This is a genomic window from Sinorhizobium sp. P24N7 (assembly GCF_042436655.1).
In the GTDB taxonomy this organism is placed as follows: domain Bacteria; phylum Pseudomonadota; class Alphaproteobacteria; order Rhizobiales; family Rhizobiaceae; genus Sinorhizobium; species Sinorhizobium meliloti_A.
On the sequence record NZ_JBHMIW010000015.1, the window covers coordinates 1 to 187,767 of the forward strand.

General features: G+C 59.8%; 161 protein-coding genes, 1 tRNA gene and 33 pseudogenes. 99 read left to right on the plus strand and 96 right to left on the minus strand.

The window, feature by feature from the left end; genetic code table 11:
• Positions 1 to 182: 182 nt before the first annotated feature.
• From ACFHWW_RS24130 to ACFHWW_RS24155, 6 genes and pseudogenes are all read left to right on the plus strand, one after another.
• Positions 183 to 317, plus strand: a complete 135-nt coding sequence (locus ACFHWW_RS24130; RefSeq protein WP_379941240.1) for a hypothetical protein — start codon at positions 183 to 185, stop codon at positions 315 to 317.
• Between the two features lie 68 nt (positions 318 to 385).
• Positions 386 to 691 (plus strand): IS66 family insertion sequence element accessory protein TnpB, encoded by a 306-nt coding sequence (tnpB, locus tag ACFHWW_RS24135; protein ID WP_379941508.1) that lies wholly within the window; start codon positions 386 to 388, stop codon positions 689 to 691.
• A 40-nt stretch (positions 692 to 731) separates the two neighbouring features.
• Positions 732 to 2,325: pseudogene (tnpC, locus tag ACFHWW_RS24140) on the plus strand (IS66 family transposase).
• Positions 2,326 to 2,568: 243 nt separating this feature from the next.
• Positions 2,569 to 2,844 carry a DUF2934 domain-containing protein gene (locus ACFHWW_RS24145; RefSeq protein ID WP_379941242.1) on the plus strand — a complete coding sequence of 92 codons (276 nt, stop codon included), beginning with the start codon at positions 2,569 to 2,571 and terminating at the stop codon, positions 2,842 to 2,844.
• A gap of 400 nt (positions 2,845 to 3,244) precedes the next feature.
• Complete coding sequence (locus ACFHWW_RS24150) at positions 3,245 to 4,243, plus strand: HWE histidine kinase domain-containing protein (RefSeq protein WP_379941244.1); 999 nt, start codon at positions 3,245 to 3,247, stop codon at positions 4,241 to 4,243.
• Positions 4,244 to 4,259: 16 nt separating this feature from the next.
• Complete coding sequence (locus tag ACFHWW_RS24155; RefSeq protein WP_379941246.1) at positions 4,260 to 4,616, plus strand: response regulator; 357 nt, start codon at positions 4,260 to 4,262, stop codon at positions 4,614 to 4,616.
• 200 nt (positions 4,617 to 4,816) lie between these two features.
• Here the strand turns inward: ACFHWW_RS24155 and ACFHWW_RS24160 are convergent.
• The 3 genes from ACFHWW_RS24160 to ACFHWW_RS24170 all read right to left on the minus strand — a co-directional run bounded on the left by ACFHWW_RS24160 (position 4,817) and on the right by ACFHWW_RS24170 (position 5,626).
• Positions 4,817 to 4,889: transfer RNA gene (locus ACFHWW_RS24160), tRNA-Ile, on the minus strand.
• A gap of 124 nt (positions 4,890 to 5,013) precedes the next feature.
• Positions 5,014 to 5,397, minus strand: coding sequence for a helix-turn-helix domain-containing protein (locus tag ACFHWW_RS24165; protein WP_379941248.1), 384 nt, complete (start codon positions 5,395 to 5,397; stop codon positions 5,014 to 5,016).
• A gap of 19 nt (positions 5,398 to 5,416) precedes the next feature.
• Positions 5,417 to 5,626 carry a hypothetical protein gene (locus ACFHWW_RS24170; protein WP_379941510.1) on the minus strand — a complete coding sequence of 70 codons (210 nt, stop codon included), beginning with the start codon at positions 5,624 to 5,626 and terminating at the stop codon, positions 5,417 to 5,419.
• Here ACFHWW_RS24170 and ACFHWW_RS24175 point away from each other — a divergent pair.
• The 3 genes from ACFHWW_RS24175 to ACFHWW_RS24185 all read left to right on the plus strand — a co-directional run bounded on the left by ACFHWW_RS24175 (position 5,561) and on the right by ACFHWW_RS24185 (position 7,873).
• Positions 5,561 to 5,740 (plus strand): hypothetical protein, encoded by a 180-nt coding sequence (locus tag ACFHWW_RS24175; protein WP_379941531.1) that lies wholly within the window; start codon positions 5,561 to 5,563, stop codon positions 5,738 to 5,740. The genes ACFHWW_RS24170 and ACFHWW_RS24175 overlap by 66 nt on opposite strands.
• A 483-nt stretch (positions 5,741 to 6,223) precedes the next feature.
• Complete coding sequence (locus tag ACFHWW_RS24180; protein ID WP_379941512.1) at positions 6,224 to 7,342, plus strand: Fic family protein; 1,119 nt, start codon at positions 6,224 to 6,226, stop codon at positions 7,340 to 7,342.
• Between the two features lie 330 nt (positions 7,343 to 7,672).
• The gene (locus ACFHWW_RS24185) at positions 7,673 to 7,873 is read left to right on the plus strand and encodes a Rap1a/Tai family immunity protein (protein WP_379941514.1); all 201 of its coding nucleotides are present in this window, start codon (positions 7,673 to 7,675) and stop codon (positions 7,871 to 7,873) included.
• Positions 7,874 to 7,953: 80 nt separating this feature from the next.
• Here ACFHWW_RS24185 and ACFHWW_RS24190 read toward each other — a convergent pair whose 3' ends face one another.
• Both ACFHWW_RS24190 and ACFHWW_RS24195 read right to left on the minus strand, forming a co-directional pair.
• A complete protein-coding gene (locus ACFHWW_RS24190) occupies positions 7,954 to 8,217 on the minus strand; it encodes a hypothetical protein (protein ID WP_379941250.1) in 264 nt (87 codons plus the stop codon).
• Complete coding sequence (locus ACFHWW_RS24195) at positions 8,210 to 9,745, minus strand: S8 family serine peptidase (protein ID WP_379941252.1); 1,536 nt, start codon at positions 9,743 to 9,745, stop codon at positions 8,210 to 8,212. Before ACFHWW_RS24195 ends, ACFHWW_RS24190 begins: the two co-directional genes overlap by 8 nt.
• Positions 9,746 to 10,308: 563 nt before the next feature.
• On the opposite strand from ACFHWW_RS24195, the gene ACFHWW_RS24200 reads away from it, so the two are divergent.
• A complete protein-coding gene (locus ACFHWW_RS24200; RefSeq protein ID WP_379941254.1) occupies positions 10,309 to 10,893 on the plus strand; it encodes an NYN domain-containing protein in 585 nt (194 codons plus the stop codon).
• A 398-nt stretch (positions 10,894 to 11,291) separates the two neighbouring features.
• Here the strand turns inward: ACFHWW_RS24200 and ACFHWW_RS24205 are convergent, their stop codons facing one another.
• From ACFHWW_RS24205 to tnpA (ACFHWW_RS24240), 8 genes and pseudogenes are all read right to left on the minus strand, one after another.
• Entirely contained in the window at positions 11,292 to 12,479 is a 1,188-nt protein-coding gene (locus tag ACFHWW_RS24205) for a GGDEF domain-containing protein (RefSeq protein WP_379941256.1), read from the minus strand.
• Between the two features lie 1,070 nt (positions 12,480 to 13,549).
• Positions 13,550 to 14,592 (minus strand): annotated as a pseudogene (locus ACFHWW_RS24210) (IS110 family transposase).
• Positions 14,593 to 14,771: 179 nt separating this feature from the next.
• The gene (locus ACFHWW_RS24215) at positions 14,772 to 14,990 is read right to left on the minus strand and encodes a multiprotein-bridging factor 1 family protein (RefSeq protein ID WP_379941258.1); all 219 of its coding nucleotides are present in this window, start codon (positions 14,988 to 14,990) and stop codon (positions 14,772 to 14,774) included.
• Positions 14,975 to 15,118 (minus strand): annotated as a pseudogene (locus tag ACFHWW_RS24220) (carbon monoxide dehydrogenase); the annotation flags it as partial. The pseudogene ACFHWW_RS24220 and the gene ACFHWW_RS24215, both read right to left, overlap by 16 nt.
• A gap of 15 nt (positions 15,119 to 15,133) precedes the next feature.
• Positions 15,134 to 15,430, minus strand: coding sequence for a hypothetical protein (locus ACFHWW_RS24225; protein WP_088200579.1), 297 nt, complete (start codon positions 15,428 to 15,430; stop codon positions 15,134 to 15,136).
• On the minus strand, positions 15,430 to 17,052 hold the full coding sequence (tnpC, locus tag ACFHWW_RS24230; RefSeq protein ID WP_379941260.1) for an IS66 family transposase: 1,623 nt from the start codon (positions 17,050 to 17,052) through the stop codon (positions 15,430 to 15,432). The genes ACFHWW_RS24225 and tnpC (ACFHWW_RS24230) overlap by 1 nt, the downstream gene beginning before the upstream one ends.
• A 63-nt stretch (positions 17,053 to 17,115) precedes the next feature.
• Positions 17,116 to 17,463 (minus strand): IS66 family insertion sequence element accessory protein TnpB, encoded by a 348-nt coding sequence (gene tnpB / locus ACFHWW_RS24235; RefSeq protein WP_102903080.1) that lies wholly within the window; start codon positions 17,461 to 17,463, stop codon positions 17,116 to 17,118.
• Positions 17,460 to 17,834 carry an IS66-like element accessory protein TnpA gene (gene tnpA / locus ACFHWW_RS24240; protein WP_379941262.1) on the minus strand — a complete coding sequence of 125 codons (375 nt, stop codon included), beginning with the start codon at positions 17,832 to 17,834 and terminating at the stop codon, positions 17,460 to 17,462. The genes tnpB (ACFHWW_RS24235) and tnpA (ACFHWW_RS24240) overlap by 4 nt, the downstream gene beginning before the upstream one ends.
• A 192-nt stretch (positions 17,835 to 18,026) precedes the next feature.
• On the opposite strand from tnpA (ACFHWW_RS24240), the gene tnpA (ACFHWW_RS24245) reads away from it, so the two are divergent.
• The 4 genes and pseudogenes from tnpA (ACFHWW_RS24245) to ACFHWW_RS24260 all read left to right on the plus strand — a co-directional run bounded on the left by tnpA (ACFHWW_RS24245) (position 18,027) and on the right by ACFHWW_RS24260 (position 21,017).
• Positions 18,027 to 18,497 (plus strand): IS66-like element accessory protein TnpA, encoded by a 471-nt coding sequence (tnpA, locus tag ACFHWW_RS24245; protein ID WP_379941264.1) that lies wholly within the window; start codon positions 18,027 to 18,029, stop codon positions 18,495 to 18,497.
• Positions 18,494 to 18,850 (plus strand): IS66 family insertion sequence element accessory protein TnpB, encoded by a 357-nt coding sequence (tnpB, locus tag ACFHWW_RS24250; protein ID WP_102040132.1) that lies wholly within the window; start codon positions 18,494 to 18,496, stop codon positions 18,848 to 18,850. Before tnpA (ACFHWW_RS24245) ends, tnpB (ACFHWW_RS24250) begins: the two co-directional genes overlap by 4 nt.
• A gap of 48 nt (positions 18,851 to 18,898) precedes the next feature.
• Positions 18,899 to 20,457, plus strand: a pseudogene (gene tnpC, locus ACFHWW_RS24255) (IS66 family transposase).
• Positions 20,454 to 21,017, plus strand: coding sequence for a UPF0149 family protein (locus ACFHWW_RS24260; RefSeq protein ID WP_088198983.1), 564 nt, complete (start codon positions 20,454 to 20,456; stop codon positions 21,015 to 21,017). The pseudogene tnpC (ACFHWW_RS24255) and the gene ACFHWW_RS24260 overlap by 4 nt, the downstream one beginning before the upstream one ends.
• 58 nt (positions 21,018 to 21,075) lie before the next feature.
• Here ACFHWW_RS24260 and ACFHWW_RS24265 read toward each other — a convergent pair.
• The 8 genes and pseudogenes from ACFHWW_RS24265 to ACFHWW_RS24300 all read right to left on the minus strand — a co-directional run.
• Positions 21,076 to 21,312 (minus strand): annotated as a pseudogene (locus tag ACFHWW_RS24265) (MHYT domain-containing protein); the annotation flags it as partial.
• Between the two features lie 164 nt (positions 21,313 to 21,476).
• Positions 21,477 to 21,757: pseudogene (locus ACFHWW_RS24270) on the minus strand (helix-turn-helix domain-containing protein); the annotation flags it as partial.
• 209 nt (positions 21,758 to 21,966) lie between these two features.
• Positions 21,967 to 22,290 (minus strand): helix-turn-helix domain-containing protein, encoded by a 324-nt coding sequence (locus tag ACFHWW_RS24275; protein ID WP_379941267.1) that lies wholly within the window; start codon positions 22,288 to 22,290, stop codon positions 21,967 to 21,969.
• On the minus strand, positions 22,280 to 22,639 hold the full coding sequence (locus ACFHWW_RS24280) for a type II toxin-antitoxin system RelE/ParE family toxin (protein WP_379941269.1): 360 nt from the start codon (positions 22,637 to 22,639) through the stop codon (positions 22,280 to 22,282). The genes ACFHWW_RS24275 and ACFHWW_RS24280 overlap by 11 nt, the downstream gene beginning before the upstream one ends.
• A 57-nt stretch (positions 22,640 to 22,696) precedes the next feature.
• Positions 22,697 to 23,073: pseudogene (locus ACFHWW_RS24285) on the minus strand (hypothetical protein); the annotation flags it as partial.
• 772 nt (positions 23,074 to 23,845) lie between these two features.
• Positions 23,846 to 24,066 (minus strand): annotated as a pseudogene (locus ACFHWW_RS24290) (hypothetical protein).
• Positions 24,067 to 24,285: 219 nt separating this feature from the next.
• Positions 24,286 to 24,663: a hypothetical protein gene (locus ACFHWW_RS24295; protein WP_379941271.1), complete on the minus strand. Its 378-nt coding sequence runs from the start codon at positions 24,661 to 24,663 to the stop codon at positions 24,286 to 24,288.
• Between the two features lie 214 nt (positions 24,664 to 24,877).
• Positions 24,878 to 25,336 (minus strand): helix-turn-helix domain-containing protein, encoded by a 459-nt coding sequence (locus tag ACFHWW_RS24300; protein ID WP_379941273.1) that lies wholly within the window; start codon positions 25,334 to 25,336, stop codon positions 24,878 to 24,880.
• 325 nt (positions 25,337 to 25,661) lie between these two features.
• Between ACFHWW_RS24300 and ACFHWW_RS24305 the strand changes: the two are divergent.
• The 5 genes and pseudogenes from ACFHWW_RS24305 to ACFHWW_RS24325 form a co-directional block, all read left to right on the plus strand.
• A pseudogene (locus ACFHWW_RS24305) lies at positions 25,662 to 25,989 on the plus strand (histidinol dehydrogenase); the annotation flags it as partial.
• Positions 25,990 to 26,157: 168 nt separating this feature from the next.
• Positions 26,158 to 26,398: pseudogene (locus tag ACFHWW_RS24310) on the plus strand (ATP-dependent DNA ligase); the annotation flags it as partial.
• A 32-nt stretch (positions 26,399 to 26,430) separates the two neighbouring features.
• Positions 26,431 to 27,345, plus strand: a complete 915-nt coding sequence (locus ACFHWW_RS24315) for a hypothetical protein (protein ID WP_379941275.1) — start codon at positions 26,431 to 26,433, stop codon at positions 27,343 to 27,345.
• A complete protein-coding gene (locus ACFHWW_RS24320) occupies positions 27,311 to 27,829 on the plus strand; it encodes a DUF4334 domain-containing protein (protein ID WP_379941277.1) in 519 nt (172 codons plus the stop codon). Before ACFHWW_RS24315 ends, ACFHWW_RS24320 begins: the two co-directional genes overlap by 35 nt.
• Positions 27,830 to 28,047: 218 nt before the next feature.
• Positions 28,048 to 28,260: a hypothetical protein gene (locus ACFHWW_RS24325; RefSeq protein ID WP_379941279.1), complete on the plus strand. Its 213-nt coding sequence runs from the start codon at positions 28,048 to 28,050 to the stop codon at positions 28,258 to 28,260.
• Here ACFHWW_RS24325 and ACFHWW_RS24330 read toward each other — a convergent pair.
• The 7 genes and pseudogenes from ACFHWW_RS24330 to ACFHWW_RS24360 all read right to left on the minus strand — a co-directional run.
• A pseudogene (locus ACFHWW_RS24330) lies at positions 28,247 to 28,618 on the minus strand (nucleotidyl transferase AbiEii/AbiGii toxin family protein); the annotation flags it as partial. The gene ACFHWW_RS24325 and the pseudogene ACFHWW_RS24330 overlap by 14 nt on opposite strands.
• Positions 28,611 to 29,204, minus strand: a pseudogene (locus ACFHWW_RS24335) (DUF6088 family protein). The pseudogenes ACFHWW_RS24335 and ACFHWW_RS24330, both read right to left, overlap by 8 nt.
• A gap of 117 nt (positions 29,205 to 29,321) precedes the next feature.
• Positions 29,322 to 29,507: pseudogene (locus ACFHWW_RS24340) on the minus strand (SOS response-associated peptidase); the annotation flags it as partial.
• Positions 29,508 to 29,613: 106 nt separating this feature from the next.
• Positions 29,614 to 29,859, minus strand: coding sequence for a MoaD/ThiS family protein (locus ACFHWW_RS24345; protein WP_379941281.1), 246 nt, complete (start codon positions 29,857 to 29,859; stop codon positions 29,614 to 29,616).
• A 9-nt stretch (positions 29,860 to 29,868) separates the two neighbouring features.
• Positions 29,869 to 32,121, minus strand: a complete 2,253-nt coding sequence (locus ACFHWW_RS24350) for a xanthine dehydrogenase family protein molybdopterin-binding subunit (protein ID WP_379941283.1) — start codon at positions 32,119 to 32,121, stop codon at positions 29,869 to 29,871.
• Positions 32,122 to 32,123: 2 nt separating this feature from the next.
• Positions 32,124 to 32,600, minus strand: a complete 477-nt coding sequence (locus ACFHWW_RS24355) for a (2Fe-2S)-binding protein (protein WP_275598465.1) — start codon at positions 32,598 to 32,600, stop codon at positions 32,124 to 32,126.
• Positions 32,600 to 33,460 carry an FAD binding domain-containing protein gene (locus ACFHWW_RS24360; protein WP_379941285.1) on the minus strand — a complete coding sequence of 287 codons (861 nt, stop codon included), beginning with the start codon at positions 33,458 to 33,460 and terminating at the stop codon, positions 32,600 to 32,602. The genes ACFHWW_RS24355 and ACFHWW_RS24360 overlap by 1 nt, the downstream gene beginning before the upstream one ends.
• A 559-nt stretch (positions 33,461 to 34,019) precedes the next feature.
• On the opposite strand from ACFHWW_RS24360, the pseudogene ACFHWW_RS24365 reads away from it, so the two are divergent.
• The 4 genes and pseudogenes from ACFHWW_RS24365 to ACFHWW_RS24380 all read left to right on the plus strand — a co-directional run.
• Positions 34,020 to 34,417, plus strand: a pseudogene (locus ACFHWW_RS24365) (ISL3 family transposase); the annotation flags it as partial.
• Between the two features lie 876 nt (positions 34,418 to 35,293).
• Positions 35,294 to 36,370, plus strand: coding sequence for a diguanylate cyclase domain-containing protein (locus tag ACFHWW_RS24370; protein ID WP_379941287.1), 1,077 nt, complete (start codon positions 35,294 to 35,296; stop codon positions 36,368 to 36,370).
• Between the two features lie 31 nt (positions 36,371 to 36,401).
• Positions 36,402 to 36,710, plus strand: a complete 309-nt coding sequence (locus ACFHWW_RS24375; protein ID WP_379941289.1) for a PilZ domain-containing protein — start codon at positions 36,402 to 36,404, stop codon at positions 36,708 to 36,710.
• Positions 36,711 to 37,103: 393 nt separating this feature from the next.
• A pseudogene (locus ACFHWW_RS24380) lies at positions 37,104 to 37,552 on the plus strand (transposase); the annotation flags it as partial.
• 268 nt (positions 37,553 to 37,820) lie between these two features.
• Here the strand turns inward: ACFHWW_RS24380 and ACFHWW_RS24385 are convergent.
• From ACFHWW_RS24385 to ACFHWW_RS24405, 5 genes and pseudogenes are all read right to left on the minus strand, one after another.
• Positions 37,821 to 38,225 carry a hypothetical protein gene (locus ACFHWW_RS24385; protein WP_379941291.1) on the minus strand — a complete coding sequence of 135 codons (405 nt, stop codon included), beginning with the start codon at positions 38,223 to 38,225 and terminating at the stop codon, positions 37,821 to 37,823.
• A complete protein-coding gene (locus ACFHWW_RS24390) occupies positions 38,222 to 39,109 on the minus strand; it encodes a hypothetical protein (RefSeq protein ID WP_379941293.1) in 888 nt (295 codons plus the stop codon). The genes ACFHWW_RS24385 and ACFHWW_RS24390 overlap by 4 nt, the downstream gene beginning before the upstream one ends.
• Positions 39,110 to 39,243: 134 nt before the next feature.
• Positions 39,244 to 39,533: pseudogene (locus ACFHWW_RS24395) on the minus strand (hypothetical protein).
• Between the two features lie 298 nt (positions 39,534 to 39,831).
• Complete coding sequence (locus ACFHWW_RS24400) at positions 39,832 to 41,688, minus strand: adenylate/guanylate cyclase domain-containing protein (RefSeq protein WP_379941295.1); 1,857 nt, start codon at positions 41,686 to 41,688, stop codon at positions 39,832 to 39,834.
• Positions 41,689 to 42,483: 795 nt separating this feature from the next.
• A complete protein-coding gene (locus ACFHWW_RS24405) occupies positions 42,484 to 42,723 on the minus strand; it encodes a transcriptional regulator (protein ID WP_379941297.1) in 240 nt (79 codons plus the stop codon).
• A 210-nt stretch (positions 42,724 to 42,933) separates the two neighbouring features.
• Between ACFHWW_RS24405 and ACFHWW_RS24410 the strand changes: the two genes are divergently transcribed.
• Entirely contained in the window at positions 42,934 to 43,830 is an 897-nt protein-coding gene (locus tag ACFHWW_RS24410; RefSeq protein WP_379941299.1) for a LysR family transcriptional regulator, read from the plus strand.
• Between the two features lie 19 nt (positions 43,831 to 43,849).
• Here the strand turns inward: ACFHWW_RS24410 and ACFHWW_RS24415 are convergent.
• Positions 43,850 to 44,890: pseudogene (locus ACFHWW_RS24415) on the minus strand (ISL3 family transposase); the annotation flags it as partial.
• Here ACFHWW_RS24415 and ACFHWW_RS24420 point away from each other — a divergent pair.
• From ACFHWW_RS24420 to ACFHWW_RS24440, 5 genes and pseudogenes are all read left to right on the plus strand, one after another.
• Positions 44,864 to 45,828: pseudogene (locus ACFHWW_RS24420) on the plus strand (sensor histidine kinase). The pseudogenes ACFHWW_RS24415 and ACFHWW_RS24420 sit on opposite strands and share 27 nt — an antisense overlap.
• Positions 45,829 to 45,844: 16 nt before the next feature.
• A complete protein-coding gene (locus ACFHWW_RS24425; RefSeq protein ID WP_379941301.1) occupies positions 45,845 to 46,201 on the plus strand; it encodes a response regulator in 357 nt (118 codons plus the stop codon).
• Between the two features lie 333 nt (positions 46,202 to 46,534).
• Entirely contained in the window at positions 46,535 to 46,783 is a 249-nt protein-coding gene (locus tag ACFHWW_RS24430) for a DUF2934 domain-containing protein (RefSeq protein ID WP_379941303.1), read from the plus strand.
• Between the two features lie 543 nt (positions 46,784 to 47,326).
• The gene (locus ACFHWW_RS24435) at positions 47,327 to 47,500 is read left to right on the plus strand and encodes a hypothetical protein (RefSeq protein ID WP_379941305.1); all 174 of its coding nucleotides are present in this window, start codon (positions 47,327 to 47,329) and stop codon (positions 47,498 to 47,500) included.
• Complete coding sequence (locus ACFHWW_RS24440; RefSeq protein ID WP_379941307.1) at positions 47,442 to 47,765, plus strand: transposase; 324 nt, start codon at positions 47,442 to 47,444, stop codon at positions 47,763 to 47,765. The genes ACFHWW_RS24435 and ACFHWW_RS24440 overlap by 59 nt, the downstream gene beginning before the upstream one ends.
• Positions 47,766 to 47,903: 138 nt before the next feature.
• Here the strand turns inward: ACFHWW_RS24440 and ligD (ACFHWW_RS24445) are convergent, their stop codons facing one another.
• Positions 47,904 to 49,655, minus strand: coding sequence for a DNA ligase D (ligD, locus tag ACFHWW_RS24445; protein WP_379941516.1), 1,752 nt, complete (start codon positions 49,653 to 49,655; stop codon positions 47,904 to 47,906).
• A gap of 251 nt (positions 49,656 to 49,906) precedes the next feature.
• On the opposite strand from ligD (ACFHWW_RS24445), the gene ACFHWW_RS24450 reads away from it, so the two are divergent.
• Both ACFHWW_RS24450 and ACFHWW_RS24455 read left to right on the plus strand, forming a co-directional pair.
• On the plus strand, positions 49,907 to 50,185 hold the full coding sequence (locus ACFHWW_RS24450; RefSeq protein WP_379941309.1) for a hypothetical protein: 279 nt from the start codon (positions 49,907 to 49,909) through the stop codon (positions 50,183 to 50,185).
• A gap of 518 nt (positions 50,186 to 50,703) precedes the next feature.
• Entirely contained in the window at positions 50,704 to 51,129 is a 426-nt protein-coding gene (locus ACFHWW_RS24455; protein WP_379941311.1) for a VOC family protein, read from the plus strand.
• Between the two features lie 64 nt (positions 51,130 to 51,193).
• Here ACFHWW_RS24455 and ACFHWW_RS24460 read toward each other — a convergent pair.
• Positions 51,194 to 51,277, minus strand: a pseudogene (locus ACFHWW_RS24460) (SOS response-associated peptidase); the annotation flags it as partial.
• Between the two features lie 849 nt (positions 51,278 to 52,126).
• On the opposite strand from ACFHWW_RS24460, the gene ACFHWW_RS24465 reads away from it, so the two are divergent.
• The 3 genes from ACFHWW_RS24465 (at position 52,127) to ACFHWW_RS24475 (ending at position 54,376) form a co-directional block, all read left to right on the plus strand.
• Positions 52,127 to 52,732 carry a hypothetical protein gene (locus ACFHWW_RS24465; RefSeq protein ID WP_379941313.1) on the plus strand — a complete coding sequence of 202 codons (606 nt, stop codon included), beginning with the start codon at positions 52,127 to 52,129 and terminating at the stop codon, positions 52,730 to 52,732.
• Positions 52,733 to 52,996: 264 nt separating this feature from the next.
• Complete coding sequence (locus ACFHWW_RS24470) at positions 52,997 to 53,449, plus strand: transposase (RefSeq protein ID WP_379941315.1); 453 nt, start codon at positions 52,997 to 52,999, stop codon at positions 53,447 to 53,449.
• Between the two features lie 255 nt (positions 53,450 to 53,704).
• Positions 53,705 to 54,376, plus strand: coding sequence for a hypothetical protein (locus ACFHWW_RS24475; protein WP_379941317.1), 672 nt, complete (start codon positions 53,705 to 53,707; stop codon positions 54,374 to 54,376).
• A gap of 104 nt (positions 54,377 to 54,480) precedes the next feature.
• Here ACFHWW_RS24475 and ACFHWW_RS24480 read toward each other — a convergent pair whose 3' ends face one another.
• From ACFHWW_RS24480 to ACFHWW_RS24490, 3 genes and pseudogenes are all read right to left on the minus strand, one after another.
• Entirely contained in the window at positions 54,481 to 54,720 is a 240-nt protein-coding gene (locus tag ACFHWW_RS24480) for a helix-turn-helix domain-containing protein (protein ID WP_379941319.1), read from the minus strand.
• Positions 54,721 to 56,128: 1,408 nt separating this feature from the next.
• A pseudogene (locus tag ACFHWW_RS24485) lies at positions 56,129 to 56,363 on the minus strand (hypothetical protein).
• A gap of 391 nt (positions 56,364 to 56,754) precedes the next feature.
• Positions 56,755 to 56,939 (minus strand): annotated as a pseudogene (locus ACFHWW_RS24490) (hypothetical protein).
• Positions 56,940 to 57,179: 240 nt separating this feature from the next.
• Between ACFHWW_RS24490 and ACFHWW_RS24495 the strand changes: the two are divergent.
• The 3 genes and pseudogenes from ACFHWW_RS24495 to ACFHWW_RS24505 all read left to right on the plus strand — a co-directional run bounded on the left by ACFHWW_RS24495 (position 57,180) and on the right by ACFHWW_RS24505 (position 58,970).
• A complete protein-coding gene (locus ACFHWW_RS24495; RefSeq protein WP_379941321.1) occupies positions 57,180 to 57,494 on the plus strand; it encodes an EthD family reductase in 315 nt (104 codons plus the stop codon).
• Positions 57,495 to 57,583: 89 nt separating this feature from the next.
• Positions 57,584 to 58,553 (plus strand): annotated as a pseudogene (gene ligD, locus ACFHWW_RS24500) (non-homologous end-joining DNA ligase).
• 108 nt (positions 58,554 to 58,661) lie between these two features.
• Complete coding sequence (locus tag ACFHWW_RS24505) at positions 58,662 to 58,970, plus strand: hypothetical protein (RefSeq protein ID WP_379941323.1); 309 nt, start codon at positions 58,662 to 58,664, stop codon at positions 58,968 to 58,970.
• Between the two features lie 10 nt (positions 58,971 to 58,980).
• Here ACFHWW_RS24505 and ACFHWW_RS24510 read toward each other — a convergent pair whose 3' ends face one another.
• Together ACFHWW_RS24510 and ACFHWW_RS24515 are read right to left on the minus strand one after the other, a co-directional pair.
• Positions 58,981 to 59,253, minus strand: a complete 273-nt coding sequence (locus ACFHWW_RS24510) for a hypothetical protein (protein WP_379941325.1) — start codon at positions 59,251 to 59,253, stop codon at positions 58,981 to 58,983.
• 319 nt (positions 59,254 to 59,572) lie between these two features.
• Positions 59,573 to 59,878 carry a hypothetical protein gene (locus ACFHWW_RS24515; RefSeq protein ID WP_379941327.1) on the minus strand — a complete coding sequence of 102 codons (306 nt, stop codon included), beginning with the start codon at positions 59,876 to 59,878 and terminating at the stop codon, positions 59,573 to 59,575.
• A gap of 963 nt (positions 59,879 to 60,841) precedes the next feature.
• Between ACFHWW_RS24515 and ACFHWW_RS24520 the strand changes: the two are divergent.
• Positions 60,842 to 61,064, plus strand: a pseudogene (locus tag ACFHWW_RS24520) (LysR substrate-binding domain-containing protein); the annotation flags it as partial.
• Positions 61,065 to 61,184: 120 nt separating this feature from the next.
• Positions 61,185 to 63,368, plus strand: a complete 2,184-nt coding sequence (gene katG, locus ACFHWW_RS24525; RefSeq protein WP_379941329.1) for a catalase/peroxidase HPI — start codon at positions 61,185 to 61,187, stop codon at positions 63,366 to 63,368.
• 59 nt (positions 63,369 to 63,427) lie between these two features.
• On the opposite strand, the gene ACFHWW_RS24530 is transcribed toward katG, so the two are convergent.
• The 8 genes from ACFHWW_RS24530 to ACFHWW_RS24565 form a co-directional block, all read right to left on the minus strand.
• Positions 63,428 to 64,630 (minus strand): multidrug effflux MFS transporter, encoded by a 1,203-nt coding sequence (locus ACFHWW_RS24530; RefSeq protein WP_379941331.1) that lies wholly within the window; start codon positions 64,628 to 64,630, stop codon positions 63,428 to 63,430.
• A 90-nt stretch (positions 64,631 to 64,720) separates the two neighbouring features.
• Positions 64,721 to 65,398: a cupin domain-containing protein gene (locus ACFHWW_RS24535; protein ID WP_379941333.1), complete on the minus strand. Its 678-nt coding sequence runs from the start codon at positions 65,396 to 65,398 to the stop codon at positions 64,721 to 64,723.
• Positions 65,399 to 65,493: 95 nt separating this feature from the next.
• Positions 65,494 to 66,792 (minus strand): amidohydrolase family protein, encoded by a 1,299-nt coding sequence (locus tag ACFHWW_RS24540; protein ID WP_379941335.1) that lies wholly within the window; start codon positions 66,790 to 66,792, stop codon positions 65,494 to 65,496.
• A gap of 17 nt (positions 66,793 to 66,809) precedes the next feature.
• A complete protein-coding gene (locus ACFHWW_RS24545) occupies positions 66,810 to 67,754 on the minus strand; it encodes an ABC transporter permease (RefSeq protein WP_379941337.1) in 945 nt (314 codons plus the stop codon).
• Positions 67,751 to 68,800 (minus strand): ABC transporter permease, encoded by a 1,050-nt coding sequence (locus ACFHWW_RS24550; RefSeq protein ID WP_102761994.1) that lies wholly within the window; start codon positions 68,798 to 68,800, stop codon positions 67,751 to 67,753. The genes ACFHWW_RS24545 and ACFHWW_RS24550 overlap by 4 nt, the downstream gene beginning before the upstream one ends.
• Entirely contained in the window at positions 68,790 to 70,316 is a 1,527-nt protein-coding gene (locus ACFHWW_RS24555; RefSeq protein ID WP_379941339.1) for an ABC transporter ATP-binding protein, read from the minus strand. The genes ACFHWW_RS24550 and ACFHWW_RS24555 overlap by 11 nt, the downstream gene beginning before the upstream one ends.
• Positions 70,313 to 71,728, minus strand: a complete 1,416-nt coding sequence (locus ACFHWW_RS24560) for an amidase (protein WP_379941341.1) — start codon at positions 71,726 to 71,728, stop codon at positions 70,313 to 70,315. Before ACFHWW_RS24560 ends, ACFHWW_RS24555 begins: the two co-directional genes overlap by 4 nt.
• Before the next feature lie 11 nt (positions 71,729 to 71,739).
• Positions 71,740 to 72,726, minus strand: a complete 987-nt coding sequence (locus ACFHWW_RS24565) for a BMP family protein (RefSeq protein WP_379941343.1) — start codon at positions 72,724 to 72,726, stop codon at positions 71,740 to 71,742.
• A gap of 301 nt (positions 72,727 to 73,027) precedes the next feature.
• Here ACFHWW_RS24565 and ACFHWW_RS24570 point away from each other — a divergent pair, with 301 nt between their 5' ends.
• Positions 73,028 to 73,804 carry a sulfite exporter TauE/SafE family protein gene (locus ACFHWW_RS24570; protein ID WP_379941345.1) on the plus strand — a complete coding sequence of 259 codons (777 nt, stop codon included), beginning with the start codon at positions 73,028 to 73,030 and terminating at the stop codon, positions 73,802 to 73,804.
• Between the two features lie 13 nt (positions 73,805 to 73,817).
• Here the strand turns inward: ACFHWW_RS24570 and ACFHWW_RS24575 are convergent, their stop codons facing one another.
• The 6 genes from ACFHWW_RS24575 to paoA form a co-directional block, all read right to left on the minus strand.
• Positions 73,818 to 74,549, minus strand: coding sequence for an adenylate/guanylate cyclase domain-containing protein (locus ACFHWW_RS24575; RefSeq protein ID WP_379941348.1), 732 nt, complete (start codon positions 74,547 to 74,549; stop codon positions 73,818 to 73,820).
• 888 nt (positions 74,550 to 75,437) lie between these two features.
• The gene (locus tag ACFHWW_RS24580) at positions 75,438 to 75,560 is read right to left on the minus strand and encodes a hypothetical protein (protein WP_018096561.1); all 123 of its coding nucleotides are present in this window, start codon (positions 75,558 to 75,560) and stop codon (positions 75,438 to 75,440) included.
• 500 nt (positions 75,561 to 76,060) lie between these two features.
• Complete coding sequence (gene dinB, locus ACFHWW_RS24585) at positions 76,061 to 77,194, minus strand: DNA polymerase IV (protein WP_379941350.1); 1,134 nt, start codon at positions 77,192 to 77,194, stop codon at positions 76,061 to 76,063.
• 90 nt (positions 77,195 to 77,284) lie between these two features.
• Positions 77,285 to 79,483: an aldehyde oxidoreductase molybdenum-binding subunit PaoC gene (gene paoC / locus ACFHWW_RS24590; protein WP_379941352.1), complete on the minus strand. Its 2,199-nt coding sequence runs from the start codon at positions 79,481 to 79,483 to the stop codon at positions 77,285 to 77,287.
• 4 nt (positions 79,484 to 79,487) lie between these two features.
• The gene (locus tag ACFHWW_RS24595; protein WP_379941354.1) at positions 79,488 to 80,438 is read right to left on the minus strand and encodes an FAD binding domain-containing protein; all 951 of its coding nucleotides are present in this window, start codon (positions 80,436 to 80,438) and stop codon (positions 79,488 to 79,490) included.
• Positions 80,435 to 81,070, minus strand: a complete 636-nt coding sequence (gene paoA / locus ACFHWW_RS24600; protein WP_375341887.1) for an aldehyde dehydrogenase iron-sulfur subunit PaoA — start codon at positions 81,068 to 81,070, stop codon at positions 80,435 to 80,437. The genes ACFHWW_RS24595 and paoA overlap by 4 nt, the downstream gene beginning before the upstream one ends.
• Positions 81,071 to 81,343: 273 nt before the next feature.
• Here paoA and ACFHWW_RS24605 point away from each other — a divergent pair, with 273 nt between their 5' ends.
• Entirely contained in the window at positions 81,344 to 82,024 is a 681-nt protein-coding gene (locus ACFHWW_RS24605) for a class I SAM-dependent methyltransferase (RefSeq protein ID WP_379941356.1), read from the plus strand.
• A 20-nt stretch (positions 82,025 to 82,044) separates the two neighbouring features.
• Here the strand turns inward: ACFHWW_RS24605 and ACFHWW_RS24610 are convergent, their stop codons facing one another.
• On the minus strand, positions 82,045 to 82,350 hold the full coding sequence (locus ACFHWW_RS24610; protein WP_379941518.1) for an Atu4866 domain-containing protein: 306 nt from the start codon (positions 82,348 to 82,350) through the stop codon (positions 82,045 to 82,047).
• Positions 82,351 to 82,478: 128 nt separating this feature from the next.
• Positions 82,479 to 83,201: an SDR family oxidoreductase gene (locus tag ACFHWW_RS24615; protein ID WP_379941358.1), complete on the minus strand. Its 723-nt coding sequence runs from the start codon at positions 83,199 to 83,201 to the stop codon at positions 82,479 to 82,481.
• 99 nt (positions 83,202 to 83,300) lie between these two features.
• On the opposite strand from ACFHWW_RS24615, the gene ACFHWW_RS24620 reads away from it, so the two are divergent.
• From ACFHWW_RS24620 to ACFHWW_RS24650, 7 genes are all read left to right on the plus strand, one after another.
• Positions 83,301 to 84,188 carry a LysR family transcriptional regulator gene (locus ACFHWW_RS24620; RefSeq protein ID WP_379941360.1) on the plus strand — a complete coding sequence of 296 codons (888 nt, stop codon included), beginning with the start codon at positions 83,301 to 83,303 and terminating at the stop codon, positions 84,186 to 84,188.
• Between the two features lie 242 nt (positions 84,189 to 84,430).
• Positions 84,431 to 84,517 carry a K(+)-transporting ATPase subunit F gene (gene kdpF / locus ACFHWW_RS24625; RefSeq protein WP_080636573.1) on the plus strand — a complete coding sequence of 29 codons (87 nt, stop codon included), beginning with the start codon at positions 84,431 to 84,433 and terminating at the stop codon, positions 84,515 to 84,517.
• 128 nt (positions 84,518 to 84,645) lie between these two features.
• Positions 84,646 to 86,355, plus strand: a complete 1,710-nt coding sequence (kdpA, locus tag ACFHWW_RS24630) for a potassium-transporting ATPase subunit KdpA (protein ID WP_379941362.1) — start codon at positions 84,646 to 84,648, stop codon at positions 86,353 to 86,355.
• An 11-nt stretch (positions 86,356 to 86,366) separates the two neighbouring features.
• A complete protein-coding gene (gene kdpB / locus ACFHWW_RS24635) occupies positions 86,367 to 88,409 on the plus strand; it encodes a potassium-transporting ATPase subunit KdpB (RefSeq protein WP_379941364.1) in 2,043 nt (680 codons plus the stop codon).
• A 2-nt stretch (positions 88,410 to 88,411) separates the two neighbouring features.
• A complete protein-coding gene (gene kdpC, locus ACFHWW_RS24640; protein WP_379941366.1) occupies positions 88,412 to 88,981 on the plus strand; it encodes a potassium-transporting ATPase subunit KdpC in 570 nt (189 codons plus the stop codon).
• Between the two features lie 18 nt (positions 88,982 to 88,999).
• Entirely contained in the window at positions 89,000 to 91,690 is a 2,691-nt protein-coding gene (locus ACFHWW_RS24645; RefSeq protein ID WP_379941368.1) for a DUF4118 domain-containing protein, read from the plus strand.
• Positions 91,687 to 92,379 (plus strand): response regulator, encoded by a 693-nt coding sequence (locus tag ACFHWW_RS24650; RefSeq protein WP_379941370.1) that lies wholly within the window; start codon positions 91,687 to 91,689, stop codon positions 92,377 to 92,379. The genes ACFHWW_RS24645 and ACFHWW_RS24650 overlap by 4 nt, the downstream gene beginning before the upstream one ends.
• Positions 92,380 to 92,501: 122 nt before the next feature.
• Here ACFHWW_RS24650 and ACFHWW_RS24655 read toward each other — a convergent pair whose 3' ends face one another.
• Positions 92,502 to 94,565, minus strand: coding sequence for an ATP-dependent helicase (locus tag ACFHWW_RS24655; protein ID WP_379941372.1), 2,064 nt, complete (start codon positions 94,563 to 94,565; stop codon positions 92,502 to 92,504).
• 201 nt (positions 94,566 to 94,766) lie between these two features.
• On the opposite strand from ACFHWW_RS24655, the gene ACFHWW_RS24660 reads away from it, so the two are divergent.
• On the plus strand, positions 94,767 to 95,006 hold the full coding sequence (locus ACFHWW_RS24660; protein WP_379941374.1) for a type II toxin-antitoxin system ParD family antitoxin: 240 nt from the start codon (positions 94,767 to 94,769) through the stop codon (positions 95,004 to 95,006).
• Positions 95,007 to 95,015: 9 nt separating this feature from the next.
• Positions 95,016 to 95,333 (plus strand): type II toxin-antitoxin system RelE/ParE family toxin, encoded by a 318-nt coding sequence (locus tag ACFHWW_RS24665; protein WP_379941376.1) that lies wholly within the window; start codon positions 95,016 to 95,018, stop codon positions 95,331 to 95,333.
• An 85-nt stretch (positions 95,334 to 95,418) separates the two neighbouring features.
• Here the strand turns inward: ACFHWW_RS24665 and ACFHWW_RS24670 are convergent, their stop codons facing one another.
• The 3 genes from ACFHWW_RS24670 to ACFHWW_RS24680 form a co-directional block, all read right to left on the minus strand.
• On the minus strand, positions 95,419 to 96,069 hold the full coding sequence (locus tag ACFHWW_RS24670) for a glutathione S-transferase family protein (RefSeq protein ID WP_379941378.1): 651 nt from the start codon (positions 96,067 to 96,069) through the stop codon (positions 95,419 to 95,421).
• A gap of 162 nt (positions 96,070 to 96,231) precedes the next feature.
• On the minus strand, positions 96,232 to 97,008 hold the full coding sequence (locus ACFHWW_RS24675) for an aminoglycoside adenylyltransferase domain-containing protein (protein ID WP_379941380.1): 777 nt from the start codon (positions 97,006 to 97,008) through the stop codon (positions 96,232 to 96,234).
• Between the two features lie 189 nt (positions 97,009 to 97,197).
• Complete coding sequence (locus ACFHWW_RS24680; RefSeq protein ID WP_379941382.1) at positions 97,198 to 97,356, minus strand: hypothetical protein; 159 nt, start codon at positions 97,354 to 97,356, stop codon at positions 97,198 to 97,200.
• Positions 97,357 to 97,509: 153 nt separating this feature from the next.
• Here ACFHWW_RS24680 and ACFHWW_RS24685 point away from each other — a divergent pair, with 153 nt between their 5' ends.
• Entirely contained in the window at positions 97,510 to 98,790 is a 1,281-nt protein-coding gene (locus ACFHWW_RS24685) for a GGDEF domain-containing protein (protein ID WP_379941384.1), read from the plus strand.
• 5 nt (positions 98,791 to 98,795) lie between these two features.
• Here the strand turns inward: ACFHWW_RS24685 and recX are convergent, their stop codons facing one another.
• The 3 genes from recX to ACFHWW_RS24700 form a co-directional block, all read right to left on the minus strand.
• Positions 98,796 to 99,368 (minus strand): recombination regulator RecX, encoded by a 573-nt coding sequence (gene recX / locus ACFHWW_RS24690; RefSeq protein ID WP_379941521.1) that lies wholly within the window; start codon positions 99,366 to 99,368, stop codon positions 98,796 to 98,798.
• Between the two features lie 165 nt (positions 99,369 to 99,533).
• The gene (locus ACFHWW_RS24695) at positions 99,534 to 101,231 is read right to left on the minus strand and encodes a peptidoglycan D,D-transpeptidase FtsI family protein (RefSeq protein ID WP_379941386.1); all 1,698 of its coding nucleotides are present in this window, start codon (positions 101,229 to 101,231) and stop codon (positions 99,534 to 99,536) included.
• 32 nt (positions 101,232 to 101,263) lie between these two features.
• Positions 101,264 to 103,699 (minus strand): penicillin-binding protein 1A, encoded by a 2,436-nt coding sequence (locus tag ACFHWW_RS24700; RefSeq protein ID WP_379941388.1) that lies wholly within the window; start codon positions 103,697 to 103,699, stop codon positions 101,264 to 101,266.
• 310 nt (positions 103,700 to 104,009) lie between these two features.
• On the opposite strand from ACFHWW_RS24700, the gene ACFHWW_RS24705 reads away from it, so the two are divergent.
• Positions 104,010 to 104,894, plus strand: coding sequence for a LysR family transcriptional regulator (locus tag ACFHWW_RS24705; protein ID WP_379941390.1), 885 nt, complete (start codon positions 104,010 to 104,012; stop codon positions 104,892 to 104,894).
• A gap of 45 nt (positions 104,895 to 104,939) precedes the next feature.
• On the opposite strand, the gene ACFHWW_RS24710 is transcribed toward ACFHWW_RS24705, so the two are convergent.
• Positions 104,940 to 106,076, minus strand: a complete 1,137-nt coding sequence (locus tag ACFHWW_RS24710) for an NADH:flavin oxidoreductase (RefSeq protein WP_379941392.1) — start codon at positions 106,074 to 106,076, stop codon at positions 104,940 to 104,942.
• 1 nt (position 106,077) lies between these two features.
• Positions 106,078 to 106,470: a RidA family protein gene (locus tag ACFHWW_RS24715; RefSeq protein WP_324764875.1), complete on the minus strand. Its 393-nt coding sequence runs from the start codon at positions 106,468 to 106,470 to the stop codon at positions 106,078 to 106,080.
• Between the two features lie 126 nt (positions 106,471 to 106,596).
• Here ACFHWW_RS24715 and ACFHWW_RS24720 point away from each other — a divergent pair, with 126 nt between their 5' ends.
• The 5 genes and pseudogenes from ACFHWW_RS24720 (at position 106,597) to ACFHWW_RS24740 (ending at position 111,687) form a co-directional block, all read left to right on the plus strand.
• Positions 106,597 to 107,544, plus strand: a complete 948-nt coding sequence (locus ACFHWW_RS24720) for a LysR substrate-binding domain-containing protein (protein ID WP_379941395.1) — start codon at positions 106,597 to 106,599, stop codon at positions 107,542 to 107,544.
• Between the two features lie 144 nt (positions 107,545 to 107,688).
• Positions 107,689 to 109,023: an ISNCY-like element ISRm17 family transposase gene (locus ACFHWW_RS24725; protein WP_379941397.1), complete on the plus strand. Its 1,335-nt coding sequence runs from the start codon at positions 107,689 to 107,691 to the stop codon at positions 109,021 to 109,023.
• An 814-nt stretch (positions 109,024 to 109,837) separates the two neighbouring features.
• Positions 109,838 to 111,207 (plus strand): annotated as a pseudogene (locus tag ACFHWW_RS24730) (alpha/beta hydrolase).
• Positions 111,188 to 111,445, plus strand: a complete 258-nt coding sequence (locus tag ACFHWW_RS24735; protein ID WP_379941399.1) for a hypothetical protein — start codon at positions 111,188 to 111,190, stop codon at positions 111,443 to 111,445. The pseudogene ACFHWW_RS24730 and the gene ACFHWW_RS24735 overlap by 20 nt, the downstream one beginning before the upstream one ends.
• A gap of 8 nt (positions 111,446 to 111,453) precedes the next feature.
• On the plus strand, positions 111,454 to 111,687 hold the full coding sequence (locus tag ACFHWW_RS24740) for a hypothetical protein (RefSeq protein ID WP_379941400.1): 234 nt from the start codon (positions 111,454 to 111,456) through the stop codon (positions 111,685 to 111,687).
• A gap of 178 nt (positions 111,688 to 111,865) precedes the next feature.
• Here ACFHWW_RS24740 and ACFHWW_RS24745 read toward each other — a convergent pair whose 3' ends face one another.
• From ACFHWW_RS24745 to ACFHWW_RS24760, 4 genes and pseudogenes are all read right to left on the minus strand, one after another.
• Complete coding sequence (locus ACFHWW_RS24745; RefSeq protein ID WP_379941402.1) at positions 111,866 to 112,192, minus strand: hypothetical protein; 327 nt, start codon at positions 112,190 to 112,192, stop codon at positions 111,866 to 111,868.
• Between the two features lie 119 nt (positions 112,193 to 112,311).
• Positions 112,312 to 112,573: pseudogene (locus tag ACFHWW_RS24750) on the minus strand (hypothetical protein).
• Positions 112,574 to 112,703: 130 nt separating this feature from the next.
• A complete protein-coding gene (locus tag ACFHWW_RS24755) occupies positions 112,704 to 113,063 on the minus strand; it encodes a BA14K family protein (protein WP_379941523.1) in 360 nt (119 codons plus the stop codon).
• A gap of 419 nt (positions 113,064 to 113,482) precedes the next feature.
• Positions 113,483 to 113,739, minus strand: a pseudogene (locus ACFHWW_RS24760) (hypothetical protein).
• 142 nt (positions 113,740 to 113,881) lie between these two features.
• Between ACFHWW_RS24760 and ACFHWW_RS24765 the strand changes: the two are divergent.
• Together ACFHWW_RS24765 and ACFHWW_RS24770 are read left to right on the plus strand one after the other, a co-directional pair.
• On the plus strand, positions 113,882 to 114,244 hold the full coding sequence (locus ACFHWW_RS24765) for a hypothetical protein (protein WP_379941404.1): 363 nt from the start codon (positions 113,882 to 113,884) through the stop codon (positions 114,242 to 114,244).
• Between the two features lie 982 nt (positions 114,245 to 115,226).
• Positions 115,227 to 115,526 carry a hypothetical protein gene (locus ACFHWW_RS24770; RefSeq protein ID WP_379941406.1) on the plus strand — a complete coding sequence of 100 codons (300 nt, stop codon included), beginning with the start codon at positions 115,227 to 115,229 and terminating at the stop codon, positions 115,524 to 115,526.
• Here ACFHWW_RS24770 and ACFHWW_RS24775 read toward each other — a convergent pair.
• Positions 115,523 to 115,993, minus strand: a complete 471-nt coding sequence (locus ACFHWW_RS24775) for a hypothetical protein (protein ID WP_379941408.1) — start codon at positions 115,991 to 115,993, stop codon at positions 115,523 to 115,525. The two genes, ACFHWW_RS24770 and ACFHWW_RS24775, sit on opposite strands and share 4 nt — an antisense overlap.
• 413 nt (positions 115,994 to 116,406) lie before the next feature.
• Between ACFHWW_RS24775 and ACFHWW_RS24780 the strand changes: the two genes are divergently transcribed.
• Positions 116,407 to 116,799 (plus strand): DUF1214 domain-containing protein, encoded by a 393-nt coding sequence (locus ACFHWW_RS24780; protein WP_379941410.1) that lies wholly within the window; start codon positions 116,407 to 116,409, stop codon positions 116,797 to 116,799.
• Positions 116,800 to 116,938: 139 nt separating this feature from the next.
• On the opposite strand, the gene ACFHWW_RS24785 is transcribed toward ACFHWW_RS24780, so the two are convergent.
• The 3 genes and pseudogenes from ACFHWW_RS24785 to ACFHWW_RS24795 all read right to left on the minus strand — a co-directional run.
• Positions 116,939 to 117,202, minus strand: a complete 264-nt coding sequence (locus tag ACFHWW_RS24785) for a helix-turn-helix domain-containing protein (protein WP_379941412.1) — start codon at positions 117,200 to 117,202, stop codon at positions 116,939 to 116,941.
• Between the two features lie 400 nt (positions 117,203 to 117,602).
• The gene (locus ACFHWW_RS24790; RefSeq protein WP_379941414.1) at positions 117,603 to 118,277 is read right to left on the minus strand and encodes a VIT family protein; all 675 of its coding nucleotides are present in this window, start codon (positions 118,275 to 118,277) and stop codon (positions 117,603 to 117,605) included.
• A 23-nt stretch (positions 118,278 to 118,300) separates the two neighbouring features.
• Positions 118,301 to 118,603: pseudogene (locus ACFHWW_RS24795) on the minus strand (calcium/proton exchanger); the annotation flags it as partial.
• Positions 118,604 to 119,332: 729 nt separating this feature from the next.
• On the opposite strand from ACFHWW_RS24795, the gene ACFHWW_RS24800 reads away from it, so the two are divergent.
• From ACFHWW_RS24800 to eutB, 10 genes are all read left to right on the plus strand, one after another.
• The gene (locus ACFHWW_RS24800) at positions 119,333 to 121,534 is read left to right on the plus strand and encodes a DUF3141 domain-containing protein (protein ID WP_379941416.1); all 2,202 of its coding nucleotides are present in this window, start codon (positions 119,333 to 119,335) and stop codon (positions 121,532 to 121,534) included.
• A gap of 20 nt (positions 121,535 to 121,554) precedes the next feature.
• On the plus strand, positions 121,555 to 122,514 hold the full coding sequence (locus ACFHWW_RS24805) for a phosphate acetyltransferase (protein ID WP_379941418.1): 960 nt from the start codon (positions 121,555 to 121,557) through the stop codon (positions 122,512 to 122,514).
• 4 nt (positions 122,515 to 122,518) lie between these two features.
• The gene (locus ACFHWW_RS24810; protein ID WP_379941420.1) at positions 122,519 to 123,703 is read left to right on the plus strand and encodes an acetate/propionate family kinase; all 1,185 of its coding nucleotides are present in this window, start codon (positions 122,519 to 122,521) and stop codon (positions 123,701 to 123,703) included.
• A gap of 16 nt (positions 123,704 to 123,719) precedes the next feature.
• Complete coding sequence (gene fabI / locus ACFHWW_RS24815) at positions 123,720 to 124,505, plus strand: enoyl-ACP reductase FabI (protein WP_379941422.1); 786 nt, start codon at positions 123,720 to 123,722, stop codon at positions 124,503 to 124,505.
• A gap of 1,208 nt (positions 124,506 to 125,713) precedes the next feature.
• Positions 125,714 to 126,385 (plus strand): CBS domain-containing protein, encoded by a 672-nt coding sequence (locus ACFHWW_RS24820; protein ID WP_379941424.1) that lies wholly within the window; start codon positions 125,714 to 125,716, stop codon positions 126,383 to 126,385.
• A gap of 70 nt (positions 126,386 to 126,455) precedes the next feature.
• Positions 126,456 to 127,484 (plus strand): alcohol dehydrogenase AdhP, encoded by a 1,029-nt coding sequence (gene adhP, locus ACFHWW_RS24825; RefSeq protein ID WP_379941426.1) that lies wholly within the window; start codon positions 126,456 to 126,458, stop codon positions 127,482 to 127,484.
• A 34-nt stretch (positions 127,485 to 127,518) separates the two neighbouring features.
• On the plus strand, positions 127,519 to 129,981 hold the full coding sequence (locus tag ACFHWW_RS24830) for a phosphoketolase (RefSeq protein ID WP_379941428.1): 2,463 nt from the start codon (positions 127,519 to 127,521) through the stop codon (positions 129,979 to 129,981).
• Positions 129,982 to 130,023: 42 nt separating this feature from the next.
• Complete coding sequence (locus ACFHWW_RS24835) at positions 130,024 to 133,896, plus strand: GH36-type glycosyl hydrolase domain-containing protein (RefSeq protein ID WP_379941430.1); 3,873 nt, start codon at positions 130,024 to 130,026, stop codon at positions 133,894 to 133,896.
• 2 nt (positions 133,897 to 133,898) lie between these two features.
• Positions 133,899 to 135,218 (plus strand): glucoamylase family protein, encoded by a 1,320-nt coding sequence (locus tag ACFHWW_RS24840; RefSeq protein WP_379941432.1) that lies wholly within the window; start codon positions 133,899 to 133,901, stop codon positions 135,216 to 135,218.
• A 64-nt stretch (positions 135,219 to 135,282) separates the two neighbouring features.
• Positions 135,283 to 137,637: an ethanolamine ammonia-lyase subunit EutB gene (gene eutB, locus ACFHWW_RS24845; RefSeq protein ID WP_379941434.1), complete on the plus strand. Its 2,355-nt coding sequence runs from the start codon at positions 135,283 to 135,285 to the stop codon at positions 137,635 to 137,637.
• Positions 137,638 to 138,013: 376 nt separating this feature from the next.
• On the opposite strand, the gene ACFHWW_RS24850 is transcribed toward eutB, so the two are convergent.
• The 4 genes from ACFHWW_RS24850 to ACFHWW_RS24865 all read right to left on the minus strand — a co-directional run bounded on the left by ACFHWW_RS24850 (position 138,014) and on the right by ACFHWW_RS24865 (position 141,422).
• On the minus strand, positions 138,014 to 138,598 hold the full coding sequence (locus ACFHWW_RS24850; RefSeq protein WP_379941436.1) for a CYTH domain-containing protein: 585 nt from the start codon (positions 138,596 to 138,598) through the stop codon (positions 138,014 to 138,016).
• A gap of 137 nt (positions 138,599 to 138,735) precedes the next feature.
• On the minus strand, positions 138,736 to 139,686 hold the full coding sequence (locus ACFHWW_RS24855) for a DUF2950 domain-containing protein (protein WP_379941438.1): 951 nt from the start codon (positions 139,684 to 139,686) through the stop codon (positions 138,736 to 138,738).
• Positions 139,687 to 139,706: 20 nt separating this feature from the next.
• Positions 139,707 to 141,089: a DUF3300 domain-containing protein gene (locus ACFHWW_RS24860; protein ID WP_379941440.1), complete on the minus strand. Its 1,383-nt coding sequence runs from the start codon at positions 141,087 to 141,089 to the stop codon at positions 139,707 to 139,709.
• Between the two features lie 72 nt (positions 141,090 to 141,161).
• Positions 141,162 to 141,422: a hypothetical protein gene (locus ACFHWW_RS24865; RefSeq protein WP_379941442.1), complete on the minus strand. Its 261-nt coding sequence runs from the start codon at positions 141,420 to 141,422 to the stop codon at positions 141,162 to 141,164.
• A gap of 360 nt (positions 141,423 to 141,782) precedes the next feature.
• Between ACFHWW_RS24865 and arcA the strand changes: the two genes are divergently transcribed.
• The 5 genes from arcA to ACFHWW_RS24890 all read left to right on the plus strand — a co-directional run bounded on the left by arcA (position 141,783) and on the right by ACFHWW_RS24890 (position 147,108).
• Positions 141,783 to 143,012 (plus strand): arginine deiminase, encoded by a 1,230-nt coding sequence (gene arcA / locus ACFHWW_RS24870; RefSeq protein WP_379941444.1) that lies wholly within the window; start codon positions 141,783 to 141,785, stop codon positions 143,010 to 143,012.
• A gap of 39 nt (positions 143,013 to 143,051) precedes the next feature.
• Complete coding sequence (locus ACFHWW_RS24875; RefSeq protein WP_379941446.1) at positions 143,052 to 144,056, plus strand: ornithine carbamoyltransferase; 1,005 nt, start codon at positions 143,052 to 143,054, stop codon at positions 144,054 to 144,056.
• A 2-nt stretch (positions 144,057 to 144,058) separates the two neighbouring features.
• The gene (arcC, locus tag ACFHWW_RS24880; protein WP_379941448.1) at positions 144,059 to 145,021 is read left to right on the plus strand and encodes a carbamate kinase; all 963 of its coding nucleotides are present in this window, start codon (positions 144,059 to 144,061) and stop codon (positions 145,019 to 145,021) included.
• 1 nt (position 145,022) lies between these two features.
• Positions 145,023 to 146,516: a Na+/H+ antiporter NhaC family protein gene (locus ACFHWW_RS24885; RefSeq protein ID WP_379941450.1), complete on the plus strand. Its 1,494-nt coding sequence runs from the start codon at positions 145,023 to 145,025 to the stop codon at positions 146,514 to 146,516.
• Positions 146,517 to 146,637: 121 nt separating this feature from the next.
• Entirely contained in the window at positions 146,638 to 147,108 is a 471-nt protein-coding gene (locus tag ACFHWW_RS24890) for a histidine kinase (protein ID WP_275598356.1), read from the plus strand.
• Positions 147,109 to 147,252: 144 nt separating this feature from the next.
• On the opposite strand, the gene ppk2 is transcribed toward ACFHWW_RS24890, so the two are convergent.
• The 4 genes and pseudogenes from ppk2 to ACFHWW_RS24910 form a co-directional block, all read right to left on the minus strand.
• Positions 147,253 to 148,110, minus strand: coding sequence for a polyphosphate kinase 2 (gene ppk2, locus ACFHWW_RS24895; protein ID WP_379941452.1), 858 nt, complete (start codon positions 148,108 to 148,110; stop codon positions 147,253 to 147,255).
• A 134-nt stretch (positions 148,111 to 148,244) separates the two neighbouring features.
• A pseudogene (locus ACFHWW_RS24900) lies at positions 148,245 to 148,589 on the minus strand (SulP family inorganic anion transporter); the annotation flags it as partial.
• A gap of 17 nt (positions 148,590 to 148,606) precedes the next feature.
• Positions 148,607 to 149,836, minus strand: coding sequence for an HlyD family secretion protein (locus tag ACFHWW_RS24905; RefSeq protein ID WP_379941454.1), 1,230 nt, complete (start codon positions 149,834 to 149,836; stop codon positions 148,607 to 148,609).
• A gap of 3 nt (positions 149,837 to 149,839) precedes the next feature.
• A complete protein-coding gene (locus ACFHWW_RS24910) occupies positions 149,840 to 150,343 on the minus strand; it encodes a hypothetical protein (protein WP_379941456.1) in 504 nt (167 codons plus the stop codon).
• A gap of 425 nt (positions 150,344 to 150,768) precedes the next feature.
• On the opposite strand from ACFHWW_RS24910, the gene ACFHWW_RS24915 reads away from it, so the two are divergent.
• The gene (locus tag ACFHWW_RS24915) at positions 150,769 to 151,908 is read left to right on the plus strand and encodes an AI-2E family transporter (RefSeq protein WP_379941525.1); all 1,140 of its coding nucleotides are present in this window, start codon (positions 150,769 to 150,771) and stop codon (positions 151,906 to 151,908) included.
• A 44-nt stretch (positions 151,909 to 151,952) separates the two neighbouring features.
• Here the strand turns inward: ACFHWW_RS24915 and ACFHWW_RS24920 are convergent, their stop codons facing one another.
• Complete coding sequence (locus ACFHWW_RS24920; RefSeq protein WP_379941527.1) at positions 151,953 to 153,710, minus strand: hypothetical protein; 1,758 nt, start codon at positions 153,708 to 153,710, stop codon at positions 151,953 to 151,955.
• Between the two features lie 147 nt (positions 153,711 to 153,857).
• On the opposite strand from ACFHWW_RS24920, the gene ACFHWW_RS24925 reads away from it, so the two are divergent.
• A complete protein-coding gene (locus tag ACFHWW_RS24925) occupies positions 153,858 to 154,112 on the plus strand; it encodes a hypothetical protein (RefSeq protein WP_379941458.1) in 255 nt (84 codons plus the stop codon).
• Positions 154,113 to 154,276: 164 nt separating this feature from the next.
• Positions 154,277 to 154,921, plus strand: a complete 645-nt coding sequence (locus ACFHWW_RS24930; RefSeq protein WP_379941460.1) for a helix-turn-helix domain-containing protein — start codon at positions 154,277 to 154,279, stop codon at positions 154,919 to 154,921.
• A 16-nt stretch (positions 154,922 to 154,937) separates the two neighbouring features.
• On the opposite strand, the gene ACFHWW_RS24935 is transcribed toward ACFHWW_RS24930, so the two are convergent.
• Positions 154,938 to 155,378 (minus strand): hypothetical protein, encoded by a 441-nt coding sequence (locus tag ACFHWW_RS24935; protein WP_379941462.1) that lies wholly within the window; start codon positions 155,376 to 155,378, stop codon positions 154,938 to 154,940.
• A 404-nt stretch (positions 155,379 to 155,782) separates the two neighbouring features.
• Between ACFHWW_RS24935 and ACFHWW_RS24940 the strand changes: the two are divergent.
• Positions 155,783 to 156,148: pseudogene (locus ACFHWW_RS24940) on the plus strand (ATP-binding protein); the annotation flags it as partial.
• A 509-nt stretch (positions 156,149 to 156,657) separates the two neighbouring features.
• Here ACFHWW_RS24940 and ACFHWW_RS24945 read toward each other — a convergent pair.
• Complete coding sequence (locus tag ACFHWW_RS24945; RefSeq protein WP_379941464.1) at positions 156,658 to 157,974, minus strand: amino acid permease; 1,317 nt, start codon at positions 157,972 to 157,974, stop codon at positions 156,658 to 156,660.
• Positions 157,975 to 158,280: 306 nt separating this feature from the next.
• Between ACFHWW_RS24945 and ACFHWW_RS24950 the strand changes: the two genes are divergently transcribed.
• From ACFHWW_RS24950 to ACFHWW_RS24970, 5 genes are all read left to right on the plus strand, one after another.
• On the plus strand, positions 158,281 to 159,207 hold the full coding sequence (locus ACFHWW_RS24950; RefSeq protein WP_379941466.1) for a cation diffusion facilitator family transporter: 927 nt from the start codon (positions 158,281 to 158,283) through the stop codon (positions 159,205 to 159,207).
• Positions 159,208 to 159,376: 169 nt separating this feature from the next.
• On the plus strand, positions 159,377 to 161,647 hold the full coding sequence (locus ACFHWW_RS24955; RefSeq protein WP_379941468.1) for an Orn/Lys/Arg decarboxylase N-terminal domain-containing protein: 2,271 nt from the start codon (positions 159,377 to 159,379) through the stop codon (positions 161,645 to 161,647).
• The gene (speC, locus tag ACFHWW_RS24960) at positions 161,634 to 163,997 is read left to right on the plus strand and encodes an ornithine decarboxylase (protein ID WP_379941470.1); all 2,364 of its coding nucleotides are present in this window, start codon (positions 161,634 to 161,636) and stop codon (positions 163,995 to 163,997) included. Before ACFHWW_RS24955 ends, speC begins: the two co-directional genes overlap by 14 nt.
• 26 nt (positions 163,998 to 164,023) lie before the next feature.
• Positions 164,024 to 165,382 (plus strand): putrescine-ornithine antiporter, encoded by a 1,359-nt coding sequence (gene potE, locus ACFHWW_RS24965; protein WP_379941472.1) that lies wholly within the window; start codon positions 164,024 to 164,026, stop codon positions 165,380 to 165,382.
• Positions 165,383 to 165,407: 25 nt separating this feature from the next.
• Complete coding sequence (locus tag ACFHWW_RS24970; RefSeq protein WP_379941474.1) at positions 165,408 to 166,349, plus strand: amino acid ABC transporter substrate-binding protein; 942 nt, start codon at positions 165,408 to 165,410, stop codon at positions 166,347 to 166,349.
• Positions 166,350 to 166,451: 102 nt separating this feature from the next.
• Here ACFHWW_RS24970 and ACFHWW_RS24975 read toward each other — a convergent pair.
• Positions 166,452 to 166,627, minus strand: a pseudogene (locus ACFHWW_RS24975) (IS110 family transposase); the annotation flags it as partial.
• 347 nt (positions 166,628 to 166,974) lie between these two features.
• Here ACFHWW_RS24975 and ACFHWW_RS24980 point away from each other — a divergent pair.
• Positions 166,975 to 167,181, plus strand: coding sequence for a hypothetical protein (locus ACFHWW_RS24980; protein WP_379941476.1), 207 nt, complete (start codon positions 166,975 to 166,977; stop codon positions 167,179 to 167,181).
• 390 nt (positions 167,182 to 167,571) lie between these two features.
• Here ACFHWW_RS24980 and ACFHWW_RS24985 read toward each other — a convergent pair whose 3' ends face one another.
• Positions 167,572 to 167,757 carry a hypothetical protein gene (locus tag ACFHWW_RS24985; RefSeq protein WP_379941478.1) on the minus strand — a complete coding sequence of 62 codons (186 nt, stop codon included), beginning with the start codon at positions 167,755 to 167,757 and terminating at the stop codon, positions 167,572 to 167,574.
• Between the two features lie 228 nt (positions 167,758 to 167,985).
• Between ACFHWW_RS24985 and ACFHWW_RS24990 the strand changes: the two genes are divergently transcribed.
• Complete coding sequence (locus ACFHWW_RS24990; protein ID WP_338280214.1) at positions 167,986 to 168,240, plus strand: type II toxin-antitoxin system Phd/YefM family antitoxin; 255 nt, start codon at positions 167,986 to 167,988, stop codon at positions 168,238 to 168,240.
• Positions 168,237 to 168,627 (plus strand): annotated as a pseudogene (locus ACFHWW_RS24995) (type II toxin-antitoxin system VapC family toxin). Before ACFHWW_RS24990 ends, ACFHWW_RS24995 begins: the two are co-directional and overlap by 4 nt.
• 35 nt (positions 168,628 to 168,662) lie before the next feature.
• Here ACFHWW_RS24995 and ACFHWW_RS25000 read toward each other — a convergent pair.
• A complete protein-coding gene (locus ACFHWW_RS25000) occupies positions 168,663 to 169,967 on the minus strand; it encodes a PQQ-dependent sugar dehydrogenase (protein ID WP_379941480.1) in 1,305 nt (434 codons plus the stop codon).
• Positions 169,968 to 170,217: 250 nt separating this feature from the next.
• Between ACFHWW_RS25000 and ACFHWW_RS25005 the strand changes: the two genes are divergently transcribed.
• Together ACFHWW_RS25005 and ACFHWW_RS25010 are read left to right on the plus strand one after the other, a co-directional pair.
• Positions 170,218 to 171,330 carry a flavodoxin family protein gene (locus ACFHWW_RS25005; protein ID WP_379941482.1) on the plus strand — a complete coding sequence of 371 codons (1,113 nt, stop codon included), beginning with the start codon at positions 170,218 to 170,220 and terminating at the stop codon, positions 171,328 to 171,330.
• A 78-nt stretch (positions 171,331 to 171,408) separates the two neighbouring features.
• Positions 171,409 to 171,777: a PRC-barrel domain-containing protein gene (locus ACFHWW_RS25010; protein WP_018096592.1), complete on the plus strand. Its 369-nt coding sequence runs from the start codon at positions 171,409 to 171,411 to the stop codon at positions 171,775 to 171,777.
• Between the two features lie 850 nt (positions 171,778 to 172,627).
• On the opposite strand, the gene ACFHWW_RS25015 is transcribed toward ACFHWW_RS25010, so the two are convergent.
• A complete protein-coding gene (locus ACFHWW_RS25015; RefSeq protein WP_379941484.1) occupies positions 172,628 to 173,866 on the minus strand; it encodes an alpha/beta fold hydrolase in 1,239 nt (412 codons plus the stop codon).
• Between the two features lie 165 nt (positions 173,867 to 174,031).
• Here ACFHWW_RS25015 and ACFHWW_RS25020 point away from each other — a divergent pair, with 165 nt between their 5' ends.
• The 7 genes and pseudogenes from ACFHWW_RS25020 to ACFHWW_RS25050 all read left to right on the plus strand — a co-directional run.
• Positions 174,032 to 174,445: a hypothetical protein gene (locus ACFHWW_RS25020; protein WP_379941486.1), complete on the plus strand. Its 414-nt coding sequence runs from the start codon at positions 174,032 to 174,034 to the stop codon at positions 174,443 to 174,445.
• Between the two features lie 266 nt (positions 174,446 to 174,711).
• The gene (locus ACFHWW_RS25025; RefSeq protein ID WP_379941488.1) at positions 174,712 to 175,185 is read left to right on the plus strand and encodes a MarR family winged helix-turn-helix transcriptional regulator; all 474 of its coding nucleotides are present in this window, start codon (positions 174,712 to 174,714) and stop codon (positions 175,183 to 175,185) included.
• Positions 175,186 to 175,556: 371 nt separating this feature from the next.
• Positions 175,557 to 176,177 (plus strand): hypothetical protein, encoded by a 621-nt coding sequence (locus ACFHWW_RS25030; protein ID WP_379941490.1) that lies wholly within the window; start codon positions 175,557 to 175,559, stop codon positions 176,175 to 176,177.
• 152 nt (positions 176,178 to 176,329) lie between these two features.
• Positions 176,330 to 176,584, plus strand: coding sequence for a type II toxin-antitoxin system Phd/YefM family antitoxin (locus ACFHWW_RS25035; protein WP_338280214.1), 255 nt, complete (start codon positions 176,330 to 176,332; stop codon positions 176,582 to 176,584).
• On the plus strand, positions 176,581 to 177,003 hold the full coding sequence (locus tag ACFHWW_RS25040) for a type II toxin-antitoxin system VapC family toxin (protein ID WP_379941492.1): 423 nt from the start codon (positions 176,581 to 176,583) through the stop codon (positions 177,001 to 177,003). Before ACFHWW_RS25035 ends, ACFHWW_RS25040 begins: the two co-directional genes overlap by 4 nt.
• Before the next feature lie 332 nt (positions 177,004 to 177,335).
• The gene (locus ACFHWW_RS25045) at positions 177,336 to 177,725 is read left to right on the plus strand and encodes an ester cyclase (protein WP_379941494.1); all 390 of its coding nucleotides are present in this window, start codon (positions 177,336 to 177,338) and stop codon (positions 177,723 to 177,725) included.
• Positions 177,677 to 177,796, plus strand: a pseudogene (locus ACFHWW_RS25050) (hypothetical protein); the annotation flags it as partial. The gene ACFHWW_RS25045 and the pseudogene ACFHWW_RS25050, both read left to right, overlap by 49 nt.
• A gap of 64 nt (positions 177,797 to 177,860) precedes the next feature.
• Here the strand turns inward: ACFHWW_RS25050 and ACFHWW_RS25055 are convergent.
• The 3 genes and pseudogenes from ACFHWW_RS25055 to ACFHWW_RS25065 form a co-directional block, all read right to left on the minus strand.
• Positions 177,861 to 178,244, minus strand: a complete 384-nt coding sequence (locus ACFHWW_RS25055; protein WP_379941496.1) for a type II toxin-antitoxin system VapC family toxin — start codon at positions 178,242 to 178,244, stop codon at positions 177,861 to 177,863.
• Positions 178,241 to 178,441, minus strand: a complete 201-nt coding sequence (locus ACFHWW_RS25060; RefSeq protein ID WP_018096606.1) for a type II toxin-antitoxin system VapB family antitoxin — start codon at positions 178,439 to 178,441, stop codon at positions 178,241 to 178,243. The genes ACFHWW_RS25055 and ACFHWW_RS25060 overlap by 4 nt, the downstream gene beginning before the upstream one ends.
• Before the next feature lie 219 nt (positions 178,442 to 178,660).
• Positions 178,661 to 180,011 (minus strand): annotated as a pseudogene (locus ACFHWW_RS25065) (YhcG family protein).
• Between the two features lie 360 nt (positions 180,012 to 180,371).
• Between ACFHWW_RS25065 and ACFHWW_RS25070 the strand changes: the two are divergent.
• Both ACFHWW_RS25070 and ACFHWW_RS25075 read left to right on the plus strand, forming a co-directional pair.
• Entirely contained in the window at positions 180,372 to 182,321 is a 1,950-nt protein-coding gene (locus tag ACFHWW_RS25070) for a calcium-binding protein (protein ID WP_379941498.1), read from the plus strand.
• Between the two features lie 360 nt (positions 182,322 to 182,681).
• Complete coding sequence (locus ACFHWW_RS25075; protein WP_379941500.1) at positions 182,682 to 183,383, plus strand: class I SAM-dependent methyltransferase; 702 nt, start codon at positions 182,682 to 182,684, stop codon at positions 183,381 to 183,383.
• Here the strand turns inward: ACFHWW_RS25075 and ACFHWW_RS25080 are convergent.
• Genes ACFHWW_RS25080 through ACFHWW_RS25095 form a run of 4 tightly spaced genes read right to left on the minus strand, consistent with a single transcriptional unit; the run spans position 183,355 to position 187,136 of the window.
• Positions 183,355 to 184,152: an ABC transporter ATP-binding protein gene (locus tag ACFHWW_RS25080; RefSeq protein ID WP_379941502.1), complete on the minus strand. Its 798-nt coding sequence runs from the start codon at positions 184,150 to 184,152 to the stop codon at positions 183,355 to 183,357. The genes ACFHWW_RS25075 and ACFHWW_RS25080 overlap by 29 nt on opposite strands.
• 8 nt (positions 184,153 to 184,160) lie before the next feature.
• Positions 184,161 to 185,195, minus strand: a complete 1,035-nt coding sequence (locus ACFHWW_RS25085; RefSeq protein WP_379941504.1) for a FecCD family ABC transporter permease — start codon at positions 185,193 to 185,195, stop codon at positions 184,161 to 184,163.
• Positions 185,192 to 186,196 (minus strand): FecCD family ABC transporter permease, encoded by a 1,005-nt coding sequence (locus ACFHWW_RS25090; RefSeq protein WP_379941506.1) that lies wholly within the window; start codon positions 186,194 to 186,196, stop codon positions 185,192 to 185,194. The genes ACFHWW_RS25085 and ACFHWW_RS25090 overlap by 4 nt, the downstream gene beginning before the upstream one ends.
• 22 nt (positions 186,197 to 186,218) lie before the next feature.
• The gene (locus ACFHWW_RS25095; RefSeq protein WP_379941529.1) at positions 186,219 to 187,136 is read right to left on the minus strand and encodes an ABC transporter substrate-binding protein; all 918 of its coding nucleotides are present in this window, start codon (positions 187,134 to 187,136) and stop codon (positions 186,219 to 186,221) included.
• Positions 187,137 to 187,378: 242 nt separating this feature from the next.
• Here ACFHWW_RS25095 and ACFHWW_RS25100 point away from each other — a divergent pair, with 242 nt between their 5' ends.
• A complete protein-coding gene (locus ACFHWW_RS25100; RefSeq protein ID WP_324764925.1) occupies positions 187,379 to 187,732 on the plus strand; it encodes a metalloregulator ArsR/SmtB family transcription factor in 354 nt (117 codons plus the stop codon).
• Positions 187,733 to 187,767 lie beyond the last annotated feature (35 nt).

Here is a 187,767-nt window from a genome sequence, read left to right on the forward strand (position 1 = left end):
ACGTTCATCATCTCGTCGGTCATCGGTGGTCTTTCCATCAGGTTGGTCTTGAACAACCCGACCCTGCCGGAAAAACACTGATGACCACCTAACCCTCAGGACCTACACCACCTGAGGGGACACGACCCAAGGCATTGGCCTCGGGGTCGGTTGTGCCCCTTTCGGAAGGGGCGAGTGAAGAGGTGAGGTTCGCGCGCGTCGAAGCGTTTGCAAGTTCGCCGGTGGAAATCGTCATGGGTGACGTCGTGGTGCGCGTGGCCGGAGATATCGAGCCGGATCATCTTGCCAAGATCCTACGGGCGGTGCGCAAGGCATGATCGCCTCTGGGGTTGTCGTCTATGTCTCGTGTCAACCGGTCGACTTCCGCAAGGGGGCGGCCTCGTTGATGGCTTTGGTCAGGGATGGCGGTCTCGATCCTTTCAATAGCGCCCTTTACGTGTTCCGTTCCAAACGGAAGGACCGTGTCCGGATTGTGTGGTGGGATGGCAGCGGGGTCTGTCTTTATTCGAAAGTTATGAAGGAAATGGCTTTTGCTGGCCGGCAGCGACGGCGGCGCGCATCCGTCTGGATCATGCCCAGCTCATGGCCCTACTGGCCGGAATGGATTGGAAGAAGATCCGCCCGGCGACAGTTAGGAGGCCGCTTTCGACGGGCTGAACCCCTCCAAGAAATCCGACGCATGTTACTGTAAACGCCAGGAAAAGATCACTATTTGTGATCTAGTTCCTGCTATGACCTTCTCTGCTTCGGACCTTCCTGACGACGTTGATGCACTCAAGGCGATGATCGTCGCCATGAGTGCAGAAGGCGGCGCTGCCCGAGCGGAGATCACCCGGCTTGAGGCGCTCAAGAAGGATACGGACGAGCGGATAGCCACTCTCACTGCGATTGTGAAAGTGCTTGAGCGGGCTCAGGAAGGCACGCGCTCGGAACGGCTGCGACTGGGGATCAACGACGATCAGATCGACTTTGCGTTCGAGGAAGTCGAGACCGGCCTGGCAGCGATCGACAGCGAGCTCGACCAGTCACGGAAAGACAAGCCGAAGCGGGACGCACGCTCGCGCAAGGGCTTTGCCGCCCATCTCGAGCGCATCGAGGAGGTCATCGAGCCTGAAATCCCCGAAGAATGCCGAGGGCTGGAAAAGGTTTTGATTGGCGAAGACCGATCTGAGCGGCTCGATGTCATCCCACCGAAGTTCAGGGTCATCGTTACCCGCCGGCCGAAATACGCATTCAGAGGGCGTGACGGTGTGCTGCAGGCTCTAGCGCCAGGCCATATCATCGAAGCCGGGCTGCCGAGCGAACGGCTCCTGGCTTACATCGCTCCAAATACGTCGACGGCCTTCCGCTGTACCGTCAGGAAACAATCTACCTGCGCGATAGCGTGACGCTGAGCCGCTCCTTGATGGCTCAATGGATGGGACATCTCGGCTTCGAGCTCAAGATCCTGGCCGATTACATCCTGGAGAAAATCAAAGCAGGTGAAAGGGTATTTGCCGACGAAACGACATTGCCGACCCTGGTGCCTGGTTCGGGAAAAACAATGACGGCATGGCTGTGGGCCTATGCACGTGATGATCGGCCGTTCGGGGGATCAGGGCCACCAATGGTCGCCTATAGATTTGAAGACAGCAGAGCTGGGCGCTGTGTGGCCCGTCACCTGAGCGGCTTCAACGGCATTCTTCAGGTGGATGGGCACGGCGCCTATACGAGCATGATCAAAGAGCAGGTCAAGGCCGGCAGCAACGAAACCATCACGTTGGCAGGGTGCTGGCGCATGTCAGGCGCAAATTTTACGAACTGCATATCGGTGGTATCAATCAGGCCGCGACAGCCTCGGTGAAGGCGATGACCGAGTTGTGGAAGGTCGAGGACGAGATCCGGGGAAAGGATGCCAACATCCGTGCTGCCGCACGACAAGAGCGGTCTGCGGCCATTGTCGCCAACCTTTTTGACATCTGGGAAAAGGAACTGGCGAAGGTCTCTGGTAAGTCCAAGACCGCGGAAGCGATCCGCTATGCAATCACCCGCCGACAATCTCTGGAACGCTTTCTCGGTGACGGCCGCATCGAGATCGACTCCAACATCGTCGAGCGCGCAATCCGTCCCCAAACGATCACACGGAAGAATAGTCTGTTTGCCGGAAGCGAAGGCGGTGGCAACACATGGGCCACGATCGCCACGCTCTTGCAGACAGCTAAAATGAACAACGTCGATCCGCTCGCCTGGCTGACACAGACCTTAGTTCGCATGGCCAACGGATGGCCCGCGCAGGATATCGACGCTCTGATGCCGTGGAACTTCGAGTCGAGCGTGGTCGGCTAACCGCTTACGGAATACAAAGGACAGCATCACAAAGGCCGTGGTACAATCGGATGATATGAGGCGCATCGGGACAGCTCCCATCGCATCCCCCGATGTGACGTTTCCTGCCATTTCCACTTTTGGTTCTTCAGGCATGGAGGCCGAGCTTCACTCACTATGAGTCCCAATGAGTCACTTCGTTGTGAACCGATGTTTGTGCAACTGTCATTGAAACAACCTCCAACGGCTGCCAAGGAGACAGAGATGAGCAACAAGGTAAGTACTTCACAGAAGGATCCAGTCGAGGGTGCGCGCGACGTCGTTGATCGCGAGATCGAGCGCCAGAGCAACGGCGTTTCGAGTGACAACAACAAAGGCGAGGGTTCCTGGGAGGAAAGAGTCTGGGCCAGAGCGTACCGGATATGGGAGCAATCCGGCCGGCCTGAAGGTCAGCAGGATATACAATGGGAACAGGCATGTAGAGAAATCGAAGCGGAGGATGCGGCAAGTTCTGGTGCCGCGAATTCGTCGGGGACATAAAGTGGCGCCCTGGAGCCGACGGCAGTCGGATCGGAACTCATTCGGGCAAATACCGAAGCAGGGCAAGGAAGCGCCGGCACAGGACACCGGGAGCACTGGCCCACGACCGTTCTTCAAGAGGCCGTCCGCCTGACGATTTTCTTGGTTTCCACCTTTTTGTCGGTCGCCTCCACCGGCTGATCTCGCCTCGGGCTATGAGTAGGTCAAGCTTGCCAGAAAGATGTCCCTGCGCTTTCGTGCCGCACCGGATCGAAATCACGCACGGATCGGGTCGTCTTCACGTACGTGCTGACGCCCGTTTCCGGCTTCGAGAATTTTCGCGACAACCGCAAAGCGCTTTGCGGACGCATGGTCGCGTGTGTAGTATTATCGTCGCAGGAGCAGGGGAACGAAGACACCGATGAATCTGGAAGACCTCTACCGCCTATTGAGAAATGGCCACGTCCAAGCGCAAGGCATATTCGACACCGTCCCCGACCCGTTGCTTGTCCTTGACCAGCATCTGTGTGTCCAGAGCGCCAGCCGGGCCTTCCTTGCTGCATTCAAGGTCGCCCGCGACGAAACGATCGGGCAGTACCTCTACGAACTCGGAAATCGGCAGTGGGATATCCCAGAGCTGCGCCACCTGCTGGAAGACGTGATCCCGAAGAGCACGGCGGTGGTGGACTATGAGGTGGAGCACGATTTTCCAGGTCTCGGTCAAAGGACGATGCTCGTCAGCGCGCACCGGCTGTTCCATCCCGACAACAACAGCCGCACCTTGCTTCTCTCGATTGTCGATGCCACGAAGCGCCGCGAGCGCGAGGCAGAAAAGGACCTCCTCGTCGGCGAACTTCGGCACCGAATGAAGAACTTGCTCGGCCTGGTCCAGGCGATGGCGCGCCAAACCTTGGTGCAAGGTCGTTCAGGCGAGGAATACCGTGACGCTTTCCTCGGGCGATTCAGTGCCCTTGTACAGGCGCACGAAGTTGCCTTCTCGGAAGATGATGAGACGGGCTTGCAGGAACTGGTCGAGCGGACGCTGGAACCGTATGCATCTGATCCCGCGTCGGTCCTCATCGAGGCCGGCCCGATCGTACCGCTCGTGGCTGGGCAAGTTATGTCTCTAAGCCTGATCCTGCATGAACTCGCCACCAACGCGGTCAAGCACGGAGGCCTTTCCGTGCCCAGCGGACGGGTCCGCGTCCGATGGGAAGTCCGGGAAGCGAGTGCTCCACATTTGAGGCTCGTCTGGCAGGAGACTGGCGGACCGCCAGTGGCGGCTCCAGCTTCCCTGGGATTTGGCACGAAGCTCATCGAGTTCGCGGCGAGCCACGAACTGGGCGGACAGGTGGAACTGAACTATGCGTCGGCGGGTTTGGAGGTGGAGATCGTCGCCCCATTAGGATCGGTCTCATGACATCGAGGCCGGTCGTATGCACAAGACGGTGCTTGTCGTTGAGGACGAGTTCCTGATCGCGAAGGATCTTAAGCTTCTGCTTGAGAGTCGTGGATGGCGCGTGCTCGGACCGGCGGCCACCGTGCAGGAGGCACTGCAGCTTCTGGACGACGAGCTTCCAGCCGTCGCCCTGCTTGACGTGACCTTGAAAGATGGAACGGTGACGCTGGTTGCGGAGGCTCTGCGCGCGCGGAACGTACCGTTTATTGTGGCGAGCGCCTACAGCAGACCGGAGCTCATCGGCGGGGACGTCTTGGTGGGGGCGCCGAATGTCGGCAAGCCCACCGAAGAGCGCCGCCTGTTCACGGTGCTGGAGCAGTGCATTTCATCATGACCCGCTGATTGCTTGGCTCACTCGAGCGTCGAGGGCAGGGGAACGCCGTTCAAGCCATAGTCGCTTCAATTCGCGGGAGCTAACGAGACGGCGGCGCTGTCCCTCTGTGCCGTGCGTTGGAGCGCCACGAGACCTGGTGGCTCTTTTTGAATAACGAAGCAATGGCCGTTGGGCCGTTGGCGATGTGCATGGTGATATGCTGGGCCGGGCAGGACTCGAACCTGCAGCCAATCGGTTATGAGCCGACGGCTCTAACCATTGAGCTACAGGCCCCACCAGAAAGTTTTCTAGGGACAGCAAACCGATTGATCAAGCTCCGGTCGCGATCACTTCTGTCGCGACTACGGTACGGCGCCAAGGGAAAAGCAGGGCCGAGCTGTCGACGTCAACGCATCGTTCACATTGTCAGCCGTTCGGCAGCACGCTTCAAAGGCACATCGAGAATGATGTCTGAATAATCGACGCGAGGGGCCCGGGTTTTACCCGCACCTTTTTCGAACCGGACTAACCCGAAACGCTCCATGGTGCGTAGAGTGCGTGATAGATTGGACGGAGCCCGTCCTGTCTTTTCCGCTAGCTCATTCATCGAACTGGGCTTTGTGGCCGCGATTAGCGCAAGCAGTTCCCTGTTCCGATCAGAGAGAACCTTCGCGAAGCTCTCCATGGACGTGAACCATACCTTAGGGTCATCAGCGCCGGGCTTGATCTGCCCCCGCGCGACCGCCATCGTGCGTTTCTTGTAGTCCTCGTACGAGGCAATACCTACTTTGAGCGTCGTCATGATATGACTCCTTCCTCTTTCAGGACGGAATCCACCTGCGCCCAAAAATCTTCAAGCAGGGTGGCTGCGTCCTTGTAATCATATGGGCGGATCGTCTTGAACCGGTGCCTGTGGTCGTTGACGACGCGTTCTTGCCAGCCGGTCCCCCCTGGGTGGGGACTGGATGGGCATTATCGAATCCGACAATGCGCTCGCCCGACTTATCATGCAGGGTGAGACTGTAATTCAGGCCATGCGGCTTGCGCTCGTCGGCTTTCACGCGTTTCACTACGAACTTGACGCGATAATGTCCGTTCGCATCGACGAAGAACGTTTCACCGTCCAATCCCAAAAGGGCATCTAGTCCCTCATCTCGTTCTACACTCATATTATCTATGTTATCAGACGCTGATAACAATATGCAACGAAATTCCGTGTGAGGGTTTCAAGTCTATCGTGAGGGGAGCCGCCGGCAAGCCCCTCGCTACCATGCAGGCGAGGTCACGCTGGATGACGAACTGTTTCGAGAGCAAAGAAGGCCACGGTTCTAATGCGCCTGCGTTACACGAAGTCATTTGCGTTAGCTTCTCGATTGCCGGGCTGATGCCGTCTGAATGGAGCAGGAACGGACGTGTGTTGTCAGGGTGTTCCCGTCCTGTGCGGTTAGAATCGCATAATGTATCGACGGGAACCGCTAAATGGCGTGGGCCCACCGGACGTGAGGACTGGTGTTCGTCCGAGTTCCCTTGCGGTGAACCTGGTCATTATTCTCCGCGAAAAATGCGGAGAATTCACTTACAGGTGCAGAGATTAATAGCCATATTCACCGCAAAGGATGCGGAGAATGTTGAGCTATATTCACAACCTGGACGGCTGGCCGAGATTTGCCTGGAGTAACGATGCTCTGGCTGGCCCGTTAGCGGCAGTCCGACATCAGCAAGGGCGCCTACTCGGGCGGATGGAAGCGCTGAGCTTTGATTTTCGTGCTGAAGCAGTTCTGTACACGCTAACTGAAGACGTTGTGAAGTCCAGTGAGATCGAGGGCGAGTTTCTCGACAAGGAACAGGTCCGCTCCTCCATCGCCCGCCGGCTCGGCCTGGACATTGGTGCGCTCGCTCCTGCCGACGGCCACGTCGAGGGCGTCGTTGAGATGATGCTGGATGCCACCCAGAACTATGAGGCCCCGCTGTCCGATGAGCGGCTGTTTGCTTGGAATGCCGCGCTATTTCCGACCGGCCGCAGCGGCATGACAAAAATTATTGTTGGTGCTTGGCGTGATGAAAATTCTGGCCCAATGCAGGTGGTCTCTGGGCCGATGGGACGTGAGAGGATCCATTTCGAGGCGCCTGCAGCCGCACGACTTCCAGAAGAGATGGCTGCATTTCTTTCTTGGTTCAACGGGCAAGCGTCGCACGACCCGGTCCTGAAAGCAGCGATCGCGCATTTGTGGTTTGTTACCATACACCCTTTCGAGGACGGCAATGGCCGCATTGCGCGCGCTATCGCCGATATGGCGCTCGCCAGGTCAGAAGGCACCTCGCAGCGCTTCTACAGTATGTCCGCGCAGATTCGGCAAGAGAGGAAGGACTACTATGCCATCCTCGAGACGACACAGAAGGGCGATCTCGATATCACCGGCTGGCTTCTGTGGTTTCTCGGCTGCCTCAATCGTGCCTTTGACGGGGCCGAAAAAATTCTCGCCAATGTGCTCCGCAAGGCGCGCTTCTGGGAAGCGCACGCCAGCCAGCGGCTTAATGAGCGCCAGCGCAAGGTGGTCAATCGACTTCTCGAGGGCTTTGAGGGCAAATTAACGTCGTCCAAGTGGGCCAAGCTAACGCAGACCTCACCGGACACCGCCCTGCGCGACATCAACGACCTCGTGGCACGCGGGATTCTAATTCGGGAAGCAAGCGGAGGGCGGAGTACCAGCTACTCTCTGCCTGATGTCGAAGAGATTCCGAACTGACCTTCGGTGTCGATCAGGAGGCTTTGGTGACCACGCGCGGAGAAGACGGAAGCGTATTCTCAAGGGTCGAAACCTTGGGTGAGGACCGTCTTCGCGAGGGCGATGTGACCGTTGATGTGGAATTGGCAGGGCTCAACTACAAGGACGGACTTTGCCTCACAGGTGGCGGGGGGCTCGTGCGGACCTACCCCCATGTAGCGGATATGCGGGCCTGTATGGAAACGAACTTGCAGAGGAAGACTTGAGCCGCCGGTATGCCTTACGCCAGCGGCACGATGATCCGGCCCCTCACCTGTCCCACGGTGGTGCGAAAATGATCCTGCCGTTGCGCTGGCCTACATCGAAGGAATCATCGATGCGTATGCGACGGTCGGTCCTCCGATCGACTATTGCCTACCAGAAGGCGCGACATACGGGGAGGTTCGCGACGTCGTCTGCAAATGGGTCAGCAACTATCCCGAGGAGAGACACAGGGCAGGCGCTTTGCTCGTGCCTGTGGCGTTGCGCAACGCTTGGCCCTGCAAGGGCTAGTTGTTCGGCAAGCACAGGATGAGGCGAAAAGGAATTGCCGCTCGAAAAGTTTGCGGCGCTGATCGTGTCCACGCGGTGTCTTAAGACCGCGACCGCAGTCCCCGTCGAGCAGGTATGGTGACCTGTTCCACCTCCGGCATTTTCCCTATGGCTGACAGGCAGTCGGGCACGGTCGACTCTTGATTCAGCCGAGCGAAGTGTATTCGCTTCAAGCTGTCGCTGCTGCTGTTGCGCTTGACCGGAGCGGCCAGCTCGACCCCCGGGAGAGCTCGAATCCTATTCAAAAGGCGCTCGCTGTCGTCGACGCTCACGCCAACACGGATCGTGAATATGATGTCAGTCATTGGCGCCTATGTCGGCAATCAATCGTTCCAGGTTTAAACGACCATACCCGAAGTCGGGGGTAAAGTCGTGTCCACCCATTGCCGGCACCTTGTCTGCACTCGCCGCAAGGGCGCCCCGGATCGCCGCCGGGTCTCTCGCGCCTCCATTCGCCATATAGAGTGCCGCAGCGGCTGCAACATGCGGGGCCGCCATCGAGGTGCCGGGCCAGGCGTCGTAGCCTGTCTCCCGTATGGCGGCCTTTCCTTGCCACCAATGACCATCGGGCCCCTTTTCCGCTCTCCAGGCTGTTTGACCCGGGTAGGTTGGGAGCGTTGACCAAATTGCATCGCCCGGTGCCGCGATGGTTATGTGGTTGCCCCTGCTGGAAAAACTTGTGATGCGATCCTGAAGGTTTGTGGCTCCGACTGCGACGATGCCTGGAATTGCAGCAGGGTAGGATATAGGGCTGCCTTCGCGCCGCTCGTTCCCCATTGCCGCAATGACGCTGGTTCCGCCGGCCAGCAAAGCCTCGAAGGCCGCACTTTCCGTGGGATCCGGCGTGCCTCCGCCGCCAATCGAGAGATTGACGACATCGATGCCCGCGTCTATGCAATCGAGCAATGCACGCAGATACATCACCGGGTCGACGAAATATGCAAATTCTGCTGTCCCATCGGGATGGGTCAGCAGGTCAGGGCGATTATCGAAGATCTTCCACGCGTGGATCCTGGCTCGCGAAATGCCGTTGATGCCGAGATCGTTATTGATCGTCGCGGCAATCGTGCCCGCCACATGAGTTCCGTGCCCTATCAAATCCTGATCCGAACTCGCCCCTGGCAGATCCGGATGCTCATAGATGTATCCGGCGATCTGGTCTCGAAGGTCCGGGTGACCAGCATCGATTCCCGTGTCGAGGACCGCGACCTTGATCCCGCTCGCGTCATCGAAACCGTTCAGCCCCCGCGCTTCTTGCCATTTAATCTTGCGAAGGTTCCACATCGTGTGAGCAGGCGGTGGCTCCGCGGCAATCCGATTCCGACCGGCAGCTGGTGGCCTGGCGGCCTTTCGTGGCCTTTTCGCGGCCAAATAGCGCAACGGTACCCGCGAGACGGACGCTACGCTCGGATCTCCGGCAAGCGCAAGCTGGAGCTGCCGGACGTCGGCGTCGCTTGCCAACTCGATGAGGCTCGCAGCTCCGCCCGGCGTGCGTTCGTCCATCGCTGCACTCAGATTGAGGGCGGACGCAGCCCACCCCTCAGCGTCCGCGCCTGGAACCCCAAGGAGTTCCGGCTTAACTCGGGCGTCGCGAGCGGGCCCGACGAGCATTCGGCTGGCATAGTGCGGTGCCTCCTTCGAGACGGGCGTGACGCGTTTAACCAAGCTGGCCCGCTCGTAGTAGGCCAGGGCCTGGAGGCCGCTGCTCAACGGCGAACGCGCTGCCGCAAATGTCGCCTCAAAGGTCGGTTGACGTTCCTGGGGCCGCATCCGTACGAATAACATTGCCTCGTGGTAAGCGGGAAAACCCGCATTCCTGAACAATGGCCCCATCGGCAAACATCCTCCCGCTCGTCTGACCTCCTACGATACTGGCATCTGATTTCGCCGACAATTCTGGGTTTATACGGTCTCGGCCACATGCTTGCAGCGTCACTCTTGGGGAGCGGCGTCAGCGCGGGAGGTTTCATTTCTTGAGGGCGGCTACCGCTGGTGCGACGACTACGCAAGCGCGCCTTCCTGCGTATTCAAGCGGGGAGGGGAGCGGGTAGGTGCGAACTTGATCATCGAAGCAGAAAAGCGGGATTGCAACGTTGCCCGCTGGTTCTGCTCCAGCGGAGCGAGACACAAACGCGAAGTCCGACATCGGTGTGGCCGAGGCGCGGGTTGCGGCTCCCATCCACCGACGTTGAGGGGCAAGACTGCGGCTTTCGGGGACTGGTCGATGGCGCGTCCAGGAATGACTTCGCGTTGTAGCACGGAGGCGGCAAGGAGCCGGCTAGTGCCTTTTTGCGAGGAGCTTGCCCTCGAAGTTCCGGGAGAGAGTTGAGCCGAAAGGTGTAGGCGGAGGTGGTGCATTCTTGGCGTATAATGCTCCTCCGAAGGAGACCGCAGCCATGTTCGATCAGAGGGAGAAGATAGTCCTCCTCATCGACGCCGCCAACCTCTTCGCCGCCTCAAAGGCACTGGGCTTCGAAATCGATTTTCGCAAGTTGCTCGATGCTTTTCGCAAGCGCGCCTATCTGTTACGGGCGAATTACTATGCCGCGTTAGTGGAGGACCAGGACTCGTCATCACTCCGTCCGCTGATCGACTGGCTCGACTACAATGGATACCAGGTGGTGACCAAACCTGTCAGAGAATTCACCGACTCGCTCGGACGTCGCAAGGTCAAGGGCAACATGGATGTGGAGCTAGCGATTGACGCCCTCGAGATATCAAAGACAGCCGATCATCTCGTGATTTTCTCAGGCGATGGCAACTTCACGAGTCTTGTCGTGGCATTGCAACGTAATGGGCGCAAGGTCTCGGTAGTGTCGACCATGGCGACGCGGCCACTAATGATTTCAGACGCACTGCGCCGCGAAGCCGATCACTTCATTGAGCTGGACAGGCTCCGGGGGGAGATAAGCCGGGCGCCTTCAGAAAGCACCTCAAACGGCAGCGAAAATGCCCACGCAGTATCGGCACTTGAGGCGTGAGGAGTGTAGCGTGCCACCGTGCCCAGCATATTAAAGTATGATTAATCAACAAACCCACTATTTTTTATTGTCTCACTACGACTTTTGGATAATATCCTTGCTGCAACGACCCACCTTTCCTGGATTGCGCTTGGAACTTCCTTTTAGTGAAGGAGAGGGAGTATTGCGGCGTCGATGCTTGATGTTGCATGAGAATACAGTTTGAACATTGATTCAGCCCGGATCGCAACGATCCGGGCTATTTTGCGCCTATTCTTAAGGAAGAGGTTGGCATCCACATCATGATCCTGGGCCATCAACGGGCAAGAAGTAGGTGGCGCTCCTCCTCGCGGCGGAGCCATCCCGGACCGTTAGTAGTAGCCTGCTTTTCCCTTATCGTGGCGATCGACGGGTGGGTTTTATACGTGCTTGAGGGTTGGCCGAGAGACAAGTATGGGTGATTCGGCGCATTCTACACGATTCCTTCCTCCGGCTTTGGCGGCGTAAAGCGCATTATCAGCCCGCCGCATCGCGGCGTCCAATGACTCACCCGCCGCTACCGCAGAAACGCCGAAGCTTGCCGTCACTGCGACGCCTTCCGGAAGGCCGTTGATCCGCTTCGCCGCAAGCTCCGCACGAATTCCGTTGGCTATTACGCGCGCATCGGTCAATCCCACGCGTGGAAGAAATGTGGCGAACTCCTCGCCGCCAATGCGGCCGGCCACAGCGCGGTGAGGCATCAGATCAGCCAAAACACGCGAAAACTCTCGGATGACCTCGTCGCCCGTATGATGGCCAAAGGTATCGTTAACGAGTTTGAATCGATCAATGTCCGCGAGGATCAGCGCTCCGCGGTCATGATCTCCCAGGTCGCGCAGGAGCGGCGCGACACGACTCGAAAACCCGCGTCGATTGCAAAGACCCGATAGAACATCGATCTCGGAACTGGCGCGAGCCTCGTCGATGCTGTCCTTGACCATGACCCCAAGCATCGCCACGCCCGTGCCGACGATCAGCATCGCTCCGAGCGCCTGCGAAATCAGGGCGAACGGGCTTTGGAGATAATCCGCCGCGGTGGCGCCGGACCCGGCGGCGATTGCGGCATAGATCTTCACGAGGAAATAAAACGCGCTTAGCGCCAGCAAGCAAAAGAGGATCCTGTCCGCGTGGGACTTGCGCCCGAATCTGATGATCACTGAGCTCGACCAGGCCTGAATCAGGAAGAACGGCATTTGATAGAAGAAGGCGTGCAGCATCGTTCCTCGGGGAAGATCATAGATCAAGAGGTCAACGATCACCGACCCAATGAAAAAGACCGTAAGTGCCAGCGGCTTCGCCGGAACGCCGTAGAAAACCCCAAGGCCGACACGCAGGAAGCAGAAACCTGCAAGGACGCTTGAGAAGGCGCCAACGGCAAGGAGCTTTGGTACCGGCGTAAACGGCAGGACGGCCTCGCAAATCGCGGAGAGCGAGGCTACCGCGAAACCTGCGGCACACCAAGCCGCCGCCCGGCCCGAGCGGCTCTTCACTGAAATGATCAGAAACGCAGCCCCGAAGATCTGGGCAACGACGAAATTCACCGCCAGAAGTGAGATCGCACCGCCCATCGGCAGAATCCAATATACGTACGTGAAAACGAGTCGCTCGCGATCGCGCTTCGCCGACGAGGAGGCACATTAGTGATGCCGCACAAAGAAATCCTTAAGAAATCGCGTGGCGCTTGTGCAAGGCGACAGGTCCGTACTCAACGCGGAAGAGCACGAAAGCCAAGATCCAAATCATACCAGACGCGGCGCAAAGGGTGGCCGCGTGTCCGGCAGGCACTTCGAGCACGAACGCAGCGAGCCAGCGAGCACAATCGCGGCATTACCGCCGGCCACTGCGTCTACCATTTGGCGGACCTGGGCGGCTGGGCCACGCAGATCGAGGTTGCGCCTGGCCGCAACGACCTGCACACTCCTTACGGCGCTGCGGTTTCCCGACGCTTCGGCGGTGGACAGATGGACAGAGACGCATACGCCGCGGCCAACGTCATCCTGACGCGACCGGTCAAAGGTTCCGATCTGGAGGGTGGGGCGTTGGCGCTCGCAAGACGTGCCGGGCCCGGAAAGGCGCGTCGCACTGGCCCGCAAGCTGGTGGTGGTGTTGCATTGCCTGCTCAGGGACAGAACCAACTTCATCGCTCATAAGGGAGCGCCAGCCTTGGCGGCTTGATCGGGAGGAGCGACAAGACAGGCTTTCGGACGGGTACAGCCATCAGCCCTCCGCAGCAAGGTCTCTTCGCCGGGACGATGAAAGATTAGGTCGCTATGCCATCAGCAGCACGCGGTGACTGCGCCTTTTTGGCCAACCGGTCCTCAGCAGACCCCATAGAGCAGCGGCAAAGCTCCGACTGCGGACATATGTGGACGGCCCCCTCCTTGCAAGAACTCTTATGATGGTTTTGATCGGATCGCTTGCGTTCATATGTCCGGCCTATTGTTGCGCTCGCACATGAACGCTGGCCAAGATGGGTTCCGCGACATGAATTCCAAACAGAAGCTCGACTTCAAAAGCCACTGTCCGCAACGGAGTGTCCCACGTCTCGGATCGATCGATCACACCATCTGCTCGTTTCTGCAAGTTCACGCATCAGATCAACGCGGTAGCTTCCAGCTTGCCGTGGTTGCCTGATTTCTTAAGCCGCATTTGCCAACTTTGGCGGCTCAGCGTTTTGGCGATAGGTTGCGCCGGTTACCATCATCTTCCAGGAAATCCGGGCGATCTTGTTGGCCAGTGCGATAGCCACGAGCTTGGGTGACTTGCGCTTGAGCAATTCGACAAGCCAAGCTGAAGCGTTCCTTCCGCGTCCCGCACGCAGGTGCTGCAAAACCGCAGTCGCGCCCACAACTAGTGTCTTGCGCAATGCCTCATCGCCGGCCCTTGTAATGACACCAAGCCTGACCTTACCCGCAGTCGAATGGTCCCGGGGCGTCAGCCCCATCCAGGCGGCAAATTGCCTTCCCGACGCAACAACTCCGGCGCCGGCGCTTTCATCACCAGTAGTACCGCGCCGATCGGGCCGACGCCCGGGATTTTTGCAAGACGACGGCAGCATTCGTTATTTCGATACCAGGCCATCAGTTTTGCCTCCAATTCCTTCCGGCGCTCATCTAACTGCGCAAATTCGTCAGCGAGAGATGCAAATAGATCGCGTGCCAGGGCTGGAATGGTTTCTTCAATCATGATCCGTTCAAGCAGTAGCGGGATATGGGACATGCCTTTACCGGCGGTCAGCCCAAACTCAGCCGCATGGCCGCGAATCGTATTGGAAAGCTGCGTTTGTGCGGCACCAACGCGCTCGCGCATGCCAACTAGCATCAGTACGGCTTGCTGATCCGCCGATTTCATCGGAACGAACCGCATTGTTTGGCGGCTCATCGCCTCGCATAGTGCTTCCGCATCGGCTGCGTCATTTTTGCCCCGCTTCACATAAGGCTTCACGAGCTGCGGGGGGATCAGTTTGACCTCACGCCCGAGCGCGGTTAGCGACCGAGCCCAGTGATGCGAAGCACCGCAGGCTTCGATCGCAATCACAGTCGGCGGGCATTCCGTGAAAAAGCTCATCATTTCCTTACGGCGCAACTTCTTGCGCAGGATCGGTTGCTCAGCAGCGTTGACGCCATGCAATTGAAAGACATGTTTTGACGTATCCATGCCAATACGAATAATCTGCTCCACGGACGGCTCCCTTTGCTTGAGTTCACAACGACTCACTCTGGCACATTCGATGCCGTTCGGGGCCGTCCACCCCAACAGAAACAAGCACTCCGCGAGGGATTAAGCGCAAAAGGGATTGACGCAAAGCCCGTTACAGAAGATCGCAGAAGGGAACCGAACATTCTATCCAGCCGACCGAGTTAGGTTTCTGCTACCGTCAAACGTACTCCGGGACCGCCGCTGCCGGCATACTCGCCATCGATAAAAACAATACCGGCAGTCTCAAAGGTCTCGCGGATGTCAGCGACCGTCCTGGCCTTGAGGTCCTCTCCGCGTTCAAACCTGACGATAGTGTTGGTGGAAACCTTCGCCGCCTCTGCGAGCTGCTTGACACTCCAATTCAGTGCAGTGCGAGCCATTCTGCATTGGAAATACCCAGGCCGAGCAGTAACGCCGAGACGACGACCCGCGCATTCGAGGGTTGGCTGAGCGAAACGAAGAACAGCGAAATCCCCATGACAAGGGCGCAGATCAGAAAGGATATAACGTAACCGACCGATTGTTACCGCGGAGATTTCGCCTTGACGCGAGCGATGACTTCTTCGTCGTCGACGAAGCAGTCGAGGAAGTCGTTCCAGGCTTCAGGCGAACGGCGCGCATCGGCAAGCATTTGCCTCAGCTCATCGATGCCATCGTCGGTCAGTGCGGTGATTGTCTCATCGTCACCGTGTACGACGCTGATGATACTTCCATAGGTCAAATTGTCAGAATTGCTGACGATCGTCTCGAGGAGTTCCCGGTCTTCGCCGAGCATTTCGGCGACATGGTTGATGGTGAAGACATGGGTGACGGTGGCCATCAGGCGGCCTCGGCGCAGATGATTGCCACAGGTGCCCAGTTCCACGGGAGCAGTTCGTCGAGCCTATTGATCTTGTGATCGTGAATGCGGTCGAGCACGTCGGCCAGATAGGCCTGCAGATCGATGCCGTTCATCTTGGCCGTCTCGATGATCGTCATGGCACGCGCCAGGGTCTCCGCGCCGGTGTCAGCGCCAGCGAAGAGCCAATTTTTCCTTCCGATTCCAATTGGACGCAGGGCCCGTTCGGCGGCGTTGTTATCCATGGCGACGCGACCGTCTTCGAGGAATAGGCAGAACGAGTGCCAGCGGCTCAGGCCGTAACGGAAGGCGCTCGCCAGATCGCCCTTGCCCGGAATACGGGTCAGTTGCGCTTCAGCCCAGACGCGCAAGGCTTCGACCTTTGCTTTGCTGTGCTTCTGACGAGCAGCAAGGCGGATATCGGCAGGCTGGCCTGCAATGTCGCGCTCGATGTCGTAAAGCGCGCCGATACGGTCGAGAGCCTCGCGCGCGATCTCGGATTTGTTCGAGGTCCAGATATCATGAAAGTCACGTCGCCAATGCGCCCAGCAGGCCGCTTCCCGGAAGCGGCCTATGCCGTCCGCTCCTGGCTCATAAAGCTTCCCGTAGCCTTTGTAGCCGTCAGCTTGAAGGATGCCGCTTGTCTGCCTGAGGTGATGGTGAACGTGCTCTTCCTTCCAGTCGGGAGCAAAGTAGTAGACCGTTCCCGGTGGAGCCGCGCCCGCCCAGGGACGCTGATCGCGGACATACGTCCAGATCCTGCCTTTCTTCACGCCTTTCCCAAGCCCTTTGTCTCGCCGAGAGCGATCCAGCACCCGGATCGGGGTGTCGTCGGCATGGAGGAGGTCACTGCCCATGATCGCGGTCTCGATCCGCTCGATCAGGGGCTGGAGCACCTGCATGGCGCGGCCGCACCAATCGACCAGCGTGCTGTCCGGAATGTCGGCGCCCATGCGGGCGAAGATCTCGTTCAGGCGATACAAAGGCAGGTGATCGTCGAACTTCGAGACCAGGATGTAAGCCAGAAGCCCAGCACCTGCCATGCTGCCCGGTATCGGACGGCTCGGCGCCGGCAACTGCACCATCTTCTCGCAGCAACGGCAGGACTTCTTCAATCGGGCGACCTCGATGACCTTCATCTGCGCAGCGATCATGTCTAGGATTTCGCTGGCGTCCTCGCCGACAAGGCGCAATTCACCGCCGCAATCGGGGCAGCAGGTACCCGGATCGAGTTCTTTGCGCTCGCGAGCTGCCTTTTCCGATACCCGCGGACGGCGGCGCATCGTCTTTTCGGGCGTACTTGCCACAGGTGTGGCAGGCACTGCCGCATCGACCTCATCGAGCCGCTTGGTGCTGTTTTCCGCTGCGGCGATTAAAAGATCCTCCAGCGCCAGTTCCAGCTGCTGGATTTCCCGTTCGATCTTTTCCGAGGACTTGCCGAAGACCTGTTTCTTCAGCTTGGCGATGCGCAGTCGCAGTTCCCCGATCAATTGGTCGTGCGCCTGCAACGTCGCCGACATCTTCGCGTTGTCCGCCTGCAAGGCGGCGATCATCGCCTTCAGGAAGGCCGGATCGTCGGGAAGATTTTGGCTCGCGTTCGACATGATCCTGACTACCATAGGTCAGGACGAGTATCCATAAAAACAAGCAGATTCAGTGAGATAAAATCAACCGACACGCGCCGGCGGAGCGCCCCAGTTGGGCCGTCGCCAATCAATCCCTTCCCAAAGCATGGCCAGTTGCGCCGTTGTCAGCCGGGCCGTTCCATCGGCTGCTGAAGGCCATGGAAAACGCCCCCTCTGCAAAATTTTATAGTACAGGCAGAAGCCCTGGCCATCAAAATACAGGAGTTTCAAACGATCGCCCCGTCGTCCTCGAAACGCGAAGACTGCACCTCCCGTCGGCTTCTGGCGCAGCACATCCTGCGCAAGCGCAGCCAAACCTTCCACCCCTTTGCGCATGTCCGTGGCTCCGCAGGCGAGATACACTCGAACACCGGTTCCTGGTCCAATCATGCTGCTTCAACCGCCCGGATGAGCCGAGTGAGGACGGCGGCATCGACGCTACTGTCGAAGCGAAGACTGCGCCCATCGTTCAACCGCAACTCGATCATTGCAGGCCCGCGCGCAACCTCCTCACGCACCAGCGGGGCGCCATGCAGGGCGGCCGTGTCTACGGGAACGAAGACCGTATCGGCCGTGGACGGCAACAAACCCTTCTTCTTCAGCTCATGCCGCCAGGCGTAAATCTGCTGCCGGCTTACATCGTGCCGATGGGCAACCTCCGTGACCGTCGCACCGTCGAGCCCAACCGACATGACAACGTCGAGCTTCTGCGCGTCACCCCAACGCCGCCGTCGTTCCTGACCAAGAATTTCGACACGCATCCCATACCTCGCCTAAGACACGTCGCTAACGACGTCGTTAATGACGTGTCTTAGGTCATCAAGGCGCTGTCCGGCAGGCGGTGCCAATCGGGTGCTTACGATATAACGGTTGTGAGCGCGACGAACAGCCCACCTTTTCTTTGCTGATTGAGACCGCGAGATAAGCTCCTTCATCTTCAGGAGTGGAACGGGATGGTTGGAGATCGCGCTGGTGCCATGCTTGGAGTCATGGATGAAGCCATGGATGAAGCCAGGCATGATGGAGTCTACCGGCGGATCGAGGTGATCACCGGTCGACGACAGCGGCGGAATTGGACCGACGAAGAGAAGGCGCGGATCCTTGCTGAAAGCGCAGAACCCGACGTGAACATCTCGGCCGTCGCCCGGCGCTGGGGCGTCAACCGTGGTTTGCTGAATGTCTGGCGCCGCCAAGCCGGGCTGACCGCTCGACGATCCGTGCAAGCCTGCGCGCAGCAGGCCATGTTCGTGCCGGTGACCGTCGTTGGAGAACGAGCGCCTCCCCAGAGCGCGTCGTCGGATATCGCTTCCGTTGCTTCCGGCCGAATTGAGATCGAGATTGCCGGAGCACGCATGACCGTGATCGGCTCGGTGGCGCCCGAGTTGGCGCAGGCGATCGTGGCAGCGTTGCGAGGACGCCGGTGATCGGAGTTTCGCCGAATGGCGTGAAGATCATGGTGGCGACGCAGCCTGTCGACTTCCGGCGCGGCATGAATGGCCTTGTTGCGCTGGTGGCGTCAGCGCTTTCGGCTGATCCCTACTGTGGTGACGTGTTTGTGTTCCGCGCCAAGCGGTGCGATCGCCTGCGCTGCATTTATTGGGACGGGTCGGGCATGATCCTAGCGACGAAGTGGCTTGAGGCGGGCAAGTTCGTTTGGCCACCGATCCGCGATGGCGCGATGCAGATGAGTAGCCAAGAGTTCTCGCTTTTGCTGGCCGGTATCGACTGGACTCGGGTTAAACGGAACGTCGTAAAGCGGCCGACGAAAGTGGGCTGATCTTATTGGATTTGCTTGAAGATTCAGGATCATGTGCTAGGGTCAGCCATGCCGCTTCGACCCGACCCTTTACCTCAGGATGCCGCCCAATTGAGCCGGATCATTCTCTCGCTCGATGCGGAGAATGCCGACCTCAAGGCGCGCGTTGCCTTCCTGGAGGGTCAGCTCTTTGGACCGAAATCGGAGAAGATGACGGCGATCGACCCGACGCAGGCGACGCTCGAGCTTGGCGATCTCAGCGACATTCCCGTGGCGGCCAATGACGATGTTGCACCCGTGGCTGAAGGGCCAAGACAGGAGCGACGATCGCCGTCGCGCAACATCGGCCGTTTGCCCAAGCACCTCCCACGGTATGAAGAGCTCATCGAGCCGGAGAGCAAGATTTGCCCGTGCTGCTCGTTCGAGCTTCATTGCATCGGCACGGACGTCAGTGAGGCGCTCGACATCGTGCCGGCGGTTGTCCGGGTGAAGCGGACGATCCGGCCGCGCTATGCATGCCGGGCCTGCGAAAGCGTCATTGTGCAAGCGCCCGCACCGGCGCGCGTGATGGACGGCGGCATGGTGACTACGGCGTTTGCAGCCCATATCGCCGTTTCGAAGTTTGCCTGGCATCTGCCGCTGCATCGCCAGGCGCAGATGCTTGCCTCCTGCGGCGTGATCATCGATCGCGGCACGCTTGGCGCCTGGGTGACGCGGGTCGCCTGGTGGCTCGAGCTTCTCTACGATGCGCTTACCGCCTTCATCCGCTCCCAGCCAAGGGTGTTTTGTGACGAGACGCCGCTTCCGCGGCTCGATCCGGGGCGCAAACGCACCAAGCTTTGTCAGTTATGGGCGCAGGCTGGAATGGTCCGGCGCCGCCGGCGGTGGCCTATACTTTTGCTGAAAGCCGCAGCGCTCGCGAGGTCGAGGGGCAACTGTCGTCGTTTGCCGGCGTACTTCAGGTCGATGGATACCAGGCCTATAAAACCTTGGCCAAGCGCCGGGGGAAGAGCAATATCGCCCCCATGCGGCTGGCGTTCTGCCTTGCTCACGCGCGACGCAAGTTCGTCGATGTCGTCAAGCTGACCGGCTCTTCGGAGGCGCTGTCGATCCTGGCCAGGATCGCCGAAGTCTATCGCATCGAGGCGAAACTGCGCGGCGAAAGTGCCGATACCCGGCTCACGGTACGGCGTCGCGAGACAGCACCCATCATGCGAGAACTGAAGGTCCAGCTCACCGAACTGAGCGAAGAGGTGTCGTCAAAATCGGCGCTGGGCAAGGCCGTCTCCTACGCGCTCAATCATTGGAACGGGCTGGCAGCCTTCCTGGAGGATGGCCGGATCGAAGCGGACTCCAATGTGGTCGAGCGTTCAATGAAATCGGTGGCTCTGACGAGGAAGAACTCGTTGTTCGTGGGCAACGAACGCGGTGGCAAGTCCTTCGCGGTCCTGGCATCGCTCGTCAATACAGCAAAGCTCAATAGTGTTGACCCCGAGGTCTGGCTTGCCGATGTGCTTGAGCGCATCATCTCGGGCAAGGTGCCCGCGAACCGGATGGATACGCTCTTCCCATGGGCCTGGAAGGCCGAACGCGAGGCCATTGCACGTCAGGAGCGACGGGCGGCATGACACAGAACAGCCAAGGGACGACGGCACGACCGAAGCTCGATGACAAGGCGTTCGAGGCGTTTATCAGGGCACGCCGTCCAGCATCGCCAATCTGGTCAATGAGCGGTCTCGATGGTTATCTTACGGCTCTCATCATCGGACCGAAGTTCATCGACCCACGCAAATGGATCCCGGAACTGACCGGTCCGGATGCCCTGAACCTGCCGATGGAAACGACCGAGCATCGGGCCGTACAGACCATTGTTGCGGAATATAACCGCATCTCGGCTAGCCTTTCCGAAACACCGAAAGACCACCGGCCCCGGTTCACCCGGATCGATGATCAGACCTTTGATATCTTCGATTGGGACCTCTGCTTTTTGTTGGGAACAGGATACGCGCCGAGGCTTTGGCAGCCGGTTCTTCGTGGTCATGCCGTCACTGGGGATATCATCGCACCCATCCGCAAGCTCGGCGAGGCAAAACGGAAAGCGACAAGCCAGGATGCTGCTGACGTCGCCGAAGCACTCGTCAATATCCGAACCTACTTTATGCCGAAGCGGGCAAAGCAGAAGTTCTGACCGAGCGCCAGAAACCTCCGTCAATCATGAAAGCCGTGGGCCATTCGTTGCGCTCACTAACGGTTGGCAGGACCAGATATCTGGCATCAAGGGGGATGGGGGCTGCCAACATAGCAACGAAATGCATGGTCCAGACGCCAACAGCAAGGAAAAAGGCCGCGCAGGCAAGCAACAGTCTGCGATCGGCACTGCCGGTGCCGCGCACACGGGCCGCCAGCCCGAATCCTGTATATCCCCCCAGGATGGCGATCAGCACCGATAGTGCGGCCAGGAGGGGATCGTGCTCTGCAACCATTCTTCCGCCTGACAATCCGACGTCTCTCCGTGCGTCAATTTAGAGTCATGCACTCTATTTGCAAAGATCAATTTGCCGGTTTGGGTGCGCCTTCGGCCTGTTGACCCAATTCGAACGCCGGACGCTGCAAACGTCGAGCACTTGGCGCAGATCCTCTGTCAAGCCGCCAGCGTTGGTCCAAATCCACGTAATGCTCACGCACCAGGTCGAGCACCAGGTTGCGGAAAGCCTCGCTGTGACGCCGGTTGCTCGGTCGGCCGCGCTTCTTCGACACGAGACCGCCGGCGCCGGCCAGGTCATAGGCCTGCAACAGCCGGTGGACCTGACTGCGGCTAAAACGAAGCAACGCGACCGCCTCGACGACGCTCAGGCTACCACCGCGCATCCGCTGGATAGGTTCAAGAAGATGCAATTCCTTCTGCGACATGGTGATCAAACAAGAAATGACGACTCCGAACGCTCATGGTCTCAACCACGCTTCACGTCGCCAATCTTCCTTCCAAACGTTGACGTTTGACCAGCATCCCGAGAGGCGACGACTGTCGAATCTCTAACTGGCTCATACGTCGCATCTTTAAAATGCCGTTACAAAACGGTGTCACATAACATACCGGCTGGAACTGCGCGCGCTTATCCGTCTGCGGCAGTGTCCTTCTAGGACAGCATCTCGAGACCGTGTTTCCGGACGATCGAGAGCAGCTTCAATGCGGGGCCGCTCGGCCGCTTCGCGCCGGTTTCCCACTTTTGCACTGTTGATTCACTGGTGTTCAGGTAGCGCGCAAAGACTGGTTGGCTGACATGATTGTTCTCGCGCAGCGCCTTGATCTCGCTTGGCGTCAGCTCCTGCGGCATGGAAAGGCAAGTCTCATCGAAGGTCTTCATGGTTTCCTTGTCGATGGTACCTGCCGAATACATGTCTTCGACGGCGCTATGGATCGCCTCAAAGGCATCGCTCTTGAACTTGCGCTTAGTCGCCATTGCAAATCTCCAATAGGGCGCCGGTCTCGATTTCCGCATCAAGCTCGGCCTGTGTCTTGCGCCGATAGAGCTCGGCAAGCTTCCGGAAGGCCAGGAGCTCGTCGTTATCGATGTTTGCGCGGTCCTTCTTCGCGAACAGATAGGCGAACACCCAGTACTCACCGGCTTTCGCCAGAACGATTGAACGATGCATGTTGTCGTTGAGCCGCTTCTTGAACACGCCGCCACCGAGGTCATCTGCCTGTCCGCGTGCGACTTGCTCAATCGCCTTGCAAAGGGCCTTGTCGGAGATCCGCGCTTTCTTCGCTGCTTTGGAAAACCACGCCGTTTTGAAAGTCCGTTCTGACATCCCTTCATATAGCACTACGTGCTACACCTATCAAGTTTCCGGGAAAATTTGCAGGAACTACGCCGCTTCCCATACCTGATTCAAAATCATCGCAGCAAGCGCCGTTTTGTCTTGTGGCGAGAAGGGACCCGCAGGGTTAGCAATCATCTCCGGCGTGCCCTGGAAAGCGTACCTTGCCTGCTCGTAGGATCCGGTTTGCTTTAGGATATGAGTGGCAAGGACATCGCGGACGTTGTGGGGACCATGCGGAAGCAAGCCCTTGATCGCGCCGCAACCGGTGTACGGGTTGTAGCTCCCATAGCGTTAGATCGCAGTTCGCCAAGCCTCGTAGAAAGTTGTCTGGCGAAAGAGGCGTGTTTGCTCGTGGTCTTGATCGTCATTAGGAACAGAGTCCCTGCATCCTCAGCGCCGGCGAGCAGCACGGCAGGATGCCGGCCACCCGTCCCGCCACGGCGAAGATATGGCTTCAATCCGAGCCGAGACAAGTGATAGAGGTTATTATCATAGTCCCAGGCACGTGGGAAAAAACCGCGGGGCGTTGGTTCAAACCCGTCCACGCCGCTGCGTTGTTTTTCCCCATAGAGGTCAATGAGGTCCGCGTCACTGCTAGAGACGTCGTCGGTACCTGTCTTTCTGGCGAGATCCAACATGCTCGAGCAATCTTGGCGCGCTGAAGGCCTTGAATGTCTCGTCGAGCGGTCTTCAGGCTGACTTCCCATACGACCATAATGTCCTTGGCACCACATCGTTCACCGTCAGAGTATCCGAATCCCTGTTCTCTTCGGGTGAGGCACTTTTTCCCGGCAACGCGGAGTCGTCTCTGTTTTGCATCATGTTTTCCTGATGTGCTGCAGGGCAGTGGCGCCTCAGAGCTGCGGAGAAGGGACGATCTTTACAGCTCTGAGGTCATCACTCACCCAAGCGGCCGACGAGGTTAGCCGCTCGGCATGACAACTCCCGATATGGTTGAGAAGTTTCGCACGGCGGGTCGCCTAAGACGTTTGTCATCGATGATCCAGACTAAAGTCCAGTAAAGCCCCCGCTTTTCCTTGATTCCATCTCCGCTGCGAGTAACATACAGGCATGCGACGTTCGAAGCGGTTCCCTTGGATGGAACAGGGTGAATAGGCCCAAGCTAAATGATGACAGCGTCGCGATCGGAGCTGCAGCGGAGCCTGGCCAATCCCAACTGCAGCTCTATTTATGTCAGGCCATCTCTCGATCTTGAGGAGCGGGGCTGCCGCCGTCATCGTCCCCGCCGTCATCCTCCGGGCACCAGCCCTTCCAATCGTCTCCCAGGCTTCCTTCGCCTGGCGGCCGTCCAGACGGGCCATAAGCATCTTCACCAGCTCGTGCTCCGAAATGCCGCTCTCCGGCGGGTGGTAGGCGGCAATATCCTTCTGGCAGTCCCAGATTAGCTGCTTCATCTATTTTACTTGCCCAGCTCCTTCCGCCCGCGGTCGGATCGTGTCTATGGCGGGGACCTGCACACTTCGATGCCATTCGGGGCCGTCCACTCCAACAGAAGCAAGCGCTCGGCGAGGGATTAAGCGCACAAGGATTGACGCAATGCCCGTCCAGAAGGTCGCATAATGTATCAACGGGAATAAGACGATCGGCTACAGCGCGCCTCGCAACTCAGGAATCTAAAGCGACAGGAGGTGAGGCTTTAAGATGTCCACGGTTTCCGTAAGGCCGTTCGCCTCCATATCTAAAAGCAGGATATCCGCGGTTTTTTCTGGCTTTCTAAAGCGCTCTCTCATACGCCTAATTGCTGCTACCGCTCTGCCGGTGTCCAAGGCGATAGTATCAGCAATAAAGATATCCGCCGACTTCGTTTCAAGGTTCAGTCTGCGGAGCAAACCTTCGGAAAAGTCCCTCAGATTTTCGGTCACGATTACCGCAGCCTGCGTTTTCAAAGCGGCTGCAACTACATGCGCGTCGTTCTCGTCAGGAAGACCGTCACAGGCGGAGAGAAACTGATCAAAATCAACGACCATAGCCTCCTCGAATGCAGTCTCCATGCTTGCTCTCGCGCGCGATGCTCGCACGGATGCGTCGGCGACGTCCTTATCAGCAGGATCTTCTCGATAACCTTCTGGGTTTCATCAAGAACAGTTGCGGACCAGCGGAGGCGGTAAAATTCCGCTTCCGCAAGTGTCAGGAGTAAGTTTCTCTTTAGTGCACTTGCTAGTGTGCACGCGTCGACGAGGGCAGTGAAGCGATTAGCGAACAAGCTTACAGATACTCCGCGTCCAGCTCGGCAAGATCTGCAAGGGCCTTACTCCGCCTCCCGTCGCGCTCTTTCTTGTATTTGAAAAGATGATCCGCCTGAATTCTCCGATGCCGGCCAACAAGTGAGTACTCGATCTCGCCCTTGTCGAGCAAAGAAACAAGGAATGGCCGCGATACATTGAGAATGTCTGCAGCCTGCTGTGTCGTCAGCATTTTGCTGACGGAAACGAGTGTCACCGCGTCACCGTTGCCAATATGCCTCAATAGCTCCATGAGGAGACTAGATAGCGCCGGGGTAAGGGTGATGTCCGTCGGCTGCTGCGTCTCATCGTCGAGGACGCGCAATTTCGCGTCGCCGGTAGCATGCGCCGCCAATATCTTCCGCAGGTGGTTTGCTGCAGCTTTTTCAGAGGCCGATGGCAGGCGTCCGCCGAGTTCCTGGGCTGCTGATGGAACTGTCATTTTTATAGGCCTCCGTTGAAACCCAACTTTACTGGATATTCGCAGTAGACGCAATAAACGAAATAAACGAAAGCGACCGAAGCTCCCGGGGCTCAACAACAACTCTATTGAGCTTCCTGGTCTGCGGTTAGATTCCATTCAAGGCGTCCAGGACGCGCTACACGGCTTATTGGTCATCGCGACGTTCTTTTGGTGTTCGGCGATCCGGACACTTTCTTGCTGCTAAATGACACCCCGACCAATTGCTTCGGCTACTGCCTGGACACGGTTAGCTGCGCCGAGCTTTGTGGTGATCTCCTGAACCTCCCTTTCCACAGTGATCTCGGTCGGCATAGATCTGTTCGCTGGCCCGACCGAGACCATCGTCATCGCCGACGGCACGGTCGATGCGGAAATCTGCGCTACTGACCTGCTGGGGCAGGCCGAGCACGGCTACAACTCTCCCGCAGTCCTGTTGACCAATAGCAGGCCCCTCGCAGATGCGACGCTGAGGGAAATCGACCGCCTTCTCGCCATCCGTGCCGACTGCGGACACGGCGCGGCCCAGTTGGGAGGATTATGGCGAGGTTATCGTATGCGATACGCATGAGGAAATGCTCGACATTGCCAATGAACTGGCCCGGACCCACGCGGCCCGCGAAACTACGGACCGCCAGCGGCGTTGTCGTCCTGTGACCATCGACGAGCGGGAGGCAGACGCCGGCGCCGCTCCTCGTACCACTGGAAGGGTCCGCGACACCAATGGCTGACAATCTTTCGAAATACCGTGCCAACCGCGATTTCAAGAATTCCAGCGAGCCGAGCGGTGAAGCGTACGTTGTCTGCGCAGTGACCGCATGGCGACCGCCGTGGCGCCGCTCTCGCCGCGCGCCCGGCCCGGCGCCACCGTCTCGATGCCGCTCAACTGGACGCAGGTGAAGTCTGATCTCGACCCGAAGCTTTACCGTCCGAACCGTGTCGGCGCTGCTTGCGAAAACCACTGCCTGGCAGGACTATTGTGACGGCGAGCAGCCGCTCGAACAGGCGATCAAGCGCCTCGGAAAATCCAGACGGGTCGCATGATCGCGACAAGGTGCTGGCCCGGACCATGACCGATGGACGAAGAAACGAAAGACAAGGCTTCCAGGCGCACCCGTGTGGGTGCGACGACCGACCTGCCGCATGACCGAATAACGGTGGCACGGTTTCGGGAGGCGTTCCCGCGGGCCCGCTGGAGCGACAGGCTGAATGCCTGGTTCGTTCCGGGTCGCACCGCCGAGAAGCGCATCAGCCGCTGGCTGGCCGAGATGGAGGCGGAGGCCGATAGATTCGCTGATGAGAAGGGTAGGGACGCCTTCGCCTTCGATCCGATCGAAAGCCGCTATCTCGAGGCGACGCCCGCCACGTTACAGATCCAGACACCCTATTCACGCACGGCCGTCAACGAGATCCGGGAAATTCCGCATGCACGCTGGGACGCCGATCGCCGGCTATGGACCGTTCCTTACCGCTCGTTTGATGAACTCCGCAAGCGATGGCCCACGATCGAGGCGGCGGCCGAGCGCAGTGAGCCGGAAGCACGGCGGGCCCGGCGCGAGGCGATCAAGGGAACGGAAGAAGACGAGGCATCCAAGGCGAGGATGAAGGAGCGCCGTCGGAAACGCTATCCCGTTCCTGCCGATGATGTTCCGCCCTCCAACCGCGCCATCGGCACGCATGTCGGCGTCGTCTTCTTCATCGGCACCGACGGCGAGTTGGCCGACTCGGCGACGATCAGCACGTTCTATTTCCCGGTAGAAGATTGCCAGGAATATGTCTGGACATCGTGGCGATCGGGTTCGCTCGAAGAACTGGTGACGACCTGGCCGGCCCGAACGCCGCCGAACGAGCGCGAGCTCAAAAGGGGCTGGTGGATCCCGACGCTGGAGGAACTGCGGATCGCGCGGCGCGACGCCAAATCCAGGCGACGGGCCAGAGAGCGCAAGGACAAGAAGGATGCTCCCGGTGAAAGACCAGCAGACAGCGCTTGAGGAGTTCGGAAGCCTGCCGCCGATTGCGCCGCGCGAACTGGTCGGGCTGTGGAAAGGACACGGCATCCCGACGGGGCATCCATTCGACGGTGTGCTTGAAAACCTCGGCTGGTTCGGCAAACGATTCACGCCGGACATGCGCGCCGATGCCTTGCTGTTTCGATCGGGGGACCAACGGCTGGTCGCGATTGATCCGAAGTGGATTCCGCTTCGGCTGGCGTTGCGTTTTCATGACGTTGGCAGAATGCGCGTGGCAAGCAACCTGTTTTCCTACCTCCAGCGTCGTCTTCGGGCGAGGGGTCCGGTCGGTTCCTTGAAGACAATGGTGTTTGGCGGCGTCGAGAGCGCGGCCATGGTCTATGACGATCAGCCGATCGTTGACCACTTCCGGCAGATCGATGCGGAGAGGATCATGGGCGCGATGACGACTAAGGGTGACGAGCGGATATATTTCTTCGAACTCCAGCGTGTCAACGGACCTTGAAATGCGCGCAGCCGGTTATCATCTATCGCGACACCCGTATCGATGATCGCCTTGCCGAGCAGCTTGTCTGCCGCGCGGTCGTCCGGGTCCGACAGGGCGCTCCCCGCAAGGGTCGAGCGCCCTGTTCTTTTATCGGCCGGGTTTTCCCAAATCTCGATGGCGTCATACTGAGAACCATTTCCGTCCCTGAGGGTTCGCCTCGTCAGGAGGTCCAAGCCATGAAGCCTGAACAATTCCTTGAACGCTGGAAATCGGAGCATATCGACAGCGGCACGCAGCAGAGCGACGCGTCGAGGCTGGTTGAGGCTCTTCTCGCCGATGCGGAGAAGGAGGGCATCAGTCGCGACATGCTGGTGGAAGCGGCCGGCGGCGGGCTCGTCAACTATATCGTCGGCGCTATCAAAGAGGCGGTCGAGGAGGAGCTCTGGTAGCGGTCACCCAGACAGGAAGGCGCTTTCGCACTTCGCCGGGCCAGCGCTTCTCCTCGCTACGGGTTTTCGGCAGTGCCTCGTCATTGTCGCCGACAAGATCGGGAGCCAAAGCCCGGATATCGTAAGTCAGATCGATGTCTTCCGAAAACCGTCGAATGACGCCATAGGCTTTCGAGAGCGGGGTGCCGCCCTTGAACACCAGGTGCTCGCCGAGCTTTGACGAGTAGAGCGTCTCAAGTGTCCAGACGACCCAGACATCCTTTTCGAGCAGATGAATGGGCCGCCCGGTGCGGTCAGCGGCAACAGCTAAGGCTTCACGCCTGTCGTCCTTTGACAGCGCCAGAAAACGGTCAGCCATGCGCAGCCCTGCCCACGCTTCTTGCGACCCACGTCGGAAACTGCGGTGCTGCGGCCACCAACTCGCCAAACTCGGCCGGCGGGAGCTTTCGCTTAATCCTCGATAGTGCCTCCTCGGCCTTCTCGGGTCCAAGCCATGTAAGCGCCCGGACCGCCACGCCAGCCGGCCGGTCGGCCACAGCAAGCTGCCAGCGAGGCACGTGCTTGAGCTCGACCCTCTGCGCTCCAAGATTCATCGTCCGGCTGCGGCCGGATGTCAGGTAGACGGAGCGGACCGGGACCTGGGTGGTCAGGTCCAAGGCATTCGCCGCGGCGGCGCCACTGGAAACGATGATCTCGCCGCGCTGCTGCGCCACTGCCTCCACGGCCTGTTCGACCGTCGGCGGTCTTCTGCCAAAGCGACTCTTGACGGGCCGCATGTAGATGCCACGACCAGCCCGGACGAGCTCTCCGCGCTCGGTCAAACGCGAAAGGGCCTAGTCGACCGCAGCACGATTCCCGAGATGCAAAAGGCTCTTTGCCGAAAGGGGAGAACCTTCCGGCATTTGTTCGGCATAGCCCAGGATCTGAGACGTCAGGTTTTGCATGGCACTACTCCTGTCAGAAATAAATGCCAGTTTCTGACAGTTTGCAACGCAAAAGCGCCGCCGCAGGAAGAACGTCTATCGTGCAAGCATCTGATGACGGGATTGATCAAAGACGCGTCAAAACAGCATCGGTTGGGTAACCGGCTCGCCTGCTTTGGTGACGATCGTGGCGCCATGGGGCTCACGCGACGTCACGATGATCGCATCGTTGGGAGGCGGCCGGGCAAGCGCCTTCGCTTCGTCCAATGGCGCCCGCATCCAGACATCAGTCTCCTCCTTGGTCAGAAGCAGGACCGGCATTGCTTAATGGGCGGGTCGGCCCTCTCAAGGAGAGCGATCGTCGGTTTTGAGGCCTAGTTGCCTCAGATGCCTTTACCGGGGCAGAAACCGTGCTTATCTTGACGCGTTGTCAACCGCCCGCCAACCTCGGCAGCAGATAGATTTCCGCTCCCGCAGGTAGTTGCTTCGACCAGGTGTCGCGATAGATAGTTCCATCTATTGCAACCGCAATGCCTCGATCCATGAGCGGCTCCAGCCCAGGGAACCGTTCGCTCAATCTCTTGAACAGTTCCCTGATGTCTCTTGCCTCGACCTCGACCTTGCTGTTGCCCTCGGCCGCCGCGGCGAGCGCACCCCAGAGCGTCACCTCAACCATCGGACCGCCTCACGCTTCGAGTGCTTCCAGGATCCGCGGCGGCGACATCGGAATATGCTGCATCCGCACGCCCACTGCGTTGGATACTGCATTGGCCACCGCCGCGAGCGGGGGAACGATGGACGTTTCCCCGACGCCGCGAACCCCATAGGGGTGGTTTGGATTGGGAATCTCCAGAATCTGCGTGTCTATCATGGGCAGGTCCGAACACACGGGAATGCGGTAGTCGAGAAAACCGGCATTCTGCAGCCGGCCGTCTTTGCCATAGATATACTCTTCGTTGAGCGCCCAGCCGATGCCTTGCGCGGCGCCGCCCTGGTACTGTCCTTCGACATAGGTCGGATGGACGGCTTTGCCGGCATCCTGCACCACGGTGTAACGCAGCACCTTTGTCGCGCCGGTTTCGGGATCGACCTCGATATCGCAGATATGAGTGGCGAAGGACACGCCCGCGCCATCGGCGACGATCTCGCTGTGACCCGCAATCGGGCCACCCGTGGTGCCCGATGCTGCCGCGATCTCCTTCAGGGAGAGTTTCGGAAGGTTTCCATGCGTCTCGCCCTTGGCGACGGCGTGGCCCTGTTCCCAGGTCACATCCTCGACCGGAATGTCCCACATCTGCGCCGCACGCCCGCGGAGGACTTTGATCGCGTTGCGGGCGGCAGAAATTGTGGCCATAGAGGATGAGAACGTTCCTCGGCTGCCGTCGGTCATGTCGTTATAGCCGAGACTTGACGTGTCGGCGATCACCGTTCTGACCTGCGAATAGTCGATCCCGAGCTCCTCTGCGGCCACCAGTGAGAGCGATGCGCGCGAACCGCCGACATCCACCGTGCCAACCGCGAGCGAGACCGTGCCGTCCATTCCGATGTTCAGATCGGTACATGTCTGGCCCCCGAAGTTGAACCAGAAGCCACAGGCCATGCCGCGCCCCTGGTTCTTGCCAAGGGGTGCCTTCATGTGAGGATGGTTCTTCGCGGCTTCCAGCGTCGGGCCAATGCCGATCGGGCCGTAGACCGGACCGTAAGAAGCCTTGGTCCCTTCCTGTGCCGCGTTCCGGATACGGAAGTCGACCGGATCCATGCCGACCTTCTTCGCAAGTTCATCGATGGCGCTTTCCACTGCAAACGCTGCCATCGGCGCGGAAGGCGCACGGTAGGCTGCGGTCTTCGGCCGGTTTACCAGCACTTCGTAGCCGACGGTCCTGACATTCTCGAGCTTGTAGCAGGCGAATGCGGTCATGGCGCCGATCTCGGCCCACGATCCGGCATAGGGACCACAGGAATAGCGAAGTGTCGCTTCGGCAGCGATGATCGTTCCATCCTTCAATGCGCCAATCTTCACGTCGATCGACGTGGCGCTGGTCGGGCCGGAGGCGCGAAACACCTCGTCACGCGTCATCACCAGCTTGACCGGCCTGCCGGCCTTGCGCGACAGCGCGAGCGCGACAGGCTCGGCCCAGACATGGGTCTTGCCGCCGAAACCGCCGCCGATTTCGGACGACGTCACGCGCAGCTTGGAGGCATCCAGGCCGAGCAGTTGTGCGCAATGCTGGCGATAGACGAAGTGGCCCTGCGTGCAGACCCACAGATCCGCCGTGCCGTCCGTACTGACATTGGCCACACAGGCGTGAGGTTCGATATAGCCTTGATGCGTCTGTTCGGTCCTGAATGTCCGCTCAACCACGAAATCGGCCTTTGCCATGCCGGTATCGACTTCGCCATGCCCGAACCGGCTCCGCATCGAAACATTCGAAGGGCGATCGGGCTTCGGATCAACGCCCGTAGTGAAGATCGCGTCGTTGACGAGCGGAGCATCCGGGGCAAACGCTTGGTCAACGTCTGTGACGTGCGGCAGCACTTCATACTCGACCTCGATGAGCTTGAGCGCCTGCTTGGCGGTGCGTGCATCGATTGCCGCCACGGCGGCCACGGCGTGACCGTCGTAAAGCGCCTTCTTGCGCGCCATGCAGTTGTCGAGAATGTCATACATCGCCGCGTCGCCATGGGTGAGGTCGGGCAGATCCGCTGCCGTCAAAACCGCCTTGACGCCAGGAAGCTGCGCGGCCTTCGACGTGTCGATCTTGCGAATGATGGCATGGGCATGCGGGCTGCGCAGGATCCGTCCGACCAGCTGGCCGGGCATATTGAAGTCCGCGCCGTAGCGGGCGCGGCCCGTCACCTTGTCGACTCCATCCGGCCGGATGGGACGGGTGCCCACGGAGGAGAAGCTGCGTGTCGAGTGGCTGGGATCAAAATTCATGGTCATGCTCCTCTCATAACCCTTGCGGCGTCCTGAACGGCACGCACGATTTTGTCATAGCCGGTGCAGCGACAGAGATTTCCGGCAAGGCCGAACCGTATTTCCTCTTCCGTCGGATCCGGATTCTTGGCCAGCAGATCCTTGGCCGCAATGAGGAAGCCGGGTGTGCAGATGCCACATTGCAGGGCGGCATGCTCGAGGAACTTCTGCTGCAGCGGATGAAGCTTGTCACCCTGCGCCATGCCCTCGACCGTCTCGATGCGCCGGCCTTCCGCCTCGGCCCCAAGCACGAGGCAGGAGCAAACGAGGCGGTCCTCGAGAATGATGCTGCAGGCGCCGCAGTCACCTGTGCCGCAACCTTCCTTCACCCCCATGAGCCCCAGGCGATCGCGCAACACATCAAGCAACGTCTCGTCTGCGTGACAGAGAAACTCGGCTTTATCGCCATTGATGATCGTCGAAACTGCTATGCCTGCCATCACTTCTGTCCTGCACGTTGATAGGCGGTCAGCGCGACCCGCTTGGCCAGCACTCCCGCGACTTTCCTTCGGAATTCCACGGTGCCTCGCTTGTCGTCTATGGGGCGACAGGCGCCGGAACATGCCTCTGCAAGGCGGTCCAATGCTCTATCGTCCACTCGGGAGCCGACCAGGATTTTGGCTGCTTCCTCGACGAGAAGCACCGTCGGCGCTGCGGCGCCAAGCGCGACACGCGCGGATTGGACGACACCCTGATCATCAAGGGTGAGATTCACTGCGGCACTAACGACGGCAATGTCCATTTCGGTACGTGGCGTGAACCGCTGATAGGCGTCGCCCGAACGTGGCTGGCGCCTGTCGAGCAGAATGGCCTCGATGATCTCTCCGGGCGCAAGCGACGTCCTGCCGGGTCCGTTTGCCACCATTTCGACGGCAATCGTGCGCGAGCCGGCCGGTCCTCTGATCAGAGCCTTGGCGCCCGCCGCCACCAATGGCGGCACGCTGTCAGCCGCAGGTGACGCATTGCAGAGGTTCCCGACGATGGTGCAACGCCCCTGTACTTGCTTGGAGCCGATGAGATTGGCTCCCTCTACCACTCCAGGCCATGCTCCTCGGAGCGCGGCGTTTTCGCTGAGGACTGCGCATGGCACGGCGGCGCCGATGACGAAACCTTCGTCGCTTTCGGTTATGTGGCCCAGGGCGTCTATGGCTTTGATGTCGATGATGAGTTCAGGTTCGACAAAGCCGCCCTTCATTCTCACCAGCAGATCGCTCCCGCCGGCCAGAACCGCCGCCTTGCCTGAGGCCTCCGCCAACAGGCCAACTGCGTCCTCCAACGTACTCGGACGAATATAACGCAATAGAATCCTCCTCGTGATGAACTCGAGTCAGAAGCGAACCTGCCGACCCATGGGATACTGCGGGTACGTCTTGTTTTGGAGCTAAGACCCGAAACTCTGCGATCAACGCTAGGGGATGCGTTGGCTGCTTGCAAGCCAGCGTCTCGTTCTCGGCCTTATCTATGGTCCTCCTTGCTCGGACCCCCGTTGGCCACCTTCTCCGAGATATGGCATTGATCTGCTTGAGGATGTCAGCGGCAAATGGCGCTACCATAAGACAACAGCAACCACTCCGCAGTGAGGCCGAGCAGCAGGAAACCGGTGGCTCGGTGCCGGGAACTACGGCTGCCGCCCAAAAGACGGACGTGAACGGCGATCCCGAGGCGATACCCTCTGTGCATTCTTGATAATGCTCAGTCGAGGAGTCATGGACGGGTGTTCGTGAAAAAGTGAGCCAATCGCCGCCTTCGCGGCTGAAGACGATGGTTTCGCGCTCGCGATCGCTGTGCCTCGCCATTCATGGAGATGTCTGGCTCCACGATATGGGTGAAGACCGCGACATCGCCCGCCATCGGATTGCTGGCATAACCGCCGCCTCCCAGGATTGCCTGTTCAGGGTCAAGTTGTGAAAATCAACCTCGCACTGAACCGGTGGCAGTGTAGACACCGAAAATGCGGCGACGGACGTTCATCGACAGGTTGCCCGAGATTGCTTCGCCCTACAGGCGAGGAACTGAACGGATGGCTGAGATTGTCGCGTTGATTCGCTATAGGATGGGTGGTCGCCCGGGTGAATACTTGATGCATCGGCTCGGCTCGCCGGTCAGCGCCGACACGATCTTGCGGCAATTGAAGCGCGATAATCCGGCGACCATACAAAAAGACAATATTCGGGTCCTGGGCATTGATGATTGGAGCTGGCCACATTCCTTGCGGTACGGCACGATCATGGTCGATCTCGAGCGCCATTCGGTCGTTATGAATGCAGCTCGAATGGCCGGCATGGGCGCGATGCTGTTGTTTTCAGACCCAAGCGGGGGACGCGCCTTAAGGGCCGGACAGATTTGTTCTTCCACGAGCCCCCAAACCTTGTGCTGTGATGTTCACTCTCTGGGCCAAAATGATCGGATAATGTATCAAGGGGAACCCCTAAATGGCGTTGGCCCACCGGACGTGAGGACTGGTGTTCGTCCGTTTTCCCAAGAGACGGCTCCGCCAAATCGCACTCTTAATAATGCATCAACAAATCGCAAGCATGAATAGGAACCCACAAGCAGTAAGTGCCAATCGCGTGCACGCAAAAAGAATAGTGACTATTCGTTTTCAGTAGTACTGATCTACTTAGAATTTTTACGCGAACGCACCCGCGGACCGCCGGACATTTCGCGCCCTTAGCGCCAAGAATTTGGAGAACTCATTTGAGATACGTATTCGAGGTCATCGACGATGACGGGGAAGTCCGATCATACATTGCCTCTTACATGAGCCGCGAAGCAGATAAGCTGATGCTGCGGCATCGCGAGTCAGAAGTGAGGATCGAGCTGTTTCGAATCTGTGACTGGTGCGCTGTCGACGAGGAAGAAGAGCAGTGCCTTCACTTGTCCGAGACAAGGCGATTCGCCGCCTGATTTTAAGGGTACGGCAGCTCCATCTGGTTTCACTGGTTGTTAATATACTCAGTCGTACTCTGGGTTGTCCGATCAGATGCACTAGCGTCACCTCAACCGCATGAACGCGGTGTCGGATACGACAACTCCTGCCGTAAGTTTCATCCGAGGCTTTGACCTCGCACGTACCTGTTCGACGTCGTCGCAGGGCCGTTGCCCGCGACGCTTCCTTGGAAGGCGCTGCTTGATGGCAATTGTGAATTCTTCCCCAAAACAGCTTGCGCCGCAGAGCCGCAAAGAACTGTACCACGCGGTGTTTGCTACCTTGACCCGGTTGGAGATCGACGCCTCGCCGGTGAACTACGAGCTCATGTACGAGATCATCAGCGGCAACAATCCCGAACTTCGCGAAAAATTTGCCCGCCTCAGCAAGCCGATTGCAGACGAAGAGCTCGAGGCGCTGACACGTGTCTACCTGCCGCACCACTTTGGAAAGTCAATCCATGATGAATCTGCAAATCGCCTGCAAGACGAATTGGCGACCTTGAAGGAGTCTTTGCTGTCGGGTCAGGTGTCGCTTTCCACTTACACCAGCATGCTTGGCCAGGCGACAGGTAAGATCTCGTCCGTCGATCCGCGTGACACCAGGGCGATCCAGTCCCAACTTCAGACGATCCGCCAAATAACCGAGGTCCAGCATTCGGCGAACAGCCGAATACTCGAGCGCGTGTCGACGCAGATTTCGACGGTGGCTGCAATTACAGAGGATGTGGAGGCGTTCGAGCGCACGAAATTCACGCATCTGGCCACGAATCTCGCCAACCGGCGCGGCTTCAACAAAAAGCTTGCGGAACTCTATGGCGGCGATCGTTGTCCGGAGGGAGCGTCACTTCTTCTCTGCAATCTGGTATCGTTCGAGTCCTTCGAGGGCAAAGAGCTCTTCAGGCTAAAAGAGGCGATCCTGGAGCGCCTCGGCTTCATTATAGCCCGTGCCATGCAGGCATCAGATTTCGCCGCCTGGCTTGAGCGGCCGCAGGTCGGCATTCTTCTCCGGACGAGCGCAGAGGCGGAAATCCAGAAAATGGCGGAGCATGTCCGAAGGAGTTGCCTTACCGCTTTCGGCAGCCGCCACGGAAGAATGCCGACCGTCGCGGCGCGCTTCGGATGCAGCACGACTTATGATGCCGTTACCGCATCCGAACTGGTTGGGCATGCAGAAGTGGCCCTGCAAACCGCGACCGACACGGCAAGCGACAAGGTCCTATTCTTTGCGGCGAACGGCGCCGATGGCGAACGGAAGGATTGGATGCTCTACCGCGCTTGACTATCTATCAAATAACTAAAAGAGGTAAACTATGGTACATAAGGACAGTACTCAGCGTTTCTCCCCGAGAACCCAGACCAAAATAACTGGAAACGTCAGTTGCAAAACGGGATCGAGCAACGGCGTCGTCAAGGACCTTTCCGAGGAGGGAATTTGCTTTCAGCTTTTCTTCGACATAGGCGCCCGTACGGGACAAGAGGTGACGATTCGAAGCGAAGAGCTCGGCCTTTTGACTGGCATCGTTCGATGGAACAGAGGCGATCGGATCGGAATTAAGCTCAAGCTATCCTCCAACACAGCGGCCCAGATTGCGTCATATTATAAGTTCTTCCGGACCTGACTAGAGTTGGCCAGGGGTGGACGTCCTCGTTTATGAACGCCAGAGCAAAACGACGTTGCAGCATCGCGCCCGTCCACGCTTCGCTTCGGGCGGTTATCGATCCGACCGCGAAACCCGTGCCGATCGGTTGAAATTAAACCAACGTTCAACTTTAAGACATATCAGATGGGCACGTCGTGTTTGATGTAGGTTGCCTAGGATGAGCGTGTTCCAAAACAAAGCTGTTCGACTAATGGCGGCCAACGTTGGAGAGGCATCGGTCACCGATCTCGCCCAGCGCCAGACGAACCTTCTGCTTTCGGCCCTGGAACCATGTTACATTTTGAATTAGCCCCCGAAAGGTCCGGACATGCTCCCCCACTTAGCTAAGTGGGTAGGAGTAATGTTGGTAATATAACTAGCAGCAATTTTAAGATGGAAGTTCTCTCCGGGCCGGAACGTCGGCGGCGCTGGAGCACGGCAGAGAAGCTGGCGATCATCCACGAGACCTATGATGCGGACGCGACGGTGAGCATCGTCGCGCGTCGGCACGGCATTCAGCCGAACCAGTTGTTCACCTGGCGCAAGCTGGCGTCCCAAGGGGCATTGACGGCGACTGCCGCCGAAGAGGAGGTTGTTCCGGCATCCGAATGCGGGGCGCTTCAGGCGCAGGTGAAGGAGTTGCAACGACTGTTGGGCAAGAAGACGATGGAGAGCGAAATCCTGAAGGAAGCCCTCGAAATCGCCGGCGGCCCAAAAAAACATCTGTTGCGCTCGCTCTCTCTTCCGAGGGGGATTTTGGAATGAAGACCGTCTGCGAAACTCTAGGTGTCGCCCGGTCGAATATCGCCGCGCGTGCCGCAGCGCTTCGCTTCGTGTATGTTTTCTATATTGTTGTCCATGAACGAAATGTTATTTAGAGAGTGTGAGCCTTGCCGTGAATTCTATTGTCAGGGCTTTGTATGGCGCGGGCGCTCAAATCTGAGATTATAGCCATTCAGATATCAATCTGGACGAGAACGGCGGTGAAGTCGATATACACGACACGCAACTTCTGCTCTGCTAGTTTTCGGAGAGCACGAGATCCGATTTAGCCGACGCGAAGATGTTCGAGCTTCTGGGCACAGCCACTCAAGGGCCAGCGGAGCGGTAAGCGAAAGCTGAATAGACCAGGAGCGTGGCCGATATCAGCATCGCCAAATGAGCATTCTTCCAGAGCACATCTCTGTAGAATACCTGGTCGGCTATGTTGGGGTATGTTGGCACGCTGTCGCTGAGGTAAACGCTTGTGACGGCGCAGCCGATGAGTGCCATAAGGAAGACCACCGTCAATGCGGCGAGCACTGACCGCCAGATATGCTTTCGCAGCCAAAACAAAAGCACCCCACAGGGGGCACCGACGAAAGCCGCAATTCTCAAGTTCTGCGCCGCCCAGCCATCATGGCCCAGCCAGGTGCCCTCGATAGGTTGATAGAACATCGTCATGGAGACCGCGAGGCCTGATACAACGGCAAGGATGTCGCCGGCATTTTTCATGGGTTCAGGTTCGGAGCCGGGATCCAAATGGGCACATCGAATGAGGCGACTTGCTTGTCGTCTGAGGACAGAACTCGGTATCGCAGGAATCTTTGAACAGCTTTCTCGGGAATTGGAAGCGTATATTCAATTAGGCCACCATCGGCAAATTCCCCGCCTTGCGCGTTCCCAGATGCTGATGCCATGTATTCCGTAGAACCAATGTCTTCTGACGCTCGAATTTCGAAACCGTTGGAATAATACTCCGGTTGGTCTTTGTATGCAGAGGTAATCGTTATCTTAATTGAGGTTTTATAGACGTTCTCCTCGCGGTTCACGTCGACGCTTAGAGCGTAGAATATTCTGGAGAGAGTCCGCTGGAATTCTTCGTAGACGGATGATCCGAACCGCTCGGCTTCGATCCGTATATTGCGAGGTTGGGATGGAACCGGTTGCGCGTCCACAACGTAAAGGCTGCGGCAGTCTCCGACTTCGCCTGATATTGAGCCGGCGTCCGAAGCGTGGGGAATGAAGGGCGCTTTCGTCCATTTCCAGGATGCGCCGTACCTGAGGCAGCCCTTGTGATTGTCCAATATCCGCCGAGTGTCGTGGGGTCGAGGAGCGGTCACGGCGCAGCCTTTGAGTACCACCGTTTCAGGCCCTGGAATTACCCAGTTAACCTCCATGTCCTTGTCGCCCGTGTTTTGAACACAGGTTACGAACATTTCGTCCCGGCCGTCTTTGTAGACGCGGCTGGTCGTCCTGAATTGGTAATTGGCGTCACCGTGTCGATTTGGCGCCTTGCCCGGACAGGTTCTCAATGCGCAATTGGGTTCTTGCGCCTCCGCGCCGGCGGCTGACACGAGAGAAAGCGAAGTGATCAGAAGCGCCCTAAACATCGACATCGGTCGAGTCCCCCTGCAGAGCGGTGCAATTCCTTCAGGGTAACATCAGTGATTGCGGATGCAAGGAACTTCTCATAAGCGCTCGTTCTCGAGCGGCCTCTAAAAGTGGCACCAAGCGGGTCCGGCGCCTAGCGTTATTCCTTCTCCTCCAGCAGGATTTTCAGCGTCCTGATGATATCAGCCGCGTCCAGCAGGACGTCTCTGGTCTCCGCAGCAGATAGGTCAGGGGCGCGTGCCGAGGCGACTTGAAGATCAATCACTACATCCTCCGCACAATTGCTGCCTGGAATGCCGGTCTGCTCGCGCATGTCGCGTGTCGTGGCAACCGACCGATCAAGCAGCCTGCTTATCTCGTACGAGCTGAGCTTGGCCGCTTCGTTTGCGGCTCTGATCATTCGGCAATGAAAGCGGTCGTGATGCTCATGCTATTTCACAGCACCAGGTATTTCGATCGATGCGCATCCAAATCGCGCATTGCTTTTTGCCAGCCTTTGTGAGCCAGATTTCATTCGGATTGCCATGCCGAACTGTCTCCGCGCTGACCCCGATGTACCCGCGGTCCTCGAGCTTGCGGAGCGTGTGGCGGCCGAAATTCTTGAGCGTTTACCAGTCGACCGGCTTGTCGCCGGCGGGCGACGCCGCCGACGGTTCGATTCCCTTCAAGGTGAAGGATAACAGACACTTGGCCGCGAATGCTGTTTGTTGGCATGCTAACGTCTTGCCTATTGAGACGGCAGGCCGGCGCGTGCAAGGTCGGCCGATGCTTGATCCAGAATAGCGTTGTCTCGGAAGTTCCAAGCCTGCCGCCAGGACTGGATCGTTGCAGTCGGCGCTGACTTCAGCATCTTAGCCACGGCAGCTTGGGCCTCGGCGTCGCGCCCGAGACGCATATAGGCGATCGCTAGTTGCAACGGAGCGTCGGCAAATTCCGTGGTCTTGAGCACCTCGACGGCTTCTTCGTTTTTGCCAAGGACGATGTAGATGAAACCTCGCACATAGTTAAAAAACCAAGACAGCCCCGGGTCCCGAGCAGCTGCCGTGTCTGTCAGCTCCAGCGCCTTTTCGGGCTGCCCGGCCTGTAGGAAGATACTTCCTGCATCGGTGAGGGTGAACGCATTATAGGGTGCGGCCGCGATGGCCTTGTTCATTGCCGCAATAGCGCCATCATGGTCCCGCTTGAGCGTCAGGAGCCAAGCATTGAGCCAATTTGCCAGTCTCGTTACCTGCGGGCTTAAGTTCTTGTCGGCGAGAACCTGATTGACCAGCCGCTCCGCCTCCTGAAGATCTTTCTGCGGGTCAGAACTGTAGAGCAGCGCGACCTTTAGCCAATGAGACCACCCCAGCTCCACGGTCAACAGGGGGGAGGCGGGAAACACCTTCAGACCCTGTCGTGAAATTTCGCCGGATCGCTCTAGACCTTCCTTTGTGTAGAGGTTCAATTGGCTTTCCGCGCGCAGGTAATAGTCGTATTCATCGAGATTGGTGCTGTCCCTACCCCAGGCCTGACTGTAGTCAGCCTTGCGAATGGCTCCGAATTCACCCGTCATGGCCCCCACGATCTTGCCGGTCAACTCATCCTGGAGCGCCCACGGGTCGGTTCCGGCCTTGTCGAAGCGGTCTGCCCAGACATGGTCCCCCGTGTTGGCGTTGACCAACTGCGCAACAATGCGGACCCTGTCGCCTTCTTTGCGCACACTACCCTCGACGACATAGCCAACGCCCAACTCCTTGCCGATTTCGCGGATATCGCCTTCCTTCCCCTGGTAAGCAAAGGACGAGGTTCGCGATACGACCGCAATGTCGGAAAAGCGCGATAGGATAGCGATGACGTCGTTCGCCACTCCTTCTCCCAAATAGCCTAGGCTCTTGTCGGCACTCAGATCCTTGAATGGAAGCACGGCGACAGACGGGATCGTACTGGATCCCCCAGGAGACGACGTTGTCAACGGGCCATAGAGCGCCATCCACACGGCCGCTAGGGCCACCATGATAGTCGCCGCGACGCCAAGTGGCCGCCAAAGTCGCCCACTTCTGCGCCTGCGCAAAATCCGTCGGCGTGGCTGCGCGTCGATGCGGACGTGATAGACCTCAATAGGCTCTTCGATGTTCTTTACCTTCTGCCGCCCCGCCGGGTCGAAGCCAAACGCGAGCTTCTTCTCGACCTCCTTAGCCACCTTGCCTGAAACACAGATTCCGCCTGGAAACGCGAGTTGCTCCAGCCTGGCTGCGACGTTCACGCCTTCACCGTACCGGTCCTCGCCGTCAACGATGACTTCTCCGGTATTGATGCCGATCCGAACGTCAAACCGTTCCTCTTGGGGGACTGCAGCATTGCGCTCCGTCATTCCGCGCTGGAGAGACACCGCACATTCGACGGCATCGATGACACTCCCAAACTCCGCCAGGAGGCCATCGCCCATGAGCTTGAAGACGCGTCCATGGTGCCTCGTAATCTCTGGTTCAAACAGCTCGGTGCGTCGCGATCGAAGGCGTTCAAACGTCGTTGCTTCGTCTCGCTCCATCAAAGCGGAGTAGCCGACCACATCGGCGGCCAGCATTGCAGATAACCGGCGCTCCATGTGTTAGTCCCCACCTGAATTCCCGCCGAGCATTGTACATGACTCAGCCGAATATTTCACGGGAAGCTAATGAATGAGCTTCAAAAGCGGGCGCATCTTCGCGACCCTCATTTGTCTCTCTGCTCGGGGACAGACCAGATGGACTCGCATAAGGCGGAGCCCTGACCGTCTCCGGTCAGGGCTTTTTCGCAGTAATTGAAGGTTGGAAATATAGAGCAAGGACACGGCAATACGGTCCGCCGCAAAGCCTACTATCAGCAATGGCTTTGCTAGAAGATGTATCGTTGCATGGCAAATCTTATACGAAGGTATTAGGCTTTCCAGTAACAAATTGGGGGTTTTCTGTAATCGTATTTTACTTGCCCAGCTCCTTCCGCCCGCGGTCGCCGGCGACGTGTAAAACGGCTGTTCGAGGGCGCCCGGAACGCGGCGCGCAAGAAGATCAAGTATGGAAGGCGAGGGGGCGGTCATAGGGAAATTCCCTGCTCTCTACATTCAACTGTGCTGAAATCTTCTTGTCCGCAAAGCCTTTTGACAATGCCACTTTTTTTGGCTGGACCGATAGTCTCCGGTGCAGTCGTTGTGGAGCCCGGAGATAGGTATGTCGCCGTGGTCTCTTCAGGTCGGACCGAGGACTGCGATTGCCGTTCGTGGCGAGCAGGTGGACGGCCGTCCGATCACACATATTTCGGCTTTGTGCTCGAAGGATCGCATAATGTATCGGCTGGAGAACTTTGATGCCGCCGTCGTGCGGCCAGCGCATGACGATCGCATCTCACGTTGCCGGTAGCGAAACTAGTCCTTGGTTCTATGCAAAAGAAGGCGCGCACCGGTGTAGTTGCCGTTCGTGATTTCGACATCGTGGGCAGCGAACGCCGCCTTGATCTTCTCTTTCGTCGACTCCGTTGCGGATCCTGTGGATTCAAATCGGTGCACCGTTGAGAACGCAATACCCGCCTTTTCCGCGAGGTCGCGAACAGACCATTTTAAGATAGCGCGAGCGGCTCGGTTAGCTTCCGGGGTGAGTTCGGCCATCAGTAATTCCTAAAATGAATACAGGTGTAGCTAAATCGCTTGACGGGTGAGGCAAAAGCGATTACGACTACAAGTGTAGGCAACGTGCGGCGATTCTCCTAGCCGCGCGTGCGTATGTGCGCGAACTTATCATCAACAGTCAACAATTGGCGGCCTATCGGTTCGTAGGCCGATGCATCGTTGTGTGCGCCGATGCGAAGGAGCATTGCGATGGAACTGCGCCAGCTTTCCTATTTCGTTGCGGTGGCCGAGGAGCTGCATTTCGGCCGGGCGGCGGCCCGGGTGCACATCGCCCAGCCCGCGCTCAGCAACCAGGTGCAGGCGCTTGAGAAGGAACTCGGCGTGCAGCTGTTGACCCGCACAACGCGGCGGGTGGAGCTGACCAGGGCAGGGGAGGTGTTCTATGATCGCTGTGTCCGGATCCTCAGCGACGTCGATCTGTCGGCCGAGCTCACCCGCTCGGTCGCCGGCAAAAGGGTGAAGCAGATCAGGATCGGCACCGTCTATCCGGCCACCATCGGTGTGCTGCCGGCCTTTCTGGCCCGCATTGCCAGAAAGTACCCGGAGATCCAGCTGCATATTTCAAGCGGCACCACCAGCGACATCATCCGTGGCCTGGAGACCGGTCAGATCAATCTCGGCTTCATCCGTCCGCTCGAGAACATCGGCTCGCTGCGCTTCTTCTCGATGGCCTATGAGCGCTATCTACTGGCGGTGGAAAAAGGCAGTCCGCTTGCCGTCCGAAGCGAGATCGGCATCGAGGACCTGCGTGACCAAAAGATCATCTCCTTCTCCCGGTCGAACCTCTCGTACACCGAGCGCTATTTTGCGGAAGTGTTCGAGGAGCACGATCTGACGAAGAACATTGCTTATACCTGCGACGACACCTTCTCGCTTGTCTCCCTGGTCTCCGCCAGGCTCGGCATCGGCTTTGCGCCGGAATGGACGGAAGGCATGCCAAACCGCAATTTCGAGCTGAGAAAGGTGCGGGGCGTCGACTTCCGCATCGGGCTCGGCGTTGCCTGGAACAAGGAGGATCCGACCGCCGGTCGCGACGACATCATCGACATTGCAAGGTCGCTGGCGCGGCCGGGCAGTGTCACTTAGCAATTAAACAGGTTCATCCTCAAATTCTGTGATTCAGCGGCAGCATTCTCGCCCTCATCAGTTCTGGGCCGGCGCGACCGTACATTGCTCGTTTCAGCATCTTGAGGCGGTTGATCTGCCCTTCCGCTTGACCGTTGCTCCAGGGGAGCTCGATTGCATTTTTGACGGCATCGATATCCCGGCGCAAAATGCTGGCGAAGCGCATGATCGCCGTGAGTTCGGTATCAATGGCATCGTCGATCCATTCATCCAGTGCCTCCGAGCTCCTGCTGCGCAAGATGCCGTTGAAGCGCATGGCCAGGCCACGCATTATGGCGAAGACCGTCGAGCCCTGCTTCAAGGCATTGACCTTTCCGGCCTGACGATCGGTCAGCAGGCCGCGCGGTTTTATGCACAAAGCTGCGGCCACTACAGGCGAGATCATATGGCCGGTGTCAGGATCGCGGACGGGGTCTGAAACATCCATATCCGGAGTCGGCTCGTCGGGTTGATATCGTAAAACAAATGGCGGCCAACCCGGTTTCCATTTTTCCAGCATTCAGCCAGGAAAGCTTCAAAATCCAGTGGCGATGTCGGATTCAATGCCGCCCGATTTCTGTCTCGAGGTGCGTTGGAAGTAAGCCAATTCGCGATGCTGCGGCGCTCGTATCCGGTCCGCCTTGCAATCTCGCTGTAGGTGAGGCCCTGCTGGCGCAAAGCTTGAAGCGTGTCAAATATCTCCTGACGGGATTGCCTGTGCGCCAAGCGGGCACGGCGCTGTTGTGACCTGGCGCTGGCGATCGCATCTTCGGAGAGAATGGGTTGGTCTGACATGGGCGTGACCATAAACGCTCATCTGTTCCTTGATTGCCTCCCTGAGATTTTCGACCAGATGAAAACGGTCAGTTACCTGGCGGGCCTGCGGAGCGCCCTCTCGGGCTGCCTGAGCATACAAACCACAGCGATCTCGGCTAACGACCTCGACGGTCGGACGTTCTGGCAACCATGCTTTTGCGCTCTCGACGCTGCGGTCGTCCAGAACATCGACGACCGAATGACGCTCGAGATCGACCATGATCGTGTCGACACAGTCCCCGATCCCATGCTTGTGCTTGACCGTAACCTATACGTCCGGACCGCCAGCCGGGCCTTTTTTACGACCTTCAAAGTCGACCGCGACCAGATAATCGGGCAGCACCTTTACGAACTCGGCAATCGGCAATGGGACATTCCTGAACTGCGCCGCCTGCTCGAAGAGGTGATCCCGAAGAGCACGGCGGTGGTGGACTATGAGGTAGAGCAAGACTTTCCGAGCATCGGCCGGAGGACGATGCTCGTCAGTGCGCATCGGCTGTTCCATCCCGACAACAACAGCCGCACCTTGCTGCTCTCGATTGTGGACGCGACAGAGCGACGCCAGCATGAGGCCGAGAAGGTTGTGCTCCTCGGCGAACTCCGGCATCGAATGAAGAACCTGCTCGCGCTGGTCCAGGCGATGGCGCGCCAGACCACGGCCGTCGGCCGCTCTGGCGAGGAATATCGCGATGCTTTCCTCGGCCGATTCAATGCGCTTATACAAGCCCATGATGCTGCCTTCTCGCAAGACGGCGGAAAGGACCTGCAGGAGGTGGTTCAGCGAACGCTTGAGCCTTATGCAGAAGGTCCGACAGGGCTCCTCGTCGAATCGGGGCCTGACGTCTCTCTCGCGTCGGGGCAGATCATGTCGCTGAGCCTGATCCTGCACGAACTCGCGACCAATGCGATCAAATATGGCGCGCTCTCGACTCCCACCGGACAGATTCGTGTCCGCTGGGCGGTCGAGGAGGCGAGCGCTCCAAGCCTGAGACTGGTCTGGCAAGAGAGTGGCGGGCCCCGGTTGCGCCGCCGGCCTCTTCGGGGTTCGGCACACGGCTCATCGAGTTCGCTGTTAGCCGCGAGTTGGGCGGACGGGTGGAACTGAACTATGCACCAGCGGGTTTGGCGGTCGAGATCGTTGTCCCATTAGGATCGGTCTCATGACATCGAGGCTGGCCTCATGCGAAAGATCGTGCTTGTCGTGGAGGACGAGTTCCTGATCGCGATCGATCTCAAGCTGCTGCTTGAACGGCGCGGCTGGAGCGTGCTCGGCCCCGCGACGACGGTTAAGGAAGCGCTTGGACTGTTGGATGACAAATTACCTGCCGTGGCAATTCTCGATGTCAGCCTTAAGGATGGCGCGGTGACCTCGGTGGCGGAGGCACTGCGGGCGCGCAACGTACCGTTCGTCGTGGCAAGCGCCTATAGCAGACCGGAGCTTATCGGCGGCGACATCCTGGGCGGTGCACCCAATGTCGGCAAGCCGACTGAGGAGCGACGCCTGATGATTGTCCTCGAACAAGCTGTCCGATCCTGACCTGCTGTCCACTCGGTCTTTCTTTCAATCCGGCTTCGTCATGAGAGGCCTGCCGACTTTTGTCGCGAGCGGCAGCTTTGGGCTGATCGTTCCGGTCAAATCGCGTCGCATTGGGCGGAGGGCGGAAGTTCGCTGTGCAGTGGACGAACGGCCGATTGCCCAGGAAACTATTCGTCGCGCCGCCGCATCCTCGGAGCCCTGTGAGCCCCCCGCGGTAAAACGCTCAGCTTGAATGAACGCGGAGAACCGCTTTGATCTATGCGCGACGTAGACAATGCGCGTAATGTGTTCCGGCCAATTCTATTTGCATTAGAGACCTAGCGGGAGGAAATGATGGCAAACAGCAAAAAGCGAAACGAAGATCCGGTTGAAGGCTCCAGGGAGACGATTGAACGCGAACTGGAGCGCGATCAGAGCGGGACGGGGTCACCGAATCAAACCATCGATGATGACGAAGATCGAGTTCGAAGCCGCGCCTACGAAATCTGGGAGCGCGAGGGCCGACCTGAAGGAGGCCATGAGCGCCACTGGGATCAGGCAAAAAAAGAGCTTGAAGATGAAGGACGGAATTCGCCGCGGTAGGCCCAGGGTGTCCTCCAGCCTTAACAGGTACTTGCGGAAGCCGCCACGGCTGGCTGTCACGAGACGCTGATCAGTTGGCGCAGGTCTTCCACGTCTCTAACGCCCGCCTGGTAGAGACTGAAGATTTTTGCTGCCAGTTTCTCCGCCGCAACATCGTGTGAGGTGCCGGCGGTCGAGTTCCTCCTGGAGGAACTGAGACAACAGATTGACTTCATCCGGTTGAAGGGAAGCGGCATATCGGCGCATGGTTCGGCCTCCTCTCCCGAAGGCGAATGGGCGAACCAAATTCGCGGCCGTCGGGTGAACCTGCTCTACTGAAATTGTACGCCGTTGGCGTACGGTGACCAAGAGCCGAGAATCATTGCTTGGGAACGAAATGCAGGCACCGGGGTTCTCAATACGGCCTTTGAGGAGGTCCGAAAATGAGAGAAGTATCTTGGCGTACCCCACTGTGGGTGACGCTGCAAAACGGCATGAAACGCCAGTTCTGCGGGCCCTACGACACCCCTTGATTTCCTGGAGAATGAATGGCCGAACCACGGAGTGCAGCACGCACGGGCGGTCAAAGCCTGTCGTGAAGCGTTGCATCATCCGGCATATGCCAATTCCGCAATAAACTGCTTCAGGGCGGCGTGCATCGAAGCGTCATTTGCATGGAGTGAAACTGGAAATCTGGGCTCCCGAACTGAATCGAAGCTGGCGGGTCGGCATACATAAATTCGCTTCGGAGCCCTTCGTGCTCGGTGGCCCGATCAATCGCACTGCCTTCACCGCCTGGGTCGAGCAATGCCTGGCACCAACCCTCAAAGGCGATATCGTCATTTTCGATAATCCCGGCAGCAGCCACAAGGGCAAGCCGGCGCGCAATGCCATCCGCGATCTCGGCGCCCATCTGTTCTTCCTGCCGCCTTACAGTCCCGATCTCGATCGAGATGATGTTCGCCAAACTCAAGACCCTGCTGCGCAAATCCGACGAGCGTAGCGTCGAGGCGACATGGCGGCGTGTCGGCGAAGTCCTTAAAGCCTTCAGCCCGCACGAATGCGCCGCCTATCTCAGGCATGCAGGGTATGCTTCAATATAAACCTGACAGACTTAACCCAAGGATTTCCGGATCGAAGTTCACACCGCGCGACGTCGTCTTGGCGGACGGCTCATCGTGAATGTATCCGGTTTTATCCCGCGTTCGATTTCTTTCCACGTCACAGGTGCCGCGACGGGAAAGCCCGGACGAGCTCTGGGCGAATAGGTGCCGACTGCGGTGGTGCCGCGGCCATTCCTGAGGTAATCGAGGAAAAGTTTGTTCGGCCGGTGCGAAAGCTGTGCCGACGTGACGTAGCGGTCGGGATCGCTGCTGGCGAACTGCTGCGCCAGGCGCTTCGCATAGGCATGCACCGCATTGTGGGCCATTTTCTCCTCGAGAGGGGCCATCAGATGAACGCCCTTGCCGCCGGTAAGCTTCGGCCAGGCCTTGAAGCCCTCGGCATCGAGCAAGTCTCTCAGTCGAAAAGCAGTGTCGACGACGAACTCCCACTCGATGCCTTCGCCGGGATCCAGATCGAATATCAGCGTGTCGGCGTGTTCGATATCGTCGACCGTCGCCGCCCAGGGATGCAGTTCCACCGCACCGATTTCGACAAGGCCCAACAACCCCGCTAAGTCATCGACCCATAACCGCACACCTTCGCCGCCCTCGCGTTTCTCAATCCGGAGCTGATGGACCTCCGGCGGTATCGGCGGCAGCGGCCCCTTGTGGTAAAAGGTGGTGCCATGGACGTGCCGCACGAGCTTCAGCGGACGGCCGCCGAGGAAATGAAGGGCGCGATCTGCCACGCGCGTCCAATAGGCTGTGAGGTCTTCCTTCGAAGGGACAACCGCATCCGGCAACAACTGCAATATATTTGCGCGGGAAACGCGGCCAGTGGCCGACGCGGCCCCTGGCGCCTTTTTTGGAGCTCTCGATTCTTGCAGGCCCTTGAAGACGGGCTCGCGCAATAGGCCGTCATCGGTCACCCCCCCGTAGTCGACCTCAGCGCAGACCTGCGGTTCGACCCAGGTCGCCTTTGGCTTGTTGATTTCGTGGGAGAGGGGGCTCTTGCCGATGATCAGCGGATTGAGCCGCTCGCGCACTTCTCGTGCGCCGGCAAGCGTGTAGCCCGTTTGAGCCTTGCCGGCATAGACGAGGCGGTCGCCCTCCCAACGCCCGAGATAGAGCGAGGCAATTCGGCGAGGTTGCGCACCAAGCTTTTCGACGAAGGCGATGATAGGAAGCGCCGCTCGCTTCGTGCACTTCGTCTTCGTCCAGATTTCCTGCCGTCCCGATCGGTAGGGCGCGTCTTTGCGCTTGGACACGATTCCTTCCAAGCCCATCATGCAGGCGTGCTCGTAGACCTCGTCTCCTTCATGGACGTCGAGATGGTCGACATAAGCGAGGGTGGCGGCGCGGTCGTCTATGAGCTCGCGGAGCACGCGCTTGCGCTCGACCAGGGGCACGCTTCTGAGGTCGTATCCGTCCAAATAGAGCAGGTCGAACGCCTGGAACGTCAGGTGCGGCGATGAAGGTTTCGCGAGCTCGCGCCGAAGCGCTTGAAAGTCGGGAAGGCCGGTCTTGCCGAAGACGGTAGCCTCGCCGTCCATCACCAGCTCGTGGTCTGCGAGTGCCTCCGCGGCCGTCGCGATTGACTTGAATTCCTTTGTCCAATCAAGACCCCTTCGCGTGTAGATCGTGACCTTGCGCCCGCGGATGTGCAGTTGTGCTCGGTAGCCATCAAACTTGATTTCATGCAACCACTCCGGACCGTCGGGCGGTCGTTTCTTCAGTGTTGGATGACAAGGCTCAATGAAGGCGGGGAAGGTGGCCCTCTTCGCGCCCATATTGGCCAGACGACCGGGAGAGGCCGCTTGTCTGCCGGCTTGTGGCCGCGCGTTCTTGGCATGCCGATCCAAAACATGCCTCCCTGTTCTGAATGAGCGTTCAATCCTTACGCGCGAGAATCGTTCCCGAGAGTCCTTCGTTTCAAGGATGCAACGGTTTCGCACGTAAGCGAGTTTAGTGGGTGGGCTTTGCGTAGTTGTCGACGAAACGACAGCGCTGGCGGGGGGTACGCCCCAACGGAGTGGTCTACATGGCGCAGAGTACCAAGCAAAAGCTGATGAAGGCGAGCGATATCCCTGCCTTCGTCGAGGAGGTGATCAAAACCGGCTGCAACATTTGCGCCGTCGGCTACGACAAATACGTCGTCGGAGACGCAGACCTGTCGCCGGGTGACTATGAGAAAACAAAGCCCAGGCTGAAGAAAATCGAGGATACCTACGGCGACCGTGATTTCCTCAAGTTTGAAATCGTCGCTTACCTTCGCTCAATTGGTCGGCATGTCGACCTCGGCGACAATGGATCCGAGTAGGAGGGTCAGCAAAAAGCCCGGCCACAATGGCGAGGCAAATGCCGGATCCTATTGCCTTTGTTGGAGGCGGGGACGTAGCCAAGAGATGCAGCTAGCCAGAGACGCTATCTGCCGTTTGATCAAAGAGGAAGGTCTGACCACGCGATTCCGGTGCGCCTCTTCAAAATACATCGGCAAGCACGCTTCGTCCGATCAAGCATAGTCTTCGACACGCGGATCACATCATCGTCGACAAGCGCGTCGCGGATTTCCTTCGGGCATTGTCGAGCGCCTTACTCGGCTTCCATTTCGAAAGTGCGGTACTCGCCACTTCGCTCCGCGTGAGATGAGCGGGCGCTCTACCGCAAGCCGAGCCGGCGGAGAGTGAGCACGTCTTTGGCGGCGCCAAGGCCCAAGAAAAAACAACTCTTAGTGAATAGTAGGTCCGCTCACGGTCTGCGCTTCTGCGACAATTCTGGTTGGACGCAAAGACAGCTCGAAACTGGATGTGCATGCCAGATTTAACGGGAGGATTGCTCATGAAGCCCAGGATTTCTGTACTGACGCTTGGCGTCGCAGATCTTGAGCGGTCTCTCGCTTTCTATCGTGACGGCCTGGGACTGCACACCCCAGGCATCATGGGCCGCGAATTCCAGCATGGCGCCGTCGCGTTCTTTGATCTTTCGAACGGTGTCAAACTTGCTATCTGGAATGAGGACGATTTGGCTCACGATAGCGGCCTGACGAAAGGGCCCACCAGCAGCACATCATTCTCGATCGGTCACAACGTCTCGCAGCGAAGCCAGGTGGATGAAGCCATGGAACAGGCACGCGAAGCCGGCGCGGCCATCGTGAAGCCTGCCCAAGAGACATTTTATGGGGGATATGCGGGCTACTTCACCGATCCCGATGGTCACCTGTGGGAGGTCGTGTGGAATCCGGCCAATATGCCGGAGGGCGACTGACTTGAGCCGACCGTCCGTGAGGCTGAGGCTTCCGCAAAGAGCGACGCTGCCAATTGTTTGCCCGTTAACCCACGTGATCGACGGCAAGTGCCTGCGGTAGCGGTTTGATGAGCGACTTGGCAGATACGGTCGGATCCAGCCAGTCGGCTCAGGCGCGGGAAAATTTTTCGTAAACGCGACGAACCAGCTGGAGAAAAAGGAGCGCTCGCCGAAGCTGGAGCGCTGCAGTTGTTGGACACGTGCGGTTGCCCCTTTAGATCGAGAGGAGAACAACCTCCGAAATAGGAACACTATGCAAACCGCTTATTCGCTGGAAAATTCCGTCAACTGGACAAGTCATCGCATAGGTCCATGTCGAGCGTTCGGTTATCGCGTTCCGACCCACGAAGTGGAAGCTGTTTCGTAAGGAGTAGCTTCCGGTGCGCGTGGCATCGCTTTGAAAACATGGGAGCGCGGAAATCGGAAACGGACTCTTGATCAGGCGAGTAATTTCGGAAAATGTGGTCAAAGAGAATGGCTGTTCCGATATCCCGTCATCCGCTTGCGTTGCGGCAATAAATTACAATTGCAAACAATGAACGTTTGATGCTTTCGAATAAGCTTGCTGGATTAGAAGGCGTGTTTGGGGCTGCGGGAAAGCTATTCTTGCGGCGGGGGTTTGAGCCAACGCGCTTTTAGAATAGTATTCTCATGCGCGACGTCGACAAGCGGTCCGATGGACATGGTTTAGCAACATTCGCGAGCGCTCCAGTGGCTTTGGCCGCGCTTCATATGTTCGAGCAGCCCAGTTTGGTCAAAGTGCAGGAATTTCGGCCGGAAGGAGGGCGGTGGGCGGTTATTTCTGAGAGATTTCCGGGGAGTGTCCTCCTCAGCCGATCTCATGCGGATTGCCAGCGCCTGCCTCGGTTTCTATCCTGACGCATAGAGCGCACCCGCTGGTGCCCTGAAACGCGAGGACACTGGAGGCGGAGTCCAGCTGCCTTAAGATTGGAACACCATGAAAGCACCGTGGAAATACCTTGCCCGATTGACGTCGCGGCGACCATCGGCGGAAGCGCAAGGGAGTTCGATTGGGAGTGACAGCGATCCCACGGCTCTCGGAAGCGAAGTGGAGCATACGCCCGCACCTCCATCCAATTCGACGGTAGCTGTCAGCCAGCCTCCCCACGAGGAGGATGTCCCTGTTGATCATGGGTCGGTTGCATCGGATCAGGCGAAAGCCGATGACGGCGCCACCCACGCATTAAAACCGCCGATCGATGCTGAAGAGGCTCGAACACAGGCGCGTGATGAAGCCAACCATTCGGGTGCCGAAGAGAATTCGTTGGTGCCGAAAAGCACGGCAAACACAAAGTCGCAAGGCAAACCGCGGATAAAGCGTCGAGAACGTGGGAAGAGAGCCAACGGCCAGGTGGCCGCCCAGAGCGTTGTCGCCCCAAAGCAGCATAAAAGCGTGCCACCCTCGTCTTCACGGGACCTGTTTTTCAAGGAATTGGCAAGCCTCGACAAGGAAATCAAAATGCTGAGGACCCAACTCACTCACAAGCTTCATCAGCAGAACGTTCAGCTCAAGAAGATGCTTGAGCGCTTCGACGTTTCGTGAGTTGGCGGCGCTTTCGATAAGTGCGCACTTGTTCCGTCCCTGCTCGGCGGCAAAGCCCGATTGCATCGGTTCGAGAGCCTGCTGAGCAGGCAGCTCTCGGTGGAATTGCTTCAGCGTATATTTCGCCGCTACGGGTGCTGCGCCTCAGGACGGGCTCAAGGCGAGTCAAACATCAACTATCCGTAAAGCAGGACTTTGATGGTTGTGTTGACTCTGTGCAGCACTCAGCCGAAAACAGGCGATCACTAAAGGAGGGAATTGCTGATGGCTGACGAGAGTAATGCGGCACCAGTTGCTGCGCCTGTAGCGGACGCGGAAGTGAAAGCACCGACGGCCAAGAGGCAGAGGTCGCCACGGCCTCAGAAGGCGGCTTCCGAACCAGCTCAATCAAAGACGCCGGCCGCTAAACGCAGAGGGTATAGCGAGCAAGAGAAGAGCGAGAAGCTGAGGCTGATCGAGACGCAGGTCGGCGAAGGTGGCACCCTCAAGGACGCGATCAAGAGCGCCGGCATATCAGAGCAGACCTACTATCATTGGAAAGCTGCCGCGAAGCCTGCCGAGCCAAAGGGCACCAACAGCACCAAGCCGGTCCCGGCCGGCGACGAATTGGCAGACCTTGTCCAGCTCGAAGAGGAAAACCAGAGGCTCCGCAAACGATTGGCGGAGAAACTGCGAGCGGAAAATGCCGAACTGCGCAAGAGGCTCGGTCTCGACTAACAAGGACCGGCAATGCGGCTGGGAACAGTCTCTTCGGCGATCCTCCGTGCTGCGCCAAACGCTTTTATCCCTATTTGGCATTGTCACGGCAAACGAAAGCCTGCTGTTCCCCCGCTCTTGTCGGGTGGGAGGCGCACCGGCTGCGAGGCTGGCGAGCAGTTGAAGCGCGATCGGAACGGCTGTATTGGTGCGCCAGCAGAAATGCAGCGGCGCCAGTCGGCGTTCATTTTTCACGGTGCTTGGGATCGGAAGTAGATGAAGACGCCACAACGGAGATTCGTTGTTGAATTCAAGTCGGGGCGACGCCAGCCAAAAGCTCAGACAAACTCAATCTGGGGAGACACGGATCTCAAGGCTTTGGCCCGCGAAGTGGAAGATACGGCGCCGCATCTGTTCGATTCAAATGAAGCACCTGGAACGATTGACTCGGACGAGACTAGGCCGGCGGATGATCCGATCAATGCAGAGTCTGCCAAAGAACGCGCCGACGATTTGGACGCCGCAGTAGCAGCGATACCATTTGCCAAAGGCGCAAAGGTCGAAATCTCGAAGCACAATGATGCCGATCATACGGCCGAAGCGGTTGTGCAGGTGCAGGAGAGCCCACCTGCACCGCAGCCGCGAACGACATCAACCGACACCTCTCGAAAGCGTGCCAAGCGCGCCGCAGCCCAGACGATCGCGCACAACCCGAAGCTTGACCACGAGGGTCGAAGGGCGCAAACCAGGCCAATCGAGAATCCGGTCCTGCTCGACGAGCTTGCTGCCCTGGAAGTGGAGAACAAGCGCTTGAAGAGGTTGCTGGCCAAACAGCTTCGTGCACAGAACCTTCGGCTGAAGAAGATGCTCGAACGCTTTGATGCCGAAAAGCGAGGTGGCACCGGCGTCGGCGCAAAGAACCCGCTGCGGCGCGAGTTCCGCGGATAGCCGCGCGCGGCCTGCGCTACCTCGAGGTCACCTTCCGGATTTCGAGGCTTTGCACTCGATAAATGAAAGTGGTCGTGTCTAAAGGAAATGCGAACCCGAGATTGCTAAGCCAGGCGGAACGTCGAGGTCGGCACTTGCAGTGCAGCGGCGATGCGCCTGAGCCTGGCGGGATCGACATCGGCACCCAATTCGATCCTTGTAATTTCGGCGGCGGTGAGACCGCAGGTCAAGGAGAGGTTCTCGACGCTGTATCCCATGGTCTCGCGAGATTGCTTGACCGCGCCCCCTATATCGACGCGGCCGCGGCATTTGGCAGCGTCCAGGTTGCTCATAGCATTTGTCATGAAATGACTCCTTCGATAATGCGCCAGGAGCGCGCGCTTTTTTCTTGGAGGGAGCCTGCCATCGATCTGTCGGCAGGATCGTTGATGTTGCACTGCAATATAGGTCCAAAAAAGTCGGGTTACAAGATCCGCAAGGTGGCGTTCTGCCCTATGAAAGAGACGCTAGTGATCCGCGACATGAACGTCGAAAGCTACCGGAAACGCTCAGCCGTTTGGGCCAGCCAGGGCGACGGACTAGCCGCCTTCCCGCGACCAAAAACGGAGAAGCGGCGGCGGCTGGATTCGGGCCAACACGAGGCGCTATATCGACGCGCTCCAATTCTGGCGCACATCCGTCGAGCAATCCGAGAGGACCGGCCGGCCGAGTTCCGGGAACGGGACGGCCGGACGGAAGAGCGATTTCGCGGGCTGGAAAACGAGGTCCGGAGGATCGACAACCTGATATATCCGTCACGATTACTGAACAATCGACGGCGACGATCACGACAGCGATCAAGGAACTGCAATCGCTCCTCAACCAGCAATCAGGCGGCCTGAAGGTCGTGCGTGAGAACCTTCAGCGCATCGAGGCCAGCCAGCGCGACGGCGCGCAGCTGCGGCGTTGAAGCCGTGTCCAAACAGGAGAATGGCAGCGCCCTGAGGGAACGGGGGCGCCGCCGTGCGACCGGTCGGAGGGGAAAGAGCCGGCCGCTTCTTCGCGAAGGAGTCGCTTCTGCGTGAGCGACGATGCACAACCCGTCAGCTTTCAGATAGTTCCAAACAGAGATTGGACTTGATCAGGCCTCGGCGCGATTTATAGGTAAGCGACGTTCGAAGCGGTTCCCTTGAATGGACAGGGCAATTGCGCCCCAGCTAGGATGAAGAATACGTCCGTTCGGAGCTGCAGCTGTCCCCCGCTGCAGCTCTATTTGTGTCAGGCCGTCTCTCGGGCTTGAGAAGCGGGGCTGCCGCTTCGTCTTCACCCGGCCACTAAACCGTGCCAATCGTCGCCGAAGAGACAGCACGGGTGCGGGGGTGTCAAAATCGTGAGAAGCCAAAGTGACAGCAACTCGTTAGCGTGAGACCTCGGTCCTATTCCGAACCGGTTGTACGCGCTTATTTCACTGAAATGTCCAAGAGAGCCTTGACGATAATCATTCTATTGCTGGTCTTCGTCATGCTCGTGATCGCGATCTATGGCTTTCTTGGGATTCGGCAACAGCTGATCTAGCAGAAGACCTATGGCCCAAGAAAAGCAGCGCTCCGGCAGATGCGACCCGGAGCGCTGCAGTTGTCCGACATGTGCGATTGTCCGCAAGTCGAAATCCAGAGGAGAACAACCCTTCTTAAATAGGAACACCTTTCAAACAGCGTGCTGGCCGGAATGTTCCTGAAAAAATAGAGTGCCGAGTTTTAATGCCGGCAAATATTAATTCGGCTCCAACAAAGGCTGCTGTGGCAGGGGACTGTCGGGCCCGCCATCGTCATGTGGCCACCAGCTTGCCAATCGTCTCCCGGGCTTCCCTAGCCTGGCTACCGTCGAGACGGGCGATGAGCATCTGGAGCAGTTCGTGCTCCGAAATGCCGCTCTCTGGCGGCAGATACGTGGCAATGTCCTTCTGACAATCCCAGATCAGCTGCTTCATCTTCTCTTTGTCGGCCATGCCGCTCCGAATAGCACCGCCGCCTCAAAGTGCGAACCATGCAGAGGCGAATAGTGCAATCACAATAAGAAGAATTATGATGCCAGCAAGGTTGAGCGAGCTCATTCATACTTCCTCGGCAGGTCAACACGCCACCCGGAGCGAAGTTCTCAGCCTTGCCGAACTGTGAGCGGTCCATGTGCTTCATGTTCTAAAGTGATTAAGGCAGTCTCAGCCTTTCGAATTAATCCGGACGTCTCGCTGGACGGGAAAAGCCACTTGGCAAATATTGTATCTGCTCGCAGCGCGCTGGAGCACGAAAGGTAATGAGCTAGGTTTTAAGCAACAATTTAGAGCAGACCCCGCCACGAGCCAGCGGGATATCGGTGGCGGGGTCGCTTGCGGCGAAAGGTCAATGCCGCGGCGGTGCCTCAAGGCGCAAATTCCATTCGGGCCGGTGCTCGAAGCAAAACCAGTTCGGGCCCGCCCGCCCTGCGGCGAAGCCAAAGGTGCCCAATTTCGTGCAGCTCGAGTGCTCGCAGTAGTGGACAATCGGCCCGGACGCAAATGGGGCTTGGCTCTCAGTTCGTCACTCATCCGTTTGATCCTCCTCCTCGGCCGGCGCCAAACTGCTGCTCGAAAGCCTCTTCCCAATTGGGATACCAAGGACGATTTTGGACGGAGGCAACACTCAAACTGCATTGCTCACGTGAATCAAACTGCGTGGGCGGGCGCGCAGCCGTGTCCCTTCAGCCAAAATCTGGATGCGCTTTGCGAGTCGGTGAGCTAGAAAGGCCTCTCGGACGCTCGGAGAGGCGTTCAGTCAGGAGCCCGACCATGATCAAGATGAGCGTCTACTATCCGGCCGATGGCGGCTCGAAGTTCGATCACGACTACTACCGCACCCGCCACATGCCACTGATCCAGGAACGGCTCGGCGATGCCTGCCTGCGCTACGAGATCGAGAAGGGCCTAGCGGGCGGCGAACCTGGAAGCGCGCCGGAGTTCGTTGCGGCGTGCCACGTCTACTCGCCGAGCCTGGAGATATTCCAGGAGGCGTTAGGTCCCCACCGGGCGGAGATCCGCGCGGACGTCGCCAACTATACCGACATCGCGCCCATCGTGCAGATCAGCGAAGTCGTTGGAGGGTAGGGGGCTTCGGCGCGTGAGGTGAGCCTTTGGTGACCTAGCCCATTTGTGCAGCTGTTTCCGCTTAGGCCGCTGCACTACGATCAAGTGTCGTGGCAAAAAGAACGTCGAAGAAGAAGCCTCCCAACATCCCTCCGACCGATCCTCTGCCGGCGCGCTTGGATACCTGCTTGCAACGGTCGTCAACAAGCCGCCGAAGGGGCCGGACTGGGCCTACGAAGTGAAATGGGATGGGTACCTATCGCGGTGCACATCGAGCCCCGCCGGGTGCGAATACTCACGCGCGCGGGTACGATTGAACCGACAGATTTCCCTCTATTGTCGGCGATGTCCGGCGCCTTGCTGTGAAGACGGCCATCCTCGACGGCGCGGCGGTCGTGCTCGATGGTAAGGGCCGCTCGGACTTCGGCATGCTCCCGTGGGCGCTCGGCCGTCTGCCGTCAGCAGTTGAAGCCGGCGCCATCGTCTTCTATGCCTTTGATCTCCTCTACCTCGACCGCCGCGATTTGCGCCGCTTGCCTCTGCGTGAGCGCCGGCGGCTGCTCGAGCCGATCGCCGCCGGCCGGGAAGGGGCGGTTCGCCTTTCGGAGGAGGTGCAGGCCGACGGAGACGAGTTCTTTCGCATTGCCTGCGCGCACGGCCTCGAAGGCATCGTCGCCAAGCATGTCGAGAAGCCGTATCGCTCCGGTCGCGGCGAATGGTGGCAGAAGATCACCTGCAAGCGGCGTGATAGTTTCGTCATCGTTGGCTTCGAGCCATCGACCGTGCCAGGTCATCTCGGCCGTCTGCTGGTGGCGGCGCTGAAAGACGACGACCTTGTCTATGTCGGTGGCTGCGGTACCGGCTGGTCAAACCAGCTTTCGCGCGAGCTGCGCTTGCTCGAGGGCATGGCGACGAAAACGCCGCCCGTGGCCCTGCGGAGGAAAGGCGCCGTCTTCGTCGAGCCGGAGCTGGTCGCCGATGTCGAGTATCGCGCCTGGACGGGACGGGAAGCTTCGGCATGCAGCGTTCAAAGGGATCTGGGAGCTTGGGGATGATGCCACGATATTTACTCTCCAATAGCAAGTTGGCGCTGGTTCTCCGCTTTCCTATAGAGAACTATATATATCCAGCGGCATCCTGTAGTGGCAAACTTTACGCGTCTCATCGATAAGTAGGGGAGGGGCGTTCATGCCGGAAATGCCAAAAGAAGTGCCGTCAAAGAGCGACGATGATCGGCGGGAATTTCTAAAAAATTGCGGTCGTTTCGCTATTGTGACACCTCCGACCGTAACAATGCTGCTTTCAACCAGCCTGACGTCAAATGCAATTGCTAAGTCTGGCGGCGGGGGCGGCGGCGGGAAAGTTAAAGGCAACAACGGTTGGGGCAACGGCCCGGATCCAACGAACCCGGGCAGCTCCCATGGCGGTGGCGTTTCACAGGGCGGTCCCGGCGCGGGCAATTCGCAAAGCGGTACCAAGACCGGCGGAGCTCGTTAGTCCAGTCAGCCTAGCTGATCGAAGAAGGACGTTGCTTCTCAAGCTCGCGCTTCGCCATCAACGCTACGCCTTCGATCAGCATCCGTGATGTTGCGGCGCGCTCAGTATCTGCACGGCGTTTCTGCAGTTCCTCCACCTTCTTCATCTCTGAGGTGAGGTTGTCTCGGAAGGCGTCGATCCAAGCAGATCCTTCATCTCCTTTCGTTGCGGCGACTTCGACTATCAAGCGCTGGAGCATCATGAAGGTGGCTTGGACCGTGGCGCGCATTTCCGAGTCTGTCATTCCGGTCTCCTATTTTGGAATTGCTCCCAAGCAAAAATACAACCGGAAGTCCAGTAAAAATGCTGTCATGACCTTGTGCGGTGGCCGATAACGGCAAATGGAAAGCGGGTCACGGAGTCCCGAAATAATTCCCGAACTGACCTTCTGGACCTGCAGCAATGCCTTAAGTCTCAGCGCGTCCAGAAATTAGCGCGTTCGGCTGTTTAATGAAAGAAACCCCGCCTTTACGGCGGGATTGCTCAATGGCGCCATGCAGTTTTCAACGGTTGTTCCGAACAGGTGACGACCTAGCGAAGATCCTCCGGGTTTTGCGCCGGCCTCAATTCGATTTCTTTTGCTGAGCAGCTTGCATCCGTATCAGGTTAAGCCTGAGCTCATCGGCGCTGATCTGCGTAATTGCCTCAAGCGCCGAATTGCAGTGTTTACTAAACACTGCATGGAACTCGTCCGGATTGCCGAGCTCGAACATTTTCGTAGGGACATCCGAAATCCGATGTAGCGTGTGCGCCGGTTGGGCGGGAGTGATGAAGGCCTGAACTCCCCCATCGAGAGGTTCCTCAACCTGTGCACCTATGATCTCACCCCGCTCGTCCCTAATGAGTATCATGTTCCTCGTCTTAGGCATTGCCGCCTCCCGTCAGAGTGAAGAAGGTTGAGTTCCAACCAGGGCTATAGCTGTTCTCCACGAGTGCGTAATACCACCAGTCTGTTCCACCGTTCGCGTAAAGAAATCGCTTCTGGTGCCTAGTGGTTTCCAATTGTGTGTAACCAGTGGGCGTGGGGAAAGTGTCAAACGGTAGCGGTGATGCCTGAATCCACTGAGCACCCCGGTCTTCGCCAGTACCGTGTGGAGCAAATCTGACGTAAACCCACGTGGAATGGCCGTTTGCAAGCCAAAACTTACCTAAATTATTGAATGCCATACGAGTATCCCTCCATTAAATCTAAGATTAAAAGAGAAGGCACTATTTAGACTGGCTATCACATAGTATCATTTTGCAACTGCAATATTGCGCCTATTTTCCCATGTCTGATTGGTTTTGGCTGTTCCTCGTGGAACTCTACGGGGCGCGTCTAACCCATCCGGTTAGGACGAAGCGACAGCATTCTTTCCCTATGTCGCTGGGCTTGAAGAGCGAGTCCCTCGTACGCGTCCGACGGGAACCGTTGCGATACACGTCTTTCGTGCGATGCGAGGGCTGACCGACAGCGCAATTTTATAAGTGATCGACCTGAACCGGTTTTCCGTCCAATATTATCTTCAACGGCCGGATGATGTCGGCCGGGTCCAAGAGATTATCCCTAAAATCACCCTCGGGAAGTGTGTCAGCTCGGGTGGCTGCGACTGGAAGGTCAATCACCACATCCTTTGCCCGATTACCTGCCTGGTATGCCGATCTGCTCGCGCATGTCGCGGATGGCGTCGCAAGATAGACCGCCGGCACCCATTCGCCGGCAAGATCCAGTACAAGCACGAGCGAGGCGGCGTTGCGGGCGGCGATGGCGCGGCTGCTCGACGGCCGCCCCGAGCGCACCGACGGCGCGCTCGGGGCGGCCGAAGCGCGTCGCCGGCGGTCCTACCCGAGGGCTGGACGCGACGGACCTCATCCTTGCGGCCACCCTTTCGGGCGCTGGTCTCGCCTATATCGGCGAGTACTCGCTTGCTGCGCATATGGCTGCCGCGCCTTATTCCGGTGCTGGAAGAGTGGTGCCCCGCTTATCCCTGGCTCAGTCTCTATTTTTCGCAACGCCGTCACATGCCCGCCAAACTGCGCGCCTTCATTGACCTGATCAGGGAACAAGCCGTTTGACCAATGGGGTAAAATTGCGCCAAATCATGGGGAGCATGCGCCAGCCCAATTGATGCCGCTCAATCGACTTGGCGGACAGGCTGCTTTTGGACGCGCACAATCGAGGAAGAGGAGATTACCATGGATCAGAAGAGCGATAGTGCGGGCAAGTGTCCCGTCGCACACACGGCACCGAGAGGCAGATCGAACCGCGACTGGTGGCCGGATCAGTTGGACGTCCAGGTTCTGCACCGGCATTCCGGTCTTTCCGATCCGTTGGGCAATACGTTCAACTACGCCGAGGAGTTCAAGAAGCTCGACCTCGATGCGCTGAAGCGGGACCTGCATGCGCTGATGACGGACTCACAGGACTGGTGGCCGGCCGACTTCGGCCACTATGGCGGGCTCTTCATCCGCATGGCCTGGCACAGCGCCGGCACCTACCGCATCACCGACGGCCGTGGCGGCGCCGGCCAGGGTCAGCAGCGTTTCGCGCCGCTCAACAGCTGGCCGGACAACGCCAATCTCGACAAGGCCCGACGTTTGCTGTGGCCGATCAAGCAGAAGTATGGCAACAGGATTTCCTGGGCGGATCTGTTGATCCTGACCGGCAATGTCGCGCTCGAATCCATGGGCTTCAAGACCTTCGGCTTTGCCGGCGGCCGGGTCGACGTATGGGAACCCGAGGAACTGTTCTGGGGACCGGAAGGCACCTGGCTAGGCGACGAGCGCTACAGCGGCGAACGGCAACTCAGCGAGCCGCTTGCCGCCGTGCAGATGGGCCTCATCTACGTCAACCCGGAAGGCCCGAACGGCAATCCCGATCCGGTTGCTGCCGCGCACGATATCCGCGAAACCTTTGCCCGCATGGCTATGAACGACGAAGAGACGGTGGCGCTGATCGCCGGCGGCCACACCTTCGGCAAGACGCATGGCGCGGGCGATCCCTCGTTCATCGGTGCAGACCCGGAAGGCGGCGCGATCGAGGATCAGGGTCTCGGCTGGAAGAGCACCTTCGGCACGGGCGTCGGCAAGGACGCGATCACGGGCGGGCCGGAAGTGACCTGGTCGCAGACGCCCACCCGCTGGAGCAACCACTTCTTCGAAAACCTGTTCAACCACGAGTGGGAACTGACCAAGAGCCCCGCCGGCGCATATCAATGGAAGGCAAAGAACGCCGAGGCTTCCATCCCCGATGCCTATGACGCCTCCAGGAAGCATGTTCCGACCATGCTGACCACGGATCTGTCGCTGCGTTTCGATCCCGCTTACGAGAAAATCTCGCGCCGCTTCCTCGAAAATCCGGACCAGTTCGCCGACGCTTTCGCCCGCGCCTGGTTCAAGCTGACCCACCGCGACATGGGGCCGAAGGTTCGCTATCTCGGCCCTGAGGTCCCGGCCGAGGACCTGATCTGGCAGGACGTGATCCCGGCCGTCGACCACAGGCTGGTCGACGAAACGGACATAGCCGGCCTCAAGGCGAAGGTCCTCGCTTCCGGCCTGTCGGTGCAGGAACTTGTCTCGACCGCATGGGCTTCCGCCTCGACCTTCCGCGGCTCCGACAAGCGCGGCGGCGCCAATGGTGCGCGAATCCGCCTGGCGCCGCAGAAAGACTGGGAGGTCAACCAGCCGACTCAGCTCGCCAGGGTTCTCTCTGTGCTTGAGGGCATACAGAGGGACTTCAACGCCGCCCAGACCGGCGGCAAGAGGATCTCGCTTGCGGATCTGATCGTGCTTGCAGGTGGCGCCGCGGTCGAAAAGGCGGCGAAGGCCGGTGGCCACGACATCGCCGTTCCGTTCACGCCGGGTCGCATGGATGCCTCGCAGGCACAGACCGACGCCGCATCCTTCGCCGCGCTGGAGCCTCGTGCCGATGGTTTCCGCAACTATGTGAGCACCAGCCGCCGGCAATTCATGAAGCCGGAAGAGGCGCTTGTGGATCGCGCTCAGCTGCTGACGCTGACCGCCCCGGAAATGACCGTTCTCGTCGGCGGCCTGCGTGTGCTGAAGGCGGGCGAGCCCAGGCATGGCGTCTTCACGTCCCGCCCCGAAGCGCTGACGAACGACTTCTTCGTCAACCTGCTCGATATGGGCACGCAGTGGTCACCCATCGCAGGGGAAGAAGGCGTATACGAAGGCCGCGACCGCAAGACGGGCGCTGCGCGGTGGACCGGCACCCGCGTCGACCTGATCTTCGGCTCGCATTCACAGCTGCGCGCCTTTGCGGAGGTGTACGCCCAGTCTGACGCCAGGGAGAAGTTCGTGAAGGACTTCGTCGCGGCCTGGACCAAAGTCATGAACGCCGACCGCTTCGATCTGGTGTGATTGAGAGGCCAGGACGTGGCTTGAACCATGTCCTGGCCTTCCCCCGGTCGTGAACCGCTCTAACCGTCTTCAGCTTCTTTCGCCGTGCTGCCGATCAGCGTCAGACACAGCAAAGCCAGCAGCGCGGCCAGACTACTCGCCAAGGCTAGCGGCCACCAGCCTATGTCGATGAAAGGAGCGGCGGCGACGGTACCTCCGGCAGTGATCCCAAGTATAGCGGCAACGACCAAGGCGGCGCCGCGTGAATGATCCCCTCTTGAGGCAAGGATTGCCTGGTGGAAACCAATTGGTCCCCGGATGCCGAACGCGCCGTTTGCGGTCATCCACAGGGGCACGAGCACAGTCAGACTGCGTCCGCCAAACGATGTGTAGAGAAGGATCAGGAGGAAGCCAAGAACCACACCTCCTGTACCGATCATGATCATGCGCTCGGTACCGACTCTTCGGGCAAGCGCATTGGACGCGTTCGACGCCAGAATAAAAAGGGCGATGCCGAAAACTTGAAGGAGAATGAAGTCTCCGATCGTCATGTCTACTGCCCCTGTCATCACTGCGGGGGCGCCGAATACAAAGATGAGAATGCTGGCGAGGGAAAGCGCCTGGCTTAAGCCGTGCCGAAGAAAATCGCGATTGCGGATGATCGACATATAGCTTCGATGGAGCTCGAGAGCCTCGAGCCGGTCCGGAAGCGATTGACGGTAAGCCCAGCTGCCAATGGCGCAGAGAATGGCAAGTCCGGCCAGCATAAGGAAAGAAGTCTGCCATCCCCCCACCGTCATAAGATAGGCTCCGACGATGGGCGCAAGAGCCGGCGTCAAGGACTCGATGGAGCCGAGCCTGCCGAACATGGAAGGCGCCTTGTCCGCAGGGTAAAGCCCGTGAATAAAGCCCGGCGCGAAAACCGCCGGGCCCGAGCCGAACGCGCCTTGCGCGAAACGCAAGACGACCAGCCATTCCAACGTCGGCGCGTAGGCAGACAGAAGAGACGTGACGGCAAACAGGCCCAGCGACCAGACCAACAGCTTGCGGCGAGAGTACCTCGCCCCGAGTTCCCCGAAGGTAAGCAGTCCCACGAGCGTGCCCCCGGCATAGGCTGCGAGGACCATCTGCGCCAATGCCGCAGTCCCGCCGAATGCCGTCGGCATGGCCGGAATTGCAGGCAGCACCAAGTCAGTCCCCGCGATTCCGAGGACGGTGCCGAATGAGATCAGCAGGAACATGACGGTTGGCGAAGCATTCACGGACATACCCGCCCATAACATGCAGACTTCGCTTAACCAATCGCACTTTGCTTATCGGTTTCACCACAAATCTTGATGGCACACGGCAGATGCTCCGTCCGAATCTGCGCTTCAGGGCAGCTGCAGCACGTCGGGGTGCTGCAGCGGTGCGTCCTTGATCCAGATCTCAGCGCCTTGGCGCCCGGTGATCGCTTCGAGCGCCTCTCCTGCGGGCAACCGGCCCCAACTCTGCGGCTCCAGTTGCTCGCCCCTGGATGCGAGGCCGCCGGAAAGGACGAGGAACTCGAGCCCACGGCGATTTTCGAAGCTGACGGCTGAACCCGGCAGCCAGGTTTCTATCGACACGCGCTCTTTTCCGTCGTCGAACAGGACGCGCGCTGCCTCGACCCCCTCGCGCAACGGCGCCGATTCACCCTCTCCAGGGTGGCGAACGATTTGCGTGCCGTCGCCCTCACGATATTGCCAGAGCCGCACGAAGATCGTGCAGCCCTCCTTCGAGGCAGGTATATGCGAGGTGCCGGGCGGATTGCGGAAATAGCTGCCCGCAGGATAGTCGCCGTGCTCGTCCTCGAACGTCCCCTCGAGCACGAGGATTTCCTCGCCGCCGCTATGGACATGGCGTGGGAAGGCGCTGCCCGGCGCATAGCGCACGATCGAGGTTGCGCGCGCAACTTCGCCGCCGACACGGTAGAGCATGCGGCGATCCACCCCTGCGGCGGGGCTTGGAACCCAGTCGAGCTTAGCCGAATGGACGATTACGGGTTTCGTCAGGTCTTCATTGATACGCATCTGACCGGTCTCCCATTGTCACGACTATACGGAACTTCGCGTCACCGGACCGCATTTTTCTCAACAGTTCCGTGGTCCGCTCCAGCGGCATGGGATCAGCGTTGCAGCACCGGGGGAACGTAGTCGCGTCCCATGTCGATCGAGGCGGGACGCCCTGCGAGGAAAAGCTCGCCGACGCGCGGCGCGGTTTTCGCGATGACGTTGCCTGCCTTGATGACGAACAACCGGTTCGGTTTCAGCCTCAACGCCTCGATCACGTCGGCGGCCTGAAGCACGACCAGATCGGCCTTGCAGCCGGTCTCGAGGCCGTAGCCTTCGAGCCCCATGGTCTTTGCCGAATTGACGGTGAGCGCGTCGAAGATCTTGCGCTTGTCGTCAATGCCGGCCATCTGCGCGACATGGATCGCCATATGGCCGACCTCCAGCATGTCGCCGGAGCCCATCGAGTACCAGGGGTCCATGACGCAGTCGTGTCCGAAGGAGACGTTGAGGCCGGCCGCCATCAGCTCACGCACCCGCGTCATGCCGCGCCGTTTCGGATAGGTGTCGTGGCGGCCCTGAAGCATGATGTTGATCAGCGGATTGGGGATCACGTTGATCTCCGCCTCGGCCATCAGCGGGATGAGCTTCGAGACATAGTAGTTGTCCATCGAATGCATCGAGGTGAGATGCGACCCTGCCACGCGCCCCTTGAGCCCGAACCGCACCGTCTGGGCGGCGAGCGTCTCGATGTGGCGCGACAACGGATCGTCGGTTTCGTCACAATGCATGTCGACCGGCAGGCCGCGGTCGGCGGCGATCCGGCACAGCGCCTCGACGGAGCGGGCGCCGTCTTCCATCGTCCGCTCGAAGTGAGGAATGCCGCCAACGATGCCGATGCCCATATCGAGCGCGCGCTCGAGCGAGGCGACGCCGTCGGGCGTGCGGTAATATCCGTCCTGCGGGAAGGCGACGAGCTGCAGTTCGATATAGGGTGCGACCTTTTCCTTGACCTCGAGCAGCGCTTCGGCCGTGACGAGGCGCGGATCGGACGTGTCCACGTGGCTGCGAATATAGAGAAGGCCCTGGGTGACGGCGAGGTCGCAATAGCGAAGCGCTCGTTCGACGAGCGCTTCCTTCGTCAGCAGCGGCCGCAGCTCGCCCCAGAGCGCGATGCCCTCGAGCAGCGTGCCGGAGACGTTCATGCGCGGCAAACCGAGTGACAGCGTCGCATCCATGTGGAAATGGGGATCGCAGAAGGGCGGGCTGACCAGGCGGCCGGACGCGTCGATCTCCTCGCCGGCGGTCGCGGCTATCGACTTCTCGATGGCGGCGATCTTGCCGCCGGCAAGGCCGATGTCAAAGCCCTGCCGGCCGTCCGGCAGGTTCGCATTGCGGATGATCAGGTCGAGCATGGGTCAGTCCTTCGGGTTTAGCGCTCGCCGCGCCGGTAGGGTTGCATCAGCGCCTGCGGAACGCGGGCGCGCCGGGCCATGAGCGCCAGCGCTGCGATCGACATCAGATAGGGGATCATCAGGAAGATCTGATAGGGCACGACGCCGCTCAGCCGCGTCTGCAGGCGCAGCTGGAAGCCGTCGAACAGTGCAAACAGCAGCGCTCCGATGAGGGCGCGGCCGGGCCGCCAGGAGGCGAAGACGACGAGCGCTATGCAGATCCAGCCCCGCCCTTGCACCATGGTCGGAAAGAAGCTGTTGAAGGCCGAGAGCGTCAGGAAGGCGCCGCCGATGCCCATCAGCGCGCTCCCGACGACGACGGAACCAAAGCGGATCGCCATCGGGTTGATGCCTTGCGCCTCGGCGGCGTGCGGATTTTCCCCTGTCATCCGGATCGCCAGGCCTAGCGGCGTACGGAAAAGCATGTAGCCGAGCGCCAGCGCCAGCAGGATCGCCGCATAGGTCGGCGGCGTCTGCGTGAAGAGCGCCGGACCCAGGAAGGGGAGGGACGATAGCACCGGCACGTCGATCGGCTGGAACGGCTCGATCGTCGGCGGCGTGCCCGCGACCGGTACCAGCAGACGGAAGACGTAGTAGCTGAAGCTCGAGGCGAAAAGCGTCACCCCGAGGCCGGACACATGCTGCGACAATCCGAGCGTGACCGTCAGGCCCGCATGCAAGAGGCCGAAGATGCCGCCGGAGAGGCCCGCGACGAGAATGCCCGTCCACAGGTCGGCGCCGTTATAGACCGTAAGCCAGCCGATCATCGCGCCGAAGGTCATGATGCCCTCGATGCCGAGATTCAGGACGCCGGAGCGCTCGCACAGGAGCGCGCCGAGCGTGCCGAGGATCAGCGGCGTGGCGATGCGCAGGACGGCCGCCCAGAGGCCGGCGGAAGCGAAAATGTCGATGGCGGCGTTCATCGGCGAATCCTGTACTGGGTGAAGAAGACCCCGGTCAGCATGCTGATCAGCGACAGGGCCACCGTGACATCGGCTATGTAGGAGGGGATACCCATGCTGCGGCTCATCCCGTCGGCCCCGACGAACATGACCGCCGTGAACAGAGCGGCAAGCACCACGCCCAGGGGGTGGAGATTGGCGAGCATGGCGACGACGATGCCGGAATAGCCGTAACCCGGCGACAGGTCCGTCGTCACATAGCCCTGCACGCCCATGACTTCGATAGCCCCCGCAAGGCCCGCGAGCCCGCCTGAAATGCAGGCCACCGTCACCAGGGTACGGCCGAGCGGCACGCCGGCGAAGACCGCCCCGGCCGGATTGAGGCCGGCTGCTCGCGACTGCATGCCGAACACCGTGCGCGACTGAACGAGATGGACGGCGACGGCGAGGACGAGTGCGATCATCAGCCCGATATGGAGGCGGGATCGGGCGAAAAGCTTCGGCAGGACCGCCGCGTCGGCGACCGGTTGGGACTGCGGCCATCCGAAGCCCATCGGGTCCTTGAGCGGGCCGTCGATCAGCATGGAGACGAAGAGCACGGCGACGAAATTGAGGAGAAGCGTGGTCACGACCTCGTCGACGGAAAAGCGCAGCCTCAGCCAAAGCGGCACGAGCAGCAGGACGATGCCGGCTGCCGCGCCGACGACGAGAAGGAGCGGGATCTGCAGGGGGGAGGGGAGACCGCCGAAAAGGTGCGAGCTGGCCGCGGCGACGGCAATCGCTCCGAGATAGAACTGACCCTCGGCGCCGATGTTCCAGAGCCTCGCGCGGAACGCGACCGCGGCGGCAAGGCCCGTTAGAATGAGCGGGCTTGCGCGGGTCAAGGTTTCGGTCGCCGAAAGCCGCGAGCCAAAGGCCCCGACGAGAATGCGCCAATAGGCCTCCATGACCGGGGCACCGGCGAGAGCGATGAGCAGGCCGGCCAACGCCAGCGCGCAGAGGATCGCAAGCACGGGCGTCGCGATCACCAGGGCGAGCGAACGATGTTCGCGTCGTTCAAAACGCATGCGGAACCTCGTGCTCTTCATTCCATTCGCCGGCCATCATCAGGCCGAGTTTCGTGGCACTGGCGCTGTCGGCGGCGATTGGAGGCGAAAGCCGACCGTTGACGATGGCCTGAATTCGGTCGGCTAGCGCCATGACTTCTTCCAGGTCCTCGGAGATGAGGAGCACCGCGGTTCCCGCGCGCCGCGCTTGAAGCAGCCGTTCGTGCACCGCGGCGACAGCCCCCTCGTCAAGCCCGCGCGCCGGCTGCGCCGCAAGCAGGATGCTCGGCCGGTCGATCAGATTGCGCCCGAGAATGAGTTTCTGCATGTTGCCGCCCGAGAGCAGCCGCGTGCGTGTCGTCGGCCGGCCGCCGCGCACGTCGAAGGCATCGATGATCTGGCCGGCGAATGCCTGGCCGGACGGCCGATCGACGAGGCCGTAGCGCGAAAATCGCGGCAGGCGCTCGAGAACGGCGTTCTCCCAAATGGCCATTTCGCCGATCGCGCCTTCCTTGTTGCGATCTTCCGGAATGCGGCCGATCCCCGCCCGGACGGCGCCGTCAACCGTAAGGTCGCCGATCGGCTCGCCGAACAGCAGGAGTTCGCCCTTGTCGCGCCTGACCGTACCCGACAGGAGATGCGCCAGCGTCGTCTGACCGTTGCCGGAAACTCCGATAATGCCGAGAATCTCGCCCGCGCGGAGGCTGAAATCGATGGACTTCAGCCGTTCCACCCCGTCGATGCTGACGCTCACATCCGCGACATCAAGCACCACCTCGCCGGGCGTCGAAGGCTCGCGCATCGGCCGGGCCACCTTGCGGCCGACCATCAGTTCGGCAAGCTCGGCCTTGTTCGTCTCTTTCGCAAGACGCTCGGCCACCTTGCGGCCGCCGCGCAGCACGACGATCCTGTCGGCCGCGGCCATGACCTCGTCCAGCTTGTGCGAAATGAAGATCAGCGAAAGCCCTTCGCGCGCCATGTCCTTCAGTGTCGAGAACAGCCGCACGGCCTCCAGATTCGTCAGCACCGCCGTCGGCTCGTCGAGCACCAGGATGTGCGCATCGTTGTAGAGCGCCTTCAGGATCTCGACGCGCTGCTGCTCGCCGACCGAGAGGTCGCCGACGCGCGCGTCCGGCTCCACCGTCAGACCGAACCGCTGGCAAATGCCGCGCAGTTTCCGCCGCGCCGCGCCGGTGCCGGATCGCAGCTGCCATAGGCGTTCGGTGCCCGCCATGACGTTTTCCAGCACCGTCAGGTTGGGGGCGAGCGAGAAATGCTGATGCACCATGCCGATGCCGGCGCGGATCGCCGCGCGTGGCTTGCCCGCAGGCAGTTCCCGTCCCTCGACCAGCACCTTGCCGCTATCGGGCACATAATGGCCGAACAGGATGCTCATCAGCGTGGTCTTGCCGGCGCCGTTTTCGCCCAGGAGGGCGACGATCTCGCCCTTTCCGAGGCTCAGCGAGATGTCGTCATTGGCGAGATTGTCGCCGAAGCGCTTGCTGACGCTGCAAATGTCGAGAATGGCTTCGCTCATTCCGGAATTCCCGCGACGGCGAAACGGTGCTGCCAGCGGCCCTCGCTTTCCAGGCGCGCCGCAAGCTCGATGAGGAGGCGGTCGCCGCCCATGGGCGCCAGGATCTGCACCGGCAGCGGCAATCCGGCTTCATCCGCGCCGAATGGGAGCGTGAGGGCCGGAAAACCGGTGGCATTGGCGAGTGCCGCAAGTGGCGCAAACGCCGTCATGCGGCGAATCTGAAGGTCGATATCGTCGTGGTCGAAAGGAAAGGATCCTATAGGAAGGGGTGCCGATGCAAGCATGGGCGTCAGGATACAGTCTACGTAGTCGAAAAGCGACCAGACCGCGTGGCTCGCATGGACGGCGTCGTCAAGCGTCGCCCAGAGGGCGGTCGCCTTAAGTCGCGTCCCATGGCTGACAAAAGCCTGCGTCAGCCGTTCGGCGCGTCCGGCATCGAGACCGGCGGAAACGACGAAATTGGCGAGGTTGACGGCGACGATGTCGCGCAGGACCCGACCGCTCGCGGCAATGCCCGCAGCGAACGCGTCCCAACGCATCGCAACGATGCTGTGGCCGTCTCGCTCCAGCGCCCGCGCTGCCTCTTCGACGGCCTCGCTGCGCGCCGGTTCGGTCGGGTATTGGCCGCCGGTCTCGAGAAGAAGGCCGATACGTAAGGGGCCGGACGGGGAGGGGGCGAACCACGGATCGGCAAACGGCCCCCTGGCGCGTCCGGCTGCCGCGTCGAAGATCGCCGCCAGGTCACGGACGGAGCGGCACAGCGCAAGTTCACCGGCAATGCCGCCGAGATGATTGCCGAAGGATGGTCCAGCCGCGATCGCACCCCGGCTCGCCTTGAGGCCGAAGAGACCGCAACATGCCGCGGGGACACGGATCGACCCGCCCGCATCGGTCGCATGGGCGATCGCCACGATGCCGGCGGCAACGGCAGCCGCCGCCCCGCCGGAAGAGCCGCCGGGCGTCCGGCCCGTATCGAGGGGGTTGCGGCAGATCGGCCCGGCCGCAGGTTCGCTTGCGAGCGACAGGCCCATTTCGGGCACCGTGGTCAGTCCAAAGAAGCAAAGGCCTGCTCCGCGGAGCCGCGCTGCCAGTTCGCTGTCTTCCGCGACGGCGGCACGACGGTCGAGCATGTTCGATCCGGCCGCAACCGGAAGGCCGGCAAAGGGGCCGCCCAGATCCTTGGCAAGGCTCGGGACGCCGAGAAACGGTGCGGCCTGCCCGCCGCCAGGCAAGTGGCGCAGGCGGGCGTCCGCATGTTCGGCGGCCGTTCGTCCGAGCGTCGGGTCGAGATGGACGATTGCGCCTATTTCTGCCGATCGGCCGGCCGCCGCAAGGGATGCTTCCATCGCTTCGGAAGCGGTGAGGCGGCCCGTTCGGATCGCCTCGCCGAGAGAGATTGCATCGCCTGCCATAGACAAGCCGACTACTTCGGCTCGTCCGTAATGCGCGGAACCTCGAAGGCGCCGGATTTGATCTCGGCGCGCTTGGCCTCCATCGCCGCTTCGGCATCTGTCGGGGCGACGCCCTTGACATAAGCAATGTCGCTGCCGCCTTCCTTGAGCAGGCCGAAGGCTGTGTAGTCCTTGCCGACCGGCTTGCCGGCGGAGACGTCGGCAATTGCGGCGTTGAGGATAGGGCGGAAGCCCCAGAGCGCGTTGGCGAAGACCGTGTCGGGATAGCGCGGCGTATAGTCGATCAGCGAACCCACGGATTTGAGCCCGCGTTCCTTCGCGGCATCGGCGGTGCCGATGCGCTCGCCGAAGAGGATGTCGGCACCGGCGTCGATCTGGGCGAGGCCTGCTTCGCGCGCCTTCGGCGGGTCGAAGAAGGTACCGATGAAGGTGACGAGGTGCTTGGCATCGGGATTGACGGCCTTCACGCCCGCAGCGAAGGCGTTGATCAGCATGTTGACTTCCGGGATCGGCATGGCGCCGATGGAGCCGACGACGTTCGACTTCGTTATCTTGCCGGCGAGCATGCCGGCGAGATAGGCGCCGTCGTGGTTCCAGGTGCCGAAAACGCCGAAGTTGTCGCCCGATTCCTTGCCGCTCGAGCCGAGGACGAAGGCGGTCTCCGGATAGTCTGCGGCCACTTCGCGGGCCTGCTTTTCGACGGCATAGGCTTCGCCGATGATGAGCTTTGCACCCTGCTCGGCATATTCGCGCATCGCGCGGGGATAGTCCGTGCCGGAAACGCCTTCGGAGAAGACATATTCGATCACGCCTTCCGCGGCCGCATCCTGCAGCGCCTTGTGCAGGACCGAGTTCCAGGCGTTTTCGACAGGGGAGGCGTGAATACCGGCAACCTTAACCGGCGTGCTGGCGCGCACGCCCGGCGCAAAAGCGCTCACGCCAAGCGCCAAGCCCGACGCAAGCACATTGCGCCGGCTCATCATCAGATCTCTTGCCATGGATGGTGTTCCCCATTTTTACCAATTGGTAGAATCTTTATTTTGTACAAAGCTTTGTCAAGCAGTGCGGGTGAATAGAAAAGCGGCAATGAGCGACTTTTCAGGGAATCGCGGATGACGGGTCATCGATGCCCTGAGCCGCTCGAGGCTACGGGCCTCGCGGAACAAGCGCCAAGCGCGTTCGTTTTCCACCTTGCCAAGAAGCAGAGACTGAAGTGAAACAGGAGGCCTCCATGTGCCGCTGCACATGTGAGGCTTCCTTGTGCGGGGCGCGGTCGAGCCCCCTAACCCGGAGCTGTCCATGGAAGAATTCATCCTGTTCGCATTGGTCGGCTTTCTCGCGCAGGTGATCGATGGCGCTCTCGGGATGGCCTACGGCGTCATCTGCTCGACGGTGCTTCTTGCCTTTGGCGTGCCGCCTGCCCAGGCGTCGGCGTCAGCCCATGCGGCGGAATTGTTCACCACTGCCGCTTCCGGATCGGCCCATCTCTATCACCGCAATATCGATTGGAAGCTGTTCTGGCGGCTCATTCCTTTCGGCATCGCCGGTGGAATGCTGGGTGCCTTCGTCGTGACCTCGTTTGACGGAGATCAGGTCAAGCCTTTCGTGACGGCCTATCTTGCAGTAATCGGAGCCTGGCTGCTTTACCGCTCTTTTCATCGCATTCCCACAAACCCGGTCAAGCTGAGGATCGTGGCACCGCTCGGCGCAACCGCGGGGTTTCTGGATGCCGCGGGCGGCGGCGGATGGGGGCCCGTCGCCACCACCGGTCTGCTCGGCGCAGGCGGACAGCCGCGCTACGTCATCGGGACCGTCAATGCGAGCGAGTTTCTGATCGCACTTTCAGTGTCTCTGAGTTTCCTGGCCACGGTTCTAACCGGTCACTGGGAACAGGCTGGCGATTTCCGCGACCATCTTACATCCATCGGCGGGCTGATCACGGGCGGCGTGCTTGCCGCGCCCTTTGCAGGATGGGTGGTCAAGGCACTGCGGGAGAAAACGCTCCTGCGGCTCGTCGGATCTTTGATCACGCTGTTGGCCGGCTATCAGACGCTCGAACTTACCGGGTATTACTGAACCCCGGCTTTCTTCAGATTGCGTAAAGTTCGATCGGCTTCTCAAAGCCCTTGAGAGAGTATTTTCGGCCCTCGCTTGCCGCCGTTTGTCTCTGCGCGCGCTCGCAAACGGCCCTGGTCACCAGGATTCGCCCCGCCTCGGCGGCGGACTGGGCCCGAGCGGCAGTGTTCACAACCGTTCCGATAGCGGTCAGGTCGCGGTGGGATCGGCCGAACTCTCCGAAGCTGGCCTCACCGGTGTCGATGCCGATGCCGACACCGAGCTCACTTCCGTCCAGGCCGGCACCCCCCGCCAGGCGAACCTCACGGCGCAATTGGCATCGGCGCTGGATCTCCCGTGCGGCAAGTACGGCGCGCTCGGCGTGATCCGGGTGGGGGATCGGAAAGTTGAAGATTGCCATGATCGCGTCCCCGACCGTCTTGTTGAGAAGGCCGTCGAACTCCCAAATCGCCGCGGCACATTTATCGTAGAAATCATCCAGCAGCGACGAGACAGTATCGGCCGAAAGCGACTGCGAAAGCGCCGTATAGCCTCGCAGATCTGCAAAAAGGACGGAGACGTCAACGGTGATCTTGCGGGCTTTCATCACGCGCGTGAACATGAGTTCGCAGATCGTGCAGGTATTCGGGTTCATCCGGCTCGGGCGGATGCCAAAGGCGCGGAAGGGAATGGAAGCCGGCCCGCGCAGGGGCACGGGAATACGCATCTGCTCCCAGCATCCCTTGCAAATCCTGGATCGAGACATGTTGCCGCCGCCCTGTTTGCGTGACGCACTGCGACTCTCGCATATATGGGCCACAAAATCTCTCGAAAACCCTTGCGGTCCGTAACTAAGACCGCGATGGTCCGTTAACCTTCGGACAGCTCTTCGGCCGTGGCCGCTATGGGTGCATTCCATAAGGAATTGTTGACGTATTTGAAAGCAAGTATGCTGACAATTGAAGCGACTATAACTACAATGACGATACGCATGAAGTTTTACCAGGTTCGTTGCCACGCCGAGAAATTCTCCCGGAGACCTCGTTGTTCCAGAACATCCGCTTCAGCGGAAACGCCGACCGACTAACCGAGAAGTAATTCACGGATAAGGCTGACGGACGAAAACCGGTGCTGTCTCTTCGGCGACAGCCGACGGCTCTCACCTGTCCGGCCGAGCGGGATCTCCAACAGTTTTCCTCAACGAACCTGTGTTTGCGCGACAGGCAGATAGACTTTGGAGCCGGCGCGCTCTCCACCACTCAAGGAACCCCCGACCAGCAGATAGGCTGATATTCCGAGGACCGACAACAGCAGAATGCTTACGGGCAGTCCCGTTGAGGCGTGATGTTCCGGTTCCTGATAATTCCATCCAGTCATTCGTACGTACTCCACTCCACACAAAGTGAGAACGAGCCACCGATGCAGCAGTTCCTGCAACGATGGTTGAACCTGGGTAACGATGTTCGAAGCGTTGTAACGAGGCGGCATTATACCATGCCGTCGCTGCGGCGGAGGGGCTATTGGCGGGGTATCATTCCGCCATGTTCACCGGCCGTTCCTAGCTATTTCAGGCGTGGCTCAGGCTAGAGCGGGATGAGGAAAAGTGTGTCTGGTTTGCGGCCGCTTGGGATGCGGACGCATTTGCCGAGGCCATTCACCAGATCACGTCGTAAAGAGTAATAAAGACGATCATTCCAATGCACAGTGCTGGCGTCGACCTGATCGCGAAATCGACGGGATTGAATTGGTATCCGAAGCTTTCAACATAGGATTTCATTGGTTTCCTCCCGGTGAGCTGTCTGGAATCGAGACGGTTTGGCGAACGGACCACCCGCTTCCTTCGGAAGCGTGATTTGCAAGGCTCGCTCAGAGCCCGCGGAGCAGGTTCGACTCCATGGCAGCACGAACAAGTGCCGCCATATTCTCCATCAGCAGCAGAGAAAGCTTTGCGCCCTTATGGAGTCGATCGATGATCGGAGAGATGGGGTAGGATCTTGGAGTCAAGCCCGTCAATGAGTAGCCATTAACTGTTGGGCCATAAATATGGCGAAACCAAGATTTGCTCAGCTATTCCTGAAGAGATTCCAGGAGAATAAGAGAAATTTTTGTAAACGCCTCGGGATTTTTCTTTTTCACTGAATGCCCCATCTTCGATATTTTCTTTTTCCGATACGCATAAGTGTTTTTCCCTGCAGCGCTCGGGATTTGATTTTTACTTGGCTCGACTGTCGCACTTCCTCCCGCGCCAGGCTTTTTCGTTTCTGTCAGGCCGCAGCTTCAAAGCGCCAGGGCGAGCTGCGGCCCGCTCCGATCGTCCACGGGATCGAGAGACGAGAGCGTGACCCCGAGCAATCGAATGCCTTTGGCGGCGGGAAAGATCGGTGACAGCAGCAGTTCCACGATCTCGCCCATTTCGGCGGCGCTCGCAATCGGCGCAACGATGGTCTTGCTTCGGGTGATCTGCGTGAAATCTGCCCACTTCACCTTCAGTGTCACCGTCTTGCCGCGAATGCCGCTGGCTTCACAATAGTGCCAGACCTTGTCGATCAAAGGCTTAAGGCCCGCGCGGGCCGCCTCAAGATCATGAACATCCTCCCGAAACGTATCCTCGGCGCCGATCGATTTTCGGATGCGGTCGGGCTTGACCTCCCGCTCGTCGATGCCGCGGGCGATCCAGTAGAAATACGGCCCCGACTTGCCGAAGTGCTGTTGCAGGAAGGCGAGATCACGGGATTTGAGGTCGGCGCCGGTTTCGATGCCGAGCCGTTTCATCTTCTCCGCCGTTGCCGGTCCGACGCCGTGAAACTTCTTGACGGGAAGCGCCTGCACGAAATCTGGGCCGTGCTTCGGCGTGATGACGAACAGCCCATCGGGCTTGCGCTGGTCCGAAGCGATCTTCGCAAGGAACTTGTTGTAGGATACGCCAGCGGATGCGGTGAGCTGCGTCTCGGCCCGGATTCTGGCGCGTATCTGTTGCGCGATCTCGGTTGCGAGCTGCATGCCTTTCAGGTTCTCGGTAACGTCGAGATAGGCTTCATCCAGCGACAAAGGTTCGATCAGCGGCGTGTATTCGGCAAAGATCGCGTGAATCTGCCGCGAGACGGCCCGGTAGACGTCGAAGCGGTGCGGAACGAAGATCAGCTCCGGACATTTGCGCTTGGCCGTCACCGACGGCATAGCCGAGTGAACGCCGAATTTGCGGGCCTCGTAGCTCGCGGCGGCGACCACGCCGCGCGCCTCCGGATACCCGACTGCGACCGGTTTGCCTCGAAGCTCCGGATTGTCGCGCTGCTCCACCGAAGCATAAAATGCGTCCATGTCGATATGGATGATTTTCCGCACGCGGGCAAAAGTGGAGGAGACAGGTGCCCCTCCACTCCTTTCATCTTCCTCCGGCTCCGCTGACATCATTTCCTCTCGCTATAGCGCTGTCTATCCTATCCGAACCTCCCATGCTTGCTTAGCCGTAAAGTTACGCGGGTTAGATGCCGTTCGCATGTTCTAGCTGACTTCCGGAAGCTCCTCGATCAGCTTGTCGAGCGTGATGGGATACTCCCGTACCCTTATGCCGGTCGCATTGTAGATGGCGTTCGCGACAGCTGCCGCGACACCGCAGATCCCGAGCTCGGCAATACCCTTGGCCTTCATCGGCGAGGACATCGGATCCGTCTCTTCCAGGAAGACGACCTCCTGGTGCGGGATGTCGGCGTGCACCGGCACCTCGTAGGCGGCGAGATCGTGATTGACGAAGAAGCCACGCTCCCTGTCGACGACGAGCTCCTCCGTCAGCGCGCCGCCGACCCCCATCGTCATCGCGCCGATCACCTGGCTGCGTGCCGTGATCGGATTGAGGATCCGGCCGGCGGCGCAGACCGCCAGCATTCGCCGGATCCGTGTCTCTCCTGTCGCGACGTCGACCGCGACCTCGACGAAATGAGCTCCGAAGGTGGATTGCTGATGGGTCTTGGTGAGGTCGCCGAATTCGATCAGATCCTCAGCGACGAGCCCCTCATCGCCGGCAGCTTGCGCGAGCGGCATTCGGCGGTCACCCGACCGGACTTCGCCGTCTGCAAAGACAAGGTCGTCGGTGCTGTTGAAGCCGAGCTTCTGCGCCACGGCTTCCCGCAGCTTGGCGCAGGCGGCGTATACGCCGGCCGTGGAGCAGTTTCCTCCGAACTGCCCGCCGGAACCCGAGGAAACAGGGAAGCGGGAGTCTCCCAGGCTGACGGCGACCTTCTCGATCGGCACACCGAGCATTTCGGCCGCCGTCTGGGCGATGATCGTGTAACTGCCCGTACCGATATCGGTCATATCGGTCTCGACCGTGACGATGCCCTCGCGGTCGAGCCGGACGCGGGCCCCCGAATTCAGCACGAGATTGTTGCGAAACGCCGCCGCCACTCCCATGCCGATCAGCCAGTTTCCTTCGCGCCGAGCACCGGGTTGTTTGCTCCGGTCTTGCCAGCCGAAGCGCTCCGCGCCCGTGCGCAGGCAGCCGACGAGATTGCGGTGCGAGAAGGGCCGTTCGGGATTCTCCGGATCGACCTGGGTGTCGTTGATGATGCGGAATTCGACGGGGTCGAGACCCAGCCTCTCGGCCATCTCGTCGATGGCGATCTCCAGAGCCATCATGCCCGGAGCCTCGCCGGGAGCGCGCATCGCGTTTCCTTCGGGAAGATCGAGGGTGGCAAGCCGCATGGCGGTCATCCGGTTCGCTCCGGCATAAAGCAGGCGAGTCTGCTGGACGGCCACCTCGGGACCACCGCCCGGAAGGTCCCCGGACCAGCTTTCATGCGCGATCGCCGTGATCTTGCCGTCGCGTCCTGCACCGATCCGGATCCTCTGGATCGTAGCCGGGCGATGCGTGGTGTTGTTCATCAGGAAGGGGCGGGGGAGGGCGACCTTTACGGGGCGCTTGGCTTCACGTGCGGCGAGCGCAGCCAACACCGCATCCGCGCGCAGGAACAGCTTCACCCCGAAGCCTCCGCCGATGAACGGGGACATGAGATGCACCTTGTCCTTGTCGATCCCGAGCGTCGTCGCGAGATCGGTCCGCCACCAGTCGATCATCTGGCTCGATGTCCAGACCGTCAGGTCGTCGCCGTTCCAAGCGGCGATGGAAGAGTGCGGCTCCATCATGGCATGCGACTGGTCCGGGGTGGTGTAGACCTGGTCGAGCTTGACGGGAGCTGCCTCGAAGGCGGCATCGAAGTCGCCCGCTCCGGAGTCTTCCTCGCCTTCCGGCTTGACGGCGCTGTCCTTGGCCGCGGCCAGATCGAAAGCGCCCTTTTCCTCGGCATAATCGACCTTGACGAGCGCCGCGGCGGCGCGGGCCTCCTCGAATGTCTCGGCCACCACGACGGCGACGGCCTGGTGGTAGTGCTGGATCTCGGTGCCACCGAAGAGCTTGGCGGTGTTGTATTTACCCTTCTTCAGTTCCCCGACGCCATCGGAGGTGACGACCGCGATCACACCGGGAGCATTTCTCGCGGCGGCGACATCCATCGACCTGATCCGGCCCTTGGCGATTGCCGAACCGACGATATAGCCATAGGCATAGCGGTTATTCGGATCATGCCACTCATAGGCATAGATTGCTTTGCCGGTCGTCTTGAGCGGACCGTCGATGCGGGGGATGGGCTTGCCGATTACCTCGCCCCGGTCGATCGGGTTCGTCGTTGCTGGTGTGTCGAATCTCATTGTCTCATCCCTTCGCTTCGACGAGGACCGCGCTCAGCGCGCGTTCGACAAGCGTGAGCTTGAAGGCGTTCTGTTCAGTCGGGCGGGCGCCGGCAAGAAGCTTGGCGGCGACTGCCTTTGCTCCGTTCGCCAGCTCCTTTTCGGCCGCCTCGTCACGCCATGGTTTCGGCGCGATGCCGCCGAGCGCGACGTGGCCGGTTCCGTCCGGCTGCACGACGGCGCCGACGGAGAAGAGCGCAAATGCGTAGGAGGCCCGGTCGCGAACCTTGCGATAGATCTGCTTGCCGCCGGCCGGCTTCGGCAGGACGACCGCGGTGATCAATTCGCCCCGCTCGAGGACATGTTCGATATGCGGCGTGTCACCCGGCAGGCGATGGAGATCTGCGATCGGGATGCTGCGCGTCGTGCCGTCGGCTCGCACGGTCTCCACGACGGCGTCGAGGGCGCGCATGGCGACCGCCATGTCGCTCGGATGGCTGGCGATGCAGGCATCGCTGACGCCAACCACCGCAAGCTGGCGGCTGAAGCCGGCCAGCGCCGAACAGCCGCTGCCCGGCTGCCTTTTGTTGCACGGCTGGTTGGTATCGTAGAAATACGGACAGCGGGTGCGTTGAAGCAGGTTGCCGGCGGTCGTCGCCCTGTTGCGCAATTGTCCCGATGCCCCTGCGAGCAGGGCGCGCGACAGCAGGGCGTAATCGCGGCGGACCCGTTCGTCGGCGGCAAGATCCGTATTGCGGACGAGGGCACCGATACGCAGCCCCCCTTCCGGTGTTGCTTCGATCCTGTCCAGTGCCAGTCCGTTGACATCGACCAGATGTGCCGGTGTCTCGATCTCCAGCTTCATCAGATCCAGGAGATTGGTGCCGCCGGCGATGAATTTCGCGCCATCCGTGGTGGCCGCGGCCCGGGCCGCGGCTTCGATCGACGAGACGCGTTCGTAGCTGAAAGCTCTCATGCCTTCCTCCCCGCGACTTCGGTGATGGCTTCGACGATGTTCGAATAGGCGCCGCAACGACAGATGTTGCCGCTCATGCGCTCGCGGATCTCGGCGGGCGTTATTTCGGCCGGCGCCGTAAGATCCACCGTCACATGGCTCGGAATATTGGCCTTGATTTCATCGAGCATGGCAACGGAGGAACAGATCTGGCCGGGCGTGCAGTAGCCGCACTGGAATCCGTCGTGCTGGACGAAGGCGGCCTGCATCGGATGGAGGTTTTCGGGCTGGCCCAATCCTTCGAGCGTGGTGATGCTGTCGCCCTCGTGCATGACGGCGAGCGTCAGGCAAGCGTTGACGCGGCGGCCGTCGATGAGAACCGTGCACGCTCCGCACTGACCGTGATCGCATCCCTTCTTGGTGCCCGTCAAATGCAGATGCTCGCGCAGTGCGTCGAGGAGGGACGTGCGGTTATCGAGCTGAAGCTCCCGGCGTTCTCCGTTCACCGTGAAAGTGACCTTCGTGCTCTGGGGTGCGGTGGAGACATTGGTCTGCGCGTGACCGAGCGAGTGTGCGCTCACCACTGTCACGGTAGCGGCCGAGGCGGCGAGCAGGTCGCGCCGCGAGATTTCAAGTGCGCCAGGACTTTGCATATCCAGCTCCATGTCTTGATGATGAAAGGTCTAGGACGAAGCGGCCTACGCCGCGAACGCGCAACAACCGAGCGCGAGAAATGATCCCGCAGGCGCATTCACAAGTGAGTTAGGGCGGAGAGCGCGTGTGACTACCATCGCGATGCCGATAATGCCTGTGAACCGCATTCATGAATGGCGGTACTGAACCGGCGCGCCTTCACGGGCAGAGGTGACTTGACGAAAGGCAAATCATGTAACAGAGATTGTTACATGATTTGGGAGAACCGCACGATGAAGTCTCCGAGCGTCGATAGTCCAGCTTTTACCGCCGCCCACGCCAGTTCCTACGTCGAAGGGACGTTGAGAAAAGTACCGGGGCTGACTGCTCTGCATCGCATGACATCGATGTTGGTCGCGGAACGTGCACCGGTGCAAGCGCGGGTTCTGGTGCTCGGCGCCGGCGGCGGCATGGAGCTCAAAGCCCTCGCCGACGACAATTCAGATTGGCGCTTTTGCGGCATCGACCCGTCGGCGGACATGCTTCGCGTCGCAGAACAGACGGTGGGGCCCCATCTGCCGCGTGTCCATCTGCAGCAGGGCTACATAGACGAGGCACCGGAGGGGCCGTTCGACGCGGCCGTCTGCCTGCTCACGCTCCACTTTGTTGATCGCCCGCAACGCCTCGACACACTCGAACAGGTTCGCCGCCGTCTGGTGCCAGGCGCTCCGTTCGTCGTCGCGCATATCAGTTTCCCGCAATCTGAACCTGAGCGCTCGACCTGGATCGCCCGTCACGTCGCGTTCGGCGGAACAGGCTGCGGCGATGCTGAAAGTGCAAGGCAGGCGATCGCAACGAAGTTATCGGTTCTCTCGCCGGAGGAGGACGAGGCGGTGCTTCGCAAGGCGGGCTTCTCGGATGTCCGCCTGTTCTATGCGGCGATGACCTTCAGGGGCTGGGTAGGATACGCCTGAACCCTCAACATCCTGAGTGCTCATGGTTTCCCCGACCTGCTCCCGCGATAGAAGATCATGCCGCCGTGATGCAGAACGCCGTCGATAAAATCTCCATCCGCTGTAAAGCCGGTATCGTCCCAATAATCGATATGCGTGCCCGTCACTTGGTAGCGTCCCTCATAGGCCCGTTCACGCGTACCGCGGGCCTCGACATAGCGACCGTCCGGCAGGAGCTCGTGGCGGATGTAACTGTCTTCTGTGACCCAAAGGCCGACATAGGGGTGATTGGTCTGCATTTCGGCTTCCTCGGCTTTTACGGATTGGCTCAGGAGTGCGGCGGTCATCAAGGTCGGGGCGATCAGCAGCTTGCGGCCGCCGCCGGTGAGACGATCTGTCAATAAGGAAAAGATCATGGAATATTCCTTTCGCCAGGGGGACGCGGGAAAGCGTCCCGGGAACGGTTCGCGCCGGGTCAATTGCTCGATGCGGTCGGCCTGATCGTGATCTCGGTGGTGTCCACGCTCTGCGGAGCCTCGATCACCTGCCGGACCGCACGGGCTATGTCGGCGGGCTGAAGCGCGATCGCGCGATAGGCGTCCATTGCCGCCACGGTCTCCTTGTGGGTGATGGTTGCAGCAAGTTCGCTCTCGACGACGCCGGGATTGACGCAGGTGACGCGGATATTGGTACTCTCCTGGCGCAGCCCGTCCGATATCGCGCGGACTGCGAACTTCGTTGCGCAATAGACCGCGGCTGTGGGTACGACCGACAGCGCTCCGATAGAGCCGATATTGATGATCTGCCCGCTGCGCTGTGCCTCCATGATCGGCAATACGGCCGCGATGCCCCAAAGCACGCCCTTTATGTTCACGTTGATCATGCACTCCCACTCGTCCAGCTTGACGGCGGCAAGCGGCGAGAGCGGCATGACGCCGGCATTGTTCACCAGAACGTCGATGCGTCCCCATCTGTCGACCGCGGCCTGTGCAAAGGCTGCCATGGAGTGACGGTCGGTCACGTCCAGTACCTGCGCCTGGGCGGTTCCTCCTGCGTCTCGAATCTCGGCGGCGACGGCCTCGATACGGGCCTGGCGGCGTGCACCGAGCAATATTTTCGCACCCGCGGCGCCAAGCTCCCGAGCGATGCCCTCGCCGATGCCGCTGGAGGCGCCAGTGATCAGAATGACCTTGTCCATGTTGTACTCCGTCCTTTGATTTGCACGGAGAAGATGGACTTCAATGACTGTCGCCGGTATCCATCGATCACTGAACTCAATGGTTAGCAGTGCTCTACAATGAAAATAGACATGAACCTTCTGCCGCTCTTCCTGGCCGTCGCGGAGGAGGACAACTTCCGCGCTGCCGCGGATCGCCTCGGTGTGACCCGCTCGGCTGTCAGCCAGGGAGTTCGGCGGCTCGAAGATGCCTTTGGTACGACGCTCGTCACCCGCACGACGCGTTCGGTTCGCCTGACCGGAGCGGGGGAGCGTCTGCGCGAGGCTCTGTCGCAGCCCTTGTCGGATATTGGGGCGGCGCTCGATCGGGTAGCGGGTGAGGATGAGCCCCGCGGTCTTTTGCGGATCGCCGTCACCTCGATCGCCGAGCAATTCCTTTCCGGTCCGCTCATCGCTTCCTTTGCTCAGACCCATCCGAAGGTGACGATAGACATCACCGTCACGGACGAGGAGTTCGACATCGTGGCCGCCGGATTCGACGCGGGCGTCAGGCTTGGCGAGGTGATCGAGCAGGACATGATCGCGGTGCCGCTGACGGGCGATCAGCGCGAGCTGGCCGTTGCCGCCCCCGCCTATCTCGCAGTCCACGGCACGCCGGCGCACCCGCGTGAGCTCGTCCATCATCGCTGCATAGGCTGGCGGCGAGCGCCGAATGTCGCGCCCTACAGGTGGGAATTCGAGGAGAATGGTGTTCCCTTCAATGTCGCGGTCGAACCCCAGATCACCACCAATGACCTGCGCTTCATGCTCCGCTCGGCGCTGTGCGGGGCCGGGATCACCTTCGCAACGGAAGAAACCTTTCGCCCGTTCGTGGAAACCGGTGGACTTGTTCCGCTGCTGCAGGATTTCCTGCCGCCGTTCCCCGGTTTCTTTCTTTATTTCCCTCAGCGCCGCAACATGGCACCAAAGATGCGGGCTTTGATCGAGCATATAAGACGGTGGCGATAGCCGACGCTTCCGGCGCAGCGTCGAAGGTCATGATCACGCTCGGCCCGAACTCCTTATCTTTTCTTTATGCGGCTGCCCAACCATCCCAATCGATAATTGACGCGGCGCGGGCGCATCATCCGGATCTTGGATCAGTCTGGAGAATGTCCATGTCCGATTTTCTTTTCCTTGCCGCCGGAGTTGGCGGCCTTGCCGCACTAGCGCTTTATGCGCGCGCCCTGAGCCGGCTTTAGGAGGATCCGATGGTCGAGGCTTTGATCGGGCTCGTCGTCGCCGTCGCGCTCGCAGCCTATTTGATCGTGACGCTTGTCCGGCCGGAGCGTTTCTAGAGCGTTTCCGCTTTTCTCCGATTCGCTGGAACACTCCAGCCTTTCATTTTGCCGCAAATCCGGACGGAAAACCGCTGCGCACTTTTCCTGGAGTTGCCCGAGCGCTCCTTCACCCACGGAGACTTCTCATGTCTGTCATCGGATGGCTGCAGATCAGCCTCCTTTTTCTCGCCGTCCTTATCGTCGTGAAGCCGCTGGGGCTTTACATGGCTGCGGTTCTTTCCGGCGAATGCAATGTCTTTTCGCCAATTCTCGGACCGGTGGAGCGTGGTCTTCATGGTGCCGCCGGCATCGATCCGACACGGGAGCAGGGCTGGCTCGCCTACACGTTCTGCATGCTCGCCTTCAGCATCGCAGGCTTTGCGCTGCTCTATGCTATCCTGAGACTTCAGACATGGTTGCCCTTGAACCCGCAGGGCTTCGGCAACGTGCCGCCGGACCTCGCCTTCAACACCGCCGTCAGTTTCGTCACCAACACCAACTGGCAGAATTACGGCGGCGAGACGACACTCAGTCACTTCAGCCAGATGATGGGGCTGACCGTGCAGAACTTCGTCTCGGCCGCGACCGGCATTTCGATCGCGCTTGCCGTTACCCGCTCCTTCGCCCGCTCAGCCATACCGACGATCGGTAACTTCTGGGTCGATCTCATCCGTTCGACACTGTACGTCCTCCTGCCGCTCGCCTTGCTGGTGGCGGTCGCCTTTGTGGCAACGGGCCTGCCGCAGACTTTCCGCGCAACGGTAGAGGCCACGACCCTCGAGGGGGTGAAGCAGACAATCGCTCTGGGCCCGGTTGCCAGCCAGGAAGCGATCAAGCAGCTCGGCACCAACGGGGGCGGCTTCTTCAACGTGAATGCCGCACATCCGTTCGAAAATCCGACTGCGCTTTCCAATTATGTCAATATCTTCGCGATGCTGTCGGTCTCGGCGGCGCTGCTTTACACATTCGGGCAGCTCGTCGGCAATCGCCGGCAGGGCTGGGCCTTCATCGCCGTCACCTATGCATTTCTGATCATCGGGGTCGGGATCGTCTATTGGGCCGAAGCGCAGGGAAGTCCGATCCTGTCGCAGCTCGGCCTCGACCCGGCTCTCGGTAACATGGAAGGCAAGGAAGTCCGCTTCGGCCAGGCGATGACTGCGCTTTACGCAACGGTTACGACCGGCCTTTCGAATGGCGGCGTCAACGGCATGCACGGCTCGTTCACCGGCCTTGGAGGTCTCGTTCCGATGTTCCTCATGCAGCTCGGCGAGGTTCTGCCCGGCGGCGTCGGCTCGGGCCTATACGGCATGATCGTTTTCGCGATCCTCGCGGTTTTCGTCGCCGGTCTTATGGTCGGCCGCACTCCGGAACTGCTCGGCAAGAAGATCGAAGCGCGCGAGATGAAATACGCGGTGCTCGCCGTGCTCATCCTGCCGCTTTCGATTCTCGGCTTCACAGCGATTTCGGCGGTCTTGCCCTTGGCCGTCGCCAGCATCGGTACGCCCGGACCGCACGGGCTCTCGGAAATCCTCTATGCCTATACGTCGGCAAGCGGCAACAACGGCTCGGCCTTCGGCGGACTCTCGGGCAACACGCCCTGGTACAATACGACGCTCGGCTTTGCGATGCTGCTCGGCCGCTTCGCCTATGCCGTGCCGGTGCTTGCCATTGCCGGCTCGCTCGCCGCCAAGACGCGCGCCTCGGCATCCAAGGGTACGTTCCCGACCGATACGCCGCTCTTCGTCGGTCTCCTGATCGGCATCATCCTCATTCTCGGCGGGCTGCAGTTCTTGCCGGCCCTCGCGCTCGGTCCGATCGTCGAGCATCTCGCCATGCTCGCCGGCCAGACCTTCTGAAGGAACCAGGCATGTCAAACAAACCCCTGACCCCGAACCTTTTCGACCCGAAGATACTCCTCCCGGCAGCGAGGGCCGCTTTCGTCAAGCTTGATCCGCGTCAGCTCGTCCGCAATCCGGTGATCTTCGTCACCGAAGCCGTGGCGGCATTGGTGACCCTCTTCTTCGTTCTCGATGTCGCAACCGGCGGCGGCAACCCGCTCTTCTCGGGCCAGATTGCCGCCTGGCTATGGTTTACCGTGCTCTTCGTCACCTTCGCCGAAGCCGTCGCCGAGGGGCGTGGCAAGGCGCAGGCCGACTTCCTCCGCCGTACCAAATCGGAGTTGAGCGCCCGCAAGCTCGTCGCCCCCGAGGGCCGGGAGACCAAGGAAATACCTGCGACCCTGCTGAAGGTCGGCGATCTCGTCCTCGTAGAGGCCGGCGAATTGATCCCGGGCGACGGCGAGGTCGTCGAAGGGGTCGCCTCGGTCAACGAGAGCGCTGTTACGGGCGAATCGGCCCCGGTGATCCGCGAGGCGGGCGGCGATCGCTCCGCCGTCACCGGCGGTACCGAGGTGCTTTCGGACTGGGTGACAGTCCGCATCACGACCGCACCGGGGTCCACCTTCGTCGACCGCATGATCGCCCTCATCGAGGGGGCGCAACGGCAGAAGACGCCGAACGAGATCGCACTGTCGATCCTGCTTTCCGGTTTGACGCTGATCTTCCTGATCGCCGTGGTGACGCTCTGGGGCCTCGCCAGCTATTCGGCGACCGTGCTTTCGGTGACCGTGCTTTCCGCCCTCCTTGTCACGCTGATCCCGACGACGATCGGCGGATTGCTTTCGGCGATCGGCATCGCCGGCATGGACAGGCTGGTGCGCTTCAACGTGATCGCCTCCTCCGGGCGTGCCGTCGAGGCTGCGGGGGACGTGGACACGCTGCTCCTCGACAAGACCGGGACGATCACCTTCGGCAACCGCATGGCAAGCGATTTCCTGCCCGTTCCGGGCACAACCGTGGAGGAACTCGCCGATGCGGCGCTCCTCGCAAGCCTTGCCGACGAGACACCGGAAGGCCGCTCCATCGTGGCGCTCGCCACCGGCGCGTTCGGGCGCCGGGCACCCGAGGCCGGGATCGATGCGGTCGTGCCCTTTGCCGCGGAAACCCGGTTGTCCGGCATCGACCATGGCGGCCGCCGGCTGCGCAAGGGCGCGGTCGACTCGGTCCTGAGATTTGCCGGGCTGTCCGACAGTGAGATACCCCAGGAATTCCGGCAGGCGGTCGACAAGGTCGCCCGAACCGGCGGCACGCCGCTCGCCGTCGCCGACGGCAACCGGCTGCTCGGCGTGGTCCACCTGAAGGACATCGTTAAGCCGGGAATCAAGGAGCGCTTCTCCGAACTGCGGGCCATGGGCATCCGCACGGTCATGGTGACCGGTGACAACCCGATCACTGCCGCGGCAATCGCCTCGGAGGCCGGCGTCGACGATTTCCTCGCCGAAGCGACACCGCAAGACAAGCTCGCTTATATCCGCAAGGAACAGAAGGGCGGCCGGCTGATCGCCATGTGCGGCGACGGCACCAATGATGCGCCGGCGCTCGCCCAGGCGGATGTGGGCGTCGCCATGCAAACCGGCACGCAAGCCGCCCGCGAAGCGGCCAACATGGTGGACCTTGATTCGAGCCCCACGAAGCTGATCGAGATCGTCGAGATCGGCAAGCAATTGCTGATGACGCGCGGTTCTCTCACGACCTTCTCGATCGCCAACGACGTGGCGAAATACTTCGCCATCATCCCGGCGCTCTTCGTCACCACCTATCCGGCGCTCGGTGTGCTCAACGTCATGGGCCTGGCGTCACCACAGTCGGCCATCCTGTCGGCCGTCATCTTCAATGCGCTGATCATCGTGGCGCTCATTCCGCTGGCATTGAAGGGCGTCAGGTACCGTCCCGTCGGCGCGGCAGCCCTGCTTCGCGGCAATCTTCTCGTCTACGGCCTCGGCGGCCTGGTCCTGCCCTTCGGTGGGATCAAGCTGATCGACCTTGCCGTCTCGAACCTCAACCTGGTGTGATCATGCTCAATCAACTCCGTCCCGCACTCGTCCTGACCTTGGCACTCACCCTCATTACCGGGCTCGGCTACCCGCTGCTGATCACCGGCGTGGCGCAGGCGCTGATGCCGGCAGAAGCGAATGGCAGCCTCGTCCGCAAAGGCAGCGTTCTCGTCGGATCGCAACTCATCGGCCAGGATTTCGCCTCGGAGAAATATTTCTGGCCGCGTCCTTCGGCGACTGGCCCGGAGCCCTACAATGCCGGTGCTTCGAGCGGTTCCAATCTCGGGACGACTTCCGACAAGCTGAAGGAGCGTGTCAGGGCCGATATCGAGAGGCTTCGCGCCGCAGGCATAGGGGGTGAGATCCCCGCCGACGCCGGCATGGCTTCCGGATCGGGTCTCGACCCGCATGTCTCGCCCGAATACGCCAGGGTTCAGATCGCTCGGGTGGCAAAAGCGCGCGGACTTGCGGAAGCGGCTGTGGGCGCGCTCGTCGACAGGGCAACGCAGGGTCGTCTGTTCGGGATCGTAGGCGAGCCGCGCGTCAATGTGCTAGAACTGAACCTTGCCTTGGACGCACCGAGGACCTGATCCAGCTCGAGACGTTGCATGCCCGACAATGACCGCGACCTGAAGAGCCGCCCCGATCCGGACGCCCTGCTGGCGCTCGCCGAACAGGGTAGGAAAGGCAAACTAACCGTCTTTCTTGGTGCCGCACCCGGTGTCGGCAAGACCTATGCGATGCTGACGCGTGCGCGGCGCCTCAAGGAAGAAGGCGGCGATATCGTCATCGGCCTCGTCGAAACGCATGGACGCGGCGAGACCGCGGCCCTCCTCGAGGGGCTCGAAGTCCTGCCGCGTCGCCAGGTGCTCCACAACGGACGGGCGCTCCACGAATTCGACCTGGACGCGGCATTGGCGCGCCGCCCGCGCGTCATCCTGGTCGACGAGCTCGCCCATACCAATTTCGGCGAAAGCCGCCATCCCAAGCGCTACCAGGATATAGAGGAACTGGTCGATGCCGGCATAGACGTGTGGACGGCACTCAACATCCAGCACCTGGAAAGCCTGTCGGACGTGGTTGCGCAGATTGCCGGCGTGCCGGTGCGCGAGCGCGTCCCCGACACCGTTCTCAATCGCGCTGACGATGTCCTGCTGGTGGACCTGCCGCCGGCCGAACTGATCGAGCGGTTGAAGGAGGGCAAGGTCTATCTGCCCGACAATGCCAAGCGCGCCGCCGATCGCTTCTTCCGCCTGGGCAATCTGACGGCGCTGCGCGAACTCGCGCTTCGCCGGACGGCCGACCGGGTCGACGACCAGATGGTCGACTATCTCAGGCAGAACGCGATCGAGGGTCCCTGGGGGGCCGCCGAACGGCTTCTCGTCTGCATCGGTCCCGACCCTTTATCCGAAAAGGTGGTGAGGACGGCAAGCCGGCTCGCTTCGGGCCTGAATGCCGACTGGCTCGTCGTTTCCGTCGAGCGTGCGGACGGTGAGGCAGAGAGCAGCGGGGCGATGCGACAGCTCGACGAGACCTTCCGGCTTGCCGAGCAACTGGGCGCCGAGACGCGCCGTATCGTCGGCAACGACTTCGTGGAAGAAATTCTGAAGCTCGCAAGGCGGGAACATGCGACGCAAATCGTCATCGGCGCGCGCCGCCATCGTTTCCCGCTGCGCCTCTTCCGCCGCTCCTTGCCGGATGCGCTTGCCGCTCGGGCGGCCGGTATCGCCATTCACCTCGTAACGGATGGGAATGAACCCGCGGCAAGCCCGAGGACGAGACGCGGAAGTATGCTTCCGGAAAGATGGGGCCGGGGGGTTGCCATCGCCGCTGCTACGGCTGCAGCCGCGACCGTACTCGGCCTGCTGATCGAGCAGTTCGTCGTCCTGCAGAATATCTCGCTTCTCTTTCTTCTGGCTGTGCTCGTCTCGGCGACTTACGCGGGCTATGTCGCTGCGATCGCGGCCGCGCTCATTTCGGTTCTCGCCTACAATTTCTGCTTCATCGAACCGGTCGGCACTTTTACGGTTGCCGAACCGCACGAAGTCTTTGCCCTCTTCGTGTTCCTCGCGGCGGCGATGCTTGCCGGGGGGCTCGCCTCCCGCGTTGGCGAGCAGGCGAAGACAGCGAGGCGGCGGGCCGCCGCCACTCAGGCGCTTTACGATTTTTCGCGCAAGCTGTCCGGTACGGCCAATGCCGAGGATGTGCTGTGGGCGGCCGTCACGCAAGTCCAGGCGACCCTTCGGCGCAACGCCGCGCTGCTGTTGCCGGAGGACGGAGATGTCCGCTTGACGGCGGCCTGGCCGCCGGATACGGACCTCGGCCTTACCGACACGATGGCGGCGCGCTGGGCTTTCGAGAAGAAGGAGGCTGCCGGCAACGGTACCGGCACGCTGCCGAACAGCCCCTTCCAGTTCAGGCCGCTCATGAGTCCGCATGGAGTCGTCGGCGTCTTCGGTTTCCTGCAAGAAGACACACCGCTGGAAATAAGCGAGGAGCGAGTGCTTGCCGCGATCCTCGACCAGACCGCGATCGCCGTCGACAGAGCGCGCCTCTCGCGCGAGATTCTCGACCAGGCTGCGCAACTCGAGGGCGAGAAGTTCCTCGCCGCGCTGCTTTCGTCCATATCCCACGATCTCAGAACGCCGCTCGCGACGATCACCGGAGCTGTGACAAGTCTGCGGCAACTCGGCGAGCTGATGCCGGAGGAGAGCCGGGACGATCTCCTCAAGTCGATCGAGGAGGAGAGCGGCAGACTCACGCGCTTCGTTGCCAACCTGCTCGACATGACCCGCATCGAAGCCGGAACGGTGAACGCCAAGCGCGATTGGGTCGATGTCGCCGATGTCGTCCATTCGGCTGTGGAGCGTGCGCGGAAGTACTTCCCCGGCCGCGTCTTCGAAACCAGCATCGCTCCGGACTTGCCGTTGATCCGCGGCGATAGCGTATTGCTTGGTCAGGTGATCTTCAACCTGCTCGACAACGCCAACAGGTTTGGCGGTGACGAGCCGGTCAGCGTCTATGGGCGGCGGGAAGAAGATGAGATCGTGCTCTCGGTAACCGACCTCGGTAAAGGCATCGCCCCGGCCGACCTCGACCATGTCTTCGACAAATTCTTCCGCAAGGGAAAGCCGGACGGCCGTTCGCTCGGCACCGGTCTCGGCCTTTCCATCAGCAAGGGCTTCGTCGAGGCGATGGATGGGCGGATAAAGGCGGAGAGCCCGGCGATGAAGCGCCGCGGTACGCGCATTTCCATGCGGTTCCCGGCGGCTGAAACAGTGGAGAAGGAGCGCGGATGACGGCCGAGCGTATCCTCGTCGTCGACGACGAACCCCAGATCCAGCGCTTCCTGCGCCCCGCGCTCGCAGCCGCCGGCTACGAGGTTATAGAGGCGGTAAACGGCGCGCAGGCGCTGAAGGCGGCTGCCACTGCGGCGCCGGACATCGTGATCCTAGATCTCGGCCTTCCCGACATGGACGGCAAGGACGTCGTGGCCAATATCCGCGCCTGGTCGCAAGTCCCTATCATCATCCTTTCGGCGCGTGACCGTGAAAGCGAGAAGATCGCCGCCCTCGATCTCGGCGCCGACGACTACATAGAGAAGCCCTTCGGGATCGGCGAGCTGACGGCGCGGATCCGCGCGGCGCTGCGCCATCGCATCCAGATGGCAGGGGGCCAGGCGCAGCTTTCTGCGGACGGCCTTTCGATCGACATGGTCAAACGCGTCGTGACGCGCGACGGCGCGGCGCTCCGGCTGACGCCGAAGGAATACGACCTCCTCGCCATGCTCGCACATTACGCCGGTCGCGTGGTCACCCACAGGACGCTGCTTACCTCCGTCTGGGGTGCAGCCCACGGGGAGGACCTGCATTATCTCAGAGTCTTCATCGGTCAGCTGCGTGGCAAGATCGAACGCGATCCCGGCAATCCGAAGATCGTCCGCACCGAACCCGGCGTCGGTTACCGCTTCGTCGGCGACGAGGATTGAGGCGGCTGTACAAAGCGTCCGTGTACAGCCTCCACTATCTGGCGCATTTCGATGTTCCATCGAAACACTGAAGCGCCCTGCAGCGTCCCGGAGATCAGCCTGCTGCCACGCACTGCTGAATTCTATTGCCACATGGTGCGCATCCGCGCCGCGACATCGATGCGGATCTGCTTTGCGCTGCGCTCGGAGGCATTGGGGCTGGCGACAGGCCAGGTCGCACTCTCGAAGAACTGAAGCAATGTCGCGGGGATAAAGCGTGTGCGGCTCGCGTAGACATGGCGGTCACCCTGCGCGTGCTGACCGCCGGTGAAGAAGCGTTGCGGCACCATCAGCGTCAAACTGTCCTTGGCGCGCGTCATGCCGACGTAGAGAAGTCGCCGCTCCTCTTCCAGCTCTTGGCTGGTGCCTGTGGCCAGATCTGACGGAATGCAACCATCGACGACGTTGAGCATGAAGACGGAGCGCCATTCCTGCCCCTTGGCCGAATGGATGGTCGACAGGATCAGATAGTCCTCGTCGAGCAGCGGTACGCCGGCCTGGTCGCTCGTCGCGTCCGGCGGATCGAGCGTCAGCTCGGTGAGAAAGCGCTCGCGGCTCTGATAGCCGGCGGCGATCTGCTCGAGTTGCACGAGGTCGGCCCGGCGCGTTTCGGCATCCTCGTGTATTCGTTCGAGATGCGGTTCGTACCAAATCCGCGCAATCTCGATTTCCATCGGCCATGCGGGTTTGCGCAGGGCCTGCAGCAGCTCGACCAGGGACAGCCAGTCCGAGCCGCTCCTCGGGGGAGCGGGGACTTCGCCAAGCGCCATCAACGGCTCGGGGTCGGTTGCGATCGTGTCCAGGATCTTGCCTGCGGTCTGCGGGCCGACGCCCGGCAGCATCTGCAGGAGCCGGAAGCCTGCAACGCGGTCACGGGGGTTCTGTGCAAAGCGCAGCACAGCCAGCAGGTCCTTGACGTGAGCGCTGTCGAGGAACTTCAGACCTCCGAACTTTACGAAGGGAATGTTGCGGCGGGTCAGTTCCACCTCGAGCGGGCCGCTGTGGCTTGAGGTGCGGAACAGGACGGCCTGCTGTTTCAGGAGCATCCCGGATTCACGATTGGCAAGCACCTGCTCGACGATGCAGTTCGCCTGATCGGCCTCGTCCCTCACCGTCAGCAGCCTCGGACGTTCAGCCGACTCGCGGTCCGTCCAGAGGTTCTTGGTGAAGCGTTCCCGCGCAAGGTCGATGACCCCGTTGGCGGCCGCGAGGATCGGCTGGGTCGAACGATAGTTGCGGTCGAGCGTGACGATCTCGGCCGGCGGCGAGAATTGCTTCGGAAAGTCGAGAATGTTGCGGACCGTCGCCGCCCGGAACGAGTAGATCGACTGCGCGTCGTCGCCGACGACCGTCAGGCCGCGCCCGCCGGGCTTCAGGGCCAGCAGCACCGAAGACTGGAGCTTGTTGGTATCCTGATATTCGTCGACGAGGACATAGTCGAACCGGTTGCCGATATCGTCGGCCAGGGAGGGATCGCTGACCATCTGTGCCCAATAGAGAAGCAGGTCGTCGTAGTCGAGGACGTTCTGCGCCTGCTTGGCCTCGACGTAGCTGGCAAACAGCTCCTTCAACTGCTGTTCCCAGCCTGACACCCACGGGTACCAAGTGCGGAGCACTTCGTTCAGCGGCATCTCCGCGTTCACTGCCCGCGAATAGATCGCGAGACAGGTGCCCTTGGTCGGAAACCGGCTTTCCATCTTCGAAAAGCCGAGCTCGTGCCGCATGAGGTTGATCAGGTCGGCGCTGTCCTCGCGGTCGTGAATGGTGAACTCCGCATTCAGCCCGATCTGTTCGGCATAGATTCTCAGCAGCCGTGCCCCGATACCGTGGAATGTGCCCGCCCATGAAAGAGCGTCGGTCATTGCGCCGGAACTGGAACCGAGCACCTGTGCGCAGATGCGCCCGACGCGGCGCGACATCTCGGCCGAGGCCCTGCGCGAGAAAGTCATCAGGAGAATGCGGCGAGGATCGGCCCCGTTGACGATCAGGTGAGCAACGCGATGAGCCAGGGTGTTGGTCTTTCCGGAGCCCGCGCCCGCGATGATCAACAGCGGGCCTGCCTGGGTGCCTTCTCCTCTTCCGACTCCATATTCGACGGCGCAGCGCTGTCTCTCGTTCAGTTTCTCCAGATGCGCCGCCGTCGCCATTTGCTTTCCCTCGATGAGCTCTTTGATGTCCGGCCGCGGCCTTAAGAACGGAGCGGGAACATACAGGCCCGATCGGCCGTTGGAAAGTGGGACGTCCCGTCTTCGTGATCGCTTGCTGTACCGGCTGCGCCTCCGCATGCGCATCTGCCGCGTTGAACCCGTCAGTCTTGCCAATTTTTGCCAAGCCGCTATGGTTTTCGCATGGGCACAATGAACATTTCCCTCCCGGACCAGCTAAAGAGCTTCGTCGATGAGCAAGTCGCCGGACGAGGCTATGGGACGAGCAGCGAGTATATCCGTGAATTGATACGCCGAGATCAGGATCGCCTCGCATTGCGCGGGCTGCTGCTTGAGGGAGCCTCGTCCGCACGGACCGACCCGGCCGACGCGGATTATTTCACCAGTCTGCGCGACCGTGTGCGTGGATTGCCGAGCAGGTGAGCAGAAGAAATGTTATCCCCCAGGGAGTTGGCCCGCAGCGATATCGAAGCGGCCATCGACTATTATGCACGCGAAGCTGGAACCGACGTCGCTCTAGGCTTTATCGACGCTCTTCAGGCGGCTTACGATTTGATCGCAAGCCATCCGGAGTCCGGATGGCTGCGGTACGCATACGAACTGGGCCTACCTGACCTGCGTTGTGTCCCTCTGAAGCGATATCCCCATCTCGTTTTCTATCGCGTGGAGGCAGACGACGTCGACGTATGGCGGGTACTTCATGCCAAGCGGGACATCCCGCACTCGATGCAGGAGCCGGACAATCACTGATTGCTCGGTCATTGCCACGTATCAAAGCTCCAGGCGCACGGCCGCAAGCACGCCGCGTAAGGCACTCGGCAAGCGCCGACCTTTGTCAGCCGGTCGGTGCGGCGGTGAAAACCGCCAGCTGAGCGTCGAAAGCGCGCTTGTATGCGGGCCGCGCTTTGCCGCGGGCCACATAGGCGCAGAGGTTCGGATATTCCTCCAGTATACCCGATCCTTCCAATCTCCGCAGCACCGTCACCATCAGGAGGTCAGCGGCGCTGAACGCTCCGTCGATCCAGTCCGCATTGCCCAGTCGGCCGGAAAGTTCGCCCAGCCGCCTGCGGATGCGTTCGTCGATGAAGGGCAGACGCCGCTCGTACCAGGTCTCGTCGCCTTCCAGATACTCGGCGACCTCGCGATCGACGATCGGCGGCTCCACCGTGTTGAGCGAGGCAAACATCCATGTGATCGCGCGCGCCCGGGCATGCGCATCGTCCGGCAGCAGGCCCGCATGGCGCTCAGCGATATGGAACACGATCGCCCCCGACTCGAACAAAGCAAGATCGCCTTCTTCATAGGTCGGAATCTGCCCGAATGGATGAAGCGCCAGATGCGCGGGTTCCTTCATCGCCTTGAACGAAAGAAGACGAACGTCGTAAGGCTGGCCCACTTCTTCGAGCGCCCAGCGAACGCGCATGTCACGCGCCATACCCTGGCCGCCATCGGGCGACCGTTCAAAGGCGGTAATGGTAATAGTCATGCTGCTCTCCATCGCTTGTCCGTCTTCAAGACGACCGGCTGAACGCGATTCCGACACCCCATGCGCGAGATAATCCTCGCGGCGGCTTCAGATACAGCACAATGGTGCGTTCCTGCCGCTGCTAAGCGGAAGAGGCTTCCTGGCAGCTTCCGACCCAAAGCGTCACAGGAGTTCCGAGACCCGCTGGCGCAGAAATGCTGCCGCCTGCTCGGAAGCAGTCTGCCGATCTTGCCAGTCGTCCTTGACCTTGCCCAGATAGGCCTCACGCGCGTAGATCAGCATATCAGCTTCCTGGACCGGCATCTGGCTCGCTGCCCATGTCGCTGCAGCATCCTTGGTGATGAAGTCACCGGTGGCCGATGTACGCCACATGCGCGCAAGGGTTAGCAACACGTTCCGCTCGTCCCCCTGTAAACTGTCGCCCAATGAGGGGAGTGCATCGCGCATTGCGCGGCGTATTTGTTCCGGCGGAAGCGAGGGCAGAAGCTCCTTTGCATCGGGGCCGAACAGTGGAACCGCCTCTTGTCGCGCCTGGACCAGCACAAGCGTGTTTTCCGGGTCGGACACAGGTACGGGGAGACCTCCGCATTCGAATGTGTCCCGCAACCATTCGCCATAAATGAATTCAGCCCGAGCAGGAAAATTCGGTGCGGCGATATCTGCCCGCAGAAACACCATCAGTTCGATGCAGCGGGGCGCCCCGACAGGACGGGGATGGCGGCCGGGCATTCGCAGCAAAGCCGCCAGAAGATCGCGACGCTGTTCGTCGGCCATGGGGCAGTCGACGATCGCGAGGAGGTCGACGTCACTCTGCGGTCGCAGGCCACCCGAAACTGCCGATCCATGCAGATAAACCGCAAGGAGCGCTTCTCGAAGGATGCTGCGGATGGTTTCTGTCGCTGCCAGTGCCTCGTCAATCTGCTGTCTGTCCGTTCGCATGGCTCGGCTCGATTTGCATGAGTACTACCAGGAGGAAGTGCGCAACGCTTTTTCCGTGCGGAAGGGCGCAGTTTCAGAGTGTTAGAGCGTTTCACTGGTCCAATGAAACAGTGAAACGCACTAGAATATTGCAACGAGCGTATCAAGCTCTTGAACCGATACAAGGCAGCTTTTAGTGCGAGCAGACCTTCAGGCAGCGCTCGACTGGCCCGGGTCGCCCTCTCGCAGCCACTGGACGTCACCTATGGAAAGCGCAATTGAGAAAGCGTCGAGGCTGTGGTTGAGCTCGGAAAGCGAGCGCGGGCCGATCAGCGGGATGACACGGCCCTTCTGCGCCAGAACACTCAAAAGCTATTCGACTTCGAGACGACCGCGGGAAATGCCTGAGCGCGCCCGGGTATTCACGGCCTTGCAGCACAGGAGCCCGCGGCCACGCTGCAACTCGGAAGTTCGTGCACAGATGATCTTGCCGACAGGAGGTGCTCCCCTAGATGGACAAGGATGGAGCTTCAGGAAAGCGCAGTTGCTGCCGGTCGCGTGAGCGCCTCTCCGGAAATGCGGTATCAGCCGCGCAATCCGGCTGTCATGGCCGAAGTCGAGCGCCTTCTCACGGGCCGCACGCGTGACATTCGTCTAAGAGGTGAGCTCGGTCGCCTGTTCCAGGAGCGTTCGTGGTCGCGTACGGCCAAGATCATTCGCGCGTGGATGATATGGGTGACCTTGCTGGACGTGCTGACGCTGGGTCTCAACGCGATCCTGCTTCCGAAGGCGGTCGTGCTCTCGATGCTTCCGCCGGCCTGCATTCTGCCGCCCGCGGCGCTGGCCACCGCCTATGTCTGGCGAAAACCGCGCGGCATCCGGCTGCAAAGGATGTCCCTGCTTGCGGGCCTGTTCCTAATCTTCCTTTCGGTCGCGCTGGTGGGCGTGAGCGCGGGTGGGGAATTCCATGAGCGGCACCTGAACATCATGCTGTTCGTCGCCATTACCGCCATCATCATTTTCGCAGTTCCTTTGGCCTGGACGGTGGCGGTCGCCTCTTTCGCGCTCGGCCTCTACCTGATCTTTCAGTTGCAGAATCCGATGCTGGAGAGGGGCAGCGCCGTGGCTGGAACGCTGTTTTTTGCGAGCGGTATTATTGCGACCGTCGTTGCCCGACGCACGATAACGATCCTGGCCCAGAAGACCTTCCTTCTCGAACTTCGCGATATGCGGCGGGTAGCGGAGCTGGCCGACGCCAATGCCCGGCTGGAGCGGCTCGCAAAGACCGATCCCCTGACCGGGATCGCCAACAGGCGCTGGATGATGGAAACCCTCAGTCGTCTCTGGAGCGCAGGCGCGGAGCGGCGGCCGGGCACCGCCATGCTGATGTGCGACATCGACGATTTCAAGAACCTGAATGATCGGCTCGGTCACGCCGAGGGCGATCGCTGCCTCGTCAAAGTTGCCGGGATCATTCAGAGCAGCGTCAGGCGAAACCGCGACCATGTGGCCCGCTATGGCGGTGAGGAGTTTCTCGTGGTGCTTCCGGGCGCAAATGAGGAAGCGGCACTGGCTACGGCTGAACGAATCAGGGCGAGCGTCGAAGCTGCCTCCCTTCCTAACCCCGCATCGCGCGTATCGCCCTACGTCACTCTCAGCATCGGCGTGGCGGCGCAGGCGCCAGGTGAAGAGATCATCGCGCCGGAGAAGCTTCAGAACCAGGCCGACGCTGCACTCTACCTGGCGAAACAGGCGGGCCGTAACCGGGTGGTCCTCTATCAGCCTGACCTGTCGACCTCATAGCCATGTCAGAGATGGCGACCCGCGGCCAACGCTTCTTCGGCCTCGTCGACCGGCATCTCGAAAACCTTCTTGCCAATGTCGAAGCTGAAGCCTGCCCTTGCGAAGGCAGACAGCTCCTTTGCCTTTCGCTTGTCGTCGAGTTCACCCTTGCGAAAGGGCCCGAAGGCACGCTTGCGGGCGAGAACGAGGGCGGCGTACAGGTCGTCCGCCTCGGCAACGGCGGACGCAACCGTGCTTTTGGCAACGCCTCGCTGCGACAGCCTCTGCGCGATCGCCCGCTTGGACTTGCCGCTGCGCATGCCTGAACTGGTGCTGATTTCCGCATAGGCAGCGTCGTTGAGCGCGTTGTTGTCATAGGCGAACTTCACGGCGGAGTCGGCCAGCGCCTTGACTTGCGCCTCGCTGATCCCGTCGAATTTCTGCCGGGCCTTTCGCGCTATGGCGTCGAAGAGCTGCTTCTCGGTGTGCATCCGTCGTTCAAGGCGATAGATCGTCGAGTTGCGCGCCCATGAGAACATGCGGGGTGTCGGTGTGCCGGATTGCTCCGCCCCTTCGTCGGCGGCAACGCTTTCACAGATTGGATGTGGCGCGGAAACGAACGGCTTCACATCGATTTTTCCTTCTGCCGACAATGAAACGGGGCTCATAACCGTTAGGACAGCGGAAGGCTACAACAATGCAGATTCCTCGACCTGGAGCGCCACTGAAGGCGGCATCATAATCCGGCTCGGGCTTGCACCATGTCACCAATCCTTCAGCAATAAGTCTCCCATCGCCACGGGAACAGCTTCGGCATGTGGCGGCGATGGGAAAACGGGCGTGAGGAGCATCGGGAGGATGCGATGCAGGAGGGCGCCGCCGAGCGGCACGGCATTCCATCCGGAGGTGCGGTTGCCATGGGTTTCCGCCAAGCCGCGGGGCTCGTCCAGCAAGGTGAGCAGCAGGTACCGGGGATTGTCCGCCGGTACGATGCCCATGAAGGATGTGACGTTGAGAACCTTGGAATAGCGGCCCTGAACGACTTTTTCCGCCGTGCCGGTCTTGCCGCCGATCACGTAGCCGGGGACGACGGCCTTCGTGGCTGAGCCGACGGCGGTGTTGAGGCGCAGGAGGTGGCGTATCGCCTCACTGGTGTTCGCAGACACGAGGTTCTCAGCCATGGTTCGTTCGGAAACTGGGCTGTCCCTTATGAAGGTGGGCCTGATCAGCCTTCCGCCGTTCGCCAGAGCGGCGACGGCCATGCTGGCTTGCAGGGGCGTGACGGCGATCCCGTGGCCGAAGGAAACCGTTGCTGTGGTCACCTCGCTCCAGGAGGAGGGCCGCAGCGGTGCGGCGCTCTCCGGCAGCTCGGTCGCAAGCTGAGACAAAACGCCGAAACGTCCGAGAAAAGTTCGCAACGCTTCGGGGCCGAGCGCCATCGCCATTTTCGCCATGACGATGTTCGAGGAGTGAATGAAGGCTTCCGGAATGGTGAGCGGCCTGTATTTCCCGCGATAGTCGTGGATGCGCTGCCGTCCAAAGCGCAACGGTCTGCTCGCATCCACGACGGATTGGAGTTCGAACCGGCCCGACTCCAGCGCCATTGTCGTGGTCAGAGCCTTGAACGTCGATCCCATCTCGAAAACGCCGGCGGTGACGCGGTTTATCCGGTCGGGCTTGAAGGCGTCCACCGGATTGTTCGGGTCAAAGGCCGGATAGGAGGCGAGCGCCAGTATTTCGCCATTCGTGACGTCGAGCAGGAGCCCGGCACCCGCGGCAGCTGCGAATTTCGTGACGGCTTTACCGAGTTCCTGCTCCATGGCGTACTGAACGCGCAGGTCGATTGAAAGCTCGACCGGCTGGAGCTCACGCCCCTTAAGTTCGATGCCGGTGCCGCGCAGGTCCGCAAGCCAGTTTGCGTCGATCCATTTTTCGATGCCGGCGATGCCGAAATTGTCGATGTCAACGGCGCCAAGGACATGGGCAGCCAACGGACCGTTCGGATAGAGCCGTTGATTTTCGGGCCGAAAGCCGACCGCCGCCAATCCGGAATCGATCACCGCCTGCTGCTTGTCCGGTGGTATCTGCCGCTTGATCCACGTGAAGGCATCTTTGCGTCGGAGACGGGTATGGAGTTCGCGTGCGTCGAGTTCGGGGAAGATCGCAGTGAGTTTCTCGACCACCTCGTCCAGATCGGGAATCGACCGCGGCTCGACGTAGAGTGACGCGGTCGGAATGTCGGTCGCGAGCAGCTGTCCGTTCCTGTCGAGGATCGCGGGTCGTCCACCGGGAGCGCTGTCATATGTGAGGCGGGTTTCGCGGCCCGCCTCTTCCTGCATGCCGAGTTGCACAAGTCGTATGAACGCGCCGGCGAAAATGGCGGCAAACGCTGTCATGATACAGACGATGCGTAACCGCCTGCTGCGTGCCCTGCTCCGCAGGGCGAAGGCGTGCTTCCTCATTTCGATCCCTCGACGAGATAAGAGGCAATGGCTCAATAGAGGCCTTGGGGGGCTGTCAGAAGCTGCTCGCGCAACGCGGCAGGGAATTCGGCTCCCTCCGCGCCGAACCCGTCTATGACGGGACATTCCGTCAAGCACGGCCCGGTTCCCGGTTTGAAGACCTCGACAGCCGAATCGGGGTCTCCTGAAGCGGCCCGCCTGCCCGTGCGGCGGTTCACGCTCGCGAAGGTCAGGCCGTGCGGAACCGGGAAGTCCACGGCAGGTTTGCCGCGCATTGCCACCTTCATGAAGTCGATAAAGATCGGGGCCGCGAGTCCGCCGCCCGTTTCGCCGTAGCCCATCGGTTTCGGTGCGTCGTATCCCATGAAGACGCCGGTCACCAGCGTCGGGGTGTAGCCGACGAACCAGACATCCTTCTCGTCGTTCGTGGTCCCGGTCTTGCCGGCGACCGGTGCGCCGAGCTGCGCCACCCGGTGCGCCGTTCCACGCTCGACCACGCCGCGCAGCATCGATGTCACCTGGTAGGCCGTCATCGGGTCGAGCACCTGCTTGCGGGTGTCGCGAAGCACCGGCTCTTCCTGATGCTGCCAGCTTGCGGCGTTGCATCGATCGCAGCCGCGATCGTCGTGACGGAAGATCGTACGACCGTGACGATCCTGGATGCGGCCGATCATCGAGGGCTTAACGGCGTGTCCGCCATTGGCGAGGACCGCATAGGCCGAAACGAGCCGCGTCAGCGTGGTTTCGCCGGCTCCGAGCGACATCGGCAAGTAGGGGGCGAGCTTATCGTAGAGGCCGAAGGCGCGGCCGTATTCGGCAACGACGTCCATGCCCAGATGCCGGGCGAGGCGGACCGTCATCAGGTTGCGGCTTTTCTCAAGGCCGGTACGCAGAGTGGAAGGACCGCCGAATTTGCCGTCGTAGTTCTTCGGTTTCCAAAGACGGCCCGCCCCGTCCGGCATTGAAAAGGGTGCGTCCATGACCAGCGTCGCCGGCGTGTAGCCGGTATCCAGGGCGGCGGCGTAAACGAACGGCTTGAACGCCGAGCCGGGCTGGCGCAAAGCCTGCGTCGCGCGATTGAAGCGTGACTGTGCAAAGGAGAAACCGCCAATGCTCGCCAGCACGCGACCCGTATTCGGGTCCATCGACACGATCGCGCCCTGTACTTCGGGTATTTGTCGCAGGAGGTAACCGTCTTCCGCCTTCTCGACATGAACAACGTCCCCCGGCGAGAGGACCTTGTCGATGGAGTCGACCTGCCTGATCCTGCCTCCGGTAGAAAGCTTCAGCGCCCACCGCATGGTATTGCTGCCGATAAAGCCCGTTTCGGGGGTGGACGGCGAGTGCTCGGGACCAGGCTTCGCACCGCGAAGTCCGATGCGTACACCCGCATCGGAACGGGAGAGCACTACGGCGATCTGCCACTCCTTCACATCCGTCAAAGTCTTCTGCTCAGCCAAGGCGACCGTCCAGTCGGAGACATCGATATGTGCGACCGGCCCCCGAAACCCCCGCGCCTGATCGTACTCGACGAGGCCGGCCCGAAGCGCCTTCAGCGCAGCCCCCTGAAGGGTCGGGTCAAGCGTCGTGCGCACGGAAAAACCGGCATCATAGAGAGCCGCCTCGCCATATTGCGCGGCGACTTCCCGGCGCACTTCCTCGGCGAAATAGTTTGCCTCCGCCATCAAGGGGGTTTCGGCCCGAGGCTTAACGCCGAGAGGTCTCGCCATCATGCTGCTTGCCTTCGCGGCGCTGACGAAGCCGTTGCGCTGCATCTGGCCGATTACCCAGTTGCGCCGGCCGACAGCGCGTTCGGGATGCCGGTGCGGGTTGTAGTTGTTGGGTCCCTTCGGCAGAGCAGCGAGATACGCTGCCTCGGCAACGGTCAATTCGCTGACGGACTTGTCGAAATAGGTCAGCGCACCGGCGGCAATCCCGTAGGCCCCGAGCCCCAGGTAGATGTCGTTCAGATAAAGTTCGAGAATTCTGTCTTTGCTGAGCGAGTGCTCGATGCGGATCGAAAGCACCGCCTCCTTGATTTTGCGTTCAAGGGTGCGATCCGAAGAAAGCAGAAAGTTCTTTGCAAGTTGCTGGGTGATCGTCGAGGCTCCGATCATCCGTTGGCCGGAGCCCAGGTTCACGGCATTGGACCAGGCAGCGTTGACGATGCCCAGGACATCGATCCCGGAATGGGAATAGAAGCTCTTGTCTTCCGCCGAGAGAAAGGCTGCCTTCACGCGCGGCGGGATCGCGGCGATGGGCAGATACAGTCGCCTTTCCCTGGCGTATTCGGCAATCGGCGTTCCGTCATACGCGTAAAACCGCGTCATGAGCGCCGGCTCCCATTCTGCAAGCTTGCGGTGATCCGGCAGGTCCTTCGCGATTCCCGACAGATAAACGGCGCCCGTGCCGAAGATAGCCAGCAAGGCAGCCGAGGCGATGCCGAATATATAACCGATGACCTTCATGCCGATACCAGTGGCTCCGACCAGACAAAAACTTGACACAAGAATAGATGCCGCCCGTGGCGGATGCCGCGACGGTCGTGATTGAATGCCTGAAGCGGATGAGGAAAGTGTGTGCGGCCTTCCGCCCGCATCCCGCTCTAACCTGCTGGAATCGATTACGTTCGTGATCTTTGGCCTGCTCGACCAAAAATCGTCGTGATCTGATATTGCCTTGAACTGCGGGGGAGAATGGCAGAAGCGATAGCACTCGACAAACGAGCAATCTTGCGGGTAGGCATGAATCAAACTTGGTCTTAACGAAGCTGATTCGATGGAACTCCCAAAACTGCCCCTCAATGCATTGCGTGCCTTCGAGGCATCGGCGCGCCACTGCAGCTTTACCCGTGCCGGACTGGAGCTACGGGTTTCGCAGACTGCGATCAGCCATCAAGTGAAGTCGCTCGAGGATCTGCTTGGCGTCAAGTTGTTCCGGCGGCTGCCGAGGGGTCTCGCCCTTACCGATGAGGGGTCGGCGCTTGCGCCGGTGATGAGCGATGTGTTCAAGCGCATGTGTGCGACCATAAGCCGTTTCGAGGAAGGAAACTTCCAGGAAGTCGTGACCGTTGGCGTCGTCGGCACCTTTGCAATCGGGTGGCTGATGCAGCGGCTGCCGGATTTTCATGATGCACATCCGAACCTGGACCTCCGCATCCTGAGCAATAACAACCGCGTCGATCTGGCCGGCGACGGCCTCGACTTCGCGATCCGGTTCGGGGACGGGTCGTGGCATGGCACGGACGCAATGCATCTGTCGGTCGCACCGCTGTCGCCGGTCTGCTCGCCTCGGATTGCCGCTCGGCTAAAGGAACCGGTCGACCTCGCCGGAATCGAGCTGTTGCGTTCGTACCGATCCGATGAGTGGGCCCAATGGTTCCGGGCAGCGGGCGCCCAGCCTCCCATCCTGCGCGGCATGGTTTTCGATACCTCCCTGGCGCTGGCAGAGGCGGCCGCCCGAGGTTCAGGCGCAGCCCTCCTGCCGATCACCATGTTCGAGCATTATATCGAGAGCGGACGGCTGGTTCAGCCTTTCGACATCACGGTGGCAGCAGGTGACTATTGGCTGACATGGCTGAAGTCACGCCAGTTCACCAGGGGCATGACCGCGTTCAAGTCGTGGCTGAAGCAACAATTGTCCAACCCTGCCGGCGTGCCATAGGCGACAGGGTCGCTGCCGGGGCATCCCGCCCCGGCATACCTGGCTTCAGGCTGGTCGCCGCGCCCTCATGTCAAGGGCGAGTTCGCTGTCCTTGATTTCGCTGGTCGGCGCGAGCATCGAAAGTTCGAACGGCCGCAATGCGCTGCGTTCGGCCATGCGATGCGGCCAATCGGGGTTGACGAGCGCGCCGCGTCCGAGCGCGATCATGTCCGCTCCGGCTTTCATCACCTGCTCAGCGCGCGCAAGATCGTGCAGGCTGCCATTGGCGATGAGGAAGAGACGCGGAGCATGACGGCGGGCAAGCGACACGAGAGAGAAATCGCCGCCTTCGAAGGCCGGTTGCCAGGCTTCGAACTCCGTCACATGAGCGAAATTGGCCGGGCTGCCAGCCAGTGCTTCGAACACTCTCGCCGCCCCCTGTTCCCGCTCCGCCCACTTATGCCGGAAGTCGTTGACCTTCCCCTGGGAGAGGCGCAGGCCGAGCGGCACGGATTGGCCGATGACCGCGCGCACGGCCTTCAGCACTTCCAGGGACAGGCTCAGGCGAGCGACGATGTCGCCGCCCCAACGATCCTTGCGATGGTTGGTATAGTCGGTGAAGAACTGATCCAGGAGATAGCCGTTGGCGCCGTGGATCTCGATGCCGTCGAAACCGGCGACCTCGATCGCCAGGCGCGCGGCACCAGCGAAACCCTCTATCGCGGCGGCGATCTCTGCTTCGCTGATCTCGCGGGGCACGGCATAGGGGCCGTCGCCGCGGTAGCCGGTCATCTGGCTTCCCTTGGGGCGGACGGCCGAGGGACCGACTGTACCGGAACGGTGAGGATTTCCTTGAGACAGCGCGCCGCCATGCATGAGTTGCGCGAAGATCCTGCCGCCGGCCGCATGGACCGCATCGACGACGCGGCCCCAGGCCTCCGCCTGTTCCCGGTCGGTCAAGCCGGGCTGCCCCGAATAGGTCTGCGCATAGGCCTTGTCTGTGTAGATGCCTTCTGTCGTCACCAGGCCGAAGCCGCCGCGTGCGAAGCGTCGATAGTAGTGCACCATGCGTTCGCCCGGCACACCGGCGGACGAAGCGCTGATGCGTGTCATCGGAGCGACCGACAGGCGGTTGGCGAAATCAAGACCTTTGAGGCTTGTGCCGGTGAAGACCGGTGAGGGGATGATCGCCGGCGCGTTCATATCAGCGGCTCCCGTCGAGCGCGATGGCCTCAATCTCGATCAGCGCCTTTGGCGAATAGAGCGAGGAAACCTCGATGATGCTGTCGGCGGGATAGGGCGCGGAAAACCATCTGCGGCGCAGTTCTACGATCTTTGCGAAATTCTCCATGGAGCGCAGGAAAATCGTAACCTTGACGACCTTGTCGAGCCCGGAACCCGCGGCCTTCAAGGCGCGATCGAGATTGCCGAAAGCCTGCTCGGCCTGGCGGTCGAAGTCGCCCTCGCCGACGATCTCGCCATTGTCGCCGATTGCCGCCTGACCCGAAACGAAGACGAAGCCATTGGCCTTGATTGCCTGCGAAAGCAGGAACGGCGCATAGGGGTCCGGCTTCGTGACGACCTGTTCGAGAAACATGGGGTGTCCTTTCATGCTTGAGTTTTGCTCAGCTCGGCATTGTCGCCTTGCTCGGTCAGGGCAATATGTCGGTCCCTTCGCGCATTGACAAAGGAGCATTTCTCAGTCGATAGATGAGTTGAACTCATGCGTGAGGAAGTGATGAGAAAGCTGCCGCCACTTGGGGCATTGCGGGTCTTCGAGGCTGCTGCCCGCCGGCTGAGCTTCAAGGACGCAGCCGAGGAACTCAACGTTTCAGCGACCGCCGTCAGCCACCAGATCCGCCAGTTGGAGGAGACGCTGAACGTCAAGCTCTTCGAGCGCGCAACGCGGCAGGTGCATCTGACCGCCGCCGGAAAGACGCTGTTTCCAGTGCTGCGCGACGGCCTGGACCGCTTCGAACAGGCGATCGCAGACGTGCGCCGCCAGCAGGCGGGGCAGGTGGCGCGGCTCACTTCCACCGTCGCCTTCGTCGCGAAGCGGCTGGCGCCGCTCGCAGGTTCGTTTCGCGAGACGTATCCCGATTGGACCTTGCGGCTCGACGCCTCCAACCGGGCCATCGATCTGGAGGCAGATGCAGATGCCGCCATCCGTTTCGGCGGCGGGAACTATCCGGGGCTCGTTGCGGAGCCGCTGTTTGCGGATCGCTTCGCGCCGGTCTGCGCGCCGCGCCTGGTTCAGACCAGCGCTGCCGATCTCCGGCATGCGACGCTCATCCACTTTGATTGGGGTCCGGCACGGCGCGACGATCCGCGCGCGCCCGTTTGGCGCCAATGGCTGGCTCGGGCCGGCGTCGACGACGTCGACGCGAGCGCGGGAATTTCATTCACCGACGAAATCCACGCGGTCCAGGCCGTGGTGGCCGGGCAGGGGATCGGGCTGCTGAGCCTCACCCTGGTTGCGGAAGAGCTCGCCTCCGGCATCCTCGTTCAGCCACTCGAGCTGTCGCTCGAAGGCGACCGCTGCGATCTGGTCTATAGCCCGCGCATGGCCGACCGGCCTGCGACGCGCGTGCTGCGCGACTGGGTGATTGCGCAATTCGGCGGCACGGAGCATCGACTCGGCCGGCGGTCGCTTGCCCAGCCTCGCGCTTAGACTAGTGCCCATCCATAAACAGCAAGTATTTGGAATTGTTGCGGAAAACGCGCTTTTTGTGCGGGCAAGGCCCGGCGGTTTTAGGTACACTTTAGCATCAAGCCACTGATTCTAAAGACAAACCCGCAACCGCCGGAGCCGACAATGCGCCAAGAACGCACCGTCCAGGGCAGCATATTCGATCTTTTCGCCGAGCACGAGATCGGTCGTGAGTTGGAGGCGATGTCGCAGTGGCTGGACGCCCATCGCGATCTTTTGAATTTGGTGACGTCCGATCTGCGCCGACAGGGGGTCACGGAGACCGGCCGGCAGGATTTGCCGTCGGAGGCGGTGCTGCGCTGTGCTCTTCTCAAACAGTACCGCCAGTTGAGCTACCAGGAGTTGGCGTTTCATCTGGAAGATTCCGCCTCGTTCCGGGCCTTTGCCCGGCTGCCATGGGGATGGAGCCCGAAAAAATCGGTCTTGCACAAGACGATCAGCGCGATCCGGGCGGACACCTGGGAAGCGGTCAACAAAATGCTGCTGGCCAGCGCCCGGCAAGAAAGGTTGGAAAGCGGCAAGATCGTGCGTGTGGACAGCACCGTCACGGCGGCGCTGATCCACGAACCAAGCGACAGCAGTCTTTTGTGGGACTGCGTGCGGGTGATGGTTCGTCTTCTGCAGCAGGCGGATTCGCTGGGCAGCACTATTCCCTGGCACGATCACTGCCGCGCGGCGAAGAAGCGGGCTCGGGTGATCGAGTATACCCGCGGTCGCCCGAAACGGGTTCAGCACTACCGCGCTCTGCTCAGGATCGCCCGGAACACCCTGGATTATCTGCAGCAGGCGGCGGCACACTTGCCGCTGGCGGCAGGTCCGGCGGGCAAACTCTGGCAGGCCCAGCTTCGCCACTATCAGCCACTGATCACGCAGATCATCGCCCAGACCGAGCGGCGGGTGCTGGCCGGCGAAGCGGTGCCGGCCGGCGAGAAGCTTGTCAGCCTGTTCGAACCACATGCCGACATCATCGTCAAGGGCAGCCGCGACGTCGATTACGGACATAAGCTCAATCTGACCACCGGCAGGAGCGGACTGATCCTCGATCTCGTCATCGAAGCCGGCAATCCGGCCGACAGCGAGCGGCTCTTGCCCTTACTGGAGCGCCACATCGCCTTCTATGGCGAGGCGCCGCGGCAGGCGGCCGCCGACGGCGGCTATGCAAGCCGTGAAAACCTGCGCCAGGCCAAGGCCTGGGGTGTGCGCGACATGGCCTTCCATAAGAAGAGCGGCCTCAGGATCGAAGACATGGTCAGGAGCCGCTGGGTGTATCGAAAGCTCAGAAACTTCCGGGCCGGCATCGAGGCCGGCATCTCCTGCCTGAAGCGAACCTATGGCTTGGCCCGCTGCACCTGGCGCGGGCTTGACCACTTCAAGACCTACGTCTGGTCCTCGGTGGTCGCATACAATCTCGCCCTCTTCGCCCGTCTCAGGCCGACCTGACGCCGGTCATCGCGCCGCGTTCAGGAACACGCCGCGAGCGCCGGCCGATGCCACACGACCCTATCGCCGCCAAATCGCCCTTCGACCACAACCTGCAAGCCCGGTGCCATCACGCCTCCCGAAAAAAGACCGCGTCAGCGAGCAAAACACCTCTAAAACCCTGAAAAACAGGCGTTTATGGATGGGCACTAGACTAGAGGCGCGACACCGCCAGCCCGATAGAAATGCGACACTAGACTTCAGCGCTTGCTGACACGGACATCGCCCGACGCTCTTCCACGGTCAGGTGCTACAATGCCATGCAGCGCATAGCTTGACGGGAGCCAACCAGGGCTCAACCCCAACTCTAACCCGTGCGCGAAAAGCCTATCGTCGACCCATGCGTTGAGGCTCTTCGTGTCAGCGTTTGTCGTCATAGATTCTGCCGGCGGCGCAAGCACGCCATCACTGATAACTATGACTTCTATGTCGCCGACTTGACTGCGTAACGAAACGGGACCAACTCATCCAAGGGCGCATGGGGAATCGCCATTGAGGATCTCAAGGGCCGACCCTCAGGAGGCATGCTATGCGAAGGTTCAGGATAATCTATCGGATGAATAGGTTGGACTCAGTTCGCGCGATGCTCCCGCCGATTTGCCCGATCACCACACTTGTACGACCTGCCATTAGTTTGCACTAATGCGATCGCCGGCATTTGCATGCCAAACAGGCTCCCGTGGTCTATGCAAACTCGTTGCGAGTATAGGTGCTTCGCCGGAATGGAGTTAAGCAGGCTGCTAGGCACGGTAGGGTAACGCAGAGGAGAAACCATTTGCTAAATAGCCATTGCGTTTCTGGATTTTCTCTTGCCTGCACATCCACCAGCTATATTGGAAAGGTCGTATGATACAATCTTGCAGTGCGGTGGCCGGGCTCATCTTGCTTTCCTGCCTTGCTGGTTGTGCTACGCAGCGCGTGGACCTTGCAACACTGCCCGATACTCACTCCCCAGCGTCGCAAAGCACTCAGGCGACGCGGTCACACCCTAGTTCCGGAACCTTCGACCTCCTCTACATCACCGACCGCGCACCTGTAACCACCTCGGACGGCAAATTGTCTTATAGTGCTGAAAGAGCCATGTCCTTGAGTTTCGGATCGGTATCGATCACGCCGACAGGCAAGCCTCCTGCCAGCAAAAGTGGGTTGCGTGTCAGCGCGGTTTCAGAAACTAGCCGGTTTCCGGCGACACCTTACGGCATTGAGGCGACCGCAAACGGGCTGAGCCGCCCGCTGGCGGCTGTCTCGGCCCACGGCCAGGCCGCCGCATCGCTGCAGGCCGAAGTCGCGCGTCGTCTCGCAGCAGCCGATCGTAAAGAAGTCGTGGTCTTTGTTCACGGTTACGGTAACAGCTTCGACGACGCCGCGCTCACCACAGGCGAGATTTGCAGGTCGCTGCAGAACCAGTTTGTCTGCGTTGTCCTGACTTGGCCTGCTGGAGGATCCGGCGGCTTATTCTTTGGCTACAACATCGACCGCGAGTCGAGCGAATTTTCAGTCGCGGACCTTAAGAAAGCCATTCGCATCATCGCCGAAACTCAAGGGGTCGAGCGGCTTCACCTCTTGGCGCATAGTCGCGGAACCGATGTGCTCGCGAGTGTGGTCCAGCAACTCAGCATTGAAGCCTATGTCAGCCGATCCTCAATGTGGCAGCGCTACAAGATCGCGAATGTGGTGTTCTTCGCTCCCGATATCGATCTCGACGTGGCTTCTTCCAAAATGTTCGCGTGGGTATCGGATCCAGATCTTGCCTTCGGCAGCAAACCAAGGCCGAGCACGGTCCCGCCTCAAGGCCCTCTGCATCTCACGGTTTATTCGTCGCCCGGCGACAAGGCGCTTGGGGCATCAACGCTGCTCTTCGGCAGCGCCTTGCGGCTGGGGCAGCTCGCTGTCAACAGGCTTCCCAAAAACAGGAGCGAAGCGGCGTCCAAATGGGCAGGGTCTCAGATGGGTGATTTAGTCGATTTCATCGAGTTTTCAGGTGGCGGCTTCATTGGCCATAGCTACTTCTTGTCGGATCCCGCTGTTAAAGCTGACTTCGTTGCGCTCATTCGCGACAGAGCGAAGGCGGGCGATCCCCGTCGCCAAATCATCGAAATCAAACGGCCTTTCTGGCGGGTATCGGATGTCCAGCAGGCCCTGTGATGATCGCTTTCGGGACCTCGAAGCGATCCTGCAGAAGAGCAGCTCCGGTCCTGAGAGCCGACTAGGGGATCCGATCGCCAACCTCGTAACGCAATTGGGTGTCACGCTCTTCGACCGGCTCTCGACGAAGAAGCCGCAGCTGACTTTGGAGGGCAGGAAGGTCCTCGCCGAAGCCAAGAGCGTCGCCCATGGCACCGACAATGTTAGGGCAAAAGTAAAAGCATGCTCCGCGGCGTAGAGCCGGAGGTGCACCTTGCGCTGGACGTCATGCTTCCTGCCGCCCGCGACGCGCTGAAAGCCAAGCATATGCTCCTCAAGAAAGGCATTGGTTGGGGCAACATGCCCGAACCAATGGTGAGAGATGACATCGAATCAGGTCGCCTCGTACACTCAATCTGCCAGACTGCAAAGGCGGGCCATATCGCCTTCAAGCGGTTTATCGTACCGACCCGCCGCCAGGGCCTGCTGCCCGGTTTCTGATCGATCTTTTCCAGAGGCAGGACATGGATAAAGCCGTGCCTCCTGGCGCGGCGATCTTCGATTGCATCAACCGCGCTTAGTACGTAAATAAAAGCGTCTGTGAATTCGAACGCTCAGACCCGGGCCTCTTCTTTCGTTCAGAGAGAAGGGGCCTTTTTGCGCGCAAAGCCTGGGCGCGTTAAGACCAGCGATCGCTTTTCTCGCCATCTAGCATCGCGACCGCATCGGCTTCGATACGGCGGCAGAGCCCCTCATATTCCGCCAACAGATCCTCACGGCATGGGATCTCCTTGCGGAGCTCGTCACGCGTTAAAGCAGTGACCTCGTAAACTTTACAAAGGCTCTGAAACGCCAGCCGGTGGGTGCTCGGGATTTTGTCGCGGTAACGGGGCAGGGCGAGCTTGAGGCGTGCTTTACCCGCCCGGATGAAGGCTATTCCCGAGTTCATCTGGTCGCGCAGCATATCGTCTTCGTCCGGATGCTCGCCCGCTTCATTGCCGTTCATGGGTGCTCCTATCCACGAGCGTTCGCAGTAGCGGCATACCGTTCATCCAGCTCTTGCACAAACAAAAATCGGAGACTCATGGCTCCGGAAGCTCTTCCCGTCGCTCTCGATTGCAGCTTTCAGATCATGCCGGAATTTATCTGACGCTGGCGCACGTAGGCTTTTACAGCCGCCTCTAGGCTCTTGCACTTTTTCTCCGAATTGAGCAGAGCGTGATCATCTTTCTCGGGGGCGCAGCGAAGAACATCACGCCGCCTGCACGCGTACTCGTAAGACCAGACACAGGTTCAGAAACCAAAAATCTCGATAAATCCAAGAGTTGTCGCGCAACTCCGGCGCAGCCAAAAGTAAACGGTCCATCCCTGCCTTCTGTGTATCCATGGCGTTTGCTTTCGGTCGCGAGGCCAATTCGCCTCAATGGAGCTGTTAGGAAAAAGTTCCACTACGTTGCCCCATAAAAGGACCGCGGCGGGTAATGAGCTTGATCGGCATTGCCGCGCTTCGAAGCATGTCAGTTATAAGGTGAGTTGCACGGCCGGCGTGCGCCATCAAAGGGCTGAAACGTATCGTCTGATAAGCGATACGAGGCGTAGCGTTCCTGGCACCAGCGAAGATGCGCGTTGGCGTCGAATTGGACCCTTTGCCTCTGGCGCGGGCGCGATCTGTCCACCGCTCTGGGCAAAGGGCCTCCCACCCTCGCACCGGGGCCTACGCTGATATCAGGAGCCCTGCCGCGATAGCGGGAGCCGTAGTTCGGATATCGCTGCTGCAGGAAGTCGCGGTATTCCCTCTCGATGAAGAGGTTGTGGTTGCTGCTGCCCATGGGACTGCCGACGCAAAAGCTGCACGTCTGGGCTTGCGCCGGCAGCATACCTATCGCTGCGGCAATCACCGCAAAGGCGAGCGTTGCTGAAGCTTTCACAGACCTCACCCTTTCTGCTCGGAGAAAACGATCGATGGGCCTGTCGTCCCATGTCCGTTCCCATTTCAACTGAATGTGGATCAATGGCGAGGCCCGTCAAGGGCTGCGGCCGGTGACGAGCCTCCCGGCCGCCTACGAGGGGCGAGACGACCCAGTTCCAGTTTAGGCCTGAACACTGTGAGCTGCCATTAACCAGTGCGGCTTAGCCCGCCTGACTCTGCACCGTTTTCGACAGACGCGCTCTTCGTTTGGCTCCGGCACGGGGAGACCTATTCCACGGCCGAGCTGGGGAAGGTGCCCGCCGGCGAGCGACCGCAGCCGAGCGTCGAAGAGGAGCTGCCGGCATTCGAGTGGTCGTGTTTCGAACGTCAAGTGACGCCCGAGAACTTCTGATGCTCGAGCAAGTAGGCTATTGCAGCCGCCTGTAGGCTGTCGCACTTCTTCTCGGACCGAAGTAGCGTCCGGTCGTCTTTTTGGGGCGCGCATCGCAAGACATCCCGTCGTAGACACGCCTCTTCATAGACTGTGCATAGCTTCAGAAATGTGAAGTCTTGAGTCATCCAAGTGTTGTTCGCAGTTCGCGCGCGGCCAGTAGCAGCCGTGCGGCGCGACGCCGGAAGATCAGCGGAGGATTGACCGGACCGTCGTGGGCATCTGCGCCGCTTCGGTGTGGACGAAGTGGGAATGCGCCCGCCACGGCGAAGCGCAGCAGTAAATCGCATTACACTACGAGGGGAGGGGCTTGGCTGACACAGGAAACCGAAAAGATGGTCGCAACTCCGAAATGGCGCTTTGAATATAACCTCAACACCCTGGTCATCATATTCGGCTTCGCTGGCCTCATAGCGTGGGGCGCGACCTGGGAGAGGGTGAAGGCCAATCAGGACTCGCAGGCCAATTCGATCGATCGCCTCGACAAGCGCCTGACGGCGGCAGAGGTGTCTCTCCGGCAGATCGACAATCACGAGCTCCGGATCCCGGCGGTGGAGAAGCAGGCGGCCGAGGCGGCCACCTCAATGAAGGCCGTCGAGAATACGCTCAACAGCCTTTCGATCAATACGCGTGTGATGCGCGAGATCCCCCAGCGCATCGAGGCCAGCCAGCGCGACGGGGCTCAGCTGCTGCGGTGAGATGGCAGCGCCTCTATGAAGGGGAACGAGAGACGCTGCCTGGCGGGCCGACGAGGTGAAGTGTGAAGGGATAAAGTCGACCTCGCTGAAATAGCCGCTTCAGGGCAAAGCGACTGCTAATGAACTCCTTGCCCCGGCGTTAGTTCCAAGTCTTCTTCCTCGCGCCTTGCCGCGGTCCCTCACGAAGCCTCAGATCTGTTGACAAAAACGGCAGCACCCTGAAGCTACAAAGGGTGCTGCCTAGCAGTTCTGGAGAACGTCACATTAATTTTCCATCAGCAGCCCGCCTTAGTCAGCGGTGTCCTCTAACCGCGGGCTTAGCTGATGGTTCCCAAAAACTAACCAGGCTGGCGCTTGCGAAGTGAGGGCCGCGTCTCAAAGGGCGATCCATGCGGAGGCGAACAGTGCAATGACAATAAGCAGTACTAGGATACCGGCCACATTGAGCGAGTCCATTTCATTGTTCTCCTCAGACTCCCACGGCAGGTGAACACGTCAACCGTCATGAGGTTCCCGCCCTTGCCGGCGTACGGTCGGGTCCTTATCCTTCTTGTTGCTACATGGAGAAGCCTCGTGTCATGGGTTCATCTATTTCAAGTACCGCTCGAGTGAATGCACTCTCGCCAGCGGCACCTGGGCCGCTTTCCTTTTAAGTATTGGATTTCAGCTTATCCGTTTCGACGCCGAAATGCCTGGCGTATGTAGTTTTAAGAAGGAGTTTCGGATGAAATCGTTTCGAAGCATATCTGCCGCGACGCTCTTGCTTTACAGCATCGATGCAGCTTCTGCTGCCTGCGTTGTTCCCCAGGGAGCAAACCTCGCTGAACATGTCATGCTAAGAAACACATGCGAACAAGATGTTATGGTTCGAGTGTTGGTGTACAGCAATACAGGCCACGAAGAGACGAGATTTTACAGGCTGCGAGGACGCCCTAGCCACGAGGCGCACTGGGAAAGGCGGATATTCATTGGAAATTTCCACATGGACATTGTCAACGAGAGTGACTGGGATTTCACGAAGGGCGCCGATGTCAGTCGCTTTCAGATTTTGAGAGAAAGGCCTGTTGGAAATGGAGATACTGCACTAGGGATAATGAATCCGGATCCTGATCAGTACATGGTCTTTAAAGTTGACGTGGTCGAGAAGGGAAAATTGGCAGGAACATTACACGGCATCTTGCCCCCAGGCGGCTATGCCGCGCGGATCGCTTTTAGGCTTAAGGGTGAGTCGTCGAGTGAAAGCTATCTCAAGATCCGAGCTGCCTCGCTCGACCCGCTTTAGAAAGCCCGAAACGTCACTCGTCCGCTTGATCCTCCTCGGCCGGCGCGAAACTGCTGCTCGAAGGCCTCTTCCCAATTCCGATGGCAGGAGGCGCCGACGTGCTTCAAAGGCTCGAAATGGTATCGCGCCAGAAGTGCGGCCGAGATTATCCGCGCCATCTCCTTTCGCGCGCCTTCTGCTTTCAGCCGGTCGCGGTCGCAGGCGGCCCGCCTCAGTTCGAGCGGGATCGCGTAGAGCGTCTGCGTAACGAATGGCGCGATCGCCGGAGACCGCAACACCGTCTCCACATCGAAGATGGCAAAGGCCCCGAAGGATTCGGCAATACCCCTGGCGAGCTCCTGGACGCCGCGCACCTCGACGGGACAGCGATACTGGTCGAGGCCGGCATAGGCCCGCCTTTGGTGCGGAGGCATTACCGCAAGATCGATTTCGATCGCGGTTCCTATTTCATCTTCAAGTGTTCGCATGATGCGCGCCTTCGTCGTTGCCGCCCCTGATTGCTGAATTGGCGCCGCATCGCCACCGATCATTCGCAATATGTTCTTACCATGCACGGAGTCAATGTGGACTTTCCCGGCTGATTACCGTGCTGTCAAAGACGTGCATGCAGCCCAACCACCGACGACATACCACTCTGATCTCCAGCTCATCTGTCGACCAGGCATTCCAAGAATCTTCTGGGAGGGGGTGGATACGGAGGACCAGACTCGGGTTGGGACGGCTTCAGGCGTCTTGTTGGGCCAACGTCCGATCTGACGCAATAGGATCGAGACTGTCATCCGGGTCTTTCGCCCAGTTTATAGGTCCTGACCCTAGGGCACCGTCATCTAAATTTACGTGAACGACTACCGAGAGGCGACGAATTTTATCCGGGCACCCGATGCCAAAGGCGCTTTACTCGTACGCGGGGCGGCTGACGAGGTATGACAAGGATTATCTCATGCTGCCGAAATCGCCTAACGGTCGTACAAACATTGGCACCGTGAGCCTTGACGCTAAAGAGCTAGCGGTCGCGGGAGACGATTCCCTTACCTTGACATTGTCGCATGAGGAGCCTGCTGACGCGGCGAAAGCCAATTGGCTGCCGGCGCCGGAGGACCAGTTCGCGCGGATCATCGCGCCTATGTGCCTGGGCAGCCGATCCTGGACAATACATACACTTTCCCGAACGTCGAGCGTCGATAATGCTGCCGCGGCTTGCCGTGCTCTGTCCGGGGCGTCGGGCGAGCAGTTCCTGGAAGGTGGAATGGGCCGCCGACGACTCAGCCATTGACTCTACGGATGAGAAAAAGAAACGGAGTGCATGGCAAGCCACCATCTTTGCGTGGCTCAAGCCGTTGATGCCGTCGCGGTGGCTGCCTGGTATAACGTGGCCAGACTGGTGACACAGTCGTGCAAGACGAATATCCGATCTACCCTCGGGCGAACGCAGGGATCTGGTACCGGCGGCGGTAGGCGCCCGGCGTCATCCCAGTGATGCGCTTGAACAGGAAGCGAAAGAACGAGGCGTCCTCATAGCCGACGCGCGAGCTGATCTCGTCGACCGGCGAGCTCGTACGTTCCAGCCTGCGTTTGGCGTCTTCGATGCGCAGGCGCTGCACGTAGGCGATAGGCGCATGGCCAGTTGCGGCGGTGAGCGCCGCGTGAACGTGCGTTCGGCGAGTTTCAACCGCCAAATCATCTCGTCGACCGGATTAGCGACCGAAAATGGTTGGCTGGCCAGGCCTGGGCGCTTTGGATCTCGGCATCGCCATGGTCGCTCCTACCCGCAAATATCTATAAGGGGCAAGCACGTCCTGATGCCATTGCAGCGCGAACATGCGCGCAACTTCCTGTGCGACTGTGGCGCCAACGTGCGGCCTCGGTCGCCGGCTAGTGTCAGAAGGCTCCAACAGCGGCCCAACGCCCAGGAGAAACGAGAAACCTGGAAAAGCACCGATCGGCAGGTAGCCTGAAGGACATCGGGCGAGGGGACGACCTTCGACACGGCGTTCAATACGACTGAACGGACGCACAGCGTTGTAGGTTCGTCTTCGAAATGGGTAATCCCCGCCCCATCCGCTCCTAAGGCGCTGGTCATCCACCCAAGACTGAGGCTATTGCTACCAGGGTCAATCCGACAGCGACCATCAAAAGCCCGGTACGCCATGGATGTCCCGAATGACGGCCAAGGGTATAACCGGTCGAAAATAGCAAAGCGATGGCTATGACATTGGAGACGCGGAGAGCGATGACAGCGTTTGTTATGAACAAAAAGGGTGCGACGACCGGAAAGGTAAGTAGAAAGATCAACAGGAATACAGCCAATGCGCCAACAAAGTCTTGCGCTCGAGGCCGCGCGCGCACCTCCTCCCGCGACAAACTTATTAAATGCAACCGAATCCGATCGAGGTCACCAGCCGAAAGCGCCGGCACGACCAGGGCTGGCAGCGCGTCTGCAATGATCCTTCGGGCGGCAATCGCACTATCTGCGGCGCGTACGGCTTGAAATGTGCGCTCGGAGAGCCTTCGTTCTGCCATCGAACTCATGAAAAACATAACCGCATCAATGATGCCCCACGCCAGGTTGCAACCGAGCGCTCCGATGAGCATCGCCTTGACATCCGCTCTGCCGGCTTGCGCGGCGCTGAGGGAACTGGTGAAAGTCATCACCATGATTAATCCAAAGAGAATCTCGCTTGCGCGATCTACCGGGTCGAGCACGCGACGAAAAGATGCGTTGGCGCCGGCATCTGGGGTTGCTCTGTCCATTACGGCTTTGCCTCGACTGTCGGTTATTGTCCCCCGCCGGGCGGCAGCAGAAACAACGTTGGCCAAAGATAATAAACACCGCGAGGACCATGATACTAGGCCGAGCGTCCGCCGTTGCACAGCAGGGTTGCCGCCATCCTCGCAATCAACATCATTGCCACCTCGCCAATATTGCAAGCTCATCGGCGCCGGGCGAATGGCATAGATGACAAGTCCAATACGGGCGCCACGAACAGAGCGATCTGGGCTGCACTGCCAAGTGCGATACCAACACTCAAGTCGAGGTGGTCCCTCCGTGCCGCGGAGAACGCGGTTGTCATCTCCGCGGGGGGAAGCATTATTGTACCTTGTTCCTTCAAATGAGAAGGTCCGTCCATTCACCAGCCCTTCTTACGGATGCTTTATACCGCGCTCCCTTATTGCGCCGGTGCGAGCGCCAGTTCTCCCATTTCTTGCCGTCGATCTCCGCCGGCGCGGCCAGTACTTGTGCGTGCGGAAGACGATCATGGACCAGACGGGACGTTTCAAGGTGCCATTTCCCGCCAAATGACGATGGACGTCCTCGGGATCGTCCGCCCTCGGCGAAATAGGGCGCACAATCCATGCCCCCGAATTGAAACCTGGCGCCGGGTCCGGCGATGCGAATTTTCGACGATTGCTCTGTCCGCGCCACCTATTTCGCTCGGGACACGGCCGATGAAATGGAAATTCGGCAACTTGCTATGGCGCTATACGAGCGTACCGATTCGAACTGGGCCTGCGATCACGGCCCCACACTCACCCTCGGCTGGGTGTGGAGACTGTTTGCATCCCCTTCGCTGGCGAGATACAACAAGGGTTTGACGATGTCCGCCGGTCTTCAGCGGACTGCGCCCCGCCGGCTTCAGGGGTGGATGGCTGTAGAGGGCCGGCCCAGGCCAGCGATCTCCCTGTGGGGAAATTGCCATTCAATCCAATTTGATGTGTTTGATAGAGATCAATGCCTGACAGGGAGCATTGCTTTACATGCAATCAGAGATTGGGACCGAACTTCGGTCAAGCCGAGGAGTGGATTTATGCCTCAGCCCACCATCCCGACATTCGCAGATATCTTCGCCTATTCGCTCGATGCCTGGCAGCGCTCAGTCCTGTTTCTCGACATCATGCGCCAGCGTGCAGAACAGTACGAGGAACACACCACGCGCACCGCGCCCCATGTATTGGACTACGATGCAGAACTCCTTCTAGACGGCCGCACGCTCGCCCGGCCGGCGAATTATGCGCTCGCCCGCATCGTTCCGCCGGGCGGAGTGGTGATCGACCCGTTGAAACGGCCCTTTGTCGTCGTCGATCCGCGTGCCGGCCACGGACCTGGAATCGGTGGTTTCAAAGCAGACAGCGAGATCGGCGTGGCGATGAAGGCCGGCCACCCGTGCTATTTCATCGGTTTCCTTCCAGAACCTGTTCCCGGCCAGACGATCGAGGATATCGCCCACGCGGAAGCGGTCTTCCTCGAAACGGTCATTGCCCGCCATCCCCAAGCCGACGGCAAACCCTGCGTGATCGGCAACTGCCAGGCCGGCTGGGCGGTGATGATCCTCGCATCCCTGCGCCCGGAGCTGTTCGGACCGATCATCATCGCGGGTACGCCACTCTCATATTGGGCAGGGGTCAGAGGACAGTATCCGATGCGCTATTCCGGCGGCCTGCTCGGCGGCAGTTGGATGACGGCGCTTACCGGCGATCTCGGCGCCGGAATATTCGACGGCGCGTGGCTGGTCCAGAATTTCGAGAACCAGAACCCCGCCAATACTTTCTGGACCAAGCAGTACAATCTTTACTCGAAGCTAGACACCGAGGCTGAGCGCTACCTTGGTTTCGAGCGCTGGTGGGGCGGGCATGTGCGGCTAAACGCCGAGGAGATGCAGTTCATCGTCGATGAACTCTTCGTCGGCAACAAGCTCGCGGCCGGAGAGATCCGCACCTCTGATGGCACCGCCATTGACTTGCGCAATATTCACTCGCCGATCGTCGTCTTCTGCTCGAAAGGCGACAATATCACGCCGCCCCAGCAGGCTCTCGACTGGATCCTGGACCTGTACGACAGCGTCGACGAAATCCGCGCCCACGGCCAGACCATAGTCTATGCCATACACGAGAAGGTTGGCCATCTTGGCATCTTCGTCTCCGCAGGCGTCGCCAAGAAGGAGCACGACGAGTTCGCGTCCAACATCGATCTGATCGATGTGCTGCCGCCGGGTCTCTATGAAGCGGTGCTGGAGCCCGTGAGCGAAGTTGCCGAGGGTAGTGACTTGATCGTAGGTGAGTGGGTGATGCGCTGCGAGGCACGAACGCTGGAAGATATTAGAGCGCTCGGCGGCAACGATCTCGAAGACGAGCGTCGCTTCGCCGCAGCCGCGAAGGTCTCCGATATCAATCTGGCACTTTACCGCACGTACCTGCAACCCGCGGTCAGGGCCATGGTGACACCGCGGATGGCCGAGGCGTTGCGACGCATGCATCCGCTGCGCCTGCAGTACGAGGTCTTCGGCCCAAGCAATCCCTTCGTCGCCTGGATAGAGGCGGCGGCCGAGCATGTTCGCGACAACCGCAAGCCGACAGCCGCCGAGAACCCATTCCAGGCGCTGCAGGAAAATATGTCGCAGCAAATTGTCGACGGGCTGGAGACCTGGCGCCGCACAATGGAGCGCCTTTCGGAAGAGACTTTCCGCGTTGTCTACGGCTCGCCTCTGCTGCAGTCCTCGCTTGGAATCGACAGCAAATCCGACCGCCGGCCGCGTAAGCCGGCGAAGAGCCATTTGCACGAGGCGCTCCTCGATGCAAGGATCGCTTCGCTCAGAGCCGAGATTGCTGCGGGTGGGCTTCGAGAGGCCCTCGCCAGGGCCCTGCTGTTCGTCGGACAGGCGCGCGGTGGTGCCGACGAGCGAGGGTTCGAGGCGATCCGCCGGCTGCGGCGCGCCCATCCGACCGCAAGCCAGTTGTCGCTTCCGGAGTTTAAGGCGCTGCTGCGCAAGCAATACTTCATACTGCTGATCGACGAGGAAGCGGCACTCGCGGCAATTCCGAAACTGCTGCCGGAAGACATTGAAGAACGTCGCTCCCTCTTCAACGCTCTGCGTGACGTGCTGCAGGCATCTGGAGCGATTACAGGGGCGGCTGCCGAACGAATGGAGCGCGTCGAGAGCCTCTTTGGCCTCGGTGGCGAGACGGTGCCATTCGTGGCCCGACTGCACGCGAACGCAAGACATCCTGATTGAACCGTTAGGAGGTTCCGCAAGTGTCCGAGATGACTGCACTGACGGCCGAGCCGTCCAAGTACGACCGCCTGATCGCCGCCGCGCAGGCCGAAACGCCGGCAGCCACGATCGTTGCCCATCCGTGCGACGAGACTTCGCTGCGCGGCGCGCTTGAAGCGGCGGAAATGGGGCTGATCAAGCCGGTACTCGTGGGACCGGAAGCGAAGATCCGCTATGTGGCGGCCGAGCACGGACTGGAAATCGGCGGCCGAGAGATCGTCGACGCACCCCATAGTCACGCCGCGGCAGCCAAGGCGGTCGCGCTCATTCGCGAAGGTAAGGGCGAGCTTTTGATGAAGGGGAGCCTGCATACCGACGAACTGATGCATGCGGTCGCCGCCTCCGCTACCGGTCTCAGGACCGATCGGCGGATCAGCCACGTCTTCGTCATGGATGTCCCCGGCCATGCCGACACGCTCTTCATCACGGACGCTGCAATCAACATTTTCCCGGATCTCGAAGCCAAGCGCGACATCGTGCAGAATGCGATCGACCTCTGGGTGACGATCGGACTCGGTGAGCCGCGCGTCGCCATCGTTTCGGCGGTGGAGACGGTCACGACGAAGATTCCTTCGACAATCGAAGCGGCGGCGCTCTGCAAAATGGCGGAGCGTGGCCAGATTACGGGCGGTCTCATCGACGGGCCACTCGCCTTTGACAACGCGATCGACCCGAAGGCGGCCCTCATCAAGGGCATCAGGTCGCCGGTTGCTGGCCACGCCCAGATCATCGTTGTGCCAGACCTTGAGGCCGGTAACATGCTCGCCAAGAATCTGACCTTTCTTTCCCATGCCGACGCGGCCGGTATCGTTCTCGGCGCGCGCGTGCCGATCGTTTTGACGTCGCGGTCCGACTCAGTGCGAACCCGCCTCGCTTCCTGCGCAGTCGCCGCGCTCTTCGCGGCCCGGCGGTGCGTGGCACAAGTAGCAGCGGCGGTCTAGTTCCATGGACGCGATCCTCGTCATCAACGCCGGCTCATCGAGCCTAAAGTTCCAGGTTTTCAGCATCGCCGGCATGGGCCTGGAACGGGAGATCCGTGGGAAGATCGACGGCATTGGCACGCGGCCGCGCCTACAGGCGACGGCAGCCGATGGGACCCAGCTCATTGAACGCGCCTTTGACCGCGCCGCCGTCCGCGATCTTCCCACTGCTATCGCGGAGGCGCGCAGCTGGCTCTTGGCGCTGGAAGGTTTCAAGCTGTGCGCCGTCGGCCACCGCGTCGTGCACGGCGGGCCGGACTACGTGCGGCCCGTTCTCATAGACGCGGGCGTACTGGACCGTCTGGCGAGCTACCAAGATCTCGCGCCGTTGCACCAGCCCAACAACCTGGCGCCGATTCGGCTCGCCATGGAAATCAACCCGGACGTGCCGCAGGTTGCCTGTTTCGACACGGCCTTTCATCGGGGCCACGCGGAGCACACCGATTGCTACGCGCTGCCAAGACATTTCTACGATCAGGGCATTCGGCGCTACGGCTTTCACGGACTTTCATACGAATTCGTCGCCGAGCGGCTGCGCGAGGTGGCGACGAAGGTGGCGCGCGGTCGGATCATCGTTGCCCACCTCGGCAGTGGCGCTTCGATGTGCGCGTTGCGAGACGGCCGCAGCATCGAGAGCACGATGGGCTTCACAGCGCTCGATGGCCTGCCGATGGGAACCCGGCCAGGCCAGCTCGATCCGGGCGTCATCCTTTATCTGATCATCCACAAGGGCATGAGCGCGCAAGCCGTCTCAGATCTGCTCTACCACGATGCCGGTCTCAAAGGGCTTTCCGGCCTGTCAAACGACATGCGCGATCTTCTCGCGAGCGACGATCCCCATGCGCAACTTGCTATGTCGCATTTCGTGTATCGATGCGTTCTCAATGCGGGAATGCTCGCGGCGGCATTGGGCGGCGTCGATGCCTTCGTGTTCACGGCTGGCGTCGGCGAGAACTCCGCTCGTATTCGGGCACGGATCGTGGAGGGCCTCGCGTGGGTCGGGGCGGAGCTCGACCCGGCGGCGAACGAGGCTGGCGCCATGTTGATCTCCACGGCTGCGAGCCGCATCGCCTTGCATGTCATTCCGACCGACGAGGAATTGATGATCGCGCGTCACACGCTCGCGCTCATCAGTGCCCCCAACGCCTGACCCAGGAGGCAAGCCGATGTCCATTCCCACCGTCAAGACCAAGCTTCTCGAGGGTCGCAAGGGCCTAATCGTCGGCATTGCCAATGATCGATCGATCGCTTGGGGCTGCGCCAGGGCCTTTCGCGCCCTCGGAGCGGAGCTTGCGGTGACCTACCTAAACGACAAGGCAAAGCCACATGTCGAGCCGCTGGTGCGGGAGCTCGAGTCCCCGATCTTCCTACCTCTAGACGTTGCTGTGCCAGGCCAGATCGAAGCGGTCTTTGAGCACGTCACCGAGGTTTGGGGAGAGCTCGATTTCCTCGTCCACTCGATCGCTTTCTCTCCGAAAGACACGCTTGGTGGGCGCGTCACTGACGCTCCGCGAGAGGGTTTCCTGACCACAATGGAGATATCCTGCTGGTCCTTCATACGTATGGCCCAGCTCGCGGAGCCGTTGATGAAGAATGGCGGCACGCTCTTCACCATGACCTACTACGGGTCACAGGTGGTGGTGGAAAACTACAACATCATGGGCGTCGCGAAGGCGGCGCTCGAAAGCGCCGTCCGCTACATGGCCGCCGAACTCGGCGCCAAGGGCATCCGAGTGCATGCCATATCCCCCGGGGCGCTTGCCACTAGGGCCGCCTCTGGCATACCTGAATTCGACGCACTGCTTGAAAAGACGAAGCTGAAGGCGCCGACGCGCGAACTCGTCGATATCGATGACGTCGGTATGGCGACGGCGTTTCTCGCGCACGATGCAGCGCGGCTCATAACCGGCCAGGTGCTTTACGTCGATGGTGGCTACCACATCATTGACTGATGTCCGACCGACACGGTGCCAAACCCTCCTGATGCCAACGATTCAGTGGTGTTTGGCTTCTTTCGATCGGGCCGACCGGATAGATGAATGCGGAGAATAAATTGCAGGGATGTCGCGGCTGTCGGCACGAGCATCATGCAAGCGGGCGTGGATGCCCTCCACCTTGTAAGGCCGCTCGGACTGGTCAATTGAAAGCAGACGGCCACTGTCGTCGATCATCCCAATTGTTGCACCAATACAGGAACAGTCACGAGGAGAACCCTTATGTTCTTTGGGAGCTCGGGTCTGATTCTGAACACGGTAAGTGGTCGGAGAAAAGCGACGTTGTAATCGGTCGCCGTTACTTGCCGGATACGCGTCGCCACGTCCCTATCGGGCTTTAAAATGTCGCCGGTCCTAAACAAGAAAAACACCACGATGGAGAGAATGTTCCCCAATATTCATGTCGGACGGGACGTAGGCGCAAAAAAGCCGGTCAACCGGCCTTCCTGCAGCGATTGCCAGTACATCGGTGGTCCGCCAGATGGAGATCCCCTTAGCTGTCATCGTGACAAGAACGTGCAGTTCACATAACATATGGACGTCCGGTGGTCTTCGCCGTTTTCACCCCGCCCCGATCATTCATTGAAGAACATCAGCCTCTTCGGTGTCACGACGCCGGCCGGTCGGCGGCGTTTGCGTGCCAGCCGGGACCGCGGCCAGATTCCGCGGAGCCGCGGAGGGCGGTCCCAGTCTTTGATATCACATACAGCTGCCTTTCGAGTATTGATCTCTGTCACGTCCAGACGGGCCGAATGCGCTTCCGGTGCGGCTGAGTTCGGTGGGCGAGGTGTCTTTGACAAACACGATCCACCCGGGGTCGGTTCCGCGCGTCAGCTCCACTGGGCGACGCCGTCGGGAAGCGTCTGGCAACACGTTTCGACAAAATTAGCTCCTACAAGGTCCCCATTTGCCGGGGCAAGTGTGCATATTGATTGCAGTCAATGCCGGCCGGTTTCTTTTAGCTTACCTTTTGTTCGACCACGTCGGCGAGAGACATCTTTTCGACAGTGACTCGTTTCACGCCGGATGCGTCGAGGGGGGAGGATTTCGCCACCAGACCGGGAATCTTGATGAGCCACGGTTTGATCGTCGCTGGGCTGAGTGGAGGCAGGTTTAACTTAAGGGTTCCCTAGTGAACCGGGTGCTCTTACCGGAGTTTGATCTATATGCTTGTCAAGGATGTGATGACGACAAAGGTCATCAAACTGTCTCCTGACAACAGCGTCAGACAGGCAGCCAAGCTGATGTTCGAGCATCACGTAAGCGGCATTCCTGTCGTTGACGACGAAGGGCGGTTGCTTGGCGTCATCAGCGAGGGCGACCTGATCCGCCGGACGGAACTCTGCAGTGAAGCATCGGCCTTGATGGTCGACATGACACTTGCCCCCGATGATAGAGCCAGCGCCTTTGTGAGGCGGTGCTCGTGGAGAGTCGGCGACGTCATGACCGCCGATCCCGTTACCATCGACGAAGATGCGTCCCTTGCGCGTGTCGCAAGGCTCATGCATGAACTTGGCATTAAGCGCATTCCCGTCATGCGGAATGGAGAACTGGTCGGCATCGTCAGCCGCGCCGACCTGTTGCAGGCAATTTTTTCGGCTAAGAAGGACGAGACGGCCGCCGGCGATGAAGCCATTCGACGCAGCATCCTTGTTCGCCTCGGCGAGAACACTGGTCTGGAAGAGTTGAATCTGACCGTTACTGTTACCGAGGGCATCGTGCATTTTTGGGGCAAGGTCGAGTCGGCCGCTTGCCGGAAAGCAGCGCGCATCCTCGCTGAAGGCGTTCACGGCGTTCGGGGCGTGGTAGAGCATTTCCCAGATCCTTATACTAATTAGCTCGCTCGCCTAATCAATACCGACCCCGAAACGCGTCGCTGAAGTCGTACGAAATTAGGGGAAATTGAAAATGGCACAGATGATGAAGGCGGCCGTCGTTCGGCAGTTCCGCAAACCGCTCACCATCGAGGACGTGGAGGTCCCAACTCCTCGATCGGGCCAGATACTCGTGAAATATGAAGCGACCGGCGTGTGTCACACCGATCTGCACGCGGCGAACGGCGATTGGCCCGTAAAGCCGAGCCCGCCGTTCATTCCAGGGCATGAGGGCGTCGGCTTCGTCGCTGCCGTGGGCGCAGGCGTGAAACGAGTGAAGGAAGGTGACAGGGTTGGAGTGCCCTGGCTGCACACCGCCTGCGGCTATTGTCCCTATTGCCGGACCGGTTGGGAGACCTTGTGCGCGACGCAGTCGAACACCGGATACTCGGTGAATGGCACTTTCGCGGAATTCGGGTTGGCGGATCCCGACTTCGTCGGCAACCTTCCGGATCGATTGGAGTTCGGAGCGGCTGCCCCCGTTCTCTGCGCTGGGGTTACCGTCTACAAGGGGCTGAAAGAAACGGAAGTCCGTCCCGGTGAGTGGGTAGTCGTCTCGGGTGTCGGCGGTTTGGGCCACATGGCAGTGCAATATGCGAAGGCAATGGGCATGCACGTCGCAGCTGCCGATATATTCGAGGACAAGCTCGCCCTGGCGAGGCAACTCGGGGCCGACATTACCGTCAACGGCAAGGCAGACGATGCCATTGAGCAAGTGGCAAAAGCCACCAACGGCGGCGTTCATGGAGCACTTGTGACCGCGGTCTCTCCCGCCGCGATGGAACAGGCCTTCGAATTCATGCGATCGAAGGGGACGATGGTCCTTGTCGGCCTCCCCCCCGGGATGGTTTCCCTGCCTGTGTTCGAAACAGTCCTGAAGCGCATAACCGTGCGTGGATCGATCGTGGGCACCCGCCAGGACCTCGAAGAATCGCTCATCTTCGCGGCGGAGGGCAAGGTGACGCCTCATTTTTCCTGGGAAAGCCTGGAGAGCATCAACGACATCTTCCATCGCATGGAAGCAGGCAAGATCGATGGCCGCATAGTCATGAGACTGCAGTAACGTTGCATAACAGGATTTTGACGGGGAGGCTCCGATGACTTCGGTTGAAACGGCAGTGATGAACGAAACAACATCAGGCAAGTCACACGGAGCGACCGCGCTGTCCTCAGAGGAGCTTCGCCTGATGGACGCCTACTGGCGGGCTTCGAACTATCTTTCGATCGGTCAAATCTACCTGCTCGACAATCCCCTGCTGCGAGAGCCGTTGAAACGTAAGCACATAAAACCACGTCTGCTCGGTCATTGGGGAACGTCGCCGGGCCTGAACATGCTGTACGTGCACCTCAACAGGATCATCAAGCGCGACGATCTCAACATGATCTACGTCATCGGTCCGGGGCATGGTGGGCCCTCCCTGGTGGCGCATGCCTATCTGGAGGGGACGTACAGCGAATTTTATCCGGACATCGGCCAAACCACCGAGGGAATGCAGCGGCTCTTCAAGCAGTTCAGCTTTCCCGGCGGCATTCCTAGCCATGTCGCCCCAGAAACCCCAGGGAGCATTCACGAAGGCGGCGAGCTCGGATATGCTCTGAGCCACGCCTACGGAGCGGCATTCGACAACCCCGACCTTATCGTCGCATGTGTCGTTGGTGACGGCGAGGCCGAGACAGGACCTCTCGCGACCGGTTGGCAAGGCAATAAGTTCCTGAATCCGGCACGGGACGGCTGTGTGCTACCAATCCTGCACTTGAATGGATACAAGATCGCCAATCCGTGTTTCCTCGCCCGCATCCCCCACGATGAATTGCAAAAATTCTTTGAGGGCATGGGTTACAAGCCTTATTTCGTTGAAGGGCACGAGCCGGACAACGTTCACCAGGAATTGGCCGGAGTCCTCGATACTGCCTTCGCCGAAATTCGCGAGATTTGGGACGACGCCCGCACCAGAGGCAATCTGAAACGACCCGCGTGGCCGATGATTGTTTTGCGTACGCCCAAGGGCTGGACATGTCCCCCAGAGATCGACGGCAAGAAGTGTGAAGACTATTGGCGATCGCACCAGGTGCCGATGGGCGAGATGGACAAACCGGAGCATATCCTCATCCTCGAGCAATGGATGAAAAGTTACCGTCCGGAGGAGCTTTTCGATGACGATGGGAGGCTAAAGCCGGAGCTGGCTTCGCTGGCGCCGACCGGACGTCGTCGAATGAGCGACAACCCTCACGCCAATGGTGGGCTGCTGTTGCGCGATCTTAAGATGCCCACTTTCCGGGACTATGCGGTGGATGTTCCACGCCCCGGAGCGACGACGGTGGAAGCCGCGCGCCTCATGGGCAAGTTCTTGCGGGACGTGATGAAGCTTAACATGGACAGCCGGAACTTCCGCCTGTTCAGCCCCGACGAGAACAACTCCAATCGATGGCAGGATGTGCTCGAGGTCACCGATCGTTGCTACATGGCCGAGATCTTTCCCGAGGATGATCATCTCTCGCCGGATGGCCGCATCATGGAGGTCCTGAGCGAGCACCAGTGTCAGGGTTGGCTCGAGGGCTACCTATTGACGGGCCGCCATGGATTCTTCTCCTGCTATGAAGCCTTCATCCACATCATAGATTCGATGTTCAATCAGCACGCCAAGTGGCTCAAGGTGTGCAACGAGATACCGTGGCGCCGGCCGGTCGCCTCGCTGAACTACTTCCTCAGTTCCCATGTCTGGCGGCAGGATCACAACGGGTTCAGCCATCAGGATCCCGGGTTCATCGACCACGTCGTGAATAAGAAGGCGGACGTAATTCGCGTCTACCTGCCGCCAGACGCCAACACGCTCATTTCGGTGACCGACCATTGCCTGCGCAGCCGCAATTACATCAACGTTGTGGTTGCCGGTAAGCAGCCAGCTCCGCAATGGCTGACTATGGAGCAAGCCGTTCGGCATTGCAGCATGGGCCTTAGCATTTGGGATTGGGCGAGCAACGACCGCGGTGGCGAGCCTGATGTGGTCATGGCCTGTTGCGGCGACGTCCCAACCCTCGAAACCTTGGCTGCCGTCCAGTTGCTGCGCGAGCACCTTCCGGAGGTGAAGGTGCGGGTCATCAATGTAGTCAACCTGATGAAACTGCAGCCGGCGGAAGAACACCCCCACGGCTTGTCGGACCGGGACTTCGATGGTCTTTTCACCAAGAACAAGCCCATCATCTTTGCCTTTCATGGCTATCCCTGGCTGATACACCGGCTGACCTATCGCCGGACGAACCATGGAAACCTTCACGTGCGCGGCTACAAGGAAGAGGGCACGACGACGACGCCATTCGATATGGTTGTCCTCAACGAGCTCGATCGCTTCCATCTCGTCAGCGACGTGATCGATCGGCTGCCGCAGCTCGGTGCACGGGCTGCCTATTTCAAGCAAGCCATTCAGGCCAAGCTAATCGAGCATCGGGAATATATTGAGAAATATGGCGACGACATGCCGTCGATCAGTGGCTGGCAATGGGGCGTCAAGGGCGCGGAGCAAGTGCGGGGCGCGACCTCCACGGAAGGCGATAATGCCTAGCTGCGACAGGAACTCTGCCGCATAGATTGAGGGATCGGTCTGATGGTCCGATCGATTGACGAAATTGAAGACGCCAGTGCTGCGCATCCGGTCGGCGCGCGCCCCGACATCGCCCTGCTTTCGAACGGCCAATACAGCCTGCTCCTGACGGAGTCTGGTGCCGGCTCTGCATCTTGGCGCGGCCTCGATGTCACCCGTTGGCGGGAGGATGGCACCCGAGATTGCTGGGGTCAATTCTGCTACATCCGTGACCTTGGCGATGGAAAGGTTTGGACAATCGGCCCGCAGCCGATTTGTCGGGCGAATGCGGTTTACGACCACCGCTTCTACGGCGACCGCGCCGAGTTTTGCTGTTCGGTAGGGGACATCGAGATCTGGTCGGAGGTCTGCGTCGCGACGAATTGCGATGCCGAAGTGCGGTTGCTTCGACTGTTCAACAGCGGCACGACCGCGAGAGAACTTGAGCTGACGAGCTATGCTGAAATCTGCCTTAATGGTCGACGCGCCGACAGTGCACATCCGGCCTTCGCCAAGCTCTTCGTAGAAACGTGGTTCGACGCAGAAACCTCCGCATTGTTCGCCCGCCGTCGACCACGCAGCGCATCGGAGAAGGCAATTTGGGCCGTGCATATTTCCGCATCAAGCGCAGACGGTCAGCCTTCGGTCGAGTTCGAGACGGACCGTAACAGGTTTCTTGGCCGAGGACGGACGCCGTCAAACCCAAGCGCACTGAAGCCTGGCAAGGGCCTGTGGGCCACGACGGGGCCCGTGCTCGACCCCATCTTCAGCCTGCGCAGAAGAGTGCTTCTGAAACCCACGGGCACCGAGCGTATCGCATTCGTGACGGGCGCGGCGGACAGTGAGGTGGAGGTAGCCGCCATCGCAAGGCGGTTCGCAAACGTCGATGCCGCTGGCCGGTCGCTGTCAGATGCGCTTGAAAACTACGCCAAGGAACGCGCGTCTTCCAAGCTCTCCCCGGACAAGGTAGCCGCCTACAACCAACTCTCAGGAAGCCTGGCATTCTTTGATTCCGGCTTTCAAGACCGTGGCACCCCCGGCCAAGAGCCGCTGAGCTCGGGGAACCTGTGGTCGGCGGGGATATCCGGAGATCTCCCGATTTTGCTGCTGCGCACCGACACGACGAACACAAGCCCTCTCGTTGAGGAGGTTATCGACGCTCACGCCTTCATCACCAGCCGTGGGCTTCCCTTCGACCTAGTCCTGCTCGAGGAGAGCGGCTCGATCGAAACGATGCAGATACGCGACAAGGTGAAAGATGAAGTGGAGAGCGCGCCTATGGGCTCCGGAGGCGTTCATTTCTTGTCCGCGTCCGATATATCAAGCGCCTCAGCGAATGCCATCGCTGCCGCGGCCCGCGTCGTCCTTTGTTGCAGCCACGGGTCGCTTGCCGATCAGCTGGAGCCGAAGTCGACGGTGAAGCTTCCTGCTTCGAAGCACACTGAGACAAACTTCTCTGACGTTCCTCAGAAGCAAAGCGCGCCGGTACGGACTGACTTGCTATTCTGGAACGGTCGCGGCGGATTCTCTCCGGATGGACGCGACTATGTGATCGCAACGGGCGTCGGGGAAGGGACGCCAACGCCCTGGTGCAACGTGATAGCCAATCACGAGTTCGGCTGCCTCACCAGCGAAAGCGGCCTTGGCTATAGCTGGGCGGGCAACAGCCAATTGAACAGGCTCACACCCTGGTCGAACGATCCGGTGTCGGATCCCCCCAGTGAGATCATCTACTTGCGCGATGAGCAAACCGGAGAGTTTTGGACGCCGACGCGCATGCCTCTGGGGCAATCTTCAACGAACACCGTGAGACATGGGCAGGGTTACAGTTGCTACGAGAGCGTTGGCAGGCTTCTGCATCAGGAAATGACGGTGCATGTCCCGGTCGCGGAACCGATCAAGATCGTCCGCCTTGCCATCCGCAACGAGGGAACGGAAATGCGCTCTCTTACCGCCACCTATTACCTGGAATGGGTGCTCGGTACGTTGCGTGAGAACGCTTCCGGGCGGGTGGAATGTGAATTTGACACCGAAACGGGTGCCATCATTGGGCGGAACGTCTGGGAAAGTGATTTTTCCAAAAAGCTGGCATTCGTTGCCTCGAGCGCGCCGCTGCGTTCTTTTACCTGCGACAGGCGCGAGTTCCTCGGCAAGCACGGGTCCGTGTTTCAACCGGTGGGACTGGAGGGCTCCAATCTCAGCGGCGCCGTCGGATCCCTCATCGACCCCTGCGCTGCGCTCATGGTCGAGGCGTCGGTTCCCGCCTCCGAAAGCGTCGAAATTGTCTTCGTGCTCGGTCAAACAGATAGCCTCGATGAGGTCCGCCGGCTCGCCCGTGAATATGCCCGACCAGAGGGTGCCCGAAACTCTCTCGCAATTGTCTCTCGCCAATGGGAACGGCTGCTGAGCTCGGTCACCATTCGAACGCCGGAAACGGCCTTTGACCTCATGATGAACCGCTGGCTACTTTATCAGGTACTCTGTTGCCGCATCTGGGCGCGAACGGGTTTCTATCAGTCAGGCGGCGCATATGGATTTCGGGACCAACTCCAAGATGTGGCGGCCCTGGTGCATTGCGCGCCCGATGAAGCGCGCGCCCACATCCTTCGAGCCGCTGCGCGTCAATTCACGGAGGGTGATGTTCAACACTGGTGGCATCCTCCGTCGGGCGTCGGGGTACGGACTCGCATGACTGATGACCTCTATTTCCTGCCCTACGTCGTCCAGCACTACGTTTCGGTCACAGGGGATTACGAGCTTCTGAGCGAGCGGGTTCCTTTCATCAAGTCGCCGCTGCTAGCCGAAGGCCAGGAGGAGAGTTTCGGCGTTCCGCGGGTTAGTGAGGAAAGTGGGACCATTTATGAACACTGTTGCCGCGCGCTGGATCGGGGTTTTCGGCTCGGCAGCCATGGACTTCCGCTCATGGGAACGGGGGACTGGAACGACGGCATGAACAAGGTGGGCGCCGGAGGTAAAGGCGAGAGCGTGTGGAACGGGTGGTTCTTTCTGACTGTGCTCAGGTCGTTTGCCACCATCGCATCAACGACTGGCGACGAGAAACGGGCGGCATGGTGCCGCGAGTCCGCCGAGGTGTTACGCACGTCGTTGGAGACGCAAGCCTGGGACGGCTCCTGGTATCGGCGTGCATATTTCGATGATGGCACGCCCCTTGGCTCCTGCCTGAACGATGAGTGTCAGATCGATGCCATCCCCCAGGCTTGGGCGGTGATCTCCGGTGCCGCTGATGCCGAACGGGCTTCCAAGGCAATGCAGGCGGTCTGGGAGCGGCTTGTTCGTCCCGACGACAAGCTGATCCAACTTTTCGATCCACCCTTCGACAAGGGGGCGCTGCAGCCGGGTTACATAAAAGGCTATGTGCCGGGAATTCGAGAGAATGGAGGGCAGTATACCCATGCCGCCGCCTGGGTCGTATGGGCCACTGCCTTGCTAGGGGATGGAGACCGGGCTTTTGAGCTCTGGAGTATGCTCAATCCCATCAACCATGCACGTTCTCCCGAAGACTCCGAGCGTTACATGGTTGAACCATACGTCGTCAGCGCTGACGTCTACAGTGCGTTTCCCCATACCGGCCGCGGGGGCTGGACCTGGTATACGGGATCGGCCGCCTGGCTGTATCGCATCGGCCTGGAAGCTATTCTTGGCGTCCACCGGGAGGGAAGCCATCTTTTCGTCGAGCCGTGCATTCCGGCGCAGTGGCCCGGGTACGAGGTGGAATTCCGGTACGGGACAGCTACCTATCACATCAGAGTGAGCAGGGGTTGCGAAGCCGGCGAGAGGCCGCGCCCGCTGACCCTCGACGGCGAGCACCTCCCGGGACGGAGCATTCCACTCGTGGACGACGGACGAGACCACGACGTCCGCCTGGCGGTCGGCTAGCCATGTCGGAATTGCTGTCGACCGATCCTGACCTAAGCCGGATGCCGACCGATCAGGATCTCGCTCGGTTGCAGTTCACGACGCTCCTCTACTATCTGCATTGCACCAACCCGGACAACGGGCTCGTTCGCGACAAGACGCAGCCCGAGGCTCCGGCGAGCATTGCCGCGATCGGCATGGCCCTTGCCACAATCCCCGTGCTCGTGGAGCGGGGGATCATCATTCGCAAGTTCGCCTCGAAAATAGCGCGCCGACGGCTCAGATGTCTCCTGGAGTGTCCCCAGGGACCTGAACCTGACGCGTCCGGCTACAAAGGCTTCTTCTATCATTTCCTTGACATCGAAACCGGCAGACGCGTGTGGGAGTGCGAATTGTCCACCATCGATTCAGCCTTCCTTTTCGCAGGAGCGCTGACTGTCGCCGCCTATTTCGAAGGGGATGCAGATGAAGAAATCGAGATTCGCCGCCTGGCGAGCGCGCTTTACGAACGCGCCGACTGGAACTGGGCTTGCGATCACGGGCTCACGCTGACCCATGGCTGGTGGCCCGAAAAAGGGTTCATACCCTATCGATGGCGCGGCTACGACGAAGGCCTGCTGCTCTACATTCTTGGCCTCGGTTCACCCACGCATCCGCTGCCGCCGGAATCCTATGGCGCCTACACCGCAAGTTACGACTGGCGGAACCTTTACGGGCGCGAACTGCTCTATTCGGGACCGCTGTTCACCCACCAGCTTTCCCATATGTGGATCGATTTCCGCGGCATCCGTGACGCATTCATGCGCGAGCACAACAGCGACTATTTCCAAAACAGCCGGCATGCGACCTTCGTGCAACAGGAATACGCCATACGCAATCCCTTGAACTTTGTCGGCTATGGCGAGCACTGCTGGGGGTTCACGGCCAGCGACGGGCCCGGTTGGACCAAGCGAAACATCGACGGCGCCGACAGGGAGTTCTTCGACTATATCGCCCGCGGCGCACCATACGGGCCGGACGACGGAACCGTGTCCCCGTGGGCAGTCCTCGCTTCGCTGCCATTTGCGCCGGAGATCGTAATCCCGACTGTCTGGAACTTTGCGCGCATGAATCTCGGCATGACGCGACTCTACGGATTCAAACCCTCTTTCAACCAGACCTACGCCGTGGAAAACAGCGAAACCGGGTGGTGGGTCAGCCCCTATCATTTTGGTATCGACCAAGGTCCTGTCGTTCTGATGATCGAAAACTACAGAACCGGGTTGCTGTGGAACATCATGCGTCGTTGCGAGCCGCTGGTAGTGGGCCTGAGGCGAGCCGGCTTCTCGGGTGGCTGGTTATGAAGCGGGGTAAGGCGATTAGCGGAATGCCGACATCATTAGACCTTCTCTGCAGAAAGGAATTGCCATGAACAAGGGCTTGCTCTCTGATCAGGATGCCGGGATCTCCAGAAGAGATCTCCTCGTGATGGCGGGCACTGCCGCCGCCACACTCGCAAGCTATGGCCATACGGCGCGGGCGGCGCCTGCCGGAGGCGCCTTTGCAATTGACGAGGTCAAGCAAGGCGAGGACGTCTTTGCCTATGTCAACAGGATCAAAGGAGGGTTTGATCAGACGATTTACCAACAGGTGATCGGCGCTGCGAACGCGTTCAAAGAAGGAGATCGAGCGATTGGCGTGGGGGCTGAAGATGAGACCACGCGAAAGAACGCTCGCGCTCTTTTGGCAAACACGAAGATCGAAGACCTCCACCGGCGCCCGCTGTTTGAGGATGATCTGCAAAAATTGATCTGGCAGACGACGGACCAGCCCCGGTACGAAAAGGTCAAAGACTGGACCATGGGACAACTGAAGGAATTTCTTCTGGCCGAACCGGAGGAAAACATCAAGGGCATCATGAATGGCCTGACCAGCGACACGATCGGCTTTGTCCCGAAACTGATGAGCAATGAGCAGCTGGTCTCCCTCAGCCAAAAGATCTTCAACGTAATGCCGGGCACCAAGATGGGGGCCAAAGGGTACATGGGCGCCCGGATACAGCCCAACTCTCCAACGGATCACCCCGACGACATCGTCTGGCAGGTTTTCGACGCCTTCTCCTATGCAACCGGGGACATTGTCATAGGCACTAATCCGGTGGACAGTACTGTAGCGAGCGTCGTTGCCGTCGAACGCGCGCTCAAGGATATCGTCGATACTTTCGGGCTTGGTGAAGTGATTCCCTGGTGCGTGCTCGCACATATCGATGTCCAGGCCGAGGTAAGCGACAGTTTCCCAGGAACGGTCTCCACGGTGTTTCAGAGCCTTGCTGGGACGGATGATTGCAACAAGATCTTCGACATCACCAATGAGAAAATTTTAAAGTACGCGCGCGCGAAGGAGGGGGAAAGATACGGCTTTTACTTCGAAACCGGGCAGGGCTCGGAATTCACCAACGGTGCCGAAAACGGCGTCGACATGATGGTGCTCGAGTCCCGAAAATACGGCTTCAGCAGAGCGGTGGGGATCGAACTCGCAAAGGTGCAGCCCAGGGGCGCATGGCTGCATATCAACGATGTTGCCGGTTTCATCGGGCCGGAGGTCTTCAAGAGCCGTGAACAACTAGTCAGATGCTGCCTCGAAGATATGGTCATGGGCAAGCTCCATGGACTTACTATCGGTCTGGATATCTGTACGACCCTGCACATGACGGTCAGCCTTGAAGACCTGGACTGGTGCCAGGATCAGATCATGCCGGCCAATCCCGCTTACCTGATTGCGCTACCCACCAAGAACGACCCGATGTTGAGCTATCTCACCACGTCGTTCCAGGATCACGTGCGGATCAGAGAAAGATTTGGCTTCAAGGTCAACGATGCGATGTGGGACTTCTACAAGCGTATAGGGATCGTTGGCGAAGACAACAGCTACACAGCCAATTATGGAGATCCACTCTGGGTGTATTATCAGTACCGACTCGCCAAAGGAGACGTACGTTCCAAGGACGCTATCTACGTCGAGGGCGGCCAGAAGATGCGGGAAGTAGAAGCAAGAGGTGTCGACCTCGCCACAGGGCATGGAGAGAATATTTGGGATCTCAATGCAACCCTCGCGGCCAAGGTGAAGAGTCTCTACGACGACGCCAAGCAGTCTCTCTGGGCGGAGCTCACCCCGGAGTTTATCGCCGCCTTGCCTGACGTCGTGCCCGTCAGTACCTTATCCAGGGATCGCAACGATTACATTGCCCACCCGAGCACAGGTGAAACGCTGAGCCCGGATGCAATCGCGCAGCTTCAACAAATAAGAGATGCTTGGGAAGGCAACATGCCTAAGGGCCAAATCGTCATCTCAGACGGTCTGAACCCCAAGGCCATCATGGACGACGGACATCTTGCGCCCTACCTCGAGGAGATGCGCCGGTTGCTCGCCGAAGCCGGTGTCACGATGAGTGACAAGAACATCATGGTGACCAGCGGAAGGGTGCGGGCCGGCTATCGAATCGGTGAAGTGCTGTTCGAAAATGCGGATCCCAACAGCTTCAGGGGCATTCTCCATGTCATCGGGGAGCGGCCCGGAACCATTCACCACGCCTACTCGGTCTACATCACCGTCGCCAAGGGCAAGCAATGGTCCGAGAAGAAGATCGACCACCACATGACGAAGCTGGTGAGCAATGTCGCAGACACTGCCTTGGCACCAAAGGAAGCTGCCAGGGAAACGTTGACGATTATCCGGGAGATCGTCGGCAAAGATGTGAATGGCAGCCGGCGTCATGGCTACTGATGAATTAAGGAGTAGGCACTAAGCCGGCATTGGAACGATTCAAGGCGCGCACGACGCTTCATCTTGCCACTTTTTCTCGGCCACGATCATCTGACGCTCTCAGATTAAGCCGTAGATTTTCGTTCCGCCGTCGCCGAGAGCCCCAATCAGGTGGTTATGATGGCTACTGCGCCGGGACCTTAGCGTGGCGCTTGGGACTGCTTATTCAGATGTGCCAGGAACTGTTGATCGCTGTCGATGCACCGGCGCTCTCAGCCTCTCTTCAATTGTCTGGGTGTTCCCGTCGGTCATCGTCCCCTCCAGTGGAGCGTAACGTCTGCCTCGAGGAAAAGCGTCAGCACCCGCTCCCAAGCAGTTCGCATATCGTATCGGCTTTTTATACAGCGTCGCCATTGTCAAGTAGGCGCAGTTTTTGCGTTCCTCGGACGCGGATTTCGTTCCGACCTGGCTCACTCAGTGGGCAGGCTGGCGGGCTAGCCTGGGACAACGGGCAGGTCATTGCTGACGCTCGACGTCTCATCGCCAGTGCTCGATTTGAGTACAACGGATTTCCTGTGATCTCGGGACCAAGCCATTTCGGATGCGGGGGATCATCCCACCAGTTTCGCAACTCTATTTCAGCGACGATCAGGCCACAGTTTGCGCCGAAATAAACGTCGACCTGCCACAGGTGATCAGCATATTGAATTTGGTATCGCACCTTCTCTACAGTACCCAAGGCGAATTCGAACATCCGCAACGCGTCGGAGTACGGTATCGCATATTCATACTCCTCGCGTGTGATGTGGCCTCTGCGGAACTTGGCTGTCAAAGTCGCGCGCTGGGCGTCGATTAATCTGAGGCGCAATGTCCGGGGTTTCGTTGCAATCAGATAGGCTTGCCGAAGCGCGGTCCCGGTAGAAGCAATGCTCCGCCACCCATCATCTAAGACCTGGAACTTGCGCTCGATCTCGATTGCCATCATATGCCTATGCTGCGTAGCGAACATACCCTGCTTCGGAGAGGTTTTGCCTGACGCCGCGCTTGCGTCGGCGACAAGAAGGGTGTCGTCGTCCGGCCAACTGCCCTCCCAAATGGTCCGCTCAGCCCACGGCAGCCTCAGTCGTTGACTACTGCCCACTTGTCGTCGGGATCGAAGCGGTCGATGAACGGCACGATCTCCTCTGTGCTGGGCCCGAGATCCCGTTCGTAGACGATACCCTGCTGGTTGAGTACGAAGGTCTTGACGCCTGTCTCGGCATATTTGACCGGCCAGGCGATGAGGCCGAATCCGGCGATCATATTATCGTTGATGACATAGTCGTATCGGCCGCCTGCGATGTTGTCGCCCTGGGATGTCAGGATGCGGTAGCGATAGCCGAAATAGCCTTCACCTGCCTTGGCCCTCTCCAGAGCTGCCTCGCTGATAGCGTCGCCAACCGGGCTCTCGCCATCGCCTTGATCGGCCGGCCAGTAGAGGCCGTCGGTCTGGCCGGGATTGCTGATCAGCTTCTGGGCATACTCGAGCACACCATCGGCGTCGCGATCCTGATTGGCGTAATCCTTTTGGGCCTCGACATAGGCGCGCGCCGTCTCAATCGCCTCCAGCTCGTTCTCGCCGACGCGGCGGTTGACGATCTCCTCAAGCCCAACATAGGTGTCGAAGGCCCAATTGCCATCCTCGCCCTTGCTGATCGGAAACGGCAGTGGCCAGAGCCGATCGCCGATCTCGATGATCTTGCGGCCCTCCAGATCGCGAACATGGATATTGCGGGCTGCACCCTCGCGAATCTGCGTGAAGGTGTCCATTGCCCCTTCGCCGGTCCTGAGTTTTGCCGCGTCGAGACCAAGCAGCTTGGCGACGCCGTCGAAATCATTGGCGGCAAGTGCCGATCTCAACGCCTCCACCGCTTTGACCGGATCATCGAATACCGGCGGATCCTCGGCCGCGGCGAAGTCTTCAATGTTTTCCGGCGGCTCAACCTGCGCGAAGCTTAAATTGATAGGTACGACCGCGAGCGTGAGGGCGATCGCCGGTCCAATAAGAAGCGGATGAAAGAGCTTGCTCATGATCATTCTCCCGTGCCCGCTCAACGTCTTCCGCCGCCGCGTCCGCCACCGCGGCCACCGCCGCCACGGGCCACCGGAGGCCGCCCGCCACCGCGGCTCATCTGCGGCCTTCCGCCGCTGCGATGACCGCCACCCATGCTATGACCGCCGCGCCGCGATGAAGCGACCTCGCGCCGACCATGATTGACGTTACCGAGGCCCGACGGCTTCTTTGGCCGGTTCTGCGCCTTCGAGGCCATCTTCTTCTTACCCGCCGGCCGGTTAGCCGAGGGCTTCTTGCCCTTCGGCCGATTGACGCTCGGCTTGTTGCCGCCGGCTTTTGCCTTGGCCGTTGCCTTGCCGCCGCCCGGCCGGGCGGCGGCTTCCCGCCTCGGCTGCGCCTTCAGTCCCTCGAGCGTGCTCTTGCGCACGTCCTTGAGCTGACCGCCTCCGCTGCCCGGGCGCGCCTGTGGCCGCTGCCGGTTGATCTCGGCGGCACGGTTACGTAGGTTGTTGTCGCCCTTGGCCTTGATGTTGTTCTTGAGGTTCGTCCGGTCGAACTTATTGAGCTGGTCGCGGTCGAAGCTGAGCTTGCTGCGGTCGACATTTTTCCAGTCGATGTCGTTGAAGTTGAGCTTGCCGTCAAAATCGATGTTGTTAAAGCACTTGTTGCAGTCGACGTCGATGTCGCCGTCCCAGTCGCCGCCCCAGACGCCCCAATCGTCCCAATCAACGATGGCGCCGAAGATCGCGCCGGTGACGGCACCGGCGAAGAAGGCCGCGCCTGGATACCAATAGGCCGGGTAGGGCTCGTCGTAATAATCAATCGGCACCGGCGCGTAGCCCGGCTCGTAGAGCATCTCCGGCGGGTACTGCGGCACATAAATCGTTTCCGGGCTCGTCGATTGGATGATGATGTTGTCACCCTCTTCGACCACTGTCATCTTGTCGTCGGTCTTTATGATGTCCTTTGCGACCGCCTCGTCGCGCAGTTGCTGGATGGCGATCAGCACATCCTTCTGCTGATTGGCGATCGCGTCGCCGAAGCTCTGCGTCCATTCGAGGTCCTCGCTCATCATCTTGACGATCTCTGGATAGTTCAAAAGCGAGATGACGCTGCCGTCCCAGCTTTCCTTCGGCTTCAGGTCGGGGTTTTTCTTCTGGGCCTGAAGGAAGCGCTCCGCCTCGATAATTTGCAGAGGGAAAAGCGAAGCGGCCGAGACCAGTGCCACCAGCTGGTCCGGATAAAGCGCGATCCGGGCGACCAGAACCTCGAGTTCATCGTCGCTGAGCGGTTCGGGCGCCGCCTCGGCGGGCATAGGCGATGGAGGGCTTTGCTGGGCCAGCGCGAGACTGCCAGGCGTCAGGAGCGCCAGAGCAACTGCAGTGGCGCGGCAAAGAAAGAGAAGCCGCTGTTTGTTCATTTTCCTCCCCCGGGCCCGAGCTTCACGAACGGGTTGGCGATGCGCGACCAATATCGTCACGCCAGACTTGGCTCATGGTTGAGCGTTGGTTGCAGGAGGCCTGGCAGGTGGTTTCACCTGTCTGTTGATTGTACCCGTAGCGTCCGTATCCGGCGTTTCTGTCGCGCCTCTGCGCTTGAGGAGGTACTTGTTAATCGGCTCTCGCTGACCGTCTATGGTGCGCTGGTTTATGTCGATGCCCTCGTAGTACTCGTCTGCGCCAGCGGGCGCCGCGGCACCTAACACCAGCGAAAAGAGAATCATCACCGTTCGTTTTTTCGGAGTCTTGCACATTGTCAAATTCCTCCTGCCTGCAGGCCATACCTCCTTTTTATTATGTACCGAAGGGCAGGTCGTTGATCGCAATCAACATGAGACAAAATTACTTCCACCCCCCTTACTGGAGCAGCAACCGAGCTTTGAACGGAAACTGGCGTGGTCGGCCGCCATTTGTCTCAAATCAATGACACACCGGCGGTCCATTCCTAGAATTCGAGAAGTGGAACGGGCGCGTCTTACCGACGAAACCTGGCTCGCCGGAGTGGTCGTACTGCTCGCGATCTCCGCCTGTTTGCGGTCGATTGGAAAGATAGGCCCGCTCTGAGCGTGGGTGGGGCAAGTTGCTAAAGGCTCCAGTTCAAGGGGGAGACGCGTATGCGCAACTTTGGGGTTCATTCGGAAGTCGGTAAGCTCAGAACCGTGATGGTGTGCAGACCATCCTTGGCGCATCAACGACTAACCCCGGCCAATTGCCACGACCTTTTGTTCGATGATGTCATCTGGGTTCACGAAGCTCAGAAGGATCATTTCGATTTCGTTCTGAAGATGCAGGAAAGAGGAGTCGAGGTCTTCGAACTCCATGATCTCCTGGCCGAGACCCTCGCGGATGCGGATGCGCGCAAGTTCGTCCTCGATCGTCGGATAACGCCCAATGTTATGGGCTCCCAGATTGCCGAGGCGATGCGCCCGTGGCTCGACGAGATGGATACGAAACAGCTCGCCGCTTACCTCATCGGCGGAATTGCCATCGCGGACCTTCCCGAGGGCAGGGGCAAGAAGCTGATGGTTGGCGCCTTCGGGGGACTGGAATTCGTTATCCCGCCCATTCCAAACACGCTTTTCCAGCGCGATCCATCCTGCTGGATCTATAGCGGCGTGACGTGCAATCCGATGTTCTGGCCCGCGCGCCGTGCCGAAACGCTGGTGCAGCGGGCGATCTATAAGTTTCATCCGACGTTCAAGGGAGGCGACTTCCACATCTGGTGGGGCGACTCGGACGAGCAGTTTGCCAATGCGACGATGGAGGGCGGGGACGTTATGCCAATTGGCAATGGCACCGTGCTCGTCGGAATGGGGGAGCGGACGACCTACCAGGCGGTCGGGCAATTGGCAAAGGCCCTCTTCATGAATAAGGCAGCAACCCGGGTCATCGGCTGCCTGATGCCGAAGAGTCGGGCCGCGATGCATCTCGATACGGTATTCAGTTTCTGCGACCGTGACGTCGTGACGCTTTTCGCCGACGTGGTGGACCAGATCCGCTGCTATAGCCTGTACCCCGTCGATGACGACGGCAATTTCGAGGTGCGCGCCGAAGACCGTCCGATGCTCGAAGTCGTCAGCGAGGCTCTGGGCATCCGGAAGCTAAGAACTGTCGCCACCGGCGGCAATGCCTACGAGGCGGAGCGAGAGCAATGGGACGACGGCAACAATGTCGTTGCGCTCGAGCCAGGAGTGGTCGTCGCCTATGACCGCAACACGCACACGAACACGCTTCTGAGGAAGGCCGGCATCGAAGTCATCACGATCCGCGGTGCCGAGCTGGGGCGAGGGCGAGGCGGCGGCCATTGCATGACATGTCCCATCTGGCGAGAGCCGGCAAATTGACGAATTCCACATTCTGACTTTTGGCAATGGAGCAGCATCATGAGTTTCAATCTTCGCAATCGCTCGCTTCTGACGGTGCAGGACTATACACCGCGCGAGTTTCGTTACCTCCTTGATCTCGCGCGCGATCTGAAGCGTGCGAAATATGCGCGAACGGAGCAAAAGCACCTGGAGGGGAAGGAAATCTGTCTCATCTTCGAAAAGACGTCGACCCGTACCAGATGCGCCTTTGAAGTTGCCTGCTCCGATCAAGGTGCCAACGTTACATACCTGGATCCTGCTGGTTCGCAGATCGGTCACAAGGAATCGTTCAAGGATACGGCGCGCGTCCTCGGGCGCATGTATGACGCCATAGAATACCGCGGCGCTTCCCAGCACGGTGTGGAGACGCTCGCCCGATACGCGGGGGTGCCGGTTTATAACGGCCTAACCGACGAATATCATCCGACGCAGATGATCGCCGATGTGATGACCATGCGTGAACATGCGGACAAGCCCATCGCCGACATCAAGTATGCCTATGTGGGCGATACAAGGTCGAACATGGGGCATTCGTTGCTGATTGTGGGCTGTCTGCTTGGAATGGACGTGCGGATATGTGGCCCTCGGTCACTTTGGCCCTCAGAAGAATATCGAAGCATCGCCGAGAAACTTAAAGAAAAATCGGGAGCGCGGCTGACAGTCACCGACGAACCCGAGGCCGCGGTACAGGGCGCCGATTTCATTCACACCGACGTGTGGGTATCGATGGGCGAACCGAAAGAAGTCTGGAAAGAGCGAATCCAGTTGCTGACGCCGTACCAGGTCAATGCGGATTTGATGAGGGCGAGCGGAAACGCGCAGGTCAAGTTCATGCATTGCCTGCCGGCCTTTCACGATACCGAGACAACGCTCGGGAAGCAAATCGCCAGCGACTACGGAATGGACAACGGTCTCGAGGTGACCGACGACGTCTTCGAGTCCGAAGCGAACATCGCGTTCGAGCAGGCGGAGAACCGGTTGCACACGATCAAGGCCCTGCTTGTCGCAACGCTGGGAGATTGAGCATGCGTGTCGTCATCGCATTAGGCGGCAATGCCCTCCTCAAACGGGGGGAGCCGATGACCGCGGATGTGCAGCGCCGTAACATCAAGATCGCAGCCGACGCAATCGCTCCAATTGCTGCCGAGCACCAGATCGTGATCACCCATGGCAACGGACCCCAAGTGGGACTCCTTGCCCTCCAGGGTGCAGCCTACAAACCGGACGAGGCATATCCGCTTGATGTGCTCGGTGCAGAAACCGAGGGTATGATCGGCTACATGCTCGAGCAGGAGCTTGGCAATCGTCTTCCGTTCGAACAGCCGCTTGCCACATTGCTGACGATGGTCGAGGTCGAGGGCAGCGACCCGGCGTTTCAGAATCCAACGAAGTTCGTCGGCCCTGTATATGATGCGGAGGAGGCAGCAAAAATCCATCAGGAAAAAGGTTGGGTCTTCAAGCAGGACGGCAACAAATGGCGCCGGGTGGTTCCATCTCCTATTCCCAGGCGGATTTTCGAGATTCGCCCGATACGTTGGCTGCTCGACCAGGGAACGATCGTGATCTGCGCCGGGGGCGGCGGTATCCCAACCATGTACGAACGAGACAAGGAGCGGGTGCTCGGGGGCGTCGAGGCGGTCATCGACAAGGACCTTTGCTCAGCGCTGCTTGCACGCGAGCTCTCGGCGGATCTGCTCATAATGGCGACCGACGCGGAAGCCGTGTTCACCGACTGGGGAACAGCCGAGCAGAAGGCGATATTTAAGACGAATCCGGAGAAGCTTGGAGCCTATTCTTTTCCAGCGGGTTCTATGGGTCCGAAGGTGGAAGCCGCCTGCCATTTCGCCAGGCAAACCGGGCAGACCGCCGCGATTGGCGCACTGCAGGACATTGGCGCAATTCTCAAAGGCGAGCGGGGCACCATCATCAGCCCGAGTTTCCCCGACATCACGTGGCATGAACGGAACATGGCGTCCATTGGGAGCTAAAATGAACGACATCGTCCACGACGACTCCGCGGCCCCGCAAGGCGGCCCAACTGCGCCGTCATTGGTCGACGCACTCATACCCTGTATCGCGCTCGTAATCCTTCTGTCGTTTTCCTTCGTACTGTTCGGCAACGATGCGTCATCCGGTCCCAATCAGGTCGCCTTGCTGTTCTGCGGCATTGTTGCCGCGTCGGTTGCCTACAAGAACGGGTTGCCATGGGCCGGCATTCGTCAGGCGGTGACCGAGGGGATCGCAGCCGGACTGCCGGCAATACTCATCCTTCTCGCCGTTGGGGCGCTCATAGGCACCTGGGCGATGAGCGGCACCATCGTATCGATGGTCTATTTTGGGATCAAGCTGCTCAATCCGACCTACTTCTACGCGACGGCCGCGCTTGTCTGCGCTGTGGTTGCGTTTAGCATCGGCAGTTCCTGGACAGTCGCCGGGACGATCGGCATTGGACTGATGGGCGTGGCGGCCAATATGGGACTGTCGCCCGCGATCACTGCAGGAGCCGTGATTTCGGGAGCGTATTTCGGCGACAAGGCCTCACCGCTTTCGGACACGGTGAACCTTGCGACTGCAACGGCTGGTTCCGACATCTACGGCCACATCCGCGAGTCACTCTGGACCTCGATACCTGCCCTTCTAATCTCATTGCTTCTCTTCGCGCTCCTCGGACAGCCCACCGATTTCGACGCCACAGGAGCGCTCGCCAAGATCGATGGCACAGTCAGTGTGTCGCTATGGTCCTTTCTCCCTCTGTTGCTGGTCTTTCTGTTCTCCTTATTCCGATTGCCACCTTTCGTCGCGATCTTCGCGGGCGCGCTCGCGGGTGCCCTTGTCGCTGTCCTGCATGACCCGGAGAACGTCGCGACCTTTGCCGCCGCGCCTGACCTGCCTTTGGGGCTTGCATTGTTCAAGGGCGCCTGGTCGGCACTCGCCAATGGCTACATCTCGACGACCGGCGAGAAGTCCATCGACCTCATTCTGACGCGTGGGGGCATGTCCAGCATGATGAACACGGTCTGGCTCATCATCACGGCCTTGGCGTTTGGCGCAGTGGTGGAGTACGCGGGCTTGCTGAAGCGACTGGTCGAGCCTTTGGTCGCGCGAACCAAGTCGGCTGCCGGACTCATCTCGACCGTCGTGGGCACGTCAATCCTTTCGAATCTGATAACATCCGATCAGTATATATCAGTCGCCATCCCAGGAAGAGTGTTTGGTCCAACATTCGCCTCACGCGGTTTGGCGCCCGTCATGCTTTCGCGAGTGGTGGGAGACTCGGCGACCGTCACGTCGCCACTTGTGCCGTGGAACAGTTGCGGCGCGTACATGGCCGCGACTCTTGGTATCCCAACTGCCGCTTACGCTGGGTTTTGCTTCTTCAATATTTTGAGCCCATTACTCGCCGTCGCCTTTGGGTTTCTTGGCTGGCGTATAGTGAGGGCGAAGGTGCCAGAGGCCAGGCAGACAAGCCCCGCGCCTGCATAATCCGGATGCTCGAGCACAGCGCAGGCAACGTGAAAACAGCGCGAGTTGATGCAAAACATGCAGCCATGTTTCCTATGATTACAAACTCTTTTGTCCTCTGGACTTGAAATGGAGAAACGCGATGCCGGAACAGAAAGACTTGAATGCGGATACGAGACCCCCAAGCGCAGAGGAGCTTCGCCTGCAGGTCCTCAAGCGCGAGATGGAGGAAATGGACAAGGAGCGAAAGCTAAAGGCGCTGGAGGAGCATAAACACGCCGAATTCGCTGAGGAATTCCTCAAGAAGCATGTCACTGACGCAGAGATCGCAATGGTGCGCCGCTTGGTTGCGAACGCGGTCAAGGACGGCAAATTCGAAGCGATGGTCTATAGTTTCCCCTCCGCACTCTGCACCGACAGCGGTCGTGCGATCAATAGTGGCGATCGAGATTGGCCACAGACGCTCCAAGGCAAAGCTAAAGAGTTCTTCGAGCGGTATCAGACCTACGGCAAGCCGCAGGGTTACAAGCTGAAGGCGATGATCATTAGCTTCCCCGACGGCATCCCCGGTGACGTAGGCTTCTTTTTGAACTGGGCTCCAGACAAGGTCTGAGTCGCAGCCCTACGCTCCACGCCCTTCAAGAGTGCGGGTCCGGCACTTCACAGGACCGAAGCCGCCTCTTCGCGCCAAGCCGACGCTTGACTGGACCGCTGCAACTATCCTTCAGAAAGTGACCCCGGCAAAGCGGGGTTGCATTCAGAAAACGCTCGGCACTGTCCGGCGGATTCTGGTATCTTGGACGAAGCTATCGGGCCGTTTCTGGCGCTTCCCGAGATCAGGTTCCTCGAACTTCACCCGTTCATAGGGGATCGATGAAAGAATGTGCGCGATGCAGTTGATACGCGCCCGCTTCTTGTCGTTAGAAGGGACGATCCACCAGGGGGCATAATCGGTGTCGGTCATGCGGATCATCTCGTCATAGGCACGGGTAAAATCCCACCAGCGGCGATAGGATTCAATGTCCATAGGGCTGAGCTTCCACTGGCGCAGCGGATCGTTGATACGCTGGCGGAAGCGGCGCTCCTGCTCCTCCTCGCTGACATCCAGAAAGTATTTGAGCAGGACGATGCCGCTCTCGATCATCGCCGCCTCGAACCGAGGTGCTAATTCAAGGAACCGCTTGGCCTTCTCCTCGCTGCAGAAGCCCATGACGCGCTCGACACCGGGTCTGTTGTACCAGGAGCGATCGAAGATCACGACTTCGCCGGCCGCCGGAAGCTGCTGAATATAACGCTGCATATAGATCTGCGTCTTCTCCCTGTCGGTCGGCGCCGGCAATGCGACGACGCGGAAGACGCGCGGGCTGACGCGCTCGGTGATCCGTTTGATCACGCCGCCTTTGCCGGCGGCGTCGCGCCCCTCGAACACAATGACGATGCGGGCACCGGTCCTTTTCACCCAGGCTTGGAGATGGGCGATCTCCTCCTGCAAGCGCGCGAGCTCCTTGGCGTAGTCACCATTCAACCGCCTCTGGGCCTCTTGCGTCTCGCTCGGCTCGTTATTCTCCGGGTTCCAGTGGTTGTTCCTCTTTTTGTTGTCCTTGTGTTTGCCCATCCTTCCCTCCGTTACTCTTGGTTGCTTTCGGAACAATTATCCCTGAAGTCGGGCCCTAAGCGGCAGCACCAAGGTTCAAAGGCGAGGAGCGCGTCCTCCATTCCCTCGAAAATCATCGTTCGGCCGATCTTGTCAATGACGCCGGCACGTTCGAGCATGGCGCGGGCACCCGAGCCGAAGCTGACAGCCTGGCGTGGCAAACACTGCGGGAGGACCGCGGCGAGCATGGTCATCGTCGCCACATCCGGTCCGACGATGAGTTGCCGTGAGGGGCCGAAAAGCGCGTAGGCTATCAGCGGAGTGATACTGGCATAGAAGCCGCTCTCGGGAGGAAGACCAGCTATTGCCGGATAAGCGATGGTGCTTGGCAGACCGACGGCGGCAATGGCAAGCCCGGCATAGATGTCACTGCGCAGGCAGCCCTCCTGATAGTTATCGAGCTGTGTAATGAAGGCGGGTCGGGGGAGAAACAGACGCATCCGACCAGCCCCCAGCGTCAATGCCCGGTCAAGACCAGCGTTTGGACGGGCAAGAGCAGGGCCTGCAGCCGGAGGATGGCCGCATGTACGAGCCCGACGGCGTCGATGACATGCAGGTACAGCCAGCGGGTAGTGCTTATCCCTGGAGTATGCAGCTCTTCGTGATTACTCGTGTAGGCATTGGCAATGCAGCTACTGCCGGGCGGGATGCCGGAAAGCTGGCCTTCATAGAGCGGCTCGAGGTACGTCGTCAGGGTACCGGGGCGTGCCAACTGCTGCGCATCGACAAGCTGATCCGTCGGGCGGAATTGGCCGGCGGCAATCACTTCCTGGACTTCGGTGACCACCATCGGGATGATAGTGAAAGGCTTCCCGATGCAGGTTGCTTCCGCGATCATTCCTGCCTTCATCACCTGGGCCTCTATCTGGCCGAAACCGGCGATTAGGCCGATACGCCGTCCGTCAGGCACCAGGATGCCGGCCGAGCGAATCATCGGATTGACGATGTCGCCGGCACGAAGGGTAAATTGCTGAACGGTGCCAGCCACGCCGGCGCGTACGGTCGTTTTGTCCAGTTCCACCTGAGCTTGGGCAAGCGCCGCTTCGGCGCTTGCCTTTTGCGCCGGCAGGAGGGAGGCAATCTTCGTCTCGAGCGTCTGCTTGCTTGAAACAGCCGCAGCAAGCGCGCCCTTGCGACCGTCGGCGGCGACCTGCAACCGCTCTATTTCGCGTCTCGCCACGATGTTGGGGTTGCGCTCGTTCAATTCGACCTGCGTCTCGAGCTCGTTCAGCGCCTGGAGGTAGGCCCCCTCCGCCTGAGCGATCAAGCCGTCGGCGGAGGCGAGCTCACTTCTCGCCACGGTCGTTTCGGCTTCAATTTCCGTCACGCGCCGCCGTGCAGTTTCGAGAGCTGCCTGCTGCTCACTGTTGTCGAGACGGAAGAGCGGAGCGCCGGCCGCCACCTTCTCGTTGGTGGCGACATAGACCTCTGCCACCCGGCCGTTCGACTCCGGCAGGATGGTGATTGTGCGGAAGATAGCGGTAACGTTGCTGGTCGACGGATGAAAGTAGAAGATCATTGTTATCAGCGATACGGTGAGGATCACGCAGGCGGTGATGCCGTAACGAAGCTCGAACCACATCGAATAAAGATTGATTTCGTGGCCGATGCGCTTGCCCTGCACATAACGGCGGAAAAGATAGTCAGGGAAGATGGTGAGCAGCGAGCAAATCAGGAACTCCAGCATGGCTCACCCCCTCCGCTCGATCTTGTCGTCGTGGATCACCGGCGCGATTTCGAGCGGCACCCATTGTGGCTCGCTCATCGACTCCGAAGGGGGAGCTTTCGGCTGAGGCTCGGGCGCCGCCGCTCTTTCTCGCGGCTCGCGCGCGTCCCTATCTTCGCGGGCTTCCCGGCGTGCTATTTTGGCGAGCGAGCGGGCGATCGACCGTACAGGGGAGGCAAAGTCCGGAAACTCGACCATGGCAAGCAACAGCGCGGCGATCCAAAATAGGTGATTGTGAGTGAAGAGTGCAATCAGCCCCAACGCGCCGATGATCTGCAACTGCGTCTTACTTGCGCCGTGCGCCATGTGCTCGGGCAGTGCGTGCAGCCGTAAATACAGAATGCCGACTAGAAAGACCATGAGCAGCACGAACACGATCATCACATTGAAAAGGACGTCCGTCTCCCCCGGCGCGGTGATGAATGGTGGCAAATGACTGGTTGCAGCCGGGTGCAAGGAGTCTTCCATCTCTGCGCTTCCCTTCTTCCGAGCCGGCAAGAACTCAATTGCTGCGGCGAACGCTCAAAGCCAAAGCAGGCAGAGAGATCCATCGTTTTGATTATACAAGCATAATGATACGCGAAAATGTGCGGCTGGCATTGATCGCAGTCAAAATCGTCAAGGGTGACGCTCGGCCTGTTACCACCCCACTATAGTGCATATCACCTCCATCTAGTTCTAGACAGTGGCATCCAGTTGCAAAACATTCGCATGACGTATGCTACGGTATATTACTGCAACTCGGCCGCAGGGGGCGTAGCATCGATCGAATCGGTCGGGCGAGGGGCGGAAGCACTTTGTACATCCGACCGCTCAAGTTGAATTGCAACGAGGCGCGAACAGCGGCCGCTCGCCGGATCGCTCTTTTCTGCTCTTCCAACGAGGGCGCGAGAATGGATAGGGATCCATCCCGAACGAGCCCGGTCCGGGACGACTCGGTCGGTCGACCATCGATCGAGGCGAAGATTACGGAGATCGCGCGGATCGGCATCGTCGGACTGTTCGCCTATTGGTCCCTGACTTTAGTAGCCCCGTTTGCGATCATTCTTATCTGGGCTGCGATCCTTGCCGTCGCTCTTTACCCGGCCTACTTTGCTCTCGCAGTCATGCTAGGACAGCGGTTTCGTTTAGCGGCGGCCCTTATCACGCTGATCTGTCTGGTCATCATCGTCGGCCCGCTTGCGGCCATAGCTGTCAGCTTTGCGGACGGAGTTCAGGCGGCGCTTGGAAGGCTGGACGATGGTTCGCTGCTGGTACCAGTACCGCCGGAAAGTATACGGCATTGGCCACTGGTCGGCGAACGCATTCATGCTGGCTGGAGCATGGCATCGGACAACCTTGAGGCCGCTCTGAGGCACTTCGAGCCGTCGCTGCTGCAGGCGGGGAGCCAGGTTCTGGGCAAGCTCGCAAGCATCGGCATCGATTTGCTTGGTTTCGTGGTTTCCGTCCTTGTTGCTGGATTTCTCTTCAGGTCAGGGGCGCGTCTCGCGGAGACAGCGGAAAGCCTCGCCGACAAAGTGGGTGGGAACAGAGGCATTGGCTTCGTGCGCCTGGCGGTTGCAACAATCCGCAACGTAGCCCGCGGCATAATCGGCGTCGCGTTGCTGCAGGCCTTTCTCTGCGCGATTGTGCTACATCTCTTCAAGGTTCCCGCACCCGGTGCAATCGCCTTTATGGTCCTCATTCTCTGCATTGTCCAGATCGGGCCTGCTCTGGCGTTGCTGCCAGTTATGATCTGGGCCTGGTTGCAGCTGGACTTCGGTCCAGCGCTGCTGCTGACACTTTTGCTCATGCCTCTTCTCATCATCGACAACGTCATGAAGCCGATCCTCGTGGCGCGCGGCCTTTCAACCCCGACTCTTGTCATATTGCTAGGGGTACTAGGGGGTACGCTTTCCTATGGCTTGATCGGCCTTTTCTTGGGTCCGATTATCCTCAGTGTGTTCCACGACTTGCTCATGATCTGGATGCGTCCGGATACGGCGGCGGAAAAGACAATGCCCTCGGCTTCGAAATTGCCGCGTGCAACATGAGCATGTGCCAACAATCTGCTGTCTTTCCTGCAACTATCGTTGCCTCACCTTTCCGGTATTGGTACACCCGCCTCACGCAAACCATCGATGAAACGTTCTTGGTCTTCGGGGCGACGAATTCGTAGGGCGACCTCCTTTCGGATGTTATTGAGGAACCCCGGAACGTTCACTTCCAGCCACTTGCGCTCCTCACGTGCCTGGTCCGACTTGCCGAGCTTTCCTAGAATGGCAAGCAATATGACGCGATAGATCGGATTGGCGCGAAGGTCGGCCAGATGTGCCCAGCGTTCAGCGGCTGCATAATCGCCGCTAATATAGGAGCAGACCGCCAAGGCTGCCTCGAAATATCCCACCGGACCGGGGTTCAGCGCCACGCTCTTGGACACGAGCTCGCAGCCGGGACGCCATTGACCGGAAAGCGCTAGCCGAAAACCATATTCGCCGGCGAGCTCAGTGTCGTTCGGATTGATGGCAAACGCACGCGCGCCGACAGCCAGGGCGGCATCGACTTCGCCACGGAAAAACAAAGTGAGCATTTGCGCCTGCAGAGCCCGGACGTCTTGCGGATCCAGTTCTACGGCCCGCGCCGCCGCCTCGCTCGCCCGCTCCAGCGAGATCGGCGACGATGAGTGGAGGCGATAGCGAAATCGAAGCTCGTCGACGTAGGTCATCGATAAGAGACCCCAAGCTGTCGAATAGTTTGGGAATTCCCGAGTCGCATGCTGAAGGCATTCTTGAACGGACCCGTGCGTTTGCGGGTTCAAATCACTGCGATAGCCGTAGTAAGCCAAGGTGCAGGCATATGCTTGCCAATCGTCAGGAATCGAGTATGAGAACTGTGTCGCGTTTGCCTGGAAGACGACGCCATAGGGTTGGGCCACCGCGGTCGCCACCGCGGCGGCGGCCTTCTCCTGAAGATCGATGATCCTATGCGTTTCCAACCTCTCATCGTAGTTGCTCACCCACACCACCGATCCATCGGACCGATGAACAAGCCGGATACCAAGCCGAAGCCTTTCGCCATCGATTCGGACCCGTCCCTCCAGTGCATAGGCGGTACCGTCGGGCGGCTCCGGAGGGTCTTTTGTTTGGTCATGAGTAACAACGATAATCTCCTTGAACCTAGCGATCCTACTGACGACTTCGTCGGCAAGCCCTCGTGTGATCATGGCTGACTTCGGTGTTCCGGAGAGATCCTCGAACGGTGTGACCACTAGCTTCGGAATGTTTGGCCTAGTACGGTTGCTGTTTGCGGCGTCGTCTGCGGTGATCATTGGAGGGAGGAAAGTGTTGGCGGCAAGACCGCCGAGAGCGAACGCAATCGCCGCAATGGCGCCCCAAATCCATAGCCCCGATGGGCGTTCAACCAAAGAAATCGGTCCCGCGTTCGCGGGAAGGGGGAGAGCCGTCTCGGGTGCTGGGATGGCGCGCCTTTCAAATGTCGGGACGTAGGCGCCTTTCGGTATTCGTATGAGGATCGGGTCGTTACGGCCCGCGACCAGGTAGTAGCGTTCGAGCGCGCGTCGAATACGGCCGGCTTCGATGCGTACGGCCGGATCCATCTGTGCATCGAAAGAGGAGTCTCGGCCGAAGACTTCGGTTGCGATCGAATAGGCCTTTATACGGTCGGAGCGGCCCGCGACGGTCTCCTCAATGACATAGGCGAGAAATTTGCGGGCCCGTTCCGGAGCTTCGAACTCGACGCTGAATCGTATTCGATCGAGTTGTGCAAGAATTTCACCGTCCGAGGGTAGGGTAGCTTTCGGTTCGACCCGAACACCCTGCTGGCCTAGCATTGCCATGTCTGCCTCCAGGGCCACAATGTACGATTGTATTCTACGGCATTGTAAGCTCCCGTATCTTACGTCCACACCCGGCCGAAGCGCAATATAGAGATAAGACGATATATTAAAGTTGTATTTCATTTCAGACCGGAGGGGAGGAGCGAAATGCACACGCGGCCGGAGGAAAAGGAACACGGCTTGGCGGCGGTTTTGCGCCGATTTCCGGCGCGATCATTGCAGATCAGGAAACTGTCTATTAGCGACGAGAGCTTCAGGGGCATGTGCGAGGACTTCGCGGCCGCCGAAAACGCGCTCGCCCACGCCGGTGAACTGCCTATCCATGTTCGCCAGGAGCTCCGCGCTGAATTCGAGAGCTTGGTGGAGAGCCTGGCAGCTGAAATTGAGCAGGCGCTCCGCTAAAGGCCTTCACCTGACGATGAGGTCAATCAAATTTACTGGCATTGTTCCTCACAGCCGTACATCAGAGTCGGCGTGGGCGGCCGGGTTCAGCCGGCAGAACACGTTGGCAGAACACCAGGGTTGCAACAGGATCGCCGCAAGGCATCCGCCACAGGAGACGAGTAATGAATGAGATTCTATTGCCGGCTTCGGGGCAGCGAATGAATTTCGTTCCCAGTGGGCCGCTCATGCATAGGACAGTCGAGTCAAAACCGATCAGCACTTTCGTCGACGGACAGAGCATTTACACTTCCGGCGAAAGGGCCGGTCAAGCCTACCGAGTGGAATTTGGGGCGGTCAGGGTGTACCGAGTGCTTGCGAACGGCCGCCGTCAAATTCTTGCATTCCACTTTGGAGGAAGTTGGTTCGGCTTGCAAACCGGAGACCGACACCGCTCAACCGCGGAAGCGATCGGTATTGCCGGTGTGAAGAGCGTCAGCCTTCAAGAAGATCCGGATTTATGGCAGGGCCTGTTGCCGGTAGTGTTGGAGAATTTCTCGTCTGCTCAAGAACACCAATTGGTAATTGGCCGCCAAAGCGCGATCGAAAGGATTGCGGCATTCTTGATAGAAATGTCCGACCGTTCGGGCCATTCGCACAAATTCGAACTACCGATGCCCCGTGCGGACGTTGGGGACTACCTCGGACTCACAATCGAGACGGTTTCGCGTTCGCTTACAAAGCTAAAGAACAAGCGCATTATCAAGTTGCACGGCGCTCGGGGCATCGAGATCATGGAGTACCTTGTGCTTCAGAATTTATGTCTTTAGCCTGATTGCAATCTTCTTACTGCAGAGGCGAAGGGACCTTAGGCGTCCCGACGTGCAGGAAAGGCTTTCCTACTGCCTTGTGGCAACTGTTACATTCAGTCGTCATCTGGGCAAAATACTCTTGAAATAGTTTGTCATCTTTGTCTTTTATCGAGGTTTCAACCAAATCCGCAATCTTGTGAGTGCTAGCGACTTCCGAATTCGACAGGAGATGAAAACGCGTGGCGTCGATGAATCCTGCCCTGACTTGCCCAAGCTGGTAGCGGGCAAGTATCCAGTTCCTCAGCTTGACAGAATACCAAAGTTTGGAGCGGCCGAGCTCAACTTTTGTCATGATTTCGCGGAGAGTTGGAACGTATCCGGCGGAGTTCTGAGAAGATTTGCCTTCTGCCAAGGCGATTAAACTGTCAGATAGCAGTGCCAGAACGGCAACCGACAGAACCCGTAGCTCTCGCATTTCCTGGTCTCCGGACGTTGTCGCATTCTCGAATACACGTATCGGGATGTGCGCCTATCGGTGAAACCATCAAGCCTCTATGCGCTGTGATCGACTTTGGAAAAGCCTATGATGCTCGCCCTTTGTCGTTACTATTTACTGCTGAAGTTACCCTAGGCCTGCATCATCGTTTGCGTCGTTGACCGTGATCAAAAGGGTAAAAGATTACTGGCGGCAGCCTTTGACTCGGCTCAAGTTCACTGACCCGTTGTCCGGAGGAGCGTACCGTTTAGCCGGTCGAACACTCAATCCGCTGGCTCCATTCCGCTCAGTCCTGAAGTTTGAGCGCCGGATCTCTCGAGAGGGTATGGTCAGCGTGACGGCAATGCCTACAGTGTCCCTGATGGCACCCGCAGCCGGTTGCCAGACCAAGCCTGCTGATCGTCGACGACATCGGTTATCTTCCCGTCATCGCCGCGGCGGCAATCTTCCAGCTCGTCAACGCACGCTATTTACGTGGCGCAATGATCCTCACCTCCAATTGTAGCTTTGCCGAATGGGGCAAAGACTTCGGGATCCCGTCGTCGCTACCGCCCTGCTCGACAGACTCTTGCACCACGCCGACGTCGTTCAGATCGAAGGCTCAAGCTATCGGCTGCGACAGCACGCCGAGCTCAAAGCATGTTCGCTCGAAAGCGCTCATCACTCCGCCGTCCTTCGCACCGCCAACAAAACCAAGAGGCCGGCCACTTAAAAATGGCCATCTCTTCCCGTCATCCGGAGCGGCTTAATTGGGGAATTTTACTTCGGCACTTTTGAGGAAATTTAAGGCGGCATTGTAAGCCCACAGCAGGTCTCTGTGCGATCGATCGAAACCGAGCACCTCTCATTGCCTCAATGAACCGGTTCAAGACCACTCCAAATACTCCCGAGAGGCTAGTTACGGTCTTCACTACTTAGACGAGGATTGCTAGCGGGCCACTTCGAGTGCGGCATGACCCCACCAAAGGTCTTTGAACTGCAATTTTCGAGGTCGTATTTTCAACCAGAGTACATCGAAGTCGACGTCCTATCGCTGGGCGAGACTTTGTCCACGCCCCAAGCGACCTCCTAGCCTCAACCTGACACGCCAGTTAGTCAATAAACTTCCAGGTGCAGGACTAGCCGTGTGAATTCGGGGGGTGGTAGATGGGATTACGCCAGCGGCTATAGATCGACCGGCAGGGTGCGTCTGGCGCAGCTGAAGAACTTTGCATTCGTAGAACAACGTTCCCAAAACCCTGATCTCGGTGAGACTTCCCTACTGGCGTAACGCTATGTGACGTCGCCGCTGCCAGATGAATACTGGGATGCCTGAGAGTAAGAGAATCAGGCCGAAGAGAACAGGTTCCGCCCCGCAGCCATAGAGCGTGAACATAGCGAATGCGAAGGCTATCAGCTCTATAAGCGTGACGCGTGGTACCCTCCGTCCTTCTGAAATGCGAGCGGAAACAAGACTGCTCGCCAGCGCGCAGAAGGCATAGGGCACAACGGCTGTCATCGTACTCAGGCCGACGAACGTGCGGTAAATGGATGCGAAGCCTTCAGAACCTGCAGCCTGAACTAGCACAAGCAATGTGGCAAGGAGTGCAGATACGACAATTCCGGTAGCAGGTACGTTTCGCGGTGAGAGTTTTCCGAAGAACTCTGGAAAAAGTCTATCGCGGGCCGCTGCCATCGGCACTTGGCCCATAAGCAGTGTCCACCCGTTTAGCGCTCCAATAGACGAAAGGACGACAGCAAGCGCAATCGCGAGCTCGCCGGCGGGTCCCCACAGAATTCGGGCAGCTTCTGAAAAAGGAGCGATCGACTTGACCAGTTCCTGTCTGGGGATGAGCCCCATGACTACAATCGTTCCGAGCACATACAGCGTCGCAGCGATCGAAATGCCCAGGATTGTCGAACGCGGTATGGTGCGCTCAGGGTCGCGAACGTCCCCAGCAGGCACCGTCGCGGACTCGAGGCCCAGATAGGCGAACATGGTCAGCGGTGCCAGAGCGGCGCTCGCCTGGAACAGCGGCTGCCCGCTCGGATTAAATTCCGAGAAATGGGAAGTGTCAATGAAAAGCAAGCCCATTAAGGCGACGGCTCCGAACGGAATCATCTTTGCATAGGTCGTCACTTCCGAGAACACGCCGGCTACATGGACCCCGCGGAGATTGACGAGCACAACTGTCCAGATCGCGGCCAGCGTCAACAATACCGCGGTCGCGCGCCCGCGCATGAGAGGGAAGAGATCCACGATTACGCCCGCAAAGGCGAATGCGATCACCGGCAAGGAAGCCCAAATGGATATCCAATAACCCCAGGCTATCAGGAACCCGGCAAAATCCCCGTAAGCCAGACGGGTGTAGGCGTATGGTCCGCCGACCGCCGGCGCCAGGCTCGCGAGCTTGGCAAAAGTCAGCCCGAGGCAGATCGCACCGGCACCCATGACAATCCATATGACGATGGCCAGATTGCCGTACGGTGCGACCGCCGCCGGTGAGAGGTAGAAGCCTGAGCCAACCATGTTGCCTACGATGATTGCGGTGCATGCGGCCAATCCCAGGCTCTTGCCGTTGTGGGGTGTCGACATGGCAAGCCCTTTCGACAGCATCGCTGATCGCGGCGCCTCTCGGAACGGGGTAGAAAGTCGAAACACAAGGCTACCCCTCTCGGAAGCTCTCATGCATTCGTTTCTCTACAATCTCGCGCCTCGGCCTTTTAAGCAAGAGACTAGCCTTTTAACGGCCCGCGAAGGGAGGAGAGACAGGATGCGCGCTTCGCCTTGCCCACAAAAGGCGAATGCGCGAGAATCCATGACTGTGCATGTGCCTTAACGTTCGGCTAACGAGAGTTGTTGCGGAATTCCTGTCGTCAAAACGCTTTTGGGGGGACACGCATGTTCGACGAGCCAAGCTTCCTGCGTATGTCCATAGTTGCCACCGCCGTTGTCGCGGCCTTTGGCATTATCTTCGGTCTGCTGTCCGGTTCCTTCTCCATTGCGTTTGATGGAGTCTATTCGCTCGCCGATGCCGGTATGACGGTAATGGCGCTCTGGGTTTCCAGCCTCATCGCCAAGTCGGCGACTGGCAACACGGTTGCCGGCAGGATGCGTGACCGCTTCACCATGGGTTTCTGGCATCTAGAGCCTATCGTTCTCCTCTTGAACGGCACGCTGCTGATCGTGGTTGCGATCTATGCGCTGATCAACGCCGTCATCAGTGTCTTGCGGGGAGGCCACGAACTGCAGTTCGGCTTTGCGATCGTCTATGCGGCCTTCACAGTCGTCGTCTGCACGATCATGGCGCTGACCGGTGTTCGGGTGAATCGTAAGCTGCACTCGGATTTTATTGCACTCGATGTGAAGGCCTGGATAATGTCGGGCGGCATCGCTTTTGCCCTCCTGCTGGCTTTCCTCCTCGGCTTTGGAGCGCGAGGAACTCCCCTTGGCTGGATCTCCGCCTATGTGGATCCAGCCGTCCTGGCCTTGGTATGCATCGTGATTATCCCATTGCCCATCGGCATTGTGCGACAGGCTTTGTCCGACATCTTGCTCATCACGCCAGAAGACCTAAAGGCGCATGTCGACCGCGTGGCCGGCGAAGTGGTACAGCGTCAGGGGTTCCTCACTTATCGCGCCTACGTCGCCAAGGTCGGACGGGCCACGCAGATCGAGCTGCACTTCATCGTGCCGCAAAACCTGCCGCCGAGAAGTATCGAGGCATGGGATCGTGTCCGCGACGAGGCCGGTGCGGCGATCGGGGGCGAGGGCCACGACCGCTGGCTGACGATCGCCTTCACGGCAGATCTCGAATGGGCTGAGTGAATATGCCCCCGGCCAAGTTTCCCGCGAATTCCTTCCGAACCCCCCGACCATATTAGGCAAGGTTGAAGCACCGCGCGCTGCGGCCATTGATTTTGATTGGAATCAAAGACGGATCAGTACCGCGCGTCTATGTTGAACTTTAGAGCTCAGCAGGGGAGCGTGAGGGACCATGGAGTTCTACAAGGCATTCCCGATAGCAGTCATCGATGAAGACTTTGAAAGCAAGAACGCGGCCGGCCGCGGCATGCGAAATCTGGTAGAAGCGATCGAAAAGGAAGGCTTTCGCGTTGTAGCAGGCCTCACATATGAGGATGCGCGCCGGCTTGTGCGTATCTTCAATACCGAATCCTGCTGGCTGGTTTCGGTCGACGGGGCCGAGGACAGCGCGAAGCGGTGGGAGGTTCTGGCCGAGGTGCTGTCCGCCAAGCGTTCTAAAAACACCAACCTGCCGATTTTTCTTTTTGGCGACGACACAACCGCAGAGATGGTGCCGGCGAACGTGTTGCGACACGCCAATGCCTTCATGCGCCTTTTCGAAGATTCTCCCCAGTTCATGGCCCGGGCCATAGTCCGTGCGGCGCACAACTACCTCGATCGCCTTCCTCCGCCGATGTTCAAGGCGCTCATGGATTATACGCTCCATGGCGCCTATTCCTGGCACACCCCGGGCCATGGTGGAGGCGTCGCCTTTCGCAAGAGCCCAGTCGGCCAGCTCTTCTATGCATTCTTCGGGGAAAACACACTGAGATCGGACATCTCCGTTTCGGTGGGCAGCGTCGGCTCGCTTCTTGATCATGTCGGGCCGATCGCCGAAGGGGAGCGAAATGCGGCTCGCATATTCGGCGCTGATGAGACGCTCTTCGTGGTGGGCGGTACGTCCACCGCCAACAAGATCGTCTGGCATGGCATGGTAAGTCGGGGTGACCTGGTCTTATGCGACCGTAACTGCCACAAGTCGATCCTCCATTCGCTGATCATGACCGGTGCGACGCCGATCTACCTGACGCCATCGCGCAACGGACTCGGCATCATCGGCCCGATTGCGAAGGAACAGTTCACGCCCGAAGCGATAGCGCAGAAGATCGCCGAGAGCCCATTCGCCGGCGAGACGACCGGTACGGTGCGCCTGATGGTGGTGACCAATTCCACTTATGACGGGCTTTGCTACAACGTGGACGGGATCAAGGCATCGCTCGATGACGCCGTGGAAATACTTCACTTTGACGAGGCGTGGTACGCGTATGCCAATTTCCACGAGTTCTATGACGGCTATCACGCAATCTCCTCGGCACAGCCGGCGCGGTCTCAGAAAGCTATAACATTCGCCACCCAGTCGACGCACAAGCTGCTCGCGGCCTTCTCTCAGGCCTCGATGATCCACATACAGAACGCCGAGGCGAATCGCCTCGACATCACGCGCTTCAACGAAGCGTTCATGATGCACACATCGACATCCCCGCAATACGGCATCATTGCTTCGTGCGACGTGGCCGCGGCCATGATGGAGCAGCCGGCAGGGCGGGCACTGGTGCAGGAGACCATCGACGAGGCGATGAGCTTCCGCAGAGCGATGAACAGCGTCAGGAAGCAGATAAAGGACTCCTGGTGGTTCCAAGTGTGGGAGCCCTCCATAGCGGACGAAACACCGAGCGACACTACGGGAGATTGGCTTCTGAAGCCCGGCGAAGCCTGGCACGGTTTCGAGGGACTCGCCGAGAACCACGTAATTGTTGACCCCATCAAGGTCACGATCCTTTCACCCGGCTTGACGGCTAACGGAACAATGCAGGAGCACGGTATACCGGCCGCCGTCGTTACCAAATTCCTGTCCTCGCGCCGCATCGAAATCGAGAAGACCGGACTTTATTCATTCTTGGTGCTCTTCTCCATGGGGATCACGCGGGGCAAGTGGAGCACGCTTATCACCGAACTGATGAACTTCAAGGATCTCTACGATGCCAACGCGCCTCTCACGCGCGCTCTGCCGGAACTTGCGGCGGCGCATCCCGAGGCCTACGGTTCTTTAGGTCTGCGGGAGCTCTGTGAGCAGATCCACGACGTATATCGCAAGGATTGCGTGCCGAAAGCCCAGCGGGAAATGTACACGGTATTGCCCGAAATGGCGCTCCGGCCCGCCGACGCCTACAATCATCTGGTCAAAGGGCGCGTTGAAAGCGTCGAGATCGACGAACTGATGGGGCGGACGCTAGCGGTGATGATTGTCCCCTATCCGCCGGGAATTCCGCTCATCATGCCGGGAGAACGTATCACCACGGCTACTAAATCAATCCAGGACTATCTCGTCTATGCCCGCGCCTTCGACCGCAAGTTTCCCGGATTTGAGACAGATATCCACGGGCTCCGCTTCACGCACAACGATGGTGGGCGCCGCTACCTCGTGGATTGCATCGTCGAGGAGAGGCGCCATGATCCCGCGTGATGTTAAAGCACCGACGGTAGCGATTCCGTTTCATAAATTGCTCAAGGTTGTCGCCATCGTTGACGTGACCAACGCCCAGACAAGGGAGCTGATCGAGCAAATTGCAGCGGCGAATTTCGAGGTCGAGATACGAGATAGTTTCACGCCAGATGTCTCGGAAGACGCATCGGTCGGCGCCTATATCGGTTCGGTGGAAGGCGATAGGATCGATGGCGCTCGCAGATTTGTTCGATCGGTCCGGGAGATCGGTTTCCGCACGCCGTTATGGGCATTGGCAGACTCTCGCGGCATCGCCGATATCGATGCGGTTGAACTGGCCGGCGAGGTCGACGGTTTCGTCTATCTTGGGCAACAGACCCCGGTATTTTATGCCAAGCAGATCATCTCGAGCCTGGTGAACTATGGCAAAACGCTTCTGCCGCCTTTCTTTGGTGGTTTGATGGCATATGACGGGGAGGCGAACGTCGCCTTCGATTGCCCCGGCCACCAAGGCGGCCAGTTCTATCGCAAGTCACCGGCCGGACAAATCTTTTTCAAGTATTTCGGAGAAAGCATCTTTCGTAACGACCTCTGCAATGCCGATGTCGATCTCGGTGATCTGCTGATCCACGAGGGGCCTGCAGTCGAAGCGCAAAAGAATGCCGCCCGGATCTTTGGTGCGGATCGAACCTACTTCATCCTGAACGGCACGAGTACATCCAACAAGGTGGTCACGAACGCTGTCCTCCGCGCCGGTGATCTAGTGCTCTTCGATCGCAACAATCATAAGTCGCTTCATCAGGGCGCGCTCGTCCAGGCAGGAGCGATCCCGATCTATCTGCCGACGGCCCGGAACGCCTTCGGAATGATCGGTGCAGTCGATTGGGAGGCGTGGGATGAGGCAAACCTGCGCGCGCGAATAGCCGACCATCCCCTGGTGGCGGACAAGGCGCGAGCGAATGCCGAGCGACCCTTCCGTCTCGCTTGCATTCAGCTCGCGACTTACGACGGCACCATCTACAACGTTCGCAAAGTCATGGAAAAGATTGGGCACCTATGCGACTACGTCCTCTGGGACGAAGCCTGGATCGGGTACAATGCCTTCCATCCTCTGTTCGAGAATCACAGTCCGATGCGAATTGAGCCGCTCGGACCCGAGATGCCTGGACTGTTTTCAACGCAGTCGGTTCACAAGCAGGGCGCGGGATTTTCGCAAGCTTCGCAGATCCACAAGCGCGACGAACATATCCGCGATCAGCGCCGCTTCATCGAGCACAAGCGCTTCAATGAATCCTTCCTCATGAATGTCTCGACTTCACCGTTCTATCCGCTGTTCGCCTCGCTCGACGTTAACGCGAAAGTCCATGAGGGGAAGGCGGGCGAGATGCTTTGGGACCGTTGCATTGAGCTCGGCATCGAAACGCGCAAGAAGCTGCGCGAGTTCGTTCGCCATTACGAGGCGACTGGTGCTGGACCTCAGGAACAATGGTTCTTCGATCCATTCGTGCCCGATTCCGTGACAATCTCATACTCAAAGCACACGGAAGACGTCGCCGAGGCTCGATGGGAGGATCTTCCGACTGAGGTCTTGAAGCGTGAGCAGCAGTGCTGGCGGTTCCGCCCTGAGGCGTCATGGCACGGCTATTCGGGCTACGCCGACGGATACACAATGGTGGATCCGAACAAGCTCGCTCTGTTGACGCCCGGCATCGACCGGAAGACCGGCGAGTATCTCGACTTCGGCGTTCCGGCGACGGTGGTGGCGAACTATCTTCGGGAGCAGCGCGTGGTCCCCGAGAAGTGCGATCTTAACAGTATCCTATTCCTGCTGACCCCGGCAGAGGACCCGAGCAAGCTCAACACGCTCATCGCCAAGCTGGTCAAGTTCAAGAATCTCTGGGATCGCGATGCGCCTCTCGCGGAAGTTTTGCCGACAGTATGCGCCGCAAACGAAGATCGCTATGCGGGCTACACACTTCGTCAGGTCTGTACAGAGATGCACAACTTCTATCGAGAGGCCGGCATCAAGGAACTGCAGCGATTGTGCTTCCGTGCAGAGAGCTTCCCCGAGCAGGCTATTTCGCCGAAGGAGGCTTACCAAGCATTGGTGGCCAACGAGGTCGACTATGTGGCGCTGGATGAAGCGATTGGCAGGATCTCCGCGACGCTGGCCCTCATCTATCCTCCGGGCATTGGCGTCATTGTTCCCGGAGAGCGCTGGGACGAGAAAGCAAAGCCGATGCGCGATTACTTCCTGGCTTTCGAGGAATCGTTCAACCACTTTCCGGGTTTCAATTATGAGGTCCAAGGTGTGTTTCAAGAAAGAGTCGACGGTCGCATCAAGTTCCATACATACGTCGTGCGCGAGTGACCGCCTCGCAGGGGAGGACTGGGGCCATGTCTGAACACTCAATCAATGTCGCAGCAGCGGCCGCAACGAAGAAGAAGATGAGCCTGATGCAACTAACGTTCATCGTTGCGGTGAACATGATGGGATCAGGGATCATAATGCTGCCAGCTAACATGGCGCAGGTCGGAGCCATTTCCCTCCTTTCCTGGTTGGTAACTGCCGTGGGATCAATGGCGATAGCCTACGGATTCGCTCAAGCCGGCCTGTTCAATCAACGGCCCGGCGGAATGTCGGCTTATGCAGAGGACGCTTACGGCAAGCCTGGTTACTTCCTAGTATTCTTCCTCTATTTTCTATCGCTCGCGGTCGGCAATGTGGCGATTGGTATTTCTGCAGTCGGCTATCTCGCGGGTTTCTTCCCCTGGCTGACGACCACTCCGATTATGACCTGTAGCAGCCTGATTGTCTTGCTGTGGTTGACCACGGTGGCCAACTTCGGGGGACCGCGTGTCACCGGTCGCATCGGATCGATCACTGTTTGGGGTGTCATCATTCCCGTCGGAATGATTTCTATCATCGGCTGGGCATGGTTCAGCTCGGAAACCTTTACCGCTGCCTGGAACCCCAAAGGCCTGACCGTAGCACAAGGCATGGGTTCGAGCATCTCCCTGACGCTGTGGGCCTTCCTCGGGATGGAATCCGCTGCGCAGAACTCCGACGCCGTGGAGAACCCGAAGAGGGATGTGCCTCTCGCCTGCATGTTCGGGACACTTGGTGCGGCCGTAATCTACATTCTCTCGACGACCGTAATCCAGGGCATTGTGCCCAACGCCGATCTCGCCGCTTCGACCGGCCCCTTCGCGCTTGCCTACGCCACCATGTTCAGCCCGGCAATCGGGTCAGTTATCATGGCGCTTGCCGTTCTCGCCTGCCTTGGCTCGTTGCTCGGATGGCAGTTCACCATAGCGCAGACTGCACGAACCGCAGCGGACGAGCGCATGTTCCCGGCTCTCTTCTCGAGAGTGAATGAGATGGGTGCACCGGTAACAGGGATGGTTGTGATGGGTGTCGTTCAGTCTCTGCTGGCGTTGATGACGATCTCGCCGACGCTGAGCGAACAGTTTGCTGCTCTCGTCAATCTCGCAGTAGTTACGAACGTGCTTCCCTACATCATCTCCCTTTCCGCACTCTTCGTCATGATGCGGGCTGCAGGAGTGCCGGAACGCAAGTTCCGCCTGAACGCCGCAATCGCGATTGTCGGAATGCTCTACAGCGTCTTCGCCATCTATGCATCGGGTAAGGATGCCGTTCTTGGCGGCATGCTCGTCACGGGCATTGCCTTTATTACCTATGGCCTCATCGCGCCGAGATTTACGCCTGGCTCGGCGCAACTGCGGGCAGTGTGACCGTCAGAATGTTCGGGAGGATGGAATGATCAAAGTCGCAAGAAGCACGAGCTATCGGAGCAATCGCATTATTGCCGGTGGGCTGTTGGTGGCGACTGTCGCACTAGGTCTGTCGACCGCAGCGCAAGCCCAGACTCTCGACCGTATCCGCAGCGCAGCCTCCGTGAAGCTGGGGTACGATCCCGATGCAAGACCCTTCTCCTTCAAAGCCGAGGGTGAAAATGCCACCGGCTATTCCGCTGCCCTTTGTATAAAGGTGGTCGAGGAGCTCAAGGGTGAACTTGGTCGTGCAGATTTAGCGGTTGAGTGGATTCCGCTCGCGAACGAGGCCGCCTACCAGGCCGTACAAGACGGCTCTATCGATCTGTTTTGTGGAGCGGAACCGGTCAGTCTGACGCGCCGAAAGGAAGTCTCCTTCTCCGTCCCGATCTTCCCCAGCGGAACGGGCGCTGTGCTTAGCACCAGTGCTCCCGTGGCTTTGCGCGAGGTCCTGACCTATGGCCAGCCTTCCGACCGGCCAATCTGGCGAGGTTCGCCGGCCAGGACGCTCCTCGAGCGAAAAACTTTCTCGCCGATAGCCGGGACTACCAGCGAAGGCTGGCTCGCGGAGCGCATCAAGACGTTCCAGCTCTCGGCGACCGTAGTGCCGGTGGAGACATACGACCAAGGGATCGAAAATGTTTTGAATGGAAACTCCAATGTGCTCTTCGGCGACCTGCCCCTTCTGCTCGACGCCGCCGCGCGCAGCGAGAGCTCGGGCAATCTGATCGTCCTGGAGCGCCATTTCACGTACGAGCCGTTAGGCCTAGTCCTGGCGCGCAGTGACGAAGATTTTCGGCTCGTCGCAGATAGGGCGCTGAGCGGAGCGTACCGGTCCGAGGATTTTCGCGCATTCTTCACGGAATGGTTTGGGCCACCGGACGAGTCCATTGTCACATTCTTCCGGCAAACCACCTTGCCAGAATGACGGTTCCAACTGTCACTTAGCAATAAAGCGTAAGAATGCGGCTGTTTCAGCCGGGTTTGGATCCGGCGACAGAGCGCCAGAACCTCTTCTGTTCCTATGTTCTCATGACATCGCCGGCATTTCATAGGTACCGCCCTTGACGGGGAGTGCCCCGATTGTTCGTGCGATTTTGTTTGCCAGCGCAACGGTGGCAACCTTGTACGGTCTTCGCGCCATCAGAGAGACCAGCCAGGCCGGCCTGCCCCACGGCGTGCTAGCTTCAGGATTGATGTCGCGCCTGAGCAACGTTCCTCGATCATCTCGATTCCGAACTGCTGACGGACAAGAATGCTGCCGACTGAAATCAAGGTCGGCCACGTCTTCCGTTATTCTTATCTCTGGCACTTGACGAGCCCTACTACACCCTCTCGATCCGCCGGCTTCGGTACAGCGCCAATCTCGGCCGGTATCCCGGCCAGGACGACCTCACCCCGCAGGCGATCATCGAATGGGAACCCCGAGACTGAACCGCAGACGGCGGCCGGCGAGGAGCCGGGCGCCCACCTTCGCAATGCCGAGAAATCCGGCAAATTTCTCGATTTTCAGCATTTTTCCTGCTAGGGTGCCGGTACTTGGAGATTTGCCGATGAACGTTCATTCCCGCCGTCCGGATCGTTCCTCGGAAGCCATCGAGAAACGGCGCAAGGCCGCCAAACAGGCGCGCGCTGCCAATATCCGGCAGGGTTACGTTCACGATCCTGTCCTCGAGGAGGCGATCGAGCGTTATGTCGCCGGCGACATTACCACCCAAGAACTTCGCAAGGAGATGTTGGGGCGCTTCAAATGTGCTTGAGTTTCAACCGTCGTCCGAGCAAGCCGACTGTATGATCGACGGCTTGTTCGAGAGGTATCGATTGGAAAACGGGCACAAAAAAGCTCCTACACTTACCCTGATGTCCCCGGCGATCCGGGCCGCTCCGGGGTCTTGCGCAACAAACTCGACCTGAAAACACATTCGCGACTCCGGCTTCAACAGCTTACGGCAAAGGAAAGGTATCTGACGAGACATGCGGGAGGGATTTGTTGCCTGGCGCTTGGCGGCGCCGATCTGACCAGCTCGGCCGTATGACGATGCACGTCCTCAATGCCGTGGCACAGCTCGAGCGGACTTGCGGATCGAGCGGACGCAATCGGGTCTCAAACGCTCCGACTGGAAGGCAAGACCCTCGGGCGGCCGTCCTTACTAAAGGCCGAACAGGAGCAGTTCGTCCGGCGTCGAGCTCGCCAGATGCGCGAATGTTCGCCTCTTGCCAGAAAATACGCCGTCAGTTGAATGACCGTCATGCCGACGAGAGACGAGTTCGTCGACCGTTGCCGATTGACCGGTCTCGACGGCCGAGTTGAAGGCCCAAACCCGTTGCACCCACATCGTATCACTGCCAAGTGCAGAATGATTGAATGGAGCCGTTCTTCACGAGCGCGTTGGACGGCTTGTTGCTAGGATGTTCACGTTCTGGGCGAAAGATTGCATAATGTATCGGATGGCTGCAGTGCCGGACATCGCCATTTAAACCCTGGTGCACGCGCTAGGCCGTTCGACTTGTTTTCTCTTCTTTTGACGGCTATATGTAGGTAACTACCTACATGGAGGTGAGTTGTGGGTATTACGACCCTTTCCAGCCGAGAGTTGAACCACGACGTGAGTAGCGCCAAGAAGGCAGCAAAAAGCGGCCCGGTCATCATTACGGATCGCGGCAAGCCTTCCCATGTGCTCATGACCTACAATGAATTTGAGCGCTTGACCGGCAAACACCGCAGTCTTGTCGAGGCTCTCGCCATGCCCGGCCTGTCGGGGATCGATTTCGAGCCGCACCGCGTTGAAATCAGTCCGCGCGACGTGGACCTGTCTTGAGATATCTGCTCGATACCAATGTGGTTTCCGAATTGCGCAAGATCGGTGACGGCAAAGCCGATGCCAATGTCGTCGCATGGATCGGAGCGGAAAATTCTCGAACTGGAGCGGGGCGTACTCGGGGTGCACCGCCGAGACGCCGCACAAGGCGCTCGGTTGCGTTCCTGGCTCGACAGTCATGTGCGTCCGGAATTCGCCGGCCGTATTCTGCTAGTTGACGATGCGGTTGCGACACGTTGCGCCCACCTGCACATCCCCGACCGGCGCAATGAGGCCGACGCGCTGATTGCGGCGACGGCTCTGGTTCACGACATGATCGTTGTGACACGAAACACCAGAGACTTCGAAGGCACCGGCGTTGTTATCGTCGACCTCTGGCAAGGTTGACTGCTTCAGTCTCGCAAATGCGCACCCGTCGGCCCTCACGCCGCCTCGCCCGTCACCCGCCAGATCACGTCGCCGACATCGTCCGCCACCAGCAAGGACCCGTCCGGGCCGAGGCTGACTCCGACCGGCCGTCCATAGGACGCCCGCTCGTCGGGCGAAAGGAAGCCGGACAGAATGTCGCGCGGAGGGCCGGCGGGGCGTCCGTTTGCGAACGGTATGAAGACAACCTTGTAGCCGCTCAGCGAGCTGCGGTTCCAGGAACCATGCTGACCGATCACCATCCCATCCGGGAAGCCGGGCAGAGTGCCTGCGGGAAGCCAGCAAAGACCGAGCGAGGCAGTGTGTCCGCCCAAAGCATAGTCCGGCGTCAAAGCGGTTGCGACCAAGGCCGGATCCTGCGGCACCCGTTGGTCCACGATCTGCCCCCAGTAGCAATAGGGCCATCCATAAAAACCACCGTCGCGAACGGATGTCAGATAGTCGGGAGGCGTCTCGTCGCCCAGCCCGTCGCGTTCATTGACGACCGTCCAGAGTGCACCTGTCGTTGGCTCCCATGCCATGCCTACCGGGTTCCGCAAACCGGAGGCAAAAATGCGGCGTTGACCACTCTCGAGGTCGAGCTCGTGAATGGCCGCCCGCCCTTCCTCGGCCGCCATGCCGCGCTCGCCTATGTTGCTGAGCGACCCGACGCCGATGAAGAGCTTTCGTCGATCGCGGCTGGCAAGCAGGCTGCGTGTCCAGTGCCCGCCGCCCCTGAAGTCTGCCAGCTTTCGCCCGGTCGCGCGGATGCTGGTGTCGCCCGTTTCATAGGGGAACGCGACCACCCCGTCCGTGTTGCCGACATATAAGGTATCGCCCAGCAACGACATGCCGAACGGCTGATTGAGCCCGTCGAGAAATACGGTGCGTTTTTCGGCCACGCCGTCGCCGTCCGCATCACGCAAAAGCGAGATGCGGTTCGGACTTGCGCCCACTGCAGCGGCGCGTTTCATTGTGGTGAACATGGCGTAGTCGAAGGCAGATTTGATGCCCCCGGGCTCGCTGAGCGCCTCGGCGACCAGCACGTCGCCATTCGGCAGCACCTCAATCCAGCGGGGATGTTTGAGCCCGGCCGCGAATGCGTTCACCTTCAGCCCAGCCGCCGCAGTCGGCATTTGCCCATCGGTCCATCCCCTGGCCGTAGGCATTTTCAGGGTGGGAATGCCCTGGGGCTTGGCTCCCGGGATATTCGGGGCGCTACCATAGGCGGGTTCCAGAGAAGCGCCGTTCTGGCGGCGCACAAGGATTGTGGCGGCACCGATCAGTGCGACCAATCGACCAAAAACGTCTGACAGGCCCATGTGTCCTCCTAACCTTTTGCGAAAGCTAGCCGAAGCGCTCGCGGGTGGATACCCTCAAACTGCATTGTTCTGTGGCTGGGAAACGTCTCCTGTTGCCGATTGCCTGATCCGGCAGCGCTACTGTCGCGGTCGCTCGCGTCTTCTTCGCGCGCGTCGGAGGACGGTGCGCTGAGGGGGACCAAAGTCGCCCAATCGGAACAATCGGCGTCGTGGTCGATTACAATGGAGCTTGCCAGCTACGTTGGATGGGATGATGGCAAAGATCCCCGGGACACAAACTCTCCCGGCAGTGCTTGAGCCGCGAACGGGAACGCCAAGCCCCAGGCTGCCGGAAAACGAATTTCGCCGCCGCTTCCTCAGCCGTTTCCAAGACCCGGTTTTCAGTGGTCTTCGATCGGAACTGGATAAGATCGCTGCGGCGGCTTGGGATGCCTATTCCAACGAGCGAAAAGCACCTAACACGCGCAAGGCTGGCACTGCCTTCAAGGACCCCGATTACGACCTGTCGGTCGATTGGCTCGCGGCGCGCGACGCAATTCATGCTGCGCAAGAGCGTCACTCGGACCGTCGCGGTCCCGCGCGCATCTTGTTGATCAGCGGATCATCGCGCAGCGAACACACTTGTCCCGGCGAAATGTCGAAATCCTATCGGCTGACGCGGATCGCGCAGGAAACGATCGATCAAACGGCGGGGGTGAAGACCAGCATACTCGAGTTGCATCGCCTCACTTCGGAATTTGGGCGAACGATCCACCCGTGCAAGGCCTGCTTTTCCACCTCGCCGGCCCTCTGCCACTGGCCGTGCTCCTGCTATCCCAACTACTCGCTTGGCCAGGTCGACGACTGGATGAACGACATCTATCCGATGTGGGTAGAGGCGCACGGCATCATGATCGTCACGCCTGTGAACTGGTATCAGGTCTCATCGCCGGTAAAGCTGATGATGGATCGGCTGGTTTGCGCGGATGGCGGCAATCCGGACCCCACCCTGACACAGGGCAAGGATGCGAAGCTCGCAAAGGCGCTTGAACTCCAAGGCTGGAACTATCCTCGGCATCTCGCCGGGCCGCTCTTCTCGGTCATCGTTCACGGGGACGTGGAGGGGGCCGAGAACGTTCGACGCAGCCTGTCCGACTGGCTGTGCTACATGCATCTCGAGCCGGCGGGGCCCTTGGCGGAGATGGATCGCTATATCGGCTACTGGAAGCCATACGCGCTCAGTCACCAGGAGCTTGATGCGGACGAGACCGTGCAGGAAGAGGTCCGCAATGCGGCGCGAACATTGGTCGAGGCGGTGATGCTCAAGCGAGCGGGCAAACTCGTTTCGGCGGGTGGCGAGCTCTCGGCCCCACGGCAGAAATAGTCAAGCTCTGGCCCTTGCGAAGCGATCCGCGGAACAACTCATATCCAGGAGCGTTGGGCCACCACAGGAGGAATAACGATGGCCGACCCTAATCTGCATCAATCGCATGACCTCATCGCCAGCGACATGGTCGTGGGCACCACTGTCTACGACATGAACGGCAATCAGGTAGGCTCAATAGAGAGGATCATTCTGGAAAAACGCGGTGGACGCGTCGCCTATGCCGTGATGAGCTTTGGCGGCTTTCTCGGGGTTGGACATGAACACTATCCGCTTCCCTGGGAAATGCTCGACTACAATACGGATCTCGGCGGTTTCCAGGTTAACATCACAAAGGAACAGGTCGAGGGAGCCCCCCGCTATCCCGCAGACCGGGAATATGACTGGGGGCCCGAAAGCGGCCGTAAAGTCTACGACTATTATGGCATTCCGCCCTATTGGGTATGAATTCGCAAATGCTCAGCGCTCCGCGTCCGCGTTGATGCGGAGTGCTGTCCATTGCCGCTTCGCTGCTGGATTGTGCCATTTCGAGCGGTGTTCATTGAGGAGCGGCTTGACGGCAAGTGCCAACAGGACGTGATCTATCTGCCTGGATCGGGACTACTCCGAAAGCGCGCTGCTAAGTACTCTCCCGCGCTGCTCCTGTAGCTCTCCGGTCTCGTGTCTTTGCGCCCGCGGACGGGTGCCTCGCGCAGTTTCGGCTGCGTCATCAGTGGCTCCTTGACGTGTGAGACGGCCGGCCGCATACCCAGCTTCAAATGCTTCGCGTGTTCGCGCCATGTCACGATTGCACCGGGCAACATGTCCAAGCCCTCGCCACCACTCTTCCCAAGCATCCGTTACTTGCATCTGAACCTCCCTGGCGCAGCCGGGACCGCCTCGTGTGGAAGTTGAGCCGACCGGGTCGTCAGTCGCATAGCTGGCGAGGTCGTCCGAGGTGACACTATTCAGCAATACAATTCGCGAGCCCGCCGTTTGCCCTTTGGAACTTCGTCGCGCGCGCACTCCCGGCTGAGTGCTAAGCAATATATATCATAGCATGATATACGCAAAGAATGTAATCGGTTGCCTTTCGCGCACATAGGGCGCCGCTCAGCTCGTCAAGCGTTGTTTGTCATGCTTGCGTCCTAAGCACCATTGCTCGCCTCTCGCGAAGGCGGATTCAAGTTGCCTCCACGAGAAGTCATTAGCACCAGGCGCGGTGGGCGCTCTGGCGCCAGACACCGGTTAGTCGTCCATTCAACACCAACTGCTCAGCGTTTCCCTGAAACGGAAGGCCCGATTAGGGGCGAATGGACTACTGTGATCCTGGTTTCACAGTAGTCCTGATCTTCGCCACTGCCTCGAGCGTGCGGTGGACCGGGCACTTGTCGGCAATTTCGGCAATCTTGCCGCGAAGCTCCTCCGAGACCCCGCCATCAATGGAAATGACGCGTTCGAAACGATCGATCCTGCCGCCGCCGCTGCGTTCCGGTTCGGTGCACTCTTCGCAATCTTTTGCATGGATCTTCGCATGCGAGACGTCGACGCCGATGCGTCCGAGCGGCAGCTGCTTATGGTCGGCATAGAGGCGCAGCGTCATCGAGGTGCAGGCGCCAAGAGCAATGGACAGGAAGTCATAGGGCGATGGTCCGGAATCGAGTCCTCCCACGCTCTCGGGTTCATCGGCGAACAGCCGATGACCGCCAGCGTGAATCGCGTTCTGAAACTTGCCTTCGCCGGTTTCCATCACACGCACATGTTCAATTGGTCCGGTGCCCTGCGGCGTGTCGGCGGCAAGATAGCGCGTCAGCCACGACGAAATGATCCGTCCGGCAAAGGCCGCATTCTCAGGGTCGGTGAGCAGGTGATCGGCACTGTCGAGCGAAACAAAACTTTTCGGATGCCTCGCCGCGCTGAAGATCTCAGTAGCGTTCTCGATTCCGACCGTCTGGTCCAACGGCGCGTGAAGAATGAGAAGCGGTTTTCTCAGGCTGGCAACAGAGTCTTTTATGCGCTGTGCACGCGCGTCTTCGACAAATTGCTTTCTGATGAGGAACCTGCGCCCGGCAAGATCAACTTCGGCCGACCCGGTCTTCTCGATCTCCTCGAGACTCGCTCCGAAGTTCTTCAAGACGTGGCCGACATCGGCCGGCGCACCGATCGTAGCAACGGCGCGGACCTCAGGAATGTCCCCGGCGACGGCCAGGACGGCGGCGCCGCCGAGTGAGTGGCCGATCAGAAGCGACGGCGCTTGATAGTGTTGGCGCAGATAGTCGGCGGCTGAGAGCAGGTCGGCAACATTGGAGGAGAAATTGGTCGAGCCGAACTCACCTTCGCTCGACCCCAAACCCGTGAAATCGAAACGCAGAACAGCGATACCTTCGCGCGCCAGCTCTGCTGCAACGCGGCGCGCTCCCGCGAGATCCTTGGAACAGGTGAAGCAATGGGCAAAAAGCGCGTAGGCGCGCAATGGACCGTTCGGTAGATCGAGGCGCGCGGCGAGCGTCGCGCCGGAATGGCCGGAAAATTGGAGCCGTTGCGAGTTGAAAGACATGGTGACTTCTCCGCTGCAGGGAAATCATCATTCTACATCCGCAAGGCCATACGGCGAGACAGAATGGCGCCGGCGCGCTCGCCGCCTTTGAACTCGGGCCCACTTCAAGAGTTTGCTTGAACAGAAATTGTATCATGCTATGATATAAAACGGAGGAGGAGAGACATGGCCGAAACGAATGACAGCGGTTGGGCGGCGTACCGACCTTCCAAGAGTGTATGGTTCTGGTCGGTTGTCGGCTCATCGATACTGACTATGGTCGTCGGTTTCACATGGGGCGGTTGGACGACAGCAGGGCGTGCCGGAACCATGGCCGATCTCGCGGTCCGGCAGGCTCGTGCAGAGCTCATTTCAAACGTTTGCGTGCACAATTTCGTGTCCGCCCCCGACGCGGCACAAAAGCTTGTGGAACTCAAGTCGAAGTCCAGTTGGGAACAAGACAATTTCATCGAGGAGGGGGGCTGGGCGGTCGTTGCTGGTCTGTCGAAGCCGGTTCCGGATGCGGCCGATATCTGTGCCGATGCGCTTGTAAGCTTGGAGGAACTTCCATCGCTCTCGGAAGTCGAGACGAGCAGCTGAACGGCGTCTTTGGACGAATATTGGCTGTGGCGGCTGGGGCGAGGGAAGGGGCAGCCTGAAATGATTTCAGGCTGCCCCTTCGGCATTTGATTTATACCTCAGCTTGCCAAAGACATGCCCTCGCAATGACAGCATTTGGCGATATAGTTCGCGAGCGCGGCACTTGCGGCATTCGCCGTTCAGATAAGTGGGCGCGCTCGCGCCTCCTCCCTCCTGAGGTGCAACCAGTATATATCATAACGTGATGTAAACAAAGGATGTTACGAATGCCCTCCGGCGCAGGTTCTCGGTCCCGCACACAAGTCCCTGAGATTGCCGATGAGGAGGCGCTTGATCCGGGGGTGTTCAAGGGGCTGGCCGGAGTCAGGCTGGCCATGCGTCGCTTCCTCTCCTTCAGCGAGGCGGTCCTTTCCGAGGCGGGCGTGACTTCGCAACAATATCAAGCACTGCTGGTACTCAAAGTTGCTCCCCAAAGCCGAATCATGCTCCGACAACTCGCCGAAGAGATGCTGATACAACATCACGGCGCGGTTCAGCTCGTTGACCGGCTGGTGGCGGCTGGACTGGCACTGCGAATCCCATCGGCCGACGACAAGCGCCGCGTCCTTGTCGGCCTCACCGATTATGGCGAACGGGTTCTGAACTTCCTGGCCAAAAGACATCTGGGTGCGATGCTCGATAACGAGCCGTTGCTGATTGAATCTCTCTCGCGTCTCCGCGCATTGGCTCGGACCGGGTAACCCCGATCCAGTCCGCTGGTCGCGTCACGTGGCGAACTGCCCAAACTACCTGATCCCGATCACCGACTCGGAGATGAATTCGAGGTCGGAGACCGCAAGGTTTCTCAGAGTGGCCCCTTTACGGAGGCGACCCCGCTGTGTCGTAGTCCGATCAGTGACAAGGACCACGCTTCCTCCGGCCGTTTGGTGCGGGTGGAAACGGCCGGGCAGCCATTCCCTGTAATGCAACACAACGGATGTTCAGCGGTTGCAGGAGCGAGCCCTCTCGCCCGCCGCTGGGGCTTCCACGCGATTGGATCGCTGACCGCCAAGTGGCATTGGCGTTCAAGGTATTGGACACCAAAGGTTCGCACGTCTGCCGGAGAAACGGGATGCAGTGGATTGAAGATCATCGCGAACTTATCACCGCGCTTACCGGGCTGGGCACCCTGGCCGTCTGGGTGGTTTACCTTCAGGTGTTCGTCAGCAACTATCGAAGGCAGCTCCGCGCCACCTTGTTGATTACGCGCGGCGCGGGAGCCGGATTGGACGCTCACTGCTTCCTCAGCAATATGAGCTCGGGACCAGTCCACGTGGCGAGCGTGCTTGTTAAACTGGAGACCACTGCGGGGTCGCTCATCTGCCCTGTAACGGACATGCTGCATCCGGAAGGAGAGTCTCCGGCCGAAGCTCGGCAGCGCACCCGGCAAGGCCCTTTAGGGAGCGGCGAGATCAGGGATCTGGGTTCCTTCGGGACCCTGATGCGCCACGCGCTGCATGCCGAATCGGAAAGCCCGCCTGCCGGCGAATGGCACACCGAGGTTCGTTCCATCATGGTCGAAATCGTGGGCCATTACGGCTCGGAAGACCTTCCCATCGGCGCGCGCAGAGTTTTCGTTGTGCTCGAAAATGCCGGCGGACCGGTGATCCGTGGACGAGAGCTACAAACGGAGCAAATCAGAAACAGGCGGGACAGAAGAAGGCTGATGGCCGATTTGGAACGTGATCGTTGAGCGTGTTCCCGGCATCTCATCATGTATCGGATGGAAAGCTGCAGTGCCGGACATCGCCATTGAAACCCTGGTGCACCGTTAGGCGCCCGTTCGGCTTGTTTTCTCTTGTTTTGACAGCTATATGTAGGTAACTACCTACATGGAGGTGAGTTGTGGGTATTACGACCCTTTCCAGCCGAGAGTTGAACCACGACGTGAGTAGCGCCAAGAAGGCAGCAAAAAGCGGCCCAGTCATCATTACGGATCGCGGCAAGCCTTCCCATGTGCTCATGACCTACAATGAATTTGAGCGCTTGACCGGCAAGCACCGCAGTCTTGTCGAGGCTCTCGCCATGCCCGGCCTGTCGGGGATCGATTTCGAGCCGCACCGCGTTGAAATCAGTCCGCGCGACGTGGACCTGTCTTGAGATATCTGCTCGATACCAATGTGGTTTCCGAATTGCGCAAGATCGGTGACGGCAAAGCCGATGCCAATGTCGTCGCATGGATCGGAGCGGAAGATGCATCGCGCTTTTTCCTTTCCGCGATCACAATTCTCGAACTGGAGCGGGGCGTACTCGGGGTGTACCGCCGAGACGCGGCACAAGGCGCCCGGTTGCGTTCCTGGCTCGACAGTCACGTGCGTCCGGAATTCGCCGGCCGTATTCTGCCGGTTGACGATGCGGTTGCGACACGTTGCGCCCACCTGCACATCCCCGACCGGCGCAATGAGGCCGACGCGCTGATTGCGGCGACGGCTCTGGTTCACGACATGACCGTTGTGACACGAAACACCAGAGACTTCGAAGGCACCGGCCTTGTTACCGTCGATCCCTGGCAAGGCTGACCTTTCACTTCTATCCGAATACGGGCGGTCGCGGCCGGGCAGCTGGATCGCCGGATAGAATCCGTTCAAGGCGACGGATAGGAATCGACCTTCTCACCGAAGCGCCGGGCGCATCTGCCTGTAGCCATCGTCCGCGATCGGGCGGAGAGCCCTAAGAAAAGAGATAATGCGGCAGCCGGCGACATTGCGTGCAAAATCGGAGACATTGGTGGATCAACTCCTATGGGAAAGACCTTGCGGTCCGCTCTGCCAATTGCCGCATTGGAGGAAAGCGGCAGTACGCTATCTCTCGACGTTTAAAGCCGCGTTGCGTGCACCTATTGGAGGAAATAATGAGCGGAGAACTCGCTGACATTTATCGTGCCTACCTGGATTGCCTCAATCGACAAGCCTGGGACGAGCTTGGTCAATTCGTTGACAACGATGTGCAGCATAACGGTCGCCTTCTAAGGCTATCGGGCTTCCGGGAAATGCTGGTGCAGGACTTCGTAGACATTCCGAATTTGCAGTTCAACATCCAACTGCTTGTCTGCGAACCGCCGCGCCTTGCTGCCCGCCTTTCATTCGATTGCTCCCCGAAAGGCGAGTTCATGGGTCTAAGCGTCAATGGACGTCGAGTGTCCTTCACGGAGAACGTTTTCTACGAGTTTGTAGGATCGAAGATCCGGTCGGTATGGTCGGTAATCGACAAGTCCGCGATAGAGGCCCAGCTCCTATACTAAAGAGAGAGAGAGAGAGAGAGAGAGAGAGAGAGAGAGAGAGAGAGAGAGAGAGAGAGAGAGAGAGAGAGAGAGAGAGAGTTGAAACGGTCCTGACGCCACCAGCAAGAGCAACGGCCATGGCCTTTTATTCAGTGTTCAGTTCCGCGTATGGGCGGGGGTGTGCAACGACACCCCCGCCTTTTCGGCCGCCGCCCGCAAACGCTTGTCTCTCGTCCACAAAGCCAGTCGCTGATCGAGGAGAACCGATGCCAGCAAATGGGCATCCGTGTAGCCAATCCCCATGCTGAAAATGGCGTGGCGATCAACCATCATCATGACCTCGTGGTGCGTTGCGACGAGTGCTTCGCGCTGAGCCATCAGGAATGCTATCACACTACTGCGTTCCCGAAGACTGCCGAGTGCAAGCTCTCCGATCACGGCCGGATGGCAGAGGAGACGATCGTCCTCAATAATCCTACGCAGCTCGGCATCGGTATGCCGGAAATGATCAATCCAGATTGAAGTGTCGGCAAGAATCACTTGGCAGCTGCGCTCCGGCGGCGTGGAGCTGCCTCCGCATCCGGCATAGTTCCCCCGAGCGCGATGAGGCGTTTTCCTGACTCCACACGGACAAGCGTCTCCAATGCCTGGCGGACCAGAGCGGCGGTTTCTTTCGTGCCGGTTAGGGACTTGGCCCTTTCCATGAGAGCGTCGTCGAGGTTGATAGTCGATCGCATCGTTCGGGTTCCTGATTTTGGTGCTACAAATAGCACCATTTGGTGAAGAAATCTACGCCTGAACTGGCCATCGTAGCGACCGCATCGGCCGCACGAGCCTAAGACTGGCTAGGGCTGAGGGTTCGATTCCGCTCAAGGCGAGGGATGCACAGTCACTTGCCGAGACAGTCGCTTCGAAACGGGCGAGGGGCAGGAAGCAGTCCTTCGGAGCCGTTTCATTCACCCTGCGTGGCTGTCGGACTCTGCTGGGTGCAGATATTCTGTATCACGATGATCCGCTATCGCGGATCGTCGGAGCTCGGCGAGGAATGCCGTTGCGACCTCGGTTGCCTCGGACGCATCCGCGGATTCGACATCCAAACCGTGCGCAGCGCGGTCCATGGTCTGTAGAGCCTTCCGGAGCCGATCTGCGGTTTGGGGCGCCAAACCGAGTCGCTGCAGTTCCGTTAGCATTGGTCCAAGACACAGCGGACGCTCGGCTTCGGTCTGATCGGCCACCAGTAGCCGGATTTCACGCTCAACCTCTATGCGCAGCTTCACGAGCGCCATCAACGGGAATTCGCGCGCAAACTCCGCCTCTGTCGGTAGCTCTCTCTGCAAGGGCTCGGGGAGGGCGGCAGAGAGTCTATATTCCGCAACGCCCATCGGCTTTGTGGAGTCTCGAAGCGCGTATTCGACGATCACTTCATTCTTGCCTTTGCACAGAATGATGCCGATGCTAGGGCGTCGGAATCGTGTCGAAGTTGGGCATCGACCGCGGACAGATAGAAGTTCATCTTCCCAGCGAACTCCGGCCTAAAGTCCTCGATCTTCAGCTCTACAATGACGAAACAGCGCAGCCGCAAATGATAGAATAGAAGATCCAGATAATAGTCCTGCCCACCAACTTCGAGATGATGCTGGCTGCCGACGAATGCGAAGCGTTTACCGAGCTCAAGAATGAGAGAGCGTAGGTGCTCGAGTAGTCCTTGCTCGAGTTCGCGCTCGGACATTGCCGGACCGAGGGCAAGAAAATCGAAGCTGTAAGGATCTTTGATTAACTCCTGCGCCAAATCGGATTGCGGAGCAGGCAGTGTCCGGGCGAAATTTGTAAGTGCCTTCCCCTGCCGCTGGTAGAGGCCGCTTTCGATCTGATGTACGAGAACATTGCGGCTCCACCCATGTTCTACCGCTTGGCGAGCATACCAGAGCCGCTCTTCGGAGCTTTTCAACGCCTCGATGAGCTTGACGTTATGACCCCAGGGCAATTGTGCAACAAGTTGTTGCACGATTTCTTCATCCGGAAACGCCTCAGCAAAGGCGCGCATATATTTGAGGTTCCGCGGCGAAAGCCCCGTCATCTCGGGAAAATCGCGCCGAAGATCCGTGGCGAGCCGATCGATGACGCGCGCGCCCCATCCTTGGCGACCTGGCGTGCCAGGATCTCGCGGCCGATGCTCCAGTAGAGCAAGATGAGTTCTTGGTTGACAGCGACGGCCGCCTTCAGGCGAGCTGTTCGGATCCTGTCCTTAAGCTCCGCAAGCAGAGAGGCATACCCGTCGCCGTCAGATGAAGGAATGAGCGTGGTCATGGGTGAGTCTTTATCAGGCCGGGCCGGAAAAAGCTCTACCGATCACGAATTCGCGTAGTCATCCATCACTTTAATTTAGCCGCTATGACGGCGGGTCCGCGGTTCGATTCCGCTCAAGGCGAGGGATACAGGTCGATCGTCCCGAACGCCGGAGCGATGCTGAAGTGTAGCGGCATTCGTGACCGGAGAGGCGCTTCTGTCTTTAGTAATTTGTTTCAAATTTCGATCATAATTAAATATAATATTAGACTATTATTGTAATTGAACTTGCCGAAAAGCAGAACTATATTTCCGTGATCAACTATGAGGCATCGGCTTATCTTCCGGACGCCTCGTGTCTCAGCTGGGAGGAGCGGTTTCATGACAACGATCATGGGGACGGGCGCGGGCGATACGCTGCGCGGGACGGACGAGACGGATCGCATCTGGGGCCTTGCCGGCAATGACGACATCGATGGCGGTGGCGGAGATGACCTTGTCGATGCCGGTGCGGGAGACGACGTCGTCAGGAGCACAAGCGGCTATGACCGCCTCGACGGCGGCGACGGCGACGACCGGTTGATCCTCGCCGGGACGGGCGGCGCGGTCACCGGCGGCGCTGGCCACGATACCCTCGCCGTCAATGCCTCCTTGGCGACGGAGGACGTGATCTTCAACGGTCTGCAGGGTCACGCCATGATAGGCCGCGATCCCTCGACCGCCCAGCATGTCTTCTTCCGGGATATCGAGCGCCTGGAGCTGCTCACCGGCAGTGGAAATGACATCGTCTACGGCAGTACGCGCGACGATGTCATCGTGACCGGTGACGGGTCCGACGCGATCACCACGACGCTGTATTCGGCTGTGATCGATGGCGGCGCCGGACGGGATTTGATTACAATCGACAATTCCGAAGACGTGGATGGCGTCACCATCGACTTCGCCGCGGGCAGTGCATCGACTGGCACGGTCCTGCGCAACCTCGAGACGGCCCGTGTCTGGACCGGAAGCGGCGACGATACCGTGATCGCCGGGGGCCTCGACGATCTCCTCGCCAATACCGGTGCGGGTGACGATCGAATCGAGGGCGGAGACGGCAACGACAACCTGGACGGCGGCCTGGGCAATGACGTTTTGTCAGGCGGAGACGGCAATGACGGGCTGAGCGGCGATGCCGCCAATGACCGCCTCTTCGGCGGGGCGGGGAATGACGGCCTGTCCGGCGGGAGCGGAGCCGACACGATGTCCGGCGGCGACGGGGATGACAATGTCAGGGCGGGAGCCGGCAATGATATCCTCGAGGGCGGCGCCGGCGATGACAGAATGGACGGTGGCCCAGGAGACGATCGCCTCTTTGGCGGATCGGGCAACGACATCATGGAAAGCTTCGACGGTCGCGACGTCATCGACGGCGGCGATGGCGACGACCGGATTTCGCGTTTCTCCGGCAGCGGCCCGGCAACGATCAGCGGCGGCGCGGGGAATGACCAGATCAGAGCGTGGGGTTCGGACAGCGTCGACGGCGGCACAGGGGATGACCGGATCGGAGCGGGGAGCTCGGGCAGCGTCGACGGGGGGGAGGGCAACGATCACCTCGCGTTCGAAGTGTCCCATCTGCTTGGGCCTGTCGATTTCGACGCGACGCGTGGATCGATCTCGACCGGGCTGACATGGACCGACATCGAGAGCTTCACCGTGTCCACCGGGAGATTTGGCGATCTTGACGATACGCTGCGTGGCGCCGACGGGGCTGATCAGCTCTCAGCCTTTTTCGGTGACGATCTTCTGGAAGGACGGGCCGGAGACGACCGCCTGTTCGGTGGCGATGACAACGACCGCCTGCTCGGCGGCGACGGCGACGACTTCCTGTCCGGCGATTTTGGCGACGATCGCCTGCTTGGCGGCGTCGGCTCCGACGATCTGCGGGGCGAAGCTGGGGTCGACGATCTGAGCGGCGGTTCGGGTGACGATCACTTGTGGGGACATACGGGCAGGGACCGGCTGTCAGGCCAGGAGGGAGCCGATTATCTGCACGGTGGCGGCGATGCTGACATATTCCAGTGGTCCGTCTCGTCTCTTGAGACCGACAGCGTCGACCGCATCGCGGATTTCAGCGCTTTGGCGGGCGACATCCTCAGCTTCGCCATCGACGCCGATGGCGAGATCGCCTCGATCCGCAGCTACGCGGATTTCCTGGCGGCCGCGCATGACACGCAGGACGGCGTCTTCGTCACGCTCGACGGGTTCCACGATGCCGGCATCCTGATCGAGGGCGTCACCCTCACGGAGATTTCGGCCGAGAACCTGTCCTTCACCGAGTTTTACTTTTGAGGCGCATGGCGGTGCCCGAACCGGGCATGTCAATCGGCGTCGAATGGAATGTGGCGCTCACCGTGAGGTGCCGCCCAAGGGAGTTCAGCCTTCCTCCACGAGGCGGTTGCAGGCCGTCTTCCCGGGATGTTCACGTTCTGGGCTAAGAGGATCGCAGACCGCGCCAATCATGTGGGTCGGCGATTGCGATGGTCGTAGCGTCGCGCCTCCGGCATGCGCGCCGAATGCCGAAGGGCGGCGTTGTTTTCGGCGGCCTCATCCGGAATATCGAGGTCGAATTCATTTCGATTTGACCTATCCACGTCGTTCTGGCGACCCTATGAGAGTCGCATCAGAAGAATCGCACGGGAGAGACGGCATATGAGCCATGAGGCACAGAAAACCATCACCACATGGTACGTCGACCCGGACGCGGAAGACAGGATGGCGGACGGACACGCCCCGATCTGGCGGCATCTCGTAGGGCTCATCGTCGAGCGCGATCTTTCGGAAAAGAATGTCGTCGACTTCGGCTGCAACCAAGGCGGCCTGCTGCGGCATCTTTATGCGATCAGGCCGTTCCGCAAGGCGCTCGGCATCGACATTGCAGAGCAATCCATCGCAAAGGCCGAGACTCTCAAGGGCAATATTCCCGTCCAACACGCTGTTGGTGGAACGCTCGAAGGCTGGGTCGACGAGTTCGATGTCGCGATCAGCCATGAGGTCATTTACCTCCTCGAGGACATCGACGCCCATGCCGCCGACATCTTCAAGGCTCTGAAGCCCGGTGGAGTGTACTATGCCGTTACCGGTTGCCACACGGACAACCCGCTCTGGCCGAAATGGCGCGAGCTCGTGGCGAGGCGCACGAACACCGTCGTCCAGGATCGCTCCATTTCCGATTACTGCCGCGCCTTTGCGAAGGCTGGCTTCGAGGTCTCCGGCCGGAAGCTGGAGTATGACGGATACATTCCATTCGTCGAGGATGGCTGGACTCCGGATTTTGCCGATGCCCTGAACTATTACACTGAGAGCAAGATCGTGTTCCGCCTGATCAAGCGCCGGAGCGAAGGAAGCGCGTAAGCTCTACGTCGAAATGCGGCGGCTTGTCCGGGGCGACCTCGACGAACCGCCCCTTCACCCGGAATGTCTTTTCAATCAGGCCGCTTTCGGCCAGCGCCTTCGGCTCCCCGTCGAAGCGCAACTCGCCTCTCTCCAGCAGCGAGATGCGGTCGCTGATGGCAATCGCCTGGTTGATGTCATGGATCGCCATGACGATCGTCACGCCTTTCTCTCGGCTGAGGCGATGGACGAGGTCCAGAACCTCCACCTGATATCCGATGTCCAGGAATGACGTCGGCTCGTCGAGCAGAAGGATGGCTGCCTCCTGTGCCAGCGCCGCCGATATCCACGCCCGCTGCCGTTCGCCGCCCGAGAGCTCCTGAAGTGTTCGATTCGCCAAACGCGTGAGGCCGGTGCTTTCAAGCGCCCATTCGATGGCCGCCTCGTCCTTATGGTCGTAGGAGCGGAAGAGCCCGACGTGAGGAAAGCGCCCCTGCCGCACAAGCTGGGCGATGGTCATCTCGTCGGGGGCGGACGGCTGCTGCGGCAAGAAGGCGAGCTTTTTGGCGATGGTGCGCCGCGACATCGAAGTCACCTGAACATCCCCGATCTTCGCCTGCCCCTCCGCGGGCCGGATCAGGCCTGCCATTGCCTGTAGTGCTGTGCTTTTTCCGGAGCCGTTCGGTCCGATAAGGGTGCGGATTTCGCCTTTCTGCACCGATAGCCGAAAGCCGTTCAGCGCCTTCCGGCGACCGTAGTTAACCGATAATTGCGTACATCTCAGAGGCATGGGCGATCTCAGGGAGCTTTGCGTACAAGGGCGAGCAGTACCGGCACCCCGACGATGGCAGTGACCACTCCGATCGGCACTTCTTCGGCTTGCCCGACCAGACGACCAATCAGGTCTCCGAGGGTGACGATCACCGCTCCGAGGACGACCGTCAGGGGAAGCACCAGCGGGAAATCCCGCCCGGCGAGGAAGCGCGCCAGATGCGGCACCATGAGCCCTACGAAAACGATCGGGCCCACTGCCCCCACGGCGCTTGCGGCGAGCGTGCAGGATACGAGCAGGGCAAGCGAAAATTGCTTGCGATAGGAGAGCCCAAAGGAACGGGCGACAGCGGAGTCGAACTGCAAGAGGACCAGCGGACGATAGATCAGAGGGAGGGCGGCCAGGCCGGCGATCGTAAACGGCAGCAGGAAGATCGCGTGATCCCATGTGCGCGCATAAAGGCTTCCGGAGAGCCATTCGAGAATGATTTCGATGCGGGCCGAGCCCCAGCCCGCGATCAGGCCTATGGCAAGCGCGTGCAGCACCGCCCCAATCGCGATCCCGCAGAGCGTGATCCTGAGCGGACTGAGGTCGAGCCGGAAAGCCATAATGTAGATGACCCCTCCCGCCGCGATGCCACCCACCATTCCCGCCAGGGGCAGCCATGCGATCGGCAGCTCGGCCACGGTGTTGGAACCGGGATCAAAGATGTAGACGGTGAACAGCAAGAACGCTGTGACCGTCAAAGTCGCGCCCTGCGACACCCCCATCAGTGACGGATCGGCGAGAGGGTTTCGGGTTATCGTTTGGAGCAATAGTCCTGCGACGGCGAACTGAATTCCGGCGAGGATGCCCGTGACGATACGTGGCAGACGGATGTCGAGAATGATCGAACGTGCTTCAGGCGAACCGCTCCCGGCCAGAACCGAGGCGACGTCCGCTGCGGGAATGTCGACCACGCCAAGGAGCACAGCGGCGACGAACGAGAACAGGACCAGCAGAATGACCGCGGGCAGGAGCCACGGTTTCGATCGGGTAAGGCCGAGCGGGACTGGAGTCATGCGGTCGTTCCCTTGATACCGACGCGTCCTCGCTGGATGAGATAGATGAAAATCGGCCCGCCGAGAAGCGCGGTGATGATGCCGACGGGAAGCTCCTTCGGGATGGCAATGGTGCGAGCGATGAAGTCGGCGCAGGTCACCATTAGCGCCCCGATGGCCGCCGCGAGCGCGATCTCAAACGCAGTTCCCGAGGGCCGCAGGAGCCGGGCGATATGCGGGGCTGCCAGACCGACGAAGGCGACGGGGCCTGCAACGGGGGCGACGCCTGCTACCGGACAGATGCCGAGAAGCAGCAGGACGGGTTTCCAGAAATGAAGCTGTACGCCCATTCCGGCGGCGGCGTGATCGCTCAGGGCGAACATGGCGATGACCCGGTGCAGCGACAGCGCTCCCACTACCCCAAGGCCCACCCAGGGAAGCATATGGACGAGGTGCGGCCAGGTGCGTCCGGCAAAGCCGCCGGACAGCCAGAACAGCAGTGCGGTCGATTGCGGCCCCGCCAGAAGCAGCATGTAAATCGTGATCGCCCCGAGAAACAGCGACACGCTGACGCCCGCGAGGGCGAGATGAAGCGGGCGCCCGGTTCCGCCGCGTGCCACCCAGAACGTCACCCAAGCGGCGGCGAGACCGCCCGCGAGGCCTACGAACGGGTAGTAGGCGGATGAAAACCATGGCAGCAAGACGAAGCAGCCGACGATGGGCGCGACGGCGCCGGCGGTGACGCCCGTAATCCCCGGATCGGCGAGCGGGTTGCGGGTCAGTGCCTGCAGCAGATAGCCCGAGACAGCGAGGCCCGAACCCGCGACGGCGGCCGCCAGGCTTCGCGGCAGCCTCAAGGTCCAAACCAGGATCGACTCGATCTTGCCGTCGGGAGCAAAGAGCACGCGCAGAACGGCATCGATGGAAAGTGTCCGCGCCCCAAACAGCAGCCCGACGAGAACAATCAGCAGGGTCGCCGCGAAGACGAAGCCTATGGCTATGGAGGATTTCCGGGTGCCCATCGCCGTCGCGATCGCTCGTCCGCTATTTCTGAGCCTCGGCGGGAATGATCCTGGCGGCTTCCGCCTTGACGTCCACGGCAGGGAAGACGTCGGGATAGAGGTAGTGGGCGGCCTCGCGCAGAACGATTTCGCGCGCGATGGGGCCGTTGGTCTCGACCCATTGGTCGCCGACATAGAACACCCGATTGTTCTTGACGGCCGTCAGTTCCTGCCAGATCGGGTTGTTCTCATGCGGCCGATCGGGGCCCGAGTCGTAAATAAAGAGGACTTCAGGGTCTTTCTCGAGCATGGTTTCCAGGCTGAGATCGACGCCGAATTCGCCGCCCGGCGTCATGTTGCCGGCGATGTTCTCGCCACCAATCGCCGCGACGATGGACGCAGCCGTGTTTTCCGTGTGGAATGCGAACGGCGTCTCGCCACCCCACATGATCGCGAAGCGAGGGTTCACCCCCTTCGGAGCCCCGGCGGCGAATTCCGCCAGGTGCTCGCGGAACTCCTTGTTCAACTGGAGGCCGCGCTCGGGCTTGCCGAGGATCTTCGAGAGCTCGGCGATCTCACGGTCGCTCCCGTCCAAAAGCTCCATGTTGTAAGCGACATAGGGGGCAATCTTCTCGAGGTGCGGCGCATTGCCGACGGTGTAGCGGCGGATGGCGACGATCATGTCGGGCTTGGCTTCCGCAAGAAGCTCCAGGTTTGGCTTGGCCCGCTGGCCGATCTGCTTCATGCCCGCCGTCATGCCGAGGAGGAAGTCCGGCTCCCGTCCCGCCGTCATATAGGTGCTCGCCACGGGCTTGATGCCAAGGGCAAGAGCCACGTCATCCGCGAAGTAGGAGATCGAGGCGATGCGTTTCGGCTGAAGCGGTACCTCCACCTGCACGCCACGGTCGTCGGTGATCGTCAGCGTCTTGCTGTCCTGGGCGTGAGCGGGGCCTCCCGCCATCACTGCCAGAAGAGCAGAGAGAATTGCGATTCTACGTGCGTTCGCCACGGCGATGTCCTCCACATGAATGTCGACACCGCTTTAGCTATTAAAGAGGAGTCCTGCAATCCACTTACCTGCACTTCCGATCAATTCCGAGAGTCGCTTCCGCGTTTGGGCCCGGTGCGTTGCCCAGTGCTCGAAAGGTGATGGTCCACGGCATCGACGCTTGACACCGTCCACATTTCGAGTATTCTCGACATATGGAACAGGAAAATGCAATTCTGGCCCTTGCGGCGCTCGCTCAATCGACCCGGCTGGAGACCTTCCGCCTTCTTGTCCGGCATGAGCCCCACGGGCTGCCCGCCGGCGATATCGCGCGCACCTTGGCGGTCCCCCACAACACCATGTCGACGCATCTGAATATTCTTGCTCGGGCGGGCTTGGTGTCTTCGGAACGCCGCAGCCGCCTCATCGTTTACCGCGCGGATGTTTCGCGTCTGCGCGATCTCACCCTTTTTCTCCTCAAGGATTGCTGCGGAGGGGATGCCGATCTCTGCGCTCCGCTGATCGAGGAACTCAATCCCTGTCGTTCAAAGGAAAAGGTAACCGGATGACCAAGACGACGTTCAATGTGATGTTTCTCTGCACG

What these genes read in the sequence shown, in the direction of transcription:
- ACFHWW_RS25070 (WP_379941498.1), top strand. Translation starts at nt 180,372, where the DNA reads ATGACAACGATCATGGGGACGGGCGCGGGCGATACGCTGCGCGGGACG.
- ACFHWW_RS24810 (WP_379941420.1), top strand. Translation starts at nt 122,519, where the DNA reads ATGGACGCGATCCTCGTCATCAACGCCGGCTCATCGAGCCTAAAGTTC.
- kdpC (WP_379941366.1), top strand. Translation starts at nt 88,412, where the DNA reads ATGCTCAATCAACTCCGTCCCGCACTCGTCCTGACCTTGGCACTCACC.
- eutB (WP_379941434.1), top strand. Translation starts at nt 135,283, where the DNA reads ATGAACAAGGGCTTGCTCTCTGATCAGGATGCCGGGATCTCCAGAAGA.
- arcA (WP_379941444.1), top strand. Translation starts at nt 141,783, where the DNA reads ATGCGCAACTTTGGGGTTCATTCGGAAGTCGGTAAGCTCAGAACCGTG.
- ACFHWW_RS24660 (WP_379941374.1), top strand. Translation starts at nt 94,767, where the DNA reads ATGGGCACAATGAACATTTCCCTCCCGGACCAGCTAAAGAGCTTCGTC.
- ACFHWW_RS25015 (WP_379941484.1), bottom strand. Translation starts at nt 173,866, where the DNA reads ATGTCTTTCAACTCGCAACGGCTCCAATTTTCCGGCCATTCCGGCGCG.
- ligD (WP_379941516.1), bottom strand. Translation starts at nt 49,655, where the DNA reads ATGGGCGCGAAGAGGGCCACCTTCCCCGCCTTCATTGAGCCTTGTCAT.
- ACFHWW_RS24195 (WP_379941252.1), bottom strand. Translation starts at nt 9,745, where the DNA reads ATGGGGCCATTGTTCAGGAATGCGGGTTTTCCCGCTTACCACGAGGCA.
- ACFHWW_RS24700 (WP_379941388.1), bottom strand. Translation starts at nt 103,699, where the DNA reads ATGAAGGTCATCGGTTATATATTCGGCATCGCCTCGGCTGCCTTGCTG.
- ACFHWW_RS24575 (WP_379941348.1), bottom strand. Translation starts at nt 74,549, where the DNA reads ATGTCTCGATCCAGGATTTGCAAGGGATGCTGGGAGCAGATGCGTATT.
- ACFHWW_RS24645 (WP_379941368.1), top strand. Translation starts at nt 89,000, where the DNA reads ATGCCCGACAATGACCGCGACCTGAAGAGCCGCCCCGATCCGGACGCC.
- ACFHWW_RS24780 (WP_379941410.1), top strand. Translation starts at nt 116,407, where the DNA reads ATGCCAAAGGCGCTTTACTCGTACGCGGGGCGGCTGACGAGGTATGAC.
- ACFHWW_RS24855 (WP_379941438.1), bottom strand. Translation starts at nt 139,686, where the DNA reads ATGAGCAAGCTCTTTCATCCGCTTCTTATTGGACCGGCGATCGCCCTC.
- ACFHWW_RS24535 (WP_379941333.1), bottom strand. Translation starts at nt 65,398, where the DNA reads ATGCGTATCAATGAAGACCTGACGAAACCCGTAATCGTCCATTCGGCT.
- ACFHWW_RS24800 (WP_379941416.1), top strand. Translation starts at nt 119,333, where the DNA reads ATGCCTCAGCCCACCATCCCGACATTCGCAGATATCTTCGCCTATTCG.
- ACFHWW_RS24620 (WP_379941360.1), top strand. Translation starts at nt 83,301, where the DNA reads ATGAAAATAGACATGAACCTTCTGCCGCTCTTCCTGGCCGTCGCGGAG.
- ACFHWW_RS24970 (WP_379941474.1), top strand. Translation starts at nt 165,408, where the DNA reads ATGATCAAAGTCGCAAGAAGCACGAGCTATCGGAGCAATCGCATTATT.
- ACFHWW_RS24745 (WP_379941402.1), bottom strand. Translation starts at nt 112,192, where the DNA reads ATGAACGGCAATGAAGCGGGCGAGCATCCGGACGAAGACGATATGCTG.
- ACFHWW_RS24475 (WP_379941317.1), top strand. Translation starts at nt 53,705, where the DNA reads ATGAAGACGCCACAACGGAGATTCGTTGTTGAATTCAAGTCGGGGCGA.
- ACFHWW_RS24890 (WP_275598356.1), top strand. Translation starts at nt 146,638, where the DNA reads ATGCCGGAACAGAAAGACTTGAATGCGGATACGAGACCCCCAAGCGCA.
- ACFHWW_RS24300 (WP_379941273.1), bottom strand. Translation starts at nt 25,336, where the DNA reads ATGACAGTTCCATCAGCAGCCCAGGAACTCGGCGGACGCCTGCCATCG.
- ACFHWW_RS24595 (WP_379941354.1), bottom strand. Translation starts at nt 80,438, where the DNA reads ATGAGAGCTTTCAGCTACGAACGCGTCTCGTCGATCGAAGCCGCGGCC.
- ACFHWW_RS24455 (WP_379941311.1), top strand. Translation starts at nt 50,704, where the DNA reads ATGAAGCCCAGGATTTCTGTACTGACGCTTGGCGTCGCAGATCTTGAG.
- ACFHWW_RS24165 (WP_379941248.1), bottom strand. Translation starts at nt 5,397, where the DNA reads ATGACGACGCTCAAAGTAGGTATTGCCTCGTACGAGGACTACAAGAAA.
- ACFHWW_RS24510 (WP_379941325.1), bottom strand. Translation starts at nt 59,253, where the DNA reads ATGACAGACTCGGAAATGCGCGCCACGGTCCAAGCCACCTTCATGATG.
- ACFHWW_RS25010 (WP_018096592.1), top strand. Translation starts at nt 171,409, where the DNA reads ATGGCCGACCCTAATCTGCATCAATCGCATGACCTCATCGCCAGCGAC.
- ACFHWW_RS24480 (WP_379941319.1), bottom strand. Translation starts at nt 54,720, where the DNA reads ATGACAAATGCTATGAGCAACCTGGACGCTGCCAAATGCCGCGGCCGC.
- ACFHWW_RS24295 (WP_379941271.1), bottom strand. Translation starts at nt 24,663, where the DNA reads ATGGAGACTGCATTCGAGGAGGCTATGGTCGTTGATTTTGATCAGTTT.
- ACFHWW_RS25090 (WP_379941506.1), bottom strand. Translation starts at nt 186,196, where the DNA reads ATGGGCACCCGGAAATCCTCCATAGCCATAGGCTTCGTCTTCGCGGCG.
- ACFHWW_RS24820 (WP_379941424.1), top strand. Translation starts at nt 125,714, where the DNA reads ATGCTTGTCAAGGATGTGATGACGACAAAGGTCATCAAACTGTCTCCT.
- ACFHWW_RS24190 (WP_379941250.1), bottom strand. Translation starts at nt 8,217, where the DNA reads ATGACTGACATCATATTCACGATCCGTGTTGGCGTGAGCGTCGACGAC.
- ACFHWW_RS24175 (WP_379941531.1), top strand. Translation starts at nt 5,561, where the DNA reads ATGGGCATTATCGAATCCGACAATGCGCTCGCCCGACTTATCATGCAG.
- ACFHWW_RS25020 (WP_379941486.1), top strand. Translation starts at nt 174,032, where the DNA reads ATGGCCGAAACGAATGACAGCGGTTGGGCGGCGTACCGACCTTCCAAG.
- ACFHWW_RS24775 (WP_379941408.1), bottom strand. Translation starts at nt 115,993, where the DNA reads ATGCGAACACTTGAAGATGAAATAGGAACCGCGATCGAAATCGATCTT.
- ppk2 (WP_379941452.1), bottom strand. Translation starts at nt 148,110, where the DNA reads ATGGGCAAACACAAGGACAACAAAAAGAGGAACAACCACTGGAACCCG.
- ACFHWW_RS24345 (WP_379941281.1), bottom strand. Translation starts at nt 29,859, where the DNA reads ATGGTTGAGGTGACGCTCTGGGGTGCGCTCGCCGCGGCGGCCGAGGGC.
- ACFHWW_RS24915 (WP_379941525.1), top strand. Translation starts at nt 150,769, where the DNA reads ATGGATAGGGATCCATCCCGAACGAGCCCGGTCCGGGACGACTCGGTC.
- ACFHWW_RS24725 (WP_379941397.1), top strand. Translation starts at nt 107,689, where the DNA reads ATGCGCCAAGAACGCACCGTCCAGGGCAGCATATTCGATCTTTTCGCC.
- ACFHWW_RS24705 (WP_379941390.1), top strand. Translation starts at nt 104,010, where the DNA reads ATGGAACTCCCAAAACTGCCCCTCAATGCATTGCGTGCCTTCGAGGCA.
- ACFHWW_RS24555 (WP_379941339.1), bottom strand. Translation starts at nt 70,316, where the DNA reads ATGAGCGAAGCCATTCTCGACATTTGCAGCGTCAGCAAGCGCTTCGGC.
- ACFHWW_RS24830 (WP_379941428.1), top strand. Translation starts at nt 127,519, where the DNA reads ATGACTTCGGTTGAAACGGCAGTGATGAACGAAACAACATCAGGCAAG.
- ACFHWW_RS24955 (WP_379941468.1), top strand. Translation starts at nt 159,377, where the DNA reads ATGGAGTTCTACAAGGCATTCCCGATAGCAGTCATCGATGAAGACTTT.
- ACFHWW_RS24605 (WP_379941356.1), top strand. Translation starts at nt 81,344, where the DNA reads ATGAAGTCTCCGAGCGTCGATAGTCCAGCTTTTACCGCCGCCCACGCC.
- arcC (WP_379941448.1), top strand. Translation starts at nt 144,059, where the DNA reads ATGCGTGTCGTCATCGCATTAGGCGGCAATGCCCTCCTCAAACGGGGG.
- ACFHWW_RS24505 (WP_379941323.1), top strand. Translation starts at nt 58,662, where the DNA reads ATGCCGGAAATGCCAAAAGAAGTGCCGTCAAAGAGCGACGATGATCGG.
- ACFHWW_RS24670 (WP_379941378.1), bottom strand. Translation starts at nt 96,069, where the DNA reads ATGACTATTACCATTACCGCCTTTGAACGGTCGCCCGATGGCGGCCAG.
- tnpC (WP_379941260.1), bottom strand. Translation starts at nt 17,052, where the DNA reads ATGTCGAACGCGAGCCAAAATCTTCCCGACGATCCGGCCTTCCTGAAG.
- ACFHWW_RS24315 (WP_379941275.1), top strand. Translation starts at nt 26,431, where the DNA reads ATGGACGAAGAAACGAAAGACAAGGCTTCCAGGCGCACCCGTGTGGGT.
- ACFHWW_RS24275 (WP_379941267.1), bottom strand. Translation starts at nt 22,290, where the DNA reads ATGGCGACTAAGCGCAAGTTCAAGAGCGATGCCTTTGAGGCGATCCAT.
- ACFHWW_RS24260 (WP_088198983.1), top strand. Translation starts at nt 20,454, where the DNA reads ATGACACAGAACAGCCAAGGGACGACGGCACGACCGAAGCTCGATGAC.
- ACFHWW_RS24215 (WP_379941258.1), bottom strand. Translation starts at nt 14,990, where the DNA reads ATGGCTCGCACTGCACTGAATTGGAGTGTCAAGCAGCTCGCAGAGGCG.
- ACFHWW_RS25095 (WP_379941529.1), bottom strand. Translation starts at nt 187,136, where the DNA reads ATGGCGGGAGGCCCCGCTCACGCCCAGGACAGCAAGACGCTGACGATC.
- ACFHWW_RS24560 (WP_379941341.1), bottom strand. Translation starts at nt 71,728, where the DNA reads ATGGCAGGCGATGCAATCTCTCTCGGCGAGGCGATCCGAACGGGCCGC.
- ACFHWW_RS24410 (WP_379941299.1), top strand. Translation starts at nt 42,934, where the DNA reads ATGGAACTGCGCCAGCTTTCCTATTTCGTTGCGGTGGCCGAGGAGCTG.
- ACFHWW_RS25030 (WP_379941490.1), top strand. Translation starts at nt 175,557, where the DNA reads ATGCAGTGGATTGAAGATCATCGCGAACTTATCACCGCGCTTACCGGG.
- ACFHWW_RS24530 (WP_379941331.1), bottom strand. Translation starts at nt 64,630, where the DNA reads ATGTTATGGGCGGGTATGTCCGTGAATGCTTCGCCAACCGTCATGTTC.
- ACFHWW_RS24835 (WP_379941430.1), top strand. Translation starts at nt 130,024, where the DNA reads ATGGTCCGATCGATTGACGAAATTGAAGACGCCAGTGCTGCGCATCCG.
- ACFHWW_RS24385 (WP_379941291.1), bottom strand. Translation starts at nt 38,225, where the DNA reads ATGAAAAATGCCGGCGACATCCTTGCCGTTGTATCAGGCCTCGCGGTC.
- ACFHWW_RS24935 (WP_379941462.1), bottom strand. Translation starts at nt 155,378, where the DNA reads ATGCGAGAGCTACGGGTTCTGTCGGTTGCCGTTCTGGCACTGCTATCT.
- ACFHWW_RS24355 (WP_275598465.1), bottom strand. Translation starts at nt 32,600, where the DNA reads ATGGCAGGCATAGCAGTTTCGACGATCATCAATGGCGATAAAGCCGAG.
- ACFHWW_RS25005 (WP_379941482.1), top strand. Translation starts at nt 170,218, where the DNA reads ATGATGGCAAAGATCCCCGGGACACAAACTCTCCCGGCAGTGCTTGAG.
- paoC (WP_379941352.1), bottom strand. Translation starts at nt 79,483, where the DNA reads ATGAGATTCGACACACCAGCAACGACGAACCCGATCGACCGGGGCGAG.
- ACFHWW_RS24425 (WP_379941301.1), top strand. Translation starts at nt 45,845, where the DNA reads ATGCGAAAGATCGTGCTTGTCGTGGAGGACGAGTTCCTGATCGCGATC.
- ACFHWW_RS24145 (WP_379941242.1), top strand. Translation starts at nt 2,569, where the DNA reads ATGAGCAACAAGGTAAGTACTTCACAGAAGGATCCAGTCGAGGGTGCG.
- paoA (WP_375341887.1), bottom strand. Translation starts at nt 81,070, where the DNA reads ATGCAAAGTCCTGGCGCACTTGAAATCTCGCGGCGCGACCTGCTCGCC.
- ACFHWW_RS24450 (WP_379941309.1), top strand. Translation starts at nt 49,907, where the DNA reads ATGGCGCAGAGTACCAAGCAAAAGCTGATGAAGGCGAGCGATATCCCT.
- ACFHWW_RS24545 (WP_379941337.1), bottom strand. Translation starts at nt 67,754, where the DNA reads ATGAACGCCGCCATCGACATTTTCGCTTCCGCCGGCCTCTGGGCGGCC.
- ACFHWW_RS24550 (WP_102761994.1), bottom strand. Translation starts at nt 68,800, where the DNA reads ATGCGTTTTGAACGACGCGAACATCGTTCGCTCGCCCTGGTGATCGCG.
- ACFHWW_RS25080 (WP_379941502.1), bottom strand. Translation starts at nt 184,152, where the DNA reads ATGCCTCTGAGATGTACGCAATTATCGGTTAACTACGGTCGCCGGAAG.
- ACFHWW_RS25025 (WP_379941488.1), top strand. Translation starts at nt 174,712, where the DNA reads ATGCCCTCCGGCGCAGGTTCTCGGTCCCGCACACAAGTCCCTGAGATT.
- ACFHWW_RS24565 (WP_379941343.1), bottom strand. Translation starts at nt 72,726, where the DNA reads ATGGCAAGAGATCTGATGATGAGCCGGCGCAATGTGCTTGCGTCGGGC.
- kdpF (WP_080636573.1), top strand. Translation starts at nt 84,431, where the DNA reads ATGGTCGAGGCTTTGATCGGGCTCGTCGTCGCCGTCGCGCTCGCAGCC.
- ACFHWW_RS24615 (WP_379941358.1), bottom strand. Translation starts at nt 83,201, where the DNA reads ATGGACAAGGTCATTCTGATCACTGGCGCCTCCAGCGGCATCGGCGAG.
- ACFHWW_RS24885 (WP_379941450.1), top strand. Translation starts at nt 145,023, where the DNA reads ATGAACGACATCGTCCACGACGACTCCGCGGCCCCGCAAGGCGGCCCA.
- ACFHWW_RS24225 (WP_088200579.1), bottom strand. Translation starts at nt 15,430, where the DNA reads ATGGCCACCGTCACCCATGTCTTCACCATCAACCATGTCGCCGAAATG.
- tnpA (WP_379941262.1), bottom strand. Translation starts at nt 17,834, where the DNA reads ATGCGTGTCGAAATTCTTGGTCAGGAACGACGGCGGCGTTGGGGTGAC.
- tnpA (WP_379941264.1), top strand. Translation starts at nt 18,027, where the DNA reads ATGGTTGGAGATCGCGCTGGTGCCATGCTTGGAGTCATGGATGAAGCC.
- ACFHWW_RS24580 (WP_018096561.1), bottom strand. Translation starts at nt 75,560, where the DNA reads ATGAAATCCTATGTTGAAAGCTTCGGATACCAATTCAATCCCGTCGAT.
- ACFHWW_RS24465 (WP_379941313.1), top strand. Translation starts at nt 52,127, where the DNA reads ATGAAAGCACCGTGGAAATACCTTGCCCGATTGACGTCGCGGCGACCA.
- ACFHWW_RS25060 (WP_018096606.1), bottom strand. Translation starts at nt 178,441, where the DNA reads ATGCGATCGACTATCAACCTCGACGACGCTCTCATGGAAAGGGCCAAG.
- ACFHWW_RS24205 (WP_379941256.1), bottom strand. Translation starts at nt 12,479, where the DNA reads ATGGGCGGTGCGATCTCACTTCTGGCGGTGAATTTCGTCGTTGCCCAG.
- ACFHWW_RS24390 (WP_379941293.1), bottom strand. Translation starts at nt 39,109, where the DNA reads ATGTCGATGTTTAGGGCGCTTCTGATCACTTCGCTTTCTCTCGTGTCA.
- ACFHWW_RS24495 (WP_379941321.1), top strand. Translation starts at nt 57,180, where the DNA reads ATGATCAAGATGAGCGTCTACTATCCGGCCGATGGCGGCTCGAAGTTC.
- ACFHWW_RS24710 (WP_379941392.1), bottom strand. Translation starts at nt 106,076, where the DNA reads ATGAACGCGCCGGCGATCATCCCCTCACCGGTCTTCACCGGCACAAGC.
- ACFHWW_RS24570 (WP_379941345.1), top strand. Translation starts at nt 73,028, where the DNA reads ATGGAAGAATTCATCCTGTTCGCATTGGTCGGCTTTCTCGCGCAGGTG.
- tnpB (WP_379941508.1), top strand. Translation starts at nt 386, where the DNA reads ATGGCTTTGGTCAGGGATGGCGGTCTCGATCCTTTCAATAGCGCCCTT.
- fabI (WP_379941422.1), top strand. Translation starts at nt 123,720, where the DNA reads ATGTCCATTCCCACCGTCAAGACCAAGCTTCTCGAGGGTCGCAAGGGC.
- ACFHWW_RS24200 (WP_379941254.1), top strand. Translation starts at nt 10,309, where the DNA reads ATGTTCGATCAGAGGGAGAAGATAGTCCTCCTCATCGACGCCGCCAAC.
- ACFHWW_RS24430 (WP_379941303.1), top strand. Translation starts at nt 46,535, where the DNA reads ATGGCAAACAGCAAAAAGCGAAACGAAGATCCGGTTGAAGGCTCCAGG.
- ACFHWW_RS24470 (WP_379941315.1), top strand. Translation starts at nt 52,997, where the DNA reads ATGGCTGACGAGAGTAATGCGGCACCAGTTGCTGCGCCTGTAGCGGAC.
- ACFHWW_RS24280 (WP_379941269.1), bottom strand. Translation starts at nt 22,639, where the DNA reads ATGTCAGAACGGACTTTCAAAACGGCGTGGTTTTCCAAAGCAGCGAAG.
- ACFHWW_RS24695 (WP_379941386.1), bottom strand. Translation starts at nt 101,231, where the DNA reads ATGAGGAAGCACGCCTTCGCCCTGCGGAGCAGGGCACGCAGCAGGCGG.
- ACFHWW_RS24850 (WP_379941436.1), bottom strand. Translation starts at nt 138,598, where the DNA reads ATGGCAATCGAGATCGAGCGCAAGTTCCAGGTCTTAGATGATGGGTGG.
- ACFHWW_RS24155 (WP_379941246.1), top strand. Translation starts at nt 4,260, where the DNA reads ATGCACAAGACGGTGCTTGTCGTTGAGGACGAGTTCCTGATCGCGAAG.
- ACFHWW_RS24650 (WP_379941370.1), top strand. Translation starts at nt 91,687, where the DNA reads ATGACGGCCGAGCGTATCCTCGTCGTCGACGACGAACCCCAGATCCAG.
- ACFHWW_RS25045 (WP_379941494.1), top strand. Translation starts at nt 177,336, where the DNA reads ATGAGCGGAGAACTCGCTGACATTTATCGTGCCTACCTGGATTGCCTC.
- ACFHWW_RS25100 (WP_324764925.1), top strand. Translation starts at nt 187,379, where the DNA reads ATGGAACAGGAAAATGCAATTCTGGCCCTTGCGGCGCTCGCTCAATCG.
- ACFHWW_RS25000 (WP_379941480.1), bottom strand. Translation starts at nt 169,967, where the DNA reads ATGGGCCTGTCAGACGTTTTTGGTCGATTGGTCGCACTGATCGGTGCC.
- kdpA (WP_379941362.1), top strand. Translation starts at nt 84,646, where the DNA reads ATGTCTGTCATCGGATGGCTGCAGATCAGCCTCCTTTTTCTCGCCGTC.
- ACFHWW_RS24400 (WP_379941295.1), bottom strand. Translation starts at nt 41,688, where the DNA reads ATGGAGCGCCGGTTATCTGCAATGCTGGCCGCCGATGTGGTCGGCTAC.
- ACFHWW_RS24610 (WP_379941518.1), bottom strand. Translation starts at nt 82,350, where the DNA reads ATGACCGCCGCACTCCTGAGCCAATCCGTAAAAGCCGAGGAAGCCGAA.
- ACFHWW_RS24720 (WP_379941395.1), top strand. Translation starts at nt 106,597, where the DNA reads ATGCGTGAGGAAGTGATGAGAAAGCTGCCGCCACTTGGGGCATTGCGG.
- ACFHWW_RS24515 (WP_379941327.1), bottom strand. Translation starts at nt 59,878, where the DNA reads ATGCCTAAGACGAGGAACATGATACTCATTAGGGACGAGCGGGGTGAG.
- ACFHWW_RS24370 (WP_379941287.1), top strand. Translation starts at nt 35,294, where the DNA reads ATGGCAATTGTGAATTCTTCCCCAAAACAGCTTGCGCCGCAGAGCCGC.
- ACFHWW_RS24790 (WP_379941414.1), bottom strand. Translation starts at nt 118,277, where the DNA reads ATGGACAGAGCAACCCCAGATGCCGGCGCCAACGCATCTTTTCGTCGC.
- ACFHWW_RS24320 (WP_379941277.1), top strand. Translation starts at nt 27,311, where the DNA reads ATGCTCCCGGTGAAAGACCAGCAGACAGCGCTTGAGGAGTTCGGAAGC.
- ACFHWW_RS24675 (WP_379941380.1), bottom strand. Translation starts at nt 97,008, where the DNA reads ATGCGAACGGACAGACAGCAGATTGACGAGGCACTGGCAGCGACAGAA.
- ACFHWW_RS24950 (WP_379941466.1), top strand. Translation starts at nt 158,281, where the DNA reads ATGTTCGACGAGCCAAGCTTCCTGCGTATGTCCATAGTTGCCACCGCC.
- ACFHWW_RS24980 (WP_379941476.1), top strand. Translation starts at nt 166,975, where the DNA reads ATGAACGTTCATTCCCGCCGTCCGGATCGTTCCTCGGAAGCCATCGAG.
- speC (WP_379941470.1), top strand. Translation starts at nt 161,634, where the DNA reads ATGATCCCGCGTGATGTTAAAGCACCGACGGTAGCGATTCCGTTTCAT.
- potE (WP_379941472.1), top strand. Translation starts at nt 164,024, where the DNA reads ATGTCTGAACACTCAATCAATGTCGCAGCAGCGGCCGCAACGAAGAAG.
- adhP (WP_379941426.1), top strand. Translation starts at nt 126,456, where the DNA reads ATGGCACAGATGATGAAGGCGGCCGTCGTTCGGCAGTTCCGCAAACCG.
- kdpB (WP_379941364.1), top strand. Translation starts at nt 86,367, where the DNA reads ATGTCAAACAAACCCCTGACCCCGAACCTTTTCGACCCGAAGATACTC.
- ACFHWW_RS24875 (WP_379941446.1), top strand. Translation starts at nt 143,052, where the DNA reads ATGAGTTTCAATCTTCGCAATCGCTCGCTTCTGACGGTGCAGGACTAT.
- tnpB (WP_102903080.1), bottom strand. Translation starts at nt 17,463, where the DNA reads ATGATTGGACCAGGAACCGGTGTTCGAGTGTATCTCGCCTGCGGAGCC.
- ACFHWW_RS24765 (WP_379941404.1), top strand. Translation starts at nt 113,882, where the DNA reads ATGGTCGCAACTCCGAAATGGCGCTTTGAATATAACCTCAACACCCTG.
- ACFHWW_RS25085 (WP_379941504.1), bottom strand. Translation starts at nt 185,195, where the DNA reads ATGACTCCAGTCCCGCTCGGCCTTACCCGATCGAAACCGTGGCTCCTG.
- ACFHWW_RS24945 (WP_379941464.1), bottom strand. Translation starts at nt 157,974, where the DNA reads ATGTCGACACCCCACAACGGCAAGAGCCTGGGATTGGCCGCATGCACC.
- ACFHWW_RS24715 (WP_324764875.1), bottom strand. Translation starts at nt 106,470, where the DNA reads ATGTTTCTCGAACAGGTCGTCACGAAGCCGGACCCCTATGCGCCGTTC.
- ACFHWW_RS24865 (WP_379941442.1), bottom strand. Translation starts at nt 141,422, where the DNA reads ATGTGCAAGACTCCGAAAAAACGAACGGTGATGATTCTCTTTTCGCTG.
- dinB (WP_379941350.1), bottom strand. Translation starts at nt 77,194, where the DNA reads ATGATGTCAGCGGAGCCGGAGGAAGATGAAAGGAGTGGAGGGGCACCT.
- ACFHWW_RS24910 (WP_379941456.1), bottom strand. Translation starts at nt 150,343, where the DNA reads ATGGAAGACTCCTTGCACCCGGCTGCAACCAGTCATTTGCCACCATTC.
- ACFHWW_RS24685 (WP_379941384.1), top strand. Translation starts at nt 97,510, where the DNA reads ATGGAGCTTCAGGAAAGCGCAGTTGCTGCCGGTCGCGTGAGCGCCTCT.
- ACFHWW_RS24985 (WP_379941478.1), bottom strand. Translation starts at nt 167,757, where the DNA reads ATGTGGGTGCAACGGGTTTGGGCCTTCAACTCGGCCGTCGAGACCGGT.
- ACFHWW_RS24375 (WP_379941289.1), top strand. Translation starts at nt 36,402, where the DNA reads ATGGTACATAAGGACAGTACTCAGCGTTTCTCCCCGAGAACCCAGACC.
- ACFHWW_RS24665 (WP_379941376.1), top strand. Translation starts at nt 95,016, where the DNA reads ATGTTATCCCCCAGGGAGTTGGCCCGCAGCGATATCGAAGCGGCCATC.
- ACFHWW_RS24540 (WP_379941335.1), bottom strand. Translation starts at nt 66,792, where the DNA reads ATGCTCGACCTGATCATCCGCAATGCGAACCTGCCGGACGGCCGGCAG.
- ACFHWW_RS24860 (WP_379941440.1), bottom strand. Translation starts at nt 141,089, where the DNA reads ATGAACAAACAGCGGCTTCTCTTTCTTTGCCGCGCCACTGCAGTTGCT.
- ACFHWW_RS24930 (WP_379941460.1), top strand. Translation starts at nt 154,277, where the DNA reads ATGAATGAGATTCTATTGCCGGCTTCGGGGCAGCGAATGAATTTCGTT.
- ACFHWW_RS24350 (WP_379941283.1), bottom strand. Translation starts at nt 32,121, where the DNA reads ATGAATTTTGATCCCAGCCACTCGACACGCAGCTTCTCCTCCGTGGGC.
- ACFHWW_RS24920 (WP_379941527.1), bottom strand. Translation starts at nt 153,710, where the DNA reads ATGGCAATGCTAGGCCAGCAGGGTGTTCGGGTCGAACCGAAAGCTACC.
- ACFHWW_RS24655 (WP_379941372.1), bottom strand. Translation starts at nt 94,565, where the DNA reads ATGGCGACGGCGGCGCATCTGGAGAAACTGAACGAGAGACAGCGCTGC.
- ACFHWW_RS24405 (WP_379941297.1), bottom strand. Translation starts at nt 42,723, where the DNA reads ATGGCCGAACTCACCCCGGAAGCTAACCGAGCCGCTCGCGCTATCTTA.
- ACFHWW_RS24735 (WP_379941399.1), top strand. Translation starts at nt 111,188, where the DNA reads ATGTCCAGCAGGCCCTGTGATGATCGCTTTCGGGACCTCGAAGCGATC.
- ACFHWW_RS24755 (WP_379941523.1), bottom strand. Translation starts at nt 113,063, where the DNA reads ATGCTGCCGGCGCAAGCCCAGACGTGCAGCTTTTGCGTCGGCAGTCCC.
- ACFHWW_RS24905 (WP_379941454.1), bottom strand. Translation starts at nt 149,836, where the DNA reads ATGCTGGAGTTCCTGATTTGCTCGCTGCTCACCATCTTCCCTGACTAT.
- katG (WP_379941329.1), top strand. Translation starts at nt 61,185, where the DNA reads ATGGATCAGAAGAGCGATAGTGCGGGCAAGTGTCCCGTCGCACACACG.
- ACFHWW_RS25075 (WP_379941500.1), top strand. Translation starts at nt 182,682, where the DNA reads ATGAGCCATGAGGCACAGAAAACCATCACCACATGGTACGTCGACCCG.
- ACFHWW_RS24925 (WP_379941458.1), top strand. Translation starts at nt 153,858, where the DNA reads ATGCACACGCGGCCGGAGGAAAAGGAACACGGCTTGGCGGCGGTTTTG.
- ACFHWW_RS24150 (WP_379941244.1), top strand. Translation starts at nt 3,245, where the DNA reads ATGAATCTGGAAGACCTCTACCGCCTATTGAGAAATGGCCACGTCCAA.
- ACFHWW_RS24325 (WP_379941279.1), top strand. Translation starts at nt 28,048, where the DNA reads ATGAAGCCTGAACAATTCCTTGAACGCTGGAAATCGGAGCATATCGAC.
- ACFHWW_RS24770 (WP_379941406.1), top strand. Translation starts at nt 115,227, where the DNA reads ATGGACATTGTCAACGAGAGTGACTGGGATTTCACGAAGGGCGCCGAT.
- ACFHWW_RS24840 (WP_379941432.1), top strand. Translation starts at nt 133,899, where the DNA reads ATGTCGGAATTGCTGTCGACCGATCCTGACCTAAGCCGGATGCCGACC.